The following is a 189,345-nucleotide window of genomic DNA, read 5'->3' on the forward strand; positions in this document are numbered from 1 at the left end:
ACGCCTGGGCGCTGCGGGCGTACGGCGAGATCCGCGCCGACGTGCTGTTCGTGGCCGCCAACGGCTTCTCCGCCGAGCACGGCCTGACCACCCCCGATCTCGCCGAGGCCGCGGTCAAGCGCGCGGCCGTGGCCGCCGCCCGCCGCGTGGTGCTGCTCGCCGACTCCACCAAGCACGGCGAGGAGCACTTCGCGCGCTTCGGCGACCTGAGCGATGTGGACCTGCTGATCACCGACAGCGGGCTGAGCCCCGAAGACGCCGTCGCGATCGAGCGCGGCGGCACGGAAGTAGTGCGCGCATGATCCTCACCGTCACCCCCAACCCGTCCCTGGACCGCACCTACGAGGTGCCGTCCCTCGACCGCGGCGAGGTCATCCGCGCCACCGGCGAGCGGATGGACCCCGGAGGCAAGGGCGTGAACGTCTCGCGGGCGGTCGCCGCCGCGGGCCGGCGCACGGTGGCGGTCCTGCCCCTGGGCGGCGCCCCGGGCGCCCTCGTCGCCGAACTGCTCGACCAGCAGGGCATCGAGGTCGCGCCCGTCCCGGTCGCCGGGGCGACCCGCTCGAACATCGCCCTCGCCGAGTCCGACGGCGTCCTGACGAAGATCAACGCGCCCGGCCCCGAACTGTCCGCCGCCGAGCGGGAACTGCTCCTGGAGACCGTGCGGCAGCAGTCCCGCGAGGCGTCCTGGATCGCCTGCTGCGGCAGCCTCCCGCGCGGCCTCGCGCCCTCCTGGTACGCCGAGCTGGTCGCCCGCGCGCACGCCGCCGGGGCCCGGATCGCCCTGGACACCTCCGGGCCCGCGCTGCTGGCCGCCCTGCGCGAGCGGCCCGACGTGGTCAAGCCGAACGCCGAGGAACTCTCCGAGGCCGTGGGCCGTCCCCTCGCCACGGTCGGCGACGCCGTGAAGGCCGCCGAGGAGCTGCGCGAGATGGGAGCCCGGGCCGTCCTCGCGAGCCTGGGCGCCGACGGACAGCTGCTCGTCTGCGACCAGGGCGCCTGGTTCGGCAGCGCGCGCGTGGCCGCCGTGCGCAGCAACGTGGGTGCCGGCGACTCCTCCCTCGCCGGTTTCCTGATCGCCGGCGGCAACGGCCCCGAGGCCCTCGCCTCCGCGGTCGCGCACGGCGCCGCGGCCGTCCAGCTGCCCGGCAGTGTGATGCCGACGCCGGGCGACCTGGACCCGGCGGCGGTCACGGTCACGGCCGAGGTCCCGGCGGACCGCGTGCTGAAGGAGCCGGTCACATGACGTACGACGAGCACCGCCGGCCGACGCGCGGGCGGCGGGCCCTCTCCCCGTTACTCACCGGCCCCGCCCCCGCCTCCCTCACCCCCCACCGCACCCCCGTCCCCCTCCCCGCCCACCCCTCCCACCGGGCGATACGCGTGCTAAGGAGCCCGCGATGAGCGACATGATCACGGCGGACCTGGTCGACCTCGACCTGTCCGCCGACACCAAGGAAGCGGCGGCCCGTGCCCTCGCGGAGCGCATGGTGGCCCTGGGCCGGGTGACCGACCTGGACGGCTTCCTCGCCGACGTGGCCGCCCGTGAGGCCCAGATGCCGACCGGCCTCGACGGCGGCATCGGCATCCCGCACTGCCGCAGCGCGCACGTCACCGAGCCGACGCTCGCGTTCGGACGCAGCGCCGACGGCATCGACTTCGGTGCCCCGGACGGCCCGGCCGACCTGATCTTCCTGATCGCCGCGCCGGCCGGCGCCGACGACGCCCATCTGACGATCCTGTCGTCGCTGGCCCGCCAGTTGATGGACAGCGAGTTCACCGACGCCCTGCGCGCGGTGGGCGACGCCCCGGCCGCGGCGGCACTGATCCGCGGCGACGAGCCGGAGGCATCCGCACCGGCGGCTTCCGAAGACCCCGTGGCGTCGGCGGGAGCGGCCTCTCCCGCCGCCGCCACGGTCACCGGCGACGACGCCGCCGCGGACGAGCCGTCCCCGCAGCGCCCGTTCCGTATCGTCGCCGTCACCTCCTGCCCCACCGGCATCGCCCACACCTATATGGCGGCCGAGTCGCTGGAGAACGCCGGCCGGGAGGCGGGCGTCGAACTCACCGTCGAGCCCCAGGGATCGGCCGGTTTCACCCGGCTCGACCCGCAGGTCATCGCGGCGGCGGACGCCGTGATCTTCGCGCACGACGTGCCCGTGCGCGAGAAGGAGCGGTTCGCCGGCAAGCCCACCGTGGACGTCGGCGTGAAGGCGGGCATCAACCGTCCCGCCGAACTCATCGCCGAGGTGCGCGAGAAGGCCGCCCGCGGTGAGGTCACCTCCGGATCCGCCCCGGCCACTCCCGTGGAGCGCTCCGGCGAGTCCGGCGAGGGCTACGGCACCAAGCTGCGCAAGTGGCTGATGTCCGGCGTCAGTTACATGGTGCCCTTCGTCGCGGCGGGCGGTCTGCTGATCGCCCTCGGCTTCGCGATCGGCGGCTACAAGATCAACAAGGCGCCGTCGGTGATGGACCACTTCCTGTGGACCCAGGCCGACAGCTGGGCCGCGCTGCTCTTCCAGATCGGCGGCGTCGCCTTCGGCTTCCTCGTCCCGGTCCTGGCCGGCTACATCGCCTACGGCATGGCCGACCGGCCCGGCATCGTGCCCGGCTTCGTCGGCGGCATGATCGCGTTCAACATCAACGCCGGGTTCCTCGGCGGTCTCGCGGCCGGTCTGATCGCCGGCGGCGTGGTGATGGCGATCCAGAAGGTGAACGTCCCGGCGGCACTGCGCGGCATCATGCCCGTGGTGGTGATCCCGCTGATCTCCTCGGCGATCGTCGGGTTCCTGATGTTCGTCGTCATCGGCAAGCCCATCGCCGAGGCCCAGAAGGGCATGACCGACTGGCTGAACGGCCTGTCCGGCAGCAACGCGATCCTGCTCGGCACCCTCCTCGGCCTGATGATGTGCTTCGACCTCGGCGGCCCCGTCAACAAGGTCGCCTACACCTTCGCCACGGCCGGCATCGCCGTCACCAGCCCCAGCGACTCGGCGATGAAGATCATGGCCGCGGTGATGGCGGCCGGCATGGTCCCGCCGCTGGCCATGGCCCTGGCGACGACCGTGCGCGGCAAGCTCTTCACCCAGACCGAGCGCGAGAACGGCAAGGCCGCCTGGGTGCTCGGCGCCTCCTTCATCTCCGAGGGCGCGATCCCCTTCGCGGCCGCCGACCCGCTGCGCGTCATCCCGGCCTCCATGGCGGGCGGCGCGGTCACCGGCGCCCTGTCGATGGCCTTCGGCGCCACCCTGCGCGCCCCGCACGGCGGCATCTTCGTGGTCCCGCTGATCGGCAACCCCTTCCTCTACCTGGTGGCCATCGCCGCGGGCGTCTGCGTCACGACCGCCCTGGTCGTCGTCCTGAAGGGCATGCGCAAGCCGGCCCCGGGCGCCGCGACGGCCTCCGGCGAGAGCGGCGCGGTGCCGGCGGCGGAGACGAAGCAGCCCGTGGCGGCGTGAAGCGGTGAGGTGCTGGAGGTTCGCCCCTTTCGGGGTGTGTGAACCGTTCATGCCGCCTGCGAGATAGATCACGAAAATCACGACCCGGGACCATGAGTCCCGGGTCGTGGTGTCTACTGGGGCGCATGCCCGAGCACCTCTCCCGATGGCCCGAAGGCCACCCGCTCCCCGCCCTCCCGCAGCAGCGGCAGACCGGTCACCGGTCGGAGTCCGTGGAGCTGACCGGCGAGGAGAGAGCCGCCTTCGCCGAGCTGGTGCGCCACCTCGGCGACCGGCACTGAGGCCTCTCAGGGAAGTGCTGAGGCCCTCTCAGGAGAGCTGCGCCGCCCGTCGCTCCATCGCCTCGCGCGCCGCGTCCTCGCTGGCGTACACCTCGCACATGTGCCGTCCGTCCGGCGTCGCCGTGTGCTCGACCTCCCAGAGGGAGATCTCCTCGCCGTCGCGCAGCAGGAACGCGTGCTCGTAGAGCGAGAAGCCCAGTCCGGCCCGGCCGGCGCGGCACGGCCGGCCGAAGGCCTGGGTGATCTGGTGTCCGGACGCCGTGGCCAGCCGGGCCGCCGTGTCCTCGCCCGGACGGTCCGCGTTCTCCGCCCGGCGCAGTAACCTGCGCGCGTGGTCCGCCGAATTCTCCCCGGCGTACGCGTGCCGGGGCGAGGGGACCGGGGACAGCTGCACCGTCACCGGCAGCTCGAAGTCCGGGGTGTCCGGCGGCAGCGGCAGCCGTGCGGTGGCGGCGCGCAGCTCCTCCTCGTCCACGTACACCTCGTGCTGCGGCTCGCTGTCCGGCGCGGTGTTGTGGACGAGCTCCCACAGGGTGAGCGCCGAACCGTCGGCCAGCAGCCAGGTGTGCCGGTACGTCTCCCGGTGCAGGCCCGCGCTGTGGTGCGCCGAGTGCAGCGAACCGTCGTGCGCCAGCGCGCAGTCCAGACGCCTTATCGTCTCGTCCGGTAGCTCGAAGGAGTTCAGGGCGCGGCCGAGGAGTCGCGCGAGGTGCTCCTCCGGAGACTCGGGCGAGTCGTGGGGTTCGTACGCTGCCGTCTCGTACGGAACGCTCAAGGTTTCTCCCGGCGTTGCTGCATGTCACCTTGTGAGTGCATACCGTAGCCCCTCGGTCGGACATCATGTCCGGGAACCGAGAAAACGTACGTCCGGGAAAACGCGCGAGCCGCGCGAAAAGTTCCCGCGCGGCCCGGTCGCTCCGTCAAAAACCCCAGTTGGGGCGCTCTTTCGGGTGGTCACCCAGCCGCTCAGGAAGCGCTGTCCGCGACCCACTGGCTCCACGGCATGTTCCAGCCGTTGAGTCCGTTGTCCGGCGCCACCGTCTTGTCGGGGGAGTTCTTCACGACCACCACGTCCCCGATCAGGGAGTTGTCGTAGAACCACTTGGCGGGCGTGCTGCCCCCCGCGCCCTGGACATCGGCGAGACCGACGCAGCCGTGGCTGGTGCCCGCGCGGCCGAAGGGCGGATTGCCCTTGTTGTACCAGTAGTTGCCGTGGATGAACGTGCCCGACGTCGTCAGACGCATCGCGTGCGGCACGTCCGGGATGTCGTACTCGCCGCCCAGCCCCACCGTCCGGCTGTTCATCCTCGTCTGCACGAACTTCTCGGAGATCACCATCTGCCCGTTGTAGGTGGTGTGCTCCGGGCTGCCCGCCGAGATCGGGACCGTCTTGATCGTCTTGCCGTCCCGGACGACCGTCATGGTCTGGGTGTTGACGTCGACCGTGGAGACCTGGGAACGGCCCACCGTGAAGGTGACCGTCTTCTTCTGCACACCGAAGACGCCCTTCGCGCCCTCGACCCCGTCCAGGTCGATGTTCATCGTGACCTTGGAGCCGGCCTTCCAGTACTCCTCCGGCCGGAAGTCCAGCCGCTGCCCGTTGAACCAGTGCCCGACGACCTTCTGCCCGCTGCTGGAGTTCACCGTGATGTGCGACTGCACGTCCTTGCGCTCGGTGATGGGCTTGTCGAAGGTGAACGACACCGGCATGCCCACACCGACCGTGGTGCCGTTGTCCGGCGTGTACGTGCCGATGAAGCTGTTCGACGTCGTCACCGTGGTGAAGATCGAGTTGGCCGCGGCCGTCCGGCCGTCCGCGTCCTTGGCGGTCGCCGATATCTGGTACTTCGTGCCGCGCTCCAGCTGCTCCTTCGGCTTCCAGACCTTGCCGTCGGACGACACCGAGCCCGCGACGGTCTGACCGCTGCCCGCGACCGTCATCTTCACGTCGGTCAGCTTCCCGTCGCTGACCTTCACGCCCGTCGAGTTGATGGACGCTCCGGTCGAACCGTCCTTCGCCGAGATGGCGATCTTCGCGACGGACGTCTTGGTGCCGCCGTCACCGCCCTTGGCGTCGTTCTCGGCTTTGGCGCTGCCACCGCAGGCGGTGAGCGTCAGGGCGCCGACCATCAGGGCGGCACAGGCCCCCAGAGTGCGCCGCGCTGAAATGTTCGGCGTTGTCACGGGCTGCTCCCAGTTCATGTGATGTCGCGTTGATCCGCTCCGGTACGTGGGACAAGAGGGGCCGGGGAACCGGTGGGGTTCCGTCCGTTCCCCATGAAGGCCGTCACGTGACAGAACCGCGACAAATTCCGGGACCGCTGTGGCTCCGCTGTGCGTCGCGGACCTGCTCAGCGGCCCGCGTACAGCTCCCCGTACGACGGCCACGTCCCACCCGGCCCGTCGACCGGCTCCGCGGCCCGCACGGCCCGCACGATCGCGCGCGTCACCATGTCGGCGCCCGCCGCGAGGATCTCGTTGAGCGCGAGCGGGTTCGCGGCGTCCAGGGCGCGGCCCCCGGTCGCCAGCGCGAACACCGTGTCCCCGTCGTTGAGCAGATGCACCGGACGCACCGCCCGGGCGATGCCGTCGTGCGCCGTGCCGGCCAGCTTCTGCGCCTGCGCCTTCGTCAGCTCCGCGTCCGTGGCCACCACCGCGAGCGTGGTGTTGAGCGGCGGCGGCGTGCTCCTCGCGGCCGTCTCGGCGAGGCGCCGCTGCGCGGCCGCGTGAAGGGCCGCCTCCGGATACTCCACCCGTCCCTCGAACAACTCCCCGTAGAGCACCCCCGTTTCCGGATCCACCGTCGATCCCGCCGCGTTGGCCACCACCAGCGCGGCCACCGTGATCCCCGACCCGAGCACCGTGCTCGCGCTGCCCACGCCGCCCTTCACCACCCCCGTCACCGCTCCCGTGCCCGCACCCACACACCCCTGCGGTACGGGCGCGCCGGGTTCGCTCGCCGCGGCGGCCTCGACCGCGGCCCGGCCGGTCGCCGCGTCCGGCCGGGCCCGGAAGTCACCGCCCCGCCCCAGGTCGAAGACGCAGGCGGCGGGCACCACCGGCACGACATGCGCGGGGTCCGCCCCGACCCGGATCCCGCGCCCGCGTTCCTCCAGCCAGGCCATCACCCCCGACGCCGCGTCGAGCCCGTACGCGCTGCCGCCGGTCAGCACGACCGCCTCCACCGTCCGCACCACGTTGCGCGGATCCAGCGCGTCCGTCTCCTTGGTGCCGGGGCCGCCGCCCCGCACGTCCACGGCGGCCACGGCCCCGCCCTCCGGGGCGAGCACGACCGTGGTGCCGGTGAGCCAACCGTCGCCGATACGTGTCGCGTGCCCCACCCGCAGGCCGGCGACATCCGTCAGTGCGTCAACTGTCATGGGCGACAGTGTCGTCCACGGGTGACCTGACCCGGTCGGTGTCGTTCAGCCGCCGGCCCCGGCGGGCGCACCGGACCGGCGGGTGCCGTGCCGGTTCGTCGCCGCCGGTCCGCGGGGAGCGGCCTGCGGGTGAGCTCGCCCGGGTCGGGGCCACGGGTTCACCTGGCCGGGCGGCCGGGCGGCGGGCACGGGCGACCTCACCCGGTCGGGGGCACCGGACCGCCCACCCCGGCGGCCGGGCGGACGGTGAGCGTCTCCCCGGCCGCCACCGACAGCGCGCACACCGCGCCCGCGGCGAACACCGCCCAGTGGCCCAGGAACGTACAGCAGATCACCAGCAGCGCGGTCGTCGGCAGCACCAGCTGCTGAGTGACGCCCCGCTTGAAGTGGCGTGAGTGCAGGGCCCACACCGTGAGCAGGTACAGGGCCGTCGGCAGGGTCACGGCCGCCGACGCCGCCAGCGTGGAGACGTGCGCCTTGCCGACCGTCTGCTCCACGGCCACCTCCAGCCCGGCCCCGATCGCCGCCGCCGAGGCGAACACCAGGTAGTGGCCGTAGCCCCACAGGAACGCCTGCCGGTTGGACCGCAGATGGCCGTGGATGGGCACCACGAAGTAGATCCACCACGCCGCGAAGATGATCAGCAGCCCGCCCGCCGCGACGGGGAGGAGCTCGCCCAGCGCGTCGTGCTCGTCGATGCCGGACTTCATCGCGACCGTGGCGGCCGCGATCGTCTCGCCCAGCACGATGATGGTGAACAGCCCGTAGCGCTCCGCGATGTGGCGGGGATGCCAGGACGTGCTGTGTCCCCTCTCGGCGAAGGGCGGCACGCACATCTCCAGCAGCGCCATGACCAGGAACCACCAGGGCCGCGCCCCCTCGGGCAGGAACACCACCCCGAGCCAGCCGACCTGGCACGTCAGCACGCCGCCGGCGTAGCGCAGGGCCGTCGTCCGCTCCGCCCCCTCGCCGGCGCGGGCCGCCCGCAGCCACTGGGCGGCCAGGGCCACGCGCATGATGAGGTAGCCCAGCCAGACGACGAGGTAGTCGTGGTCCTCGAACGCCCGGGACACCCCAGCGGCGAGCACCAGCACACCCGCGATCTGCACCAGCGTGACGACCCGGTAGAGGACGTCGTCGTTGTCGTACGCCGAGGCGAACCAGGTGACGTTCATCCACGCCCACCACAGCGCGAAGAACACCATCGCGTAGTCGAGGATGCCCCGGCCCGCGTGCCCCTCGGCGACGGAGTGCACCAGCTCGACACCCGCCTGGGCGACGGCCACGACGAAGCACAGGTCGAAGAAGAGCTCCAGCGGCGAGGCCGTCCGGTGCGGCTCGTCGCGGCCACGGGCCCGAAGCCTGCGCAGCGGCCCGCTGTCGCCGGGTGCGCCGGGTGCGCCGGAGGGGACGGGCGGGGGAGTGGGGCTGGACGTCATGCGTCCCAGCACAGCAGAGGGCGCGGGGATTTTCTCCGCGACCGTACCCTGGTTGCATGAGTACCGCCCCCGGCCCCGAGCCGCGCGAGCCGAAGCCCGCGCTGGTCTTCGACGACCCGTTCGACCAGCAGTCCTCCGACGACACCGACCGGGGCTGGGGCGAGCGCACCGACTCCGGCGGCAGTGCGGCGGACCTCAAGCGCTTCCTGGACGAGAAGCCGCCCCACCACCTCTGAACCGCCCGGGCGGCCGCTACCGCCGGTCGTGTCCCGAGCCCCGCTGGGCGATCAGGGCGTCGCGGATCTCCTTCAGCACCTCCAGCTCGGTCACCTCCATGACCTCCTGCGTGCCCTCCTTGGCCTTCCGGCGGGCTTCCTGGCGGGCCAGGTACTTCGACATGGGCAGGACCATCAGGAAGTAGACGACCGCGGCGGTGATCACGAAGCTCAGGGTGGCGCCGAGCACGGAACCCCACAGGATCTGGATGCCCTCCTCGCCCTTGCAGCTCGAACTCAGACACGAGCTGTAGTGGTCGAGGTTCTTGGTCCCGATGGCTCCGACGACCGGGTTGATGATCCCCTTCACCAGGGCGTTGACGATGTTGGTGAAGGCGGCACCGATCACCACCGCCACCGCCAGGTCGACGACGTTCCCGCGCATCAGGAAGGCCTTGAAGCCTTGCCAGACGCTCGGTTCCTTCTTCTCGCTCACCTCGGGGCCTCTCCTCGCACAAGCAGCTTGTGGAACAAAACGCTCCGCAACCTACGGCAAGGGGAGGCCGGGCCGGATACCTGGGTCCCTCCGACGAAGGACGTGACGGGACCGGGCCCGTGAGCGCGGGGCGCCTCATCACCGCCCGCGTCCGGAGAGCGCCCGTCGCCCCGACGTCCGTCAGCAGAACGTCCGCCACACCAAGGTTCGTCACCACAAGGTCCGTCACCACAAGGTCACCGCCAACCGCGCCGTGGCACTCGCGCCGGCCAGCCGCGCGGCGGTCGCCCGGGGCACGGACAGCACGATCAGCGCCCCGCCGTCGCCCGCGCCCTCCACCGGCTCCGGCACCTTCGTGACCCTGGCGCCGCGCGCGACCACCCTGGCGTCACCGCCCGACGCCGTCTCCTCGGCGGCGATCACGTCAACCCGGTCGCCGGGCCGCAGCAACCGCACGGTGGCCGCGTCGGAGATGCGGACCGGAGCCGTCACCGCCGCCGCGGCACCACCCCGGGGCACGGGCTGCTCGCCGGCCGTCGGGGCCGTGTGCGCGGGAGGCCGCGCCGGGGGATGACCACGGGCCCCCTCGGCAGCGCGCGGGCCCGCCGCCACGAGTGCCGTAGCGGTGACCGCGAGCCCGGCGGCCAGAGCCCGGCGCCGGTGCCGGGCGAGCCGGCCCGAGCGGTGACCGCCGCGGACCCGGACCGGATCGAACCGTGGCACCTCACGGGGCGCGGGCACCTCGGCCCGGGGCGGGCCCGGGGCGACGGACCAGGAGGGAGACGAGGGCACGACCGAGGACCGGGCGAGAGACACGGAGACCACCACCTGCGACGAGGGACCGGCTTGCGCTCCCCACGATGAGGCCTCACGCCACCGCCCGCTCCGGCCTGTGGACCCACGGCCGGCCTGGGGACAACTCCCTCACCCGAACGACGACGTCCGGTTCTTCCCGGCCGCGCGAGGCCCTCCGGCCCTCCGGCGCCGTCAATGCTGCCGACACCGCCACGCCGCCGACACCGACACCGGCACGCTTCGGAAACCGACACCGCCACGCTGCCGACACCGACACCGCCGCTGCCTGCACCGCCGCCGACACCGCCGACACCGCCGCCGCCGATTACGGCAACACGAACCCCGGATCCATCCCGCCCAGCGCACTCACGCACAAGCAGTCCCGCTCACCCTCGGCAGGCAGCCCCGCCACCGCGTCGAACAGCACCCCCCGCAGCCGGTCCACATTCGCCGCGAACACCCGCAGCACCTCGTCGTGCGACACGCCCTCCCCGGTCTCCGCACCCGCGTCGAGGTCGGTGACCAGGGTCAGGGACGTGTAGCAGAGCTCCAGCTCACGGGCGAGTGCCGCCTCCGGGTGGCCGGTCATGCCGACCACCGACCAGCCCTGCGCCTGGTGCCACAGCGACTCCGCGCGGGTCGAGAAGCGCGGCCCCTCGACGACGACCAGCGTGCCGCCGTCCACCGGCTCCCAGTCCCGGCCGCGCGCCGCCTTCAGCGCGACCGCCCGCCCGGCGGGGCAGTAGGGATCGGCCAGCGACACGTGCACGACGTTCGGCACCGAACCGTCGGGCAGCGGCAGCCCGTCGAAGTACGTGTTGGCCCGGGACTTCGTGCGGTCGACCAGCTGGTCCGGGACCAGCAGCGTGCCCGGTCCGTACTCGGGGCGCAGGCCGCCCACGGCGCACGGGGCGAGGACCTGGCGCACACCGACCGAGCGCAGCGCCCACAGGTTGGCCCGGTAGTTGATCCGGTGCGGTGGCAGGTGGTGACCCCGTCCGTGCCGCGGCAGGAAGGCGACCCGCCGGCCGGCGACCTCGCCGAGGAAGAGGGAGTCGCTCGGCGGTCCGTACGGGGTGTCGATGCGGACCTCGGTCACGTCGTCGAGGAAGGAGTAGAACCCCGAACCGCCGATGACACCGATCCCGGCGCTCCCCTTGCCCGCAGAGCCCGCAGAGCCCGCAGAGCCCACACGGCTCACAGAGCCCACAGGGTCCGGCTCCGCGGAGCCCGTCACGTTCGCCTTGTTCGCCATGCCCGCACCCTAACCGCCCGCACAAACACCGAGGACCCCGTCGCCCCGAGGGCGACAGGGTCCCGTAAGAATCAGGCCTTACGCGGCGGTGGTGCTGCTGGAGGAGCTGCTCGTGCTCGACGAGGAGCTCGAGCCGGAGCTCGACGAGCCGGAGTCCGAGGACGACGAGCCCGAGGACGAGGTGCTCGACGACTTCGACGCAGCCGGGGAGCTGCTCGACGAGGAGCCGCGGCTGTCGTTCCGGTAGAAGCCGGAGCCCTTGAAGACGATGCCGACCGCGGAGAAGACCTTCTTCAGGCGGCCCTTGCACTGGGGGCACTCGGTGAGGGCGTCGTCGGTGAACTTCTGCACCGCCTCGAGGCCTTCGCCGCACTCGGTGCACTGGTACTGGTAGGTCGGCACTGTCTTCCTCCTGGCACTCTCACTCGATGAGTGCTAACGACGATCCATAGTGACGTATTCCGGCCGCTCAGTCCACTGCCACCGGCACGCGGTGACCCACGCCACGTGCGACCGTGCGGCCGTTGGCCCGTGCCGCCAGGCGGGAACGCAGGGCCAGGAGGGTCACCAGGGCCAGGACCGTGCCGCCCATCGGGACCAGGAAACCGGCGCCCGACCAGAGGCGGTCCTCCAGCTGTCCGGCGACCGTGACGGCCGCGGCCTGGCCGAGCGCGACCGCGCCGGTCAGCCAGGTGAAGGCCTCCGTGCGGGCACCGGCCGGGACCAGGCTCTCGACCAGGGTGTAGCCGGTGATCAGGGCGGGTGCGATGCACATGCCCACCAGCAGGCCGAGGCCCGCGAGGACCGGTACCGAGTGGGCGGCCCACAGGCCCGACGCGGTGAGGGCGAGCGCCGCGTAGCCGACGACCAGGCGGCGCTGCGGTGCCACCTTCCAGGCGATCGCGCCGCAGACCACGCCGGAGAGCATGTTGCCCGCGGCGAAGACACCGTAGAGGACGCCGTTCAGGCCCGGCTCGCCGATCGACTCGGTGAACGCGGCCAGGGAGACCTGCATGCCGCCGAAGACGGTGCCGATGCCCAGGAAGGTCACGATCAGCACGCGCACCCCGGGGACGCGCAGGGCGGAAGCGTGCTCCACGCGCGCGTGGCCGCCGCCGGAGACCGACGGCTGGGTGCTCTTCTGCGCGGCGAACAGCAGACCGCCGATCAGGGTGAGCGAGGCCTCCGTGACCAGGCCGGCGGCCGGGTCGACGGCCGTGCACAGAGCGGTGGCCAGCAGCGGTCCGACCACGAAGGTCAGTTCGTCCGTGACGGATTCGAAGGCCGCCGCGGTCGTCATCAGCGGCGAGTCCTTGAGCTTCACGCCCCAGCGGGCCCGCACCATCGGGCCGACCTGCGGCACCGAGGCGCCGGTCGGAACGGCGGCCACGAACACCGCCCACAGGGGCGCGTCCAGCAGCGCGAGCGCCGTGAGGGTCAGTCCGGACGCCGCGTGCAGCAGCACGCCGGGGACCAGTACGGCCCGTTGCCCGTAGCGGTCGGCGAGGCGGCCGCTGTAGGGCGCGAACAGGGCCATGGAGACACCGGTGGCGGCCGCGGCGGCGCCCGCCGCTCCGTACGAGCCGGTGGTGTGCTGCACCAGCAGCACGATGGAGATGGTCAGCATCGCGAACGGCTGGCGTGCCGCGAAACCGGGGAGCAGGAACGTCCAGGCGCCGCGGGTGCGCAGCAGCCGGCCGTATCCCGGGCGGGCGGAAGCCGTCGGGTTCTCCGGCGTCTTCGAGGTGACCGTGGACTCCACGGCCCGTGCCTTTCTGCCGCCTGGTAGCGCGCCCCTGGGTGGGCGGCGCCGAGAGCTGTCCTCTTGCGCGGAACTGCGGTAGATGCCGGGGCCCGGTGAGGAGGGGTGTCCCGACCGCCATACGGTCGCGCCAGCTCTGCGTCAGGCAGAGTTGGTTCGATCTGGGTTACGCCTTCATCGTACAGGGATCAAGGAGGGTGTGCCTGTGAAAGTGAGCACCATGGGGCCGCCCGCCCTGTGAATCACAAAGGGGGCAAAACGCCCCTCAGGTGTTCGTCCCGTCCGTCCCCAGCCAGCCGGCCAGCTTGCCGCCGTGCCCCACGGCCCGCAGCCGGCTCTCGGTCGCGTCCCGGACCGGGTCCGTGGCGACGACGAGGAGCTCGTCCTGCCGCTGCAATATCGTCGTCGGCAGCGGAACGAAGGATTCGCCCCCGCGCACGATGAGCGTCACGGCGGCGCCGTGCGGCAGCCGCAGTTCGGCCACCTCCACGCCGTGCATCTTCGACTCGTCGGGGATCGCCACGGACAGCAGGTGCCCCCGCAGCCGCTCCAGCGGGGCCGACTCGATGCCGAGGTCCGCGGCCTCCGAGCCGTCCCCCAGGCGCAGCTTGCGGCCGAGCCATGGCAGCGTCGGGCCTTGGACCAGGGTGTAGACCACGACCAGCACGAAGACGATGTTGAAGATCCGGCGGCTGGCGTCGACCCCCTCCACCATGGGGATGGTCGCCAGGATGATGGGCACGGCGCCGCGCAGTCCCGCCCAGGACATCAGCGTCTGCTCCTGCCAGGGCACCCGGAACGGCGACAGGCAGAGCACCACGCTCAGGGGTCGCGCCACCATGGTCAGCACCAGCCCGATGACCAGCGCGGGCACGATGTCGTCACCCAGCTCGTGCGGGGTGACCAGCAGGCCGAGCAGGACGAACATGCCGATCTGGGCCATCCAGCCGAGGCCGTCGGCGAATCCGCGCGTGGCCGGCCAGTGGGGCAGCCGCGCGTTGCCCATCACCATCGCGGCGAGGTACACCGCGAGGAAGCCGCTGCCGTGGGCCAGGGCGCCCGCCGCGTACGCCACCACGGCGATCGCCATGACGGCGATCGGGTAGAGGCCGGACGCGGGCAGCGCCACGTGCCTGAGGCCCCAGGAGCCGAGCCAGCCCACCGCGAGGCCGATGCCCGCACCGATCGCGAGCTCCAGCACGATCACGCCCAGCAGGACGTACCAGTGCTCGACCGGGCCCGCCGTGGACAGGGACACCACGAGGATGACCACCGGGGCGTCGTTGAAGCCGGACTCCGCCTCCAGCGTGCCCGTCACGCGCGCGGGCAGCGGGATCTTGCGCAGCACCGAGAAGACCGCCGCCGCGTCGGTCGAGGAGACGACCGCCCCGATGATCAGCGCCTGCCGCCACTCCAGGCCGATCAGATAGTGCGCGGCCGACGCCGTGACCCCGACGCTCACCGCGACACCGGCCAGCGCCAGCGCGGTGGCGGCCGGCAGCGCGGGCTTGATCTCCTTCCACTTCGTGCCCAGACCGCCCTCGGCCAGGATCACGACCAGGGCCGCGTATCCGATGACCTGGGTCAGTTCGGCGTTGTCGAAGTGGATGTCGCCCACGCCGTCCTGGCCCATGGCGACGCCGATCCCCAGGTACACGAGCAGGCTGGGGAGCCCGCTGCGCGAGGAGATCCGTACCGCCGCGACGGCGATGAGCAGGACGAGCGAGCAGACGAGCAGGAGCTGGTTGAGGTGGTGAACAGTCAGCGGCCGAATCCTTCCCTGGCCCGCACGCGCTTGCGCGTGGGCTCACGTACATCGCACATGAAGCTGTGGCGCAGCGCGCCAACTACTTCGTTACCTTACCTAACTCTTGACGATTTCTTGACACTTCCGAGGGCAAGATCGAACGTCAGTCCGCGCTGGTTCCCGACTCCGCGTCAAGGGCCGCAAGGCCCTGCGCCTATCGTTGCTCCAGCGCTCAGTTAAAAGCACAGCCGAACCTGCCGCTCGCGTTAGGACAGCAAGGACAGCGATGCCCCCCAACACCACCGCCTCCACGGGTCAGCAGCCCGGCAAGTCCGGCAGGAGAAAGGGGCGCAAAGCCCGCCTTTTCGTGCTCGTCCTGGTGCTGGCCCTCATCGGAGGCGTGGCCTACGGGTCGTACTGGTCCATCAGTACCGTCCGGGCCTCCTTCCCGCAGACCAAGGGAACGCTCACGCTGAAGGGCCTGTCGGGCCCCGTCGAGGTCAAGCGCGACGACTACGGCATCCCGCAGATCTACGCCTCCTCCGACGCGGACCTGTTCATGGCGCAGGGCTACGTCCAGGCGCAGGACCGGTTCTACGAGATGGACGTGCGCCGCCACATGGCCTCCGGCCGGCTGTCGGAGATGTTCGGCAAGAGCCAGGTCGACAACGACGAGTTCCTGCGCACCCTCGGCTGGGACCGGGTCGCCAAGCAGGAGTACGACACCAAGCTGTCGGCCTCCACGAAGAAGTACCTCCAGGCGTACGCCCAGGGCGTCAACTCCTACCTCCAGGGCAAGGACGGCGAGGACCTCTCCCTGGAGTACGCGGCGCTGGGCTTCACCAACGACTACAAGCCGCAGGCGTGGACCCCGGTCGACTCGATCTCCTGGTTGAAGGCGATGGCCTGGGACCTGCGCGGCAACATGCAGGACGAGATCGACCGCGCCCTGCTGACCAGCCGCCTCGGCCCCAAGCAGATCGCCGAGCTGTACCCGCGGTACCCGTACGGCCGGAACAAGGCGATCGTGCAGGAGGGTCAGTACAGCGAGCTGACGAAGGCGTTCGAACAGGGCGGCACGAGCGGCGCGTCCGGCACCTCCGGAACGAGCGGGACCGGCGGCACCTCCACCGGCACCGCGGGCACCGCGGGCACCGCGGGCACGGCGTCCGGCGGCTCCGGCACCCCCGGCACCGCCTCCGGCACGTCCGGCACCGCCTCCGGCGCTTCGGGCACCGGGGGCCTGGACAGCCAGCTCGGCGGCCTGACCGACGTCCTGGACGACCTCCCGTCGGCCGTCGGCGTGAACGGCGACGGCATCGGCTCCAACTCCTGGGTCGTCGGCGGGAGGTACACCATCACCGGCAAGCCGCTGCTGGCCAACGACCCCCACCTGTCGCCCTCCCTGCCGTCCGTCTGGTACCAGATGGGCCTGCACTGCCGCAGCGTCTCCAGCACCTGCCAGTACGACGTCAGCGGTTACACCTTCGCCGGCATGCCCGGCGTGATAATCGGTCACAACCAGGACATCGCCTGGGGCATGACCAACTCCGGCGTCGACGTCACGGACCTCTACCTCGAGAAGATCACCGGCGACGGCTACCTGTACGACGGCAAGGTCAAGCCCTTCAAGACGCGCGAGGAGACCATCAAGGTCGCCGGGGGTGAACCCCGGAAGATCGTCGTGCGGCAGACCGAGGACGGGATGCCCCTGCTGTCCGACCGCGACGAAGAGCTCGTGAAGGTCGGCAAGAAGGCCACCGTCGACACCGCCGCACCCGACCGGGGCGACGGCTACGGCGTCGCGCTGCGCTGGACCGCCCTGCAGCCCGGCACCACCATGGACGCCGTCTTCGCCATGGACAGGGCGAAGAACTGGACCGACTTCCGCAAGGCGGCCGCGCAGTTCGAGGTGCCCTCGCAGAACCTGATCTACGCCGACAACGAGAACCACATCGGTTACACGCTGCCGGGCAAGATCCCCATGCGGACGAAGAAGGACGACGGCTCCGTCCCGGCGCCCGGCTGGGACCCCGAGTACCGCTGGACCGGCTACATCCCGCAGGACGCGCTGCCCTACGAGTACGACCCGGAGCGCGGCTACATCGTCACCGCCAACCAGGCCGTGATCGACCCGGACAAGTACCCGTACACGCTCACCGCGGACTGGGGTTACGGCGCGCGCAGCCAGCGGATCACCGACCTGATCCAGTCGAAGATCAAGGACGGCGGCAAGATCTCCACGGACGACATGCGCCAGATGCAGCTGGACAACAGCAGCGAGATCGCCCGGCTGCTGGTGCCCACGCTGCTGAAGATCGACCCGGGGAACAAGGACGTCCGCGAGGCGCAGAAGCTGCTGGAGGGCTGGGACTACACCCAGGACGCCGACTCCGCGGCGGCGGCCTACTTCAACGCGGTCTGGCGCAACGTGCTCAAGCTCGCCTTCGGCAACAAGCTGCCCAAGGAACTGCGCCCCAAGGGCCAGTGCCTGTGGGTCGAGCCGGTCAACACCACCGGCCCCGCCGACGAGGCCGAGAAGGTCCGCGAGTGCGGCCGGCGCGACCCCGACCGGGCGCAGCCCGACGGCGGCGACCGGTGGTTCGAGGTGGTCCGGGGGCTCATGAACCAGCCGGACAGCGACTGGTGGCAGACGCCCAAGGTGGGCACCCGTCCCGCCGCGCACAACCGCGACGAGCTGTTCAAGCGGGCCATGATCGACGCCCGCTGGGAGCTGACCGCCAAGCTCGGCAAGGACATCGACTCCTGGAGCTGGGGCCGGCTGCACCGCCTGTTCCTGAAGAACCAGACCCTCGGCACCGCGGGTCCCGGGTTCGTCCAGTACGCCCTCAACCGCGGCCCCTGGGAGCTCGGTGGCGGCGAGGCCACGGTCAACGCGACCGGCTGGAACGCGGCCGGCGGCTACGGGGTGGTGTGGGTGCCGTCCATGCGGATGGTGGTGAACCTCGGCGACCTCGACAAGTCGAAGTGGATCAACCTCACCGGCGCCTCCGGGCACGCCTACAGCGCCCATTACGTCGACCAGACCGACAAGTGGGCCGACGGTGAACTGCTGCCCTGGTCCTTCTCGGACCAGGCGGTCGAGAAGAGCACGACCGACAAGCTGGTGCTCAAACCCTGAGCCGCTGACCCCGGCAACCACAACGGCCCTCCACGCGCGCGTGGAGGGCCGTTCCGCGTCAGGGCTCCTGGCGGAACCGCCGCACCCCCGACGGTGTCACCACCGCGTGCACCGGCCGGTCGTGCGGCTCCTCCGGGACGTGCGCGACGACCTCGGCGTCGTACAGCAGCACCACCAGGGCCGGGTGGGCGCCCGCCCGCTCCAGCCGGGCCAGGACCCGGTCGTAGGAGCCGCCGCCCCGGCCGAGCCGCATCCCGCGCGCGTCGACCGCGAGCCCCGGCAGGAGCACCGCGTCGGCGGTGGTCACCGCGTCCGGCCCGAGACGCTCGCCCGCGGGCTCCCACAGCGTCATCCGGCCACCGTGCCGGACCCGCGCGAGCGAGCCCTCACCCCGGTACTCGCCCCAGTCCAGGTCGTTGTCGGGCAGCAGGGCCGGCAGCAGCACGCGCACGCCCCCGGCGCGGAGCGCGTCCAGGAGCGCGAGCGTCCCCGGTTCACTCCCCACTGAGACGTACGCCGCCACGGTCCCGGCCCGCGCCAACTCGGGCAGCTCCAGCGCCCGGGCGGCCAGCGCGGCCGACGTTTCCCGCAGGTCATCCGCCGTCAACCCGTTCCTCACCGCGAGGATCTCGCGCCGCAAACTCCGCTTGTCAGGCTCGCCCGGACGTGCGATAGGCCTCAATGGTTGCTCCCGTACTATGGCAATACGCTCATATGAGCGCCTATGAACCGGAGCCGCAGATTCCATGCAAAGGCACCGGATAGGGTGGCGCACATGACTCAGCACCCTCGGATCAGCAAGGCTGTCATTCCCGCAGCAGGCCTCGGCACCCGGTTCCTTCCGGCCACCAAAGCCACTCCCAAGGAGATGCTGCCGGTCGTGGACAAGCCCGCGATCCAGTACGTGGTCGAGGAGGCGGTCGCCGCGGGTCTCGACGACGTCCTCATGGTGACGGGCCGTAACAAGCGCCCCCTCGAGGACCACTTCGACCGCAACTACGAGCTCGAGTCGGCGCTCCAGAAGAAGGGCGACGCCGGCCGTCTCGCCAAGGTGCAGGAGTCCAGCGACCTCGCGACCATGCACTACGTCCGTCAGGGCGACCCCAAGGGCCTCGGCCACGCCGTCCTGTGCGCCGCCCCGCACGTCGGCGACGAGCCCTTCGCGGTCCTCCTCGGCGACGACCTCATCGACCCGCGCGACCCGCTGCTCCAGCGCATGGTCGAGGTCCAGGAGCAGCGCGGCGGCAGCGTCATCGCGCTCATGGAGGTCGAGCCCGAGCAGATCCACCTCTACGGCTGCGCCGCGGTGGAGACCACCGAGGACAGCGACGTCGTCCAGGTCAGCGGCCTGGTCGAGAAGCCGGACCCGGCCGACGCGCCCTCCAACTACGCCGTCATCGGCCGGTACGTCCTCGACCCGCACATCTTCGACATACTGCGCCGGACCGAGCCGGGCCGCGGCGGCGAGATCCAGCTCACCGACGCCCTCCAGCAGCTCGCCGAGACGTACACATCAGCGGCTACCGCCGCGGAGAAGACCGGCGGACCCGTGCACGGCGTCGTCTTCAAGGGCCGCCGCTATGACACCGGCGACCGCGGTGACTACCTGCGTGCCATTGTCCGACTCGCATGCGAACGTGAAGACCTGGGCCCGGACTTCCGGACCTGGCTTCGCAGTTACGTAGCCGAGGAGATGTAGCACGTTGAGCAGCGCCGCGCCCCACGTCACCGGCCAGGACCACGCGCCCGACCACCTCTGGTCGGTGGACGAGCACCTGGAGGACATCCTCGCCACCGTCCGGCCCCTGGAGCCCATCGAGCTGCATCTGCTCGACGCCCAGGGCTGCGTCCTCGTCGAGGACATCACGGTGCCGGTGTCCCTGCCGCCCTTCGACAACAGCTCGATGGACGGCTACGCGGTCCGGGTCGCGGACGTGGCGGGCGCGAGCGAGGAGTTCCCGGCGGCCCTGGAGGTCGTCGGGGACGTCGCCGCGGGCCAGGCCGAACCGCCTCACGTGGGGCCAGGCCAGGCCGCCCGCATCATGACGGGCGCCCCGCTGCCGCCCGGCGCCGAGACCGTCGTGCCCGTGGAGTGGACCGACGGCGGGCTCGGGGAGGGCCCGGTGCACGGCATGCGCGCCCGCAGCCTCGCCCCCGAGGGCGCCACCGGCCAGGTGCACGTGTACCGCCCGGCCGAGGCCCGCGCGCACGTGCGCGCGAAGGGCAGCGACGTGAAGGCCGGCGACCGCGCCCTGGAGGCCGGCACGATCCTCGGCCCGCCCCAGATCGCCCTGCTCGCCGCGATCGGCCGCGGCACCGTCCGCGTACGCCCGCGCCCGCGCGTGGTGGTGCTCTCCACCGGCAGCGAACTCGTCCAGCCCGACACGGAACTGGGCACCGGTCAGATCTACGACTCCAACAGCTTTGCCCTCACCGCCGCCGCCCGCGACGCCGGAGCCATCGCCTTCCGCGTGGGCGCCGTCGCCGACGACGCCGAGACCCTGCGCTCCACCATCGAGGACCAACTGGTCCGCGCCGACCTGATGGTCACCACGGGCGGCGTGAGCGTCGGGGCGTACGACGTGGTCAAGGAGGCCCTCTCCCACGTCGCCGACGAGGACGAGGCCGGCAGCGGCATCGACTTCCGCAGGCTCGCCATGCAGCCCGGCAAGCCCCAGGGCTTCGGCTCCATCGGCCCCGACCACACCCCGCTGCTGGCCCTGCCCGGCAACCCGGTGTCGTCGTACGTGTCCTTCGAACTGTTCGTCCGTCCCGCGATCCGCGCCCTCATGGGCCTGCCGGACCTCCACCGCCCGACGACCCGGGCCACCCTGACCGCCGGCAAGGCACTGACCTCCCCGAAGGGCCGCCGTCAGTTCCTGCGCGCCAGGTACGCCGACGGCGAGGTCACCCCGGTCGGCGGCGCCGGTTCCCACCTGGTCGCGGCCCTCGCCCACGCGGACGCCCTGATCGCCGTCCCCGAGGACACCGTCTCCATCGAGCCCGGCACCGACGTCGAGGTGATCCTGCTCGGCTGAGACCCGCTGGTTGGGGGTACCGTGTCGCGCACAGCAGGCCCGTGCGCCGCACCGCGACGGGCCCGGACCGGGAGCGCCACACAGCATGAGCACGCAGGACCCACCCCCGCACGACGGCGGTACGCCGGATCGGCTGACGCACATCGACGAGGCGGGTGCCGCCCGTATGGTCGACGTGTCGCAGAAGGACGTGACCGCGCGCACCGCCCGCGCCAGCGGACGCGTCCTCGTCTCGCCCCGTGTGATCGAACTGCTGCGCGGCGAGGGCGTCCCCAAGGGCGACGCCCTCGCGACCGCGCGGATCGCCGGGATCATGGGCGCCAAACGCACCCCCGACCTGATCCCGCTCTGCCACCCGTTGTCGGTGTCCGGTGTGAAACTGGACCTGTCGGTCGCGGACGACGCCGTGGAGATCCTGGCCACCGTCAAGACGACGGACCGCACGGGTGTCGAGATGGAGGCCCTCACCGCGGTCTCCGTCGCCGCGCTCACCGTGATCGACATGGTCAAGGCGGTCGACAAGGGAGCGGTCATCACAGACGTACGGGTGGAGGAGAAGACGGGCGGCAAGTCGGGCGACTGGAGCCGGGCATGACCTATCGCGCTCTCGTCGTCACGGCCTCCAACCGGGCCGCCGCCGGCGTCTACGAGGACAAGGGCGGCCCGCTGATCGCGGACGGCCTGAAGCGCTTCGGCTTCGAGGTCGAAGGTCCGCAGGTCGTCCCCGACGGCGACCCCGTGGAGGCCGCTCTGCGCGCGGGTGTGGACGCCGGGTACGACGTCATCGTCACCACGGGCGGCACGGGCATCTCGCCCACCGACCGCACCCCCGAGGCGACCCGCCGCGTGATCGACCACGAGGTGCCGGGCATCGCCGAGGCCATCCGGGCGTTCGGCCGCGAGAAGGTGCCGACCGCGGCGCTCTCCCGGGGTCTGGCCGGAGTGGCGGGCGGGACGCTGATCGTGAACCTGCCCGGCTCCAGCGGCGGTGTGAAGGACGGCCTCGCCGTCCTTCAGCCGCTGCTCGTGCACGCCGTCGACCAGCTCCGGGGCGGCGACCACCCCAGACCCGGCAGTGGGGGTGCGAGCTGAACAGCCCAGCCTGGCCGGTGGAGCTGGTGGACGGCGACATCGTCCTTCGGCCCATAAAGCTGCGCGACCAGCGGGCGTGGCGCGAGGTCAACCGGCGCAACCGCGACTGGCTGCGCCCCTGGGAGGCGACGATCCCGCCGCCCACGCCCGGCGGGCCGATGGCGCACCGCCCGACCTTCCGCCAGATGGTCCGCCACCTGAGGTCGGAGGCGAACGCGGGCCGGATGCTGCCCTTCGTCATCGAGTACCAGGGGCGGCTGGTCGGGCAGTTGACGGTCGCCGGGATCACCTGGGGCTCGATGTGCTCGGGGCACGTCGGCTACTGGGTGGACGAGTCGGTCGCCGGCCGCGGGGTGATGCCCACGGCGGTGGCGCTCGTCGTGGACCACTGTTTCCGCGCCGTCGGGCTGCATCGCATCGAGGTCTGCATTCGCCCGGAGAACGGGCCCAGCCGCCGGGTCGTGGAAAAACTCGGATTCCGCGAGGAGGGCCTGCGGCCGCGTTATCTCCACATCGACGGAGCCTGGCGCGACCATCTCGTCTTCGCGCTCACGGCGGAAGAGGTCCCGGACGGGCTGCTGAGGCGCTGGCACCGGGCGCGATCGCAGAGTAATCCGGGAATGCGGCAGCCCCCCGGAAATTGAATAAGTGTTCGAAATTGATCGGCCGGTGACCGTCTCGGGGCAATGAATTCCCGGCATGAGTGGTCTGCTGATCGCATCGGTCACAAAAAAAGTTCGAAATATCAGCCAGATCGTGCGACACACCGGCTCAATTGGCAGATGGCCTCACGCAAACCCCTCTACGGTGTGAGGCGTGAGCAGCAGCGGCCTCATCTACGCAGTCATTGTCGGGGCCTGGGCCGCCTACTTGGTGCCGATGTGGCTCCGTAGGCAGGACGAGCTGAACGAGGCCCGTCCGACGGAACGCTTCAGCACCGCCATCCGGCTCCTGTCCGGAAAGGCGGCCATGGAGCGCCGGTACGCCAAGGACCTGCGGGCGCGCTCCGCCGACGAGGGGGAGCAGGACGCCGGTGACCTGGACGCCGTCACCGACTCGGTGGACGTCCGGGCCTTCGCCGTGTCCAAGACCCGTCCGCACACCCAGGTGCCCCTTCCGCCGCCCGGCCCGGAGCAGCCGGCTCGCCCGGCGGAACCCGAGTCCCCGGCCCGTCCGTCGCCCGCCGCGAACGCGGCGCGTTCCGGGCGCCCGCGGGAGCGGGTCCCCGCCGCCCGGCGCGGCGCCTCGGCGCAGGCGGACCAGGCGGCCGCGGCGCGAGCCCGGCGCTCGAAGGTGCTCGCGCGCCGCCGGCGCACCACCATCATGCTGTTCCTCGCCTTCACCCTCGGCGCGATCGTCGCCGCGGTCGGCGGACTCGCGTTCCTGTGGGCGCCCGGCGTGCCCGCGGTCATGCTCAGCGTCTACATCGCCTACCTCCGCTCCCAGGAGCGCCGCCGCTTCGTGTACCAGATGGACCGCCGCATGGCCGAGGCCGCTGCCCAGCGCCTGCGGGAGCGGCAGCGCCAGCCCCGGCGGCGCCCCATGGCCGACGAGGAGATCGACGAACCGGAGGAGGGGCCCGAGCCGGTGACCGACCCCGGTCTGTCGGCCCTCGCGGCGGACCGGCGTGCCCTCGTCGAGCAGACCGACCACGCGGAGTGGGTCGACCAGCAGCGCGAGCGGCAGCGGCGGCCCGGGCAGGGCGGCGACAGCTGGGAGCCGGTGCCGGTGCCCCTGCCGACGTATGTGACGGCCCCGGTCGCCCCGCGGGCCACCAGCGACGTGGACCTCGGCGCCCCCGACACCTGGAGCGCGGCCCGGTCGAGCACGGTCACCCCTCAGGCGGACGACGACTCGGGCGCGCCCGGCCACCCTGCCGAGCCGGAGCTCCCCGCCCAGGACTCGGCCGACGGTGACGGCGACGGCCGCGGCGACGCCCTCCCTCCCGCTCGGACGCGCTCGCGCGGGGGGACCCCCAGGGCGGCCTCCGCGCGACGGGCCCGCGAGCGTGGCCGCACCCCGCTGTTCGACCAGTACGAGGACGGGGAGCGGCCCCGGGCCGCCAACGAGTAACGCCACGAAGCCGCAGGTGACCGCCGCTGGGGAACGGATTTCCAAGCAGGCCGATCGGGGTGCTAAAGTTTCACTCGTTGCAAGGGCCTGTGGCGCAGTCCGGTAGCGCACCTCGTTCGCATCGAGGGGGCCAGGGGTTCAAATCCCCTCAGGTCCACGCAGCTCAGAGCCCGGTCGGGAAACCGACCGGGCTCTGACGTGTGTTCAGCGCCACGTCCTTGTCCAAGCGTGCGATCTTCCTCCTCGGCTCGCTGCCCTGGGCGGCGCCGCATCCGACGATCGTCTGGCGGCGCGCGCCCGCAGGACCCATGAGGCTTCGCGGAGTCGGTCGGTGAGCGTCCGTCAGCCCGTGGGCCGGAGCAGTTTCGCGAAGCAGCGGCTCGCGTCGTGGAAGCGGTAGTAACCGAACTTGGCGCACGGCTCGTAGCCGCTGGACGTGTACAGGGCGATGGCCTCCGGCTGCTTGGTGCCGGTCTCCAGGACCATGCGGACGCGGCCGGCGGCGCGGGCGTCCTCCTCCAGGGCCGCCAGGACGCGACGCGCCAGGCCCCGGCCGCGCATGCCGTCGATCACATACATGCGCTTGAGCTCGGCGTCGCCGTCGAGGTTGCCCTCCTCGTTGGCGTCCTGGGCGCGCCAGCCGCCCGAGGCGACGGGGGTGTCGTACTCGTCGTACACGATCAGGTAGACGCCGTTCGGCGGGTCGAAGTCCGCGGCGGCCATGGGCGTGGCGTCGCCGTCGTCGCCGTAGCGGACGGCGTACTCGGCCTGGACCTGGTCGTTCAGCTTCACGGCGTCGGGGTGGTCGAAGGAGACCCGGCGTATGTGCATGGCCGCTACCGTATTCGATCCGGAACTGGACCCCGTCCAGTCTGCCGGTATCGTGCCGGGGTGCTCACTGTGACCTCTGTGAATGTGAACGGGCTGCGTGCCGCCGCGAAGAAGGGCTTCGTGGAGTGGCTCGCGGAGACCGAAGCCGATGTGCTGTGCCTCCAGGAGGTGCGGGCCGAGCCGGAGCAGTTGCCCGGGCACGTCCGGGAGCCCGAGGGGTGGCACGTGGTGCACGCGCCGGCCGCCGCCAAGGGCCGGGCCGGGGTGTCCCTGTACAGCCGCCGCGAGCCCGACCGGGTGCAGATCGGGTTCGGTTCGGAAGAGTTCGACGGCAGTGGGCGGTACGTGGAGATCGACCTGCCAGGGGTCACCGTCGCCTCCCTCTACCTGCCCTCCGGCGAGGTCGGCACCGAGCGCCAGGAGGAGAAGGAACGCTTCATGGGCGAGTTCCTCGCCCACCTGAAGGAGCTGCGGGAGCGTGCCGCCGCCGAGGGCCGCGAGGTACTGGTCTGCGGCGACTGGAACATCGCCCACGAGCGGGCCGACCTGAAGAACTGGCGCGGCAACCAGAAGAACTCCGGGTTCCTGCCGGAGGAGCGGGAGTGGCTGACCCGGGTCCTCACTCCCGAGGACGGCGGCTACGTGGACGTCGTACGCGCCCTGCACCCGGACACCGAGGGGCCGTACTCGTGGTGGTCGTACCGGGGGCGGGCCTTCGACAACGATTCAGGTTGGAGGATCGACCTCCACGTGGCCACCCCGGGGCTGGCCGAGCGGGCGGTCAAGGGGTTCGTGGAGCGGGCCGCCACGCACGCCGAGCGCTGGTCCGACCACGCGCCGGTCACCGTCGTCTACGGCCGCTAGGGCCTGCGCATCCTCCGGTCCAGCGCCAGCGACAGTTCCGCCTCCACCACGCTCCGGGCCAGGGGGCGCAGGCGGGGCAGGTCGGTCTCGGAGGCGTGGCGCAGGACCAGGTCGGTGAAGAGGTCCGCCAGGGCGTCGGTGTGGGTGCGGACCTGTTTGGCCGCGGCCAGGACCTCCGCGAGGGGGATGCCCTCGTGGACGAGGGCCGAGGAGACGTCGAGCAGGCGGCGGCTGATGTGGACGATTTCCTCGCCGTCGGTGCCGAGGTAGCCGAGTTCCATCGCGGCGGCGAGGTTCTCCGGTGTGGCCTCGCCGGCGAAGTGGTCGGCGAGTTCCTCCGGGGTGAGATGGACCGGCTCCTCCTCGGTGGGGCCGCCGACGCCGAGCAGGTCGCCGACGTCCCGGCCGTGGTCGAAGGCCTCGGCCAGTTCGGCGATGCCGCTGAGGGTGTGCCCGCGCTCCAGCAGGGCCGTGATCGTGCGCAGCCGGGCCAGGTGGTGGTCGTCGTACCAGGCGATGCGGCCCTCGCGGCGGGGTGGCGGGATCAGCTTGCGTTCGCGGTAGAAGCGCAGGGTGCGCACCGTGATCCCGGCGAGGCGGGCCAGCTCTTCCATGCGGTATTCACGCTTCTCGGCCACCTGGGCACCTTAAGGCGTACCGAGGGTAACTTTCCTGGCCCCGCCCCCTACCCATCGGTACGCCGCTGCCCTACGCTCCCATTGCGCCAGTGTTCACTGGCGCGGTTCTCGTGGTGTGTGGAGGTGTCGGCATGGGCGAGCGCGAACGCGAGCACGTACGGGTCGCGGTGGTCGGGTCCGGGTTCGGCGGGCTGGGGGCCGCCGTGCGGCTGCGCCGCGAGGGCGTCACCGACTTCGTCGTCCTGGAGCGGGCGAGCAGTGTCGGCGGCACCTGGCGGGACAACAGCTACCCGGGGTGCGCGTGTGACGTGCCGTCCCACCTGTACTCGTTCTCCTTCGCGCCCAACCCCGACTGGCCGCGCACCTTCTCGGGGCAGCAGCACATCCGCGCCTACCTGGAGCACGTGACGGACGTGTTCCGGCTGCGGCCGCACATCCGCTTCGACTCGGAGGTGAAGCGGATGGCGTGGAACGCCGAGCGGCTGTGCTGGGACATCGAGACCAGCAGCGGCAGCCTGTCGGCGGACATGGTCGTCTCGGCCACCGGGCCGCTGTCCGACCCGAAGGTGCCGGACATCCCGGGCCTGGCGTCCTTCCCGGGCAAGGTGTTCCACTCCGCCCGCTGGGACCACGACTACGACCTGCGCGGCAAGCGCGTGGCGATGGTGGGGACCGGCGCCTCGGCCATCCAGATCGTGCCGTCGATCCAGCCGCAGGTCTCCCGGCTCACCCTCTTCCAGCGCACTCCGCCCTGGGTGATGCCGCGCATGGACCGGGCGATCAGCGACGCGGAGCGGTGGCTGCACCGGCGGCTGCCCTTCACCTCGCAGGTCAGGCGCGGACTGCTGTGGGGCATCCGGGAGTTGCAGGTCCAGGCGTTCACCAAGCGGCCGAACGAGCTCGGCTTCGTGGAGCAGCTGGCCAAGCGGAACATGGCCCGGGCGATCAAGGACCCGGCGCTGCGGGCCAAGCTCACCCCGGACTACCGCATCGGCTGCAAGCGGATCCTGCTGTCCAGTGAGTACTACCCGGCGATCGCCCGGCCGAATGTGGACGTCGTCGCGAGCGGCCTCGCCGAGGTGCGCGGTTCCACCCTGGTCGCCGCCGACGGCAGTGAGGCCGAGGCCGACGCGATCGTCTTCGGCACCGGGTTCCACGTCACCGACATGCCGATCGCCGACCGGGTCGTGGGCGCCGACGGGCGGACCCTCGCCGAGGCCTGGAAGGGCGGCATGGAGGCGCTGCGCGGCGCCTCGGCGGCCGGCTTCCCCAACTGGATGACGGTCATCGGGCCCAACACCGGCCTCGGGAACTCCTCGATGATCCTGATGATCGAGTCCCAGCTGAACTACCTCGCCGACTACGTCCGGCAGCTCGACGTCCTCGGCGGCCGGGTCGCCCTCGACGCACGCCCCGAGGCCGTGCGCGCCTGGAACCACCGGGTGCAGGAGCGTATGAAGCGCACCGTGTGGAACACCGGCGGCTGCACCAGCTGGTACCTCGACGCCAGCGGCCGCAACACCACCATCTGGCCGGGCACGACCGCCGAGTTCCGGCGGGCGACGCGCCGGGTGGACCTCGCCGAGTACGACGTCCTGCGGGCGTCCGCGCCGAAGAAGGCCACGCAGGAGACCGCGGCGGCGGAGAAGGCCACCGCGGTGAAGAACGCGGGGGTGCAGGCGTGAGCCGTCTCCCGTACGTCGACTCCGGCCCCTACGCCCCGCCCGCCCCGGCGCGCGAGCTGACCGCCGTCTCCGCCGACGGTGCCCGGCTGCACGTCGAGATCCACGGGCCCGACGCCGGTCCCGCCGTCGTCCTCGCCCACGGCTGGACCTGCTCCACCGCCTTCTGGGCGGCGCAGATCCGCGACCTCGCCGTCGACCACCGGGTCATCGTCTACGACCAGCGCGGGCACGGCCGCAGCCCCGCGAGCCCGGCGTGCAGCTCCGACGCGCTCGCCGACGATCTGGAAGCCGTCCTCGAAGCCACCCTCGCGCCCGGCGAACAGGCCGTGATCGCCGGGCACTCCATGGGCGGCATGACCGTGATGGCGGCCTCCGGGAGAGCCGCCTTCCGGGCGCACGCGGCCGCCGTCCTGCTGTGCAGCACGGGCAGTTCGCAGCTGGTGGCGGCCTCCACCGTCGTCCCGCTGCGGCCCGGGCCGGTGCGCACCTGGCTGACCCGGCGGATCCTCGGCTCCCGCGCCCCGCTCGGGCCGGTCACGCCACTGGCCCGCCGGATCCTCAAGTACGGCACGATGGGGCCCGGTTCGGCCCCCGACATGATCGAGGCGTGCGCCCGGATCGTGCACGGCTGCCCCCGCACGGTCCGCCACGCCTGGTCGCAGGTGCTGGACATGCTGGACCTCGACCACGGCGTGCGGGAGCTGGACGTGCCCACGGCCGTGATCGTCGGTACGGCGGACCGGCTGACCCCGCCGGCGCAGGCCCGTGCCCTGGCCGCCGCGCTGCCGCACTGCACCGGGATCACGGAACTGCCCGGCATCGGCCACATGACGCCCGTCGAGGCGCCCGGACCGGTCACGCGCACCATCCGTGAACTGGTCCACGCACACATCCAGGTCGTCACGGAGGAGAGCGCATGAGCAGGGTGAGCCTCGAAGGCAAGGTCGCGGTGGTGACCGGGGCGGCGCGCGGCGTGGGGGAGTTGCTGGCCCGCAAGCTGTCCGCGCGCGGGGTGAAGGTGGCGCTGGTCGGTCTGGAGCCGGACGCGCTCAAGCAGGTCTCCGAGCGGCTGCACAGCGAAAGCGACCACTGGCACGCCGACGTCACCGACCACGAGGCGATGGCCCGGGTCGCGGGCGAGGTCGAGGAGCGCTTCGGCCGGGTCGACATCGTCGTGGCCAACGCCGGTGTGGCCACCGGCGGTCCGTTCGCCGACTCCGACCCGGAGTCCTGGCGGCGGGTGATCGAGGTCAACCTGATCGGCTCGGCGGTGACCGCCCGCGCCTTCCTGCCGCTGCTGACCCGAAGCCGTGGCTATCTGCTCCAGATCGCCTCCCTCGCCGCGATCACCCCGGCGCCGATGATGACCGCGTACTGCGCGTCCAAGTCGGGCGTGGAGGCCTACGCGCACAGCCTGCGGGCCGAAGTCGGGCACCGGGGCGTGAAGGTGGGCGTCGGATACCTGTCGTGGACCGACACCGACATGGTGCGCGGGGCCGATCAGGACGACGTGATGCGGGAGTTGAGGCAGCGGCTGCCTTGGCCGTCCAACAAGACCTATCCGCTCGGCCCGGCCGTGGACCGGCTCGTGGAGGGGATCGAGCGGCGGTCGAGCCATGTGTACGGGCAGTGGTGGCTGCGCGGGATGCAGGGCGTGCGCGGTTATCTGCCCGCGGTCATCGGCACGGTGGGCCAGCGCGAGATGCGGCGGTTCGCGGACCGGCTGACCGGCATGCGCACGGGCCTGGTCGGAGCCGGTGGGGCGGCCGACGAGCAGCAGCGCACTACGCTCCGTGAGTGATCGACATGCGCAGCGTCACGGCCCGTGTGAATCTGATCGAGCCAGATCCCCTCACCCCCAACGGGAGTGAACCCACATGGGTATGAAGGACCAGTTCCAGGAGAAGTCCGAGCAGTGGCAGAACCAGGCCCGTCAGAAGGCGGACCAGGCTCGCGAGCAGATGCAGGGCCGCGGCCGTCGGCGCGAGGAGGACATGGACCCCTCGCAGCCGCAGCGTGACCGTGAGCGCTCCGAGCCGCAGCGCGAGCGTGAGCGTGAGCAGGAGGACCGCTTCGACCAGGACTACGACGTCTGACGTCACGCGGTGAAGGAAGGGGGCGCCCCCGAGCGGGGCGCCCCTTTCCGCTGCGTCGCCCGCCGGCCCGTCGGCTCACGACCGGGGCGGCAGCTTCGGGCGGGAGCGGTCCGGTACGTCGCTGTAGGTCGGCGGCGTGGCCGGCGGGTTGCTCTCCAGCAGCCCGAGTGCCAGCTCCACCGCGTCGGTCAGCTGGGCGTGCCGCCCCTCGGCCCAGTCCAGTGGAGTGCGCAGGACGTCGATGTCGGGGGCGACGCCCTTGTTCTCCACGGACCAGCCGTAGGCGTCGAACCAGGCGGCGTTCATCGGCACCGTGATCACCGTGCCGTCGCCCAGCTCGTGGCGGCCGGTCATGCCGACCACTCCGCCCCAGGTGCGCTGCCCCACGACCGGGCCGAGCTTCAGCAGCTTGAACGCGGCCGTGATCATGTCGCCGTCGGAGGAGGTCGCCTCGTCCGCCAGGGCCACCACCGGACCCCGTGGCGCGTTCGAGGTGTACGACACCGCCTGGGCGTCCCGGGTCAGGTCCCAGCCCAGGACGGTCCGGCTCAGTGTCTCGACGACCAGCTCGCTGATGTGGCCGCCCGCGTTGCCGCGCACGTCCACGATCAGCGCCGGGCGGGACACCTCCATGCGCAGGTCGCGGTTGAACTGCGCCCAGCCCGAACCGCCCATGTCCGGGATGTGCAGATAGCCGCAGCGGCCGCCGCTCAACTCCCGCACCACCGCACGGCGTTTGGCCACCCAGTCCTGGTAGCGCAGCGGCCGCTCGTCGACGAGCGGGACGACCGCGACCCGCCGGGGCGGGCCCTCGCCCCCCGCCGGGCGGAAGGTCAGCTCCACCGTCGTACCGCCCGCACCGGCCAGCAGCGGGTACGGGCCCGCGTCCGGATCCACCGGGCGGCCGTCGACGTGGGTGAGGAGCGCGCCCTCACGGATGCCCGTGCCGGCCAGCGGGGAGCGGGCCTTGGAGTCGGAGGAGTCGCCGGGCAGGATCCGCTTGACCATCCAGCCGCCGTCCCGGCGCACGAAGTTGGCGCCCAGCAGGCCCTGGCGGCGCTGGTAGTGCGGCGGGCCCTCGTTGCGCCGGGCGGCGGTGACGTAGGCGTGGGAGGTGCCGAGTTCGCCGAGGACCTCGCGCAGCAGGTCGGCGAACTCGTCGGGGGAGGCGACCCTTTCGACCAGCGGGCGGTACTGGTCCAGCACCCCGTCCCAGTCGATGCCGCACATGCCCGGGTCCCAGAAGTAGGCCCGGATCAGCCGCCCGGCCTCCTCGTAGGACTGTCGCCACTCCGCCGCCGGGTCGGCCACGTGCAGGATGCGGCGCGCGTCGATCCACACGGTGGAGTCGCTGTCGCCCGGTTCGCTCGCCGGTACCGCGCGCAGCTCGCCCTCGTCGACGATCACCAGCCGGCTGCCGTCGCCGCTGACCGCGAACCAGTCGAGGTGCTGGGCGAGTTCGGACTTCTTGGCCTTGGTGATGCCGAAGTGCTCCAGGGTCGGCCGGCCGCTGGTGTCGTCCGGGTTGGCGAACGTCTCGCCGAGGGCGCCCGAGATCGGCCAGCGCAGCCACACCAGCCCGCCGCCCGCCACCGGGTACAGCGCCGAGTACTTGGAGGCGGCCACCGGGAACGGCGTGACGCGGCTCTCCAGACCCTCCACCTCGACGGTCACGGCCCCGTTGTCCCCGTTGTCGTCGTCCTCCACCGGGTCCAGGCCCCCCGCGGCCGGGCGGCCCTCCGGGTTCACCGCGAACGGGGAGGGCGTCGCGGAGGACAGCGGCACCAGGTACGGGCGGCAGCCCAGCGGGAAGGACAGGTCGCCGGTGTGCACGTCGTAGACGGGGTCGAAGCCGCGCCAGGACAGGAAGGCGAGGTAGCGGCCGTCGCGGGTGAAGACCGGGTTCTCGTCCTCGAAGCGGCCGTTGGTCACGTCGACGATCAGCCGGTCGGCGAGCCGGGCCATCTTGATCTGCCGCAGGGTCCGCCCGATGCCCGGGTGCGACCAGGTGAGCCACGCCCCGTCCGGGGAGAACGCGAGGTCGCGCACGGGCCCGTTGACCGACCGGATCAGCTCGGTGACCTCGCCGTCGGAGTCCTCGGTGACGTCGATGAGGAGGAGCCGGCCGTCGTGCGAGGCGACCGCGAGCCGCTCGCCCTCCGGGTCCGAGACCAGCTCGCGCACTCGGCCCAGCGCTCCCGGGGCCAGCCTCCGGGGCGCCCGGTCGCCGCTGGCCCGGGGCAGGGAGGCGATCTCGACGGCGTCCTCGCCCTCGGCGTCGGTCACGTACGCGACCCGTCCGCTGCCGCCGAGCATCTCCGGCAGCCGTACCCGCACGCCCGGGGTGTCGGTGAGGGCGCGGGCCGGGCCGTCCCGGTGGGTCAGCCAGTACAGGCTGCCGCGCACCACGACCGCGCCGGCCCGCCCGGTCTCGTCGACCGAGAGCCCGTCGATGTGCCGGGACGCCGCCACCTGGTAGGGGCGCCGCCCCGCGCGCGGCCCGCTCAGCCGGACGTCCAGCCGGCGCGGCTCGGAGTCCGGGGACAGGTCGTCGACGATCCACAGGTCGCCCGCGCACTGGTACACGACCCGAGTGCCGTCGCTGGCGGCGTGCCGGGCGTAGAAGGCGTCGTGGTCGGTGTGCCGGCGCAGGCCGGAGCCGTCGGGGGCGCAGGAGTAGAGGTTGGCGACCCCCTCGTGGTCGGAGAGGAACGCGATCCGGCCGCCGACGAACATGGGGGAGTGCAGATGGCCGCCGAGGCCCTCCAGCAGTCGTTCGCCGTGCAGCCAGAGCCTGCCCGTGGCGCCGCCGCGGTAGCGCTTCCAGGAGGCCGGTTCGTGCGGCGGGGTGCCGGTCAGCAGCAGGGACCTGCGCTCGCCGTCCACGTCGGCGACCTGGATGTCGGAGACCGGCCCCCAGGGCAGTTTGCGGCCCGGGTCGCCTTCGGGGGAGACCTTGTAGGCCCAGGTGTAGTAGGAGAAGGGCTCGCCGTGGGAGGCCACGGCCAGGATCTCGCCGTCCGGTGTCCAGCCGCAGACCCGGGTGTCGGCGCTGCTCCAGTGGCTCACCTGGTGGCCGGGGCCGCCGTCCACCGGGACGACGTGGACCTCGGGCACCAGGGTGCGCCAGCTCGTGTACGCCAGGTGGCGGCCGTCGGGCGAGAAGCGCGGGTGGCCCAGCTTGGTGCGGTCGACGGTGAGCCGCCAGGCCCGGCCGGGGGAGTCGAGCGGGGCGAGCCAGAGGTCGTCCTCGGCCACGAAGCACAGCAGGTCGTCATGGAGGTGCGGCAGACGCAGATAAGTCACGTCCTCATGCTTTGCCGGGGGACGGACCAGGGCAACTCCAGGCGAACCGACCAGCTGTGACCCGGCAGACGTACGAAACGGTTTCGTTTTCATGAGGGGTGCGCTACCTTGGCGGTGTACGAAACAGTGTCGTTCGGAGCAGGAAGGCGGAAGAGATGACTGAGGTCGCCACCGCGCGTCGCAGTCGGATCACCCCCGAGCGTGAGGCCGAGCTCTACGCGGCCGTGCTCGACCTGCTCCGCGAAGTCGGCTACGACGCCCTCACCATGGACGCCGTGGCGGCGCGCACCCGCTCCAGCAAGGCCACCCTCTACCGCCAGTGGGGCGGAAAGCCCGAGCTGGTGGCGAAGGCGATCCGGCACAACAAGCCGGGCAGCATCGCCGACGTCGACACCGGGTCCCTGCGCGGCGACCTCCACGCCCTCACCGCCCGTGAGGACGACTGCGCCATGCAGCAGAACGCCGCGCTGATGCGGGGCCTGTTCATGGCCGTGCACGCCAACCCGGACCTTCTTAGGGCCTTCAAGGAACTGCTCATCGAGCCGGAGATGGAAGAGTTCCACCGGGTGGTGCACAGAGCCGTCGACCGCGGCGAGGTCCGCGCCGACTGCCCCGCACTGGACTACGTGGTGCACATGCTCGTGGGAGCTTTCGCCACGCGCACGCTGATCGACGATCAACCGCCGACCCAGGCCTTCCTCACCTCGTACATCGACGCCGTGGTCCTCCCCGCCCTCGGCGTGCCCACCGAGTAGTCCCCCTCGTCCAGCCCCCTACCTGACGTCTCCGCTCATGTCGTCGGGCCGATCACCCCTGCCCTGAAGACCACACGACTGACCTGGAGTACGCCCTCGTGGCCACTTTCCTCTACAAACTCGGCCGGCTCTCGTTCCGGCGGCGGCACTTCGTCGCCCTGATATGGGTGGCGCTGCTGACCCTCGCCGGTGTCGGCGCGGCCGGCGCCCCCACCGCGGGCAACAGCTCGTTCTCCATCCCCGGCACCGAGGCCCAGAAGGCCTTCGACCTGCTGGAGCAGCGCTTCCCCGGCACCAGTGCCGACGGCGCCACCGCACGCGTCGTCTTCAAGGCGCCGAGCGGCGAGAAGATGACCGACCCGGGCAACAAGGCGACGGTCCGGGACACGGTGAGGGAGCTGTCCGACGGCTCCGACGTCGTCCGCGTCACCGACCCCTACCGGGCGAAGGCCGTCAGCAAGGACGGCACCATCGCCTACGCGCAGGTGTCGTACAAGGTCTCCGGCATGGAGCTGGACGACGCCGCGAAGGACGCCCTCAAGGACACCGCGCAGGACGCGCGCGAGGCCGGGCTGACCGTCGAGATCGGCGGTGACGCGCTCCAGGCCGTCCCGCACACCGGCTCCAGCGAGGTCATCGGCATCGCGGTCGCCGCGGTCGTCCTGGTCATCACCTTCGGCTCGCTGGTCGCGGCCGGGCTGCCGCTGCTGACGGCGCTCATCGGCGTGGGCATCGGCGTCTCCACGATCACCGGCCTGGCCAGTGCGCTGGACCTCGGCTCGACCACGTCCATCCTGGCCATGATGATCGGCCTGGCCGTCGGCATCGACTACGCGCTGTTCATCGTCTCCCGCTACCGCGCCGAACTGGCCGAGGGCCGCGAGCGCGAGGAGGCGGCGGGCCGGGCCGTCGGCACGGCGGGTTCCGCGGTGGTCTTCGCAGGTCTGACGGTGGTGATCGCGCTGGTGGGCCTGTCCGTGGTCAACATCCCGATGCTGACGAAGATGGGCATCGCGGCGGCGGGCACCGTGGCCATCGCCGTGCTGATCGCCCTGACGATGATCCCGGCGCTGCTCGGCTACGCGGGCCGGAAGGTGCGGCCGATGGGGGAGAAGGGCAAGCTCCTCGGCCGGGCGAAGAAGAAGGACCAGCCGGCCAAGCCGAACCTGGGCACGCGCTGGGCGAGCTTCGTCGTGCGCCGCCCGGTCGCCGTCCTGCTGCTCGGCGTCATCGGCCTCGGCGCGGCGGCCGTCCCGGCGACCTCCCTGGAGCTCGGCCTGCCCGACGACGGCTCCCAGCCCACCTCCACCACCCAGCGCCGCGCCTACGACCTGCTGTCCGAGGGCTTCGGGCCCGGCTTCAACGGCCCGCTCATGGTCGTCGTCGACGCGAAGGGCAGCGACGACGCGAAGGCGGTCTTCGCCGAGACCCGCGAGGAGATCAAGGGCCTGAAGGACGTCGTGACGGTCACGCCGGCGCAGCCCAACAAGGCCGGCGACACCGCCACCATCACCGTGATCCCCGGCTCCAAGCCCTCCTCGGTCACCACGGAGAACCTGGTGCACGGCATCAGGGACGCGGGCGCGGGCATCAAGGCCGACACCGGCGCGAACGTCCTGGTCACCGGCAGCACGGCCATGAACATCGACGTCAGCGAGAAGCTCAACGACGCACTGGTGCCCTACCTGGTGCTGGTGGTGGGCCTGGCCTTCCTGCTGCTGATCGTGGTCTTCCGCTCGATCCTGGTCCCGCTGAAGGCGGCCCTCGGCTTCCTGCTGTCGGTGATGGCGGCTCTCGGCGCGGTCGTCGCGGTCTTCCAGTGGGGCTGGCTGTCCGGCCTGATGGGCGTGGAGCAGACCGGGCCGGTCATGTCGATGATGCCGATCTTCATGGTCGGCGTGGTCTTCGGCCTGGCGATGGACTACGAGGTGTTCCTCGTGACCCGGATGCGCGAGGCGTATGTCCACGGTGAGAAGCCGGCCCAGGCCGTGGTCACCGGGTTCCGGCACGGCGCGCGCGTCGTCACCGCCGCCGCGGTCATCATGATGGCCGTCTTCGCCGGGTTCATCGGCTCCTCCGAGTCGATGGTCAAGATGATCGGCTTCGGTCTCGCGACCGCGGTCTTCTTCGACGCGTTCATCGTCCGCATGGCCATCGTCCCGGCCGTCCTGGCCCTCCTCGGCCGCAAGGCGTGGTGGCTGCCGAAGTGGCTCGACCGCGCGCTGCCCAACGTGGACGTCGAGGGCGAGGGCCTGCGCGCCGGCTCCGGCGACGACGACGGGGACAGGGAACTGGTCCGCGTCTGACGACTCGCGGAAGACCGGCCGGTGAGGGCGCTCCGTGCCCTCACCGGCCTTTTCACCTTGGCATGCCGACCTCGGCCCACACCGTCTTGCGCGGGTGTGGGCCCGGTGTCACGCCCCAGCAGTCGGCGAGGGCGGCCACGACGACGAGGCCCCGGCCGCCGGTGGCGTCCTGGGCCGGCCGCCTGAGATGGGGGAGCCGGTCGCCGCAGGTGTCCGTGACCTCGATACGGAGGGTGCCGCCGACGACGTGGAGCGTCAGCCGGAAGTCCCGGCCGGGGACGCGCCCGTGAGTGGCGGCGTTGGCCGCGAGCTCGGCGACGATCTGCTCGGCAGGGCTCAACGGCAGTCCCCAAGCGCGGAGTTGCTCCGTGGCGAGGAGGCGGGCGAGCCGGGCTCCCCGGGGCGTGGGCGAGAGCAGCAGGCTGAGGTTGCGGATGGCGGTCTCCTGGTTCATGTGACTCAGCGTGGCGGAGTCCGTGCCCCGTGACCGGCGACAGCGGGTGTGCGTATCGCTGCTGTCCGGGGTTTGTCTCGTGCTGTCTCGGCTGTCCCGGGCGTTGTACGGGTACGGCTGCGCGATGGAGGTGGGGCATGAACGAGGCTGTCGACGAGGCCGGCTGGGACGTCGAGCCGGGCGACGAGATCGAGCCGCTGGTCCAGGCGGTGGGGAAGCTGCTGAAGGTGTGCCGGGAGGCGGCGGGCATGCGGGTCGCCGAGCTGGGCGAGGTGCTCGGCTACGGCGAGGACATGATCCGCAAGATGGAACGCGGGGCGCGGATTCCCCGGCCGGAGTACCTGGACAGGGCGGATCAGGTGCTGAACGCCCAGGGGCACCTGAGGGCGTTCATGAAGGACATGGAGAGGGCCCGGTACCCGAAGAGGGCTCGGGAACTGGCGCAGTTGGAGGAGCGGGCGGTGGAGATGCTGCTCTACACCACGCATCACATCCACGGCCTGTTGCAGACGCCCGAGTACGCCGAGGTGATGTTCGAGAACCGACTCCCCGCGCTCTCGCGCGACGTGGTGGAACGCGCGGTCGCGGCACGGATGGCCAGAAAATGCGTGTTCGATCGGGACCCTGCTCCGGCTCTGAGTTTCGTCCAGGAACAGGTGACGCTGGAACGCCCTCTCGGAGGCAGGATGGTGTTGCGCCGACAACTCGAACACCTGCTGGAGGTGGGAGAGTCGCGGACCATCTCGCTCCAAGTGATGCCGACTGATCGTGAGGAGCATGCCGGTATGCACGGGCTGATCGAAGTGCTGAGGTTCTCGGACGGTACGGGGGTCGGTCGTTCTGACGGTGCGTTCAACGGCCGTCCCGTCTCAAGTCCGCGGGACCTCAGGGTCCTTGAACTGCGCTATGGGATGATCCGGGCGCAGGCTCTCTCTCCGAGGGAGTCGCTGGCCTTCATTGAGCAAGCGCTGGGGAGACTATGAGCGCCACGGAACTCCACTGGGTCAAGAGCAGCTACAGCAGCGGACCTGACCCCGGCGACTGCGTAGAGGTCGCCCACACCCCCGCCACGATCCACGTCCGCGACTCCAAGACCCCGGACACTCCCCACGTGACGGTGGTTCCCGCCACGTGGGAGTCGTTCCTCGGGTACGTCACCGAGTGACAGCCGGGCCTCCTACGCCGCCTGTGGATGGAGAACCACCTTGGTGTAGCCCTCGACGCGCTTGTCGAACTTCTCGTACGCCGACGACGCCTCGTCGAGCGGCAGCTCGTGCGAGACGACGAAGCTGGGCTCCGCGCGGTCCTCGATGATCATGTCCCGCAGGTGGCGGTTGTACCGCTTGACGTTGCACTGGCCGGTGCCCAAGCGGAGCCCCTTCTCGAAGAGGCGCCCGACGGACACCATGAGCATGCCCTTCTTGGACTGCTCGTCCGGACCGCCCGGATCGCTCGGGACGTAGAGGCCGGGGATGCCCAGCGCGCCGGTCGGGCGGACCGTTTCGACCAGGGAGTTCAGGACGATCGCCGGTTCCTCGCGGTCCTCGCCCTGCGCCTGGGCCTGGTAGCCCACCGCGTCGATGCCCTTGTCGGTCCCCTGGCCTCCGGTCTGTTCCTTGATCTGCTCCGCCGGGTTGCCCTGGGTGAAGTCGACCGGGACCGCGCCGATCTCCTCGGCCTTCTGGAGGCGTTCCGCCACCCGGTCGACCACGAAGACCTTGCTCGCCCCGCGCAGCATCGCGGAGTAGGCGGCCATCAGCCCCACCGGACCGGCGCCGTACACGGCGACCGTGTCGCCGGGGCGCACGTCGGCCAGTTCGTTGCCGTGGTAGCCCGTCGGGAAGATGTCCGCGAGCAGGACGAAATCGGTCTCCTTCTCGGTGCCCTCCGGGAGCTTGAGGCAGTTGAAGTCGGCGTACGGGACCCGTACGTACTCCGCCTGACCTCCGGTGTAGGGCCCCATCGCGACATAGCCGTAGGCCCCGCCGGCGAAGCCCGGGTTCACCGTCAGGCAGAAGCCCGTGTAGCCCGCCGAGCAGTTCTTGCAGAAACCGCAGGCCACATTGAACGGCATGACCACCCGGTCGCCCTTGCTGAGGGTGGTGACCCCCTCTCCTGTCTCCTCGACGACGCCGAGGTTCTCGTGGCCGAACACGATGCCCGGCTCCGCGGCCGTGCGGCCCTCGTACATGTGCAGGTCGGAGCCGCAGATGGCCGTGGACGTGACCCGGACGAGCACATCGTTCGGGTGCTGAATGCGTGGATCCTCCACTTGCTCGATCGCTACCTCGAAGGGCCCCTTGTATACGACAGCCCTCATCGTCAAGCACCTCCGTCTGTGCCGTGGCTCATATACCAGGCTGGTGCATGATGAGACGATTTGCACCCAGAGGAGAAAGGAAGTAGGGCTTTGTCTCGTCGTATCGGCACCCTTCTCGTGGCGGTCTCCGGACTGTCCGGCACCACCTACCCGGTCGGGACCCGTGTGGCCATCCAGGGCAACGGCGGATCCGTCGACGGCTTCGTCGACGGAGACTGGCTGCCGCTCGCCTGGTGGGAGTTCGCGGACGTCCGCCCGGAGGACGCCACCGGCTGAAACGGCCTCGCGTGCCGTCTACACGTACCGCTAGCGTGCGGGGCATGACGACGACAGCCGCCGCCGCCGAAGGTTCTGGAGCTCATCCCCGATTCGCCGAGGCCCTGCGGGAGCTCGGGCTCGGAGACCTCCTCCAGCAGGTCCGCAGGTTTCCGGAGGCCACGCGCACCGCCGCCGAGGCCGCCGCCGCCATCGGATGCGAGCTGAGCCAGATCTGCAAGTCGCTGATCTTCGCAGTGGACGATGTGCCGGTCCTGGTGCTCATGGACGGCTCGTCCCGCGTCGACCTCGAACTCGTCCGCAAGGAGCTCGGCGCCGACAAGGTCACCCGGGCCAAGGTGGACGTCGTACGGGAGACCACCGGGTACGCCATCGGCGGCGTGCCGCCCTTCGGGCACCGGACCAGGACCCGCGTGCTCGCCGACCGGTCCCTGCTGGACCACGACGTCGTCTGGGCCGCGGCCGGGACGCCGTACTCCGTGTTCCCCATGACCCCCGAGGACCTCGTCGCCCACGCCGGCGGCACCCTGGGGGACGTGCGCGAGCGCACCGCGTGACCCCCCTGGTCACCGCCGTCGTCCTGCTCGCCGCCGTCACCCACGCCAGCTGGAACGCCATCGCCCACAAGATCACCGACAAGCTGGCCGGCTTCACGCTGATCTCGGGCGGTGGCGCCCTGATCGGGCTGGCCCTGGCACCGTTCGTGGTGTTCCCGGCGGCCGGGGCGTGGCCGTATCTGCTCGCCTCCGCAGCCGTCCACATCGCCTACTACGCCCTGCTGATGAAGTCCTTCCGGCTGGGCGACTTCGGGCAGGCCTATCCCATCGCCCGGGGCACCGCGCCGCTGGTCGTGACCCTGCTCGCCGCCCTCTTCGCGCACGAGGTGCCCGACGGGTGGGCCGCCGCCGGGATCGCCCTGTCGTGCGCGGGGCTCACCGGCGTCGCCCTGTGGGGACTGCGCGGGCGGCGGCCGGACTGGGCGGCGATCGGGGCGGCCCTGGCGACCGGGCTGACCATAGCGGTGTACACCGTCCTCGACGGTCTCGGCGTGCGGGCCTCCGGGTCCTCCCTCGGCTACATCGCCTGGCTGATGGCGGTGCAGGGAGTCGTCATCCCGGCCTACGCGGCATGGCGCCGGCGCGGTGACACGGTCGCCCTGCTCCGGCCCTTCGCCGCGGTCGGGGTGCTCGGCGCCGCGCTGTCCGTCGCCGCCTACGCCCTTGTCCTGTGGGCCCAGACCAGGGCCGCACTCGCGCCGATCGCGGCGCTGCGCGAGTCGTCGATCATCGTGGGCGCGGCCATCGGGGCGGTGTTCTTCAAGGAGCGGTTCGGCGCGCCGAGGATCGCGGCGGCCGGGCTGCTGGTCGTCGGGATCGGGCTGATGCTGCACGCCGGATAGGCCCGGCAGCCGGGTGCGTCCGGACCGTGCGAGGAGCACCCTGGAACTAAGGGTTCCGGAGGTGATCGTCATGATGCACACCACCGTGGGGTGGCACGTCGAGATGGAGTTCGCGGAAGACGACCAGCACACGCGAGCGGCCGCGATGGTCCGCCTGCCCGACGGCACCGAGGTACGGGGGCACGGGCACGCCAGCCGGCACCGGACCGACGCCAATCAGCCGAGGGTCGGGGAGGAGATCGCCGGGGCCCGGGCCCTCAACGAACTCGCCATGGCGCTGCTGACCAAGGCCCACGAGGAGATCGACCAGGCGTCCGGCCGGACCTCGCACCCCATTCACGTCTAGCGGCTCCCACCGGTCTGTATGGGGGCTCCTACCGGTCCAGGACTCCCCGCACCGCCCGCACCAGTCCCTGCGCCCGCGGATCCGCCGTCACGGTCTTGCGGAAGCCGTTGGTGACGTAGCCGAAGGCGATCCCCGTCTCCGGGTCGGCGAAGCCGAGGGCGCCGCCGCGGCCCGGGTGGCCGAAGGAACCCGGGGAGAGGAACGGCGAGGCGCTGCCGTGCAGCATGTAGCCGAGGCCGAAGCGGGTGCCGACCACCAGGACCCGGTCGGGGCCCGCCGACTCCTCGGCCCGGGCCCGTTCCACCGTCTGAGGCGTGAACAGGCGCGCGGCGCCGGCCGTGTCGCCGATCAGGGTCGCGTAGAAGCGGGCCAGTCCGTCCGCCGTCGCGATGGCGTTCGTCGCGGGCAGGGCGGACGCGCGGTAGGCGGGGTCGTTCTGGTCGGGGAAGGGGGAGATCGCGGCGAAGGCCCGGCGGGTGAGCGAGTCCGGGTCCTCGTAGGCCTCGGTGACCGAGCGCTTCGGACGGGCGCGCAGGCCCCCGGCCGGTTCGGCCCCCTCGACACGGCCCACCCGCCCCACCCGGCCGGCCTCCGACTCCGGCAGCCCGAGCCAGAGGTCGAGGCCCAGCGGGCCGGTGACCTGCGACGCGAGCCACTGCCCGGCGCCCTGCCCGGTGACGCGCCGCACGAGTTCGTCGAGCAGCCAGCCGTAGGTGAGCGCGTGATAGCCGTGGTCGGTGCCGGGCTCCCAGGCGGGGGCCTGTGCGGCGACCGCCTCCGGGCCCCTCAGCGGATCGAGGGCCTCCTGCGGGGTGAGCGGCCGGTCGAGGACGGGCAGCCCCGCACGGTGGTTCAGCACGTGCCGGACCAGCACCCGCTCCTTGCCCCGCGCCTTGAACTCCGGCCAGTAATGCCCGACCGGCGCGTCCAGGTCGAGCTGCCCGCGCTGGTGCAGCAGCAGGAGCACGGCGGCGGCGACCCCCTTCGTCGCCGAGCGCACGACCTGGGCGGTGCCGCGCTCCCACGGGGCCGTGCCGTCGACGTCCCTGGTGCCGCCCCACAGGTCGACGACCTTGTGCCCGTCCCGGTAGACGGCGACCGCCGCGCCCCGGTCCCCGAGCGTGGCGAAGTTCCGTGCGAACGCGTCCCTCACCGGCTCGAAGCCCTCGGCCACTGTGCCGTGCACGTCCACGCCCGTACTCCTCGTCTCGCCGCTGTGCCGGTCGTACTCCCCTCTAGCCAAGCAGGATGGTCACGTCGATGTTCCCGCGGGTCGCGTTCGAGTACGGGCAGACCTCGTGGGCCGCGTCCACCAGCCTGGTCGCCAGGCCCGCGTCGACGACCGGCAGGGAGACGCTCAGGGCGACCGCGAGGCCGTAGCCGCGCTGCTGGTTGGGGCCGATGCCGACCTTCGCGGAGACCGTGGAACCGGTCAGGTCGTAGCCCTCGCGGTTGCCCACGAGCATCAGGGCGCTGTGGAAGCAGGAGCTGTAGCCGGCCGCGAAGAGCTGTTCCGGGTTGGTGCCGTCGCCGTCGCCGCCGAGCTGCGGGGGCATGGCGACCTTGAGGTCGAGCTGACCGTCCTGGCTGGTGACATAGCCCTCGCGGCCCCCGTGGGCGGTGGCCTCCGCCACGAACATGATCTTCGTCGGGCGGGTGTCGACGGCGGGGCCGTCAGTCATGCTGTCCTCCCCCGGAACCAGGTGTGCACCAACACATCGTGCACAAGGTACTGGCCGGTAACTCCCGTGCCGTGCCCAGGGGGTGGCAACCGGGGGTAACCCTCAGCGGGCCCGGTCCGCCGCCGCCGGCCCGGCCCGGTCCGCCGCCGACCCGGCCCGCTCGGCCAGCCGCCACAGCTCCGCGCGCAGCCGCCCGGCCTCCGCCGCGTCGAGCCCCGTCGTCGTCAGCAGGGCTCCGGGTACCCGCCCCGCCCGCTCGCGGAGTTCCTCCCCGCGCCCGGTCACGGCCACGAGCACCGAGCGCTCGTCCCGCGCCGAGCGCTCACGCCGGAGGAGACCGGCGGCCTCCAGGCGCTTCAGCAGGGGCGAGACCGTGCCGTAGTCGAGGCGCAGGGCCGCGGCCAGTTCCTTGACCGTGGTCTCGCCGCGCTCCCAGAGGACCAGCAGCACCAGGTACTGCGGATAGGTGAGGCCCAGCTCGTCGAGGAGCGGGCGGTACGCCGCCGTCACCGCGCGCTGGGCGGCGTACAGCGCGAAGCACAGCTGCTCGTCCAGCAGCAGTGATCCGTCGCTCTCGTCGTTGGTCACGCGCCCATTGTCACGGACGGGCACCGGCCGCAGGGACGGAACGCGGATCGAAACCGAACGGCAGCTCCAGGCGGTGGGCCCGCATCAGCTCCTCGTCGGCGAGCAGCTCGTTCGTCTTTCCGTCGGCCGCGATCACCCCGTCGCTGAGGATCAGGGAGCGCGGGCACAGCTCCAGGGCGTAGGGCAGGTCGTGCGTGACCATCAGTACGGTCACGTCCAGCGAGCGCAGGATGTCCGCCAGCTCGCGGCGGGAGGCGGGGTCGAGGTTGGAGGAGGGCTCGTCGAGGACGAGGATCTCCGGCTCCATCGCCAGCACCGTCGCGACCGCCACCCGGCGCCGCTGCCCGAAGGACAGGTGGTGCGGGGGCCGGTCCTTGAACTCGGCCATGCCGACCCGCTCCAGGGCCCGCTCCACGCGCTCCTCCAGCTCGGGGCCCTTCAGCCCGGCCGCCGCCGGCCCGAAGGCCACGTCCTCCCGGACCGTCGGCATGAAGAGCTGGTCGTCCGGGTCCTGGAAGACGATGCCGACCCGGCGCCGGATCTCGGCCATGTGCTGCCTGCCGACGGGCAGCCCGGCCACCCGCACCGTGCCGGCGCCGCCGGTCAGGATGCCGTTGAGGTGCAGCACGAGGGTCGTCTTGCCGGCGCCGTTCGGACCGAGCAGCGCGACCCGCTCGCCGCGGGCGATCGAGAAGTCGACGCCGAAGAGGGCCTGGTGGCCGTCGGGGTAGGCGAAGGCGAGTCCGAGGACCTCGAGGGAAGCAGTCACAGGATCCATCCCAGCAGACAGACGAGGAGGGCGGCGCAGGGGAGGGCGAGGGCGTACGACCACTGCGCCCGGGACGCGGTCACCTCGTCGATGACCGGCATGGAACCGGCGTAACCGCGGCTGACCATGGCCAGGTGCACCCGCTCGCCGCGCTCGTAGGAGCGGATGAACAGCGCGCCCGCCGACTTGGCGAGCACGCCCCAGTGCTTGACGCCCCTGGCCTCGAAGCCGCGTGACTCCCGGGCGATCCGCATGCGCCGCATCTCGTCGGTGATGACATCGCCGTAGCGGATCATGAAGGACGCGATCTGCACGAGGAGCGGCGGGAGTCTGAGGCGCTGGAGGCCGAGGAGCAGTTCGCGCAGTTCGGTGGTGGCGGCCAGCAGCACCGAGGCCGCGACGCCGAGCGTGCCCTTGGCGAGCACGTTCCAGGCGCCCCACAGTCCGTTCACGCTCAGGGACAGGCCGAGGACGTCGACCCGCTCGCCCTCCGCCACGAACGGCATGAGCACCGCGAACGCGACGAACGGCACCTCGATCAGCAGCCGCCTGAGCAGGAAGCCGGCGGGCACGCGCGCGACGTACGCGACGGCGCCGAGCAGCACGGCGTACAGCCCGAACGCCCACATCGCCTCGCGCGGTGTCGACACCACGACGACCACGAAGGCGAACACGGCGGCGAGTTTGGTGTGCGGCGGCAGGCCGTGCACGGGTGAGTGCCCGTGCCGGTACAGCTTGTGCGCGTGCCCGGCTCCCATGTCAGACGCTCGTCACGCTCGTCGTGTCGGCCGGGGATGTGGCGTTCGTACGGCGGCGGCGCACGGCCCAGAACACGCCCGTGCCCGCGACGACCGTGACGCCCACCCCGATGACGCCCGCGAGCCCCCCGGACAGGCGGGCGTCGTCGACGTCCTTGACGCCGTAGTCGGCGAGCGGCGAGTCGGCCACCGTGTGCTCCTCGGCCTTCTTGTCGAGGCCCTGGTCGGCGGCGACCTTCTCCAGACCGTCGGGGTCGGCGGAGGCGTAGAAGCTGACGAATCCGGCCAGGACCAGGGAGGTGACCAGGCCGGCGGCCCACACCGCGCGGTGCGAGGTCCGGGCGGCCACGGGGGCGGGCTCGGCGCCGGGCGCGTCGACCAGCTCGCCGTTCACCCGCAGCTTGAGCTTCTGCGTCAGCCCGCGCGCCCCGTACACCAGGTCGGGGCGTACGGCGATGACCGCGCCGACGGTCAGGGCGGTGATCGCGGCCTCGCCGATGCCGATCAGGACGTGCACACCGATCATGGCGGTGGCGACCTTGCCGATCGAGACGTCGGTGGTGCCGCCGACCGCGTACATCAGGGTGAAGGCCAGCGCGGCGGCCGGGACGGAGACCAGGGCCGCGACGAAGGAGGCCGCGGTGACCGACCGGCGGGTGCGGGGCAGCACCTTCACCAGGCCGCGGAAGAGGGCGTAGGCGACGACGGTGGTGACGATCGCCATGTCGGTGATGTTCACGCCGAGCGCGGTCAGACCACCGTCCGCGAAGAGGATGCCCTGCATCAGCAGCACGACGGAGACACACAGGACCCCGGTGTAGGGCCCGACGAGTATCGCCGCCAGCGCACCGCCGAGCAGATGGCCGCTGGTCCCGGCCGCGACGGGGAAGTTCAGCATCTGCACGGCGAAGATGAACGCCGCGACCAGTCCGGCCAGCGGCGCCGTGCGCTCGTCGAGTTCCCGGCGCGCACCGCGCAGGCTCACGGCGACGGCGCCCGCGGCGATCACACCGGTTGCGGCGGAGGTGGGCGCGTTGATGAATCCGTCAGGTACATGCACCGTTCGATGATGTGGCTTGATGCGAACGATTTGCAAGAGCGTGATGCTTGTTTTATCCCATCCGCGATATATCCGCTCAAGGAGCGCAATCCGGAAAATATGGGACATTGGAAGGGGAGTGGACGCACGGTTTTCCACTCGGATCACGCACGGTGAAGGGGCCGTCCGATGTCCGTAGTCGAGCAGTACGCGCGAGCCCACATCGTCACGGACGCGTCCGTCCCGCTCGTCGACGAGCTGGAGGCGATTCCGGTCACCCTGCGGTACGACCCCGACCGCGACCCCCGGTCGGTGCGCGTCGCGTTGCCGGGGGCCGGGGGCGGCGAGTGGACCTTCGGCCGCGAGCTGCTGGAGGAGGGGCTGCGCGCCCCCGTCGGCAGCGGTGAAGTGCGGGTGTGGCCGTGCGGCCGGGTGCAGGTCGTGGTGGAGTTCCACTCCGCGCAGGGCGTCTCGGTGGTGCAGTTCGAGCGGCAGGCGCTGCTGCGGTTCCTGCGGCGGACGTACATGACCGTCGCGGAACCCGTGACGCACTGACCCGGGCTCAGCCGCCCCTCTTCAGCAGCGCCGCCACGATCGGGCCAGCCGTCGAACCGCCGTGTCCGCCCTGCTGGACCACGCCCGCGGCGGCCAGGTCGCCCCGGTAGGCCGTGAACCAGCCGTTCGGCTTCTTCTGCCCGTCGACCTCGGCCGAACCGGTCTTCGCGCCGACATCCCCGCCGACCCCGGCCATCGCCTCCGCGGCCGTGCCGTACGCGGCCGTGTACGACATGAGTTCACGCAGCTGGGACAGGGTGCCCGCGGACATCGTGCGCGAGGCCTTCGCCAGCCGCCGCCCGTCCACCTGCGGGGAGACCAGGTAGGGCTGGTGGAAGGTGCCGGACTTCACCGTCGCCGACACCGACGCCATGTTCAGCGGGTTCATCCGGACCCCGCCCTGCCCGATCAGCGAGGCGCCCATCTGGGCCGCCGACTGCACCGGCACCGCGCCGTCGAAGGACGGCACACCGATCGCCCAGTTGTTCATCCCCAGGCCGAAGACCTGCTGGGCCTGCTTGGTGAGATCGTCGTTCTTCAGCTTCGGCGCCTGGCTGATGAAGGCCGTGTTGCAGGAGCGGGCGAAGCTCGCCTTGAAGGTGCCGTTCTTGATCTCGAACTTGTCGTCGTTCTGGAACTTCCAGTGCCCGTACGTGAAGTACTTCGGGCACGGGTGCTTCTTGTCCGGGGAGGCCAGACCCTTCTCGATCAGCAGCGACGAGGTGACGACCTTCATCGTGGAGCCGGGGGCGAGAGAGCCCTGGAAGGCGGTGTTGAAGCCGGGCGAGGCGTTGGCGGCGGCCAGGATCTCGCCGGTCGACACCCGCAGCAGGACCACCGACGACCTGGCCTTCTTGGCGACCTGCTGTTCGGCCGCCGCTTGCAGGGCCGGGTCCAGCGTGGTCTTCACCGTGCCCGGGGTGCCCTCGCTCAGCTCCAGCAGGGTCTTGTCGGAGAGGTCCTTCGCCTTGGCGGCCTTCCCGCGCACCACGCGCAGTTCGACACCGGCCTTGCCGCCGGCCTCCTTGCCGTACTTCTCGCGCAGTCCGTCGAGGACGGGGCCGATCGAGGCGTACTTCTTCGTGGTCAGTTCACCGCCGTCCCGGTCGAGGGCCTTGACCGGGGGCGTGCCCGCCGCGCCGGTGACCAGCGTGTCGCCGTCCCTCAGGTCGGGGTGGACGACCGCCGCGTGCCAGTCGACCAGGGGCTTTCCGTCACTGGTGCGGCGGACGACGGTCAGCGCGCTGTCGTACGCCAGCGGCTTCTCGGTGCCCTTGTACGCCACCGTGGCCTTGACGGTGAACGGCACCTTGTCGCCCGAGCGGGTGCCCGGGGTGAGGGTGACGTCCTTGATGTGGGCGTCCTTGGTGTAACCGGTGAGCAGCGGCCGGGCCGCGGCCGGGTCGTCGGTGGCCGAGGCGGCCCGGTCGGCCTTGCCGGACTGCCAGGCGGTGAGGAAGGCGCGGGCGGTGGTGGTGACCTCGGCCGGGGACAGCGGGCCGGTCTTCACCTCGGGCTTCCGGTCCGATGCGCGCGTCCCGTCGTCGGCGGCGGCACCGCCCCCGAACAGAGCGTAGGCACCGAACCCGGCACCGCCGACGACCACGGCGATCATCCCGCCGACCACGGCGGGTCCCGTCTTCCGTCGCTCGGCGACGCGCCTTCTGTTGCCCACTGCTGCTCGTTCCTCCGCGAATCCCCAGGGTCCCCGTCGCCCTCGGCTGTCCCAACGACGGCCACCACCCTAGAGTCCCGTCCTGTGGGGGTGAGATCAGCCACCCGTTCGTAGCACGGCTGCGACAATCGGCCCGGCCGCGTCGCCGCCGTGCCCGCCCTCCTCGGTCATGGCCGCCGCGGCGATGTCGTCACGGAACCCGGTGAACCAGCTGTTGGACTTGGCGTTGCCGTCGACCTCGGCGGAACCGGTCTTCGCGCCGATCTCGCCGCCGAGTCCGGCCATGGCCGGCGCGGCCGTGCCCTGCGTGGCGGTGAGCCACATCATCTGCTTGAGCTGGGAGGCGGTGCTCGCCGGCAGTCCTCGGGCCTGTGCCAGCTCGCGGCCGTCCAGCTTCGGCGAGACGAGGTAGGGCTGGCGGAAGGAGCCGGTGATCGCGGTCGCCGTCACGGAGGCCATGTTCAGCGGGCTCATCTGGACCTGGCCCTGTCCGATGGCACCCGCCGCCCGGTCCGGCCCGCCGACCGCGGGGACGCTGCCGTCGAAGGAGACGACGCCGGTCTTCCAATTGTCCCGTCCCAGCCCGAAGCGCTCCTCGGCCTCCTGGGTCAGCGAGGCGTCCGTGAGCGGCTTCTCGTCGATGAGCTTGATGAAGGCGGTGTTGCAGGACCGCATGAAGCTGTTGGCCAGCGTCGCGTTCTCGTCGGGTTTCATGTTCGTGAGGTTCTTGAACGTCTGGCTCTGCCACACCGCGGTGTCGGGGCAGGGCGCCGGGCCCTTCATCGAGGTCACCCCGTTGTCGATCAGCATCGCGGCGGTGATGATCTTCATGGTGGAGCCGGGCGCCGCCTGGCCCTCGAAGGCCGCGTTGAAGCCGTCCGTGCGGTGGTTGGCCACGGCCAGCACCTCTCCGGTGCTGGGCTTGACGGCCACCACCGACGACTGGGCGAACCGCTTGACCGCCTTCTCGGCCGCCGACTGCGCGCTCGGGCTGATGGTGGTGACGAGCTTGCCCGGCTTGCCCTTCGCGACGGTGAGCAGCGGGGTGTCGGGGGCGCCGTTGCCGGGGTGCCGGACGACCAGCTCGATGCCTCGGGTGCCGCCGACCTCGTCGCCGTACTTCTCGCGCAGGGCGTCCAGGACCGGGCCGAGGGAGGGGTACTTCTCCTTCGTCAGCACGGAGCCGTCGCGACCGACGGCCTCGATGGGCGGGGTGGCCGACGTGTCGGTGACGAGGGTGTCGTCCGCCCGCTTCAGCTCGGGGTGCACGACGGACGGCTGCCAGTCGACCAGTGCCCGCCCGGTGGTGACGCCGCGCACGACCTTCAGCTCGCTGCGGTAGCCGAGCGGCTCGGTCTTCCCGTCGTAGACGACCTTCGCCTTCACCGCGTAGGGCACGGTGGTGCCCCTGGCCGCACCGGGCGTGATCTTCACGTCGGTGACGTGCGCGTCGTCGCCGAAGGCGGTGAGCAGCCGCTCCGCGGCCGCGTCGTTGTTCGTCAACGAGGCTGCCCTGGCGGCCTCGCCCTTCTCCCAGGCCGCGAAGAACCTGGCGGTGGTCTCCTCGACCTCGTCCTTGCCGGGCGGCCCCGTCTTCTTCGCGGCGACGCCGCTGCCGCCGTCGCCGTTCAGCGCGCTCACGATGTTGAAGGCCCCGTACCCGGCCCCACCCACCATCACCGCGAACACCCCGCCGATGACAGCGGCTTTGACCCCCTTGCCCATTGGGCCGTCCCCTCCCCGTTGAGCCTCACCCGTTCGATTGAACGCGTTCAGAAAGCTCGATCCCGGGGTGCACTCTAAGCACAAGCGGTTACTGGAGGGCAGTGAGTTTCGATTCTTGGCCGAACGTGGATCAGACCCAGGTGTCCAGCCACATCCGCGCCCGCCAGTCGTCGATCGGGATGGCCTGGCCGGTGTACAGGGGCCAGAAATAGATGAAGTTCCAGGTGATCAGGAGGACCAGGACGCCTGCCGTCGTGGCGCCCGCGACGCGGCGGGTGTCGGTGGAGCGGGGTGGGCCGATGATCGCGCCGAGGAGCATCGCCACCGCCAGGCACAGGAACGGCAGGAAGACGACGGCGTAGAAGAAGAAGATCGTGCGTTCCTGGTACATGAACCAGGGCAGATAGCCGGCCGCGATGCCGCAGGCGATGGCGCCCGCCCGCCAGTCGCGGCGGAAGAACCAGCGCCACAGCACGTAGAGCAGCGCGAAGCAGGCGACCCACCACAGCAGCGGCGTGCCGAGGGCGAGGACCTCGCGGGCGCACTTCTCGCCGGCGTCCGCGGGGCAGCCGTCCTTGCCGGGCGCCGGGGACTCGTAGAAGTACGACACCGGGCGGCCGAGGACGAGCCAGCTCCACGGGTTGGACTGGTAGGTGTGCGGCGAGGACAAGCCGACGTGGAACTCGTAGACCTGGTGCTCGTAGTGCCACAGGCTGCGCAGCCAGTCGGGCAGGAAGGTCCAGTTGCCGCCCTTGCCGCCGGTGGCGGCCCAGTTGCGGAAGTAGCCTCCGGAACCGTCCGTGGCGGAGAGGATCCAGCCGGTCCAGGACAGGAGGTAGGTGACCAGGGCCACCGGGACGGTGGCGAGGAACGCCAGGCCCGTGTCGCGCTTGAGGGCCGCCGTGTACGGGTGCCGGGCCCCGGCGACCCGGCGCGAGCCGACGTCCCACAACACCGCCATCAGGCAGAACGCCGCCAGGATGTACAGGCCGTTCCACTTGGTGCCGATGGCCAGGCCCAGCATCAGGCCCGCCGCCCAGCGCCAGGGGCGCCATCCGAGGCGGGTCGTCTCGGCCGTGTACCGGTCGGGACGGACCCGGCCGTCGGCGTCCACCGGCAGCGCGGCGGCCAGTCGCGCGCGTGCCTTGTCCCGGTCCACGAGCAGACAGCCGAACGCGGCCAGCACGAAGAACATCAGCACGCCGTCGAGCAGCGCCGTGCGGCTCATCACGAAGTGCAGGCCGTCCACCGCCATCAGCGCGCCCGCGAGGCACCCCAGGAAGGTGGAGCGGAACAGCCGGCGGCCGATCCGGCACAGCAGCAGCACGGACAGCGTGCCGAGCAGCGCCGTCATGAACCGCCAGCCGAACGGGTCGAACCCGAACATCAGCTCGCCGAGCCCGATGACGTACTTGCCGACCGGCGGGTGCACCACGTACGCCGCGTCCGTCGGGATGGCCACGTGCGAACCCGACGACAAAACCAGGTCGTTGGCGTTCTTGTCCCAGCTGACCTCGAACCCGCGGTGCACGAGACCCCACGCGTCCTTGGCGTAGTACGTCTCGTCGAATATCACCGCCCTGGGGTTGCCCAGGTTCCAGAACCGCAGCACCCCCGCCAGCAGCGTCACCAGCAGCGGGCCGATCCAGCCCGACCAGCGCACCAGCCGTCCCGCGAGTGTGTGCGGGACGCCGAGAGCCGCCCACAGCCGGGGCCCGGGCTCGGTGTACGGCGGCACCAGGCGCGCACGGACGTCGTCTGCGTCGCTTCTGGGCTGCCCCTGGTAGCCGAAGCGGCGCAGCCGCTGCTGCCAGGACGTCCGCTGCTCGTGCGGCGCCTGGCCCTGCCGGGTGTCCGTGGAGGACGCGGTACTGGTCACCGCGCCATCGTAGGGAACCGTTCTGTGTGAGTCCCGTGCATGGCCGGTATGCGTCCGCATCCTCCGCCCCTGGGAGGAGTCCGCGCCCCCCGGCCCTGGGAGGATGGGAGGGTGATCGGAACCCTCGTACTCGCAGGCACCCCCATCGGCGACATCGCGGACGCCCCGCCCCGGCTCGCCGAGGAACTGGCCGGGGCGGACGTCGTCGCCGCCGAGGACACGCGGCGGCTGCGCCGGCTGACCCAGGCGCTGGGCGTGACGCCCAAGGGCCGGGTCGTGTCGTACTTCGAGGGCAACGAGTCCGCCCGGACGCCGGAGCTGGTCGAGGAGCTCGTCGGCGGCGCCCGGGTGCTGCTCGTCACGGACGCGGGCATGCCGTCCGTGTCCGACCCGGGCTACCGGCTGGTCGCGGCCGCCGTGGAGCGGGACGTGCGGGTCACCGCCGTACCCGGGCCGTCCGCGGTGCTCACCGCGCTGGCGCTGTCCGGGCTGCCCGTCGACCGGTTCTGCTTCGAGGGGTTCCTGCCGCGCAAGGCGGGGGAGCGGCTGGGGCGGCTGCGGGAGGTCGCCGACGAGCGGCGCACCCTCGTCTACTTCGAGGCCCCGCACCGGCTCGACGACACGCTGGCGGCCATGGCCGAGGTGTTCGGGGCCGAGCGGCGGGCGGCGGTGTGCCGGGAGCTGACCAAGACGTACGAGGAGGTCCGGCGGGGCGGGCTCGGGGAGCTGGCCGCGTGGGCCGCGGAGGGCGTGCGCGGGGAGATCACCGTGGTGGTGGAGGGCGCGCCGGAGAAGGGACCCGAGGAGGTCGGGCCCGAGGAGCTGGTACGGCGGGTCCGGGTGCGGGAGGAAGCGGGGGAGCGGCGCAAGGAGGCGATCGCCGCGGTGGCGGCGGAGGCCGGTGTGCCGAAGAGGGTGGTTTTCGATGCGGTGGTCGCCGCGAAGAACGCCACTCCTTAGCGGGGTCCGGGGTGGGGCCCAAGTGCTTGGCGGGGTGCGCGGCGACTGTGGTTGATCGCGCGGTTCCCCGCGCCCCTGAAGGGGCGCTGAAACCCCTCTGAGCAGGGCGCTTTTCGTTTGAGCGTGCGCCCCATGGGTCGGCAAAGCAGAAGGGGCACAGGGGCAAGGGACGCCCAAATCGGGGCCAACAGTCGACAGGTCTGCTGCCATCGGTCCGGCCGAGGAGTCCACTGGGTTGCGGGGGCGGCATCGCCCTCACGCCACAGCGGACCAACAGGAGCTGGCATGAGTGAGATCGCAGGGCAGACCGGGCTCCGCGCCGGTGCGACCGCAGTCGTCAACGAGTCCTACTCCTTCGCCTGCATGCGATGCGGGCACGGCTGGGAGCAGTCGTACGAGATAGAGCACCACACGGACGCCGCGGGTCACGAGTTCGTCCTCTACGTGGCCGACGGCAAGGTGGTGCCCTCCCCGTTGAGCAAGCCCGAATGCCACCACTGCGACAGCCACGTCGTACGGATCATGCGGCCCGGGCGGGTCGCGTCGGCGCGTGACGCGGCGCACCGGCCGTCCCGCGTGCCGCCGCCCGCGGGGCCCGTGGAGGCGCCCGCCGTGGACGCCGAGGCCGGGGCGACGGCGGGCCGGGAACAGCGCGACGACCACCACTGGCACCTGTCCGACCTGCTGCATCCCTTCCAGCGCAAGGCGAGCTGACCCGTCCGGGTCCCCTTCCAGGCACAAGGCGGGCCGACCCGTCCGGCCCGCCTTGTCGACGCCCTCCCCGGTCCTCCCCTACCGGGGAGGGCGTACTCCTTTCGTAGGATCGGGGCATGCCTTCGAACGCCTCCGGCCGCCAGGACAAGAACGCGGCCCCGCCCCTCCCGGAGCCCCTCCGGGCACCGGTCGCCGACTCCCACACGCACCTGGACATGCAGTCCGGCACGGTCGAGGAGGCCCTGGCCAAGGCGGCGTCGGTCGGAGTGACGACGGTCGTGCAGGTCGGCTGCGACCTCAAGGGCTCCCGCTGGGCCGCCGAGACGGCGGCGGCGCACGGCGCCGTCCACGCGACGGTCGCCCTGCACCCGAACGAGGCGCCTCGGATCGTGCACGGCGACCCCGACGGCTGGTCCAGGCAGGGTGCCCGGGAACCCGGCGGCCCGGCCGCCCTGGACGAGGCGCTCGCCGAGATCGACCGGCTGGCCGCGCTGGAGCAGGTCAAGGGCGTCGGTGAGACGGGCCTCGACTACTTCCGCACCGGGCCCGAGGGCAAGGACGCGCAGGAGCGGTCCTTCCGCGCCCACATCGAGATCGCCAAGCGGCACGGCAAGGCCCTGGTCATCCATGACCGCGAGGCCCACACCGACGTCCTGCGCGTACTGAAGGAGGAGGGCGCCCCCGAGCGGACCGTCTTCCACTGCTACTCCGGCGACGCCGAGATGGCGCGGATCTGCGCGAGCGCCGGTTACTTCATGTCCTTCGCCGGCAACGTCACCTTCAAGAACGCCCAGAACCTGCGGGACGCGGTGGCGGTGGCCCCGCTGGAGCTCCTCCTGGTGGAGACGGACGCCCCCTTCCTCACCCCGGCGCCCTACCGCGGGCGGCCCAACGCCCCCTACCTCGTGCCGATCACGGTGCGGGCCATGGCCGAGGTGCGCGGCATCGACGAGGACACGCTGGCCACGGCGCTCGGCGCCAACACCGCACGCGCCTTCGGGTACTGACCCCACCCACCCGCTCCACCGCACGACTGTGCGTAGTCGCGTCGCTTTGGAGAGTGACGACCGCTCCGCTAGGTTCTGGGGGCCCGATCCGGACCCCTCTGGACCTCCCCCGGCCCCTGGAGCGGCGTGAGCACCTCGCGGTACGAGACGTACGAGACGTATGGCCCGGCCTACGCCGACCCCGTGTACGGCGGTTTCGCCGCGCCACCGGTCGACCTGCACAGCGCCGACACCCTCCCCCACGGGACGCCCGGCGCCCACGAGGACACCTACCGCCCCGCCTACGAGGCACCGACCCTGCCCGGCCTGCCCCGGCAGGGTGCCCCGGACGGCGGACCCGGGCCCGAAGGTCACCCGGACCGGGGCGTGGGCGCACGCGCCGGGTCGCGAGCCGCGGCGCGCACCGGCTCGCACCGCAGGGCCGCGCGCCGGCGCAAGGCGCGCTATGTCGAGCGGCCGGACGGCCCGATGCGCCGACTGCTCCCGCAGGCCCTGGTCGTCGCCTTCCTGGCGGGCGGCACCACGGCGTTCGTCGCCGATGACAAGGCGATCGAGCTGAACGTCGACGGCAGGGCGCGCACCCTGCACACCTTCGCCGACGACGTCACCGAGCTGCTCGCGGAGGAGGGCGTCGAGGTCGGCGCCCACGACGTGGTGGCGCCCCGGCCCGGCACCGAGATCAGCAGCGGCGACGAGATCGCCGTGCACTACGGCCGCCCCGTGCGGCTCACCCTCGACGGACAGCGGCGCGAGGTGTGGACGACCGCCCACACGGTGGAGGGCGCGCTGCGGCAGCTCGGCGTGCGGCAGGAGGGCGCCTACGTGTCCATTCCGCGCTCCCGGCGCATCGGACGCGAGGGGCTCGCACTGGACGTGCGGACCGAGCGCACCGTCACGATCATGGCGGACGGGCGCGCCCGTACGGTGCGCACCAACGCGGCGACCGTACGGGAGGCCGTCGAGCAGGCCGGGATCACCCTGCGCGGCCAGGACGCCACCTCGGTCCCGCAGAGCAGCTTCCCGCGCGACGGGCAGACCGTGACGGTGCTGCGGATCACCGGCGGCAAGGAGGTGCGCGAGGAGCCGATCCCGTTCCAGGTGCGGCGGACGGAGGACCCGGACCTGTTCCGGGGTACGGAGGTCGTGGAACAGGCGGGCGAGCCGGGCCTGCGCCGGATCACCTTCTCCCTGCGCACGGTCAACGGCGTCCGGCAGAAGCCGCGCCGGATCGGATCCGAGGTGGTGCGCGAGCCGCGCCCGCAGGTCGTGAAGGTCGGTACGAAACCGCGCCCGGCGTCCGTGCGGGGCGCCGACCACCTCGACTGGCAGGGCCTGGCGGACTGCGAGTCCGGCGGCCGTCCCGACGCGGTCGACTCCTCGGGCACCTACGGCGGCCTCTACCAGTTCGACACCCGGACCTGGCAGGCCCTCGGCGGCAGCGGCCGCCCCCAGGACGCCCCGGCCGCGGAACAGACCTACCGGGCGAAGAAGCTCTACGTGCGGCGCGGAGCCAGCCCGTGGCCGCACTGCGGGGGGCGGCTGCACGGATGAGGGGGAGCCGGAAGGGGCGGGCGGACCCCCGTACCCTTGTCCCGTGACCAGCAGCCCCACCCCCGACGCCCTTCTGGGCCCCGCCGACATCCGCGAGCTCGCGGCAGCCCTCGGCGTGCGCCCGACCAAGCAGCGCGGACAGAACTTCGTGATCGACGCGAACACCGTCCGCCGTATCGTCCGCACCGCACAGGTCCGCCCCGACGACGTGGTCGTCGAGGTCGGCCCGGGGCTCGGCTCGCTCACCCTCGCGCTGCTGGAGGCCGCCGACCGGGTCACGGCCGTGGAGATCGACGACGTGCTCGCCGGCGCGCTGCCCGCGACCATCACGGCCCGCATGCCCGAGCGCGCCGACCGGTTCGCCCTGGTCCACTCCGACGCCATGCACGTCACCGAGCTGCCGGGCCCCGCGCCGACCGCGCTGGTCGCCAACCTCCCCTACAACGTGGCCGTCCCGGTCCTGCTGCACATGCTCGACACCTTCCCGACCATCGAACGCACCCTTGTCATGGTCCAGGCGGAGGTCGCCGACCGGCTCGCCGCCCCGCCCGGCTCGAAGGTCTACGGCGTCCCCTCGGTCAAGGCCAACTGGTACGCCGAGGTCAAGCGCGCCGGTGCCATCGGGCGGAACGTGTTCTGGCCCGCGCCCAACGTCGACAGCGGCCTGGTGTCCCTGGTCCGCCGGAGCGAGCCGCTGAAGACGACCGCCGCCAAGCGCGAGGTGTTCGCCGTCGTCGACGCGGCGTTCGCCCAGCGCCGCAAGACGCTGCGGGCCGCGCTGGCCGGCTGGGCCGGATCGGCCGCCGCCGCAGAGGAGGCCCTGGTCGCCGCCGGGGTCTCGCCGCAGGCCCGGGGCGAGTCGCTGACCGTGGAGGAGTTCGCGCGGATCGCCGAGCACAAGGCGAACCGCCACGAGGAGAAGGAGCCCGCGTGAGCGTCACGGTCCGCGTCCCCGCCAAGGTCAACGTCCAGCTGGCGGTGGGCGCCGCCCGCCCCGACGGCTTCCACGACCTGGCCAACGTCTTCCTGGCCGTCGGCCTCTACGACGAGGTCACCGTCACCCCGGCCGACGGACTCCGCGTCACCTGCGAGGGCCCGGACGCCGACCTGGTGCCCCTCGACCGTACGAACCTGGCCGCGCGGGCCGCCGAAGCGCTCGCCGCGCGGTACGGCCGCAGCCCCGACGTCCACCTCCACATCGCCAAGGACATCCCCGTCGCCGGCGGCATGGCGGGCGGCAGCGCGGACGGCGCCGGCGCGCTGGTGGCCTGCGACGCGCTGTGGGGGACCGGCGCCTCCCGCGAGGAACTGCTCGACATCTGCGCCGAGCTGGGCAGCGACGTGCCGTTCAGCCTGGTCGGCGGTGCGGCCCTCGGCGTCGGGCGCGGTGAGCGGCTGACGCCCCTGGAGGTCGGCGGCACCTTCCACTGGGTGTTCGCGATGGCCGGGCGCGGCCTGTCCACCCCCGCGGTCTTCCGCGAGTTCGACCGGCTCGGCGAGGGCACCGACATCCCCGAGCCCGTCGCCTCCCAGGACCTCCTCGCCGCCCTCGCCAAGGGCGACCCGGACGCGCTCGCCGCCGCCGTCTCCAACGACCTCCAGCCCGCCGCGCTCTCCCTCTTCCCGGAACTCGCCGCCACCCTGGAGGCCGGCCGGGCCGCCGGCGCCCTCGCGGCCCTCGTCTCGGGCTCCGGCCCGACCACCGCGTTCCTGGTCCGCGACCCGGAGTCGGCGGCCGCGGTGGCACAGGCCCTGCTCGTGTCCGGCACGTGCCGGACGGTGCGCACCGCGTCGGGCCCGGCACCCGGGGCCACGGTCGCCGGGCGTTGACCACGTGCCCCCGGTGGCGTGCGCCGGGGGTGCCGGCCAGCGCCCCGTCGAGGGTCGCCGGGCGTTGATCGTGTGCCCCGGCCGCTGCCGGGCGCCTAGGCTTCCCCAGTTGTCCGACCACGGGGAGGCACAGGAGTGCGGGAACTGATCGAGGCCGTACGGCGCGGGGACGCGGACGAGGTCACGGCGCTGCTGGAGGCCGGGGCCGACCCCGACACCCGCGAGGACGGCCTCCCGGTCCTCTGTCTCGCCGTGGCGGCCTACGACCGGCCGGTCGCCGAGGCGCTGCTGGGAGCCGGCGCCGACCCCCTGCGCCCGCTGCCCGACGGGAGCACCCCGCTGACGCGGGCGGTGGACGGCGGATCGCACCTCCTGACCCGCGCGCTCGCCACCAGCCGGATCCCGCTCACGGCACCGGTGCGCGCAGAAGTGCTGGCCCGCATACGGCGGTGGGCCGAGGCGGGCGCGGAGGCCGGACTGCGCCGCCTCACCGGCCGCACCGGGCCGGTGACGCGGATCCGGGTCGAGGACGAGATCGGCTGGTGGTCGGAGCAGCTCACGCTCGGCGGGACGACCGTGCGCGACGAGCACCGGGCGATGCTCACCTCCATGGAGGCCCGCTACGGCATCCGCGCGCCCTTCGACGAACTGGCCGCCCGCGCCCTCGCCCACCCCGACCGGGACCACGTCGTCTGGTGCGACGCGGTGTTCACGCTCGGCCGGCGGGCCGACGAGGAGACCTGGCAGCGGAGCCTGGACCTGCTCGACCACCCCGGCCGGCCGCACCGGCTGCTCGCCGCCGACCTGCTGCTCTCGCTGATCCTCGGAGACGGCACCACGGGAGACGACCCGTTCGGGGAACGGGGGCGGGAGCTCGTGCCCTGGGCGGAGCGGGAGCAGGACCCCGAGGTGCTGGCGGTCCTCCTCCACGCGATGACCCACGACAGCGCCCCGGAGATCGAGGCCGTCGCGCTGTCGTTCCTCACCCACCCGGACCCGGCGGTGCGCGCCCTGGTGCCGGGCAGCGTGCACCACCCCGAGAGCCTCACCGCCGTGCTCACCCTGGCCCATGACGAGGACCCCGGGGTACGCGAGGCGGTGTGCCACTGGCTCGCCCACCTCCGGGGGCACGAGCCCGAGGTGGGGGACACGCTGGTCGCGCTCACCCATGACGAGCGCCAGTCGATCCGCCTCTGCGCCGTGTCAGGACTGGCCGTGCGCGACGACCCGCGCTGCGTCGAGGCCCAGCACCGCGTCGGCCCCGTCGCCGAGGAGCTGCGGGACGACGAGCGGCTGCTGGACGTATGGCGCTACCAGCGCCGCCGGGAGGCGGCGGACGGCGGCTGACCGCCCCGGCCGGAGCACCCCCGCGCGCGACTACCCTGGGAGATCGATCCATCCCCCTTGGCAGGAGAGAAATGGCCGTCAACCTGGTCAATGTCGAGAACGTCAGCAAGGTGTACGGCACCCGTGCGCTGCTCGACGGCGTCTCCCTCGGCGTCTCCGAAGGGGACCGCATCGGTGTCGTCGGGCGCAACGGCGACGGCAAGACCACCCTCATCCGCATGCTGGCCAGGCAGGAGAGCGCCGACAGCGGGCGGGTCACGCACTCCGGCGGGCTCCGCCTCGGCGTGCTCACCCAGCACGACTCCCTCGACCCCGAGGCCACCGTCCGCCACGAGGTCATCGGCGACATGGCCGACCACGAGTGGGCGGGCGAGGCCAAGGTGAGGGACGTGCTGACCGGCCTGTTCGGCGGGCTGGACCTGCCGGGGTTCCCCAAGGGCCTCGACACCGTCATCGGCCCGCTCTCCGGCGGTGAGCGCCGCCGTATCGCCCTGGCGAAGCTGCTCATCGAGGAGCAGGACCTGCTCGTCCTGGACGAGCCCACCAACCACCTCGACGTCGAGGGCATCGCCTGGCTCGCCCGGCATCTGCAGGCCCGCAGGTCGGCGCTGGTGTGCGTCACCCACGACCGGTGGTTCCTGGACCAGGTGTGCACGCGCATGTGGGACGTCCAGCGCGGCACGGTCCACGAATACGAGGGCGGCTACTCCGACTACGTCTTCGCCCGGGCCGAGCGCGAGCGCATCGCCGCCACCGAGGAGGCCAAGCGGCAGAACCTCGTCCGCAAGGAGCTGGCCTGGCTGCGCCGCGGGGCGCCCGCCCGTACGTCCAAGCCGCGCTTCCGCGTCGAGGCCGCCAACGAGCTCATCAAGGACGTGCCCCCGCCCCGGGACAGCAGCGAGCTGATGCGCTTCGCGTCCTCGCGGCTCGGCAAGACCGTGTTCGACCTGGAGGACATCACCGTCCAGGCGGGCCCCAAGGTCCTGCTCAAGCACGTCACCTGGCAGCTCGGACCCGGCGACCGGATCGGCCTGGTCGGCGTCAACGGCGCCGGGAAGACGTCCCTGCTGCGCGCCATGGCCGAGGCCGCCAGGTCCGGCGGCGAGACCCAGCCCGTCGGCGGACAGGTCCGCGTCGGCAAGACGGTGAAGCTGGCCTACCTCTCCCAGGAGGTCGCCGAACTCGACCCCGCCACCCGCGTGCTGGAGGCCGTGCAGCAGGTGCGCGAGCGCGTCGACCTCGGCAAGGGCCGCGAGATGACCGCCGGGCAGCTGTGCGAGACGTTCGGCTTCACCAAGGAGAAGCAGTGGACGCCCGTCGGCGACCTGTCCGGCGGTGAGCGCCGCCGTCTCCAGCTGCTGCGCCTGCTCATGGACGAGCCCAACGTCCTCTTCCTCGACGAGCCCACCAACGACCTCGACATCGAGACGCTGAACCAGCTGGAGGACGTGCTCGACGGCTGGCCCGGTTCGATGATCGTCATCTCCCACGACCGGTTCTTCATCGAGCGCACCACCGACCGGGTGTTCGCCCTGCTCGGCGACGGCGCCCTTCGGATGCTGCCGCGCGGCATCGACGAGTACCTGGAGCGCAGGCGGCGCATGGAGGAGGCCGCGGCCGCCCAGGCCCCCGCGGCGGCGCAGCAGTCGGCCGCCCCGGAGAAGAGCGCCGCCGACCAGCGGGTCGCCAAGAAGGAGCTCCAGAAGATCGAGCGGCAGCTCGACAAGGTGTCCGAGAAGGAGACCAAACTCCACGCCCAAATCGCCGAAAACGCCACGGACTTCGCGAAGGTCGCCGAACTGGACGCCGAGCTGCGGGAGTTGGCCGGTCAGCGTGAGGAGCTGGAGATGCGCTGGCTGGAACTGGCCGAGGACGCGTGAAGGGTGCGTGAAGGCGCATAACGGCGGCATCACGGGCCGGTCCTCCCTTGGGAACAGGGGGTGATCGGCCCGGTGTGCTGTCGGAACCTGGTGATAGAAAGAGTCGTCTTAGAACTTTATGAAGCGACTCTGAGCCCGATGAGCATCTCAGGGTGTGGCTAAAAATCAGTGATCGAACGGGGGAGCCGCTGATGACTCAGCCGCCCAGTCAGCCGCCGCACGGTGGCTTCGGAACACCGCAGAACCAGCCGCACAACCAGCCGCCGCAGGGCGGTGGTCACGGGGTGCCGCAGACCCCGCCGCCGCCCCAGGGCCCGCCCCAGGGGCCGCCGCCCCCGCAGGGCCCGCCGCAGCCCGGCTACGGCTACCCGCAGCAGCCCGGCCCGTACGGGCAGCCGCAGCAGCCCGGCCCGTACAACCCCGGCCCCTACGGCCAGCCGCAGCAGCCGGGTCCGTACGGCCAGCCGCAGCAGCCCGGTCCGTACGGCCAGCCCGGTTACGGCTACCCGCAGCAGCCGCAGTACCCCGGTGCGCCCGGCATGCCGCCCGGGGGCGGCTCGAACAACCCCTTCAAGAACAAGACCGCCCTGATCATCGGCGCGGCCGTCGTCGCGCTGCTCGTGGTCGGCGGAACCGTGTGGGCCGTCACCGGCGGCGACAGCGGCGAGGGCCAGAAGAAGCCCGTCGCCCAGAAGACCGACGACGCCAAGCCCGCCTCCTCCGCGCCGGTCAACCCCGGCGACGGCAGCGGTGACGGCGGCGAGGACCCGGAGGACCTCAACGCGGGCCGCCAGGCCGGCGAGGCCAAGGTCCTCTGGTACAAGGAGGCGCCCGACGCCCCCGGTTCCGGTGCCGACGCCGACGGCATGTGGATCACCGGCAAGACCGCGGTGAAGGCCGCCTACAAGCAGCTCTTCGCCTACAACGTCGGTGACGGCAAGCCGTCCTGGGATGCGATCACCTTCCCGCAGAAGATCTGCGCGACGACTCAGCAGAAGACGTCCGACAACAAGATCGTCGTCGCGTACATGAGCGGCGGCAGCGACCGCGCCAAGTGCAACCAGCTCCAGGAGATCGACCTCGTCACCGGCGAGAAGGGCTGGAAGGAACAGGTCGCCGACGGCGGCCTGTTCGACTCCACGCTCTCCGTCGAGCTGTCCATCACCGGCAAGACGCTGATGGTGGGCCGCTCCCAGTCCGGCACGGCCTACGACGTCACCAACGGCGACAAGCTCTTCGACAAGAAGAAGTACGGCAACGCCTGCTTCCCCGCCGCGTTCGCCGGCGGCGAGAAGCTGATCGCCGTGTCCTCCTGCGGCGCCGGCACCGGCAAGGAGCACGACGAGATCCAGGAGCTCGACCCGAAGACCGGCAAGGCCAAGTGGACCCAGCCGTTCGACAAGGGCTGGCGGGTCGCGCGCACCTACTCGGTCAGCCCCCTGGTCGTCTACAGCACCAACGAGGACAAGAAGGCCTGGAACATCTCCACCTTCACCTCCGGCGGCAAGTTCCGCTCGCAGGTCGGCTTCGACGAGGACTTCGCCCCCGAGTGCGGCTGGGCCATCCTCGAGCGCGACCTCACGGGCTGCCAGGGCGTCGCCGCCGACGACTCCACGCTCTACCTGCCGACCAAGGCCACCACCGGCGCCAACGAGATCGTCGCGGTCAACCTCGCCAACGGCAAGGAGAAGTGGCGCGTGAAGTCACCCGCCGACGAGTCGATGCTGCCGGTGAAGACCGAGGGCGGCAAGCTCATCGCCTATGTGGAGCCGTCGTACGACGCGGGCGGGCAGATCGTGTCCATCCCGACCGGCGGTGGCAGCCACAAGCCGTCCAAGCTGTTGCAGAACCCCGAGGGCGCCGCGGACATCGAGAACAGCTTCTTCTCCAAGGAGATCGACTGGGTCGACGGGCGCTTCTACATCTCGACGAGCCGGCTGAGCGGGAACGACGACACGAAGGAGAAGTTGATGCTCGCCTACGGCAAGTGACTCTTCCTCCCTGCGAACTCCCTTCGTCGTCCGTCCCCTTCCCCGAGGTACCCACGCCATGACCCAGCCGCCGCCCCCGCCGCCCCAGCAGCCCCCGCAGGGGGGCGGCTTCGGCCCGCCCCAGGACCAGCCGCCGCAGACCCCGCCCCCGGCCGGGCCGAACCTGGGCAAGGCCCCGGAGCCGGGGTACGGCTACCCCCAGGCACCGTCCGCGCCGCAGACCCCTCCGCAGACCCCGCCGCCGGCCGCCCCGCAGACCCCGCCCCAGCCTCCGCAGGGGTACGGGTATCCGCAGGCGGCTCCGGCCCCCCAGGCTCCGCAGGGGCCGCCCGGCTACGGCTACCCCGGTCAGCAGCCTGGGCCGTTCGGGCAGCCGCAGCAGGCGCCGTACGGGCAGCAGCAGGCGCCTTACGGGCAGCCCGGTTACGCGCAGCAGCCCGGTTACGGCTATCCGCAGCAGCCCATGCCGCACCAGCCGCAGGCCGGACAGCCGGGCGGCGGCGGGAAGTTCGGCGCGCAGATGCTGATCATCGTCGCCGCGGTCGTGGCGATCGCCCTGATCATCTGCGGTGGCGTCTGGTACGCCTCCTCCGGCAAGGACGAGGGCAGGGAGAACGACACCGCCGGAACCAGCGCCGGCACCGGCGGCACGGACGACGGCAACGGCGGCACCGCCTCCGGCAAGGAGAAGGCGCCGTCCGACCCCGGCGCCAGGGTCCTCTTCCAGGTCCCGGCGCCCGAGGTGAAGAACGACAGCACGGTCGTCGTCTCCGGCTCGTGGCTCACCGACAAGGCGTACGTCAAGAGCGGCATCGCCCAGATCGTCGGCTACGACCGCGACAAGGGCAGCGAGTTGTGGAAGGTCCCGCTGTCCGGCCCGGTCTGCCAGGCCAGTCGCCATGTCACCGACGACAACCTGACGGCGGTCCTCTACCAGCCGGCGATGCCCACCAAGGCCGACCCCTCGCACGGGTGCAGCCAGATCGCGCTCATCGACCTCGACGCGGGCAAGAAGCTGTGGACGAAGACCGTCAAGACCGGTGACCAGCTGATCAACTTCGACAACATCACCCTCAGCGGGAAGACCGTCGCCGTCGGCAGCACCAGCGGCGGCGCCGCCTTCGACGTCTCCGGCAAGCTCCTGTGGAGCCCGAAGCCGGGCGACTCCTGCTACGACGCCGGGTACGGCGGCGGCGCGAAGCTGGTCGCGGTGCGCAAGTGCGGCTCGTACGACCAGCGGCAGCTGCACATCCAGACCATCGACCCGAAGGCCGGGAAGGTGATCTCGGAGTACAAGATGACCGAGGGCATCGAGTACGCGAGCATCGTGTCGACCGACCCGCTGGTCGTGGCCGCCGACGTCGGCGACTCAGCGGGCGACGGCAGCGGCATCTCCGACTTCTTCTCCATCGACGGCAAGACCGGCAAGCTGCGCACCCGCATCTCCGCGCCGGGCGAGCAGTTCGCGGCCCGCTGCGAGGGCATCACCCGCGTCGAGGCCTGCAACCTGCTGGCCGTGGGCAACGACCGGCTGTACCTGCCGACCGAGGAGCACGACGGCACCGGCAAGTACAGCGAGACCAACGAGATCGTCGCCTTCGACCTCGCCACCGGCAAGCAGACCGGGCAGCGGGCCGACGCCGGCGACGGCTACACGATCTCGCCGCTGCGCATGGACGGCGGCAACCTGATCGCGTACAAGCGTCCGCCGTACGACAAGGGCGGGCAGGTCGTGAGCATCGCCGGGGGCAGCTTCAAGGAGACGAAGCTGCTGGAGAACCCCGCGACGAGGACGGTCCGCGACGTGGAGACCGGCATGTCGCCGGAGTACTCCGAGTTCCTGTTCGCCGACGGGCACCTCTACATGTCCAAGGTGTACGCGAGCAAGCGGTCGGCGGTGCGGGACAAGGAGTACCTCGCGGTCGGCTTCGGCACGGGCTGACGAACTCCGACCGGGCTCTGACCGAGTACCGACCGGTTCGTGACCGACTGGTGGCTGCTGTGGCCCCGTCCCTGTTCAGGGGCGGGGCCATCGCTGTTCGGCGCGGTCAACCTGGAGGGAGAGGACTTTCGGTGATCCGGGGCGATTCTCGCCGGTAGGGGGAGCGCAACGTCGAACAAGCGTGTAGCTTCCGGGGGCATGAAGGCGGGGGAGCCGGGGGGCTTCCATGGGGGGCTGGGGTGACTGGGGGGTTGCTCGATGGGAGTACGGCTCATGGTGGTCGACGACCACCGATTGCTGGCCGAGGCGCTGGCTTCGGCGCTGAAGCTGCGGGGGCACCGGGTGCTGGCCGCGGCGGCGCCGGCCGCGGGGGCGGCGGAGCTGGTGATCACGCGGGCGCCTGAGGTGTGCCTGCTGGGGACGGCGGCGCCGGCCGAGCCGGGCATCTTCGACCCGGTGGTGAGGATCAAACGGGAGCGGCCGCAGGTGGCGGTGCTGGTGCTCGGACCGGTGCCGAGTCCCCGGGGCATCGCGGCGGCGTTCGCGGCGGGGGCGTCGGGATACGTCCGGCACGACGAGCGCATAGAGGGTGTCGAGCGGGCGATCATGAAGGCCCGGGCGGGGGAGGCGGCGGTGGCGCCGCAGCTGTTGCAGGGTGCGTTCAGTGAGTTGCTCAACCCGGCGGCCCAACCGGACGACGAGGGCCAGCGGTTGCTCCAGATGCTCACACCGCGGGAGGTGGAGGTGCTGGTCCGGGTCGCCGACGGCGAGGACACCCGTCTGATCGCGGCGGGCATGGGCATCGCCCCGTCGACGGCCCGTACGCACGTCCAGCGGGTGCTGATGAAACTGGGCGTGGGATCCCGGCTGGAAGCGGCGGCGCTGGCGGCGCGGACGGGGTTGCTGGACCGGGCGGGGCCGGTGCGGCGGGACCCGTGACCTCCACGATGCGCGCCCGTCTCGTGTGGCGCCGGGTGGGGGTGCGCGTCGTCGCGTGACGCCGGGCGGTGGGTCGGGGCCGCGCCGGGGGGTGTCCGTCCTCGGAACGGCGCGATGGGGTGCCATACCGACTGACTGTCCGTCGACGCGCCAACCGCTGCGGGCGGACACCCCCCGACACGGCCCCTTCTCGCCGTACGCGGGTGCGGCCCGCGTCGCGTGCGCACGGCGGCGCCCCCGCTGCGGGCGCCCGTCCCGCCCTGGCTGCTAGGAGTTGTCCGGTCGGTCATGTACTGGCCTGCGGTTCAGCGTCAGCGTCCCGTCCGCGGCCGGGGCCCGTCACACCAGGGCGGGTCCCGGCGCGTGGGTGGGCTGCTCCTCCTCCGTCGGCGGCTCGACCGTCAAGTGCGGCAGACGGCGGTCCAGCCAGGCGGGCAACCACCAGTTGGCGCGTCCGCACAGGTGCATGACCGCCGGGACGACCACCGTCCGCAGCACGAAGGCGTCCAGCGCCACGGCCGTCGCGCGGTCAGCACGGCTCCTCACCCGTCGGGGCCGACTCCTTCACGACACGGAACAGCGTGACGGCGAACCACGGCCCGCCGTACCAGTACCCGGGCCCGAGCGGGCGCAGCGTGCCCTGTCCGAGGTGCGCTGTGTAGTCCTTGAGCGCCCACCACAAGTCCGCGAGGACCAGCTGCCCGCCGGGGCGCAGCACCCGCATCGCCTCGTCCACGGCACTGCGGCGCGCCTCGCGCGAGGGGATGTTGTGGATGGCCATCGCGCTCGTCACTACGTCGAAGGACGCGTCCTCGAACGGCAGCTCGGTCATGTCGGCCGTGTGCACCTCGACCCTGCCGGCCACCCCGGCCGCCGCGCCGTTGGCCAGGGTGGCCTCGGGGCTGTTGCCGCTCTGGTCGCCGGTCCACAGGTCGACGCCGTGGGCACGTCCCTTCGGCAGCCGCGTCGCTGCCTCGATCAGCACCATGCCGCGACCGCAGCCGAGGTCGAGCAGCTGCTCGCCGCCCTTCAGGCCGATCCGGTCCAGCTCCCGCTCCCAGAAGCGGAGTTTGCCGCGCAGCGTGGTGTGCAGGTACACCCCGGTGGACGCGAGCACCGCCGCGCCGATGGCGGCCGTGGCTCGTCCACGTCGACTCGGCCGCCACCGGGTGGCGGCGAGGCAGCAGGCGACGCCAACGGCACCGGTCAGGGCGGGGAACGCCGGAGCGTCGACACCGTAGCGGGGGCGGGGGAGAAGATCGTGTGGGTTCGACATACGCGCAGCATCACCAGTGCGGCGGCCGGTGTCTTGAAGAATTGTTCCGTCAGTCGCTCCAGGCCACGTCGTCGACCTCCAGCCAGGGGTCACCCACCACGGTCCCCGGGGTCGCCCCGGTCCGCGCCACGATGTCGCGGTGCAGGTGGGACTGGTCGGCGTAGCCGCTCTCCGCCGCGACCAGAGCGGCGGGTTCACCGGCGGTCAGACGGTGCACGGCGTGGTCGAACCGGACCAGATTCGCGGCGCGCTTGGGCGGCAGACCGATCTGCGCCTGGAACCGGGCCCACAGGCGCTTCCGGCTCCAGCCGACCTCAGTCGCCAGGCCCTCGACCTTCACCACACCCTGACTCGCGACGATCCGCCGCCACGCCCACCCCACCTCGGCGTCCACAGCCGGCCCCTCGGCGATCCGCCGGGCCAGCAGCGCGTCCGTCAGCGCGAAGCGCTGCTCCCAGGTGGAGGCGTTGTCCAGCCCCTCCCGGATCCGCGAGGCCTCCCGACCCCACAGCTCCTCCAGCCCGAACACGGCCCCGTCCAACTCGGCGGGCGAAACCCCCAGCGCCGCACGCACGACCAGCGGTGACAGCCTCACCTGCACACCCTCGTAACTCCCACCCCGCACCCGCACCGCGCCGGACGCCCCGGCCCCGAGCCCGGCAACGATGCTTCCCCGCAACTGCCACCCACCGTCCTGTTCCACGAACGGCATCCCCGAACCGAACTCCAGCGCCAGACTCACCGCGGGCTGCGGAATCACCCTCAGATCGATCGGCACCACCCCCCGGTCCCGAAAGCCGGCCAGCTGGACCCCAGGCAGTTGCAGCGGCCGCTCCGGAAGAGCGACCTCCCACATGTCCGTACCGTCACGTTCCCCCGCGCCGGATCGCATACGTCCATGCTAGGTGCGGCTAGGAGTTGTCCGGTCGATTATGTGACCGTTCCCTGCCTGGGCCGTTGAGGTCTCACGGATGCCGAGTGGGAACGGTTGCGCCGTTCCTGCCGGTAAGCAACGGCCGTTGCGGCAGGTGGCGGGATCACCGGCAGGTGATCGACGGGATTCTGCACCGGGTGCGGACCGGCGTGCAGTGGCGTGACCTGCCCGAACGGTTCGGGCCGTGGAAGACGGTCTAGGAACGGCACCGGCTGTGGTCGGCCGATGGAACCTGGGCCTAGCCGCCCCCGCTGCGGGCATGCGTGCCGCTGGGGGAGGGTGGGCGCAGCGGCACCCCGCTGCGCCTGGACGCGGACCCAGCCGGCCTCGGCACCGGCGTCGGGTGCCCCGCGCCCCAGGGGTGGGCACCCACCCGGCCCCGGCATCGACGCGCGGGGGCTATTCCACCCGGTCGTCGTCCTCCGGCTCGACCCCGGGAGGGGCCGGGGCCACGGGCCTCAGCTTCAGCCACACCAGGAAGAACACGCCCAGCAGCAGCATCCCCAACCCGGTCCACAGGTTGATGTTCACTCCCTCCGCCTTGTCGATGTCCGCGTCGGACGCGGTGAACCCCGCGATCGTGACGATCACGCCGTAGACCACGAACAGCCCGCCGATGATCCGCCGGATGTCGAACAGCCGCGCGGCGGTGGCCGACTTGCCCTGCAGTTCGGTGATCTCCCGTTGCAGGTCCTTCTCGGAGTGGAACTCAGACATGCTCGATCAATCCTTCGTCGGTCAGAACGAGAACGGGATGTAGCAGGCCGCGGCCAGGACGACCGCGCCCCAGCCCAGCAGCGCCGGCTTGCGGTACCAGGCCTCGTCCCCCGGCGCCGGCGGCTCCGCCATGCCGGGCGAGCGCGTGCCGTAGACCAGTCCCTGCAACTCCTCGGCCGGCTTGGGTGCCGTGAACAGCGACACCGCCACCATGACCACCGCCCCGGCGACGAAGCCCGCGATCGCCGAGACGAAGTTGGCTCCCTGGTCGGAGGGGATGTCGATGATGTCCCGCTTGTAGAGGACGAAGTAGTTGATCATCGCCGCGGTGGTGCCCGCGAGCAGCCCCCAGAAGCCCGACTTCATCGACGCCCGCTTCCAGAACATGCCGATGATGAAGACGACGAACATCGGCACGTTGAAGAAGGAGAACAGCGTCTGGAGGTAGGCCATGATGTTGGAGAAGGACCGGGCCAGGAACGCCGTGCCGATGGAGGCCAGGACGCCGATCGCGGTGATGATCCGGCCGAAGCGCACGTAGTACTCGTCCTCGCGGTCCTTGACGACGTACTTCGCCCAGATGTCCGTCGTGAACACGGTGTTGAAGGACGACACGTTCGCCGCCATGCCCGCCATGAACGCCGCGAGCAGACCGGTGACGGCGATGCCCAGCACACCGTTGGGCAGCAGCTGCTCCATCAGGTAGGGGATCGCGTCGTTGTACTGGAGGTCGGAGCCGGGCGTGCCGATCTTCGGCACCAGCACCGCTGCGACCAGGCCCGGGATCATCACCAGGAACACGATGAAGATCTTCGGGAACGCGGCGATCAGCGGGGTGCGCTGGGCCGCCGAGAGGTTCTTCGCGGACAGCGCGCGCTGCACCTCCGCGAAGTTGGTCGTCCAGTAGCCGAAGGAGAGCACGAAGCCGAGGCCCAGGACGATCGTCAGCCAGTTCGCGCCGAGCGGGTTGGCGCTGCCGATGCCGGTGCCGCCCCAGGACGTCATGAAGTCGGCGCCGTGAGCCTTCGTCAGCGAGTCGGACAGGCCGTCCCAGCCGCCGACCTTCTTCAGCCCGAGGGCGGTGATGGGGATGAGGGCCGCCAGGATCACGAAGAACTGGAGGACCTCGTTGTAGATCGCCGAGGACAGGCCGCCGAGGGTGATGTAGGCGAGGACGAAGAAGCCGGCGACGACGATCGCCACCCACTCCGGCCAGCCCAGCAGCGCCTCGACGACGATGGCCAGGGCGTAGAGGTTGACCCCCGCGATGAGGATGGCGGCGAAGGCGAACAGCACCGAGCTGAGCAGGTGCGCCGCCTTGTCGAAGCGCAGCAGCAGGAACTCGGGCACCGAACGGACCTTGGAGCCGTAGTAGAAGGGCATCATCACCAGGCCGAGGAAGACCATGGCCGGGATGGCGCCGATCCAGTACCAGTGCGTGGTGTAGACGCCGTACTGGGCGCTGTTGGCGGCCATGCCCAGGATCTCGGTGGCACCCAGGTTGGCCGCGATGAACGCGAGACCGGTGACCCAGGCGGGCAGGGAACGGCCGGAGAGGAAGAAGTCGAGACTGGTCTTCACCGAGCGCCGGGCGGCGAAGCCGATGCCGAGGACGACGAGGAAGTAGAGGCCGAGGATCGTGTAGTCGAGCCAGTTGGTGGGGAGTCGCAGCTCGGCCGACAGATATGTGGGGGTTTGCATGAGCCCTCGCTTAGTTGCGCGAACCGATACCTCGCGGGAGCTTCTTCTCCGCGTTCAGCAATTGAACCCGGTCGTTGATGCACTTTGTTTGATTGTGATGTTGACGCTTGTGGTGAGTTGTGTTTTGATATGTTGGGTTCTGTTTGAAGGACAAGGAGTCCGGCGTGAAGAAGACCTCGACCCGGCTGGCCGACGGTCGCGAGCTCATCTACTACGACCTGCGTGACGACAGCGTGCGGGACGCGGCCGACCGCCGGCCGCTGGACCGCACCGTCACCACGTCCGAGATCCGCCGCGACCCCCTCCTCGGCGACTCCGTCGCCATCGCCTCCCACCGCCAGGGCCGCACCTACCACCCCCCGGCCGACGAGTGCCCCCTGTGCCCCTCCGAGGGCGACAGGCTCAGCGAGATCCCCGACTCCGCCTACGACGTCGTCGTCTTCGAGAACCGCTTCCCCTCGCTCGCCGGTGACTCGGGCCGCTGCGAGGTCGTCTGCTTCACCTCCGACCACAACGCGTCCTTCGCCGACCTCACCGAGGAGCAGGCCGGCCTGGTGCTGGAGGCGTGGACGGACCGCACCTCGGAGCTGTCCCACCTCCCGTCCGTCGAGCAGGTGTTCTGCTTCGAGAACCGGGGCGCCGAGATCGGCGTGACCCTCGGGCATCCGCACGGCCAGATCTACGCCTATCCCTTCACCACCCCCCGCACGGCGCTGATGCTCCGCTCGGCCGCGACCCACAAGGAGATGACCGGCGGGGAGAACCTCTTCGACGCCGTCCTGGAGCGCGAACTCGCCGACGAGCGGGTCGTCCTGGAAGGGGAACACTGGGTGGCCTTCGTGCCGTACGCGGCGCACTGGCCCTACGAGGTACACCTCTACCCCAAGCGCCGCGTCCCCGACCTGCTCGCCCTCGACGAGGACGCGCGCACAGAATTCCCCAAGGTCTACCTGGAACTCTTGAGGCGCTTCGACCGGATCTTCGGAGAGGGTGAACCCCCCACGCCCTACATCGCGGCCTGGCACCAGGCCCCGTTCGGCTCCCTGGAGGAGTTCGACGGCGTCGTGCGCGAGGACTTCGCGCTCCACCTCGAGCTTTTCACCATCCGCCGCACTTCCGGCAAGCTGAAGTTCCTCGCGGGTTCCGAGTCCGGCATGAACGTGTTCATCAACGACGTGCCGCCGGAGCGCGCGGCCGAGCGACTGCGAGAGGTAGCGAGTTCATGAGCGGGAAGTACCTGGTGACGGGCGGCGCGGGATACGTCGGCAGCGTGGTCGCGCAGCACCTGCTGGAGGCCGGTCACGAGGTCGTCGTCCTCGACAACCTCTCCACGGGCTTCCGCGAGGGCGTCCCCGCCGGCGCGGCGTTCGTCGAGGGCGACATCCGCGACGCCGCCAAATGGCTGGACTCCTCCTTCGACGGCGTCCTGCACTTCGCCGCGTCCTCGCAGGTCGGCGAGTCGGTCGTGAAGCCGGAGAAGTACTGGGACAACAACGTCGGCGGCACCATGGCGCTGCTGGCCGCGATGCGCGAGGCGGGCGTCCGCACGCTGGTCTTCTCCTCGACCGCCGCCACGTACGGCGAGCCGGAGCAGGTCCCGATCGTGGAGTCGGCGCCCACGTCCCCGACCAACCCCTACGGCGCCTCGAAACTCGCGGTCGACCACATGATCACGGGCGAGGCGGCGGCCCACGGCCTGGGCGCGGTCTCGCTGCGCTACTTCAACGTCGCGGGCGCGTACGGCGCGTACGGCGAGCGCCACGACCCCGAGTCCCACCTGATCCCGCTGGTCCTCCAGGTCGCGCAGGGCAGGCGCGAGGCGATCTCGGTCTTCGGCGACGACTACCCGACACCGGACGGCACCTGCGTGCGCGACTACATCCACGTCGCGGACCTGGCCGAGGCCCACCTGCTGGCGCTGCGGGCCGCCGCCCCCGGCGAGCACCTGATCTGCAACCTCGGCAACGGCAACGGCTTCTCGGTCCGCGAGGTCATCGAAACGGTCCGTACGGTGACGGGCCACCCGATCCCGGAAGTGGTCGCCCCGCGCCGCGGCGGCGACCCGGCGGTCCTGGTGGCCTCGGCCGACACGGCCCGCGAGAAGCTGGGCTGGAACCCGTCCCGCGCGGACCTCGCGGGGATCGTCGCGGACGCGTGGGACTTCGCGCAGAACATCGCAAGGGAGCAGTAGTGGGCGCACAACAGGTGCGGGACGGTTTCGAGGAGCTCTACGGAGCCGCCCCCGAGGGTGTCTGGGCGGCCCCGGGCCGCGTCAACCTCATCGGTGAGCACACCGACTACAACGACGGCTTCGTGATGCCCTTCGCGCTGCCGCACACCGCCGTGGCGGCCGTCTCCCGGCGCACGGACGGCGTGCTGCGCCTGCACTCGGCGGACGTCGAGGGCGGCGTCGTCGAGCTGCGCGTCGACGAGCTGGAGCCGGAGGCGGACCGGAACTGGACGGCGTACCCGTCGGGTGTGGTGTGGGCGCTGCGCGAGGCCGGCCACCCGGTCACCGGCGCCGACATCCACCTCGCCTCGACGGTCCCCTCCGGCGCGGGCCTGTCGTCGTCGGCGGCGCTGGAGGTCGTGGTCGCGCTGGCCCTCAACGACCTGTACGAACTGGGCCTGAAGGGCTGGCAGCTGGCCCGCCTGTGCCAGCGCGCGGAGAACGTCTACGTCGGTGCCCCGGTCGGCATCATGGACCAGACGGCGTCGGCCTGCTGCGAGGCCGGACACGCCCTGTTCCTCGACACGCGCGACCTGTCCCAGCGCCAGATCCCCTTCGACCTGGCGGCCGAGGGCATGCGTCTGCTGGTCGTCGACACGCAGGTCAAGCACTCCCACAGCGAGGGCGAGTACGGCAAGCGCCGCGCGGGCTGCGAGAAGGGCGCGGCCCTGCTGGGCGTCGACGCCCTGCGGGACGTCCCCTCCTCCGACCTGGACGCGGCGCTGGCCCGCCTGGGCGACGAGGAGGAGGTCCGCCGTCTGGTGCGCCACATCGTCACGGAGAACGCGCGCGTGGAGCGTGTGGTCTCCCTGCTGGAGTCCGGCCGGACCCGCGCGATCGGCCCCGTCCTCGTCGAGGGACACGCCTCCCTCCGCGACGACTTCCGCATCTCCTGCCCGGAACTGGACCTGGTCGTCGACACGGCCCTGGCCAACGGCGCCCTGGGCGCCCGCATGACGGGCGGCGGCTTCGGCGGCTCGGCGATCGTCCTCGCGGAGGAGGCGGACGTGGACACCATCACCAAGGCGGTCACGGAGGCCTTCGCGGCGGCGGACTTCACGGCCCCCCGCGTCTTCGAAGCGGTCCCGTCGGCGGGGGCCGGCCGGCTGCGCTGACCGACCACGACGGCGGCGCCCCCGCTCCGGCGGGGGCGCCGCCGCCGTCGTCCCGTCAGACCAGCTTCTTCGTCAGCATGTACTCCGTGATCCCCGGCGGGTAGTCCGGCACCACGCACACCACCTCGTACCCCTGCTTCTCGTAGAACCGCGGGGCCTGGAAGTCCCAGGTCTCCAGGCGGGCCGAGCGGCAGCCCCGGGACGTGGTGGCGAGGTGTTCCGCCTGTGCGAGCAGGTGCGCCCCCAGACCCCTGCCGCGATGGCGTTCGTCGACCCAGAGGTAGGTCACGTGGAGCCAGGTCGCCCAGGTGTGGCCGACCAGGCCGCCGGCGAGGTTCTCGTCCTCGTCGTTCACAGCCCACACATGCAAGGGGACGTCCTTTTCGTCCGGAGTTCCCCGCAGGGCGCGCAGGACGGGAGAGGCGGCTGTGTTCGTGTCCCGCAGCCTGGTGCGGAGCAGATCACGTCGGGCCTTGTCGACTTCTGTCTCAAGACGGAACATGCGGCACACCATAAACGCGTCGGACAGTCAGTTCTGCAAATAACCTTCCGCTCCGGGCCCCCGTCCGTACCCTGATGAACAGCGCCGGTGGGGGCCGGTGCCCGTTCAGGGGGCGAAACAGCCGGGTACGACGCCCGGGGTGGGGGTAGCGGTTACTGCACGGCGGCGGCCGTGCGGCTGCGCGGATCCGGACACTCCGGCGTCGTACCTGTGCGGTGTCATCCTCCGGTGCTGGGGTATCCCCTGCTCTTCAAGAGCTCGGGTAAGGGGGTTTCGTGGTTCGCATCCGAGTCCTGGTCGTCGACGACCATCGCATCTTCGCCGAGTCACTCGCGGCGGCCCTGGCCGCCGAGCCCGATGTCGAGGTCTCCGCGGCCGGCAGCGGTCCGGCCGCGCTGCGCAGCCTGGAGCGCGCGGTCGCCGAGGGACGGCGGTTCGACGTGCTGCTGGTGGACGCCGATCTGGGCGGCAAGGTGCCGGGCGCCCGCCCGGCCGTACCCGTGCAGGAGGGCAACGAGGACGGACTCGTCGACGGGATCTCCCTCGTCACGGGAGTGCGCGCCGCGCAGCCGAACGTACGGATCGTGGTGCTCGCCGCGAAGGACGATCCGCGGCGGGCGGCGCTCGCCCTTCAGGCCGGTGCCTGCGGCTGGGTCGCCAAGGACTGCTCGCTGTCCCGGCTGCTCACGGTCATCCGGGGCGTGCTGCGGGAGGAGACCCATCTGCCGCCCGCCCTGCTGACCGGCGTGCTCAAGGAGCTCACCGCCGCCCGCAAGCACCGCACGGAGAGCGAGCGGCTCGTCGAGTCCCTCACTCCGCGTGAGCGGGAAGTGCTGCGGTGCATGGTCGCGGGGCTGGGGCGCAAGGCCGTGGCCGAGCGCCTGTATCTGTCACCGCACACCGTGCGGACGCACATGCAGAACGTCCTGGGCAAACTCGGCGTGCATTCCACGCTCGCCGCCGTCGCCCTCGCCCGGCGGGCCGGGGTCGGTCCCGTCGACCTAGCCGGGGATGTTGTCGAACGGGGCGGTCAGCTGGCGTAGCAGCGCCGCGAGCTCACCGCGCTGGGCCCGGGAGAGCTCCGCGAGGATGGCGCGCTCCTGGTCCAGCAGACCCGCCAGGGCCTGGTCCGCGCGGTCCCGGCCCTCCTCCGTCAGCCGGACCAGGACGCCCCGGCGGTCACTGGGGTCCGGAAGGCGTTCCACCAGGTCCTTCTTGGCCAGGCGGTCGATGCGGTTGGTCATCGTGCCCGAGGTGACCAGGGTCTGGGTGAGGAGCTGCCCCGGCGAGAGCTGGTACGGCGTGCCCGCGCGGCGCAGGGCCGTCAGGACGTCGAACTCCCACGGCTCCAGGCCGTGCTCCGAGAACGCCAGCCGTCGCGCCCGGTCCAGATGCCGGGCCAGCCTGCTGACGCGGCTGAGCACCTCGAGCGGTTCCACGTCGAGGTCCGGGCGCTCCCGGCGCCACGCTGCGACCAGCCGATCGACCTCGTCCTCCATGACGATCAGTGTAGTGGTTGTGTCGACGTAGAGTCTCTTGATGTCCAGTATCTTGACATCGAGAAAGTTCAGCGATCACGCTGGGTGCGTGCCCTTTCAGGCCACGACCAGGACACAGGAGGACCCATGTCCGCAGCCGCCCCCACCTGGGACCCCGCTCAGTACCTCCGGCACGCCGACCACCGCGCCCGCCCGTTCACCGACCTCCTCGCCCGCGTCCCCGACCCGCCCACGCGACCGTCCGCGGGCCGCCCCCGCATCGCCGACCTCGGCTGCGGACCCGGCAACGTCACCACGCTGCTCGCCGCCCGCTGGCCCACCGCCCGCATCACCGGCTACGACAACTCGCCCGAGATGCTCGACAAGGCCCACGTCGATCACGAGGGTCCGACCGCCGGCGGCGGGCGGCTGGACTTCGCGCACGCCGACGTACGGACGTGGACGCCCGACGAGCCGTACGACCTGATCGTCAGCAACGCCACGCTCCAGTGGGTGCCCGGGCACGTCGAGCGGTTCGCCGACTGGGTGGCCGGGCTGGAACCCGGCGGAACCCTCGCCTTCCAGGTGCCGGGCAACTTCGACGCCCCGAGCCACCGGCTCATGCGCGAACTCGCGGCGTCACCGCGCTGGCGCGGCCGGCTCGCCGGCACCCTGCGCCACGCCGACGCCGTCCTGACCCCCGAGGCCTACCTGGAGCGGCTGACGTCCCTCGGCTGCGCTGCCGAGGTGTGGGAGACGACGTACATCCACCTGCTCCAGGGGAGCGACCCGGTGCTCGACTGGGTGAAGGGGACCGGCCTGCGACCGGTGCTGACCGCGCTCGCCGACGAGCCGGAGGCGCGGGAGGCCTTCGTCGCCGAGTACCGGGCGGCGCTGCGCGAGGCCTATCCGGCCGGGCCGCACGGCACGCCGTTCCCGTTCCGCCGCGTGTTCGCCGTGGCCCGGAAGGAGGGCTGATGATCACCGCCCTCGACCACGTCCAGCTCGCCGCCCCGCCCGGCAGCGAGGAGCGGCTGCGGGCCTACTACGTCGGCGTCCTCGGCATGACCGAGATCCCGAAGCCGCCCGAGCTCGCCCGGCGGGGCGGCTGCTGGTTCCGGGCCGGGGCGGTGCGGCTGCACTTCGGGATCGAGGAGGACTTCCGGGCGGCGCGCAAGGCCCACCCGGGGCTGCGGGTGACGGGCATCGACGGCTGCGCCGCCCGGCTGGAGGCGGGCGGCGCGAGCGTGGTGTGGGACTCCGCCCTGCCCGGCCACCGGCGGTTCTACACCCAGGACCCGGTCGGCAACCGCCTGGAGTTCCTCGAACCGGCCTAGCTAGGCCTTGCGGCGCCCTATCAGGTGCGGCTTGGCCTCTATGCCGTCCAGGCCGTGCCACGCCAGGTTCACCAGATGCGCGGCCACCTCGGCCTTCTTCGGCCGGCGCACGTCCAGCCACCACTGGCCGGTCAGAGCCACCATGCCGACCAGGGCCTGGGCGTACAGCGGGGCCAGCTTGGGGTCGAAGCCGCGGCTCTTGAACTCGCGGCCCAGGATGTCCTCCACCTGCGTGGCGATGTCCGAGATCAGCGAGGCGAACGAGCCCGTCGACTGCGGGATGGGGGAGTCACGGACCAGGATGCGGAATCCGTCCGTGTACTCCTCGATGTAGTCCAGCAGGGCGAACGCCGCCTGTTCGCACAGTTCGCGAGGGTGACCGGCCGTGAGCGAGCTGGTCACCATGTCCAGCAGGCGCCGCATCTCCCGGTCCACCACGACCGCGTACAGCCCTTCCTTGCCGCCGAAGTGCTCGTACACCACCGGCTTGGAGACCCCGGCCTTCGCCGCGATCTCCTCCACCGAGGTGCCCTCGAACCCCTTGGCCGCGAAGAGCGTACGGCCGATCTCCAGGAGCTGCTGGCGGCGCTCGGCACCGGTCATCCGGGTGCGACGCACTCGCCGCGGCTTGTCATTGCTGGGGGTGCTGCTCGAGTCGGTCGCCACAGCGACCATCATGCCGCCTCGGCGGGTTCCTTCCCTCGCGGGGAGCCGCCTTCCCCGGTGTGACGGCGCGAATCGATACGCGAGCGTGACGGCCAGCGCACGTCGTAGGCCCAGCCCGCCATCTCGAACCAGCGGATCAGCCGGGCGGAGGAGTCCAGCTGCCCGCGCATCACACCGTGCCGCGCCGAGGTCGGGTCGGCATGGTGCAGGTTGTGCCAGGACTCGCCGCAGGACAGCACCGCCAGCCACCACACGTTGCCCGAGCGGTCACGCGACTTGAAGGGGCGCTTGCCGACCGCGTGGCAGATCGAGTTGATCGACCAGGTCACGTGGTGCAGCAGGGCCACCCGGACGAGCGAACCCCAGAAGAACCCGGTGAAGGCGCCCCACCAGGACATCGTCACCAGACCGCCGATCAGCGGCGGCAGCCCCAGCGACACCACCGTCCACAGGACGAACTGACGGGAGATGTTGCGGAGCGTCTTGTCCTTGATCAGATCCGGGGCGTACTTCTCCTGAGACGTCTGCTCCTCGTCGAACATCCATCCGATGTGCGCCCACCACAGGCCCTTCATCAGGGCCGGAAGGGTCTCGCCGAACCGCCACGGCGAATGCGGGTCGCCCTCGGCGTCGGAGAACCTGTGGTGCTTGCGGTGATCGGCCACCCAGCGCACCAGCGGTCCCTCGACCGCCATGGACCCCGCGATGGCCAGAGCGATCTTCAGCGGCCGCTTGGCCTTGAAGGAACCGTGCGTGAAGTGGCGGTGGAACCCGATCGTGATGCCGTGGCACCCGAGGTAGTAGAAGAACACCAGCAGGCCCAGGTCCAGCCAGCTCACCCCCCAGCCCCACGCCAGCGGCACCGCCGCCAGCAGCGCGAGGAACGGAACGATGATGAACAGGAGGAGGGCGATCTGCTCGATGGACCGCTTCTTCTCGCCGCCCAGCGTCGCGGAGTCCGCTGCGGCGTCGGTGTGCTGACCGGGTGCCTTCGGGGCTTCCTCGATCACATCGGAACTACTGGTCATACGCGTCCCCTGGGGGGTATGTGGTTGGAGAGGGAGTCGCCGGGCCACCGGAACCGCGCTTCCTACGGTTCCGTAACCTACGGCATCGTAAGTATGGCAGTGCGTCGCCCGGCGGCAAGAGCCCACCACTCTGCGCGTCCGGCCGACACCTATCCTTGTGTCGGTCGGACAGCGCGGTCCGCTCTGATTTCTTTCCGGACGACCGGACCGTAAGCGGCGCCCCGCCGCGCGAGACGCCGTCCGGGTTCCCCTCCCAGACGAGCTTCAACACTGCAAGGAGCCGCACCTGTGAGCAGTGCCGACGACCAGACCACCACGACGAGCAGCGAGCTGCGCGCCGACATCCGCCGGCTGGGCGACCTCCTCGGCGAGACCCTCGTCCGCCAAGAGGGCCCCGAGCTGCTGGAACTCGTCGAGAAGGTCCGCCGCCTCACCCGCGAGGACGGCGAGGCCGCCGCCGAGCTGCTGCGCGGCACCGAACTCGACACCGCGGCCAAGCTGGTCCGCGCCTTCTCCACCTACTTCCACCTGGCCAACGTCACCGAGCAGGTCCACCGCGGCCGCGAACTGCGCGCCCGCCGCGCCGCCGAGGGCGGACTCCTCGCCCGTACCGCCGACCGGCTCAAGGACGCCGACCCCGAGCACCTGCGCGAGACGGTCGCCAACCTCAACGTCCGCCCCGTCTTCACGGCCCACCCCACCGAGGCCGCACGCCGCTCCGTCCTCAACAAGCTCCGGCGCATCGCCGCACTCCTGGAGACCCCGGTCATCGAGTCCGACCGGCGCCGCCTGGACACCCGCCTGGCCGAGAACATCGACCTCGTCTGGCAGACCGACGAACTGCGTGTCGTACGCCCCGAGCCCGCCGACGAGGCCCGCAACGCCATCTACTACCTGGACGAACTGCACGCCGGCGCCGTCGGCGACGTCCTGGAGGACCTCACCGCCGAACTGGAGCGCGCCGGGGTCAAGCTCCCCGACGACACCCGCCCCCTGACCTTCGGCACCTGGATCGGCGGCGACCGCGACGGCAACCCCAACGTCACCCCCCAGGTCACCTGGGACGTCCTGATCCTCCAGCACGAGCACGGCATCAACGACGCCCTGGAGACCATCGACGAGCTCCGCGGCTTCCTGTCCAACTCCATCCGCTACGCCGGCGCCACCGAGGAACTGCTGACCTCCCTCCAGGCCGACCTGGAGAACCTCCCCGAGATCAGCCCCCGCTACAAGCGCCTCAACGCCGAGGAGCCCTACCGGCTCAAGGCCACCTGCATCCGGCAGAAGCTGGAGAACACCAAGAAGCGCCTCGCCGACGGCACCTCCCACGTGGCCGGACGCGACTACCTCGGCACCGGCGAACTCCTCGACGACCTGCGGATCATCCAGCGCTCCCTGCGCGAGCACCGCGGCGGTCTCTTCGCCGACGGCCGCCTCGCCCGCACCATCCGCACCCTGGCCGCCTTCGGCCTCCAGCTCGCCACCATGGACGTCCGCGAACACGCCGACGCCCACCACCACGCCCTCGGCCAGCTCTTCGACCGGCTCGGCGAGGAATCCTGGCGCTACGCCGACATGCCCCGCGACTACCGCGCCAAGCTCCTCGCCAAGGAGCTCAGGTCCCGCAGGCCGCTCGCCCCCACCCCGGCGCCCGTCGACGCGCCCGGCCAGAAGACCCTCGGCGTCTTCGGCACCGTCAAGCGCGCGCTGGAGGTCTTCGGACCCGAGGTCATCGAGTCCTACATCATCTCCATGTGCCAGGGCGCCGACGACGTCTTCGCCGCCGCCGTCCTCGCCCGCGAAGCCGGCCTGATCGACCTGCACGCCGGCTGGGCCAAGATCGGCATCGTGCCGCTGCTGGAGACCACCGACGAGCTCAAGGCCGCCGACACCATCCTGGAGGACATGCTCTCCGACCCGTCCTACCGGCGCCTGGTCGCGCTGAGAGGCGACGTCCAGGAGGTCATGCTCGGCTACTCCGACTCCTCCAAGTTCGGCGGCATCACCACCAGCCAGTGGGAGATCCACCGCGCCCAGCGCCGCCTGCGCGACGTCGCCCACCGCTACGGCGTCCGCCTGCGCCTCTTCCACGGCCGCGGCGGCACCGTCGGACGCGGCGGCGGCCCCACCCACGACGCCATCCTCGCCCAGCCCTGGGGCACCCTCGAAGGCGAGATCAAGGTCACCGAGCAGGGCGAGGTCATCTCCGACAAGTACCTCATCCCCTCCCTGGCCCGCGAGAACCTGGAACTGACGGTCGCCGCCACCCTCCAGGCCTCCGCCCTGCACACCGCACCCCGCCAGTCCGACGAGGCCCTCGCCCGCTGGGACGCCGCGATGGACGTCGTCTCCGACGCCGCCCACGCCGCCTACCGGCGCCTCGTCGAGGACCCCGACCTGCCGACGTACTTCCTCGCGTCGACACCGGTCGACCAGCTCGCCGACCTGCACCTGGGCTCCCGGCCCTCCCGCCGCCCCGGCTCCGGCGTCTCGCTCGACGGCCTGCGCGCCATCCCGTGGGTCTTCGGCTGGACCCAGTCCCGGCAGATCGTCCCCGGCTGGTTCGGCGTCGGCTCCGGCCTGAAGGCCCTGCGTGAAGCCGGCCTGGACACCGTCCTCGACGAGATGTACGGCCAGTGGCACTTCTTCAGGAACTTCATCTCCAACGTCGAGATGACCCTGGCCAAGACCGACCTGCGCATCGCCCAGCACTACGTCGACACCCTCGTCCCCGACGAGCTCAAGCACGTCTTCGACACCATCAAGGCCGAGCACGAACTGACCGTGCGCGAGGTGCTGCGCGTGACCGGCGAAGAGGAACTCCTCGACGCCGCGCCCGTCCTGAAGCAGACCTTCGCCATCCGCGACGCCTACCTCGACCCCATCTCCTACCTCCAGGTCGCCCTGCTCAAGCGGCAGCGCGACGCGGTCGCCGCCGCCGAGCAGCCCGACCCGCTCCTCGCCCGCGCCCTCCTGCTCACCGTCAACGGCGTGGCCGCCGGCCTGCGCAACACCGGCTGACCCACCCCGGACACCACCGTGCCCCCGAACCCGCACAGGGCTCGGGGGCACGGACCGTTCCACGTCAGCCGCGGCTCGTCCTGCGCCGCCGCACCACCAGGAACCCGCCGGAGGCCAGCAGCACCGCCGCCACACCCGACAGCAGACCCACCGGCGCCCCGTTACCCGTCTCGGCGAGGTCACCGCCCGGACCGCCCTGCGGCGACGGCGACGAGGACACCGGGCCACCGCCACCCGCCGACGAACCCGGCGACGGCGACGCACCCGGATCACCGGGCTCACCCGACGGCCCCTGCGACCCACCCGGCGAAGGCGACGCGGAGGCCGACCCGGACGGCGACCCCGACGGCGTCGTACCGCCGGGCTCCTGCTCGTCCTCACACTCCGACCAGAACACCTTGTGCTTGGCGGAACCCTTCTCGCCCTCGAAGTTCCAGAACAGCTTGTAGTGCCCGTCCGGCAGCGACAGGTCCTCGCTGCGCCCATGGCCCTGCGTGTCCAGCGCCAGCGCACCGGACTTCACCGTCTCCCCCTTGTTCTCACTCGGCGGGACGGCCTCGATGCGCCAGTCGACCTCCTGGCCGCCGTCGAAACCGAAGGCGTCCAGGTAGAAGGCGCACACATGAGGCTCGTTACGGCGCAACTCCTCACCCGTGGAGGCGTCATGGATCTTCACCGTGCCGTTGTCACCGGGCGGGGTGGCGTGGGCGGCCGGAGCGAGCACGTAAGCCGCGGAAGCGGCGACACACACAGCGCCGAAGCGCGAGAGGTTGCGCAGGGAGAGGGTTCGCATCGAGAGGCAGTCCATCTTCGAGAAGTGACCGGGAAGATGTGGAGGGGGCGGCTCAGCTTCCAGCCTGGCCCGAACGCCCGTCAATCACGAACAGACAACGCTTGTTCCTCCACAACTGTGGAGAACGCCGGAACCCCTCAGACGGTCACGAAAGCGGCCGTCAGCAACGCCACCCCCGCCAGCGCCAGCACCCACGCCGCCCGGGTCCGCACCAGCCCGCCCGCCACCACCACCGACGCCAGCAACAGCGCACCACCCAGCGGAACCCACGCGTACAGGACCCCCGCCGGACCCGAACGCACCGCCTCGTCACTGCCGGGCTTCATCACCACGGTGTAGGTCCGGCCGCTCTCCACCGCGACCGAATGCTCCAGCACCACCCGCGACCGCGGCTGCGACCCCTGCGACAACGGCGTGTACCGGCCCGTACACACCTCATCACCACACCGCGACACCTCGACCGTGCCCCGCTCCCGGCCCTTGGTCAGCATCACGTGCTGCGCCGTCCCCCACGACGCCCACACACCCGCCACGAGAATCAGCACCGCGACCGTCCCCATCGCGGCGAACCGCCCGAACCGCAACAGGGCGGCCGGGGCCTGAGATGAGGAGGCGGCACGGGCGGGCATGGCCGGGATCATTGGCCATGCCTGAACGGCCCGTCAACCTCGCGGGGCGACAAGTCAGGAGTTGTACGTGCTTTGCGCCCGCTCCAGCCCCTCGACCACCAACGACTCCACCGCGTCCGCCGCCCGGTCCACGAAGTAGTCCAGCTCCTTGCGCTCCGCCGACGAGAAGTCCTTCAGCACGAAATCCGCCACCGGCATCCGCCCCGGCGGCCGGCCGATCCCGAACCGCACCCGGTGATACTCCGCACCGAACGCCTTCGTCATCGACTTCAGACCGTTGTGCCCGTTGTCCCCGCCACCCAGCTTCAGCCGCAGCGTCCCGTAGTCGATGTCCAACTCGTCGTGCACCGCCACCACATGACCCACCGGGACCTTGTAGAAATCCCGCAGCGCGTTCACCGGACCGCCCGACAGATTCATGTACGACATCGGCTTCGCCAGGATCACCCGCCGGTTCAACGGCCCAGGCGGCCCGATCCGGCCCTCCACGACCTGCGCCTGCGCCCGGCCCGCCCGCTTGAACCGCCCCCCGATCCGGTCCGCCAGCAGATCGGCCACCATGAAACCCACGTTGTGCCGGTTCCCGGCATACTCCGGACCCGGATTCCCCAGCCCCACGATCAACCAGGGAGCGGCGGCATCGGTCGTCACGTCCATGTCTCCTTCATACGCGTCGGCCGCTGCCCCGCACGGGAACAGCGGCCGACGAAACGACTACGCGGAGGATCAGGCCTCGGCGGCCTCTTCCTCAGCGGCCTCCTCGCCCTCCGGGGCCTCCTCGGCCTGCGCGGCCAGAACCTGGAGGACCACGGCGTCCTCCTCGACGGCCAGCTTGACGCCCTTGGGCAGCTCGATGTCCTTGGCCAGGACCGAGGCACCGGCCTCCAGACCCTCCACGGACACCGACACGGACTCGGGGATGTGCGTGGCCTCGGCCTCGACCGGAAGCGCGTTCAGCACGTGCTCCAGCAGGTTGCCACCCGGAGCCAGCTCACCCTCGGCCTGCACCGGGATCTCCACCGTGACCGTCTCGCCACGCTGGACCAGCTGAAGGTCCACGTGCTCCAGGAAGCCCTTCAGCGGGTCACGCTGCACCGACTTCGGGATCGCCAGCTCGTTCGTCTTGCCGTCGATGTCCAGCGCGATCAGCACGTTCGGCGTACGCAGCGCCAGCAGCAGCGCGTGACCCGGCAGCGTCAGGTGGATCGGGTCCGAACCGTGCCCGTACAGAACGCCGGGAACCTTGTCCTCACGACGGATACGGCGCGCGGCACCCTTGCCGAACTCGGTACGCGTGGCGACGGAGATCTTCACCTCGGACATAACACTCACTCCTCGAATCAGAAACGGACGTGGTCACCCGGCCACGAACGGCCTGCTACGAAGAGCGCGTCGATAACGGACCACCGCCCCGTGAAAACGGAAACGGCCTCCCTCGCCGAGCAACTTCGGCAGTCTACTCGGAGAGGGAGGCCGCACCCAAAAGGATCTCTACTGCTCGTCGAACAGGCTCGTCACCGAACCGTCCTCGAACACCTCACGCACCGCACTCGCGATCGTCGGAGCGATCGACAGCACCGAGATCTTGTCCAGATCCCCGCTCAGCTCACCCGGCGTCGGCAGCGTGTTCGTGAACACGAACTCACTCACCCGCGAGTTCTTCAGCCGGTCCGCCGCCGGACCCGACAGCACACCGTGCGTCGCCGTCACGATCACGTCCTCCGCACCGTGCGCGAACAGCGCGTCCGCCGCGGCACAGATCGTCCCACCGGTGTCGATCATGTCGTCCACCAGCACGCACACGCGACCCTCCACCTCACCCACGACCTCGTGGACGGTGACCTGGTTCGCCACATCCTTGTCACGCCGCTTGTGCACGATCGCCAGCGGCGCGCCCAGCCGGTCGCACCAGCGGTCCGCGACCCGCACCCGGCCCGCGTCCGGCGACACCACCGTCAGCTTCTTCCGGTCCACCTTCCGGCCCACGTAGTCCGCCAGCAGCGGCAGCGCGAACAGGTGATCCACCGGACCGTCGAAGAAGCCCTGGATCTGGTCCGTGTGCAGATCCACGGTCAGGATCCGGTCCGCACCCGCGGTCTTCATCATGTCCGCGATCAGACGCGCCGAGATCGGTTCACGCCCACGGTGCTTCTTGTCCTGCCGCGCGTAACCGTAGAACGGCACGATGACCGTGATGGAGCGGGCCGACGCGCGCTTCAGCGCGTCGATCATGATCAACTGCTCCATGATCCACTTGTTGATCGGAGCCGTGTGGCTCTGGATCAGGAAACAGTCGGCACCACGCGCCGAATCCTGATAACGCACATAGATCTCACCATTGGCGAAGTCGAAGGCCTTCGTCGGGACGACCCCGACACCCAGCTGTTGGGCGACCTCCTCCGCAAGCTCGGGGTGGGCGCGGCCGGAGAAGAACATCAACTTCTTCTCGCCGGTCGTCTTGATCCCGGTCACAGCACTGTCTCCTCAGAGGTTTCGCAGCTGGGTGTCGAGAGACCTCGCAGCCGGCTTGCCGGAGGCCGTCTCAGCTGGTGGGGGTGCGGGTGTGCACTTATCACCGTACGCCGTGTTTGAGGCATCGGTTTCCGGTCAGCCCTCGCCGGCCGACTCCCGGGAAGCCGCCTCCGCCGCCTTCGCGGCCGCGCTCCCCGGACGCTTACGAGCCACCCAACCCTCGATATTCCGCTGCTGACCACGGGCCACGGCCAGCGAACCCGCCGGCACATCCTTCGTGATCACAGAGCCCGCGGCGGTGTACGCGCCGTCCCCCACCGTGACAGGCGCCACAAACATGTTGTCCGAGCCCGTCCGGCAGTGCGAACCGATGGTCGTGTGGTGCTTCTCCTGGCCGTCGTAGTTTACGAACACGCTCGCGGCACCGATGTTCGTCTGCTCACCGATCGTCGCGTCGCCGACGTACGACAGATGAGGCACCTTCGTCCCCTCACCGATGGAGGCGTTCTTCGTCTCCACGTACGTCCCGATCTTGCCCTTCGCACCCAGCCGGGTCCCCGGACGCAGATACGCGTACGGCCCCACCGTCGCGTCCGCGCCGACCTCGGCCCCCGCGGCCACCGTGTTGTCGACCCGCGCCCGCGCACCCACCCGGGTGTCCGTCAGCCGCGAGTTGGGCCCGACCTCCGCGCCCTCGGCCAGATGCGTCGTGCCGTGCAGCTGCGTGCCCGGGTGGACGACGGCGTCCTGCTCGAAGGTCACGGTCACATCGATCCAGGTCGTGGCCGGATCGATCACGGTCACGCCGGCCAGCATGGCCTCGGTGAGAAGCCGGTCGTTCAGGATCCGGCGGGCCTCGGAGAGCTGCACACGGTTGTTGATCCCGGCGATCTCACGGTGGTCGCCCGCGACGGAGGCCCCCACCCGGTGCCCGGCCTCGCGCAGGATCCCGAGCACGTCCGTCAGGTACTCCTCACCCTGACTGTTGTCCGTCCGCACCTTCTTCAGCGCGTCGGCCAGCAGCTGCCCGTCGAACGCGAACACACCCGAGTTGATCTCCCGGATCGACCGCTGGGCGTCGGTGGCGTCCTTGTGCTCGACGATGGCGGTGACGGCACCGGTGGCGTCGTCCCGCACGATCCGCCCGTAGCCCGTCGCGTCCGGCACCTCGGCGGTCAGCACGGTGACCGCGTTGCCGTCGGCGGAGTGCGTCGCGGCGAGGGCCCGGAGCGTGGCGCCGGTCAGCAGGGGGGTGTCCCCGCACACGACCACGACGGTCCCGTCGACCGACCCGCCCAGTTCCTCAAGGCCCATCCGTACGGCGTGCCCGGTGCCGTTCTGCTCGGCCTGCACGGCGGTACGGACGTCGGGGGCGATCTCGCCGAGGTGTGCGGTGACCTTCTCCCGCGCGTGGCCGACCACGACGACCAGGTGCTCGGGGTTCAGCTCGCCGGCGGCGGCGAGCACATGCCCGACGAGGCTGCGACCGCAGAGCTCGTGCAGGACCTTGGGTGTGGCCGACTTCATACGGGTGCCCTCACCCGCTGCGAGAACGACGACGGCTGCCGGGCGGTTGGCGCTCACGGGATGCCCTTCGGCTGTGGATGGGGTGGGGTGACATCCGCAGGATACCGGGGGGTTTTGTGGGGGGTATGGGTGCGGGTCCTGACCCTTGGGATTGTGGGTCAGGACCCGAACTGAGGTGGTGGGTTCTGTGGGCTCCCCCGCAAGGATTCGAACCTTGTCCTGCTGGTACCAAAAACCAGTGTGCTGCCAGTTACACCACGGGGGACAGCGCCTCAGACCTTACCGGAGACGTGCCTCGGCATGGGCCACGATGCCGCCCCACCAGCCCTCGATGCGGTTGTACAGCTCGGCACTTCGGGCCACCGAGACGACCAGGCAGCCGTGGTAGTCGTCACCGGTGTTCTTGCGGACGGTCTTGGGGTTGTGCTTCTTCAGCGTCGGCTTGGCGAATGCCGACGCGTCGACACCCACCAGGTCTGCCCAGCGGCGGTGGGCCGCGTCCACATCCGCCGATTCGTGGATGAGCACCCGGAAGCGCAGGTGTTCCCGGCTCACTCCGAGCAGGTCGAGCCAGGCGAGGTAGACCCGGAGCACGCCCGGGTCGCTGTTTACGAAGACGGCCCTCTCGCGCCGGTCGTAGGGCTTGCTCTTGGCGCCCTCGGCCCAGTAGAGCGCGACGCCCGTCAGGAACAGCTCCCTGTCCGTGAGGTCGCCCACCTCCCGTGTTGCGCTTTCCCTGGTGCGCTTGCGTTCTTCGTCCTGCGTGGCGCGGAGTCGGGCGAGGCCCGCTTGCATGAGTGCCCGCTGCTCTTCCGGCGTGTACCGGGGTTCCGGCTTCGGAAGGTCCCGCACCCACAGCGACACCGAACTCCTCGAGCACCCCAGCTCCGCCTCGATCTGGTCGTACGTCCAGCCCTGGAGTCGGAGTTCCCTCGCCTTCTCCCTCAGGTCGTCCTTTGCGTTCGGGCGCTTCGTCCAGGCCGGGGGTGGTTCTCCCTTCACCAGCCGGTTGAGGACGTCATTGTTGAAGATCTTCAGTTCGTCGCGGATCTGGCGGAGGCTGAGGCCCTCTCGGCGTAGCGCCACCGCCCTCTCCCGCAACCCCTCGAAGTCCGCGTACTTGCCAGGTGCATGTGTCATACGCATACCGTCCGGGCGGAGTGACGGTCTCCGGAGTCGAACGGTGAGCGATTCAGCAGTTCGAGGGATATCGGGCAGTTTCGCAGCCGAACGGTCACGGTGTGTGGTGTGGGCCAGTCCGGGAAACTCACCGGAAAACCGGCGGGGGCCGCCCGTAGGCTGGAGTCATGACCGCGACGGGGGAAGACCATGTGACGGCCCGGGGAGGGCCGTGGTGGTGGGCCAGGCGGCGCAGTGCCGTGTTCGATGTGAGCCTGGCGGTGGTGTCCGCGCTGGAGTGCGGGTTCGAGGGCATTCCGTTCGCCAGGGACGCCGGGCTCCCCGTGGCCGCGGGGGTGGTGTTCGGCCTGCTGGCCGGTTCCGTGCTGGTGGTGCGGCGGCGGTGGCCGATCGCGGTGGTGCTGGTGTCGATCGCCATCACGCCCGCCGAGATGGGCTTCCTGATGGGCGTCGTCGGCCTGTACACGCTGGCCGCGGCCGAGATGCCGCGGCGGATCATCGCCTCGCTGGCGGGGATGTCGCTGGTGGGGACGCTGATCGTGACGTTCGTGAAGACGCGGCAGGACATGTCGCGGGGGGATCTGGACGTAGGGGACTGGTTCGTGCCCTTCGCGGCGATCACGATGTCGCTGGGCTTCACGGCGCCTCCGGTGCTGCTGGGTCTCTACGTGGGGGCGCGGCGGCGGTTGATGGAGAGTCTGCGGGAGCGGGCGGACGATCTGGAGCGGGAGCTTCAGTTGCTCGCGGAGCGGGCGGAGGAGCGGGCGGAGTGGGCTCGCAACGAGGAGCGGACGCGGATCGCGCGTGAGATGCACGATGTCGTGGCGCACCGGGTGAGTCTGATGGTGGTGCATGCCGCGGCGTTGCAGGCGGTGGCGCGGAAGGATCCGGAGAAGGCCGTCCGCAATGCCGCGCTGGTGGGGGACATGGGGCGGCAGGCGCTGACGGAGCTGCGGGAGATGCTCGGGGTGCTGCGCAGCGGTGGGGACGAGCGGCGGGAGCGTGCGGCGTCGGTGCCGTTGGCGGCGGTGGGGGTGGCCGCGGCCGCGGCGGCTTCCCGGGCGGCGGACGACGACGGGCCGACTCTGGCGGAGATCGAGGAGTTGGTGGGGCAGTCGGCTGCCGCGGGGATGGTGGTGGCGTTCTCGGTGGAGGGGGACGTCCGGTCGTACGCGCCGTTGGTGGAGCAGACGGCGTACCGGGTGGTGCAGGAGGCGTTGACGAACGTCCACAAGCATGCGGCCGGGGCGAAGACGTATGTGCGGTTGGCGCACCGGGTGTCGGAGATCGCGATGCAGGTGGAGAACGAGCCGCCGGAGGCCGCGGGGTCGTCGGCGCGGTTCCCGTCCGGGGGGAACGGGCTGGTGGGGATGAAGGAGCGGGTGTCGGCGCTGGGCGGGGTGTTCGTGTCAGGGCCGACGGACGAGGGGGGCTTTCGGGTGTCGGCGGTGATTCCGGCGTCGTAGTCCGGCTGGGGGCGGGTCTCGTGGTCAGCCCGTGGTGAGGCGTTCGGGTCCGGTGCCGGTGACGAGGGTGGCGAGGGCCTGGTCGATGTCGGCGCCGAGGTACCAGTCGCCGGTGTGGTCGAGGGTGTAGACGCGGCCTTCGGTGTCGATGGCGAGGAGTGCCTGGCTGTCGGTTTCGGCGCCGAGGGGGCAGACGTCGGTGCCGAGGGCGCGGCCGAGGTCGCCGAGGGTGCGGGCCATGTGGAGGCCGTGCAGCGGGTCGAGGTGGAGGGTCGCGGGGGCGATGTGGCGACCCGGGCCGGTGGGGGTGATGTGGAGTCCGCCGAATTCGGCCCAGGCCTCGACGGCGGCGGGGAAGACGGTGTGGCGGTGGCCGGCGGGGGAGGCGTGGTCGCGGAGCGCGTCGGCCCAGACCTCGGCTTGTTTGATGTCCCAGCGTCCGGGTTGCCAGCCGGCGGCGCGCAGGGCGGCGTCGACGGGTACGGCGAATCGGGTGGTGGAGGTGCGGTCGGTGTGCATCTGCCCTTCGTCTCGTCGAGGTGATGGGGGGGGCGTGCGGGGGCGCGCCGGGCTGTTCGGTGCCGTGGGTGTGGTGCGGGGGGTGGGGTGGGGCGTCAGCGGGTCTGGGACGCCGGGTCGACTATGCGCACGCCGAAGTGGGCGCTGAGCGCGGTGCAGGCGCGGCAGGGTGCGGCGAAGCTGCCGTGGAGGGGGTCGCCGTCCTCGCGGATGCGCCGGGCGGTGAGTTTGGCCTGCTTGAGGGCTTTGCGTGCCTCGCCGTTGGTCATGGGTCTGCGTGCGGCGCGTTTGCTGCGGGCGGTGTCGGCGGCGGCGATGTGGCGGGAGATGAGGATGGTCTCGGCGCAGCGGCCGGTGAAGCGGTCGCGTTGGGCGCTGGGGAGGGTGTCCAGGAAGTCCTGGACGAGGGGGTGCAGGGCGGGGGGTGTGTCGCCGCGGGCGGCGGTGCCGGTGAGGGTGGCGCCGCGGACGGAGAGGGCGGCGGCCACGGTGGGGAGGATCCCGTCGCGGCGGTGGAGGAGGACGGGGGCGTGGGCGGCCTCGGCGGTGCTCCAGCCGATGCGGGGGTCGCCGGCCCGTGGGTCGCCGTTTCGCGGGTCGGCGTCGCGTGGGGCGCCGTTTCGCGGGTCGGCGGACCTGCCGGTGTGTGGTCCCGTCTGTGTCGCGTTCATGATCGTATTCCCCTCCGTGCATCCCCCGGGAGGTCACAGACTGCCAAATGCCGTGGCTGGTGCGGAAGCTGGGGCGTTGCGACACGCCCGTACCGGGGCGCGGTGTCACGGTGGGGTGACGCCTGGTCACGGAAGCGGAAGGGGGTGCTGACCGGCGCCGGTGACCGGTGTCGTCGTACCGCATAGGCTGTCGGCACCGCGGGCGATGCGGTGATCCGTTCGGAGATCGATGCAGTGAACCGGAGGGTGATCCGTGAGGTGGACGCGTGCGGTGATGGTGCGCCGAGGTGCGCAGCAGTCGAGACAGAAGACGTGACAGTCGATACGGGCCGTAGTGCGCCAAAGGTGGTGGATACGGGTCGTACAGAGTGCCGCAGGGGGCAACCGCCATGACGACAGGTCGGCTCGGGCTGGGGGCACCTCCCGGCCGCCAGGCCGGGGGACAAGCCGCGCCGCCGAACGCGGCCTACGCCGGGCAGGTCGTGCATTTCCCGGATCCGGTCCGGGCGGCCCGTCACCCGAGAGGGGTACGGGTCGACGAGCGTGGTTACCCCGACTTCTCGGCCTACGCCCGCGCGGCGGCGGAGATCGCGGAGCCGCCGGAGGGTTTCGGTGTCGACGAGTTGCGGCTGACGGACTACGTGTCGGCGAACACGGCGCTGTCGGTGTCCGGGCACGAGCTGTGGGACACGGTGCCGGCGGTGGCGACGCCGCACGGCTGGACGTGGCACCACGTGGTGGGCACGCGGCGGCTGGAGCTGGTCCCGGTCGAGGTGAAGGCGCTGCTGCGGCATCACGGGGGCGTGGCCACGTCGGGCGTGGATCATTCCAAGCGGGGCACGCGGCCGCTTCAGGAGACGCGTCCTGCGCACTTCGGGCTGCCGAAGTCGGGTGTCGCGGTGACCGAGTCGCAGGTGCAGGGTGTCGAGGAGGACCTCGGTTACCGGCTGCCGGGTGCGTACCGGTCGTTTCTGAAGGCGGCGGGCGGTTGTGCGCCGGTGGGGGCCGCGCTGGACGCGGAGTTGGGGCTGCTGGTGGACCAGCCGTTCTTCACGGTGCGCGACGAGGCGGCGGTCAACGACCTGGTGTACGTCAACAAGTGTCTGCGTGACCATCTGACCAAGGACTACCTGGGTGTCGCGTTCGTCCAGGGCGGGTTGCTGGCCGTGAAGGTGAAGGGCGAGCGGATCGGGTCGGTGTGGTTCTGCGCGTACGACGACGCGCGGGACGTGGATCCCTCGGTGCCGCCGGCGGAACGGGTGGAGCGGCTGTTGCTGCCGTGCGGGGACGACTTCGACGTCTTCCTGTCGCGGCTGGCGGGCAATCCGCCGGAGTTGGAGACGGTGGCGAATCTGATGGTGGACGGTGGGTTCGCGCGTGTGGTGCCGGTGGGCGCGGTGTCGTCCTCGGCCGTGGGGGAGTGACGGCGGCGATGGTGACCTTCGCGCAGGCGCAGGAGCGCGCTGAAGAGTGGATCAACGGGGACCTGCCCTCGTACCAGCATCGTGAGGTGCGGGTGCGGGAGTTCGACCTCGGGTTCGTGGTGTGGGCCGAGGACCGGACGGACGGCCCGCGGTCGGACGGCGGTGCTCAGCGGCTGGTGATCGCGCGGGACAGTGGCGAGGCGACGTTGTGGCCCGGGCTGCCGGTGGGTGAGGTGATCCGCCGGTACGAGGAGGAGTACGGCCGTCCGGACGCGGCGGACGAGCCGCCCCCGGCGGCTCCCGCCGCCCGGGTGGATCTGAACCAGACGTCGTTCCTGCTGACTCCGCCGGAGTGGTTGCAGGACGCGGCGGACAAGCTGGGGATTCCGGATCGGCGCGGTGCGGGAGCCGGGGCCGGTGAGGCGGGCGCGGCTTCCGCGGCCGCCGCCGGTGATGCCCCTGACGGCGGGTCTGCTGCCGCTTCCGCTTCCGCCTCGGTGGCGACTCCCGCGCAGGGGGCGCCCGTCGCGCCCGGGAGCGGTACGGCGTGGCCGGCCGCCGGGGGTGGCGACCCGGAGGCCGGTGAGGGCCCGGCCGCCGGTCCGGGTGCTCCGGGGGCGCCGGGTGTGCCCGCCGGGGCGACGCCCTGGGCCGGTACGGACACCAACGGCGATGCAGGTGACGACCGTTCCGTGCCGCTGCCCGCGACGGTCTTCGCGCCGCCGCTGAGCGAGACCGACGCCGACACGCCGCCGTCGGCGAGGCCCGAGGCCAAGACGGCCCTGATGTCGGGCGGCAGCCAGCTCCCGCCGACGGCCGTGACGCCGGCCGTGGGCGGCCCGGACGCCCCGGGCTCCGGCCCTGCGGGCGGCCCGGGACACGGCTACCCCTCGGGTCCGGCCACCGCGCCCGGCGTGCCGGCGACACCGCCCGGTGGGGTGCCGCAGGGCAGCACGCCCCCGCCGGTGCCGGGTGGAGAGCCCTACGGCCGGCCGCAGAGCCCGCAGGGCAGTACGCCTCCGCCGGGCGCGCCGGAGCGGCCGCTCGCGCCCCACGCCGGGGACATCGCCGACGCCGCGACCAGCAAGGCGGCTCCGCCGCCGGGCCGGGGGCGGAACGCGGGCCCGGCCACACCGCCCCCGCCGGGCGCCCCGGGTGCGCCGGGAGCGCGGCCGGGCGCGACGCCCCCGCCGTCGGGCCCCGGGGCTCCGGGGACTCCGGGGACTCCGGCGGGCGGTTACGTGCCGACGCAGCTCGTATCGGCGCTCGGCCCCGACGGGCCGGGCGGACCGGGGTCCGACGGGCCCGGCGGCCCTGGCGGTGCCGGGGCTCCCGGTGGGGCCGGTTCCCCGCAGGGCGCGGGCGCGCCGCAGCCTCCCGGCCCGCCGGGGGCCCCTGGTGGTACGCCTCCGGGCGGTGTCCACCATGCCGCCACGATGCTTGCCGACCCGGGCCGGATGGGCCCGGGCGGCCCGCAGCCCCCGCAGCCTCCGGGGCCTCCGGCGGCGCCCGGTGCGCCGCAGCCTCCGGGACCTCCCGGTGCGCCGCATCCGCCCGGCGCCCCTGGCGTGCCCGGCGGCCCGGGTCCCGTGCATCACGCGGAGACCATGCTCGCCGCGCCCCCGGCGGGCGGCCCCGGCGTGCCTCCGCCCCCGCAGGCCCCCGGCGCGCCGCCCGCCGCCCCGGGAGCCCCGGGCATGCCCGGGATGCCCGGCGCGCCCGTGCCGCACGGCGCGGTGCCGCCGGGTGGGATGCCCCCCGGTGCCATGCCGCCGCCGGGCCAGCCCGTTCCCGGGCAGCCGCCGGCGTACGGCTATCCGCAGCAGCCCACGGGGCAGCCGACCGTCGGCCCCGGCTACCAGGCCGTGCTGCGCTACCGCGCGCACGACGGTTCCGAGCAGCAGCTGATCCGGCGTTCGGCGCCGGGCACGCCGCACCCGGAGTGGCAGATCTTCCACGAGCTGCGGGCCATGAACGTGCCCCCGGACCAGGTGCTGGAGCTGCACACCGAGCTGGAGTCGTGCGAGCTGCCGGGTGCCTACTGTGCGCGGATGATCCGCGAGCAGTGGCCGCAGGCACGCATCACGTCCATCGCGCCGTACGGCACGGACCACGCGAGCCGGCAGCAGGGCATGCAGCAACTGCTCGCCCACCAGGGCGAGTTGCACCAGGTGGCGGACGGCCCGGCGCGTCCGGCTCCGGTGCGCGCTCCGCTGCCGCCGGTGCAGGCGGTGCCGCCGGTCCCGCCGGAGGCCATCGGGCACGAGCTCGGTGCCGCGTTCGGGCCGGGGGTGTTCCGCTTCGAGCAGGCCGCCGTGTCGCGGCAGGGCGTGCCGCCGGTGGTGGCGCACACGCTGGTGGCGGCCGGACTGCCGATGGACATGGGCCCGTTCTTCTGGGCGCAGGCGCAGCCGGGGCGGCCCGTTCCGACGCTGGCGGAGCTGGCGGCCGAGCGCGGTGTGCAGCCCGCCCCGGACGCCGGGTCCTACCTGGTGATGGGCAGCGACTTCGGCAAGGCGATCTGCGTGCAGTACGGCACGGCGAACATCGTCGCCGTGCCGGTGGAGGCCGGGCCCGGCGGGGCTCCCGTGCCACCGCAGTTCGTGAACACCGGGCTGCCGGAGTTCGCGCGCTGTCTGGCGCTGCTCGGGCGGATGTGGCGGCTGCGGTTCGGGCTGAACCAGGAGCAGGCGGGCCGCTGGACCGTCGACTTCCAGGCGCAGCTGGCCGCGCTCGACCCGGCGGCGCTGGGGTCGCCGGAGAGCTGGTGGTCGGTGCTGCTGGAGGAGATGTGGGACGGGCTGCTGTGACCCGTCACCGCTGACGTGCCGCCAAGGAGCCGGGCCCGGTCGCTCGTACGACCGCGCCCGGCTCCTTCGTGCCGGGCCGGAAAAGAAATCCGCGCCGGGCTGTCACACCTCCTGCCGTCGCTCCGTCAGTGCAGTGACAGTGACGCACCGCGGACCCAGGAGGCAGAGATCATGCAGGCACGGATGACGAACCCGGCGTACGTCCTTCCCGGCGCGATGAAGGGGATCGGCACCCTCTTCCAGGCGATCGGGGAGGGTGGCCTGGCGCAGGACGTCGCGGAGATCGTCGGACTGCGCGCCAGCCAGATCAACGGCTGCGGAGCCTGTGTGCACGGGCACGTGGCCAACCTCCGCAAGGCCGGGGTGAGCGAGGAGCGCATCGCGGCCGTCGCCGCCTGGCGGCACGCGCCCTTCTTCTCGGACGCCGAGCGCGCCGCGCTGAAGCTCGCGGAGGCGATGACGCGGCTTTCCGACCTGTCCGGGGAGTCGGTGCCGGACGCGCTGTGGGACGAGGTGGCCGACCACTTCGACGAGAAGGAGCTCTCCGGGCTGATCCTCACCGTCGCGGTCACCAACCTGTTCAACCGCATCAACACGACCGTCCAGGAGCCCGCGGGCACCACCTGGGGCTGACGGGCGTACGGGCCGGACGTGGGCCGGTGACCCCTGAGTGGAGTGTCGGGTGAGGAACACTTCCGTCTGATCCACCAAGATGTGCGCTGAATCTCCCATTTTTGGCGCTACGTCGGAGCGGTGTGGTGGAGAGGGGTCCGGATGAGCGGCGCGACGGGGTCCCCGCACGGTTTCACGCCCGTGCGGGGGCGCGGTTACCGTCCCGAGCAGGTCGACGCGTACGCCGAGGCCCTCTCCGCGGATCGGGACGCCGCCTGGGAGAGAGCGGCCCGGCTGACGGTGCTCGCCCGGCGGATGGACGAGGAACTGGGGCTGCTGCGCGAGGCGGTGGCGCGGCTGGCCCCGCAGACCTACGAGACGCTCGGGGAAGGGGCGCGGCGGCTCCTCGAACTCGGCGAGCAGGAGGCCGCGGCCGTACGGGAGGGGGCGCTGCGGGAGGCGCGCCGGCTCGTGGACGACGCGCGGGAGTTCGCGACCGGGGTACGAGAGTCCGCGCAGGCGCACGCCGATGCCGTACGCGCCGATGGCGACGAGCGGGCCCGGCAGCGGCTGCTCGCGGCCGGCGCCGAGGCCGACGAGATCCGGGGCGCGGCCCGGCGCGAGACGCGGGAACAGCGGGGAGAGGCCGAGGCCGCGCTGCGGGACATGCGGCAGCGGACCTCCGGGACGCGGGCCGAGCAGGACAAGGAACGCGCCGAGCGGTGGGCGGAGGCGGAACGGCGGGAGACGGCCCGGCAGGCCGCGCAGGACGCGCACCAGGCGCGGGCGCTCAGCCGCGCCGAGGAAGCGCTGTCCGACGCCGAGCGGGCCTTCGCCGACGCGCAGGACGCGGCCCACGACCTGGAGGACGAGGCCCACGCCCGCGCGGCGGAACTGATCACCCGCGCCCACGAAGACGCCGGGGCGGTCGAGGCGGAGACGGCCCGCCTCCTGGGCGAACACGCCGAGCGGCAGGAGGAGGTCCGGGCCCACATCGCCCTCGTCCACACCAGCCTGACGGACTGGGCGGGGAAGGTGGCGGCGGAGTGACACCGCCGACGGTCCCGGCCCGCGACGCGCGGGCCGGGTGCGGTTCGGCAGCCATGTGATCGCCAGCCCACCCACCGGCGCCCCCTGCCCGCCGGCGGGATGCGGCCCCCGCGCCCCCGGCCCACCGGCGAGCCCGCCCACCGGCGCCCCCGGCCACCGGCGGGATGCGGCCCCCCGCGCCCCCGGCCCACCGGTGAACCCGCCCACCGGTGAACCCGCCCACCGGTGAACCCGCCCGCTGGTGAGCCCGCCCACCGGTGAACCCGCCCGCTGGTGAGCCCGCCCACCGGTGAACCCGCCCACCGGTGAACCCGCCCGCTGGTGAGCCCGCCCACCGGCGGGATGCGGCCCCCGCGTCCCCGGCCCACCAGTGAGCCCGCCCACCGGCGCCGCTGGCCCACCGGCGCCCCCGGCCCACCAGTGAGCTCGGCCACCGGCGACCCCCGCCTACCGGCGACCCCCGCCTACCGGCGACCCCCGCCTACCGGCGACCGCCGCCTACCGGCGACCCACGCCTACGGCGACCCCCGGCCCACCGGCGACCCCCGGCCCACCGGCGAGCCCGCCACCGGCGAGCCCGCCCACCGGCGAGCCCGCCCACCGGCGAGCCCGCCCACCGGCGAGCCCGCCACCCGGTACGCACCACCTGCCGTACCGGCCCCCTCAGTGATCCCTGCGTACCGCGCCCGCCAGGATCCAGCCCTCCACCGCCTCGTACTGGTGGCGTTGTTCCTCCGACTTGCGGCGGCCGGAGGCCATCGTGCCCAGCCAGCCGCAGGCGAAGCCCAGGGGGATGGAGAGCAGGCCCGTGGTGGTGAACGGGAACCAGTTGAAGTCGGCCTCGGGGAAGGCCGAGACGGGTGAGCCGGAGACAAGATTCGTGCCCGGCATCAGCAGCAGCACCGCCAGGGAGCCGCCGATGAGCGTGCTGAGCAGGCCCGTTCGTGTGAAGCGGCGCCAGAACAGGCTGTAGACCAGCGCGGGGGCGATGGCCGAGGCGCCCAGGCAGAAGGACAGCGTCACCAGCGGCTGGAGGCTGCGGTGCTGGACCTGCGTGGCCAGCAGGATCGCGGGAACGCCCACGCCCAGCGCCGACAGCCGCGCCACGGTCATCTCCCGGCGCGGCGACATCTCCCGCACCCGGGCCGCGAACACGTCGTGGGCGAGGGAGTTGGCGCAGGCCAGGATCATGCCGGCGACGGAGGCGAGCAGCGTGAGGAAGACCGCCGTGGTGACGGTCGTGAACAGGAACGTCTCCGCCGAGGACACGTCCGCGCCGAACGCCGCCTGCGAGCCCAGCAGGTACGCCGTGTTGCCCTGCGGGTCGACCCGCGCGATCAGCTCCCGCCCGACCAGCGCGGTCGCGCCGAAGCCGACGACCGTGATGACCAGGACGAACAGGGCCACGCCCGACACCGCCCAGGACATCGAACGCCGCACCTGCCGGGCGCTGGAGGCCGTGTACATGCGCATGGTGACGTGCGGCAGGACGCCACCACCGAGGACCACCGTCAGCTGTGCGGTGATCATGTCAAGGTCGGGGCTGGGGCCGCCCGCGAACTGGAGTCCCGAGGTGAGGAACGCCGAGCCCACACCGCTGTTGCGGGCGGCCGCGTCGAACAGCGCTCCCGGGTCCCAGTCGAAGCGGTGGAGGATCAGCACCGCGACCACCGTGCCGGAGCCGAGCAGCATCACGATCTTCAGGATCTGGATGAGCGCGGTGCCCTTCATCCCGCCGATCGCCGCGTAGCTGATCATCAGCGCGCCGACGCCGATGATGCAGCCCGTCTGCAACGACTCCCCGGAGAAGCCGAGGATGAACGCCATCAGCTGCCCGGTCCCCGCCAACTGCACCAGCATCAGCGGCAGCAGCGCGGCCAGGGTGACCGCGCAGGCAGCGATACGGACCGCGCGTCCCGGCATCCGGCGGGTCAGCGCGTCGCCCATGGTGAACCGGCCCGCGTTGCGCAGGGGTTCGGCCAGCAGGAACATCAGCAGCATCAGCGACAGGGCCGTGCTCAGCGCCAGCACGATCCCGTCGTAGCCGAAGAGGGCGATGACGCCGCCGGTGCCGAGGACGGTCGCGGCGGAGATGTAGTCACCGGCGATGGCCAGGCCGTTGCGCATCGGGGACAGGGAGCTGTAGCCGGTGTAGAACTCGTCGAGGTCGTCCCGGTCGGGGCCCGTCATCACGCACAGCAGCAGCGTGATCGTGGCGACGGCGGAGAAGCCGACGAGGGACATCGCCTGGGCGTTGCCGCTGAAATCGGTGGTCACCGGGTGCCCTCCCGCCTCGCGTCCAGCGCGGCCTGCTTGCGTATGCGGTCCGCGATCGGGTCGACGCGGCGGCGGGCGGTCTGCTCGTACAGGGCGATCGCCAGCCAGGTCACGGGGACCTGGACGAGTGCGAGCAGCAGGCCGGTGGGCAGGCCGTCGGTGACCGTGCTCGTCATGAACGACGGCGCGAACGCCGACAGGAGGAGGAACAGGACGAAGTAACCGAGCGCCGTGAGGGTGGCCACGCGCCGCTGGAGGCGGTAGGCGCTGCGCAGGACCCGCAGGTCGCTGTGGTGGCCGAGCGCGGTGTGGTGCCGGGGACGCCGCCCGGCCGGTTCGGGCGCCTCCCGCGGTGCCCAGGGGTAGGTCTCGTGGGGGTACGGGTCGTGGGACGGGGACGGACCGGGTGGTCGGTACGGGTGGGACGGGAACGGGTCGTAGGACATCCCGGCGACTCCTTGCGAGGTGGGATCGGTGCGGCTGACCGCAGGGAGGTGGGGGGCGGGAGCCACGCACGTTACTTCGGAGTAGGGGTCCTGCGCGAGGGTTTCTGCAAACTGATCGGTCGGTATGCGCTTACCTTTCCGACCTGGGGTGTTACCCGCGTTAACTCAGACTTTTCCGAGATCCCGGCGTTCGTAGCGGACTCCCGGGCGCCCGTCCACCGTCGTGTTCCCCACCCGCGTGAAGCCGCTGCGGGTCAGGACCCTCAGGGAAGCGGGGTTGTCCAGGGTCGTGACCGCGAAGAGGGACGTCAGTCCGTAGTCGGCTCGGGCCAGCCGGCACACCTGCGCGACGGCCGCGGTCGCCACGCCCCGCCCGGCGGCGCGTTCCCCGATGCGGTAGCCGAGTTCGGCCCTGCCGTCCACCAGGTCCATCAGGTTCACCCGGCCGAGCAGGTCGCCGTCCTCCCCGAGGACCACATGGAAACGGCACACGCGCGCGGCCTGCTCGTCGAGGAGGGCCCGCAGCCGTGCGGCGAACCCCTCCGCCGTGAAGAAGGCGTCCCCGCGGTCCGGCACGGTGCGCGCGAAGTACGCACGGTTCTCCCGCTCGAAGGCCAGCAGCGCGTCCGCGTGGTCCGCCCGCAGGGGCTCCAAGGTCACCATGGCGCGAGGATACGGACGCTCAGTCCTTGAGCACCGGGAATTTCCGGGGCGCCAGGAACAGCAGCACCAGGAACGCCAGAGCCGCCGCGCAGGCCGCGCCGAGGTACACCGCGTGCACCGCCTCGGCGATCGCCCGCCGGGTCGCCTCCGGCGCCGTGCCCGCGCCGAGCGCCCGCGTCACCGCGTCCAGGTCGCCCGCGCCGCCGAGCCGCGCGGCCAGCACCCCGTTGGCGACCGCGCCGAACACCGCCGCGCCGATCGTCTGGCCGGTCTGGCGGCAGAACAGCACGGACGCGGTGGCCGTACCGCGCTCCGCCCAGCCCACCGTCGACTGCACACCGACGATGAGCGGCAGTTGGAACAGACCCAGCGCGCCGCCGAGCAGCAGCATCAGCAGGGTCGGCTGCCACGCCTGCCCGGGGTAGGGCAGGAGGGGGAACGCGACGAGGATCAGCGTGGCCGTGCCGATGCCGAGCATCGCCGTGTGACGGAAGCCGATCCTGCGGTACACGTGCTGGCTCAGCGCCGCCGACACCGGCCAGCTCAGCGTCCATACGGACAGCACGAATCCGGCGGTCACCGGCGCGAGGCCCAGCACCGCCTGGGCGTAGGTGGGCAGGAAGACCGACGGCGCCACCATGAGCAGGCCGAGCGCGCCCAGGGCCAGATTGACCGCGGCGATCGTACGGCGCCGCCACACCCAGCCCGGGATGACCGGGTCCGTGGCCCGGCGCTCGATCAGCACCACGGCCGCGACCAGGGCGAGGCCCGTGCCGAACAGCGCCAGCGAGGGCACCGACAGCCAGGGCCACGCGACCCCGCCCTGCACCAGGGCCGTGAGCAACACGCCCCCGCAGGCGAACACCGCGAGCGCGCCCGCCCAGTCCACGCGCGCGTGCCCGCCGGACTCCCGCTCCGGCTCGTGGAGGTGACGGACGATCAGCCACAGCGCGAGGGCGCCGATCGGCAGGTTGATCAGGAAGATCCACCGCCAGTCGGCGTACGCCGCGAGCACTCCGCCCAGGCCCGGGCCGGCGACCGCGGACACCGCCCACACCGTGGACAGCTTGGACTGGATCCTGGGGCGGTCCTTCAGCGGGTACAGGTCGGCGGCGAGCGTCTGCACCGTGCCCTGGAGCGCGCCGCCGCCCAGGCCCTGCACGACACGGAAGGCGATGAGCGCCCCCATGTTCCAGGCCAGCGCGCACAGCAGGGACCCGAGCAGGAACACCACCGTGCCCGCGACCAGGACCGGTTTGCGGCCGAAGGTGTCGGAGAGCTTGCCGTACACCGGCAGGGTCACGGTCACGGCCAGCAGATAGCCGGAGAACAACCAGGAGAAGACGGAGAAGCCGCCGAGGTCCCCGACGATCTGCGGCACGGCGGTCGAGACGATGGTGGCGTCGAGCGCGGCCAGCGCCATCGACAGCATCAGGGCGGCGACGACGGCCGAACGACGGTGACCCGCGGCGGGCGCGCTCGTCCCACGCGCCGCGGAACTGGTGCTTCCCACCCCGGGTCCTCCCCCTCGAGCCTGCCTGCCCCTTGCACCTATCTGCCGCCGGACAGCTTCCCACTTGACCCTGACGTCGCGGGAGGGTGGAGCCTGGGTGGGCCCGCGGGTGGAGCGAACCCTGAGACCGTCTCCACCCGACGGTGGACTGCCCCTAGGGGTACCTCCGTACTACGGCCCGGGGAGGGTTCGTACCGACGGAGGACGAGACGGGGAGGGGCTGCTCCTTAACCTGGCTTTACGCCGCCGGGGGGTGGTTCACACACCGGCGGGGGTGGGGTTTTCCACAGCAAAAGACTGCGCTGAACACCAGGGCGCGGGACCCCTCCCCACCGGAAGACTGAACACGCGCCGGACGGACCGCAGGTCCGGCGAGGCGCACAGCGGCTGTCGACCAGGCGACCGCCTTCACCATCTGCTGACCGATATAGGAGACATACCGTGACATCGGCTGTGACCATTCCCAGGCACGGGGGTACTGGAGGGCGTACGGCCGTTGCCGCGCGGGCGCGGCAGGTCGTGAAGGCGTACGGGTCCGGGGAGACCCGTGTCGTCGCCCTCGACCACGTGGACGTGGACATCGCACGCGGCCAGTTCACCGCGATCATGGGCCCCTCGGGGTCCGGCAAGTCCACGCTCATGCACTGCCTGGCCGGGCTCGACACCGTGACGAGCGGCCAGATCTACCTCGACGAGACCGAGATCACCGGTCTGAAGGACAAGAAGCTCACGCGGTTGCGCCGGGACCGGATCGGGTTCATCTTCCAGGCGTTCAACCTGCTGCCGACGCTGAACGCGATAGAGAACATCACGCTGCCCATGGACATCGCGGGCCGCAAGCCCGACCAGCAGTGGCTGACGCGGGTCGTGGAGACCGTCGGGCTCGCCGACCGCCTCAAGCACCGGCCCACCCAGCTCTCCGGCGGCCAGCAGCAGCGTGTCGCCGTGGCGCGGGCACTGGCGGCCCGGCCCGAGATCATCTTCGGCGACGAGCCGACCGGAAACCTCGACTCCCGCGCCGGGGCGGAGGTCCTGGGCTTCCTGCGCCGGTCCGTCGACGAACTGGGCCAGACCATCGTCATGGTGACCCACGACCCGGTCGCCGCCAGTTACGCGGACCGGGTGCTGTACCTCGCCGACGGCCGCATCGTCGACGAGATGTTCAAGCCGACCGCCGAGGCCGTCCTCGACCGCATGAAGGACTTCGACGCCCGGGGGCGTACGTCATGACCGTCATGAAGACCTCGATGCGCAACTTCTTCGCGCACAAGGGGCGTATGGCGCTCTCCGCGGTCGCCGTCCTGCTGTCGGTGGCCTTCGTCTGCGGCACGCTCGTCTTCACGGACACCATGTCCACCACCTTCGACAAGCTCTTCGCGGCCACCTCCTCGGACGTGACGGTGAGCGCCAAGGGCGCCTCCGACAGCGGCGAGACGACCGCGGACAACGGCAGGCCGCCGGTGATGCCGGCCTCCGTGCTGGGCGAGGTCCGCAAGGCCCAGGGCGTGAAGTCCGCCGAGGGCACGGTGTTCTCCACCTCGGTGACCGTCGTCGACGCCGACAAGGACAGCCTCTCGCCCACCAGCGGCGGCCCGACCATCGTCGGCAGCTGGAACGGCAACGACGCCCGCACCATGAAGATCACCTCCGGCGCGGCCCCCAAGGACGCCAGCCAGATCATGGTCGACGCCGACACCGCCGACAAGCACGACCTGAAGCTCGGTGACGAGATCGGCGTGATCAGCGCCATCGGCACCCACACCGCGAAGATCTCCGGCGTCGCCGACTTCACCGTCACCAACCCCGGCGCCGCGATCTTCTACCTCGACACCAAGACCGCCCAGAAGACCCTGGTCGGCGAGAGCGGCGTCTACACCAACGTCAACGTCACCGCGGTCGCCGGCGTCAGCGACGCGCAGCTGAAGAAGAACGTCACGGCCGAACTCGGCGGCTCCTACCAGGTGCAGACGGCCAAGGAGACCGCCGACGCCAACCAGAAGGACGTCGAGGGCTTCATGAACGTCATGAAGTACGCGATGCTCGGCTTCGCCGGGATCGCCTTCCTCGTCGGCATCTTCCTGATCATCAACACCTTCTCCATGCTGGTCGCCCAGCGCACCCGGGAGATCGGCCTGATGCGGGCCATCGGCTCCTCCCGCAAGCAGGTCAACCGCTCCGTGCTCGCCGAGGCGCTGCTGCTCGGCGTCGTCGGCTCGGTGCTCGGCGTCGGCGCGGGCGTCGGCCTCGCCGTCGGCCTGATGAAGCTCATGGGCCAGATGGGCATGGAACTGTCCACCGACGACCTCACGGTGGCCTGGACGACCCCGGTGGTCGGCCTGGTCCTCGGCGTGATCGTCACCGTGCTGGCCGCCTACCTGCCCGCCCGGCGCGCCGGGAAGATCTCCCCGATGGCCGCCCTGCGCGACGCGGGAGCCCCCGCGGACGCCAAGGCCGGCTGGATCCGCGCCGCGATCGGCACCGTCCTCACCGGCACCGGCGGCTTCGCCCTCTACCTCGCGTCGGCGGCCGACCAGGCCAAGCAGGGCTCCCTGTGGCTCGGCCTCGGCATCGTGCTGTCGCTGATCGGCTTCGTCGTCATCGGCCCGCTGCTCGCCGGCGCCGTGGTCCGCGTCCTGGGCGCCGTGCTGCTGCGCATGTTCGGCCCCGTCGGCCGCATGGCCGAGCGCAACGCCCTGCGCAACCCGCGCCGCACCGGCGCGACCGGAGCCGCGCTGATGATCGGCCTCGCCCTGGTGGCGTGCCTGTCCGTGGTCGGCTCCTCCATGGTGGCCTCCGCCACCGACCAGCTCGACAAGACCGTCGGCACGGACTTCATCATCCAGTCCGACAGCGGCCAGCTGCTCACCCCGCAGGCGGTCAAGGCCGTCAAGGCGTCGCCGGACCTGGCCACGGTCACCGAGTACAAGTGGACCAAGGCCGACTTCACCACCCCCGACGGCAAGACGCTGAAGGACACGGCGATCACGGCGGCCGACCCGTCCTACGCGACCGACCTGCGCACCGAGACGGTCGCCGGCAAGCTCCCCGACGCCTACAAGCCCGACTCGATGTCGGTGCACGAGAAGTTCGCCGAGGATCACGGCATCCGCCTCGGCTCCAAGATCAGGGTGGCCTTCAAGGACGGCTCCGCGGCCGACCTCACGGTCCGGGCGATCACCAGCAGTGACGTCGTGATCGACGCGGGCGCGATGTACACGTCCATCGCGACGATGGCCAGGTACGTCCCGGCCGACAAGATGCCGCTGGACTCGCTGATCTTCGCCAGCGCCGAGGACGGCCGGCAGGACGCCGCCTACACGTCCCTGAAGTCGGCGCTGCACGACTACCCGCAGTACACCGTGCGCGACCAGACCGACTACAAGGACGCCCTGAAGGACCAGATCGGCCAGCTGCTCAACATGATCTACGGCCTGCTGGCCCTGGCGATCATCGTCGCCGTCCTGGGCGTCGTGAACACCCTGGCCCTGTCGGTGGTGGAGCGCACCAGGGAGATCGGCCTGATGCGGGCGATCGGCCTCTCCCGCCGCCAGCTGCGCCGCATGATCCGCATGGAGTCGGTCGTCATCGCCCTGTTCGGCGCCCTGCTGGGCCTCGGACTGGGCATGGGCTGGGGCGCCACGGCACAGCAGCTGCTGGAGCTGGAGGGCCTGATGATCCTGGACATCCCCTGGCCGACGATCATCGGCGTCTTCATCAGCTCGGCGTTCGTGGGTCTGTTCGCGGCACTGGTCCCGGCGTTCCGGGCGGGCCGGATGAACGTCCTCAACGCCATCGCGACGGAGTAGCCGGCCGCCGGCCGCTCCGGCCCTCGAGCCACCGCACACGGGGGTTGCGGGGAACCCGGCGCCGGGAAGTCCGAGGTCTGGACTTCCCGGCGCCGGGTGCTGTGCGTGGCGGGGTCTCGGCCTCGACGCCGGAAACCTCGCACCGGGGCGTTCGCGGCCTTCCGTCATCCACAGCCCCCGGCGCCCGGCCGCGCAGCGTCGTACGCTGGAGACCCCCCGGCCCGCGGCGCGCGTCGGGCCCGTCGTGTTGCCCACCCCCCTGGACGGAAAAAGCCCGAATGAGCCTGCACGGTCTGCTCGACGCCGTCAGTAAGGACGCCGCCCTCGCGGAAGCGATCAGGGCGGCCGCCGACGGCAACCGCATGCACGTCGACCTGGTCGGCCCGCCCGCCGCCCGCCCCTTCGCCGTCGCGGCCCTGGCCCGGGACACGGGCCGCCCGGTGCTCGCGGTCACGGCGACGGGCCGCGAGGCCGAGGACCTCGCCGCCGCCCTGCGCTCCCTGCTCCCGCCGGAGGGGGTCGTGGAGTACCCGTCGTGGGAGACGCTCCCGCACGAGCGGCTCAGCCCGCGCAGCGACACCGTCGGCCGCCGCCTGGCCGTGCTGCGCCGCCTGGCCCACCCCCGCCCCGACGACCCCGAGACCGGACCCGTCTCGGTCGTCGTGGCACCCGTCAGGTCCGTGCTCCAGCCGCAGGTCAAGGGCCTCGGCGACCTGGAGCCGGTCTCCCTGAGAAGCGGGCAGAGAACCGACCTCGGCGAGATCGTCGAAGCCCTCGCGGCCGCCGCCTACGCGCGGGTGGAGCTCGTCGAGAAGCGCGGCGAGTTCGCCGTGCGCGGCGGCATCCTCGACGTGTTCCCGCCGACCGAGGAACACCCGCTGCGCGTCGAGTTCTGGGGCGACGACGTCGAGGAGATCCGCTACTTCAAGGTCGCGGACCAGCGCTCCCTCGAAGTCGCCGAGCACGGCCTGTGGGCGCCGCCCTGCCGCGAGCTGCTGCTCACCGAGGACGTCCGCGAGCGGGCGCGTGTCCTCGCCGAACAGCACCCCGAGCTCGGTGAACTGCTCGGCAAGATCGCCGAGGGCATCGCCGTGGAGGGCATGGAGTCCCTCGCGCCGGTCCTCGTCGACGACATGGAGCTGCTGCTGGACGTGCTGCCCAAGGGCGCCATGGCCGTGGTGTGCGACCCGGAGCGGGTCCGCACGCGCGCGTCCGACCTGGTGGCCACCTCGCAGGAGTTCCTCCAGGCCTCCTGGGCGGCCACCGCCGGGGGCGGCGAGGCCCCCATCGACGTCGGCGCGGCCTCCCTGCGGTCCATCGCGGACGTCCGGGACCGGGCCCGCGAGCTGGACATGATGTGGTGGTCGGTGTCGCCGTTCGCCGCGGACGAGGAGCTCGACGGGGACACCCTGAAGCTCGGCATGCACGCCCCGGAGTCCTACCGGGGCGACACCGCCAAGGCCCTCGCCGACACCAAGGGCTGGCTCGCCGACGGCTGGCGCACGGTGTTCGTCACCGAGGCCCACGGCCCCGCGGCCCGTACCGTTGAGGTGCTGGGCGGCGAGGGCATCGCCGCCCGCCTCGAGGGGGACCTCGGCGAGATCTCCCCGTCGGTCGTGCACGTGGCGTGCGGCTCGATCGAGCACGGCTTCGTCGACCCGGCCCTCGGCCTCGCCGTCCTCACCGAGACGGACCTCTCCGGTCAGAAGGCGTCCGGCCGCGAGGGCGCCCGCATGCCGGCCCGCCGCCGCAAGACCATCGACCCGCTCACCCTGGAGGCGGGCGACTACATCGTCCACGAGCAGCACGGCGTGGGCCGCTACATCGAGATGGTGCAGCGCACCGTGCAGGGCGCGACCCGCGAGTACCTGGTCGTGGAGTACGCCCCCGCCAAGCGCGGCCAGCCCGGCGACCGGCTCTACATCCCCACCGACCAGCTGGAGCAGATCACCAAGTACGTCGGTGGCGAGGCGCCCACCCTGCACCGCCTGGGCGGCGCCGACTGGACGAAGACGAAGGCCCGCGCGAAGAAGGCCGTCAAGGAGATCGCCGCCGACCTCATCAAGCTCTACAGTGCCCGCATGGCGGCCCCCGGGCACGCCTTCGGCGCGGACACCCCCTGGCAGCGGGAGCTGGAGGACGCCTTCCCCTACGCGGAGACGCCCGATCAGCTCACCACCATCGCCGAGGTCAAGGAGGACATGGAGAAGACGGTCCCGATGGACCGCCTGATCTGCGGCGACGTCGGCTACGGCAAGACGGAGATCGCGGTCCGGGCCGCCTTCAAGGCCGTCCAGGACGGCAAGCAGGTCGCCGTCCTGGTGCCCACGACCCTGCTGGTGCAGCAGCACTTCGGGACGTTCAGCGAGCGGTACGCGCAGTTCCCGGTGAACGTGAAGGCGCTCTCCCGCTTCCAGACCGACACGGAGGCGAAGGCGACGCTGGAGGGGCTGCGCGAGGGCTCGGTGGACGTCGTCATCGGCACCCACCGCCTGTTCTCCTCCGAGACCAAGTTCAAGGACCTGGGCCTGGTCATCGTCGACGAGGAGCAGCGCTTCGGCGTCGAGCACAAGGAGCAGCTGAAGAAGCTGCGCGCCAACGTCGACGTGCTCACCATGTCCGCGACCCCGATCCCCAGGACGCTGGAGATGGCGGTCACCGGCATCCGCGAGATGTCCACGATCACCACCCCGCCGGAGGAGCGCCACCCGGTGCTCACCTTCGTCGGCCCCTACGAGCAGAAGCAGATCGGCGCCGCCATCCGTCGTGAACTGCTGCGCGAGGGCCAGGTCTTCTACATCCACAACCGGGTCGAGTCGATCGACCGCGCGGCGGCCCGGCTGCGCGAGATCGTCCCCGAGGCGCGCATCGCCACCGCCCACGGGCAGATGTCGGAATCGGCGCTGGAGCAGGTCGTCGTCGACTTCTGGGAGAAGAAGTTCGACGTGCTGGTGTCCACGACGATCGTGGAGTCCGGCATCGACATCTCCAACGCCAACACCCTGATCGTGGAGCGCGGCGACAACTTCGGCCTCAGCCAGCTCCACCAGCTGCGCGGCCGGGTGGGCCGGGGCCGCGAGCGCGGTTACGCCTACTTCCTCTACCCGCCCGAGAAGCCGCTGACCGAGACCGCGCACGAGCGGCTCGCGACGATCGCCCAGCACACCGAGATGGGCGCCGGCATGTACGTCGCCATGAAGGACCTGGAGATCCGCGGCGCGGGCAACCTCCTCGGCGGCGAGCAGTCGGGTCACATCGCGGGTGTCGGCTTCGACCTGTACGTGCGGATGGTCGGCGAGGCCGTCGCGGACTACCGGCGCCAGCTGGAGACCGGCGAGATCGAGGAGGAGCCGCCGCTCGAGGTCAAGATCGAGCTGCCCGTCGACGCGCACGTCCCGCACGACTACGCGCCCGGTGAGCGACTGCGTCTCCAGGCCTACCGTGCCATCGCCTCCGCCAACTCGGAGGAGGACATCAAGGCCGTCCGCGAGGAACTCGTCGACCGCTACGGCAAGTTGCCCGAGCCGGTGGAGAACCTGCTGCTCGTCGCGGGCCTGCGGATGTTCGCGCGGGCGTGCGGCGTCGGGGAGATCGTGCTCCAGGGCAACAACATCCGGTTCGCACCGGTGGAGCTGCGCGAGTCGCAGGAGCTGCGGCTCAAGCGGCTGTACCCCGGTTGTGTCATCAAGCCGGCGGCGCACCAGGTGCTGGTGCCGCGCCCGAAGACCGCGAAGGTGGGCGGCAAGCCGCTGGTCGGCCGCGAACTGCTGGCGTGGGTCGGGGAGTTCTTGACGTCGGTACTGGGGTCGTGACGCGCGGGGGCGGGGGCCGGTGTTGATACCGGGGTCGGGCAGCGCTGACGCCCGGGCCGGGTGGTGTTGATACCGGGGTCGGGCAGCGCTGACGCCCGGGCCGGGCGGTGTTGATACCGGGGTCGGGCAGCGCTGACGCCGGGGCCGGGCGGTGTTGATGCCGTTGCCGGGTCGGTGCTGACGCCCTGACCGGGCAGGGCAGGCGCCCTGGCCGGGGCGGTGCTGACGCCGCGTCCGGGGTGCCGGAACCGCGGCCTGGAAGGGCCGACGCCGGGGCCCGGGCAGGGCCGACACGGCTTCCGGGCAGTACCGACGCCGCAGCCGGGCAGCGCCGAGGCCCTGGTCGGGGCGGTGATGACGCCGTGTCCGGGGGTGTCGGCACCGCGGCCTGGAAGGGCCGACGCCGGGGCCCGGGCAGGGCCGTGCAGCCGTGGCCGGGCGGTGCTGAAGCCACGTTCGGGCAGGGCCGCCGCCACGTCCGGGCAGGGCCGACACGCTTCCGCGCGGTGCTGAAACCGCGTCCGTACCGACGCCGCAGCCGGGCAGCGCCGAGGCCCTGGGCGGTGTTGACGCCGTGTCCGGGGGTGTCGGCACCGCGGCCTGGAAAGGCCGACGCCGGGGCCCGGGCAGGGCCGTGCAGCCGTGGCCGGGGCGGTGCTGGGGCCACGTCCCGGGCACGGCCGGGCGCCTCGGGGTGCTGAGGCTTCGTCAGGTCGTCGGCCGTCCGTGGGGGCGGTGGGGGGCCGTCCGGGGAGCGCGGGTGCCGGTGCCGGCCTGGCGCAGTGCCGTCGCCAGCCGGTCTCGGATCGCGATCTGCGCCGCGATCCGGGCCTCCAGCACCGCGAGACGGTCGGCCGCCACCCGCAGTCCCTTCTCGGAGGCGGCTCCGGCCGTGACATCGCCGTCCAGGCACGGCAGGAACACCTGGACGTCGTCGAGCGTCAGCCCCACATCCAGCAACTGCCGGATGTTGCGGACGCGTACAGCCGTACCGGCGTCGTAGAGGCGGTAGCCGTTCGCGGCCCGCTCGGAGGTGATGAGCCCCGCCTGCTCGTAATGGCGCAGGGCACGCGGTGTCGTGCCGGTCACCGCGGCGAGTTCGCCGATCCGCATCCGGGGCTCCGCACTGCGCGGACGTGGTGGTGCCATGCGCGTCAGTCTCATGTGACGAGCGCGCCGCCGTCCACCGGCAGGATCACACCCGTGATGAACGAGGCCCGCGGCGAGGCCAGTCGGGCGATCGCCCACGCCACCTCCTCGGGACGGCCGACCCGGCCGAGCGGCGTGTGGTCGAGCTGCCATGCCCGGATCGCGGCCCGCTGTTCGGGCGTGTGGCCCGCGTGTTCGCCGATGGGCGTGTCGATCGCGCCCGGGGCCACGGCGGCGACCCGGATCCCGAGCGGTGCGAGCTCCACCGCCCAACTGCGGGTGAGTACCTCCAGAGCCGCCTTCGCGCCCGCGTAGAGGGAGTTGCCGGGCCAGCCGCGCTGCCCCACCGCCGTCGTCACGTTCACGACGACACCGCGGCTGTCCTCCAGCGCCGGCAGCGCGGCCTGGGTCAGCAGGACGGGGGCGAGGAGGTTCGTCGCGAGCAGAGGCCCGGCGTCGGCGCGCGTATAGGTGCGCAGCGACCGCGGGGTGACGATCCCGGCGTTGTTCACCAGCACGTCGATACGGCCGTGCCGTTCGAGCACGGTGCGGACGACGGTCTCGGGACCGTCGTCGGCCGTGATGTCGGCGGCGAGCACGCTGATGCGGGACGGGGCGTGAGCGGCGGTCTCGGCCAGGGGGGCCTCGCGGCGGCCCACCGCCACCACGTGCGCGCCCTCGTCGGCGAACGCGTGGGCGGTGGCCCGGCCGATGCCCGAGCCGGCGCCGGTGACGAGCACGGTGCGCGGGGCCGTGGGCGCGGTGCGCCGACCGTTCTTCGGGTGCGGGAACGTCATACGGGGATCGTCCGACCCTGACGCCGGTGTCAAGGTCAAGCGGACCGACCACCGGGCCCGGGGCGCACAGGAAGCCGTCCGCGCGAGAGGGGTCCGTGTCTCCGCGGACGGCCTGGAAGGGGAGGCCCTACTGCTGTTCGGGCCGGTCGCGGTCGCGATCCATGCCCAGCGAGCCCTCGACGCGCTGCTGGCCGGAGTCGACCTGGTCCTCGTACTTTCCGCCGGTCCTCTCGTTGATCCGCTGTTCCGCGGTGTCAGAGCCTTGCTTGCCCTTGTTCCGCGCCTGGCTCTTGAACTTGTCGAAGATGCCCATGCAAAGCTCCCTCCGGAGGTGACTCAGGACCGACGATACGCGTGGGATGCGAAGAATGCGCCTTGAGGCCCCATGTGGTCTGAACCTCTTCCTCGCTACCGTGGGATCGGGCACGGGCCGCCCGTGCCGGAGCGGAACAGGCAAACAGAGGAGGGGCGCGGTGACGCGTCTGAGGGGCGGGGCGGCACTGGCCGTCGCCATGGTGTTCACCGGTTCGGCGCTGGCCGGCTGCGAGGGTCTGACCCCGCCCGCCGACAGCGGCGGGCCCTCCGGCTCCGGCGTCCCGGCAGCCGGTGACGGACGGGCCGTGAACCCGCTGGACAACCCGGACGGCACGAAGCCGGGGCTCGCGGCCATCACGTCCGGCGCGGACAAGGAGAGGGCGCGCGCCCTCATCGAGAAGGTGGCGACGAAGGGACGCGGCCCCAGGACGGGCTACGAACGGGACAAGTTCGGCTACGCCTGGATGGATTCGGCACCACGCGACGTCCCCTTCTCCCACAACGGCTGCGACTCGCGCAACGACCTCCTGAAGCGCGACGGGGAGGACCTGCGCTTCCGTTCGGGATCCGACTGCGTCGTCACCTCGCTGACGCTGCACGACCCGTACACCGGCAGGGTCATCGAGTGGACCAAGTCCCATGCGATCAAGGTCCAGATAGACCACGTCATGCCGCTGTCGTACGACTGGCAGATGGGCGCCTCGCGCTGGACGAAGGACAAGCGGGAGTCCATCGCCAACGACCCGCTCAACCTGGTGCCGGTGGACGGACCCACCAACGGCTCCAAGGGGGACTCCGGCCCGGCGTCCTGGCTGCCGCCGAACAAGCGGATCCGCTGCTCCTACGCGGTGCGCTTCGCCCAGGTGTCGCTGAAGTACGAACTGCCCGTGACCGCCGCCGACAAGGAGACGATGCTCGAACAGTGCGGCGGGTAGGGCCCGGCCCCGCGCGCTGACGGTAATTCGGTTCCGGGCCGTCGCCCCGGTGCCTACGGTGATCACATGCAGTTGAAGACAGCGAGCCTCGCCGACCGCCCGGACATGCTGGAGCGGGTCGTCGCCATGGCCGACAGCTGGCCGGAGTTCGTGATCCAGGACCTCGTGGGCGCCGCCCACTTCCCGCGGATAGCCGCCGAACTCCCGCAGTACGTCCTGTTCGCCGAGGACGAGCAGGGCGAGATCGTGGCGAACGCCTACAGCGTGCCGTTCGCCCTCGGCGCCGAGCACCGCGGCAGGCTGCCCGCCAACGGCTGGGACGCGGTGCTCGTATGGGCCTTCTCCGACCTGCGGCGCGGAGTGCGGCCCGACACCGTCAGCGCCGTCTCGGTCTCCGTCGCCCCGCACGCGCAGGGCCGCGGCCTGTCCGGGATGATGCTCTCGGCCATGCGCGACAACGCCCGGGCCCACGGCTTCCGCGAGGTCGTCGCCCCGGTCCGCCCCAACGCCAAGCACCTCGAACCGCATACGCCCATGGAGGAGTACGCCCGCCGCGTCCGCCCCGACGGCCTGCCCCAGGACCCGTGGCTGCGCGTCCACGCCAGGGCCGGCGCCACCATCGACTCGGTGGCACCCGCGTCGATGACGGTGTCCGCCCCGCTCGCGGACTGGCGGCGCTGGACGGGCCTGCCCTTCGACACGGACGGCGACGTCGAGGTCCCGGGCGCACTCGTCCCGGTGCGCTGCGAGGCGGAACGCGGCTACGCGGTCTACGTCGAGCCCAACGTGTGGATGCGGCACCCCCTGTAGGGCGTGACGGACGCCCCCGGCGGCGGTGACGGACGGCGGAACCGCCGACCGGTCGGGGAAAGGTCCGCACACACGAAGTGATCAGCATGACAACGGTTCGGTACAACCCGTGACCGGTGGTCCGGGTCGGGCTATACGCTCGGATTCCCCAACAGGGTCCGTCATTCGCACGTCCGTCCCCATCGCCACACCGGTCCAGGAGCAGTCATGTACGGCCACGGCGCGGCACCGCCTCCCCGCAGCGCGGCAACGGTCATCTCCCTGCGCGTGCTGTTCGCCGCCGCCGGTTTCCTCACCTGCGGCGTGCTGGCCTGCGTACCGCTGTTCCGGGTGGCCGTCCTGCGCGGACGGGCCCTGGACTGGGCGCTGGCCTGGGTGAGCCTGCCGCTGTCCATCGCGGGCTTCGCCGTGATCGGCTCGCTGCCGGAGGACGACCGCCGCACCGACATCGCGCTCGCCCTGATCCTGCTGCTCGGGGTGGGCGCCGCCGTCTACTTCCTCGTCGTGGACATCGCCCACCACGGCGAGCGGCGGCAGGCCGCCGGTTACGCCCCGCCCCACGCACCCACCGTCGTGCACACCCCGTACGGCTACCCGCACTCCGCGCCGCCCTACGCCCCGAACTCCACGCCCGTCCCGGCGCACCCGGCGACCCCGCCTCACACACCCGTGCCCCACGACGCCACACCCCGGGTCCCGGGCCCGGTGCAGCCGCCCCCCTCCCCGCAGCCCACCGCCCCCGCCCGCATCGACCAGGTCCGCGCCGAGCTCGACGAGCTGAGCGACTACCTGCGCCGGCACGAAGGCGACGGCAACGGCGGCCACGAGGGCGGAAGGTGACCGCGGCGGCAGGACGGATGGTCGCCGGCCGTTACGAACTGTCCGCCGTCCTCGGGCAGGGCGGCATGGGCCAGGTCTGGACGGCGTACGACCAGCGGCTGGACCGGCGCGTGGCGGTGAAGCTGCTGCGCCCCGACAAGGTGGCAGGACAGGACGCGGAGGAACTGCGCCGCCGTTTCGTGCGCGAGTGCCGGGTGACCGCGCAGGTGGACCACCCCGGCCTGGTCACCGTGCACGACGCGGGCAGTGAGGGCGAGGAGCTGTTCCTCGTCATGCAGTACATCGACGGCGCCGACCTCGCCGGACACCTCGCCGGGCACGACCCGTACCCCTGGCAGTGGGCGGTCGCGGTCGCCGCGCAGCTGTGCGCCGTGCTGAGCGCCGTGCACGCCGTGCCGATCGTCCACCGCGACCTCAAGCCGCGCAACGTGATGGTGAAGCAGGACGGCACGGTCACCGTCCTGGACCTCGGCGTCGCCTCCGTCATGGACACGGACACCACCCGCCTCACCCACACCGGCACCCCCATCGGCTCGCCCGCCTACATGGCCCCGGAGCAGGCGATGGGCGGAGCGGTCGGCCCCTACACCGACCTGTACGCGCTCGGCGTGGTCCTGCATGAACTGCTCAGCGGCGACGTGCCCTTCTCCGGCTCCACCGCCCTCGGCGTCCTGCACCGGCACCTGTACGAGCCCCCGCTGCCCGTGCGCCGCATCCGCCCCGAGGTTCCCGAGGCCCTGGAAGCGCTCGTGCTGCGCCTGCTCGCCAAGGACCCGCAGCACCGCCCCGCCTCCGCGCAGGAGGTCTACGAGCACCTGGAGCCGCTCCTGCCCGCGCGCGGGACGCCCACAGGGGCCGCCCTCGACCCCACCCGCCCGTTCCTGCGCCCGCACGCCCCCTGGCCGGACCGTGCGCGCACCCCCGCCCCCCGGCCCACGCCCGCCACCCCCGTCAGCGACACCGCGGGGGGGACGGACATCGCCCGCGCGGTCGACGAGGTCAAGCGGCTCCTCGGCGAGGGCCGCGTCACCCAGGCCGTCGACATCCTCGGATCGATCCTGCCCGCCGCGGCCGAGCAGCACGGCGCGCACTCCCCGGTCGTCCGCACCCTGCGCAAGCAGTACGCGGCGACGCTCCTGGACGACGGCCAGTACCGGCGCGCCCTGCCCGAGCTGCGCCGCCTCGCCGACGAACGCGCCGCCGAGGCCGGCCAGGCCGACCCCCAGGCCCTGCGCTTCCGCTACGAGGCCGCCCAATGCCTCGAACAGCTGGGCGAGCCGGCCGCGGCGCTCGCCGAGTACCGGGCGGTGCTGCCGTACTACGAGAACCAGTACGTCGCGGCCGGCGGCCCGGAACTGGCCCACGACGTCCGCCGCCGCATCGGGCACCTGCTGCTCGCCCTCGGCGACCGCGGTGCCGCCCACGACACCCTGGCGCGGTTGCTGCACGACGTCGAACGCACTCACGGTCACGCCCATCCGCTGGGGGCGGAGATCCGCCGGACGCTGCAGTGGCTGGGGCAGGTGCGGGGCTGAGGACCGGTCCGGGGGCGGCGCGGCGGTGCCGGAAGTCCCGGTGAATCGTTGGTCGAATGGGTTGGCCAGAGCTTGCCCACTGCCTACCATCGATCATCGCAAGACCTTGTGCGCCCGCCCGTCGCCCGACCACCACCCCTGGCGGAGGCGCTGCGCGCCGCACCTGTCGTTGCAGTCTCCTCGGGAGGTCTCCTTGCACCGCCGCCGTCGCACCGCGCTCGTCCTCACCGCCGCGATCGCCGCAGCGGCACCCCTTCTCACCGCCTGCGGGAACGACGCGCATCCCGGTGCGGCGGCCGTGGTGGGAGGCCAGCGGATCACCGTCTCGCAGCTGGACGAGCGGGTGGGCGAGGTCCGCGCGGCCCAGCGGGCCGCCGTGCGGGACGAGGCCCAGTACCAGCAGGCCATCGCCCGGACCGGCACCCTCACCCGCGACACCCTGCACACCATGGTCCTGGACCGGGTGCTGCACCGCGCCGCCGAGGACGCCGGGGTCACCGTCTCCCGCAGGGAGGTCCAGCAGATGCGCTCCGGCCTCGAACAGCAGGCCGGCGGCGCCAAGGCGCTGGAGACGACCTGGCTCCAGCAGTACGGCATCCCGCCGCAGCGCCTCGAGGAGAATCTCCATCTCCAGCTGGAGGCTCAGAAGCTCGCCGAGAAGCTCGGCACGAGCACCGACCGCCCCGAGTTCTGGAAGGCCCTCTCCGACGCCTCCAAGAACCTCGACGTCGACCTCAACCCGCGCTACGGCACCTGGGACGTCCAGAAGAGCAGCCGGGCCGACGCCAAGACGCCCTGGGTCCGGGACGTCACGACGGCCCAGACCCAGCAGGGCCTGTAGAACGCCCCCGTCCCCCGATTCCCACCCCTGTGGGCACCCCCCGCTGCCCCCGGCGGCGTGGGATAGCTTCGAACCGTGAACGCCAACAGCCCCGAAGCCGGACCGGGCCCCGCGCGGACCGGCGCGGCCGCCGCCACCGGCCGCATCATCCTGCTCACCACCAGCCACCGCGTCGCCCCCGGCCTGCTCTCCTGGCCCGCCTGGCGGGCGCTGCACGGGGCGGACCAGGTGCTGTGCGCGGACGGTGCCCATCCGCAGCTGCCCTATCTGCGTGAGGCGGGGATCGCCGTCGAGGAGGCGGCGCCGACCGCCGAGGAGCTGGTCGGCGCCTGCGCCGGCGGCCGCACGGTGGTCGTGGTGGCGACGGGCGAGGGCGAACCGGCCCTCACGGACGGTCTGGCCCGCCTCGCCGGCACCGGCCGGATCGCCATGCCCGAGCTGGAACTGCTGCCCGCCTCCTACGACCTCCCCGGCGCCCGTCTCCTGGACCTCGTCCAGGTCATGGACCGCATCCGCCTCGAATGCCCCTGGTCCTCCCGGCAGACCCACGAGGGCCTGGCCAAGTACGGCATCGAGGAGGCGTACGAACTCGTCGAGGCGATCGAGGAGGGCGACCGCGACGAACTGCGCGAGGAGCTCGGTGACGTCCTCCTCCAGGTCGTCTTCCACGCCCGGATCGCCGAGGAGGGCCGCCCGGAGGACGGGGAGGAGGCCTTCTCCATCGACGACGTGGCCGGCGGCATCGTCGCCAAGCTGATCCACCGCCATCCGCATGTCTTCGGCGACGCGACGGCCACCACCCCCGAGGAGGTCAAGGAGCACTGGCTGCGCACCAAGGCGGTCGAGAAGCAGCGCACCTCGATCACCGAGGGGATTCCCCTCGGCCAGCCCGGCCTCGCCCTCGCGGCCAAGCTGGCCTCCCGCGTGCGCACGGCGGGCCTGGACATACCGCTCCCGCCCGTCGAGGGCGTCGGCTACGAGCTCCTGGCCCTGGCCGTCCGCGCCGAGTCGGAGGGCGTCGACCCGGAGGCGGCCCTCAGGGCGGCGGCCCGCGCCTACCGCGACGCGATCCGGCAGGCCGAGGGCTGAGCGGTCCGGGGCGGGGGAGCGGCGGCGAGCCGGATACGGTCGACGCGTGACCGACCAGCCCTCGCCCAGCACACCCGCGACCGCTCCCGAGCTCTTCACCTGGGAGTTCGCGAGCGACCCCTACCCCGCCTACGCCTGGCTCCGCACGCACAGCCCCGTCCACAAGACGCGGCTGCCCAGCGGGGTGGAGGCATGGCTGGTCACGCGGTACGCCGACGCCAAGCAGACGCTCGCCGACAACCGGCTCTCCAAGAACCCGGCGCACCACGACGAACCGGCGCACGCCAAGGGCAAGACCGGGATCCCCGGCGAGCGCAAGGCGGAGCTGATGACGCATCTGCTGAACATCGACCCGCCGGATCACACCCGGCTGCGCCGGCTGGTGTCCAAGGCGTTCACGCCCCGCCGCGTCGCCGAGTTCGCGCCACGGGTGCAGGAGCTCACCGACACCCTCATCGACGGGTTCGCGCACAAGGGCTCCGCCGACCTCATCCACGACTTCGCCTTCCCGCTGCCCATCTACGCCATCTGCGACCTGCTCGGCGTCCCCCGCGAGGACCAGGACGACTTCCGCGACTGGGCGGGCATGATGATCCGTCACCAGGGCGGTCCCCGGGGCGGCGTGGCGCGCTCGGTGAAGAAGATGCGCGGCTACCTCGCCGACCTCATCCACCGCAAGCGGGAGGCGCTGCCCGCCGAGCCCACCCCGGGCGAGGACCTCATCTCCGGCCTCATCCGCGCCTCGGACCACGGTGAGCACCTCACCGAGAACGAGGCGGCGGCCATGGCCTTCATCCTGCTGTTCGCCGGTTTCGAGACCACGGTGAACCTGATCGGCAACGGCACCTACGCCCTGCTCACCCACCCCGGGGAACGCGCCCGCCTCCAGGCGTCCCTCGCCGCCGGGGAAACGGGCCTGCTGGAGACGGGCGTCGAGGAACTGCTGCGCTACGACGGCCCGGTCGAGCTCGCCACCTGGCGCTTCGCCACGCAGCCCCTCACGCTCGGCGGGCAGCGCGTCGAGGCCGGCGATCCCGTCCTCGTCGTCCTGGCCGCCGCGGACCGGGACCCGGAGCGGTTCGCCGACCCGGACGCGCTGGACCTCGCCCGCCGCGACAACCAGCACCTCGGGTACGGCCACGGCATCCACTACTGCCTCGGTGCCCCGCTCGCCCGCCTGGAGGGCCAGACCGCGCTCGCCACCCTCCTCACCCGCCTCCCGGACCTCCGGCTGGCGGCGGACCCGGCCGAGCTGCGGTGGCGCGGCGGCCTCATCATGCGGGGGCTGCGCACGCTGCCGGTGGAGTTCGCACCGGCCGGACGTGACGAAACATCAGAGCTGTGATCTTCACGTGATCTGCGCGGCATGAACTTGTGACAAGTGATCGTCTGCCGATACGTTCACCCATCAATGCGGCCCGGGATTCCGGCCGCCGGTCACTGCTGTCTCGCGAAAGGTCTCCGTATGCTCTCCGGGAACGGTCGGCACCGCCGCCCCCGTCAGGCTCCGGCTCTCCTCGTGGCGGCCGGAGTGACCGGCTCCGCCATCGCGATCCCCCTCCTCGGGGCCTCCGGCGCCAGCGCGGCCGACGGCACGACCTGGGACCGGGTCGCGGACTGCGAGACCGGCGGCGCGTGGAGCCAGAACAGCGGCAACGGCTATTACGGCGGCCTGCAGTTGTCCCAGGAGGACTGGGAGAAGTACGGCGGTCTCGACTACGCCGCGAGTGCCGACCTGGCCAGTCGCTCCCAGCAGATATCCGTGGCCGAGAGAGTCCTCGCCGACCAGGGGGTCGGCGCGTGGCGCACCTGCGGACTGCTCTCGGGCCTCGAGCAGGGCAAGGGGTCGGACACGTCCGGCTCGTCCGGGGCATCCGGTGAGGTGGACTCACCCGGTCTGCTCGACGGCCCTGACGCGTCCCCTTCTCCGGAGCCGTCCTCGAGCCCGTCGTCGTCGCCCGACGCACGGTCGACCGAGAAGGACGAAACCAGCAAGTCCGACAAGTCGTCCGATTCCACCTCCCAGGAGCGGGACGAGAAGCAGGAGCGGGGCGAGAAGTCCGGCAGCTCCGGCTCCGGTGAGGGCGGTGAGTCCGCCAACTCGCCTCAGGGTGACGCGTCCTCGGCCCCGGCGGGCACCGGCTCCGGCCGTCACCGCGGCCCCGGCGCCGAGGAGGACTCCGCGTCCGCGAGCGGCCGTGAGGGCGCGTCCTCGGGCCGCCACGCCTCGCGCGGCGGTGACGCCTCCCAGGGTTCCTACATCGTCGGCGTCGGCGACAGCCTCTGGTCCATCGCCGACTCCCTTGACGTCGACGGTGGATGGCACTCCCTCTACGACGACAACGAGCAGACGGTCGGTACCGACCCGAACCTCATCCTCCCCGGTCAGAAGCTCACCACAGGGGTCGAAGCGGACGAGGGGTAGCCGTCCGGGCAGTGCGGAAACGGCGGTCGAAGTCACCCCTAAACCGGGTGAGTTCACGTCATGTTTCGCGCCGAATGTCCCGTATAAGGCCGGTGAGAGATAGATCTCAGAAGCCCTGATCGTCTTTGAAATTCGGCGGATCGCGTGTCTACGGTCGTGATCGCTCGTCACCACGAGCCCCGGCTGCCGCAACGCCGAATCCTGCCAGCGGCCGCCCGGGAACAGTCGTCGCGTCAAGCGCCGTAGGCAGGAGCGGGGGACCCAAGGTAGGTGCCCGACCGGCCGGTTGTGCCGGAAGGGCTTGGGGTGAAGCCGTGTCCCGTGAGGGACGCGGCCGGGCAACTCAACCGGCCCGAACCCGACAGCTCACCTCGCAGGCGTCGGTGAGGGGATCGATTCATGCTGTTTTCCGCCAAGGGCAAGCACCGTCGTCCGTCCAAGGCCACCCGCGCCGCCGCGCTCGCCGGTGTCACCGGTGTCGCCATCGCCGCCCCGCTGATGGCGGCCGGCAACGCCTCCGCCGCCACCGCCTCCGAGTGGGACGCCGTCGCCCAGTGCGAGTCCGGCGGCAACTGGTCCATCAATACCGGCAACGGCTACTACGGCGGTCTGCAGTTCTCCGCCTCCACTTGGGCCGCGTACGGCGGCACGCAGTACGCCTCGACCGCCGACCAGGCCAGCAAGGACCAGCAGATCCAGGTCGCCGAGAAGGTCCTGGCGAGCCAGGGCAAGGGTGCCTGGCCGGTCTGCGGCAAGGGCCTGTCGGGTGCCGGCTACACCGGCGGCGGCTCCTCGAGCGACTCCGGCAGCTCCACGCAGCAGCAGAGCCAGCAGAGCCAGCAGAGCACCGAGACCCGCAAGACCGAGCAGCAGCCGGCCTCCCGCTCCGAGGACCGCCCGGCCGCCAAGAAGACCGTCACCACCCCGACCGGCAAGAAGGTCAAGAAGGGCGACGGCGAGTACAAGGTCGTCGAGGGCGACACCCTCAGCTCGATCGCCGCGGACAAGAAGGTCAAGGGCGGCTGGGAGAAGCTCTTCGAGCTGAACAAGGACATCGTCGAGGACGCCAACCTCATCTACCCGGGCCAGCAGCTGCACCTGAAGTAGGCAGCGGCCCCTCCGGGCCCCCCGGGGCCCACGGACTCCCCGCCCCGGTGCGCCATCCCCCGTGCGCACCGGGGCGGGGTTTTTTCGGCAACCGGCTTTGTTCCGTTCGGAAACAATTTACTCTCGGTTCTGTCCATGGGGTGGGCGACCCGGTGGCCGATCGCCCGGAGCCGGTTAGGCTCATGTCGCGAGCCACCACGGCCCGCACCCCGCCGGGTCCACGCGACCCGCGTCACCGCGTCACATTCAAGAAGGAGATGCTCGTGCCGTCCATCGACGTCGTCGTAGCCCGGGAAATCCTGGACTCCCGAGGCAACCCCACGGTCGAGGTCGAGGTCGGCCTCGACGACGGCAGCACCGGTCGTGCCGCCGTCCCGTCCGGCGCCTCCACGGGCGCATTCGAGGCCATCGAGCTCCGCGACGGCGACTCGAACCGCTACCTCGGCAAGGGTGTGGAGAAGGCCGTCCTCGCGGTCATCGAGCAGATCGGCCCGGAGCTGGTCGGCTACGACGCCACCGAGCAGCGCCTGATCGACCAGGCGATGTTCGACCTGGACGCCACCGACAACAAGGGCTCCCTCGGCGCCAACGCCATCCTCGGCGTCTCGCTCGCCGTGGCCCACGCCGCCTCCGAGGCCAGCGACCTGCCGCTGTTCCGCTACCTGGGCGGCCCCAACGCGCACCTGCTGCCGGTGCCGATGATGAACATCCTGAACGGCGGCTCGCACGCCGACTCCAACGTGGACATCCAGGAGTTCATGATCGCCCCGATCGGCGCGGAGTCCTTCTCCGAGGCCCTGCGCTGGGGCGCCGAGGTCTACCACACGCTGAAGAAGGTCCTGAAGTCCAAGGGCCTGGCCACCGGCCTCGGCGACGAGGGCGGCTTCGCTCCGAACCTCGGCTCCAACCGCGAGGCCCTCGACCTCATCCTCGAGGCGATCAAGGAAGCCGGGTACACCCCCGGCGAGCAGATCGCCCTGGCGCTCGACGTCGCCGCCTCCGAGTTCTACAAGGACGGCGTCTACACCTTCGAGGGCAAGGAGCGCTCGGCGGCCGAGATGACCGAGTACTACGCGGAGCTCGTCGACGCGTACCCGCTCGTGTCCATCGAGGACCCGCTGTTCGAGGACGACTGGGAGGGCTGGAAGACCATCACCGACAAGCTCGGTGACAAGGTCCAGCTCGTCGGCGACGACCTGTTCGTCACCAACCCCGAGCGCCTGGCCCGCGGCATCGAGGAGGGCGCGGCCAACGCGCTCCTGGTCAAGGTCAACCAGATCGGCTCGCTGACCGAGACCCTGGACGCCGTCGAGCTGGCCCAGCGCAACGGCTTCAAGTGCATGATGTCCCACCGCTCCGGCGAGACCGAGGACGTCACGATCGCCGACTTGGCCGTCGCCACCAACTGCGGCCAGATCAAGACCGGCGCCCCGGCCCGCTCCGAGCGCGTCGCCAAGTACAACCAGCTGCTGCGCATCGAGGAGATCCTCGACGACGCCGCGGTGTACGCCGGCCGCTCGGCATTCCCCCGCTTCAAGGGCTGACCCGGCCCGTAAGTAGCAGCGTCGTACGTACGTCCCCGTACTCGGTCCCGTACCGTGTCCGGGGACGTACGCGCGTATGACGGTGGAGCGGGAGGCGGACAGATGGCCGTGAAGGACCGGGACCGGTTCTCCACCGCGACCAGGATCCGGTTGCTCGGCGAGCAGACCGCGGCCCGGGTCTACCGCTCCCAGACCAAGCGCCAGGCCCGGCGCTCGCGGCTGACCGGCCGGGCCGCGCTGCTCGCCCTGGTGATGTGCTCGCTGATCGTGGCCCTGGCCTACCCGATGCGGGAGTACGTCTCGCAGCGCGCCGAGATCGACGACCTGCGACGCGAACAGCGGCAGGCCCGCGAGCGCGTCGAACGGCTGCGCGACCTGAAGGCGCGCTGGCAGGACGACGCGTACGCCGAGCAGCAGATCCGGCAGCGGTTGCACTACGTCATGCCGGGGGAGACGGGTTTCATCGTCGTCGACCCGCACGCGGCGCAGCAGTCGCGCACCGACCTGGGGGCGGCCGACCGCCCCTGGTACTCGAACGTCTGGGACGGGGTCGACAAGGCCGACGCCTCCGACCGGTGACCCGGCCCCAGCCAGTGCCCTGAACCCAGAGAAAGACAGCCTGAAGACAGTCATGGAAACGCCCCCGCCGACCACCCCGCGCACCGAGCCCACCGACGCCGACGTCGAGGCCTTCGAGCAGCAGCTCGGCCGGCCCCCGCGCGGGCTGCGCGCGATCGCGCACCGCTGCCCGTGCGGACAGCCCGACGTCGTGGAGACGGCCCCCCGCCTGCCCGACGGCACGCCCTTCCCGACGCTGTACTACCTGACGTGCCCGAAGGCGAACTCCGCGATCGGCACGCTGGAGGCCAACGGCGTGATGAAGGAGATGACCGAGCGGCTGGAGTCGGACCCGGAGCTGGCGGCGGCGTACCGGGCGGCGCACGAGGACTACATCCGGCGCCGTGACGAGATCGAGGAGCTGAAGAACTTCCCGAGCGCGGGCGGCATGCCGGACCGGGTGAAGTGCCTGCACGTCCTGGTGGCCCACTCGCTGGCCGCCGGGCCGGGCGTGAACCCGCTGGGCGACGAGGCGCTGGCGATGCTGCCGGAGTGGTGGCGCAAGGGCGCCTGCGTGACGACCGCCGAGGAGGCCGCCCAGTGACCCGTGTCGCCGCCGTGGACTGCGGTACGAACTCCATCCGGCTGCTGGTCGCCGACGCCGACCCCGCCACCGGCGAGCTGGTCGACCTGGACCGCAGGATGACCATCGTCCGGCTCGGGCAGGGCGTGGACCGCACGGGCCGGCTCGCCCCCGAGGCGTTGCGGCGGACCTTCGCGGCGTGCCGCGAGTACGCCGGGATCATCAAGGAACACGGGGCGCAGCGGCTGCGGTTCGTGGCGACCTCCGCCTCCCGGGACGCCGAGAACCGGGACGAGTTCGTGCGCGGGGTCCTGGACATCCTGGGCGTCGAGCCCGAGGTGATCACCGGGGACCAGGAAGCCGAGTTCTCCTTCACCGGCGCCACCAAGGAGCTGGCCGGGGGCGACCACCTGCCCAGGCCCTACCTGGTGGTGGACATCGGCGGCGGCTCGACCGAGTTCGTCGTGGGCGACGACCGGGTCCGGGCGGCCCGCTCGGTGGACGTCGGCTGCGTCCGCATGACCGAGCGGCACCTGGTCCGGGACGGCGTGGTGAGCGACCCGCCCTCCGAGGAGCGGATCGGGGCGATGCGGGCCGACATCGAGGCCGCGCTCGACCTGGCCGAGCAGACGGTTCCGCTGCGCGAGGCCCGCACGCTGGTCGGCCTGGCCGGCTCCGTGACGACCGTGTCGGCGATCGCGCAGGAGCTGCCCGCGTACGACTCGCAGGCCATCCACCACTCCCGGGTCTCCTACGACCGGGTCCGCGAGATCACCGAGTGGCTGCTGCGCTCCACCCACGCCGAGCGCGCGGCGGTGCCCTCCATGCACCCGGGCCGGGTCGACGTGATCGGGGCGGGCGCCCTGGTGCTGCTGTCGATCATGGAGCGGATCGGCGCCCGCGAGGTCGTCGTCAGCGAGCACGACATCCTCGACGGCATCGCGTGGTCGATCGCCTAGCCCGCTTCTGAGCAGGCATGGATCACGAATGAGCGCCTCCCGGGGGGTCGCGGCGACCCCCCGGCGACAGCCCGTCGGAAAAGTTCGTGAAGTTCTTCACAAGGAATTCGGCCCTCCCGGGCGACCAAAGGGGTTCCGTTGACCCGTCCGGGGGCTGAACGGCCCTTTGAACATGTTCAGAAGCATGGTATGGAGGGTCCGGGAAGAGGTCCGCGCGGGCGTCCCAGGAGGGCCTCACGCGAGCCCTTCGGGCGCAGAGAGGCAGCTCACGCGGCATTGACAACGGTCCGGGGTGCACAAACGCTCCCGGTTGTCACCATGACGTGGATCACGTGGGCGGCGGAGGATAACACACACCCCATCCGAGCTTGTGAAGGGGCGCACGAGCCACCCCCCTGAGACGGGTGGATACTCGATGGCATGAGCACCACGGAGCGTCCCAGGATCCTCGTAGTAGGCGGTGGGTACGTAGGCCTGTACGCAGCTCGGCGCATCCAGAAGAAGATGCGCTACGGCGAGGCGACCGTCACGGTCGTCGACCCCCGGTCGTACATGACCTACCAGCCCTTCCTCCCCGAAGCCGCCGCCGGCAACATCTCCCCGCGCCACGTCGTCGTCCCGCTGCGACGCGTGCTGCCCAAGGCGGAGGTCCTCACCGGCCGGGTCACCACCATCGACCAGGACCGCAAGGTCGCCACGGTCTCCCCGCTGGTCGGCGAGGCCTACGAGCTGCCCTTCGACTACCTGGTGATCGCGCTCGGCGCGGTCTCCCGCACCTTCCCGATCCCCGGCCTCGCCGAGCAGGGCATCGGCATGAAGGGCATCGAGGAGGCCATCGGCCTGCGCAACCACGTCCTCGAGCAGCTGGACAAGGCCGACTCCACCACCGACGAGGAGATCCGCCGCAAGGCGCTCACCTTCGTCTTCGTGGGCGGCGGCTTCGCCGGTGCGGAGACCATCGGCGAGGTCGAGGACATGGCCCGCGACGCGGCGAAGTACTACAAGAACGTGTCCCGTGAGGACATGCGCTTCATCCTGGTCGACGCCGCCGACAAGATCCTCCCCGAGGTCGGCCCCAAGCTCGGCAAGTACGGCAAGGAGCACCTCGAGGGCCGCGGCGTCGAGGTCTACCTGTCCACCTCCATGGACTCCTGCGTCGACGGCCACGTGGTGCTGAAGAACGGCCTCGAGGTCGACTCCAACACCATCGTGTGGACCGCCGGCGTCAAGCCCAACCCGGCCCTGGCCCGTTACGGCCTGCCGCTGGGCCCCCGCGGTCACGTCGACTGCGAGCCGACCCTCCAGGTCAAGGGCACCGACTACATCTGGGCCGCCGGTGACAACGCCCAGGTCCCGGACCTCGTCGGCCGCAAGGCGGGCAACGAGAACGCCTGGTGCCCGCCGAACGCCCAGCACGCGCTGCGCCAGGCCAAGGTCCTCGGCGACAACGTGGTGTCCGGCATGCGGGGCTTCCCGCAGAAGGACTACGCCCACGCCAACAAGGGCGCGGTGGCCGGTCTCGGCCTCCACAAGGGCGTCGCGATGATCGTCATGGGCAAGATGAAGATCAAGCTCAAGGGCCGTCTCGCCTGGTACATGCACCGTGGCTACCACGGCCTGGCCATGCCGACCTGGAACCGCAAGATCCGCGTCTTCGCCGACTGGACCCTCGGCATGTTCCTCAAGCGCGAGGTCGTCTCGCTCGGCGCCATCGAGACGCCGCGCGAGGAGTTCTACGAGGCCGCCAAGCCGGCCCCGGTCGCCTCCGCGCCGAAGGAGAAGACCGAGGAGAAGGCCAAGGCCTCCTGACCTCCGGTCGCACATCCGCCTGACGAAGGGCCTCCCGCCATCCGTGGTGCGGGAGGCCCTCCGGCGTCTTTTGCCCAGACATGACGCGTGCCGGGGACTGCGCCGAAGCCCCGCAGGTGTTTACGTGGTGTCGGACATTCCGGGATTCCGCGTCATGGAGGTGTACACCATGGCAGACGCCGCGCAGCGGCTGCAGGGCCTCTTCACACAGCTGCTGGGAGCACCGCTCCCGGTGCGCATCCGTGCCTGGGACGGATCGCAGGCGGGCCCGCCGGGCGCGCCGACCCTGGTCGTACGCCACCGCCGCGCGCTGCGCCGCCTGCTGTGGAAGCCGGGCGAACTGGGCCTGGCCCGCGGCTGGGTGGCGGGCGACCTCGACATCGAGGGAGACCTCTACACCACCCTCGATGTGCTGGCCGGTCTCATCTGGGAGCGCGGCGAGGACGCCCGCACCCTCGCCCAGGCCCTGCGCGACCCCGAGGTCCGAGCCGCCGTGCGCGGCCTGGTCAGACTCGCCGGGCCCCCGCTGCCGCCGGCCCCGCCCCGCGAGGAGGCCCGCCGCCCCCGCCGCCACCTGCACACCAAGCACACCGACCGACGCGCCATCAGTCACCACTACGACGTGGGCAACGACTTCTACGAGATCGTCCTCGGCCCGTCCATGGTGTACTCCTGCGCCTACTGGCCCGCCCCGGACAGCACCCTCGAACAGGCCCAGCACGACAAGCTCGAACTGGTCTGCCGCAAGCTCGGTCTGAGACCCGGTCAGCGGCTCCTCGACGTCGGCTGCGGCTGGGGCTCCCTGGCCATGCACGCCGCCCGCGAGCACGGCGTGCGCGTCGTCGGCGTCACGCTCTCGCAGGAACAGGCCGCCTACGCCCGCAAGCGCGTCGCCGGTGAGGGCCTCACCGACAAGGTGGAGATCCGCGTCCAGGACTACCGCGACGTCCGCGACGGGCCCTACGACGCGATCTCCTCCATCGGCATGGCCGAACACGTCGGCGCCGACCGGTACCAGGAGTACGCCGAAGACCTGTACGGCCTGCTCAAGCCCGGCGGGCGCCTCCTGAACCACCAGATCGCCCGCCGCCCGCAGCGCGACGAGTCGGAGTACAGCGTCGACGCGTTCATCGACTCCTACGTCTTCCCCGACGGTGAACTCCAGCCGATCGGCAGCACCGTGGCCCGGCTGGAGCGCGCCGGGTTCGAGGTCCGCGACGTCGAGGCGATCCGCGAGCACTACGCCCTCACCCTGCGCCACTGGGTGACCCGCCTGGAGGCCGACTGGCAGCGCGCCGTGCAGTTGGCCGGCCCCGGCCGCGCCCGGGTCTGGCGCCTGTACATGGCGGCCTCCGCGCTGGCCTTCGAACGCAACCACATCGGCGTCAACCAGGTCCTGGCCGTCCGCACGCCGGACTCGGGCGCCTCCGGAATGCCGTTGCGGGCCCGCACCTGGGGTGCGCCCGGCCGCGGCTGATCCGGACACGACGCCGGAGGGCCGGGCTCCCCGTCACGGGGAACCCGGCCCTCCGGCGTACCGCGCAGCGGCGAGGTCACTCGGCCTTGATCGCGTTCAGCATGTTCAGCCGGGCGGCGTTGCGGGCCGGCCACAGCGCGGCCAGCACCCCCACCAGACCGGCCAGCACCAGGAAGATCCCGATCCGGTCCCAGGGCAGGACCAGCGTGTACCCCGGGATCTGATCGGCGAAGGTCTCGCCGACGGCCCAGCCGAGGAACGAGCCGAGACCGATGCCGACCACCGCGCCGAACACCGAGATGACGACGGCCTCCAGGCGGACCATCCGCTTCACCCGGCGCCGGTCCAGGCCGATGGCGCGCAGCATGCCGATCTCCTGCTGCCGTTCGAAGACCGACATCGCGAGGGTGTTGACCACACCCAGCACCGCGATGATCAGGGCCATCGCCAGCAGGCCGTACATGACGTTCAGCAGGGTGTTGATGGCGCCGCCGAACTCGTCGCGGATGTCCTGCTTGTCCATCACGGTGATCGCCGGGTTGTCGCCCAGGGCGTCGATGAGGACCTTCTCGTTCGCCGCGGTCTGGCCGCCGTCGATCTTCACGAAGATCTGCATGATGGACGGCTTCGTCTCGTGCCGGTCCACGATCTTCCGGTCGATGAGGACGGGGGAGAGGAACTCGCTGTCCTTGTAGACGGCGCCGACCGTCAGTGTGGCCTTCTTGTCGTCGCCGAAGGTGACGGGGACGGTGTCGCCGGTCTTCCAGCCGCGGCTCTTCGCGGTCTTCTCGGCGACCGCGATGCGGCCCTGGGCGAGCGAGTCCGCGCTGCCGCTGACGACGTCGACGGTCAGGACCTTCTCGATGTCGCCCGGGGTGACGGCCGAGGCGGACACGAAGTCGTCGCCGTCGACCTTGAAGTAGGCGTCCTGCTGCGGCGAGACCGCGGACACGCCGTCGGCCTTCTCCAGCGCCGTCAGCGCGGACCCGTCGAGGTCTCCGCCGTTGGCCATCGAGACCATGTAGTCGGCCTTGATGTTGTCGGTGGTCATCTTGTCGATGGCCGTGCCGACCGTGACGCCGAGCACCGACAGGCCGGTCACCAGCGTCAGCCCGATCGCCAGCGCCGAGGCGGTGGCCCCGGTGCGGCGCGGGTTGCGGACGGCGTTCTGCCCGGCGAGCTTGCCCGCCACCCCGAAGGGGCCGACGAGCAGCGGACGGACCAGCGCGATCACGGGCCGGGACAGCAGCGGGATCAGGATGATCACGCCGATCAGCGCGAGGAACGCGCCCGCCCCGATGTACATCCGGCCGTCGTCGCCGCCGGTCGAGGCACCCGCCAGGATCCCCGCCGCGCCGAGGGCGGTGACGGCCGCACCGATGGAGTTGCGCAGCACCAGCGACTTGGTGGTGGCCGCCGCGTGGACACTGTTCATGGCCGCCACCGGCGGGATCTTCGCGGCCCGGCGGCCGGGCAGCCAGGCGGCGAGCATCGTGATCAGCACGCCCACGGCGAACGCCGAGAGCACCGGCGTGGCGGACAGGACCAGCGGACCGTCCGGCATCTTCATGTCGAACGCGGCCATGCCGGAGCGCAGCCCGACCGCCAGGCCGATGCCGAGGGCGAAGCCGACGGCGGAGGCGACGAGGCCCACCAGCGCGGCCTCGGCGAGCACCGAGCGGGTGATCTGCCTGCGGGACGCGCCGACCGCGCGCATCAGGGCGATCTCCTTGGTGCGCTGGGCGACCAGCATCGTGAACGTGTTGGAGATCAGGAAGATCCCGACGAACAGCGCGATGCCCGCGAAGCCGAGCAGGACCTGCTTGAGGTTGCCCATACCCTGCTCGATCTGCTCGGCCTGCTCGTCGGCGAGCGCCTGGCCGGTCCGCGCCTCGGCGGTGTCCGGCAGCAGCGTCTTGACCGCGTCCAGGATCTTCGTGTCGTTCGCGCCGGGGGCGGCGGTGACGGTGACGCTCTCGAAGTAGCCCGGCTTGAGGTACTGCTTCTGGGCGACGGCGGTGTCGAAGAGGACGAGGCTGCCGCCGGCGTTGACGGCGCCGTCCTCGGTGGTGAACACCCCGCTGAGGGTGTACTCCTTCACCGGACCGTTGGTCGCGACGCGCACCCGGTCGCCGACCTTGTACTCGCCCTTGGCGGCGGACGCCTCGTCCAGGGCGATCTGGTCGGCCTTCACCGGGCCGGAGCCGTCGGTGAACGTGTAGGCGGCGTCCTTGCCGTCCTTGCCGGGGTCGAAGTTGGAGCCCTTGTTGGACCAGCCGACGCCGATCAGCTTCCCGTCGGGGTCGGCGACCCCGGCGAAGCCCTCGACGCGGCCGTACACCCCGGCGACGCCGTCCACGGCGGCGATCCTGTCGAGGACCTTGCCGGACAGGCCCGGTTCCTCCTCGGGGTTGTCCGGGTCGGCGTGCGAGGAGACGGCGACGGCGACGTCGTCGTAGCTCTTCGCCGACTGGTTGCGGAAGGCGTTGGAGAGGGTGTCGGCGAAGACCAGGGTGCCCGAGACGAACGCGACGCCGAGCATCACGGCGAGCACGGTCATCAGCAGCCGGGCCTTGTGCGCGAGGACGTTGCGCAAGGCGGTACGGAACATGGTGGCGGTTCTCAGTCCTGTCGGTCCTGACGGGGGATCAGCTGGTGCGGCCCTTGGCGTCGAACGCCTTCATGCGGTCCAGCACGGAGTCGGCCGTCGGCCGGTACATCTCGTCGACGATCCGGCCGTCCGCCAGGAAGATCACCCGGTCCGCGTAGGCCGCGGCCACCGGGTCGTGCGTCACCATCACCACGGTCTGGCCCAGCTCCCGCACGGAGTTGCGCAGGAAGCCCAGCACCTCCGCGCCGGAGCGCGAGTCGAGGTTGCCGGTGGGCTCGTCGCCGAAGATGATCTCGGGCCGGGAGGCCAGTGCCCGGGCCACGGCGACGCGCTGCTGCTGGCCGCCGGACAGCTGGGACGGCCGGTGACCGAGCCGGTCCGCCAGGCCGATCATCCGGATGACGGAGTCCAGCCACTCCTTGTCCGGCTTGCGCCCCGCGATGTCCATGGGAAGGGTGATGTTCTCCAGGGCCGTCAGGGTCGGCAGCAGGTTGAACGCCTGGAAGATGAAGCCGATCTTGTCCCGCCGCAGCTTGGTCAGCTGCTTGTCCTTCAGCGAGCCGAGCTCGGTCTCGCCGATGCGCACGGACCCGGACGAGAAGGAGTCGAGACCGGCCACGCAGTGCATGAGAGTGGATTTGCCGGAGCCGGAGGGGCCCATGATCGCGGTGAACTCGGCCTGCCGGAAGTCGACGGAGACCCGGTCCAGGGCGACCACCTGGGTCTCGCCCTGTCCGTAGATCTTCGACAGATCCGTGGCGCGTGCGGCCACGGTCGTCGCCCGGTCGGCAAGGGGTGCGGTGGTCACGGGATGGCTCTCCTGTCGGACGGCTGTGCACGGGGAAGGTCGTGTTCCATCGTCCGGGTCTCACGCCGCCGTGTAGTCACCCGTTGTTCCGGTTCCTAAGGCCGACTGCGGTCTGACCGCGCGGGGCAGTGTCATACCTGGGGATGACGAACACCCCTGAGAGGCCCCTGCGTCCGGAACGAATGCTTCCAGGTGTCGAGAACAGGTGGAGTGCCCTCGTTCAGGCGGTGAAATTCCGTCATTCCGCATACGCGGCCGATCGCCGCACGCAAGGCTGTTGGCAAGTGCGGATGGCGTGTTCCGGGTGCTGATGCACCCTCAGACGTCAATAAAATAAGACAACATCGGTCCACGCTTCCGCTGTTCGGGGGACCCGTCCGGATAGTCTCGGAACCTCGATGCGGAGCCCACGGCCTGCCCGGATGGTGGAATGCAGACACGGCGAGCTTAAACCTCGCTGCCCCTTCGCGGGCGTGCCGGTTCGAGTCCGGCTCCGGGCACTTTCGCACGTATCACGCCGGGCCGGGGCGAGAAGGCCGGGCTCCCGCTCACTTATCCATGTGCCCTGGAATACGCAATTCAGCGCCGACCGGTATGCCGTCATGAGCCCCCGCCGCGATCAGGTACCACAGGATCGAGGAGGCCGTGGCGCGCACGGCTGCCGCTCAGGCCCGTCGCGCGGCCCGTCCCTGATGGCCAATTCGGCTTTTTCGAGACCTATGTGAGTGGTCGTCACCTTCTCTCGGTAGGCTCCGCTGCGGGCGTCTCCGCATCGCGGTGTCACCCGGGGCCTGTGCCGCAGGTCTCCGTGTGGGTTCCGGCCCGGGTCGCGCAACCGGCAGACGCAGCCGCCTTAAACGCGGTCAAGTGTGGGTTCGACTCCCACCCCGGGCACCAGCCGTCGGCAATTCGAGCGGTTCGCGGCGTGCCCGTTGACAGCGGCCGCACACCGTCGGAGACTCGCAGTCACATGGTGAAGAAAGTTTCACCTGACGAACAGGCATGAGAAGGGGTCCCCGATGCGCACCACCGTCGGCATCATCGGAGCGGGCCCCGCCGGCCTCCTCCTCGCCCGCCTGCTGCACCGCGCCGGCATCGAAGCGGTCGTCCTGGAGAGCCGCGACCGCTCCTACGTCGAGCGGCGGCAGCGTGCCGGCATCCTCGAGCAGGGCACCGCGGACGTGCTGCGCGCGGCCGGCGCCGGGGAGCGCATGGACCGCGAGGGACTGCGCCACGACGGCATCGAACTCCGCTTCGACCGCAGGCGTCACCGCGTCGACTTCCCCGCCCTCACCGGCGGCCGGTCCGTGACGGTCTACGCCCAGACCGAGGTGTGCAAGGACCTCATCGCCCTCCAGCTCCGGGAGGGCGGGCCCCTGCTCTTCGAGGCGGAGGCCCTGGCCGTGGAGGACGCCGCAACCGACGCCCCGCGCGTCCGCTTCCGGCACGAGGGCCGCGAGGACGTCCTGGAGTGCGACTACGTCGTCGGCTGCGACGGCTTCTGGGGCGTGGCCCGCACGGCGATCCCCGCCGGAGTCGCCCAGGTCTTCGAGCGGAGGTACCCCTTCGGGTGGCTCGGCATCCTCGCCGACGTGCCGCCCTCGCACGACGAGCTCGTCTACGCCCGCCACGACCGCGGATTCGCCCTCCTCTCCATGCGCCCGCCCGTCACCCGCCCCCACCCTTCCGAGGAAGTCGCTTCGCTCCCCATCGCGTCCTTCGTCTCCCGCCTCTACCTCCAGGTGCCCGACGGCACCGACGCCGGGGCGTGGAGCGACGAGGAGATCTGGGACGAGCTGGAGCGCCGGTTCGAGACCGCCGACGACTGGCGCCTGGAGCGCGGCCCGATCACCCAGAAGTCGGTCACGCCCATGCGCTCCTTTGTCCACGAGCCCATGCGGCACGGCCGCCTCTTCCTCGCCGGCGACGCGGCGCACATCGTCCCGCCGACCGGGGCCAAGGGCCTGAACCTCGCCGTCGGCGACGTCGTGACCTTCGCGCGCGCCCTGATCCACCAGCAGGAGACCGGGTCCCCGGAGCTGCTCGACGCCTACTCCGCCACCTGCCTGCGCCGGGTCTGGCAGGCCGAGCGCTTCTCCTACGACATGACCACCCTCCTGCACCGCGCCCCCGGCGCGACGCCCTTCGAGGACCGGCTCCAGCTCGCCCGGCTGGAGCGGATCGCGACCTCCCGGGCGGCCGAGACGGACCTGGCCGAGGCCTACACGGGCTTCCCCTTCGGATGAGTCGGGAGTGACCCCCTGCGGTGAGGGGAATCACGAAGCCACGTAGCGTGTTGCGCAGCACGACGAGGGAAAGATCCTCCCCAAGCAGTAGGGTCATTCCTTTGCCTACCTATTACTCTTGAGCCAAGGCCGCGCCTGGTGGCCATGGAGGAGTGAAATGAGGAGCAGAAACCCGGTCTTCTCGCGACGGGGGTTCAGCCGCGACAACGGCTACGCGGGCTTCAACACCGCGCCGCAGGCCGGGGGTCCCGCTGTCGCCACCCAGGGCAACCCGTACGCCCAGCCGACGGGTAACCCCTACGCGCAGAACCCGTACGCGCAGAACCCTTACGCCCAGCAGGACCTGCAGTACGGCGCGCCGCCGCAGGCTCCGGCCACCACCGGCCGGATGACCATCGACGACGTCGTCCTGCGCACGGCGAGCACGCTCGGTGTGCTCATCCTCACCGCGGCGCTCTCCTGGGCCCTGCTGCCGGTCGACGACGCCAACATCAGCCGGAGCTACGGCATCGGTATCGGCGCCGCGCTGATCGGCATGGTCCTGGCGTTCGTGCAGTCCTTCAAGCGCAAGGCCTCGCCCGCGCTGATCCTGACGTACGCCGCGTTCGAGGGTGTCTTCCTCGGCGTCGTGTCCAACATCGTCGACAACCGCATCGCCGACGGCGCGGCCATGCAGGCCGTGATCGGCACCATGGCGGTCTTCACCGGTGTGCTGATCGCCTACAAGGCCGGCTGGATCCGCGTCAACCGCCGCTTCTACGGCTTCGTGATGGCGGCCGCGCTCGGCTTCATCCTGCTGATGGCCGTGAACCTGCTGTTCGCGGTGTTCGGCGGCGGTGACGGCCTCGGCTTCCGCAGTGGTGCCCTCGGTGTCGTCTTCGGCGTCATCGGCATCATCCTCGGCGCCTGCTTCCTCGCCCTGGACTTCAAGCAGGTCGAGGACGGCGTCGCCTACGGCGCCCCGCGCGAGGAGGCCTGGCTGGCGGCCTTCGGCCTCACGCTGACGCTGGTGTGGATCTACATGGAGTTCCTGAGGCTCCTGTCGATCCTCAACAGCAGCGACTGATCTTCGACGGTCACAGCGCGAAGGGCCCCGGCTCCGGCCGGGGCCCTTCGTCGTCCGCGGGGCGCCGCGCGCTAGAGGAGTTTGCGCGCGGCCCGCCTCAGGTCGTACTCGTGGACGATCGCCTTGGCGTGGCCGTACGCGAGGTTGTGTTCGTGCCGGAGCCAGCTGACCTTTTCCTCGAAGCGGAAGAGCGCCGGGCCGTCTTCGACGGTGCGCAACCAGTCGGAGATCTCACGACCGGTGCAGTGCGGGATGCGGGCGAGCATGTTGCGGTGGGTCTCTTCGGAGAAGACTTGGGACATCGGCGCCTCCGGACGCTGGGATGTAAGCCGGTCCTTCAGGTCACCGTGCCTGAGTGTTCGCCCGTTGGCAACAGTCCCGCTGCGGCGCGTACGCTCGCGGCGTGGTTGATACGACGCCTCTGACCCGTGCGGTGGAGCACTTCGCCGATCGTTTGAGGGCCGCGCCCCAGAGCCGGTTGCAGCGGGGCGCTGCCGCCGAGGCTCTGGAGCTGGCCAGGGAGCTGGCCCGCAGGGCACAAGTCCTCGAGGGCCTGGAGCCCCGACAGATGCCGGACGCGGGGATGTTCGCGGCGGCAGATCAGATCACCGTGGCCGGGCATGATCTGGCGGTGGTGGTTCCCGATGACGCCGACGTCGATGAAGCGGTGCGGTTGGTGGAGGAGGCGCAGAAGCGGGCGGGCGTCTGAGCTTCGTTCGCGGGTGCGGGTCGTGGCCGGTTGCTCGCGCAGTTCCCGCGCCCCTGGCGGGGCGCTTGCTACAGGGACGCGATGACGCGGTCCGCCAGGATGTAGACGTTCTCCTCGCCGCACTCGAACGTCAGGGTGTAGGCGCCCGAGATGCCGGAGCCGCCCAGGAGGACCGGGGTGGCGCCCGCGCGCAGGGCCGCGGCGAGGTGCTCCGCGGTCTCCCGGTGGCCCGGCGTCATGCACAGGGTCGTGCCGTCGGCGAAGACGTAGACGTCCAGGGTGCCCAGCGGGCCGGGACGGACGTCCGTCAGCTCGACGCGGGAGGCGGCCAGCTCCTCCAGGGTGGCGACGGTGCGCTCGTGATCGTTCACGACCGGCGACTGCGTCGGCACGAAGTCCGGGTGGGAGGGGTGGCGGCGGCGGGCCGCGGCCAGCTCCGGGGACTCGCCGAGCGGTTCCTCGGTGTCCGCGCCGAGCTCGGAGACCGGCTCGAGACCCGCGAAGTCGGCCTGGCGGGGCAGGAACAGATCGGTCTCGGGCAGACCCAGCAAAGAGGGCGCGTCGGAGGCGTCACGGGCTTCCTGGGCGGCCCAGAAGGCCCGCGCCTCGGCCAGCTCCCGTTCCCGCTCCTCGGCGAGCGCCGCGGCGACGGCCGCACGTATCTCGTCGGTGTCGGCAGTGGTGCGGGCCGCGGGCAGCAGCGCGCGGGTGGTGGCGGCGCGGTTCTCGGCCAGCGCGGTGTGCAGGGCCGCGACCTGGCGGCGCAGCTGCAGGACGGTGCGCAGGACGGCGACGCCCACGGCGCCCGTGGCGGCCGTGGTGACCAGCAACGCGATCGGCATGGCGCTCACTGACGTACTCCCGGTTCAAAGTCGACCCCCGACTTCCTACATCAGCTTGAAGGGCGGACTAACCACCTGTCAGTGCGTAACCTCACGAAACGGACAGAGCTTCGGTCTCGGGGGAGGGGGTGGGGCTGCTGTGACCTGCGGTTCTCCCCTGTCGGAGGGAGATAGGTCACATCCTGGGGGAGATTGGATCACAAAACAGCCCAGAACCCTGGTGTTTTCAGGGTTCTGGGCCCGAGGCTCACAGCGGGTGCTATAGCCGCTACGGTGTGCCGCTCAGCTGAGGCGTTCGATGACCATGGCCATGCCCTGGCCGCCGCCGACGCACATCGTCTCCAGACCGAACTGCTTGTCGTGGAACTGGAGGGAGTTGATGAGCGTGGTGGTGATGCGGGCGCCGGTCATGCCGAAGGGGTGGCCGACGGCGATGGCGCCGCCGTTGACGTTCAGCTTCTCCAGCGGGATGTCCAGGTCGCGGTAGGAGGGGATCACCTGGGCGGCGAACGCCTCGTTGATCTCGACCAGGTCGATGTCGCCGATGGTGAGCCCGGCGCGGCCCAGGGCCTGCTTGGTGGCCTCCACCGGGCCGAGGCCCATGATCTCGGGCGAGAGGCCGGAGACGCCGGTCGACACGATCCGGGCCAGCGGCGTGAGGCCGAGCTCGAGGGCCTTGGTGTCGGACATGATCACCAGGGCGGCGGCGCCGTCGTTGAGCGGGCAGCAGTTGGCGGCGGTGACCATGCCGTCGGGGCGGAAGACCGGCTTGAGGCCCTGCACGCCCTCCAGGGTGACGCCGGCGCGGGGGCCGTCGTCCTTGGAGACGACCGTGCCGTCGGGCAGGGTCACCGGGGTGATCTCGCGCTCCCAGAAGCCGTTCTTGATGGCTTCCTCGGCGAGGTTCTGCGAGCGGACGCCGAACTCGTCCATGTCCTGGCGGGTGACGCCCTTGAGGCGGGCCAGGTTCTCGGCGGTCTGGCCCATCGCGATGTACGGGTCGGGCAGCAGGCCGTCCTCGCGCGGGTCGTGCCAGCTGGAGCCCTCGGACTCGGCGACCGCGGCGGTACGGGCCTCGGCGTCGGCGAACAGCGGGTTGTGCGTGTCCGGGAGGCTGTCGGAGTTGCCCTTGGCGTAGCGGGAGACCGTCTCGACGCCGGCCGAGATGAAGACGTCGCCCTCACCGGCCTTGATGGCGTGCAGGGCCATGCGGGAGGTCTGGAGCGAGGAGGAGCAGTATCGGGTGATGGTGCAGCCCGGCAGGTGGTCCATGCCCATCTGTACGGCGACGACGCGGCCGAGGTTGTGGCCCTGCTCGCCGCCGGGCAGGCCGCAGCCGAGCATCAGGTCGTCGATGTCGCGCGGGTCGAGCTCGGGGACCTTGGCCAGCGCGGCCTGGATGATCGTGGCGGTCAGGTCGTCCGGCCGCACGTCCTTCAGGGAGCCCTTGAAGGCGCGGCCGATGGGGGAGCGGGCGGCTGAGACGATCACGGCTTCGGGCATCACGGCTCCATTGACGTACCGGGTGGTCTGGCAGGGCTGTCTGGGAAGTTACCCGTACGTATCGGCCGGGGTCACGGGTGTCGCGGTGTGACCCTGACCGCAGTTTCCAAGCGCTTGCTTTGCGGCCTGCCCCGCGGCCCTCCTCAGCTCGACGGAGTCGCGGGAGCCGGTTCCTGCTCGGGTACCCGCCGGCGCCGCCGGCGCTTCAGCAGGGCCCAGGGGCCGCGCGGACCGCTCGGCATCGCCGCCGCGACCTCCGTGCCCGCCTCCGAGGCGGCCTCCGCCGCCGCCCGCGCCACCGGCAGGAAGCCCTCGCGGCGGGAGGCGTCCGGGCGCTCCTCCTCGGCGGGCCACAGGCCGAGGGAGGCGCACACGCTCGGCAGCACGGCCATCGCCGCCGTGGCATAGCCCTCGGCCGAGGGGTGATAACTGTCCGGGCCGAACAGCTCGCGCGGGTTCGCGGCGAACTCGGGGCCCAGCAGGTCGCCCAGCGACACGGTGCGGCCGCCCTGTTCCACGACTCCGATCGTCTGGGCGGCCGCCAGCTGGCGTGAGGCCCGTCTGGCCAGCCAGCGCAGGGGCTGGCGGACCGGCTCGATCGTGCCGAGGTCGGGGCAGGTGCCGACCACGACCTCCGCACCGGCCGTGCGCAGCCGGCGCACCGCCGAGGACAGATGCCGGACCGAGCGGGTCGGGGGCATGCGGTGCGTGACGTCGTTGGCGCCCACCATGATCACGCAGATGTCGGGGACCGGGCCGGGATCGGCCAGCACCAGGGCCACCTGGCGGTCCAGGTCGTCCGAACAGGCCCCGGGGGTCGCCACCGTGCGCAGCTCCACCGGCCGCTCCGCCAGCGCGGAAAGACCCGACGCCAGCAACGCCCCCGGGGTCTGGCCGCCCCGGTGCACGCCCTGGCCCGCGGCCGTGGAGTCACCCAGCATCGTCAGCCGCAGCGGCACCTGGCCCGGACCGGCGTACGTACGGCCGTACAGCCCGTCCGCGTGCGGCACGTGCGGTGACGTGCCGTTGCCCACGCGGCGCCGCGCCAGCTGCACCTCGGCCAGCACCAGTCCCACGGTGGCCGCTCCGGCCAGACCGATCCCGCCGCCGCCGTACGCGGCGCCGGCCGCGATCCGGCGGGCCACCCTCGCCCTCGACATGCTCGTCATGCGTCGCCGCCACCTCCTCGAACCCGTACACCCAGTGCTTGCCCCGTACAGCCCGTCGCCCAATCTCGACGGGGAGTGAACGACCGTCACGGACCACCGGCAGGCCCTAGGCTGGCGGCACCACTAGGACCACTTCTTTTGCGGCATCCGGAGACAACGGTGCAATTCCACGACTCGATGATCAGCCTCGTCGGCAACACCCCGCTGGTGAAGCTCAACAGCGTGACCAAGGGCATCAGGGCGACCGTCCTGGCCAAGGTGGAGTACTTCAACCCCGGCGGCTCGGTGAAGGACCGGATCGCCCTGCGCATGATCGAGGCTGCGGAGGAGAGCGGCGCGCTCAAGCCCGGCGGCACGATCGTCGAGCCGACCAGCGGCAACACCGGCGTCGGGCTCGCCATCGTCGCCCAGCAGAAGGGGTACAAGTGCATCTTCGTGTGCCCCGACAAGGTGAGCACCGACAAGATCAACGTGCTGCGCGCGTACGGCGCCGAGGTCGTCGTGTGCCCGACCGCCGTCGACCCCGAGCACCCGGACTCGTACTACAACGTCTCCGACCGGCTGGTCCGTGAGACGCCCGGGGCCTGGAAGCCGGACCAGTACTCCAACCCCAACAACCCGCTCTCCCACTACCACTCGACCGGCCCCGAGCTGTGGGAGCAGACGGAGGGGAAGATCACCCACTTCGTGGCGGGCGTGGGCACCGGCGGCACGATCTCCGGGACCGGCCGCTACCTCAAGGAGGTCAGCGACGGCGCCGTGAAGGTCGTCGGCGCCGACCCGGAGGGCTCCGTCTACTCGGGCGGCTCCGGCCGGCCCTACCTCGTCGAGGGCGTCGGCGAGGACTTCTGGCCGACCGCCTACGACCGGACCGTCGCGGACGAGATCGTCGCCGTGTCCGACAAGGACTCCTTCCAGATGACCCGCCGCCTCGCCAAGGAGGAGGGCCTGCTCGTCGGCGGCTCCTGCGGCATGGCGGTCGTGGCCGCGCTGGAGGTCGCCGAGCGGCTCGGCGAGGACGACGTCGTGGTGGTGCTGCTGCCGGACAGCGGCCGCGGCTACCTCAGCAAGATCTTCAACGACGAGTGGATGGCCGACTACGGCTTCCTGGAGGACACCGGCCCCAGCGCCCGCGTCGCCGACGTCCTGAACGACAAGGAGGGCGACCGCATGCCCTCCCTCGTCCACATGCACCCCGAGGAGACCGTCGGCCAGGCCATCGAGGTGCTGCGCGAGTACGGCGTCTCGCAGATGCCGGTCGTCAAGCCGGGCGCGGGTCACCCCGACGTGATGGCCGCCGAGGTCGTCGGCTCGGTCGTCGAACGCGAGCTGCTGGACGCGCTGTTCAGCAAGAGCGCCTCGCTCGAGGACCCGCTGGAGAAGCACATGTCCGCCCCGCTGCCGCAGGTCGGCTCCGGCGAGCCCGTCGCCGACCTGATGGCCGTGCTCGGCAAGGCGGACGCGGCGATCGTCCTCGTCGAGGGCAAGCCGACCGGTGTGGTCAGCCGGCAGGACCTGCTGTCCTTCCTGGCCCGCACGGGGAAGTGACGGCCAACCCGCGGTGAACTGCCCGTGAACCGGGTGAACTTGCGGCGTCCGTGATCTTCGCGGACTTCGCGGAACCGGTACGCGGGTGTCACGTCCGCGCAGCACTCGCTTAACACGGGTCCTGCACATTGGAGGTGTCGGCAGGGCGGGAGCGGCTCCCCGCCCCGGCCGGCGCCGAACGGCGTCACAGGACCTCCGGAGCGGCTCCCGGACCTCCACGGACGCCATGGACGCGCAAGCCCGGCCTGTCGGCCGGACCCGCGTCCTCCGCGGGGACCGCCGTCGTCCCGCCCCCCGTCACCGGGGGTGCGGCGGTCCCCGCGCATCTCTTCCACGACCGTTCAGCCGGTGCCGGGGTCTCCCGCACGCGGCGCTCAGTCGTCCCAGTCGCTGGTGCGGGCGGACCCGCGGCGGCCGAACAGGTTCGGGTCGGTGCGGATCGCCTGGACGACGTTGACGCCGACGATGCCCGCCCAGGCGACGAGCAGTCCGGGCAGACGGGCCACGCTCCCGCCGATGGCCGACAGCGGTATCGCGAGGACCAGGGAGACGATCCCGAAGCCGAACCGCTCGGCCCAGGAGTCGGTGACCCGCGGCGACCGGGAGTCCCGGGCGGTTTGCAGCTGCTGCTCGGCGAGCTGCCGGCGCACCCGGCGCTCCACCGTGCCGTCGATCCGCTGGTCGACCTTCTCCAGGAACGAGTCGACCAGTGCCGACTCGTACTCCTCGCCCAGATCCCTGCGGGCGTGCAGGGTGGCGTCGAGTTCCTTCTTCAGGTCGGTGTCCCGCGCGTCCATTCCCGTCATGCCGTCCACGGTAGAAAGGGGCGATGCCGCCCGCACTGGGGTTAGCCCCCCTGTGCACCGGGGGGTTCCCGGCCAGGTTCCCGGCCGGAGCGCCCCGGCCGTCCTCCCGTCCGGCTTGCCGCCCTGCATATGCTCATGCAGAATCCTCAGCTACTGAATAGGCGAGGGGGAGCACGTCATGAGCGTGACCGACAGCCCTGCCGCGCGGTTGCAGGCGCTCTTCGAGGGTCACCGGCTGACGCCGACCCAGCGGCGCATCGCGCACAGCATGGTGCGGCGCGCCGCCGACGTGCCGTTCCTGTCGAGTGTGGAGCTCGCCGAGCTGGCCGGAGTCAGCCAGCCGTCCGTGACCCGCTTCGCCGTCGCCCTCGGCTTCGACGGCTACCCCGCCCTGCGGCGGCACCTGCGGGAGGTCGCCCCGGCCGAACCCGCCCCGGGGACCGTCGCCCGCAACGAGTACCAGCAGGCCGTCGAGGCGGAGATCGAGAACCTGCGGCACCTGGCGCAGGCACTGGCCGACACCGGCCCCGTGCGGCGCGCGGGACGTCTTCTCGCCGGTTCCCGCCCGCTCCTGGTCCTCGGACTGCGCGCCGCGGCGGCCCAGGCGCACGGCTTCGCCTACTTCGCCGCCAAGGTCCACCCCGATGTGCGGCTGCTCGGCGAGGGCGGCACGATGCTCCAGGACCGCGTCGACGCCGCCGTCCGAGCCGGTGCCACCGCGCTGCTCTGTTTCGCGCTGCCCCGGCACCCCCGCGAGGTCGTCGACACCCTCGCCTACGCCAAGGAGGCCGGGCTGACCGTCGTCACGGTCGCCGACTCCGCCTTCGCACCCGTCGCCAAGGTGTCCGACCTGCTGCTGCCCGCCGCCGTCGGCACCGGCCTCGCCTTCGACACGGCCTGCGCGCCGATGCTGCTCGGGCGGGTGCTGCTGGAGGCCATGTGCGACGACCTGCCCCAGGCCCAGTCCCGGCTGGAGGAGTTCGACACGAAGGCGGCGGCCCGGGGCCTGTTCGTCGACTGACGGCACACGCGGTGTCCGCCGCGCGCGTCTTCTCAGACTCGTCTCACGATCCGTCGCTACCGTACGGCTCCACGAGGCTTCGGAGACCGGACGGAGGCTGGACATGACACGTGGAGGACAGGGACTGGCCCGGGTGGCCGTCGTCGTACGGGCGGGGGCGGCCCCGCTGTGGTGGCTGGGCGTGCTCGCGGCGGGCATCGGCCTGCTCGCGCCGGGCCTGACCGGACGCCGTGTCGGTGTCCTGGCCGGAGCGGCCCTCTTCATCCTGGCGGCCGCCGCCGTGGCCTGGAGCCGCAGCAAGCGCTACGCGGCCCTGGCGGCCTCCGCGTCCCGCGCGGGCAAGCACGACGTGCTCCAGGACCGCGCGGTCACCGTACGCAACTGGCGCCGGTCGCAGCGCTGGTGGCTCCTCCTCGCCTTCCTCGCCGCCCTGGGCAGCGCCTTCGCCGTCCCGGCGGCCGGGGGCCTGCTCCTGGCCGGCTGCGGTGCGGGGCTGTGGCTCAAGTCGGCCTGGCTGGGCCGCCTGGAGCGGGACGGCGAGGCGTTGCTGTGGGTCCGCGTGGACTGGCTGCGCGGAGCGGGCCACCCGGCCGGCAGCCGGGTGAAGACGTACCGCAGCACGGGCATCGCGGCGGGCGACGCGGCCCCCGGGGGCGCCCGCAGGAAATCACCGGCGCTGGTGTGACGCGGCGGGAGCGCGGGGCGCCGGCGCGCCATTGTGACGTCGGGGGCGCATGGCGTGGGCGCGGGGCTGAATCGCGGTGCGGCTCGGCCGCGTGGGCGCGGGCTGGATTGTGTCGCGGCTCCGGCGGGTTGGTGCGGGGCGGTGTCCCTGGGGTGGCGCCGGGGCGTTGGCGTGGCGCTGTGTCGCTGTGCGGCTCCTGGGGGCGGTTGCCGGGGGTGTGTCGCCCCGGCGGGCTGTGCCGCATGGCCGGGGAGACCGACACGGTGCTGCTTCGGCGGTCGCGTGGGCCTGCCCGGCCGTGCCGTACTCGCGTCCCGCCGTGAGGCGCCTGCCCCGCCCCCGGCGTACCGCCTGTACCCGGCGACTACGCCGGTCCGAACCGTGCTCGTGTCAACGCGTCCGCCTGGGCACCGCCGGACTCGGCGACCACCTCCCGCACGGTCTGCGGCCGTCGCACCACCGCGAAGCGGCCCTGTGGTCCGAAGCCGTGGATTCCCGGCCGGACCAGTGAGTTGTACCCGTAGTGGTGCGCGAAGTAGTACGCCCCGGTGTCCAGCGCCGCCACGTAGTCCCCCTGCTCCAGCAGCGGCAGGGACCGCGCCTCCGCCAGCAGGTCCCCCGCGAAACAGGCCGGTCCCGCCACGTCCTGGACCACCACCGGCCCCTGTTTCGGCCGTCCCTTCGCGTCGTACGCGGAGATCCGCAACGGCCAGCTCCCCGGCGCGTAGACCGTCCGAGTGGCCACCTGGACCCCGGCGTGTGTCACCGCCACCGCCCGGCCGCCGGAGGTCTTCGCGTACTCGACGCGCGCCACCACCGTCCTGTGCTTCGCCAGCAGTGACCGCCCGAACTCGGTGACCAGGCCGTACCGCCCGTCGAACAGCCCCGGCACCTCCTCGGCCAGCAGCCGCGCGTACTGCGCGTGGGTCGGGGTCGTCGCGTCCGAGGCGAAGTTCACCGGCAGGCCGCCGCCGATGTCGAGTGTGCCGACCTGCTGCCGCCCGGCCCGCCGGTTGATCTCCTCGGCCAGCGCGTACGTCTGCGCCACCCCCCGCACCATCAGGTCCCGCGGGATGCCCTGGGACCCGGTGTGCGTGTGCAGCCGGGTCAGCCACGGCCGGTCGAGATACGCCTGGACGACCCACTCCCGGGCCCCCTCGTCGCGCAGGGCCACCCCGAACTTGGAGGTGGCCGTCGCTGTGGACAGCGCCTCGATGGAACCACCGCCGACCTGCGGGTTCACCCGGATTCCGAGCGGGGAGCGGCTCACCGCCCGCTCGGGCAGGGCGTCGATGCGGGCCAGCTCCTGCGGATTGTCGGCGTTGACGGCGATGCCCAGGGACAGGGCCTCGCGCAGCTCGGCCGGTGTCTTCGCGGGGGAGTCGAGCACCGTCGCCTCGGGCGGCACGCCCGCCGCCTGCGCCAGGGCCAGCTCACCCGGGCTCGCGACCTCCGCGCCGATGCCCTCCTCGCGCAGCAGCCGCAGCACCGGCACCAGCGGGGTCGCCTTGACCGCGAAGGCGTGCAGGACCTCGGTGCCCGGGGCCGTCACCGCCTCGAACGCCGAGCGCAAGCGTGCCGCCGACTCCCGGATGCCGATGACGTCCAGCAGCCCGACGATGGGGTCGTCGGGCCCGAGCAGCCCCTGCTCCACGGCGGCCCGCACCGCCTCGTCCCGCCGGGCCGCCCGCGCGGCCCCGGAGCCGTCCGCTTCTTCCGCCTCGATGTGTGCGCCCATGCGTCCAGCCAAACATCCACGGCCGCGCCGCGCCGACCTCCGACGTATTGACTAGCTCTATTCATGAGTCCAGGATGTGAATAGAAGTAGCAACATCGTGCCGGGAGCACCCACCAGGAGGCAGACCATGTCAGGACCCCGCCCCGTCCGAGCACCACGCGGCACGGAACCGAGCGCCCTGGGATGGCAGCAGGAGGCCGCCCTTCGGATGCTGCAGAACAACCTCGACCCGGAGGTCGCCGAGCACCCCGACAAGCTCGTCGTCTACGGAGGCACCGGCAAGGCGGCCCGCGACTGGCGCTCCTTCGACGCGATGGTCCGCACGCTCAAGACCCTGAAGCAGGACGAGACCATGCTGGTCCAGTCCGGCCGCCCGGTCGGTGTCATGCAGACCCACGAGTGGGCCCCGCGCGTCCTCATCGCCAACTCCAACCTGGTCGGCGACTGGGCCAACTGGGAGGAGTTCCGCCGCCTGGAACAGCTCGGCCTGACCATGTACGGGCAGATGACCGCCGGTTCCTGGATCTACATCGGCACCCAGGGCATCCTCCAGGGCACCTACGAGACCTTCGCCGCGGTCGCCGCGAAGAAGTTCGGCGGGTCGCTGGCCGGGACCATCACCCTGACCGCCGGACTCGGCGGCATGGGCGGCGCCCAGCCGCTCGCCGTGACGATGAACGACGGCGTGGCGATCTGCGTCGACTGCGACCCGCGCGCCATCGACCGGCGCATCGAGCACCGCTATCTCGATGTGAAGGCCGACAGCCTGGACCACGCCCTGAAGCTGGCGACCGAGGCCCGCGACGCCCGCCGCCCCCTGTCCATCGGTGTGCTCGGCAACGCGGCCGAACTGGTCCCGCAGCTCCTCGCCATGGGCGCGCCCATCGACATCGTCACCGACCAGACCTCGGCCCACGACCCGCTGGCCTACCTGCCGCTGGGCACCGCCTTCGAGGACATGGCCGACTCCGCCGCCAAGGACCCGGCCGGCTTCACCACCCGCGCCCGCGAGTCCATGGCCCGGCACGTGGAGGCCATGGTCGGCTTCATGGACGCCGGCGCCGAGGTCTTCGACTACGGCAACTCCATCCGCGGTGAGGCGCAGCTCGCCGGATACGACCGGGCCTTCGCCTTCCCCGGCTTCGTCCCCGCCTACATCCGCCCGCTGTTCTGCGAGGGCAAGGGCCCCTTCCGCTGGGCCGCCCTGTCCGGCGAGGCCTCCGACATCGCCAAGACCGACAAGGCGATCCTCGACCTCTTCCCGGAGAACGAGTCCCTGGCCCGCTGGATCAAGATGGCCGGGGAGCGCGTCCACTTCCAGGGGCTGCCCGCGCGCATCTGCTGGCTCGGCTACGGGGAGCGCGACAAGGCCGGCGAGCGGTTCAACGACATGGTCGCGAGCGGGGAGCTCGCCGCACCGGTCGTCATCGGCCGCGACCACCTCGACTGCGGCTCCGTCGCCTCGCCCTACCGCGAGACCGAGGCCATGCTCGACGGCTCCGACGCCATCGCCGACTGGCCGCTGCTGAACGCCATGGTGAACGTGGCGTCCGGGGCGTCCTGGGTGTCCCTCCACCACGGCGGCGGCGTCGGCATGGGGCGGTCGATCCACGCCGGGCAGGTGACGGTGGCCGACGGCACGGCACTGGCCGGCGAGAAGATCCGCCGCGTCCTGACCAACGACCCGGGCATGGGCGTCATCCGGCACGTCGACGCCGGCTACGACATCGCCGAGTCCGTCGCCGGCGAGCGCGGGGTGCGGGTCCCGATGCGCGAGGGTGACCAGGCGTGACCTTCCACAGCATGTGGGCGGAGCTGCTGCCGATCGGCCGCAGCTCCGCCTCCGGCGGCTACCGCCGCTTCGCCTGGACCGGCGCCGACCTCGACTGCCGGGCCTGGTTCAAGGAGCAGGCCGAGTCCCGCGGACTGGCCTACGAGACCGACCGCAACGGCAACCAGTGGGCCTGGCTGGGCGACCCGGCCCGGGGCGACGCCGTCGTCACCGGCTCCCACCTCGACTCCGTGCCCGACGGCGGCGCCTTCGACGGGCCCCTGGGAGTCGTCTCCTCCTTCGCGGCGCTCGACGAACTGCGCGGCAGGGGAGCGGAACTCACCAAGCCCCTCGGCATCGTCAACTTCGGCGACGAGGAAGGCGCCCGGTTCGGTCTCGCCTGCGTCGGCTCCCGGCTCACCGCCGGGCACCTCACCGTCGACGACGCCCACAGGCTGACCGACGGGGACGGGACCACCCTGCCCCGGGCCATGGAGGCCGCCGGCTACGACCCCGAGGCGATCGGGCCCGACCCCGAGCGGCTCGCCCGCATCGGCGCCTTCGTCGAACTGCACGTCGAACAGGGCCGGGCCCTGGACCTGTCAGGCGACCGGGTCGGCATCGCCAGCGCCATCTGGCCGCACGGCAGGTGGCGGTTCGACTTCGCCGGCGAGGCCAACCACGCCGGCACCACCCGGCTCACCGACCGGCGCGACCCGATGCTGCCCTACGCCGAGACCGTCCTCGCCGCCCGCCGCGAGGCCGAACTCGCCGGAGCCGTCGCCACCTTCGGCAAGATCGCCGTGGAGCCGAACGGCGTCAACGCCATCCCCTCCCTCGTGCGCGGCTGGCTCGACTCCCGCGCCGAGGACCAGGCAAGGCTGGACACCGTCGTCGCCGGCATCGAGAAGGCCGCCGCGGAGTACGCCGCCGCCCACGGTGTCGACCTCGCCGTGGTCCGCGAGTCGTTCACCCCCGTCGTCGAGTTCGACCACGCCCTGCGCGACGAACTCGCCCGCATCCTCGGCAAGGACACCGAACTGACGGTCCCCGTCCTCGGCACCGGCGCCGGACACGACGCCGGGATCCTGTCCGCGAGCATCCCGACCGCCATGCTGTTCGTGCGCAACCCCACCGGCGTCTCCCACTCCCCGGCCGAGGTCGCGGCCGAGGACGACTGCGCCGCCGGTGTGCTCGCACTCGCCGACGTACTGGAAGGACTGGCCCGCACGTGACACAGACGTACTGGCTGGAACACGCCTGGCTCGGCTCGCACGTCGAGTCGGGCGTCGCCCTGGACGTCCACGACGGCCGCATCACCGCCGTCCGCCCGGACACCTCCGCCCCGCCCCCGGGCGCCGAGGTGCTGCGCGGGCTCACCCTCCCCGGCCTGGCCAACGCCCACAGCCACGCCTTCCACCGGGCCCTGCGCGGCACCGTCCAGGTCGGCTCCGGCACCTTCTGGACCTGGCGCGAGGTCATGTACGCCACGGCCGCCCGGCTCACCCCGGACAGCTACCACGCCCTGGCCCGGGCCGTGTACGCCGAGATGGCCCTGGCCGGCATCACGGCCGTCGGCGAGTTCCACTACGTCCACCACGCCCCCGGCGGCACCCCCTACGCCGACCCCAACGCCATGGGCGAGGCCCTCATCGCGGCCGCCGCCGAAGCCGGCATCCGCATCACCCTCCTCGACACCGCCTACCTCTCCTCCGGCTTCGGGCAGCCGCCCACCGAACCCCAGCTCCGCTTCTCCGACGGCACCGCCGAGGCCTGGGCCGAACGCTGTGCAGGTCTCAAGGAACGGGATCACGCGCGGATCGGAGCGGCCATCCACTCCGTACGGGCCGTGCCCGCCGACCAGTTGGCGACCGTCGCACGCTGGGCCGGGGAGCGGCGGGCCCCGCTCCATGTGCACCTGTCGGAGCAGACCGCCGAGAACGACGCCTGCCGGGAGGCCCACGGCCGCACCCCCACGCGGCTGCTCGCCGACCACGGAGTGCTCGGACCGCGCACCACCGGCGTCCACAACACCCACCTCACCGACGAGGACATCGCCCTCCTCGGCGGCAGCGGCACCGGCACCTGCATGTGCCCGACCACCGAGCGGGACCTCGCCGACGGCATCGGACCCGCCGTCGCCCTTCAGCGGGCGGGCTCCCCGCTGTCCCTGGGCTCCGACAGCCACGCCGTGATCGACCTGCTCGAAGAGGCGCGGGCCATGGAGCTGAACGAGCGGCTGCGCACCCGCACCCGAGGTCACTGGACGGCGGCGGCCCTCCTGCGGGCGGCCTCGGCCGACGGCCACGCCGCCCTCGGCTGGGACGAGGCGGGCGCCCTGGAGACCGGCGCCCTCGCGGACTTCACCACGCTCGCGCTCGACTCGGTCAGGACGGCAGGGCCGCTTCCGCGGCTCGGGGCCGAGACGGCCGTATTCGCCGCGTCGGCAGCGGACGTGTCGCATACGGTCGTGGCAGGGCGGCACGTCGTACGGGACGGGGTCCACCGCCTCGTACCGGATGTGCCGCGAGCCCTCGCCGACGCCGTCGAAGCCCTGCGGGGATGAGCCCGGGCCGCCCGCCCGCGCGGCCCGCCTCCGCCCCCGAACCCGACCCCACCGCCGACCAGGCCACCAAGGACGCCATGAGCAACGCGACGACCGTCAGCCCCGCCCACTCCGCGAGCACCGCAAGCACGCTCATCACGAACATCGCAAGCCTGGTCACCAACGACCCCTCCCTCGGTGACGGTTCCCCCCTGGGACTGGTCCAGGACGCGGCCGTCGTCATCGAAGGCGACCGCGTGGTGTGGACCGGTGATCAAAGCAAAGCACCCGCCACTGACAATCGGGTCGACGCGGGCGGCCGGGCCGTCCTGCCCGGCTTCGTGGACTCCCACTCCCACCTCGTCTTCGCGGGCGACCGGACGCAGGAGTTCAACGCCCGGATGTCCGGGCGGCCGTACAGCGCGGGCGGCATCCGCACCACCGTCGCGGCGACGCGTGCGGCCAGCGACGGGGAACTCGAGGCCAACGTCACCCGTTACCTCGCCGAAGCCCTCCGCCAGGGCACCACCACCTTCGAGACCAAGTCCGGCTACGGCCTGACCGTCGAGGACGAGGCCCGGGCCCTGCGCATCGCCGCCGCCCACACCACCGAGGTCACCTACCTCGGCGCCCACATCGTCCCGCCCGACTTCGCCGAGGACCCGGCCGGCTATGTCGCCCTGGTCACCGGCGAGATGCTCGACGCCTGCGCCCCGCACGCCCGCTGGATCGACGTCTTCTGCGAGAAGGGCGCCTTCGACGGCGACCAGGCCCGCGCGATCCTCACCGCCGGCAAGGCCCGGGGCCTGCACCCCCGCATCCACGCCAACCAGCTCTCCTACGGCCCCGGTGTGCAGCTCGCCGTCGAACTCGACGCGGCCAGCGCCGACCACTGCACCCATCTGACGGACGAGGACGTGGACGCGTTGGCGAACAGCCGCACGGTCGCCACCCTGCTGCCCGGCGCCGAGTTCTCCACCCGCGCCGAGTGGCCGGATGCCCGCCGTCTCCTCGACGCGGGTGTCACCGTGGCCCTGTCCACCGACTGCAACCCGGGCTCGTCCTTCACCTCTTCCGTCCCGTTCTGCATCGCGCTCGCCGTACGGGACATGGGCATGACCCCGGACGAGGCCGTCTGGTCGGCCACCGCGGGCGGCGCGGCGGCCCTGCGGCGCACCGACGTCGGCCGCCTCACCCCGGGCGCGTACGCCGACCTGACGCTCCTCGACGCGCCCAGCCACGTCCACCTGGCCTACCGGCCCGGCGTGCCGCTGGTCAGCGGTGTGTGGCGGCGCGGTGAGCGGGTGCTCTGACCGACGAAGGCGCCCGATCTCCACATGTCGTCGCGCGGTCAGGGAGATCCGATGCAGACGAGCACCACCCGCCAGTGGCTCCGGCTGAGCTTTCCCCTGGTCGTCAACGTCCTGCTGGGGATTCCGGCCGTGGTGCCCGCCTTCATGCTGTGGTACTTCGCTGCGAACTGGCCCCTTGCCTCGCTGGGCTGGACCGACCGCGAGCCCACCGAGAACGACGGTGTGCTCCCCTGGGTGATGGTCGCGACACCGATCCTCGTCCTGTTCGGCCTCATCTGGTGGCTGGCCAACCGTCCGTTCCGCCGCAGGACCGCACTGTCACCCGGCAGGTACTGGCTGCTCAGCGCGGTGGCCACCGCACTGCCCACGCTCACTCTCATCGTCATCGGCCTGGGACGGAACTGAAAACGTGTCCGACAACGCGCAGCGGATCGGCGGCGCGGAGAAGGGCCGGCGGGAGCAACGGGCGGGCTGAGCCCCGTAGGGCACGCGCTCAGGGGGCGGACGTTCGGTCCGCCCCCTGAGGAAAGCGTCATCCATTGAGGATCACTCCTCGACGGTCAGCCCCTTGCGCAGCCGCACCAGCGTCCGCGACAGCAGACGCGAGACGTGCATCTGCGAGATGCCGAGTTCCTCGCCGATCTCCGACTGGGTCATGCCCGCGACGAACCGCAGGGACAGGATCTTCCGGTCGCGCGGTGGGAGTTCGGCGATCAGCGGCTTCAACGACTCGACGTACTCGATGCCTTCGAGCCCGTGGTCCTCGTAGCCGATGCGGTCCGCGAGCGCGCCCTCGGAGTCGTCCTCCTCCGGCTGGGCGTCCAGCGAGGAGGCGGTGTAGGCGTTCGAGGCGGCCATGCCCTCGACGACCTCGTCGTTGGAGAGGCCGAGCCGCTCGGCCAGCTCGGCCACCGTGGGGGCGCGGTCGAGCTTCTGAGCCAGTTCGTCACCGGCCTTGGCCAGGTCGAGCCGCAGCTCCTGGAGCCGTCGCGGTACGCGCACGGACCACGAGGTGTCGCGGAAGAAGCGCTTGATCTCGCCGACGATGGTCGGCATCGCGAACGTGGGGAACTCCACACCGCGGGACAGCTCGAAGCGGTCGATCGCCTTGATCAGGCCGATGGTGCCGACCTGGATGATGTCCTCCATCGGTTCACTGCGGGAGCGGAACCGGGAGGCGGCGAACTTGACCAGCGCGAGGTTCAGTTCGACGAGGGTGTTGCGGACGTACGAGTACTCGTGGGTCCCTTCCTCCAGCGTCTCCAGACGCTCGAAGAGGGTCTTCGACAGGGCCCGCGCATCGACCGCGCCGACGTTCTCGTACGGGGGGATGTCCGGAAGTCCGGCGAGAAGGCCGCCCGATGTGACGGGCATCTCGTCCTGCTCGATGGGATTCAAGTGTTCCGGAGGGGGTGTCGACGTCGCTTTCGGGGTACGCGATGCGTCGAGCCGGGGTGACATGATGTCCTCCATCGTTCTCGGCATATGGCTGCCGGAGCCGTAAGGTGCACTGCGGTGTGCGGCGCCTCCAAAGCCGGCCGTGTCGGGTACGTGTCCTTACTAGGCCTACCCGCTATCCCGAGCCCACCGCAAGTGCGTTCTGTGGGCATATGTCCGTTTGTGTGTAGTTGTTCGGGTGTCGGACCATGCTGGGAAGGCGTAGTGTTCGAGGGCGTCAGTAACCAGCCTCGACGTCGGGAGAGAGAGACGGCATGGACCGCGGGACGGTCGGCAGCGCACAGTCTGGCCGGCTTCTGGTGGAGGTGCGGGAAGAGGGCTCCAATGCCGTCGTGACCCCGGCGGGTGAGTTGGATCACCACACCGCCGAGTTGTTGCGGGAGCCGCTCGAGGACTGCCTCGCCAAAGGATTCAAGCGCCTGGTCATCGATTGCGCGCGCCTGGAGTTCTGTGACTCCACGGGCCTCAACGTGCTCCTCGGTGCCCGGCTGAAGGCGGAGGCCGCCGGTGGCGGCGTCTCGCTCGCCGGCATGCAGCCGGTGGTGGCCCGCGTGTTCGAGATCACGGGCGCGGACGCGGTCTTCAGCGTCCACGACTCGCTCGAGGCGGCCCTGTCCGACGGGCCGGGCTGACCGGCGGTGTGTCGGTGCGCGGTGCCTCGGACATCCCCCTGTGACCGGTGTCCCAGTCGTGTCATGTCTTTCGTGCGCAATACATGGGTGTTCCCCCGGTCCGCCCGGGCAGGAGACATCCTGAACGTGTCGGTCACCAAAGTGGCGGGGGCGCCGCGAAACCGATGTGCCGCGCGCTGCGTGACTGACTCTGTAGTGAACTTTCTGAATCATGAACTGGTGAATCGGTGAGGTGAAGCGCTGATGAGCACCACCCGGCCTTACCCGCCGGGCGACCGCGGGCCGGAGCCCAGCGGCGCTTCCGGGGCGTCCGAGGGTGGCGTGGCGGCGACCGGCGCGTCCGGTGAGGGCGTGGGCACGCCGTCCGGGGCGGCGCCGTCGGGGGGCCGGCAGGTGCGCCGGCTGAGCTTCGACGGGGAGAGCGGCGTGGTGCCGCTGGCCCGCGACTTCACCCGCCAGGCGCTGTACGCGTGGGGCTGGCTGCCGGCCGCCTCCGCGGACCAGCGGGCCGCCGCCGAGGATGTGCTTCTGGTCGTCTCCGAGCTGGTCACCAATGCCTGCCTGCACGCCGAGGGGCCGGACCAGCTGCGGATCACCTGCGACAACAAGGTGATCCGTATCGAGGTCGCCGACCGCGGCACCGGCCAGCCCGCACCCCGCACCCCGCACCGCGCGGGTCGCCCGGGCGGCCACGGCATGTTCATCGTCCAGCGCCTGTGCCTGGACTGGGGCGTCGTCCGCACGCCGGGGGTCTCGGGCAAGACGGTATGGGCGGAGCTGGGCGCACCGGCGTGACCTGCGGCGCACCGGCATGACCTGCTCCGGGGCGACCGGCTGGGCGTCGGCCGGCCTGTGGGCGTATTGATCGACCTGCGGCGTACCCGGGCGTCCCATGGCGTGCCTGACCTGCGGTTGGCTCCGACCCCTTCCCGCCCTCTCCTGCGTGCCCGTCGAAGCTGCCCGGACGGGCCTGCACGGTCCTGTGCGGTGCTGTCTGGTCCTGTTCCGGTCTGTCCGTTTCGCCGCTCCGGCAGACGCTCCAGGTGCGTCCGAACGGGTGAGTGCGGTGCCTGGATCCGGTGTGCCCCGTGTCTTCCTTCCTCAACGTGCCGGGCGTACCTTGACGGCCCTGTCTGATGAACCGTCAGGAAAAGGAAGGGGAGCGGCACCGTGTCGTACCGGAAACGAACCGCCGCGCTCGCGTCCGCCGCGGCCCTGGCCGGCTCGGTGGTGTGGATGGCCGCCCCCGTCGCCCGGGCCGAGGTCGTCGACGTCAACTACCAGTGCAAGACCCCGATCGGTGACAAAAGTGCCGTCTCGCCCATCGACATCAAGGGCGTCGAGAGCGGCGGCGGCTACCGGATCACCATGTCCTGGCAGAAGGGCGTCTCCTCCAGCCCGGTCGAACTGGGCAAAGGCGCGATGACACCGAGCGCCACCATCGCCCTGGGCGGCGCCGACGGCGGCACCCTGTCGGTGACCGGCCCCGCCAACGACGCCGCGATCCCGGCCAACACGCCGATCAAGATCAGCGACCTGAGCGGCACCTACACACCGAAGAAGAGCGGCGAGGTCACCTTCACGGCGGGCGTGCTCACCATCAAGGCGCTCGGCACGACCACCACGTGCACCCCGACGAACGACCCGGGCCCGTCCCTCACCCTCGACGTCCGAGCCGCGGGCGGCGACGGCACCACCGGCTCCGCCCAGGGCTCCGGCTCCGGCTCCCGCTCCGACACCGGTGGCGGGCTGGCTCAGACCGGCCCGGAGGACTCCGCCGTCGCCCTCGGCACCCTCGGCGGCACGGTTCTGCTCGCCGGCGCGGCGGGGGCCCTGTGGCTGACACGGCGTCACCAGGGCGCTCGGGCCGGTCGCTGACGCACGCCCGGCCTGTGCACCGCCGAGCGCACGACCCCTGGAGCCGCCGATGCCGCACACCGTCCGCCTTCCGTACGGGGCACTGCCGGTCCTGCTGGCGCTGCTGCTCGTCCTCGCGGGCGCCGGGCCCGTCAGGGCGGGGGACCGGCCCGCCGTCGAGCTGTCCAGCTCCCAGGCGGGGACCGGGGGTTCGATCACCGTCAGCGGCACCGGCTGGCGGCCCCGCGCCCTGCTGACGCTGCTGGTGTGCGGGCAGGCCGAACCGAAGCGGGGCGTGACCGGTGGCACCAACTCCTGCGCCAACACCGACGGCCGGGCCGTCACCACCGGCGCCGACGGACGCTTCCGCCGCGAACTGCCCGTCGTGGAGCCACCGGTGCCGTGCCCCTGCGTGGTGCACGTGGCGACCGTCACGGGAGCCGGAGCCGAGGCGGACGCGGCCCTCCGGGTCGCCGGGCACGCCGTCGAGCCGCTGCCCGCCGACGCGGCAGGCGGGCGGCTGTCCCTGCTCGCCGACACCCGGCTGCGCGGCTCCGGCGGCCTGCTCACCTGGTTCGGCTCCCCGCCCGCGCGGACCCTCGTGGTCACCGTCGGCAACGTCGGCACGTCCCCCGTGAAGAACCCGGTCTTCCAGGTCGGCACCTCACATGGCGTGTTCGCCCCCGAGTGGCAGGACCAGCGCTGGCGCGGCACGATCCGGCCCGGAGGGAGAGCCCGCATCGAGCTGCCCGTGGAGCTCGGCGCCGGGGCGCACGGCGACTACACGGTGTCGCTGAAGTACGGCGGCAAGGTGCTCGCCGAACACCCCTGGGGCGTGGGCCGCCCCTGGGGCGTGACCCTGTTCTGGGCCCTCGTCCTGCTGGTCGTGCCGGCGGCCCTGTTCCGCGCGGCCCTGGCCGTGATCGACCACACACGGCCACGCCGCCCCGGCCACGCGGCACGCCCCGCGCGCCGGCCGCGGCTGCCCGTCGCCCGCCGGGCACCGGCGGCCCGGCCCTGGTTCGCCCCGGACTCCGACCGGCCGGGGCCGCGGAGGCCATGAAGAACCGGCCGGGGCCGCGGAGGCCATGAAAGAAGGGCCGTCGCACCCGGGGGGTGCGACGGCCCTGCTCAGGATCCGGGGGCCGGGGTCAGCGGACCTCGCCCATCATGGCCTTGACCTTCTTGCGGTACATGTACACCGCGAGGCCGGCGACCACGGCGAGCGCCGCCTCCAGCGCCACGAAGCCGGTCTTGTCGAGGTTGACCCCGCCGACGGCCGGGTTGGACAGCAGCGCGGTGACGGAGTCGCCCGCGGTGACCGCCAGGAACCAGACGCCCATCATCTGGGAGGCGTACTTCGCCGGCGCCATCTTCGTCGTCACGGACAGACCCACCGGCGACAGCGTGAGCTCGCCCACGGTCTGCACGAAGTAGATCCCGACCAGCCACATCGCCGCGGCCTTGTGACCGCCCTCGGCGATCGACAGCGGGGCGAGGAAGAGGAAGAAGGACGCACCCACCAGTACCAGGCCGGAGGCGAACTTCACGATGGTGCTCGGCTCCTTGCCGCGGCGGTTCAGCCACAGCCACAGCCAGGCGAAGACCGGCGCCAGCGCCATGATCATGACCGGGTTGACCGACTGGTACCAGGAGACCGGGAACTCCCAGCCGAAGACGGTGTTGTCGGCCTTGTCGCTGGCGAAGAGCGACAGGGTCGAGCCGCCCTGGTCGTAGATCATCCAGAACACGGCGGCGGCGACGAAGAACCAGATGTACGCCGACACCTTGGAACGCTCGCCGGCGTCGAGGTCCTTGTCGCGCATGATGCGGGAGATGACCAGGATCGGCACGAGCAGGCCGAGCAGCGTGAGCGGGATCAGCGCCCAGTTCAGGGTGAAGTGGCCGGTGCCGCCCACGAGGCCGTAGAAGACCACGGCGACGGCCAGCCAGATCAGGCCCTTGCGCAGGGTCGACGCCTTCTCGGCGGGCGTCAGCGGGGTGGGGACCTCACTGCTCTTCGCGTTCAGGTGGCGGCTGCCGAGCAGGAACTGGACGAGGCCCAGCGCCATGCCGAGCGCGGCGAGCGCGAAGCCCAGGTGCCAGTTGACGTTCTCACCGACGGTGCCGATGACCAGCGGCGCGATGAAGGCGCCGAGGTTGATGCCGATGTAGAAGACCGTGAAGCCACCGTCGCGGCGCGGGTCCTCCGGGCCGTCGTAGAGGTGGCCGACCATCGTGGAGATGTTGGCCTTCAGCAGACCGGAACCGATGGCGACGAGGCCGAGGCCGACGAAGAAGCTCGCGGCGGCGGGCAGTGCCAGGCACAGGTGGCCGAGCATGATGACCACGCCCGCGACGGCGACCGTCTTGCGGGGGCCGAGCACCCGGTCGGCGAACCAGCCGCCGGGCAGGGTGAGCAGGTACACGAGCGACAGGTACACGGCGTAGATCGCCGTCGCGGTGCCCGCGCTCAGGTGCAGGCCACCAGGGGCCACCAGGTACAGCGGGAGCAGGGCCCTCATGCCGTAGTAGGAGAAACGCTCCCACATCTCGGTCATGAACAGAGTGGCCAGTCCGCGGGGGTGGCCGAAGAAGGTCTTCTCGGCACCGGGGGTGCCCGGTCGGGCCGAGTCCTTCGTCAGGCTGGACGCCATGGTCGTTCCTTGCTGGTCGGGACGCGCCCCGCGACAGCGGTGGTGCGCCCGGTGGGGGCTGCCGGCACCGGTGGGTACGGCCGTCCGCCCGACGCCTACGGGGGTCCGCTCCGGATCACGAAGCGGTGGGCGGTCGCCACCGGGATCCACGCCTCTACGCGCGTCGCCGCACTACGAGGCCCGGCCACAGGTCGTTTCACGTTGGGGGCCGGCGGGAACCGGCCCGCACACAAAAGAGACCTTCAGGGCAAATGGCCTCCGAAGGTCGCCGTGGTGCTACAGGCGTTGAATCACCATACGGCAGGACACCGCCCCATATGGAAGACCTTGAGACACGGATCACAGGTGTCGGGGGAACCGTGCGCCGCGTTTCCAAGGTCCTTACCAGGATCGCACCCCACAGACAGAGGGTCGCACCGCTACCACGGGAACGTGAGAAACGCGTGTGCCCACGGTAAGAATCAAGGCCTCCGGTCACACCCCAGCTCAGGGCGTCGCAGGTCTACCATCACCTCATGACCCGTGTACTGCTCGCCGAGGACGACGCGTCCATCTCGGAGCCGCTGGCCCGCGCTCTGCGCCGGGAGGGCTACGAGGTCGAGGTTCGCGAGGACGGCCCCACCGCTCTCGACGCCGGACTGCAGGGCGGCGTCGACCTGGTCGTGCTCGACCTCGGCCTGCCCGGCATGGACGGCCTGGAGGTGGCCCGCCGCCTGCGTGGCGAAGGCCATGCCATCCCGATCCTCATCCTGACCGCGCGCGCCGACGAGGTGGACACCGTCGTCGGGCTCGACGCGGGCGCCGACGACTACGTCACCAAGCCGTTCCGGCTCGCCGAGCTGCTCGCCCGGGTGCGGGCCCTGCTCCGGCGCGGCGCCTCCGAGCCGCAGCAGCCCCCCGCCACGCACGGCGTGCGCATCGACGTCGAGTCGCACCGCGCCTGGATGGGCGAGGAGGAGCTCCAGCTCACCGCGAAGGAGTTCGACCTGCTGCGGGTGCTGGTGCGCGACGCGGGCCGGGTCGTCACCCGCGACCAGCTGATGCGGGAGGTCTGGGACACCACCTGGTGGTCGTCGACCAAGACCCTCGACATGCACATCTCCTGGCTGCGCAAGAAGCTCGGCGACGACGCCGCCAACCCGCGCTACATCGCCACCGTGCGCGGTGTGGGTTTCCGTTTCGAGAAGAGCTGAGTCGCGGGGCGGGCTCGGGTAACAGGACATGCGTCGCCGACTGATCCAGTCCACGCTCGCCGTGGTGCTCGTCGTGATCGCCGTTTTCGGCGTCTCCCTCGTCATCGTCGAGACCCGGACGATCAGCAACAGCGCCCAGGAACGGGTGGAGTCCGAGGCCGTCCGGCTGGCCAGCATCGTCGACAGCCGGCTCTTCGGGGCGCAGCAGGTCGACGCGGAGGTGCTGCGCAAGCAGGTCACGCAGGACCGCTACTACGCGCTGATCCGCATCCCGGGGGAGGCGCCCATCGAGGTGGGCACGAAGCCCGTCGGGGACGTCATCAGTGCGAGCGCGCCCGGCGAGGAGGGCGAGACGGTCACCGTCCAGGAGCCGCGCTCCTCGGTGACCCGTGAGGTCGGCCGGACGCTCCTGATCATCGCGCTGGTCGCGCTGCTGGCGGTGGTGGCGGCGGTGCTGCTGGCGGTCCGCCAGGCCAACCGGCTGGCGTCCCCGCTGACCGACCTCGCGGAGACGGCCGAGCGCCTCGGCTCGGGCGATCCACGGCCCCGGCACAAGCGGTACGGAGTGCCCGAGCTGGACCGGGTGGCGGATGTGCTGGACGGCAGCGCCGAGCGCATCGCCCGCATGCTGACCGCCGAACGCCGGCTGGCCGCCGACGCCTCCCACCAGCTGCGCACACCGCTCACGGCCCTGTCGATGCGCCTGGAGGAGATCACCCTCACCGACGACCCGGACACGGTGAAGGAGGAGGCGACGATCGCGCTGACGCAGGTCGAGCGGCTGACGGACGTCGTGGAACGGCTGCTGACGAACTCCCGCGATCCGCGCACCGGCTCCGCCGTCTCCTTCGACCTCGACGAGGTCATCCAGCAGCAGCTCGCCGAGTGGCGGCCGGCGTACCGCAGTGCGGGGCGGGCGATCGTCAGCTCCGGCAAACGGCATCTGCGCGCGGTGGGCACGCCCGGCGCGGTCGCGCAGGTCCTGGCCGCGCTGATCGAGAACTCCCTCATGCACGGCGGTGGCACGGTGGCCCTGCGCACCCGCGTCACCGGCAACCAGGCGGTGATCGAGGTCACGGACGAGGGCCCCGGCGTCCCCGCCGACCTCGGTGCCCGGATCTTCGAGCGGGCGATCAGCGGCCGCAACTCCACGGGCATCGGCCTGGCGGTCGCCCGCGACCTGGCGGAGGCCGACGGCGGCCGCCTGGAGATGCTCCAGACCAAGCCCCCGGTCTTCGGCCTGTTCCTCTCCCGCACCCCGCTGCCCAAGCCCCTGGACGACGAGGAACCGATGGTCCGCTAGGTCGTGTCCGGCCCAGGGCCCGTCCTCCTCAGCCGCGGCTGTAGGTGAGGAACGCCGCCCCGCTCTCCAGGACGACGTGGTCCGTCAGCTTCCAGGTGCGCGGATCGAAGGCGGCCGTGCGGCCGAAGAGGGGGATCCCGGTACCGATGGTCAGGGCGCCCAGTTTGACGATCAGCTGGTCGATCTCGGCGTAGAGGGCGCCCGCCAGTTCGCCCCCGCCGATCAGCCAGAGGTCCTTGCCCTCCTCCTGCTTCAGCTCCCGTACCTTCGCCACCGGGTCGCTCGTGACCAGTTCCACGGCCGGGTCGGGGAGCTCGGTCAACGTGGTGGAGAACACCAGGTGCCTCAGATGCGGGTAGGCGTCGGTGACACCGGCGGCGAGGCCTATCTCGTACGTCTTGCGTCCCTCGAGGACGGTGTCGAAGTGCGTGCCCTCCGCGGTGATCGACAGGGCCTTCCGGGCCGGGGCGGGCAGGGTCTCGGGGTACTCCGCGGCGAGGTGCTGCACATAGTCGCCGGGGATCGGCCAGAAGCCGTCGGGTCCTGTGGGGTCGGCGCCGTCGGGCCCGGCGATGAAGCCGTCGAGGGTGGCGGCGATGTAGTACACGAGCTTGCGCACGGAGGGTTTCCTGTCGGTCGGGTGGCGGATGGCGGGTGGTGCACGCGGCGGTTCGGGCGGCGAGCCCGGGATTTTTCGCCGGGAGGAGGGTCAGCCGTGCTCGGGAGCGGTCCACTCGACGAACTGGATGATCACCCCGTTGGGGTCGGTGACCTGGAACAGGCGCTCGCCCCACGGTTCCTGGCGCAAGGGCATGGTGATCCGTACTCCGGCCTCGCGCATCCGCTTTTCCTGCTCCTGAAGGCCGGAGGCGACGGTGAAGGCCAGGATCAGGCCACTGACGCGCTGCTCACGCTGCTCGGGCGGCAGCACCTCGGTACCGCGGGCGAGCAGGACGACGTCGACCGCGTCCTCGTGCGCCAGGGACACGAAGCCGTCGGCGGCGTGCCGGACGACGTAGCCCAGGTGGGTGGTGAAGAACTCTTGCGACCGGGTGACGTCGCCGACGGTCAGCGAGACGGTGGAGGCGGTGAACTGCACAGGGCTCCCTGGATGCGGGGGAAAATTTACGACGGACGTAAACTTATTCTGTGCCAATACTAGTGTCAACATAAAAATGCTACGAGGGTAAGATTGCGCCATGGCTACCCAGACGCCGGCCCCCGGGGCCGGACTTCGCGAGACGAAGAAGCAGGAGACCCGGCAGCTCATCTCCGACCACGCGACACGGCTGTTCATCGACCAGGGCTTCGAGCGGACGACCATCGCCGAGATCGCCGCCGCCGCCCGCGTCGCCAAGAAGACCGTCACCAACTACTTCCCGCGCAAGGAAGACCTGGCGCTGGACCATCAGGAGCAGTTCGCCGCCTCGCTGGCCCGAGCCGTGGACGCCCGGCACCCGGGGGAATCGGCGCTTGCCGCGCTGCGCCGGGCCTTCGACGACGCCGTCGCCTCCCAGGACCCGGTCGCCGGGTTCTCCGGCCCGGAGTTCGCCCGCATGATCGCCGACAGCCCCACCTTGAGCACGTGTGTGCGCGGCCTCCACGACCAGCGCGCACACCGCCTCGCCCAGGCGCTCGCCGAGACCACTGGTGCCCGGCCCGACGACATCACCGTCCGGACCGCCGCGGAACTGCTGGGCGGCGTGCACCGCGTGCTGTTCCACCGCATCCAGGAGCTCACTCTCGCCGGGCACTCCGACGACCGGATCGCCCGGACCGTCGGCGCCGAAGCCGCTCAGGCCTTCGACCTGCTGGAACCCGCCCTGACCGACTACGCCATCGCCTAGCGAGTGCGACTCGGTGGCGTCCGGAGTGGAAATCAGGAAGGCTCACGCGCATGGTGTCGGTAGTGCAGAACGTGGCGATCGACTGTGCGGATGCCTACGGGCTGGCCCGGTTCTGGAGCGCAGTGACCGGATGTCCGCTGCATCCGCAGGACAAGCCGGGGGATCCCGAGGTTCAGGTACTGCCGGCAGAGGGCCCAGTGCTGTACTTCAACCAGGTGCCCGAGGCCAAGACGGTCAAGAACCGGATCCATCTGTGCCTGCGTCCACAGACCTCGCGCGAGCGGGAGGTGGAACGGCTGCTGGGCCTCGGTGCCACCCTCGTCACCGATCGCCGGAATCCCGACGGCTCCGGCTGGGCGGTCCTCGCTGATCCCGAAGGCAACGAATTCTGCGTTCTGCGCAGCGAGTCCGACCGAGCCGTCATGACTTCCTGATCCTCGCGCGGCGCACTCGACCACGTGCCGGGACCGGGCACGGCCCCGCGGGGCTACGGCACCTGCTGCTTCGGCTTCGGAGGGCCGGGGGGCTGCTCCCCGCGCAGGGCCGGGGACGGCGGCGCGGGTGTCTCGTGGGTGGGGAGCGCGCGGAAGACCCAGGAGCGGTAGGACCAGAAGCGGAACAGGGTCGCGATGCCGATGCCGAGGAACTTGAAGACGTTGTTCTGGAGCGGCGTGTCCCAGCCGAAGCCGTACGTGGCCAGGTACAGCACGCCGTTCTCGATGACCAGGCCGATCGCGCTGAACAGCAGGAACAGGGTCATCTCACGGGTGCGGCGGCTCTTGTCGCGGTCGCGGTAGGTGAAGTAGCGGAAGCCGACGTAGTTGAAGACGATCGCGACGACGGTGGCGACGACGCTCGCGCGCACCACCTGGAGGTCGGTGGTGTGCCGCACCAGGTTGAAGACGACGAGGTTGACCAGCACCCCCGCCCCGCCCACCGCGCCGAACTTGGCGACTTCGCGGACGATGTGCCGGAGCCGAGAGGCACCATGTCCCATGGTCGTACAGGCCCCCGTCCGTTCGTCGGCGTCAACCCAGCCATGCTAACCACCCGCTCGCGCGATCTTCCTGCGGACGCCGGTGGACGGCCGCCGGGCGTCCGGGAGGCACCGGGGAGGGTGGCAATCCGGCCACCGCGGCGCGGCCGATACCCTGGGGGAGTGACATTCCCGGTAGTCGGCATGGTCGGCGGTGGCCAGCTCGCTCGTATGACACACGAGGCGGGCATCCCGCTCGGCATCAGGTTCAAGCTCCTCAGTGACACCCCGCAGGACTCGGCCGCGCAGGTGGTGAGCGATGTCGTCGTCGGCGACTATCGCGACCTGGACACCCTGCGCGCCTTCGCCCGCGGGTGCGATGTGATCACCTTCGATCACGAACACGTACCCACCGAGCACCTCAAGGCGCTGGAGGCGGACGGCATCCCCGTGCGCCCGGGCCCGGACGCGCTCGTGCACGCCCAGGACAAGGGGGTGATGCGCGCGAGGCTCGACGCGATCGGTGTGCCCTGCCCACGGCACCGGATCGTGACCGACCCGCAGGACGTGGCCGCCTTCGCGGCCGAGGGCGAGGGCTTCCCCGTCGTCCTCAAGACCGTCCGCGGCGGCTACGACGGCAAGGGCGTGTGGGTCGTCGACTCCGTGGAGGAGGCCGCCGACCCCTTCAAGGCCGGTGTCCCCGTCCTCGCCGAGGAGAAGGTCGACTACGTCCGGGAGCTGGCCGCCAACGTCGTGCGCTCCCCGCACGGCCAGGCCGTGGCCTACCCGGTGGTGGAGTCGCAGCAGGTGAACGGCGTCTGCGACACGGTCATCGCCCCGGCGCCCGACCTCGACGAGGCCCTGGCGCTCGAGGCCTCGGAGATGGCGCTGAACATCGCCAAGGAACTCGGCGTCGTCGGGCACCTCGCCGTCGAGCTGTTCCAGACCCGCGACGGCCGCATCCTAGTCAACGAGCTCGCGATGCGCCCGCACAACTCCGGCCACTGGTCGATGGACGGCGCCGTCACCAGCCAGTTCGCCAACCACGTGCGAGCCGTGCTGGACCTGCCCCTGGGCGACCCGCGCCCGCGCGCCAAGTGGACCGTGATGGTCAACGTCCTCGGCGGCGACTACCCGGACATGTACTCCGCGTACCTGCACTGCATGGCCCGCGACCCCCAGCTCAAGATCCACATGTACGGCAAGGACGTGAAGCCCGGCCGCAAGGTCGGTCACGTCAACACCTACGGCGACGACCTGGACGACGTGCTGGAGCGCGCCCGTCACGCAGCCGGCTACCTGAGAGGCACCATCACCGAATGAGCCCTGTTGTTGGCATCGTCATGGGGTCGGACTCCGACTGGCCCGTCATGGAGGCCGCCGCGAAGGCCCTCGACGAGTTCGAGATCGCCTACGAGGTCGACGTCGTCTCCGCGCACCGCATGCCGCGCGAGATGGTCGCCTACGGCGAGCAGGCCGACGGCCGAGGGCTCAAGGTGATCATCGCCGGGGCGGGCGGCGCCGCCCACCTGCCCGGCATGCTCGCCTCCGTGACCCCGCTGCCGGTGATCGGCGTGCCCGTGCCGCTGAAGTACCTCGACGGCATGGACAGCCTGCTGTCCATCGTGCAGATGCCGGCCGGTGTCCCCGTCGCCACGGTCTCCGTCGCCGGTGCCCGCAACGCCGGTCTGCTGGCGGCCCGCATCCTCGCCGCGCACGACGAGGACCTGCGCACCCGTATGCGCGAGTTCCAGCAGGAGCTCAACGACCAGGCCACCGAGAAGGGCAAGCGCCTGCGCTCCAAGGTCGAGGGCGCGGGCGGCTTCGGCTTCGGCGCGGGGAAGTGACGGCGATGAGCTCCCAGGAGGCGGCCCGGGAACTCCTCGCCGAGTTCCCGGTCGTCGACGGCCACAACGACCTGCCCTGGGCGCTGCGCGAGCAGGTCCGCTACGACCTCGACGCCCGGGACATCGCCGCCGACCAGAGCGCCCATCTGCACACCGACATCCCCCGGCTGCGCGCGGGCGGGGTCGGCGCGCAGTACTGGTCGGTGTACGTCCGCACGGACGCGCCCGACCCGGTCGCCGCCACCCTCGAACAGATCGACTGCGTACGGCAGTTGCTGGCCCGCCACCCCGGGGACCTGCGTCCCGCGCTCACCGCGGCCGACATGGAGGCCGCGCGCGGGGAGGGGCGTATCGCCTCCCTCATGGGAGCGGAGGGCGGCCACTCCATCGCCAACTCCCTGGGCACCCTGCGCGGTCTGTACGGGCTCGGTGTGCGGTACATGACCCTCACCCACAACGACAACGTCGACTGGGCGGACTCCGCGACCGACGAGCCGAAGGCCGGGGGCCTGACCGCGTTCGGCCGGGAGGTCGTGCGGGAGATGAACCGGCTCGGCATGCTCGTCGACCTCTCCCATGTGGCGGCGACGACCATGCGGGACGCGCTCGACACGAGCTCCGCCCCGGTGATCTTCTCCCACTCCTCGGCCCGGGCCGTGTGCGACCACCCGCGCAACGTCCCGGACGACGTCCTGGAGCGGCTGCCCGCCAACGGCGGCATGGCGATGGTGACGTTCGTGCCGAAGTTCGTGCTCCAGGCGGCCGTCGACTGGACCGCCGCGGCGGACGAGAACATGCGCGCCCACGGCTTCCACCCCCTCGACACGACCGCGTCGGCCATGGAGGTGCACCGCGCCTTCGAGGAACGCCACCCGCGCCCGGTCGCCACGGTGTCGACGGTCGCCGACCACCTGGACCACATGCGCGAGGTCGCCGGCGTCGACCACCTCGGCATCGGCGGCGACTACGACGGCACGGCCTTCACCCCCGACGGCCTCGCCGACGTCTCCGGCTACCCGAACCTCCTCGCGGAACTGCTCGACCGCGGCTGGTCCAAGGCCGATCTGGCCAAGCTGACCTGGAAGAACGCGGTCCGGGTCCTGGACGCGGCCCAGGACGTGGCCCGGGGGCTTCAGGCGACGCGGTCCCCGTCCAACGCCACGATCGAGTCGCTGGATGCGTCCGCCGGCTGAGCGTCGAGGGCGGGGTGGTCGGTGTAGCCGGTCGCCCCGCCCACGAACATGAAGTACCGGCCCCGGCGGCCGCCAGCGCCTCGGACGCCCGGCGCACCAACGTCAGCGAGCGGTCGCCGCGCTACTACGAGACGCAGGGGATGCTCTCCGGTCGAGGCGGCCCGGCTGCCCTGAGTGCGCCCGTACCCCGAACGCCCCACCCACCAGGAACCGCCCACCGCCGCGTGCGACGGTGACCGTACCTCACGAACGACCGTACGGGAGCCGCCATGGCAGACCTCCAGGACGACCTGCACCCCACCGCGGCGGCCGGCCAGTGCGACGACCTGGCCGACCCGTACCCCGAGGAGACCGTCGTCGCGGCGGAGTCCTACGAGCCCGTCTCCGACCCCGACGACGCGCCCATGGCCCGGGCCCACGCCATCCTCGCCGCGCACCCCGTCGCCGACGGCTACAACGGGCTGCCCTGGGCGCTCAAGCGCCTGTCCTGGTACGACCTGGAGGACGGCGAGAGCACCGTCGGCACGGATGTGCCCCGGCTGCGCGGCGGCCATGTGGGCGCGCTGTTCTGGTCGTTGCACCTGCCCGAGGGGCTGGACGGCGACCGGGCCGTCGGCGCCACCCTGGAGCAGCTCGACCTGGCCAAGACCGTCGCCCGGACCTGTGAGGAGGGCCTGCGGCCGGTCCGTACGGCCGGGGAGGTCGCCGACGCCCGCAACTGCGGCCGGGTCGCCGTGCTCCTCGGCCCCGCCGGAGCCGCGGCCGTCGGCGACTCGGTGGGCATCCTGCGCCAGCTGCACCTGCTCGGCCTGCGCGTACTGACACTGGCCGGGGTGTCCTGGGCGAGCGAGGCGGGGCTGACCCGGTTCGGCGAGGAGGTCGTGCGCGAGATGAACCGGCTCGGCGTGATCGCGGACCTTTCCGGCGCCTCCGCGCCGACCGTCCGCCGGGTCCTGAGCCTGTCCCGCGCGCCGGTGCTGTGCAGCCGTTCCGCCGCCCGCGCGGTCCGGCCCCACCCGGCGAACCTGCCCGACGACCTGCTCGCCGAGCTGGGCGCGGCCAGGGGGCTGTGCCTGGTGCCGCTGACCGCCGAGCAGACCGGCCCGACCGTCCGCGACGTCGCCGACCATCTCGACCACATCCACGCCGTGGCCGGAGCCCACAGCGTCGGACTGTCCGGCACCTACGACTGCGGAGCCGCCCACCCCCAGGAACTGGGCGACACCTCCTGCTACCCGCGGCTGATCGCGGAGCTGCTGCGCCGCGGCTGGGAGGAGGCCGATGTGGCCCTCCTGACCTGGGGCAACGTCCAACGCATCCTGCGGGGCGCCGACTTCACCGCCCGCGCCGCCCAGCAACGCCGGGAGCCGTCGACGGCGACGATCGCGGAGCTGGACGGGTAGCCGGTCAGTCGTGCTCGATTCAGTCGTGCTCGATCCGGCACAGGCAGAACGGATGCCCCACCGGGTCGGCGTACACCCGGAAGTCCTTCTTCTCGTCGTCCTCCTTGTCCAGCACCCGCGCGCCCAGCGCCAGGACCCGCTCCTCCGCCGCGTCGATCTCGTCCCAGGTCGACCCGGCGTCGAAGTCGAGGTGGAACTGCTGGGCGTTGCGGTCGGCCCTCGGCCACTCCGGGGCGGTGTAGCCGGGGGAGCGCTGGAAGGCGAGCCGGGGTCCGCCGGGGACGCGCAGCACCACCCACTCGGGGTCGTCGTCCTCCGGCGTGCCGCCGCCGACCTGCGCGTAGAAGCGGGCCAGCGCGCGCGGGTCGGGGCAGTCGAGGACGACGGAACGGAAACGTGCCACGGCGGACATAAGGCCTCCAGAAGTCAGCAGGCGCAGAGGCAGAACGGGTGCCCGGCCGGGTCGGCGTAAACCCGGAAGGTCCGCTCCCGGTCCTCGGCGTCCAGCGGCTTCGCGCCCAGTGCCAGGACGCCCTTCTCGGCCGCGTCCAGGTCGTCCACCACCAGGTCGAGGTGGAACTGCTGCGAGCCGTCGGGCGACGGCCACTTCGGCGGCACGAACCCGGGGGACGCCTGGAAGGCCAGCGCTCCGCCCGGCACCTTCAGGTCGACCCACTCGTCCTCCCCGTCGGTCTCCACGGTCGGTGTGCCGCCGAGCACCTCGGCGTAGAAACCGGCCAGGGCGCGTGGGTCGGGACAGTCCAGGACGACGACGTCCAGCTTGGCGAGAGCCATGACTTCCTCCTCGGAGTGGCTGTTACCCGTACGGACCGGGTAACCAGTAACCGTTACTGCATGCTCCCGCATTGCCGGTAACCTCGCAAGGGAAACCCGAGAGGTACGGTCCAGCCATGACGGAGAGATCGCCCGCGCCCGGGGGCCTGGGGCTGGTCGAGGCCCTGGTGAACACCCTGGACATCGAGTCCGGCGCCGACGCGCTGGACACGCCCGAGGTCCGGGCGCGCCTCGGCGTCACCGACGAGGAGACGGACCGGGCCCGCGCCCTTCGCGAGTCCCTGCGCGCGACCCTGCTCGCCCACGCGGGGCACCCGCCGCACCGCGAGGTGACGCCGCTCGGCGACCTCCTCGCCGGGGCCCCGCTCCTGGTCAGGGTCGACCCGGCGGACGGCTCGGCCGCCCTGGCCCCGGCCGACGACCGCTCGCTGCACGCGCGCGTGGCCGCCGCCGTCGCCGAGGCCCTGGTCGCCGGCACCTGGACCCGGTTGAAGGCCTGCGAGGCCGCGGACTGCCACTGGGCCTACTACGACCGCAGCCCGGCCGGCCGGGGCCGCTGGTGCTCGATGCAGGTCTGCGGCGCCCGCGCGAAGATGCGCCGTTACCGGGCCAAGGACGGCCGGACGAGTAGTTCCAATGCTGAATTCCCAGACGGAGGCAGGGGGTCCGACATCGGGATGTGACGACCGATGCCGCTTCCGGCCGGGTGGCCGGAGCGTGCCCCGGGGCCGGATCCGGTGGGGCACAATGCACGAAGACGCCGGTTCGGCCGACTGAGCCTCGGCCGAACCGGCGTCACCTGTCTTCGCGGACGCCCGCGCTCAGGCCTTCGGGCGTCCCATCGCCCGGTACGTCCAGCCGGCCTTGCGCCAGCGCTCCGGGTCGAGGGCGTTGCGGCCGTCCAGGATCACGCGGGCCGCGGCCACCTCGCCGAGGGCCCCCTCGTCCAGCTCGCGGAACTCCCGCCACTCCGTCAGATGCAGCACGATGTCGGCCCCGCGCACGGCCTCCAGCGCCGAGTCGGCGTAGCCGAGCGTCGGGAACACGCTGCGGGCGTTGTCCATGCCCTTGGGGTCGTAGACCGTGACCTGGCCGCCCTGGAGGTGGATCTGCCCGGCGACGTTCAGCGCCGGGGAGTCCCGCACGTCGTCCGAGTCGGGCTTGAAGGTCGCGCCCAGCACCGCCACGCGCTTGCCCAGGAACGGCCCGCCGCCCAGCGCCTGCCGGGCCAGCTCCACCATCTGCCCGCGCTGGCGCATGTTGATCGAGTCGATCTCCCGCAGGAACGTCAGCGCCTGGTCCGCGCCCAGCTCACCGGCGCGCGCCATGAACGCCCGGATGTCCTTGGGCAGACACCCGCCGCCGAAGCCGATCCCGGCCCGCAGGAACTTCCTGCCGATCCGGTCGTCGTAGCCGATCGCCTCCGCGAGCTTGGCCACGTCACCGCCGGCCGCCTCGCACACCTCCGCCATCGCGTTGATGAAGGAGATCTTCGTCGCGAGGAATGAGTTCGCGGACGTCTTCACCAGCTCCGAGGTCGGGAAGTCCGTCACCACGAACGGCGAGCCCTCGGCGATCGGCGTCGCGTACACCTCGCGCAGCAGCTTCTCGGCCCGCTCGCTGCGCACGCCCACCACGAGACGGTCGGGATGCAGCGTGTCGTCCACGGCGAAGCCCTCGCGCAGGAACTCCGGGTTCCAGGCCAGCTCCGCGTCCTCACCGGCCGGCGCGTGCGCGGCCAGATAGGCCGCGAGGCGGTCCGCGGAACCCACCGGCACGGTCGACTTGCCGACGACCAGCGCCGGACCGCGCAGATGCGGGGCGAGGGAGGCGAACGCGGAGTCGACGTAGCTCATGTCGCAGGCGTACTCGCCGTGCCGCTGCGGGGTGTTCACGCAGACGAAGTGCACATCGCCGAACGCGCCGACCTCGGCCCAGTCCTGGGTGAAGCGCAGCCGGCCGCTGGAGCCCTCGATGCCGGCCACGTGCTTGCGCAGCAGCTCCTCGAGACCCGGCTCGTACATCGGGGCCTCGGCCCGCTCCAGCTTCTCGATCTTCTCGCGCACGACGTCCAGGGCGAGAACCTCGAAGCCCAGTTCGGCCATGGCCGCCGCATGTGTCGCGCCGAGATAACCGGTGCCGATCACGGTGATCTTCAGGGCCATGAGGTGCTCCAGGGGTCTACGGCATGCGGTGCGCGCCCGAGCATATCCGGGGCATGACGGCGCGCCCTCATGGGCAACTTCTCCGCTGTCGCCTAGCTCACGTATCACTGGGGTGGGCGACCCCATAAACTTTTGATTACTTAACGGTAGTTAGCTTCAGCATCGCAGCGTTTTGGAGCGTGAGAGACCTTGGCCGGATCGGCTGACTTCGACCTGTACCGCCCGTCCGAGGAGCACGACATGCTCCGTGACGCCGTCCGCTCCCTGGCCGAGGCGAAGATCGCGCCGCACGCCGCCGCGGTGGACGAGGAGGCCCGCTTCCCGCGCGAGGCCCTCCAGGCCCTGGTCGCGAACGACCTGCACGCCGTGCACGTACCCGAGGAGTACGGCGGCTCCGGCGCGGACGCGCTGGCCACCGTCATAGTGATCGAGGAGGTCGCCCGCGTGTGCGCCTCCTCCTCCCTCATCCCGGCCGTGAACAAGCTGGGCTCCCTGCCGGTGATCCTGTCCGGCTCCGAGGACCTGAAGAAGAAGTACATGACCCCGCTCGCCAAGGGCGACGGCATGTTCTCGTACTGCCTCTCCGAGCCGGACGCCGGCTCCGACGCCGCCGGCATGAAGACCAGGGCCGTCCGCGACGGCGACTTCTGGGTCCTCAACGGCGTGAAGCGCTGGATCACCAACGCCGGCGAGTCCGAGTACTACACGGTGATGGCCGTCACCGACCCCACCAAGCGCTCCAAGGGCATCTCCGCCTTCGTCGTGGAGAAGTCCGACGAGGGCGTCTCCTTCGGCGCGCCGGAGAAGAAGCTCGGCATCAAGGGCTCCCCGACCCGCGAGGTGTACCTCGACAACGTCCGCATCCCCGCCGACCGCATGATCGGCGAGGAGGGCACCGGCTTCGCCACGGCGATGAAGACCCTCGACCACACCCGCATCACCATCGCCGCCCAGGCCCTCGGCATCGCCCAGGGCGCCCTCGACTACGCCAAGGGCTACGTCCAGGAGCGCAAGCAGTTCGGCAAGCCCATCGCCGACTTCCAGGGCATCCAGTTCATGCTTGCCGACATGGCCATGAAGATCTCGGCCGCCCGCGCCCTGACCTACCAGGCCGCCGCCGCCTCCCAGCGCGTCGACGCCGACCTCACCTACCTGGGCGCCGCCGCCAAGTGCTTCGCCTCGGACGTGGCGATGGAGGTCACCACGGACGCCGTCCAGCTCCTCGGCGGGTACGGCTACACGCGCGACTACCCGGTCGAGCGCATGATGCGCGACGCCAAGATCACCCAGATCTACGAGGGCACCAACCAGGTCCAGCGCATCGTCATGGCGCGCAACCTGCCGTAGCCCCGCCCCGGGGGCCGGCCGCTCCGGCCCCCGGCGTTCTACAGGAAGCGCCGGATCGGGGTCACCGCCGCCTCCGCCAGGCGCTCGGGCAGGGGGCGGCGCTTCCAGCGGGAGGGGTCGATCGGTTCGCTCCGCTCCCGGTCCGCGTCGAAGTCGGCGTCGAGCCGCGCGGTGAAGTCCTCGTCGAGGACGGCCAGCACGACCTCCTCGTCGTGCTCCATGGAGCGGCGGTTGAAGTTGGTCGAGCCGATCAGGGAGCACACCCCGTCGACCGTGATGATCTTGGTGTGGAGCATGGTCGGCTGGAACTCCCGCACCTCGACACCGGCGTCGACCAGCGTCTGGTAGTGCTGCCGCCCGGCCAGCAGGCACGCCCGCTCGTCGGTGTAGGGGCCGGGGAGCAGGATCTCGACCCGGACCCCGCGGCGGGCCGCCGCGGCCAGGAGGTCGATGAAGTAGGCGTCGGGGGCGAAGTAGGCCGTGGACAGCCGCAGGCGCCGCTCGGCTGAGGTGATCAGGACCCGCAGCACGGTCTGCATGTCCTGCCAGCCGAACGAGGCCGACCCCCGCACGACCTGGACCGTGGCGCGGCCCGGCTGCTCCTGGGCGGTGAATCGGTCGTGGTCGTCGTAGAGGTCGTCGTGGCACTCCGCCCAGTTCTGGGCGAAGGCCGCGGCGATGCCGTCCACGGCCGGGCCACGGACCCGCACGTGGGTGTCGCGCCACTCGTCGGGGTTGCGGGCGTCGCCGCACCACTCCTGCGCTATGCCGACGCCCCCGGTGAACGCCGTGTGCTCGTCGGTGACCAGCACCTTGCGGTGGCAGCGGTGGTTCTGCCGCATCGGCGACAACCGGGTGGGCCGGCGGAACCAGGCCACCTGGACACCGGCCTCGTCCATGGCGTCCAGGAGGTCCCGCTCTATCTCCCTGGCCCCGAAGCCGTCCAGCAGCAGCCGCACCCGGACCCCCGAGCGGGCCCGCTCGGCCAGGGCCTCGGCGAACTCGTGGGCCACCTCGCCGCGCCAGTACACGAACGTCATCATGTCGACGGTGTGCTCAGCGGCGCGTATCGCGGCCAGCATCGCGGGGAAGATCTCGTCGCCGTTGCGCAGCGGCACGAGCTCGTTTCCCTCGGTCGCGGCGATGCCGAGCAGCCGCTCGAGCCGCCTGCGCAGCCGCTGCTTCTGCCCCTCCGGCCCTCTGGGCGACGGCACGGTCCGTTCGTCGTACATCTGCTGCGTCATGGGTGGGTCCTCCCCCTGCACGGTTCGCTCGCCGCCCCCGGCCAGGCGCGCCGGGACTCCGGCGCGCCTGCACACCCTTTTTGCCGCTGCCGGAGGATTCACGCCGGCCCCGGTGAGTCGTCCCTCACAGCGGGGGCCGACCGGACCGGGACGGTCCGCCCTGTGGTGCTCATGGGGCGACAGGCGTAGGACGAGAGGAGCGGGCGCCGATCCGCGGCTCCCGCCGATCCCGGGAGGACGTCATGACCCAGCAGCCCGCCACCACGACCCCGCTGAGCGCGGAGATGCAGGACTGCGTGCAGGCGTGCATGACCTGCCACAGCGTGTGCGAGGAGACCATGAGCTCCTGTCTGCAGAGGGGCGGCCCGGCCCAGATGCAGATCATGCGCGCGGTCATGGACTGCGCCGAGATGACGCGCGTGTGCGCCGACATGATGATGCGCCGCTCGCCCCTGATGGCCGACATGTGCGCGCTGTGCGCCCGGGCCTGTGACATGTGCGCGGAGGCGTGTATGTCCATGCCGGAGGACCCGCAGATGATGCGGTGCGCGGAGGCGTGTCGCCGCTGTGCCGAGATGTGCCGTTCGATGTCGGCCGCCTCGATGTGAGAGACGCCGCACGACCGAGGGGGCACCCGCCCGGGTGCCCCCTCGCCGCCTGCCGCCGACCGGTCAGTTGCCGGAGACGGTGACCTGCTCGTCGTTCTTCAGCTCGTTCACCAGCTGCTTCACCTTGGCGGTGTTCCACTGGAGGTTGCCGTTGGGGGCGTTGCCCGCGATCGGCATGTTCATCGACTTGCCGTCGCCGCCGCTGACGCCCTTCATCGCCCAGAACATGGACGCCAGGTCGAACAGGCCCATGTCCTTGTCGACCACGAGGGTGTCCAGGCCGGCGCTCATGGTCGGGTACAGCTTGAAGGGGTTCAGGACGGTGCCCGGGGTGGCGACCTGGTTGGCCAGGGCCGAGAGGAACTTCTGCTGGTTCTTCGTACGGTCCAGGTCGGAGCCCCTGAGGGCGTAGCGGGTGCGGACGAAGGCCAGGGCCTGCTCGCCGTTCAGCGTCTGCTTGCCCTTCTTCAGGTCCGCGCCCGACTTGGTGTCCTTGATGTCCTGCGGGATGTCCATCTCGACGCCGCCGACCGCGTCCACGATGTTCGCGAAGCCGGCGAAGCCGATCTCCACGTAGTGGTCGATGTGCAGGCCCGTGTTGGCCTCCACCGTGCGCACCAGCAGCTCCGGACCGTCCTCGGCGTAGGCCGCGTTCAGCTTGGTCTGGCGGCCCGTGGCCGGGTAGAGCTTGCCGGAGTCGGAGCCCTTGAACGAGGGGATCGTGACGTTCGAGTCGCGGGGCAGCGAGATCAGCGTCGGGGCACCGCCGCCGGTGTGCAGGATCATCATCGAGTCCGTGCGCTTGCCCTCGGCGGACCCGGTGTGCAGCTTCTTCTTCTCCTCGGCCGACATGCCCTTGCGGCTGTCGGAGCCGACGATCAGGTAGTTCGTGCCCTCGCCCGCCTCCGGACGGTCGATGACCTTCGACAGGTCGACCTCGCGGTTGAGCTTGGAGTCGGCCCAGAAGTACGTGCCGACGCTCGTCACCACCAGCAGCGTCACGACCGTGATGGCGGTCACCTTGATGCGGCGGCGCCAGTCCGGCGCGGGGCGGGGCGCGTAGCCGCCGTCGCCCGGGCCGCCGGGGCCCCTGCCGCCGGGGGAGCCGTAGACCTGACCGGTGTTGTAGCCGCTGTCGTAGCCGTCACCGGGGCCGTGGCCGCCGCCGTCCACGTACGAGGGCTGCGGAGGTACCCCGCCGCCGTACGGTGCCTGCCCGGGCGATGCCGCCGGACCGCGGCGGACCTGCCGCATGACACGGGCGCTCTCGGGCTGTGCGCTCGAGCTGCCGCGTCCGAACCGGCCGCCGCGGTTGTCGCCGGAAAATCCCTCGGGCCAATCATTCATGCCGACAGTGTGCAGGTCCCGGTGGTGGGCCATACAAGGGTCGTCGGAAAATCAGAGCACGCCTGTGGCGAAGCTGACACAAATCCCCCTCAGCCGCCTCGGCATAAGGTGGGGGCCATGACAGACCAGGCCCCAGCCGCGGATTCCGGCGGTCCGGAGATCCCGGGCAAGCCGACTTCGGCGTCCCGCACCACCCTCAGCCACATCATGACCCACAACGACACGAACCTTCTGGGGACGGTGCACGGCGGGGTCATCATGAAGCTGGTCGACGACGCGGCGGGAGCCGTCGCCGGGCGGCACTCCGGCGGGCCGGCGGTGACGGCCTCGATGGACGAGATGGCGTTCCTGGAGCCGGTCCGCGTCGGTGACCTGGTGCACGTCAAGGCGCAGGTCAACTGGACCGGCCGCACCTCGATGGAGGTCGGCGTCCGGGTCCTGGCCGAACGCTGGAACGAGTCCGCGCCGCCCACGCAGGTCGGCTCCGCCTACCTCGTCTTCGCCGCGGTCGACGCCGACGGCAAGCCCCGCCGGGTCCCCCCGGTCCTCCCGGAGACCGAGCGCGACAAGCGCCGCTACCAGGAGGCCCAGATCCGCCGCACCCACCGACTGGCCCGCCGTCGCGCGATCATGGACCTGCGCGAGAGGCGGGCGGCGGAGGGCTTCGAGGACTGACCGGGGGCGGGCCTGCCGTCAGCCGCCGTCGGCCGCCACCTCGCCGGCTTCTAGCCGCACGCCACCTCGTCCCCCCGCACCACCCCGAGCTCGCCCTGGCCCGGGTCCTCCGCGCGCACCTTGCGGACGCGTTCGAAGTCCGGGCCCGCGATGACCTTGAGGGTCGCGCCCAGGCCCTTGACGGCGCGCAGCTCGCTGCCCGGCAGGGCCGTGGCGAGGGATCTGGCCGAGCGGTCCCAGCGGGGGTCGTAGGCGACGACCGTGCGCTTCACGTCACGGGTGGCGGCGTTCACGGGGGCGTGGGTGGTGCGGAAGCCCGTCGACGCCAGCGCCGCGTCCACACGGCGGCCGAGGCCGGGCGTGCGGGTGCCGTTCTCCACCTGGACACGGATCTGCTGCGGGGCGACCGCGACGACCCGGGCCGCGCCGCGCGACCGGTTCACGGACAGCGGCTGGTCCTGGCGCAGGGCCTGGAAGAGGCGCTCCGCCTTCACCGGGTCCCACTTCAGCGTCGAGCCGACGCCCTTCACGGCGTAGCCCATCCGCCCGATCGGGACGGTCGTGAACTCGGAGGAGGAGGGCGAGAAGTTCCGCATGGCGCGGCCCAGGTCCAGCATCTCGTCGGTGCCGAAGCCCTTGTCGGCGCGTACCGAGCCGAGCACCGCCCGTGTCACGTCCCGGAACTTCATCGGGTTGAGCAGGATCCCGGACGAGGTGAGCCGTTCCACCAGGGCCGCCATGAAGCGCTGCTGCCGCTTCATACGGCCCAGGTCGGACGCCCCGTCGACATGGCGGGCGCGGACGAACTGGAGCGCCTGCCCGCCCGCCAGCGTGTGCCGGCCGGCCGGCAGGTCCAGGCCGGTGTAGCTGTCCTTGAGAGGATCGGCGGTGCAGATCTGCACGCCCCCGACCACGTCCACCGTCTTCATGAAGCTGGTGAAGTCGACCTCCAGGTAGTGGTCGATCTTCACCTTGGTCATGGACTCGACCGTGCGCACGGTCAGCTGCGGCCCGCCCTCGGCGTACGCCGCGTTCAGTTTGATGGGATGCCCGTGGTGCCGCTTGCCGCTGGTCCGGTCGGTGTGCGCGGGCGTCACCGCGTACGAGTCGCGCGGCAGGCTCACCACGCTGGCCCGTTCCCGGTCCTCGGAGATGTGCACGATCATCATCGTGTCGGTGCAGTGGCAGGGGGCGCCGCCCAGCCGGTACTTGCGGCGCTCCTCCTTGCCGATCTTCTCCCGGCCGTCGGTGCCGACCAGCAGGACGTTCATGCCGTGGCCCGCCTGCGGGCGGTTCTTCATGTCCTTGAAGGGGTCGACGCGGGTGATGTCCGCGTCGAGGCCGGTCATCACCGCGTGCCCGATGCCGGCGGAGGCGAGGACGACCACGGACAGGGTGGTGACGGCCCGCATGCCCCAGCGCGGCCTGCGCCGGGGCGGGCCCGGGTGGCGTGGGGCGCGGCGGCCGCCGGGGGGCTGCGGGCGGCGCTGGGGTGCGGCGGTGGACCGGGGGGACCGCGGCGGCGTGGGCATGGGGCACCTCCGGACGACGGCCGTACGTGGGATCCGTGAAACCGTAGGCCGATACGATCTGCGGCCCGCGGCAGCGCCCCGGCGGCGCGCACCGGTGTCCCCCGTTCGCGGTAACGTGAGCCCCCTATGAACGCCAATCCCGACGTGCGGCTCCCCGCCGTTTCCGTGATCATGCCCGTCCTCAACGAGGAGCGGCATCTGCGGGGAGCAGTCCAAGCGATCCTCGCGCAGGAGTACGCCGGCGAGATGGAGGTCGTGATCGCCCTCGGTCCGTCCACGGACCGCACGGACGAGATCGCCGCCGAGCTCGTGGCCGAAGACCCGCGCGTGCACACCGTCCCCAACCCCACGGGCCGTACGCCCGCCGCGCTGAACGCCGCGATCAACGCCTCCCGGCATCCGATCGTCGTCCGCGTCGACGGCCACGGCATGCTCTCGCCCAACTACATCGCCACCGCCGTACGGCTCCTGGAGGAGACCGGCGCGCAGAACGTCGGCGGCATCATGCACGCCGAGGGCGAGAACGACTGGGAGCACGCGGTCGCCGCCGCGATGACCTCGAAGATCGGGGTCGGCAACGCCGCCTTCCACACCGGCGGTCAGGCGGGCCCGGCCGAGACCGTCTATCTCGGCGTCTTCCGGCGCGAGGCGCTGGAGCAGCAGGGCGGCTACAACGTGGAGTTCATCCGCGCCCAGGACTGGGAGCTGAACTTCCGCATCCGTGAGGCCGGCGGGCTGATCTGGTTCTCGCCGGAGCTGAAGGTGTCCTACCGGCCGCGGCCGAGCGTGAAGGCGCTCGCCAAGCAGTACAAGGACTACGGCCGCTGGCGGCATGTCGTCGCCCGCTACCACGAGGGCTCCATCAACCTGCGCTACCTCGCGCCGCCGACCGCCGTGTGCGCGATCGGGGCCGGCATCCTGGTGGGCGCCCTGCTGACGCCGTGGGGTCTCGTCGTGCCCGGCGGCTACCTCGCGGCGATCGTGCTCGGCTCGGTGCCGGCGGGCAAGGGCCTGCCGCTGAAGGCGCGGCTGCGGATCCCCGTGGCGCTGGCCACGATGCACATGTCGTGGGGCTGGGGCTTCTTGACCAGCCCGCGCGCGCTGGCGCGGAAGGTCATCGCCTCCCGGCGCCCCGCAGTGCGCGCGGACGCCGCCGCGAGCTGACCGACACGACCGCGGGCCCCTGACCGTCCGGTCAGGGGCCCGCGGTCTGCGGTGATCAGCAGCCGGGGCACGCGGAGCGGGGCCCGCCGTCCTCCCGGACGCCGGGCCCCGCTCTCCTGCCGGTCCGTGCTCACCACTGGTAGGGCTTGTACACGTCCATGCACTCCTGCTTGTCGGCGGTCAGCGCGTCCGCGGAGTCGGGCAGGTCGCCCGCCGCGGGTGCCTTCTGCTTGGGGTAGGCCGTGCCCTCCCGCCAGTCGCTGCCGATGGTCAGCGTGGTCGTGACGTCGTCCGTGGCGCGCACCTGGCCGGCCGGGATGCCGACCGCCTTGGCCACCGACAGCGCGTTGGCCCGGCCCTGCTCCCCGGTGCTCTTGGGGTAGGTCACCTGGGTCCGCGGGTGCGGATCCTGCCGGCCCGAGGCGACGGCCCGGGTGAAGCCCTCCCGCTGCAACGCGGCCACGATCGCGGCGGCGCGTTGCGGGACCGCGGCCTGCTGGTCGCTCGCCGTGCCGTTGACGACGGTGACCGACAGCCCCTCGGCCGGCGCCGCGGCCGGGCCCGTGGCCTTCACGGACGCCGGGGACGGACCCGAAGCGGCGGCCGCACGCGCCTTCCCGGCCTTGTCGAAGGACACGTCGTCGCGGAGCATCGCCCACATCCTGTCGGCGTCGTCCGGCTTGGGCAGCAGGTGGTTGCGGTTCAGCGGGTCCTCGATCCACGGCATCGTCGTCATCGTGATGCGGTTGGTCGGGACCGACTTCAGCTGCATGCCCAGGTCGTACAGCTCCTTGACGGTGCCGATCTCCTCGGACACCTTCAGCGCCTTCGTGCCCGACTCGGCCAGGCCCATCAGACGGCCGGTGTCGGTGAAGACGTTCTGCTGCTTCAGCGTCCGGATCATCGCGTTCATGTACATGTGCTGGGCCTTGGCGCGCAGCGGGTCACTGCCCCAGGCGTGGCGGGTGCGCAGCCACTGGAGCGCCTCCTTGCCCTGCACGTTGTGCTTGCCGGCCTTCAGCTTCAGTCCGGAACCGCCGCGCTGACCGGGCAGCGGCCGGTCCCACACGTTCTGGTTGACGCAGACCGGGACACCGCCGATGGCGTCCGCCATGTCCACCACTCCGGCGAAGTCGACCATCATCCAGTGGTCGATGTACACACCGGTCAGGTTCTGCCAGGTGGCGAGGGTGCAGCCCGGGCCACCGCGCTGGAGCGTCTCGTTGATGATGGTGTTCTTGGCCGGGTAGGTCTCCCCGCTGTCGGGGTCGACGCACTTCGGGATGTCCACCCGGGTGTCGCGCGGGATGCTGACCACGGACGCGCTCTCGCGGTCCGCCGAGACGTGCAGGAGCATCTGCACATCCGCCAGGGGCTTGCTGCCGACGTTGTCCCGGCCGCCGCCGAGCTTGACGTTCTCCGCCGAGTTCCGGCTGTCGGAACCGATCAGCAGGATGTTGAGCGGGGTCTGGCCGGCCGCGTTGGGGCCGGTCTTCTTGACGTCGGAGTCGCCGCTGTTGCGTTTGCCCTTGTCGATGTTGCCGTTGAGATGGCGGTAGTAGAGGTATCCGGCGCCGGCCGTCCCGAGTATGACCACCGACAGCACGATCGCGGACCAGCGCATCATCCGGCGTCCGCCGCCGCGCCGCCGGCCGCGCCGTCGGCCCCGGCCGCCCGCGCCCCCCTCGTCGCCGCCCGCGGCGGGCGCCGCCGTTCCCGGACGCTCGTCCTGGGCCAGGCCGCCCGAATCGCGCCGCCTGCTGCCTCCGCGCACGTCGCTCTGCGTCATACCCCTGCCTCCCCACCCCTACGGCCGACCCACGGGACCGCCCCGCGTGGTGCTCGGATCACGGGCGACCCGCGTCCGTCCGGACCACGGGTTCCCCGGTGCTGCGCCGGGGCCAGCTCGTCCCCGCTGCTGGTTGGACCACTGACATGCCCGGTCGGATGTACGCCCGGGCGATTCGTCCGGGCATGCTCCGTCCACCTGTGAGACGCAGGAAGGGACGGTCAGGTCACTTCGCGCACTCGACCTTGTCGGCCGTGGCCTTCTGCACCTCGTCCGGCACCTTGGCCGGAGTGGTGAGGGGCACCCCCGCCCCCTCGAAGTCCTTGCCGAGGGTCAGTGTCATCGCGGGCACTCCCTGGGAGTTGACCACGCTCTTGCCCGGCTTCAGTGCGGAGCCGGACAGGCCCATGATGGCGGCGAGCCGTCGGGCCTGGTCGGCCTGGTCGGGCGCGTACTCCAGGGTGGTCTTCGCCAGCGGGGCGGGCGCGTTGCCGGCGTTCTCCGACTTGGTCACGCCCTCCTCGACCTGGAGCCAGCTGAGGGTCTCCTGGGCGCTGCCCGCGACCGCGCCGCCGTTGAGGATCCGCACCCGCACCTCGGAGGCGTCCGCCTTGCTGCCCTTCAGCCGGGCGGCCTCGGCGGCCTTCTCCTTCTTCTTCTCCTGCTTCACCGCGGTCAGCGAGACGTCGTCGCGGACCATCGCGAACAGCTGCTGGGCCTGCGGTTCCTTGAGGACCACCGTGGCCTTGACCTTCTCCGCCGGGTTGTCGTCGACGGGCACGGTGGCGAACGTGAGGTTCTTGGTGTCGAACTTGCCCAGCTCCGCGCCCAGATCGGCCAGCTTCTTGATCGTGCCGAGCTGCGAGTCGACGGTCAGCGCCTTGGTGGCCGCCTCGGCCAGCTTGAACATCTTCTGCGGGCTGGTGAGGGTGTCGTTGGACTTCAGCTTGCGCAGCATCGAGCCGAGGAACTGCTGTTGCAGCTCGATCCGGCTCAGGTCGCCGCCGAAGCCCACCGAGTGCCGCGTCCGGACGAAGGCCAGGGCCTCCTCGCCCTCGATCGTGTGCTCGCCCTTGGGCAGGTCGAGCTTGGAGTCGGGGTCCTTGATGTCCTTGGCCAGACACACGTCGACGCCACCGACCGCGCTGGTCAGCGTCTTGACCGCGTTGAAGTCGGCCACCATGAAGTGGTCCATCTTCAGCCCGGTGAGCTCGGTGATCGTGCGCATGGTGCAGCTCGGCGTCCGCTCCTCCTGCCCCAGGCTGTTGTTGAAGCGGGTGCGCTGCGTGCCCGGGATGACCTTCTCCGAGCCGTCCTCCTGCGTGGTCGGGCAGTCGGGGATGTCGGTGATCAGGTCGCGCGGGATGCTCAGCACCGTGGCGTTCGTACGGTCCTTGGAGACGTGCAGCACCAGCGTGGTGTCCGCGTGCCCGGCGCTGTCGTTGTCGCCGTAGCCCTGGTTGCCCTTGCCGGTGCGCTTGTCGGTGCCGACCAGCAGGATGTTGATCGCCCGGTCCTTGCTGAACCCGCCGGTGCCGGCGCCGTCGTCGGAGACGGACGTGATGTTGTCGTTGAGGTGCTCGTAGTAGAGGTACGCGGCCGCGCTCGTCCCGACGAGCACGAACGCCAGGGAGCCGCCGGTCCACAGCAGGACCTTCTTGCCCTTCGCCTTCTTCGGTGCCGGACGGCGTCCGCGCCGCCCCGCGGCCGGCTCGGCCGGGGCACCGGCGCGTCTGCGCGGGGAGGCGGCCTCACCGCCGCCGGACGCGGCGGCGCCGGAACGCCGGGCGGGGGGAGTGCGGCGGGTGCGGGCCGCGCCGTCGGTCCCGGTCCTGCTGCGGCCACCGGAACCCCGAGGCCCGGGCACACCCGACTGCGGTGCGGAAGGGCCCAGTCGCAGTTCGTATTCGCCGGTGTCCGGGTTGAGCACCCACTGGTCTGCGGGATCGATGTCGTCCGCCCGCCCACGGCCTTGCGCGTCCACGGTTGCCTGATTCCTCCGTCGGGCCACGCGGCGCCCTCCCCCGGAAGGCGCACGGTGCTGGTCAAGCAGTGCACGCCCCCAGGACGGACCTCATGGGTGAGAGCACTGGATCGCACACACTATCCGCACACTTCGGCGTCAAGCGACGTGGGTGAGAAATTGCACGTTCTCACAACTGGGCAATACCGCCCATTTGTTTGAAGGAAGTCCGGTGAACGCGAAGGAATTACTCGCTACTTGGCGCACTCCACCTTGTCGGCGGTGGACTTCTGCACCCCCTCCGGTGCCTTTGAGGGCGCGGTGAGGGAGACGCCGGCCCCCTTGAAGTCCTTGCCGAGGGTCAGTGTCATCGCGGGCACTCCCTGGGAGTTGGTCACGCTCTCGCCCGGCTTCAGCGCGGAGCCGGACAGGCCCATGATGGCGGCGAGACGGCGGGCCTGGTCGGCCTGGTCGGGCGCGTACTCCAGGGTGGTCTTCGCCAGCGGGGCGGGCGCGTTGCCGGCGTTCTCCGACTTGGTCACGCCCTCCTCGTTCTGGAGCCAGCTGAGGGTCTCCTGGGCGCTGCCCGCGACGGCGCCGCCGTTGAGGATCCGCACCCGCACCTCGGAGGGGTCCGCCTTGCTGCCCTTCAGCCGGGCGGCCTCGGCGGCCTTCTCCTTCTTCTTCCGCTCCTTGACGGCGGTGAAGGAGACGTCGTTCCTGATCATCTCGAAGACCTGCGGGGCGGTCGACTCGTTCAGCACGACCGTGGCCTTCACCTTCTCGGCCGGGTTGTCGACGACCGGAACGGTGGCGAACGTCAGGTTCTTGGTGTTGAGCTTGCCCAGCTCCAGACCGAGGTCCTTCAGCTTGCCGATGCTGTCCAGCTGCGAGTCCACCGTCAGCGCCTTGGTGCCCGCCTCGGCCAGGTCGAGCATCTTCGTCGGGCTGGTGAGGGTGTCGTTGGACTTCAGCTTGCGCATCAGCGCGCTCAGGAACTGCTGTTGCAGCCCGATCCGGCTCAGGTCACCGCCGAAGCCGACGGCGTGCCGGGTGCGCACGAACGCCAGCGCCTGCTCGCCCTCGATGGTGTGCATGCCCTTGGACAGCTTCAGGTGCGAGTCCGGGTCGTCGAGGTCCTTGCCCACACAGACCTCGACCCCGCCGACCGCGCTGGTGAGCGTCTTGACCGCGTTGAAGTCCGCGACCATGAAGTTGTCGGGCTTGACCCCGGTCAGCTCGGTCACGGTCCGCATCGTGCAGCTGGGCGTACGGCCGTCCTGGCCGAGGCTGGTGTTGAAGCGGACCTGCCGCGTGCCGGGGATGACCTTCTGCGTACCGTCCTCCTGCGTGGTCGGGCAGTCGGGCACGTCGACGATCAGGTCGCGCGGGATGCTCAGCGCGGTCGCGTTCGAACGGTCCTTGGAGACGTGCAGCAGGATCGTGGTGTCGGCGTGCCCGACGCTGCCCGCGTCGCCGTAGGTGCCGTTGCCCTTGCCGGTGCGCTTGTCGGTGCCGATCAGCAGGATGTTGATGGCCTTGTCCTTCTGGAAGCCACCGGTGCTCGCGCCGTCGTCGGAGACGGACGCGATGTTGCCGTTCAGGTGCTCGATGTAGAAGTACCCGGCGCCCGCGCCGGCGACCAGTACGAACGCCATCGTGCCGCCGGTCCACAGAAGGATCTTCCTGCCCTTGGAGGCCTTCTTCACCGGGCGCCGTCCGCGCCGTCCCGGCAGCGGCTCCTCCGGCGCCCCGCGGCGCCTGCGCGGCGGCGGCACCGCCCGCCCGGGCGGCTCGGGCCGCGACCGGCCGGGGGCCTCCTTGCGCCCGCGCGCCGAGGGGCGTGCCTCCAAGGACCGCGGCCTGCGCGGCCCCGGGACGCCCGGCTGCGGAGCGGAAGGGCCCAGTCGCAGTTCGTATTCGCCGGTGTCCGGGTTGAGCACCCACTGGTCTGCGGGGTCGATGTCGTCCGCCCGCCCACGGCCTTGCGCGTCCACGGTTGCCTGTTTCCTCCGTCGGGGCACGCGGCGCCTTCCCCTCCAAGGCGCTCGGGTCTCGGTCACACAGTGCGCGACCTCGGGACCGTCCCTCAGAGCCGGGCGCACCGGATCGCTCACACTAACCGCCCCTTTCGGCGCCGGGGGACGACGGTGACCGATTCCACGCCCCTACACCTGGGCAATTCGCCCATTTCCCGAGTGAAGAGTCCATTGCCTTGGAGGGCGCTTGGTGCCCGCTTTACTCGCAGGTGTCCTCGGCTGCGGTGTTCCCCCGAAACGTCGGTGGAGGAGAAACGGTGACGGCGGGCGCGCGGTGAGGGCTCCGATAGGCGTCCCCGTACGACCCGTCACGCGCGTCCGCGGATCCCGGCGGGGCGTGACGCCGCGGGCCGTTCCCCTCGACGACCAGGGGCGCGTCCGTTCGCAGCCGCTCGAACAGCCGGTCCGCCGCGGGCTCCACGAGTTGGTCGCGATTGGCGTCGTACGCGTACGACTCCCGGGGGACGGTCAGGAATTGCACTTGTTCCATGGGGATGTCGCGCAGACCGCGCACGAGTGCGTACAAACCACGCAAGCTCGCCAGATCCGGGTCCGTGGTGAGAGACGACGTGGCCGCGTCCAGCACCGGATACAGCTTCGCCGGGTTCAGCAGGACGTCATTGCTGCGCACCTTGTTGACGAGCGCCCCGAGGAATCGTTGCTGCCGCTCCATCCGCTCGGTGTCGCTGCCGTCGCCCAGGGACTTGCGGGCCCGGACGTAGCCGAGGGCCTGCTCGCCGTCGAGCGTCACGCGCCCGGCGGGCAGCCGCAGCTTGGCGGCCCGGTCGTCGATCGGCTCCCGCAGGCACACCTCGACCCCGTCGACCGCGTCGACCATTTCCTTGAAGCCGTGGAAGTCGACCACGACATGGTGGTCGACGCGGATGTCGGTCAGCTTCTCCACCGTCCGGATGGTGCAGGCGGAGCCGCCCACCTGGAAGGCCTGGTTGAACATCGTGAACCGCGGCGCGCTGCGGGACCCGTCCGGGCGCCGGCAGCCCGGCAGGTTCACCATCAGGTCTCTCGGGATGGAGACGGCGGTGGCGCTGCTCCGGCCGGCGGACAGGTGCAGCAGGATCGTGGTGTCGGACCGCTCGGTGCCGGAGTCCCGTCCGTAGCGGGCGTTGTCACGCCCCTCACGCGAGTCCGACCCGATCAGCAGGATGTTCCGCGCGTCCTTGACCAGGGAGGTGGGACGCTCCTTGTCGTACCGCGCGAGCTCGGCGGCGGCCGCCTCGTCGGGCGTGATGTTCCCGCTGAGCTTGGCGTAGACGGCCCAGCCGACGCCGCCGGCCGCCAGGAGGAGGGCCGTGACCCCGAACGCCGAGATCCGCGCCCACCGCCGTCGGCGCCGCCGCACCGGCCCCCGCCCGCCGGCGGACGCCCCCGTCCCCGGACCGACCCTGTAGCCCACGGCAGCAACCACCCCTCCTGACGTAGGAACGTCCCGCGCGTCACCGCTCCTACGACCATGGCGCGGAAGGGGAGCGGAGGCCGGTGGGGATGGGCCGGACGGGGGAGGGGGAGGGTTCAGCGGCCCGGGGTGCCGTGGGCGATGGTCGTGACCCGCTCGCTCTCCACCCGCTTGTCCAGCACCCCGGCCCCGGCCTGCTCCGGATGGCGGCAGAGCACCACGGAGCCCCCGGTGGCCAGCGGCCCGTACAGCCCGGCGTGCAGCCCCTCCCACGTGTCGTACGGCAGTCCGGACAGGATCCGCGACCCGGGCCCGGTCAGCCCCAGCGCGGTCGCCTCGGCCCGGGCCCGCTCGACCACCTCGGCGCCGCTGAACTCCCGCCCGGCCACGATCAGCGCGGGGGCGTCCGGATCCACGGGCGCGTACGGCACGAACCGGTCGCCCTGGCCCGGTACCTCCACCGCGTAGTCCACGAAGCCCTCGGGGACCTGCGGGAACCGCCCTCCGAGCGGGCGCAGGGCCATCGCGATCCGCGTCCCCGAGCAGGCCCGCGCCTCCTCCAGCCGGTCCGGCCCGCTCACCACGACGTCGGCGGCCCGCGCGTCCCCGGCCACGTCCGCGACGACCCCCACGGACGCACACGCCAGCAGCCAGACCGCCGTCTGCCAGTGCGCGGGCAGCAGCAGTGCCACCCGGTCCCCGGGCTCCACGGACAACTCGTCCTGGAGGAGGTTCGAGGTCTTGGCCACCCAATTGGCGAAGGTGGCCACGGACAGTTCGACGCGTTCGCCCGTGGCGTCGTCGTAGAAGGTCACCAGGGGGCGTCCCGGATCCGCGGCGAGGGCGGAACCCAGCAGGTCGGCGGGGGTGCGATCGGTGGCGTTCACCCGCGCAAGCGTACGCGGGCGACGCCCCCGCGCCCAACGGACCGGCCCCCGCCCCGCCGTGAATCCGCCACCGGTTCGGCCGAACCGGGCCGACGGCCCGTCACATCCCAAATGGACAGACTTATATGACTATGTCCAAGATCAGGGGCATGCGTGGATTCCTTGCTTCCTCGATCGGTGTCACCTGTGCGGCCGCTCTGGCCCTTCCCCTCACCCCTCCCGCCCTCGCGGCGACGGCGAGTCCGGTGCCGGCCACGGAAGCCGCCACGACGGCGAGACCCGCGGCCCGCGCGGGGGTCCCGGCCGCCGCCGCCCACCGGCGCGCGGCCGAACCGTACGCCGCCGGCAGCACCCAGTCCCTCCCCCTCGAACCCCTCACCCGCGACCGCGCCACTCCCTCCGCCCCCGCCGCCGAACAGGGCCTGACCCGCCGGGCCGTACGTCACTTCTCCCTCGTCGGCGTCGTCTGGGACGACCCCGACGCCGAACTGCACGGCCGCGTCCAGGTCCGCACCCGAGCCGCCGGCACCGGCACCTGGTCGGGCTGGCAGGACGTGGAGACCCACAACGCCGACCACGCCGCCGACCCGGGCACCCAGGAGAGGGCCTCGGGCCGCGTCCGCGGTGCCACGGCCCCGCTGTGGGTGGGCGACTCCGACGGCGTCGAACTCCGCGTCCGCTCCGAGCCCGAGGTCGAGCCCGAGCCCGAGCCCGAGTCCGAGCCCGACACCGAGGGCGCGGCAGCCGGCTCCGCCGGGACGGGTGCCCGCGCCCTGCCCGCCGCGCCCGCGCTGCCCTCCGGCCTGCGCCTCGAACTCGTCGACCCCGGCGAGGACGAGGACCCGTCCCTCGGCGGCACCGCCGACGGCCCCCGCACCGGTGGCCTGAACGCCGAGGCCGCCGCGCTCACCGACGCCTCCGCCGCCAACGCCGACCTCGCCCCCCTCGGCGCCACCGAGATCGCCGCCCTGAACCGCGCCGAGACCGAGCAGGAGTACTACGCCCTCGACCCCGGTCAACTGACGGAGCAGCAGCGGCAGGCCAGGCCGTACATCGGCCCGCGCCCGGGTATCGTCACGCGGCGCGGCTGGGGAGCCGACGAGTCACTGCGCGAGAGCGGCTTCCGGTACACGAAGAAGGTCAAGGCGGCCTTCGTGCACCACACGGCCAGCGGCAACAACTACCGCTGCTCGCAGGTCCCCTCACTCATCCGCAGTATCTACCGCTACCACGTCAAGAGCATGGGCTGGCGGGACATCGGCTACAACTTCCTCATCGACAAGTGCGGAAAGATCTACGAGGGCCGTGCCGGAGGCGTGGCCAGACCGGTCCTCGGCGCGCACACGCTCGGTTTCAACAGCAACAGCATGGGGATCGCCGTCCTCGGGACCTACGGCGCCACGAAGCCGTCGAAGGCCGCGGTCAAGGGCGTCGCCCGGCTGACCGCGTGGAAGCTGGGGCTGTACCGGGTCAACCCGAAGGGGAAGACCTACCTGAAGTCGGCAGGCAGCAATCTCCACCGCAAAGGCAAGAAAGTACGACTGAACGTGATCTCGGGGCACCGGGACGGCTTCATCACCGAGTGCCCGGGACGCAAGCTCTACGGAAAGCTGGGCTCGGCCCGCACCAAGGCGGCCCGCTACCAGGGCCGCTGAGCACACGTGCACCGCCGACGGGGGGCAGGGGGCGGAACGCCGCACGGCCAACGAAGGCGCCACGGAACGGTCTGCATACACTGACCGGCCGAAAGACAGTTCGGCCGGTCCCGGCAGGAAGCAGAGACGACACGTGACAGAAGCGATCCTCCTGGTCGGCGGCAAGGGCACCCGGCTGCGCCCGCTCACGGTGCACACGCCCAAGCCCATGGTCCCGGCGGCCGGGGTGCCCTTCCTCACGCACCAGCTGGCGAGAGCGAGAGCGGCCGGCGTCGAGCACATCGTGCTGGCCACCTCCTATCTGGCCGAGGTCTTCGAGCCGTACTTCGGTGACGGTTCCGCGCTCGGACTGCACCTGGAGTACGTCACGGAGGAGGAGCCGCTCGGCACGGGCGGCGCCATCCGCAACGTGGCCTCCCGGCTGCACTCCGGGCCCGACGACCCGGTCCTGATCTTCAACGGCGACATCCTGACCGGCCTGGACATCCGGGCCCTGGTCGACACCCACGAGACGTCGGGCGCGGACGTCTCCCTGCACCTGACCAAGGTCACGGACCCACGTGCCTACGGCCTCGTCCCCACGGACGACTCGGGCAGGGTCCTGGCGTTCCTGGAGAAGCCGCAGACCCCCGAGGAGATCGTCACCGACCAGATCAACGCGGGGGCCTACGTCTTCCGCCGCTCGGTCATCGACGCGATCCCGCTGGGCAGGCCGGTGTCGGTGGAACGGGAGACCTTCCCCGGCCTGCTGGCGGCCGGCGCGCACCTCCAGGGCATGGTCGACTCGACGTACTGGCTGGACCTGGGCACCCCGGCGGCCTTCGTCCGGGGCTCGGCGGACCTGGTCCTCGGCCGGGCTCCCTCGCCCGCCGTCCCCGGCCGCTGCGGCGACCGCCTGGTCCTGCCCACCGCCCAGGTGGCCTCCGACGCGAAGCTCTCGGGTGGCACGGTGGTGGGCGAGGGCGCCTTCGTCGCGGAGGGCGCGCGGATCTTCGGCAGCACGATCCTGCCGGGCGCGGTCATCGAACCGGGCGCGGTCATCACCGACTCCCTGATCGGCACCCGGGCCCGCGTCGGCCGGCGCTCGATCCTCACGGGCACGGTCATCGGCGACGGCGCGGTGATCGGCCCCGACAACGAACTCCTGGAGGGCGCCCGCATATGGTGCGACGCCCGCATCCCGGCGGGAGCGGTCCGCTTCTCCTCGGACCAGTAGGACAGAGGAGGGGGGGGGGGCCGCCCCGGGGGGGCGGGCCCCCCCGGGGGCGGTGCGCCCGCCCCCGGCG

170 protein-coding genes, 4 tRNA genes, 2 pseudogenes and 1 riboswitch (1 of these 177 only partly in view) are annotated in these 189,345 nt (G+C 71.7%); of the genes and pseudogenes, 101 read left to right on the top strand and 75 right to left on the bottom strand.

Translation table 11 applies throughout. From position 1 onward, the window contains the following. From AB0I06_RS15550 to AB0I06_RS15565, 4 genes are all read left to right on the top strand, one after another. On the top strand, positions 1–302 hold the 3' end of the coding sequence (locus AB0I06_RS15550; RefSeq protein WP_363119308.1) for a DeoR/GlpR family DNA-binding transcription regulator. It extends 460 nt beyond the left edge of the window; 302 of the gene's 762 nt are visible here — the last part of the coding sequence; the start codon falls outside the window, past its left edge; the stop codon is at positions 300–302. Then, positions 299–1,246: a 1-phosphofructokinase gene (pfkB, locus tag AB0I06_RS15555; protein WP_363119309.1), complete on the top strand. Its 948-nt coding sequence runs from the start codon at positions 299–301 to the stop codon at positions 1,244–1,246. The genes AB0I06_RS15550 and pfkB overlap by 4 nt, the downstream gene beginning before the upstream one ends. A 154-nt stretch (positions 1,247–1,400) precedes the next feature. Then, positions 1,401–3,458, top strand: coding sequence for a fructose-specific PTS transporter subunit EIIC (locus tag AB0I06_RS15560; protein WP_363119310.1), 2,058 nt, complete (start codon positions 1,401–1,403; stop codon positions 3,456–3,458). A 125-nt stretch (positions 3,459–3,583) separates the two neighbouring features. Beyond that, positions 3,584–3,739: a hypothetical protein gene (locus AB0I06_RS15565; protein ID WP_363119311.1), complete on the top strand. Its 156-nt coding sequence runs from the start codon at positions 3,584–3,586 to the stop codon at positions 3,737–3,739. A 28-nt stretch (positions 3,740–3,767) separates the two neighbouring features. Here AB0I06_RS15565 and AB0I06_RS15570 read toward each other — a convergent pair whose 3' ends face one another. The 4 genes from AB0I06_RS15570 to AB0I06_RS15585 all read right to left on the bottom strand — a co-directional run bounded on the left by AB0I06_RS15570 (position 3,768) and on the right by AB0I06_RS15585 (position 8,558). Beyond that, positions 3,768–4,514 carry a DUF6227 family protein gene (locus AB0I06_RS15570; RefSeq protein ID WP_363119312.1) on the bottom strand — a complete coding sequence of 249 codons (747 nt, stop codon included), beginning with the start codon at positions 4,512–4,514 and terminating at the stop codon, positions 3,768–3,770. 191 nt (positions 4,515–4,705) lie between these two features. Continuing rightward, entirely contained in the window at positions 4,706–5,923 is a 1,218-nt protein-coding gene (locus AB0I06_RS15575) for an Ig-like domain-containing protein (RefSeq protein WP_363119313.1), read from the bottom strand. 167 nt (positions 5,924–6,090) lie between these two features. Continuing rightward, a complete protein-coding gene (locus AB0I06_RS15580; protein ID WP_363119314.1) occupies positions 6,091–7,119 on the bottom strand; it encodes a P1 family peptidase in 1,029 nt (342 codons plus the stop codon). A gap of 197 nt (positions 7,120–7,316) precedes the next feature. Next, the gene (locus AB0I06_RS15585; protein ID WP_363119315.1) at positions 7,317–8,558 is read right to left on the bottom strand and encodes a low temperature requirement protein A; all 1,242 of its coding nucleotides are present in this window, start codon (positions 8,556–8,558) and stop codon (positions 7,317–7,319) included. A gap of 56 nt (positions 8,559–8,614) precedes the next feature. Between AB0I06_RS15585 and AB0I06_RS15590 the strand changes: the two genes are divergently transcribed. Next, positions 8,615–8,794 (top strand): hypothetical protein, encoded by a 180-nt coding sequence (locus AB0I06_RS15590; protein WP_363119316.1) that lies wholly within the window; start codon positions 8,615–8,617, stop codon positions 8,792–8,794. 16 nt (positions 8,795–8,810) lie between these two features. Here AB0I06_RS15590 and mscL read toward each other — a convergent pair whose 3' ends face one another. From mscL to AB0I06_RS15620, 6 genes are all read right to left on the bottom strand, one after another. Beyond that, positions 8,811–9,269: a large conductance mechanosensitive channel protein MscL gene (gene mscL / locus AB0I06_RS15595; protein WP_363119317.1), complete on the bottom strand. Its 459-nt coding sequence runs from the start codon at positions 9,267–9,269 to the stop codon at positions 8,811–8,813. A 225-nt stretch (positions 9,270–9,494) separates the two neighbouring features. After that, on the bottom strand, positions 9,495–10,085 hold the full coding sequence (locus AB0I06_RS15600) for a hypothetical protein (RefSeq protein WP_363119318.1): 591 nt from the start codon (positions 10,083–10,085) through the stop codon (positions 9,495–9,497). 304 nt (positions 10,086–10,389) lie between these two features. Beyond that, on the bottom strand, positions 10,390–11,319 hold the full coding sequence (locus AB0I06_RS15605) for an S-methyl-5'-thioadenosine phosphorylase (protein WP_363119319.1): 930 nt from the start codon (positions 11,317–11,319) through the stop codon (positions 10,390–10,392). Between the two features lie 78 nt (positions 11,320–11,397). Continuing rightward, on the bottom strand, positions 11,398–11,721 hold the full coding sequence (locus AB0I06_RS15610; protein ID WP_363119320.1) for an FmdB family zinc ribbon protein: 324 nt from the start codon (positions 11,719–11,721) through the stop codon (positions 11,398–11,400). A 67-nt stretch (positions 11,722–11,788) separates the two neighbouring features. Further along, positions 11,789–13,081 (bottom strand): MFS transporter, encoded by a 1,293-nt coding sequence (locus AB0I06_RS15615; protein WP_363119321.1) that lies wholly within the window; start codon positions 13,079–13,081, stop codon positions 11,789–11,791. Between the two features lie 265 nt (positions 13,082–13,346). Then, positions 13,347–14,855, bottom strand: coding sequence for a potassium/proton antiporter (locus tag AB0I06_RS15620; protein ID WP_363119474.1), 1,509 nt, complete (start codon positions 14,853–14,855; stop codon positions 13,347–13,349). A 259-nt stretch (positions 14,856–15,114) separates the two neighbouring features. Here AB0I06_RS15620 and AB0I06_RS15625 point away from each other — a divergent pair, with 259 nt between their 5' ends. Then, positions 15,115–17,970, top strand: coding sequence for a penicillin acylase family protein (locus tag AB0I06_RS15625; protein WP_363119322.1), 2,856 nt, complete (start codon positions 15,115–15,117; stop codon positions 17,968–17,970). A gap of 58 nt (positions 17,971–18,028) precedes the next feature. On the opposite strand, the gene AB0I06_RS15630 is transcribed toward AB0I06_RS15625, so the two are convergent. Then, complete coding sequence (locus tag AB0I06_RS15630; protein ID WP_363119323.1) at positions 18,029–18,652, bottom strand: 5-formyltetrahydrofolate cyclo-ligase; 624 nt, start codon at positions 18,650–18,652, stop codon at positions 18,029–18,031. 93 nt (positions 18,653–18,745) lie between these two features. On the opposite strand from AB0I06_RS15630, the gene galU reads away from it, so the two are divergent. The 7 genes from galU (at position 18,746) to AB0I06_RS15665 (ending at position 24,330) form a co-directional block, all read left to right on the top strand. After that, positions 18,746–19,669: a UTP--glucose-1-phosphate uridylyltransferase GalU gene (galU, locus tag AB0I06_RS15635; RefSeq protein ID WP_363119324.1), complete on the top strand. Its 924-nt coding sequence runs from the start codon at positions 18,746–18,748 to the stop codon at positions 19,667–19,669. A 4-nt stretch (positions 19,670–19,673) separates the two neighbouring features. Further along, a complete protein-coding gene (gene glp, locus AB0I06_RS15640) occupies positions 19,674–21,008 on the top strand; it encodes a gephyrin-like molybdotransferase Glp (protein WP_363119325.1) in 1,335 nt (444 codons plus the stop codon). An 85-nt stretch (positions 21,009–21,093) separates the two neighbouring features. Next, complete coding sequence (gene moaC, locus AB0I06_RS15645) at positions 21,094–21,603, top strand: cyclic pyranopterin monophosphate synthase MoaC (RefSeq protein WP_363119326.1); 510 nt, start codon at positions 21,094–21,096, stop codon at positions 21,601–21,603. After that, a complete protein-coding gene (locus tag AB0I06_RS15650) occupies positions 21,600–22,100 on the top strand; it encodes a MogA/MoaB family molybdenum cofactor biosynthesis protein (protein ID WP_363119327.1) in 501 nt (166 codons plus the stop codon). Before moaC ends, AB0I06_RS15650 begins: the two co-directional genes overlap by 4 nt. 23 nt (positions 22,101–22,123) lie before the next feature. Continuing rightward, positions 22,124–22,744, top strand: a complete 621-nt coding sequence (locus tag AB0I06_RS15655; RefSeq protein ID WP_363119475.1) for a GNAT family protein — start codon at positions 22,124–22,126, stop codon at positions 22,742–22,744. A 172-nt stretch (positions 22,745–22,916) separates the two neighbouring features. Continuing rightward, complete coding sequence (gene glpR / locus AB0I06_RS15660; RefSeq protein WP_363119328.1) at positions 22,917–24,173, top strand: gephyrin-like molybdotransferase receptor GlpR; 1,257 nt, start codon at positions 22,917–22,919, stop codon at positions 24,171–24,173. A gap of 83 nt (positions 24,174–24,256) precedes the next feature. After that, positions 24,257–24,330 (top strand) — tRNA-Ala (locus AB0I06_RS15665). Between the two features lie 185 nt (positions 24,331–24,515). On the opposite strand, the gene AB0I06_RS15670 is transcribed toward AB0I06_RS15665, so the two are convergent. Continuing rightward, positions 24,516–25,004, bottom strand: coding sequence for a GNAT family N-acetyltransferase (locus tag AB0I06_RS15670; RefSeq protein WP_363119329.1), 489 nt, complete (start codon positions 25,002–25,004; stop codon positions 24,516–24,518). A 60-nt stretch (positions 25,005–25,064) separates the two neighbouring features. Between AB0I06_RS15670 and AB0I06_RS15675 the strand changes: the two genes are divergently transcribed. Continuing rightward, positions 25,065–25,868 carry an exodeoxyribonuclease III gene (locus AB0I06_RS15675; protein ID WP_363119330.1) on the top strand — a complete coding sequence of 268 codons (804 nt, stop codon included), beginning with the start codon at positions 25,065–25,067 and terminating at the stop codon, positions 25,866–25,868. Here the strand turns inward: AB0I06_RS15675 and AB0I06_RS15680 are convergent. Further along, positions 25,865–26,506, bottom strand: a complete 642-nt coding sequence (locus AB0I06_RS15680) for a MerR family transcriptional regulator (RefSeq protein ID WP_363119331.1) — start codon at positions 26,504–26,506, stop codon at positions 25,865–25,867. The genes AB0I06_RS15675 and AB0I06_RS15680 overlap by 4 nt on opposite strands. A gap of 131 nt (positions 26,507–26,637) precedes the next feature. On the opposite strand from AB0I06_RS15680, the gene AB0I06_RS15685 reads away from it, so the two are divergent. The 4 genes from AB0I06_RS15685 (at position 26,638) to AB0I06_RS15700 (ending at position 30,287) form a co-directional block, all read left to right on the top strand. Next, the gene (locus AB0I06_RS15685) at positions 26,638–28,191 is read left to right on the top strand and encodes an NAD(P)/FAD-dependent oxidoreductase (RefSeq protein WP_363119332.1); all 1,554 of its coding nucleotides are present in this window, start codon (positions 26,638–26,640) and stop codon (positions 28,189–28,191) included. After that, positions 28,188–29,111: an alpha/beta hydrolase gene (locus AB0I06_RS15690; RefSeq protein WP_363119333.1), complete on the top strand. Its 924-nt coding sequence runs from the start codon at positions 28,188–28,190 to the stop codon at positions 29,109–29,111. Before AB0I06_RS15685 ends, AB0I06_RS15690 begins: the two co-directional genes overlap by 4 nt. Continuing rightward, positions 29,108–29,992, top strand: a complete 885-nt coding sequence (locus AB0I06_RS15695) for an SDR family oxidoreductase (protein ID WP_363119334.1) — start codon at positions 29,108–29,110, stop codon at positions 29,990–29,992. Before AB0I06_RS15690 ends, AB0I06_RS15695 begins: the two co-directional genes overlap by 4 nt. Positions 29,993–30,068: 76 nt before the next feature. After that, entirely contained in the window at positions 30,069–30,287 is a 219-nt protein-coding gene (locus tag AB0I06_RS15700; protein WP_363119335.1) for a hypothetical protein, read from the top strand. Between the two features lie 75 nt (positions 30,288–30,362). Here the strand turns inward: AB0I06_RS15700 and AB0I06_RS15705 are convergent, their stop codons facing one another. After that, positions 30,363–33,593 (bottom strand): S41 family peptidase, encoded by a 3,231-nt coding sequence (locus AB0I06_RS15705; RefSeq protein ID WP_363119336.1) that lies wholly within the window; start codon positions 33,591–33,593, stop codon positions 30,363–30,365. Between the two features lie 155 nt (positions 33,594–33,748). Between AB0I06_RS15705 and AB0I06_RS15710 the strand changes: the two genes are divergently transcribed. Beyond that, positions 33,749–34,348 carry a TetR/AcrR family transcriptional regulator gene (locus AB0I06_RS15710; RefSeq protein WP_363119337.1) on the top strand — a complete coding sequence of 200 codons (600 nt, stop codon included), beginning with the start codon at positions 33,749–33,751 and terminating at the stop codon, positions 34,346–34,348. A 98-nt stretch (positions 34,349–34,446) separates the two neighbouring features. Next, positions 34,447–36,654, top strand: a complete 2,208-nt coding sequence (locus tag AB0I06_RS15715; RefSeq protein ID WP_363119338.1) for an MMPL family transporter — start codon at positions 34,447–34,449, stop codon at positions 36,652–36,654. 52 nt (positions 36,655–36,706) lie between these two features. Here the strand turns inward: AB0I06_RS15715 and AB0I06_RS15720 are convergent, their stop codons facing one another. Continuing rightward, on the bottom strand, positions 36,707–37,108 hold the full coding sequence (locus AB0I06_RS15720) for an ATP-binding protein (RefSeq protein WP_363119339.1): 402 nt from the start codon (positions 37,106–37,108) through the stop codon (positions 36,707–36,709). Positions 37,109–37,245: 137 nt separating this feature from the next. Between AB0I06_RS15720 and AB0I06_RS15725 the strand changes: the two genes are divergently transcribed. Continuing rightward, positions 37,246–38,091, top strand: coding sequence for a helix-turn-helix transcriptional regulator (locus AB0I06_RS15725; RefSeq protein ID WP_363119340.1), 846 nt, complete (start codon positions 37,246–37,248; stop codon positions 38,089–38,091). After that, positions 38,088–38,273, top strand: a complete 186-nt coding sequence (locus AB0I06_RS15730; protein ID WP_363119341.1) for a DUF397 domain-containing protein — start codon at positions 38,088–38,090, stop codon at positions 38,271–38,273. The genes AB0I06_RS15725 and AB0I06_RS15730 overlap by 4 nt, the downstream gene beginning before the upstream one ends. 12 nt (positions 38,274–38,285) lie before the next feature. Here the strand turns inward: AB0I06_RS15730 and AB0I06_RS15735 are convergent, their stop codons facing one another. Then, on the bottom strand, positions 38,286–39,428 hold the full coding sequence (locus AB0I06_RS15735; protein WP_363119342.1) for a glutathione-independent formaldehyde dehydrogenase: 1,143 nt from the start codon (positions 39,426–39,428) through the stop codon (positions 38,286–38,288). A 90-nt stretch (positions 39,429–39,518) separates the two neighbouring features. Between AB0I06_RS15735 and AB0I06_RS15740 the strand changes: the two genes are divergently transcribed. From AB0I06_RS15740 to AB0I06_RS15755, 4 genes are all read left to right on the top strand, one after another. Then, positions 39,519–39,704: a hypothetical protein gene (locus AB0I06_RS15740; protein ID WP_248503812.1), complete on the top strand. Its 186-nt coding sequence runs from the start codon at positions 39,519–39,521 to the stop codon at positions 39,702–39,704. Between the two features lie 44 nt (positions 39,705–39,748). Beyond that, positions 39,749–40,261 (top strand): YbaK/EbsC family protein, encoded by a 513-nt coding sequence (locus AB0I06_RS15745; protein ID WP_363119343.1) that lies wholly within the window; start codon positions 39,749–39,751, stop codon positions 40,259–40,261. After that, on the top strand, positions 40,258–41,103 hold the full coding sequence (locus tag AB0I06_RS15750) for a DMT family transporter (RefSeq protein WP_363119344.1): 846 nt from the start codon (positions 40,258–40,260) through the stop codon (positions 41,101–41,103). Before AB0I06_RS15745 ends, AB0I06_RS15750 begins: the two co-directional genes overlap by 4 nt. Positions 41,104–41,173: 70 nt before the next feature. Further along, complete coding sequence (locus AB0I06_RS15755) at positions 41,174–41,449, top strand: DUF1876 domain-containing protein (protein WP_363119345.1); 276 nt, start codon at positions 41,174–41,176, stop codon at positions 41,447–41,449. Between the two features lie 28 nt (positions 41,450–41,477). Here the strand turns inward: AB0I06_RS15755 and AB0I06_RS15760 are convergent, their stop codons facing one another. The 6 genes from AB0I06_RS15760 to AB0I06_RS15785 form a co-directional block, all read right to left on the bottom strand. Further along, complete coding sequence (locus AB0I06_RS15760; protein WP_363119346.1) at positions 41,478–42,641, bottom strand: serine hydrolase domain-containing protein; 1,164 nt, start codon at positions 42,639–42,641, stop codon at positions 41,478–41,480. 43 nt (positions 42,642–42,684) lie between these two features. Then, a complete protein-coding gene (locus AB0I06_RS15765) occupies positions 42,685–43,131 on the bottom strand; it encodes an organic hydroperoxide resistance protein (protein ID WP_363119347.1) in 447 nt (148 codons plus the stop codon). A gap of 102 nt (positions 43,132–43,233) precedes the next feature. Continuing rightward, on the bottom strand, positions 43,234–43,719 hold the full coding sequence (locus AB0I06_RS15770; protein ID WP_363119348.1) for a MarR family transcriptional regulator: 486 nt from the start codon (positions 43,717–43,719) through the stop codon (positions 43,234–43,236). Between the two features lie 10 nt (positions 43,720–43,729). Beyond that, entirely contained in the window at positions 43,730–44,497 is a 768-nt protein-coding gene (locus AB0I06_RS15775) for an ABC transporter ATP-binding protein (protein ID WP_363119349.1), read from the bottom strand. After that, complete coding sequence (gene cbiQ, locus AB0I06_RS15780; protein ID WP_363119350.1) at positions 44,485–45,246, bottom strand: cobalt ECF transporter T component CbiQ; 762 nt, start codon at positions 45,244–45,246, stop codon at positions 44,485–44,487. The genes AB0I06_RS15775 and cbiQ overlap by 13 nt, the downstream gene beginning before the upstream one ends. A gap of 1 nt (position 45,247) precedes the next feature. Continuing rightward, on the bottom strand, positions 45,248–46,306 hold the full coding sequence (locus tag AB0I06_RS15785; protein ID WP_363119351.1) for an energy-coupling factor ABC transporter permease: 1,059 nt from the start codon (positions 46,304–46,306) through the stop codon (positions 45,248–45,250). Positions 46,307–46,474: 168 nt separating this feature from the next. On the opposite strand from AB0I06_RS15785, the gene AB0I06_RS15790 reads away from it, so the two are divergent. Continuing rightward, on the top strand, positions 46,475–46,840 hold the full coding sequence (locus tag AB0I06_RS15790; protein ID WP_363119352.1) for an SsgA family sporulation/cell division regulator: 366 nt from the start codon (positions 46,475–46,477) through the stop codon (positions 46,838–46,840). A gap of 7 nt (positions 46,841–46,847) precedes the next feature. Here AB0I06_RS15790 and AB0I06_RS15795 read toward each other — a convergent pair whose 3' ends face one another. The 3 genes from AB0I06_RS15795 to AB0I06_RS15805 all read right to left on the bottom strand — a co-directional run bounded on the left by AB0I06_RS15795 (position 46,848) and on the right by AB0I06_RS15805 (position 52,119). Beyond that, positions 46,848–48,515, bottom strand: a complete 1,668-nt coding sequence (locus AB0I06_RS15795; protein WP_363119353.1) for a penicillin-binding transpeptidase domain-containing protein — start codon at positions 48,513–48,515, stop codon at positions 46,848–46,850. Between the two features lie 96 nt (positions 48,516–48,611). Further along, positions 48,612–50,240 (bottom strand): penicillin-binding transpeptidase domain-containing protein, encoded by a 1,629-nt coding sequence (locus AB0I06_RS15800; RefSeq protein WP_363119354.1) that lies wholly within the window; start codon positions 50,238–50,240, stop codon positions 48,612–48,614. A 130-nt stretch (positions 50,241–50,370) separates the two neighbouring features. Next, complete coding sequence (locus AB0I06_RS15805) at positions 50,371–52,119, bottom strand: phospholipid carrier-dependent glycosyltransferase (protein ID WP_363119355.1); 1,749 nt, start codon at positions 52,117–52,119, stop codon at positions 50,371–50,373. A 111-nt stretch (positions 52,120–52,230) separates the two neighbouring features. On the opposite strand from AB0I06_RS15805, the gene rsmI reads away from it, so the two are divergent. The 11 genes from rsmI (at position 52,231) to AB0I06_RS15860 (ending at position 66,280) form a co-directional block, all read left to right on the top strand. Further along, complete coding sequence (gene rsmI / locus AB0I06_RS15810; protein ID WP_363119356.1) at positions 52,231–53,079, top strand: 16S rRNA (cytidine(1402)-2'-O)-methyltransferase; 849 nt, start codon at positions 52,231–52,233, stop codon at positions 53,077–53,079. Positions 53,080–53,364: 285 nt separating this feature from the next. After that, a complete protein-coding gene (locus AB0I06_RS15815; protein ID WP_363119357.1) occupies positions 53,365–53,793 on the top strand; it encodes a hypothetical protein in 429 nt (142 codons plus the stop codon). Positions 53,794–53,909: 116 nt separating this feature from the next. Continuing rightward, on the top strand, positions 53,910–54,800 hold the full coding sequence (locus tag AB0I06_RS15820; RefSeq protein WP_363119358.1) for a TatD family hydrolase: 891 nt from the start codon (positions 53,910–53,912) through the stop codon (positions 54,798–54,800). Between the two features lie 126 nt (positions 54,801–54,926). Then, positions 54,927–56,351, top strand: coding sequence for a ubiquitin-like domain-containing protein (locus AB0I06_RS15825; RefSeq protein ID WP_363119359.1), 1,425 nt, complete (start codon positions 54,927–54,929; stop codon positions 56,349–56,351). 43 nt (positions 56,352–56,394) lie between these two features. Beyond that, positions 56,395–57,285 (top strand): 16S rRNA (adenine(1518)-N(6)/adenine(1519)-N(6))-dimethyltransferase RsmA, encoded by an 891-nt coding sequence (gene rsmA, locus AB0I06_RS15830; protein WP_363119360.1) that lies wholly within the window; start codon positions 56,395–56,397, stop codon positions 57,283–57,285. Continuing rightward, on the top strand, positions 57,282–58,181 hold the full coding sequence (locus tag AB0I06_RS15835; RefSeq protein ID WP_363119361.1) for a 4-(cytidine 5'-diphospho)-2-C-methyl-D-erythritol kinase: 900 nt from the start codon (positions 57,282–57,284) through the stop codon (positions 58,179–58,181). The genes rsmA and AB0I06_RS15835 overlap by 4 nt, the downstream gene beginning before the upstream one ends. A 135-nt stretch (positions 58,182–58,316) precedes the next feature. Beyond that, positions 58,317–59,528, top strand: coding sequence for a HEAT repeat domain-containing protein (locus AB0I06_RS15840; protein WP_363119362.1), 1,212 nt, complete (start codon positions 58,317–58,319; stop codon positions 59,526–59,528). Positions 59,529–59,599: 71 nt separating this feature from the next. Then, positions 59,600–61,408, top strand: coding sequence for an ABC-F family ATP-binding cassette domain-containing protein (locus AB0I06_RS15845; RefSeq protein ID WP_363119363.1), 1,809 nt, complete (start codon positions 59,600–59,602; stop codon positions 61,406–61,408). A 191-nt stretch (positions 61,409–61,599) separates the two neighbouring features. Continuing rightward, positions 61,600–63,399, top strand: coding sequence for a PQQ-binding-like beta-propeller repeat protein (locus AB0I06_RS15850; RefSeq protein ID WP_363119364.1), 1,800 nt, complete (start codon positions 61,600–61,602; stop codon positions 63,397–63,399). 58 nt (positions 63,400–63,457) lie between these two features. Continuing rightward, entirely contained in the window at positions 63,458–65,341 is a 1,884-nt protein-coding gene (locus AB0I06_RS15855) for a PQQ-binding-like beta-propeller repeat protein (protein ID WP_363119365.1), read from the top strand. Positions 65,342–65,599: 258 nt separating this feature from the next. After that, positions 65,600–66,280, top strand: a complete 681-nt coding sequence (locus AB0I06_RS15860) for a response regulator transcription factor (protein WP_363119366.1) — start codon at positions 65,600–65,602, stop codon at positions 66,278–66,280. A gap of 339 nt (positions 66,281–66,619) precedes the next feature. On the opposite strand, the pseudogene AB0I06_RS15865 reads toward AB0I06_RS15860, so the two are convergent. The 3 genes and pseudogenes from AB0I06_RS15865 to AB0I06_RS15875 form a co-directional block, all read right to left on the bottom strand. After that, positions 66,620–66,805: pseudogene (locus tag AB0I06_RS15865) on the bottom strand (hypothetical protein); the annotation flags it as partial. Positions 66,806–66,809: 4 nt separating this feature from the next. Beyond that, entirely contained in the window at positions 66,810–67,556 is a 747-nt protein-coding gene (locus AB0I06_RS15870) for a class I SAM-dependent methyltransferase (protein ID WP_363119367.1), read from the bottom strand. 49 nt (positions 67,557–67,605) lie between these two features. Then, entirely contained in the window at positions 67,606–68,412 is an 807-nt protein-coding gene (locus tag AB0I06_RS15875; RefSeq protein WP_363119368.1) for a helix-turn-helix domain-containing protein, read from the bottom strand. A 132-nt stretch (positions 68,413–68,544) separates the two neighbouring features. On the opposite strand from AB0I06_RS15875, the pseudogene AB0I06_RS15880 reads away from it, so the two are divergent. Then, a pseudogene (locus tag AB0I06_RS15880) lies at positions 68,545–68,687 on the top strand (transposase); the annotation flags it as partial. 202 nt (positions 68,688–68,889) lie between these two features. Here the strand turns inward: AB0I06_RS15880 and AB0I06_RS15885 are convergent. Then, positions 68,890–69,207, bottom strand: a complete 318-nt coding sequence (locus AB0I06_RS15885; RefSeq protein ID WP_363119369.1) for a hypothetical protein — start codon at positions 69,205–69,207, stop codon at positions 68,890–68,892. A gap of 21 nt (positions 69,208–69,228) precedes the next feature. Beyond that, on the bottom strand, positions 69,229–70,908 hold the full coding sequence (locus AB0I06_RS15890; protein ID WP_363119370.1) for a sodium:solute symporter family protein: 1,680 nt from the start codon (positions 70,906–70,908) through the stop codon (positions 69,229–69,231). Positions 70,909–71,072: 164 nt separating this feature from the next. Here AB0I06_RS15890 and galT point away from each other — a divergent pair, with 164 nt between their 5' ends. The 3 genes from galT to galK are packed head-to-tail and all read left to right on the top strand — an operon-like array spanning position 71,073 to position 74,253. Further along, complete coding sequence (gene galT / locus AB0I06_RS15895; protein WP_363119371.1) at positions 71,073–72,134, top strand: galactose-1-phosphate uridylyltransferase; 1,062 nt, start codon at positions 71,073–71,075, stop codon at positions 72,132–72,134. Beyond that, positions 72,131–73,099: a UDP-glucose 4-epimerase GalE gene (gene galE / locus AB0I06_RS15900; protein WP_363119372.1), complete on the top strand. Its 969-nt coding sequence runs from the start codon at positions 72,131–72,133 to the stop codon at positions 73,097–73,099. The genes galT and galE overlap by 4 nt, the downstream gene beginning before the upstream one ends. After that, the gene (galK, locus tag AB0I06_RS15905; protein ID WP_363119373.1) at positions 73,099–74,253 is read left to right on the top strand and encodes a galactokinase; all 1,155 of its coding nucleotides are present in this window, start codon (positions 73,099–73,101) and stop codon (positions 74,251–74,253) included. The genes galE and galK overlap by 1 nt, the downstream gene beginning before the upstream one ends. Positions 74,254–74,308: 55 nt before the next feature. On the opposite strand, the gene AB0I06_RS15910 is transcribed toward galK, so the two are convergent. Then, a complete protein-coding gene (locus tag AB0I06_RS15910; protein WP_363119374.1) occupies positions 74,309–74,767 on the bottom strand; it encodes a GNAT family N-acetyltransferase in 459 nt (152 codons plus the stop codon). Between the two features lie 263 nt (positions 74,768–75,030). On the opposite strand from AB0I06_RS15910, the gene AB0I06_RS15915 reads away from it, so the two are divergent. Continuing rightward, positions 75,031–75,798: a response regulator transcription factor gene (locus AB0I06_RS15915; protein ID WP_363119375.1), complete on the top strand. Its 768-nt coding sequence runs from the start codon at positions 75,031–75,033 to the stop codon at positions 75,796–75,798. Here AB0I06_RS15915 and tamR read toward each other — a convergent pair. Continuing rightward, positions 75,757–76,254, bottom strand: coding sequence for a MarR family transcriptional regulator TamR (tamR, locus tag AB0I06_RS15920; RefSeq protein WP_363119376.1), 498 nt, complete (start codon positions 76,252–76,254; stop codon positions 75,757–75,759). The genes AB0I06_RS15915 and tamR overlap by 42 nt on opposite strands. 126 nt (positions 76,255–76,380) lie before the next feature. On the opposite strand from tamR, the gene AB0I06_RS15925 reads away from it, so the two are divergent. Next, a complete protein-coding gene (locus AB0I06_RS15925; protein ID WP_363119377.1) occupies positions 76,381–77,211 on the top strand; it encodes a trans-aconitate 2-methyltransferase in 831 nt (276 codons plus the stop codon). Further along, entirely contained in the window at positions 77,211–77,570 is a 360-nt protein-coding gene (locus AB0I06_RS15930) for a VOC family protein (protein ID WP_363119378.1), read from the top strand. Before AB0I06_RS15925 ends, AB0I06_RS15930 begins: the two co-directional genes overlap by 1 nt. Here AB0I06_RS15930 and AB0I06_RS15935 read toward each other — a convergent pair whose 3' ends face one another. After that, positions 77,571–78,248: a TetR/AcrR family transcriptional regulator gene (locus AB0I06_RS15935; protein WP_184847205.1), complete on the bottom strand. Its 678-nt coding sequence runs from the start codon at positions 78,246–78,248 to the stop codon at positions 77,571–77,573. Continuing rightward, entirely contained in the window at positions 78,245–79,264 is a 1,020-nt protein-coding gene (locus AB0I06_RS15940) for a fatty acid desaturase (RefSeq protein ID WP_363119379.1), read from the bottom strand. Before AB0I06_RS15940 ends, AB0I06_RS15935 begins: the two co-directional genes overlap by 4 nt. Positions 79,265–79,552: 288 nt before the next feature. Between AB0I06_RS15940 and ppc the strand changes: the two genes are divergently transcribed. Next, positions 79,553–82,285, top strand: a complete 2,733-nt coding sequence (gene ppc / locus AB0I06_RS15945; RefSeq protein ID WP_363119380.1) for a phosphoenolpyruvate carboxylase — start codon at positions 79,553–79,555, stop codon at positions 82,283–82,285. Between the two features lie 64 nt (positions 82,286–82,349). On the opposite strand, the gene AB0I06_RS15950 is transcribed toward ppc, so the two are convergent. The 8 genes from AB0I06_RS15950 to AB0I06_RS15985 all read right to left on the bottom strand — a co-directional run bounded on the left by AB0I06_RS15950 (position 82,350) and on the right by AB0I06_RS15985 (position 88,846). Further along, a complete protein-coding gene (locus AB0I06_RS15950) occupies positions 82,350–83,063 on the bottom strand; it encodes an LPXTG cell wall anchor domain-containing protein (protein WP_363119476.1) in 714 nt (237 codons plus the stop codon). Between the two features lie 152 nt (positions 83,064–83,215). After that, on the bottom strand, positions 83,216–83,719 hold the full coding sequence (locus AB0I06_RS15955; protein ID WP_363119381.1) for a hypothetical protein: 504 nt from the start codon (positions 83,717–83,719) through the stop codon (positions 83,216–83,218). A gap of 42 nt (positions 83,720–83,761) precedes the next feature. Then, positions 83,762–84,364, bottom strand: a complete 603-nt coding sequence (gene pth, locus AB0I06_RS15960) for an aminoacyl-tRNA hydrolase (protein WP_363119382.1) — start codon at positions 84,362–84,364, stop codon at positions 83,762–83,764. Positions 84,365–84,433: 69 nt separating this feature from the next. Further along, on the bottom strand, positions 84,434–85,030 hold the full coding sequence (locus AB0I06_RS15965) for a 50S ribosomal protein L25/general stress protein Ctc (RefSeq protein WP_363119383.1): 597 nt from the start codon (positions 85,028–85,030) through the stop codon (positions 84,434–84,436). Positions 85,031–85,198: 168 nt separating this feature from the next. Further along, complete coding sequence (locus AB0I06_RS15970) at positions 85,199–86,179, bottom strand: ribose-phosphate diphosphokinase (RefSeq protein WP_363119384.1); 981 nt, start codon at positions 86,177–86,179, stop codon at positions 85,199–85,201. A gap of 135 nt (positions 86,180–86,314) precedes the next feature. Further along, positions 86,315–87,763, bottom strand: coding sequence for a bifunctional UDP-N-acetylglucosamine diphosphorylase/glucosamine-1-phosphate N-acetyltransferase GlmU (gene glmU / locus AB0I06_RS15975; RefSeq protein ID WP_363119385.1), 1,449 nt, complete (start codon positions 87,761–87,763; stop codon positions 86,315–86,317). A gap of 135 nt (positions 87,764–87,898) precedes the next feature. Then, positions 87,899–87,971, bottom strand: a tRNA-Gln gene (locus AB0I06_RS15980). Positions 87,972–87,985: 14 nt separating this feature from the next. Beyond that, entirely contained in the window at positions 87,986–88,846 is an 861-nt protein-coding gene (locus tag AB0I06_RS15985; RefSeq protein WP_363119386.1) for a hypothetical protein, read from the bottom strand. A gap of 167 nt (positions 88,847–89,013) precedes the next feature. Here AB0I06_RS15985 and AB0I06_RS15990 point away from each other — a divergent pair, with 167 nt between their 5' ends. Continuing rightward, positions 89,014–90,312 (top strand): histidine kinase, encoded by a 1,299-nt coding sequence (locus AB0I06_RS15990; RefSeq protein WP_363119387.1) that lies wholly within the window; start codon positions 89,014–89,016, stop codon positions 90,310–90,312. 24 nt (positions 90,313–90,336) lie between these two features. Here AB0I06_RS15990 and AB0I06_RS15995 read toward each other — a convergent pair whose 3' ends face one another. Together AB0I06_RS15995 and AB0I06_RS16000 are read right to left on the bottom strand one after the other, a co-directional pair. Then, a complete protein-coding gene (locus AB0I06_RS15995) occupies positions 90,337–90,831 on the bottom strand; it encodes an SUKH-3 domain-containing protein (RefSeq protein WP_363119388.1) in 495 nt (164 codons plus the stop codon). A 95-nt stretch (positions 90,832–90,926) separates the two neighbouring features. Next, positions 90,927–91,502 carry a YwqJ-related putative deaminase gene (locus AB0I06_RS16000; RefSeq protein ID WP_363119389.1) on the bottom strand — a complete coding sequence of 192 codons (576 nt, stop codon included), beginning with the start codon at positions 91,500–91,502 and terminating at the stop codon, positions 90,927–90,929. Positions 91,503–91,891: 389 nt separating this feature from the next. Here AB0I06_RS16000 and AB0I06_RS16005 point away from each other — a divergent pair, with 389 nt between their 5' ends. The 4 genes from AB0I06_RS16005 to AB0I06_RS16020 all read left to right on the top strand — a co-directional run bounded on the left by AB0I06_RS16005 (position 91,892) and on the right by AB0I06_RS16020 (position 97,398). Continuing rightward, complete coding sequence (locus AB0I06_RS16005; protein WP_363119390.1) at positions 91,892–92,926, top strand: SMI1/KNR4 family protein; 1,035 nt, start codon at positions 91,892–91,894, stop codon at positions 92,924–92,926. An 8-nt stretch (positions 92,927–92,934) separates the two neighbouring features. Continuing rightward, positions 92,935–95,736, top strand: coding sequence for an SUKH-4 family immunity protein (locus tag AB0I06_RS16010; RefSeq protein ID WP_363119391.1), 2,802 nt, complete (start codon positions 92,935–92,937; stop codon positions 95,734–95,736). Between the two features lie 171 nt (positions 95,737–95,907). Continuing rightward, entirely contained in the window at positions 95,908–96,369 is a 462-nt protein-coding gene (locus AB0I06_RS16015) for a carboxymuconolactone decarboxylase family protein (RefSeq protein WP_363119392.1), read from the top strand. Between the two features lie 141 nt (positions 96,370–96,510). After that, positions 96,511–97,398, top strand: a complete 888-nt coding sequence (locus AB0I06_RS16020; RefSeq protein WP_363119393.1) for a cellulose-binding protein — start codon at positions 96,511–96,513, stop codon at positions 97,396–97,398. Between the two features lie 663 nt (positions 97,399–98,061). On the opposite strand, the gene AB0I06_RS16025 is transcribed toward AB0I06_RS16020, so the two are convergent. From AB0I06_RS16025 to AB0I06_RS16040, 4 genes are all read right to left on the bottom strand, one after another. Next, the gene (locus AB0I06_RS16025) at positions 98,062–99,675 is read right to left on the bottom strand and encodes a cation acetate symporter (RefSeq protein ID WP_363119394.1); all 1,614 of its coding nucleotides are present in this window, start codon (positions 99,673–99,675) and stop codon (positions 98,062–98,064) included. Further along, positions 99,672–100,121: a DUF485 domain-containing protein gene (locus AB0I06_RS16030; protein ID WP_363119395.1), complete on the bottom strand. Its 450-nt coding sequence runs from the start codon at positions 100,119–100,121 to the stop codon at positions 99,672–99,674. The genes AB0I06_RS16025 and AB0I06_RS16030 overlap by 4 nt, the downstream gene beginning before the upstream one ends. A gap of 165 nt (positions 100,122–100,286) precedes the next feature. Further along, complete coding sequence (locus AB0I06_RS16035; protein ID WP_363119397.1) at positions 100,287–100,784, bottom strand: GNAT family N-acetyltransferase; 498 nt, start codon at positions 100,782–100,784, stop codon at positions 100,287–100,289. A gap of 19 nt (positions 100,785–100,803) precedes the next feature. After that, positions 100,804–102,297 (bottom strand): MFS transporter, encoded by a 1,494-nt coding sequence (locus AB0I06_RS16040; protein WP_363119398.1) that lies wholly within the window; start codon positions 102,295–102,297, stop codon positions 100,804–100,806. 441 nt (positions 102,298–102,738) lie between these two features. Here AB0I06_RS16040 and AB0I06_RS16045 point away from each other — a divergent pair, with 441 nt between their 5' ends. The 3 genes from AB0I06_RS16045 (at position 102,739) to mfd (ending at position 109,915) form a co-directional block, all read left to right on the top strand. Next, positions 102,739–103,527 carry an ABC transporter ATP-binding protein gene (locus AB0I06_RS16045; RefSeq protein WP_361303535.1) on the top strand — a complete coding sequence of 263 codons (789 nt, stop codon included), beginning with the start codon at positions 102,739–102,741 and terminating at the stop codon, positions 103,525–103,527. Next, on the top strand, positions 103,524–106,103 hold the full coding sequence (locus AB0I06_RS16050; RefSeq protein WP_363119399.1) for an FtsX-like permease family protein: 2,580 nt from the start codon (positions 103,524–103,526) through the stop codon (positions 106,101–106,103). The genes AB0I06_RS16045 and AB0I06_RS16050 overlap by 4 nt, the downstream gene beginning before the upstream one ends. A gap of 278 nt (positions 106,104–106,381) precedes the next feature. Then, positions 106,382–109,915 (top strand): transcription-repair coupling factor, encoded by a 3,534-nt coding sequence (gene mfd, locus AB0I06_RS16055; protein ID WP_363119400.1) that lies wholly within the window; start codon positions 106,382–106,384, stop codon positions 109,913–109,915. Positions 109,916–110,623: 708 nt separating this feature from the next. Here mfd and AB0I06_RS16060 read toward each other — a convergent pair. The 3 genes from AB0I06_RS16060 to AB0I06_RS16070 form a co-directional block, all read right to left on the bottom strand. Further along, positions 110,624–111,028: a MerR family transcriptional regulator gene (locus AB0I06_RS16060; protein ID WP_363119477.1), complete on the bottom strand. Its 405-nt coding sequence runs from the start codon at positions 111,026–111,028 to the stop codon at positions 110,624–110,626. 47 nt (positions 111,029–111,075) lie between these two features. Then, positions 111,076–111,861, bottom strand: a complete 786-nt coding sequence (locus tag AB0I06_RS16065; RefSeq protein WP_363119401.1) for an SDR family oxidoreductase — start codon at positions 111,859–111,861, stop codon at positions 111,076–111,078. Positions 111,862–111,988: 127 nt separating this feature from the next. Further along, a complete protein-coding gene (locus AB0I06_RS16070) occupies positions 111,989–112,174 on the bottom strand; it encodes an antitoxin (RefSeq protein ID WP_033312056.1) in 186 nt (61 codons plus the stop codon). Positions 112,175–112,334: 160 nt separating this feature from the next. On the opposite strand from AB0I06_RS16070, the gene AB0I06_RS16075 reads away from it, so the two are divergent. The 15 genes from AB0I06_RS16075 (at position 112,335) to AB0I06_RS16145 (ending at position 128,688) form a co-directional block, all read left to right on the top strand. Continuing rightward, entirely contained in the window at positions 112,335–113,111 is a 777-nt protein-coding gene (locus AB0I06_RS16075; protein ID WP_363119402.1) for an HNH endonuclease family protein, read from the top strand. Between the two features lie 66 nt (positions 113,112–113,177). Further along, complete coding sequence (locus tag AB0I06_RS16080) at positions 113,178–113,921, top strand: N-acetyltransferase (protein ID WP_363119403.1); 744 nt, start codon at positions 113,178–113,180, stop codon at positions 113,919–113,921. A 207-nt stretch (positions 113,922–114,128) separates the two neighbouring features. After that, positions 114,129–114,761: a hypothetical protein gene (locus AB0I06_RS16085; RefSeq protein WP_363119404.1), complete on the top strand. Its 633-nt coding sequence runs from the start codon at positions 114,129–114,131 to the stop codon at positions 114,759–114,761. A 17-nt stretch (positions 114,762–114,778) separates the two neighbouring features. Then, positions 114,779–116,296 carry a protein kinase gene (locus AB0I06_RS16090; protein WP_363119478.1) on the top strand — a complete coding sequence of 506 codons (1,518 nt, stop codon included), beginning with the start codon at positions 114,779–114,781 and terminating at the stop codon, positions 116,294–116,296. Between the two features lie 193 nt (positions 116,297–116,489). Continuing rightward, positions 116,490–117,137, top strand: coding sequence for a SurA N-terminal domain-containing protein (locus AB0I06_RS16095; RefSeq protein ID WP_363119405.1), 648 nt, complete (start codon positions 116,490–116,492; stop codon positions 117,135–117,137). Positions 117,138–117,212: 75 nt separating this feature from the next. Continuing rightward, a complete protein-coding gene (locus AB0I06_RS16100; protein ID WP_363119406.1) occupies positions 117,213–118,226 on the top strand; it encodes a nucleoside triphosphate pyrophosphohydrolase in 1,014 nt (337 codons plus the stop codon). Positions 118,227–118,272: 46 nt separating this feature from the next. After that, entirely contained in the window at positions 118,273–119,571 is a 1,299-nt protein-coding gene (locus tag AB0I06_RS16105) for a cytochrome P450 (RefSeq protein WP_363119407.1), read from the top strand. A 120-nt stretch (positions 119,572–119,691) separates the two neighbouring features. Beyond that, entirely contained in the window at positions 119,692–120,651 is a 960-nt protein-coding gene (locus AB0I06_RS16110; RefSeq protein ID WP_363119408.1) for a transglycosylase family protein, read from the top strand. 228 nt (positions 120,652–120,879) lie between these two features. Then, a riboswitch (cyclic di-AMP (ydaO/yuaA leader) is annotated at positions 120,880–121,046 on the top strand. Between the two features lie 4 nt (positions 121,047–121,050). Then, positions 121,051–121,758 (top strand): transglycosylase family protein, encoded by a 708-nt coding sequence (locus AB0I06_RS16115; protein WP_363119409.1) that lies wholly within the window; start codon positions 121,051–121,053, stop codon positions 121,756–121,758. Between the two features lie 263 nt (positions 121,759–122,021). Then, entirely contained in the window at positions 122,022–123,302 is a 1,281-nt protein-coding gene (gene eno, locus AB0I06_RS16120; protein WP_094053598.1) for a phosphopyruvate hydratase, read from the top strand. 102 nt (positions 123,303–123,404) lie between these two features. Continuing rightward, positions 123,405–123,881, top strand: coding sequence for a septum formation initiator family protein (locus tag AB0I06_RS16125; protein WP_363119410.1), 477 nt, complete (start codon positions 123,405–123,407; stop codon positions 123,879–123,881). Positions 123,882–123,933: 52 nt separating this feature from the next. Continuing rightward, positions 123,934–124,464 carry a DUF501 domain-containing protein gene (locus AB0I06_RS16130; RefSeq protein ID WP_363119411.1) on the top strand — a complete coding sequence of 177 codons (531 nt, stop codon included), beginning with the start codon at positions 123,934–123,936 and terminating at the stop codon, positions 124,462–124,464. After that, positions 124,461–125,402 (top strand): Ppx/GppA phosphatase family protein, encoded by a 942-nt coding sequence (locus AB0I06_RS16135; protein WP_363119412.1) that lies wholly within the window; start codon positions 124,461–124,463, stop codon positions 125,400–125,402. The genes AB0I06_RS16130 and AB0I06_RS16135 overlap by 4 nt, the downstream gene beginning before the upstream one ends. A gap of 420 nt (positions 125,403–125,822) precedes the next feature. Then, entirely contained in the window at positions 125,823–127,211 is a 1,389-nt protein-coding gene (locus AB0I06_RS16140) for an NAD(P)/FAD-dependent oxidoreductase (RefSeq protein WP_363119413.1), read from the top strand. Between the two features lie 169 nt (positions 127,212–127,380). Then, positions 127,381–128,688 carry a cyclopropane-fatty-acyl-phospholipid synthase family protein gene (locus AB0I06_RS16145; RefSeq protein WP_363119414.1) on the top strand — a complete coding sequence of 436 codons (1,308 nt, stop codon included), beginning with the start codon at positions 127,381–127,383 and terminating at the stop codon, positions 128,686–128,688. A gap of 76 nt (positions 128,689–128,764) precedes the next feature. Here the strand turns inward: AB0I06_RS16145 and AB0I06_RS16150 are convergent, their stop codons facing one another. Beyond that, complete coding sequence (locus AB0I06_RS16150) at positions 128,765–131,299, bottom strand: FtsX-like permease family protein (RefSeq protein ID WP_363119415.1); 2,535 nt, start codon at positions 131,297–131,299, stop codon at positions 128,765–128,767. 37 nt (positions 131,300–131,336) lie between these two features. After that, complete coding sequence (locus AB0I06_RS16155) at positions 131,337–132,107, bottom strand: ABC transporter ATP-binding protein (RefSeq protein WP_363119416.1); 771 nt, start codon at positions 132,105–132,107, stop codon at positions 131,337–131,339. A gap of 416 nt (positions 132,108–132,523) precedes the next feature. On the opposite strand from AB0I06_RS16155, the gene AB0I06_RS16160 reads away from it, so the two are divergent. The 4 genes from AB0I06_RS16160 (at position 132,524) to AB0I06_RS16175 (ending at position 135,419) form a co-directional block, all read left to right on the top strand. Next, positions 132,524–132,607, top strand: a tRNA-Leu gene (locus AB0I06_RS16160). Positions 132,608–132,927: 320 nt separating this feature from the next. After that, a tRNA-Leu gene (locus tag AB0I06_RS16165) sits at positions 132,928–133,004 on the top strand. 122 nt (positions 133,005–133,126) lie between these two features. Then, a complete protein-coding gene (locus tag AB0I06_RS16170; RefSeq protein ID WP_363119417.1) occupies positions 133,127–134,353 on the top strand; it encodes a 4-hydroxybenzoate 3-monooxygenase in 1,227 nt (408 codons plus the stop codon). Positions 134,354–134,510: 157 nt separating this feature from the next. Then, a complete protein-coding gene (locus AB0I06_RS16175; protein WP_363119418.1) occupies positions 134,511–135,419 on the top strand; it encodes a Bax inhibitor-1/YccA family protein in 909 nt (302 codons plus the stop codon). Between the two features lie 71 nt (positions 135,420–135,490). On the opposite strand, the gene AB0I06_RS16180 is transcribed toward AB0I06_RS16175, so the two are convergent. Further along, positions 135,491–135,721 (bottom strand): DUF4287 domain-containing protein, encoded by a 231-nt coding sequence (locus AB0I06_RS16180; protein ID WP_361303610.1) that lies wholly within the window; start codon positions 135,719–135,721, stop codon positions 135,491–135,493. 101 nt (positions 135,722–135,822) lie between these two features. On the opposite strand from AB0I06_RS16180, the gene AB0I06_RS16185 reads away from it, so the two are divergent. Beyond that, positions 135,823–136,128, top strand: coding sequence for a hypothetical protein (locus AB0I06_RS16185; protein WP_363119419.1), 306 nt, complete (start codon positions 135,823–135,825; stop codon positions 136,126–136,128). 68 nt (positions 136,129–136,196) lie between these two features. Here AB0I06_RS16185 and AB0I06_RS16190 read toward each other — a convergent pair whose 3' ends face one another. The 3 genes from AB0I06_RS16190 to AB0I06_RS16200 form a co-directional block, all read right to left on the bottom strand. Then, positions 136,197–136,979, bottom strand: coding sequence for a hypothetical protein (locus AB0I06_RS16190; protein WP_363119420.1), 783 nt, complete (start codon positions 136,977–136,979; stop codon positions 136,197–136,199). A 273-nt stretch (positions 136,980–137,252) separates the two neighbouring features. Continuing rightward, positions 137,253–138,473, bottom strand: coding sequence for an acetyl-CoA C-acetyltransferase (locus AB0I06_RS16195; protein ID WP_363119421.1), 1,221 nt, complete (start codon positions 138,471–138,473; stop codon positions 137,253–137,255). 143 nt (positions 138,474–138,616) lie between these two features. Next, positions 138,617–139,642, bottom strand: a complete 1,026-nt coding sequence (locus AB0I06_RS16200; RefSeq protein WP_363119422.1) for an SGNH/GDSL hydrolase family protein — start codon at positions 139,640–139,642, stop codon at positions 138,617–138,619. A gap of 159 nt (positions 139,643–139,801) precedes the next feature. Between AB0I06_RS16200 and AB0I06_RS16205 the strand changes: the two genes are divergently transcribed. After that, a complete protein-coding gene (locus tag AB0I06_RS16205) occupies positions 139,802–141,190 on the top strand; it encodes a cystathionine beta-synthase (RefSeq protein ID WP_363119423.1) in 1,389 nt (462 codons plus the stop codon). A 374-nt stretch (positions 141,191–141,564) separates the two neighbouring features. On the opposite strand, the gene AB0I06_RS16210 is transcribed toward AB0I06_RS16205, so the two are convergent. After that, complete coding sequence (locus AB0I06_RS16210) at positions 141,565–141,987, bottom strand: hypothetical protein (RefSeq protein ID WP_363119479.1); 423 nt, start codon at positions 141,985–141,987, stop codon at positions 141,565–141,567. A 187-nt stretch (positions 141,988–142,174) separates the two neighbouring features. Between AB0I06_RS16210 and AB0I06_RS16215 the strand changes: the two genes are divergently transcribed. Further along, complete coding sequence (locus AB0I06_RS16215; protein ID WP_363119424.1) at positions 142,175–143,017, top strand: MurR/RpiR family transcriptional regulator; 843 nt, start codon at positions 142,175–142,177, stop codon at positions 143,015–143,017. 103 nt (positions 143,018–143,120) lie between these two features. Beyond that, entirely contained in the window at positions 143,121–143,702 is a 582-nt protein-coding gene (locus AB0I06_RS16220) for a hypothetical protein (RefSeq protein WP_363119425.1), read from the top strand. Between the two features lie 364 nt (positions 143,703–144,066). On the opposite strand, the gene AB0I06_RS16225 is transcribed toward AB0I06_RS16220, so the two are convergent. Then, positions 144,067–145,440 carry a diaminopimelate decarboxylase gene (locus AB0I06_RS16225; protein WP_363119426.1) on the bottom strand — a complete coding sequence of 458 codons (1,374 nt, stop codon included), beginning with the start codon at positions 145,438–145,440 and terminating at the stop codon, positions 144,067–144,069. Positions 145,441–145,567: 127 nt separating this feature from the next. Here AB0I06_RS16225 and hutU point away from each other — a divergent pair, with 127 nt between their 5' ends. From hutU to AB0I06_RS16250, 5 genes are read left to right on the top strand one after another with little or no spacing between them, the layout of a single operon-like run. Continuing rightward, a complete protein-coding gene (gene hutU, locus AB0I06_RS16230; RefSeq protein WP_363119427.1) occupies positions 145,568–147,232 on the top strand; it encodes a urocanate hydratase in 1,665 nt (554 codons plus the stop codon). After that, positions 147,229–148,446: an allantoate amidohydrolase gene (locus tag AB0I06_RS16235; protein ID WP_363119428.1), complete on the top strand. Its 1,218-nt coding sequence runs from the start codon at positions 147,229–147,231 to the stop codon at positions 148,444–148,446. Before hutU ends, AB0I06_RS16235 begins: the two co-directional genes overlap by 4 nt. Then, complete coding sequence (locus AB0I06_RS16240; protein ID WP_363119429.1) at positions 148,443–149,777, top strand: formimidoylglutamate deiminase; 1,335 nt, start codon at positions 148,443–148,445, stop codon at positions 149,775–149,777. The genes AB0I06_RS16235 and AB0I06_RS16240 overlap by 4 nt, the downstream gene beginning before the upstream one ends. Continuing rightward, the gene (gene hutI / locus AB0I06_RS16245; RefSeq protein ID WP_363119431.1) at positions 149,774–151,069 is read left to right on the top strand and encodes an imidazolonepropionase; all 1,296 of its coding nucleotides are present in this window, start codon (positions 149,774–149,776) and stop codon (positions 151,067–151,069) included. The genes AB0I06_RS16240 and hutI overlap by 4 nt, the downstream gene beginning before the upstream one ends. A gap of 51 nt (positions 151,070–151,120) precedes the next feature. After that, entirely contained in the window at positions 151,121–151,474 is a 354-nt protein-coding gene (locus tag AB0I06_RS16250; RefSeq protein WP_363119432.1) for a hypothetical protein, read from the top strand. A 141-nt stretch (positions 151,475–151,615) separates the two neighbouring features. Here the strand turns inward: AB0I06_RS16250 and AB0I06_RS16255 are convergent, their stop codons facing one another. Continuing rightward, positions 151,616–152,542, bottom strand: a complete 927-nt coding sequence (locus AB0I06_RS16255; RefSeq protein WP_363119433.1) for an RNA polymerase sigma factor SigF — start codon at positions 152,540–152,542, stop codon at positions 151,616–151,618. A 239-nt stretch (positions 152,543–152,781) separates the two neighbouring features. Between AB0I06_RS16255 and AB0I06_RS16260 the strand changes: the two genes are divergently transcribed. From AB0I06_RS16260 to AB0I06_RS16275, 4 genes are all read left to right on the top strand, one after another. Next, positions 152,782–153,159 carry an STAS domain-containing protein gene (locus AB0I06_RS16260; protein ID WP_363119434.1) on the top strand — a complete coding sequence of 126 codons (378 nt, stop codon included), beginning with the start codon at positions 152,782–152,784 and terminating at the stop codon, positions 153,157–153,159. 243 nt (positions 153,160–153,402) lie between these two features. Next, on the top strand, positions 153,403–153,954 hold the full coding sequence (locus AB0I06_RS16265) for an ATP-binding protein (RefSeq protein WP_363119436.1): 552 nt from the start codon (positions 153,403–153,405) through the stop codon (positions 153,952–153,954). A 375-nt stretch (positions 153,955–154,329) separates the two neighbouring features. Beyond that, entirely contained in the window at positions 154,330–155,037 is a 708-nt protein-coding gene (locus AB0I06_RS16270; RefSeq protein WP_363119437.1) for an LPXTG cell wall anchor domain-containing protein, read from the top strand. Between the two features lie 49 nt (positions 155,038–155,086). Then, positions 155,087–156,079 carry a hypothetical protein gene (locus AB0I06_RS16275; protein WP_363119439.1) on the top strand — a complete coding sequence of 331 codons (993 nt, stop codon included), beginning with the start codon at positions 155,087–155,089 and terminating at the stop codon, positions 156,077–156,079. A gap of 88 nt (positions 156,080–156,167) precedes the next feature. On the opposite strand, the gene AB0I06_RS16280 is transcribed toward AB0I06_RS16275, so the two are convergent. Beyond that, on the bottom strand, positions 156,168–157,673 hold the full coding sequence (locus tag AB0I06_RS16280; protein WP_363119441.1) for an oligopeptide:H+ symporter: 1,506 nt from the start codon (positions 157,671–157,673) through the stop codon (positions 156,168–156,170). A gap of 515 nt (positions 157,674–158,188) precedes the next feature. On the opposite strand from AB0I06_RS16280, the gene AB0I06_RS16285 reads away from it, so the two are divergent. Both AB0I06_RS16285 and AB0I06_RS16290 read left to right on the top strand, forming a co-directional pair. Beyond that, on the top strand, positions 158,189–158,866 hold the full coding sequence (locus tag AB0I06_RS16285) for a response regulator transcription factor (protein WP_030844734.1): 678 nt from the start codon (positions 158,189–158,191) through the stop codon (positions 158,864–158,866). 28 nt (positions 158,867–158,894) lie between these two features. Further along, positions 158,895–160,169: an ATP-binding protein gene (locus AB0I06_RS16290; protein ID WP_363119442.1), complete on the top strand. Its 1,275-nt coding sequence runs from the start codon at positions 158,895–158,897 to the stop codon at positions 160,167–160,169. Between the two features lie 28 nt (positions 160,170–160,197). Here the strand turns inward: AB0I06_RS16290 and AB0I06_RS16295 are convergent, their stop codons facing one another. Together AB0I06_RS16295 and AB0I06_RS16300 are read right to left on the bottom strand one after the other, a co-directional pair. After that, on the bottom strand, positions 160,198–160,788 hold the full coding sequence (locus AB0I06_RS16295) for a dihydrofolate reductase family protein (RefSeq protein WP_363119443.1): 591 nt from the start codon (positions 160,786–160,788) through the stop codon (positions 160,198–160,200). A gap of 90 nt (positions 160,789–160,878) precedes the next feature. After that, positions 160,879–161,268: a VOC family protein gene (locus AB0I06_RS16300; RefSeq protein WP_361874715.1), complete on the bottom strand. Its 390-nt coding sequence runs from the start codon at positions 161,266–161,268 to the stop codon at positions 160,879–160,881. Positions 161,269–161,368: 100 nt separating this feature from the next. Here AB0I06_RS16300 and AB0I06_RS16305 point away from each other — a divergent pair, with 100 nt between their 5' ends. Both AB0I06_RS16305 and AB0I06_RS16310 read left to right on the top strand, forming a co-directional pair. Then, entirely contained in the window at positions 161,369–162,016 is a 648-nt protein-coding gene (locus tag AB0I06_RS16305) for a TetR/AcrR family transcriptional regulator (protein WP_363119444.1), read from the top strand. Positions 162,017–162,066: 50 nt separating this feature from the next. Further along, positions 162,067–162,450 carry a VOC family protein gene (locus tag AB0I06_RS16310; protein ID WP_363119445.1) on the top strand — a complete coding sequence of 128 codons (384 nt, stop codon included), beginning with the start codon at positions 162,067–162,069 and terminating at the stop codon, positions 162,448–162,450. A 53-nt stretch (positions 162,451–162,503) separates the two neighbouring features. Here the strand turns inward: AB0I06_RS16310 and AB0I06_RS16315 are convergent, their stop codons facing one another. Then, a complete protein-coding gene (locus AB0I06_RS16315; RefSeq protein WP_363119446.1) occupies positions 162,504–163,013 on the bottom strand; it encodes a GtrA family protein in 510 nt (169 codons plus the stop codon). A 162-nt stretch (positions 163,014–163,175) separates the two neighbouring features. On the opposite strand from AB0I06_RS16315, the gene AB0I06_RS16320 reads away from it, so the two are divergent. From AB0I06_RS16320 to AB0I06_RS16335, 4 genes are all read left to right on the top strand, one after another. Further along, the gene (locus AB0I06_RS16320) at positions 163,176–164,315 is read left to right on the top strand and encodes a 5-(carboxyamino)imidazole ribonucleotide synthase (RefSeq protein ID WP_363119447.1); all 1,140 of its coding nucleotides are present in this window, start codon (positions 163,176–163,178) and stop codon (positions 164,313–164,315) included. Beyond that, the gene (gene purE / locus AB0I06_RS16325; protein ID WP_358609999.1) at positions 164,312–164,839 is read left to right on the top strand and encodes a 5-(carboxyamino)imidazole ribonucleotide mutase; all 528 of its coding nucleotides are present in this window, start codon (positions 164,312–164,314) and stop codon (positions 164,837–164,839) included. Before AB0I06_RS16320 ends, purE begins: the two co-directional genes overlap by 4 nt. A 5-nt stretch (positions 164,840–164,844) precedes the next feature. After that, a complete protein-coding gene (locus tag AB0I06_RS16330) occupies positions 164,845–166,032 on the top strand; it encodes a dipeptidase (RefSeq protein ID WP_363119448.1) in 1,188 nt (395 codons plus the stop codon). A 269-nt stretch (positions 166,033–166,301) separates the two neighbouring features. Further along, a complete protein-coding gene (locus AB0I06_RS16335) occupies positions 166,302–167,435 on the top strand; it encodes a dipeptidase (RefSeq protein WP_363119449.1) in 1,134 nt (377 codons plus the stop codon). 19 nt (positions 167,436–167,454) lie between these two features. Here AB0I06_RS16335 and AB0I06_RS16340 read toward each other — a convergent pair whose 3' ends face one another. Further along, positions 167,455–167,847 carry a VOC family protein gene (locus tag AB0I06_RS16340; RefSeq protein WP_363119450.1) on the bottom strand — a complete coding sequence of 131 codons (393 nt, stop codon included), beginning with the start codon at positions 167,845–167,847 and terminating at the stop codon, positions 167,455–167,457. A 14-nt stretch (positions 167,848–167,861) separates the two neighbouring features. Then, on the bottom strand, positions 167,862–168,230 hold the full coding sequence (locus tag AB0I06_RS16345) for a VOC family protein (protein WP_363119451.1): 369 nt from the start codon (positions 168,228–168,230) through the stop codon (positions 167,862–167,864). A 116-nt stretch (positions 168,231–168,346) separates the two neighbouring features. Between AB0I06_RS16345 and AB0I06_RS16350 the strand changes: the two genes are divergently transcribed. After that, the gene (locus AB0I06_RS16350; protein ID WP_363119452.1) at positions 168,347–168,913 is read left to right on the top strand and encodes a CGNR zinc finger domain-containing protein; all 567 of its coding nucleotides are present in this window, start codon (positions 168,347–168,349) and stop codon (positions 168,911–168,913) included. A gap of 138 nt (positions 168,914–169,051) precedes the next feature. Here AB0I06_RS16350 and AB0I06_RS16355 read toward each other — a convergent pair whose 3' ends face one another. Then, positions 169,052–170,395 (bottom strand): UDP-glucose/GDP-mannose dehydrogenase family protein, encoded by a 1,344-nt coding sequence (locus AB0I06_RS16355; RefSeq protein ID WP_363119453.1) that lies wholly within the window; start codon positions 170,393–170,395, stop codon positions 169,052–169,054. 189 nt (positions 170,396–170,584) lie between these two features. Between AB0I06_RS16355 and AB0I06_RS16360 the strand changes: the two genes are divergently transcribed. Beyond that, positions 170,585–171,742: an acyl-CoA dehydrogenase gene (locus tag AB0I06_RS16360; protein ID WP_363119454.1), complete on the top strand. Its 1,158-nt coding sequence runs from the start codon at positions 170,585–170,587 to the stop codon at positions 171,740–171,742. A 38-nt stretch (positions 171,743–171,780) separates the two neighbouring features. Here AB0I06_RS16360 and AB0I06_RS16365 read toward each other — a convergent pair whose 3' ends face one another. Then, entirely contained in the window at positions 171,781–172,974 is a 1,194-nt protein-coding gene (locus tag AB0I06_RS16365; protein WP_363119480.1) for a phospholipase D-like domain-containing protein, read from the bottom strand. Between the two features lie 254 nt (positions 172,975–173,228). Here AB0I06_RS16365 and AB0I06_RS16370 point away from each other — a divergent pair, with 254 nt between their 5' ends. Then, positions 173,229–173,594, top strand: a complete 366-nt coding sequence (locus AB0I06_RS16370; protein ID WP_363119455.1) for a four-helix bundle copper-binding protein — start codon at positions 173,229–173,231, stop codon at positions 173,592–173,594. Positions 173,595–173,657: 63 nt separating this feature from the next. Here the strand turns inward: AB0I06_RS16370 and AB0I06_RS16375 are convergent, their stop codons facing one another. Next, on the bottom strand, positions 173,658–174,941 hold the full coding sequence (locus AB0I06_RS16375) for an LCP family protein (protein WP_363119457.1): 1,284 nt from the start codon (positions 174,939–174,941) through the stop codon (positions 173,658–173,660). A gap of 117 nt (positions 174,942–175,058) precedes the next feature. On the opposite strand from AB0I06_RS16375, the gene AB0I06_RS16380 reads away from it, so the two are divergent. Beyond that, on the top strand, positions 175,059–175,616 hold the full coding sequence (locus tag AB0I06_RS16380) for an acyl-CoA thioesterase (RefSeq protein ID WP_363119458.1): 558 nt from the start codon (positions 175,059–175,061) through the stop codon (positions 175,614–175,616). A 50-nt stretch (positions 175,617–175,666) separates the two neighbouring features. Here AB0I06_RS16380 and AB0I06_RS16385 read toward each other — a convergent pair whose 3' ends face one another. Then, a complete protein-coding gene (locus AB0I06_RS16385) occupies positions 175,667–177,148 on the bottom strand; it encodes an LCP family protein (RefSeq protein ID WP_363119459.1) in 1,482 nt (493 codons plus the stop codon). A gap of 126 nt (positions 177,149–177,274) precedes the next feature. Here AB0I06_RS16385 and AB0I06_RS16390 point away from each other — a divergent pair, with 126 nt between their 5' ends. Next, positions 177,275–178,312, top strand: coding sequence for a glycosyltransferase family 2 protein (locus AB0I06_RS16390; protein ID WP_363119460.1), 1,038 nt, complete (start codon positions 177,275–177,277; stop codon positions 178,310–178,312). 130 nt (positions 178,313–178,442) lie between these two features. Here AB0I06_RS16390 and AB0I06_RS16395 read toward each other — a convergent pair whose 3' ends face one another. From AB0I06_RS16395 to AB0I06_RS16415, 5 genes are all read right to left on the bottom strand, one after another. Further along, positions 178,443–180,101 (bottom strand): LCP family protein, encoded by a 1,659-nt coding sequence (locus tag AB0I06_RS16395; protein WP_363119461.1) that lies wholly within the window; start codon positions 180,099–180,101, stop codon positions 178,443–178,445. Positions 180,102–180,327: 226 nt separating this feature from the next. Beyond that, positions 180,328–182,085, bottom strand: coding sequence for an LCP family protein (locus tag AB0I06_RS16400; RefSeq protein WP_363119462.1), 1,758 nt, complete (start codon positions 182,083–182,085; stop codon positions 180,328–180,330). A gap of 233 nt (positions 182,086–182,318) precedes the next feature. Then, positions 182,319–184,061 carry an LCP family protein gene (locus AB0I06_RS16405; RefSeq protein WP_363119463.1) on the bottom strand — a complete coding sequence of 581 codons (1,743 nt, stop codon included), beginning with the start codon at positions 184,059–184,061 and terminating at the stop codon, positions 182,319–182,321. 241 nt (positions 184,062–184,302) lie between these two features. After that, positions 184,303–185,517 (bottom strand): LCP family protein, encoded by a 1,215-nt coding sequence (locus tag AB0I06_RS16410; protein ID WP_363119464.1) that lies wholly within the window; start codon positions 185,515–185,517, stop codon positions 184,303–184,305. Positions 185,518–185,633: 116 nt separating this feature from the next. Further along, entirely contained in the window at positions 185,634–186,404 is a 771-nt protein-coding gene (locus tag AB0I06_RS16415) for a TIGR03089 family protein (RefSeq protein ID WP_363119465.1), read from the bottom strand. A gap of 149 nt (positions 186,405–186,553) precedes the next feature. Between AB0I06_RS16415 and AB0I06_RS16420 the strand changes: the two genes are divergently transcribed. Further along, positions 186,554–188,059, top strand: a complete 1,506-nt coding sequence (locus tag AB0I06_RS16420; RefSeq protein ID WP_363119466.1) for a peptidoglycan recognition protein — start codon at positions 186,554–186,556, stop codon at positions 188,057–188,059. A 133-nt stretch (positions 188,060–188,192) separates the two neighbouring features. Continuing rightward, complete coding sequence (locus AB0I06_RS16425) at positions 188,193–189,275, top strand: NDP-sugar synthase (RefSeq protein ID WP_363119467.1); 1,083 nt, start codon at positions 188,193–188,195, stop codon at positions 189,273–189,275. The last annotated feature ends 70 nt before the right edge of the window (positions 189,276–189,345 follow it).

This window comes from Streptomyces sp. NPDC050674 (assembly GCF_040654575.1).
Lineage (GTDB): Bacteria > Actinomycetota > Actinomycetes > Streptomycetales > Streptomycetaceae > Streptomyces.

What these genes read in the sequence shown, in the direction of transcription:
- pfkB (WP_363119309.1), top strand. Translation starts at nt 299, where the DNA reads ATGATCCTCACCGTCACCCCCAACCCGTCCCTGGACCGCACCTACGAG.
- AB0I06_RS15560 (WP_363119310.1), top strand. Translation starts at nt 1,401, where the DNA reads ATGAGCGACATGATCACGGCGGACCTGGTCGACCTCGACCTGTCCGCC.
- AB0I06_RS15565 (WP_363119311.1), top strand. Translation starts at nt 3,584, where the DNA reads ATGCCCGAGCACCTCTCCCGATGGCCCGAAGGCCACCCGCTCCCCGCC.
- AB0I06_RS15580 (WP_363119314.1), bottom strand. Translation starts at nt 7,119, where the DNA reads ATGACAGTTGACGCACTGACGGATGTCGCCGGCCTGCGGGTGGGGCAC.
- AB0I06_RS15585 (WP_363119315.1), bottom strand. Translation starts at nt 8,558, where the DNA reads ATGACGTCCAGCCCCACTCCCCCGCCCGTCCCCTCCGGCGCACCCGGC.
- AB0I06_RS15590 (WP_363119316.1), top strand. Translation starts at nt 8,615, where the DNA reads ATGAGTACCGCCCCCGGCCCCGAGCCGCGCGAGCCGAAGCCCGCGCTG.
- AB0I06_RS15605 (WP_363119319.1), bottom strand. Translation starts at nt 11,319, where the DNA reads ATGGCGAACAAGGCGAACGTGACGGGCTCCGCGGAGCCGGACCCTGTG.
- AB0I06_RS15625 (WP_363119322.1), top strand. Translation starts at nt 15,115, where the DNA reads ATGCCCCCCAACACCACCGCCTCCACGGGTCAGCAGCCCGGCAAGTCC.
- galU (WP_363119324.1), top strand. Translation starts at nt 18,746, where the DNA reads ATGACTCAGCACCCTCGGATCAGCAAGGCTGTCATTCCCGCAGCAGGC.
- moaC (WP_363119326.1), top strand. Translation starts at nt 21,094, where the DNA reads ATGAGCACGCAGGACCCACCCCCGCACGACGGCGGTACGCCGGATCGG.
- AB0I06_RS15650 (WP_363119327.1), top strand. Translation starts at nt 21,600, where the DNA reads ATGACCTATCGCGCTCTCGTCGTCACGGCCTCCAACCGGGCCGCCGCC.
- AB0I06_RS15670 (WP_363119329.1), bottom strand. Translation starts at nt 25,004, where the DNA reads ATGCACATACGCCGGGTCTCCTTCGACCACCCCGACGCCGTGAAGCTG.
- AB0I06_RS15685 (WP_363119332.1), top strand. Translation starts at nt 26,638, where the DNA reads ATGGGCGAGCGCGAACGCGAGCACGTACGGGTCGCGGTGGTCGGGTCC.
- AB0I06_RS15695 (WP_363119334.1), top strand. Translation starts at nt 29,108, where the DNA reads ATGAGCAGGGTGAGCCTCGAAGGCAAGGTCGCGGTGGTGACCGGGGCG.
- AB0I06_RS15700 (WP_363119335.1), top strand. Translation starts at nt 30,069, where the DNA reads ATGGGTATGAAGGACCAGTTCCAGGAGAAGTCCGAGCAGTGGCAGAAC.
- AB0I06_RS15710 (WP_363119337.1), top strand. Translation starts at nt 33,749, where the DNA reads ATGACTGAGGTCGCCACCGCGCGTCGCAGTCGGATCACCCCCGAGCGT.
- AB0I06_RS15720 (WP_363119339.1), bottom strand. Translation starts at nt 37,108, where the DNA reads ATGAACCAGGAGACCGCCATCCGCAACCTCAGCCTGCTGCTCTCGCCC.
- AB0I06_RS15725 (WP_363119340.1), top strand. Translation starts at nt 37,246, where the DNA reads ATGAACGAGGCTGTCGACGAGGCCGGCTGGGACGTCGAGCCGGGCGAC.
- AB0I06_RS15730 (WP_363119341.1), top strand. Translation starts at nt 38,088, where the DNA reads ATGAGCGCCACGGAACTCCACTGGGTCAAGAGCAGCTACAGCAGCGGA.
- AB0I06_RS15735 (WP_363119342.1), bottom strand. Translation starts at nt 39,428, where the DNA reads ATGAGGGCTGTCGTATACAAGGGGCCCTTCGAGGTAGCGATCGAGCAA.
- AB0I06_RS15745 (WP_363119343.1), top strand. Translation starts at nt 39,749, where the DNA reads ATGACGACGACAGCCGCCGCCGCCGAAGGTTCTGGAGCTCATCCCCGA.
- AB0I06_RS15755 (WP_363119345.1), top strand. Translation starts at nt 41,174, where the DNA reads ATGATGCACACCACCGTGGGGTGGCACGTCGAGATGGAGTTCGCGGAA.
- AB0I06_RS15765 (WP_363119347.1), bottom strand. Translation starts at nt 43,131, where the DNA reads ATGACTGACGGCCCCGCCGTCGACACCCGCCCGACGAAGATCATGTTC.
- AB0I06_RS15775 (WP_363119349.1), bottom strand. Translation starts at nt 44,497, where the DNA reads ATGGATCCTGTGACTGCTTCCCTCGAGGTCCTCGGACTCGCCTTCGCC.
- cbiQ (WP_363119350.1), bottom strand. Translation starts at nt 45,246, where the DNA reads ATGGGAGCCGGGCACGCGCACAAGCTGTACCGGCACGGGCACTCACCC.
- AB0I06_RS15790 (WP_363119352.1), top strand. Translation starts at nt 46,475, where the DNA reads ATGTCCGTAGTCGAGCAGTACGCGCGAGCCCACATCGTCACGGACGCG.
- AB0I06_RS15800 (WP_363119354.1), bottom strand. Translation starts at nt 50,240, where the DNA reads ATGGGCAAGGGGGTCAAAGCCGCTGTCATCGGCGGGGTGTTCGCGGTG.
- AB0I06_RS15815 (WP_363119357.1), top strand. Translation starts at nt 53,365, where the DNA reads ATGAGTGAGATCGCAGGGCAGACCGGGCTCCGCGCCGGTGCGACCGCA.
- AB0I06_RS15820 (WP_363119358.1), top strand. Translation starts at nt 53,910, where the DNA reads ATGCCTTCGAACGCCTCCGGCCGCCAGGACAAGAACGCGGCCCCGCCC.
- AB0I06_RS15845 (WP_363119363.1), top strand. Translation starts at nt 59,600, where the DNA reads ATGGCCGTCAACCTGGTCAATGTCGAGAACGTCAGCAAGGTGTACGGC.
- AB0I06_RS15850 (WP_363119364.1), top strand. Translation starts at nt 61,600, where the DNA reads ATGACTCAGCCGCCCAGTCAGCCGCCGCACGGTGGCTTCGGAACACCG.
- AB0I06_RS15855 (WP_363119365.1), top strand. Translation starts at nt 63,458, where the DNA reads ATGACCCAGCCGCCGCCCCCGCCGCCCCAGCAGCCCCCGCAGGGGGGC.
- AB0I06_RS15860 (WP_363119366.1), top strand. Translation starts at nt 65,600, where the DNA reads ATGGGAGTACGGCTCATGGTGGTCGACGACCACCGATTGCTGGCCGAG.
- AB0I06_RS15870 (WP_363119367.1), bottom strand. Translation starts at nt 67,556, where the DNA reads ATGTCGAACCCACACGATCTTCTCCCCCGCCCCCGCTACGGTGTCGAC.
- AB0I06_RS15875 (WP_363119368.1), bottom strand. Translation starts at nt 68,412, where the DNA reads ATGTGGGAGGTCGCTCTTCCGGAGCGGCCGCTGCAACTGCCTGGGGTC.
- AB0I06_RS15885 (WP_363119369.1), bottom strand. Translation starts at nt 69,207, where the DNA reads ATGTCTGAGTTCCACTCCGAGAAGGACCTGCAACGGGAGATCACCGAA.
- AB0I06_RS15890 (WP_363119370.1), bottom strand. Translation starts at nt 70,908, where the DNA reads ATGCAAACCCCCACATATCTGTCGGCCGAGCTGCGACTCCCCACCAAC.
- galE (WP_363119372.1), top strand. Translation starts at nt 72,131, where the DNA reads ATGAGCGGGAAGTACCTGGTGACGGGCGGCGCGGGATACGTCGGCAGC.
- AB0I06_RS15910 (WP_363119374.1), bottom strand. Translation starts at nt 74,767, where the DNA reads ATGGTGTGCCGCATGTTCCGTCTTGAGACAGAAGTCGACAAGGCCCGA.
- tamR (WP_363119376.1), bottom strand. Translation starts at nt 76,254, where the DNA reads ATGGAGGACGAGGTCGATCGGCTGGTCGCAGCGTGGCGCCGGGAGCGC.
- AB0I06_RS15925 (WP_363119377.1), top strand. Translation starts at nt 76,381, where the DNA reads ATGTCCGCAGCCGCCCCCACCTGGGACCCCGCTCAGTACCTCCGGCAC.
- AB0I06_RS15930 (WP_363119378.1), top strand. Translation starts at nt 77,211, where the DNA reads ATGATCACCGCCCTCGACCACGTCCAGCTCGCCGCCCCGCCCGGCAGC.
- AB0I06_RS15935 (WP_184847205.1), bottom strand. Translation starts at nt 78,248, where the DNA reads ATGATGGTCGCTGTGGCGACCGACTCGAGCAGCACCCCCAGCAATGAC.
- AB0I06_RS15940 (WP_363119379.1), bottom strand. Translation starts at nt 79,264, where the DNA reads ATGACCAGTAGTTCCGATGTGATCGAGGAAGCCCCGAAGGCACCCGGT.
- AB0I06_RS15955 (WP_363119381.1), bottom strand. Translation starts at nt 83,719, where the DNA reads ATGATCCCGGCCATGCCCGCCCGTGCCGCCTCCTCATCTCAGGCCCCG.
- pth (WP_363119382.1), bottom strand. Translation starts at nt 84,364, where the DNA reads ATGGACGTGACGACCGATGCCGCCGCTCCCTGGTTGATCGTGGGGCTG.
- AB0I06_RS15965 (WP_363119383.1), bottom strand. Translation starts at nt 85,030, where the DNA reads ATGTCCGAGGTGAAGATCTCCGTCGCCACGCGTACCGAGTTCGGCAAG.
- AB0I06_RS15985 (WP_363119386.1), bottom strand. Translation starts at nt 88,846, where the DNA reads ATGACACATGCACCTGGCAAGTACGCGGACTTCGAGGGGTTGCGGGAG.
- AB0I06_RS15990 (WP_363119387.1), top strand. Translation starts at nt 89,014, where the DNA reads ATGACCGCGACGGGGGAAGACCATGTGACGGCCCGGGGAGGGCCGTGG.
- AB0I06_RS15995 (WP_363119388.1), bottom strand. Translation starts at nt 90,831, where the DNA reads ATGCACACCGACCGCACCTCCACCACCCGATTCGCCGTACCCGTCGAC.
- AB0I06_RS16000 (WP_363119389.1), bottom strand. Translation starts at nt 91,502, where the DNA reads ATGAACGCGACACAGACGGGACCACACACCGGCAGGTCCGCCGACCCG.
- AB0I06_RS16005 (WP_363119390.1), top strand. Translation starts at nt 91,892, where the DNA reads ATGACGACAGGTCGGCTCGGGCTGGGGGCACCTCCCGGCCGCCAGGCC.
- AB0I06_RS16010 (WP_363119391.1), top strand. Translation starts at nt 92,935, where the DNA reads ATGGTGACCTTCGCGCAGGCGCAGGAGCGCGCTGAAGAGTGGATCAAC.
- AB0I06_RS16015 (WP_363119392.1), top strand. Translation starts at nt 95,908, where the DNA reads ATGCAGGCACGGATGACGAACCCGGCGTACGTCCTTCCCGGCGCGATG.
- AB0I06_RS16020 (WP_363119393.1), top strand. Translation starts at nt 96,511, where the DNA reads ATGAGCGGCGCGACGGGGTCCCCGCACGGTTTCACGCCCGTGCGGGGG.
- AB0I06_RS16030 (WP_363119395.1), bottom strand. Translation starts at nt 100,121, where the DNA reads ATGTCCTACGACCCGTTCCCGTCCCACCCGTACCGACCACCCGGTCCG.
- AB0I06_RS16035 (WP_363119397.1), bottom strand. Translation starts at nt 100,784, where the DNA reads ATGGTGACCTTGGAGCCCCTGCGGGCGGACCACGCGGACGCGCTGCTG.
- AB0I06_RS16050 (WP_363119399.1), top strand. Translation starts at nt 103,524, where the DNA reads ATGACCGTCATGAAGACCTCGATGCGCAACTTCTTCGCGCACAAGGGG.
- mfd (WP_363119400.1), top strand. Translation starts at nt 106,382, where the DNA reads ATGAGCCTGCACGGTCTGCTCGACGCCGTCAGTAAGGACGCCGCCCTC.
- AB0I06_RS16060 (WP_363119477.1), bottom strand. Translation starts at nt 111,028, where the DNA reads ATGCGGATCGGCGAACTCGCCGCGGTGACCGGCACGACACCGCGTGCC.
- AB0I06_RS16065 (WP_363119401.1), bottom strand. Translation starts at nt 111,861, where the DNA reads ATGACGTTCCCGCACCCGAAGAACGGTCGGCGCACCGCGCCCACGGCC.
- AB0I06_RS16070 (WP_033312056.1), bottom strand. Translation starts at nt 112,174, where the DNA reads ATGGGCATCTTCGACAAGTTCAAGAGCCAGGCGCGGAACAAGGGCAAG.
- AB0I06_RS16080 (WP_363119403.1), top strand. Translation starts at nt 113,178, where the DNA reads ATGCAGTTGAAGACAGCGAGCCTCGCCGACCGCCCGGACATGCTGGAG.
- AB0I06_RS16085 (WP_363119404.1), top strand. Translation starts at nt 114,129, where the DNA reads ATGTACGGCCACGGCGCGGCACCGCCTCCCCGCAGCGCGGCAACGGTC.
- AB0I06_RS16090 (WP_363119478.1), top strand. Translation starts at nt 114,779, where the DNA reads ATGGTCGCCGGCCGTTACGAACTGTCCGCCGTCCTCGGGCAGGGCGGC.
- AB0I06_RS16110 (WP_363119408.1), top strand. Translation starts at nt 119,692, where the DNA reads ATGCTCTCCGGGAACGGTCGGCACCGCCGCCCCCGTCAGGCTCCGGCT.
- AB0I06_RS16115 (WP_363119409.1), top strand. Translation starts at nt 121,051, where the DNA reads ATGCTGTTTTCCGCCAAGGGCAAGCACCGTCGTCCGTCCAAGGCCACC.
- AB0I06_RS16125 (WP_363119410.1), top strand. Translation starts at nt 123,405, where the DNA reads ATGGCCGTGAAGGACCGGGACCGGTTCTCCACCGCGACCAGGATCCGG.
- AB0I06_RS16130 (WP_363119411.1), top strand. Translation starts at nt 123,934, where the DNA reads ATGGAAACGCCCCCGCCGACCACCCCGCGCACCGAGCCCACCGACGCC.
- AB0I06_RS16140 (WP_363119413.1), top strand. Translation starts at nt 125,823, where the DNA reads ATGAGCACCACGGAGCGTCCCAGGATCCTCGTAGTAGGCGGTGGGTAC.
- AB0I06_RS16145 (WP_363119414.1), top strand. Translation starts at nt 127,381, where the DNA reads ATGGCAGACGCCGCGCAGCGGCTGCAGGGCCTCTTCACACAGCTGCTG.
- AB0I06_RS16150 (WP_363119415.1), bottom strand. Translation starts at nt 131,299, where the DNA reads ATGTTCCGTACCGCCTTGCGCAACGTCCTCGCGCACAAGGCCCGGCTG.
- AB0I06_RS16170 (WP_363119417.1), top strand. Translation starts at nt 133,127, where the DNA reads ATGCGCACCACCGTCGGCATCATCGGAGCGGGCCCCGCCGGCCTCCTC.
- AB0I06_RS16175 (WP_363119418.1), top strand. Translation starts at nt 134,511, where the DNA reads ATGAGGAGCAGAAACCCGGTCTTCTCGCGACGGGGGTTCAGCCGCGAC.
- AB0I06_RS16180 (WP_361303610.1), bottom strand. Translation starts at nt 135,721, where the DNA reads ATGTCCCAAGTCTTCTCCGAAGAGACCCACCGCAACATGCTCGCCCGC.
- AB0I06_RS16195 (WP_363119421.1), bottom strand. Translation starts at nt 138,473, where the DNA reads ATGCCCGAAGCCGTGATCGTCTCAGCCGCCCGCTCCCCCATCGGCCGC.
- AB0I06_RS16200 (WP_363119422.1), bottom strand. Translation starts at nt 139,642, where the DNA reads ATGACGAGCATGTCGAGGGCGAGGGTGGCCCGCCGGATCGCGGCCGGC.
- AB0I06_RS16210 (WP_363119479.1), bottom strand. Translation starts at nt 141,987, where the DNA reads ATGGACGCGCGGGACACCGACCTGAAGAAGGAACTCGACGCCACCCTG.
- AB0I06_RS16215 (WP_363119424.1), top strand. Translation starts at nt 142,175, where the DNA reads ATGAGCGTGACCGACAGCCCTGCCGCGCGGTTGCAGGCGCTCTTCGAG.
- AB0I06_RS16220 (WP_363119425.1), top strand. Translation starts at nt 143,121, where the DNA reads ATGACACGTGGAGGACAGGGACTGGCCCGGGTGGCCGTCGTCGTACGG.
- AB0I06_RS16225 (WP_363119426.1), bottom strand. Translation starts at nt 145,440, where the DNA reads ATGGGCGCACACATCGAGGCGGAAGAAGCGGACGGCTCCGGGGCCGCG.
- hutU (WP_363119427.1), top strand. Translation starts at nt 145,568, where the DNA reads ATGTCAGGACCCCGCCCCGTCCGAGCACCACGCGGCACGGAACCGAGC.
- hutI (WP_363119431.1), top strand. Translation starts at nt 149,774, where the DNA reads ATGAGCCCGGGCCGCCCGCCCGCGCGGCCCGCCTCCGCCCCCGAACCC.
- AB0I06_RS16250 (WP_363119432.1), top strand. Translation starts at nt 151,121, where the DNA reads ATGCAGACGAGCACCACCCGCCAGTGGCTCCGGCTGAGCTTTCCCCTG.
- AB0I06_RS16255 (WP_363119433.1), bottom strand. Translation starts at nt 152,542, where the DNA reads ATGGAGGACATCATGTCACCCCGGCTCGACGCATCGCGTACCCCGAAA.
- AB0I06_RS16260 (WP_363119434.1), top strand. Translation starts at nt 152,782, where the DNA reads ATGGACCGCGGGACGGTCGGCAGCGCACAGTCTGGCCGGCTTCTGGTG.
- AB0I06_RS16265 (WP_363119436.1), top strand. Translation starts at nt 153,403, where the DNA reads ATGAGCACCACCCGGCCTTACCCGCCGGGCGACCGCGGGCCGGAGCCC.
- AB0I06_RS16275 (WP_363119439.1), top strand. Translation starts at nt 155,087, where the DNA reads ATGCCGCACACCGTCCGCCTTCCGTACGGGGCACTGCCGGTCCTGCTG.
- AB0I06_RS16280 (WP_363119441.1), bottom strand. Translation starts at nt 157,673, where the DNA reads ATGGCGTCCAGCCTGACGAAGGACTCGGCCCGACCGGGCACCCCCGGT.
- AB0I06_RS16285 (WP_030844734.1), top strand. Translation starts at nt 158,189, where the DNA reads ATGACCCGTGTACTGCTCGCCGAGGACGACGCGTCCATCTCGGAGCCG.
- AB0I06_RS16290 (WP_363119442.1), top strand. Translation starts at nt 158,895, where the DNA reads ATGCGTCGCCGACTGATCCAGTCCACGCTCGCCGTGGTGCTCGTCGTG.
- AB0I06_RS16305 (WP_363119444.1), top strand. Translation starts at nt 161,369, where the DNA reads ATGGCTACCCAGACGCCGGCCCCCGGGGCCGGACTTCGCGAGACGAAG.
- AB0I06_RS16310 (WP_363119445.1), top strand. Translation starts at nt 162,067, where the DNA reads ATGGTGTCGGTAGTGCAGAACGTGGCGATCGACTGTGCGGATGCCTAC.
- AB0I06_RS16315 (WP_363119446.1), bottom strand. Translation starts at nt 163,013, where the DNA reads ATGGGACATGGTGCCTCTCGGCTCCGGCACATCGTCCGCGAAGTCGCC.
- purE (WP_358609999.1), top strand. Translation starts at nt 164,312, where the DNA reads ATGAGCCCTGTTGTTGGCATCGTCATGGGGTCGGACTCCGACTGGCCC.
- AB0I06_RS16330 (WP_363119448.1), top strand. Translation starts at nt 164,845, where the DNA reads ATGAGCTCCCAGGAGGCGGCCCGGGAACTCCTCGCCGAGTTCCCGGTC.
- AB0I06_RS16335 (WP_363119449.1), top strand. Translation starts at nt 166,302, where the DNA reads ATGGCAGACCTCCAGGACGACCTGCACCCCACCGCGGCGGCCGGCCAG.
- AB0I06_RS16340 (WP_363119450.1), bottom strand. Translation starts at nt 167,847, where the DNA reads ATGTCCGCCGTGGCACGTTTCCGTTCCGTCGTCCTCGACTGCCCCGAC.
- AB0I06_RS16345 (WP_363119451.1), bottom strand. Translation starts at nt 168,230, where the DNA reads ATGGCTCTCGCCAAGCTGGACGTCGTCGTCCTGGACTGTCCCGACCCA.
- AB0I06_RS16350 (WP_363119452.1), top strand. Translation starts at nt 168,347, where the DNA reads ATGACGGAGAGATCGCCCGCGCCCGGGGGCCTGGGGCTGGTCGAGGCC.
- AB0I06_RS16355 (WP_363119453.1), bottom strand. Translation starts at nt 170,395, where the DNA reads ATGGCCCTGAAGATCACCGTGATCGGCACCGGTTATCTCGGCGCGACA.
- AB0I06_RS16365 (WP_363119480.1), bottom strand. Translation starts at nt 172,974, where the DNA reads ATGTACGACGAACGGACCGTGCCGTCGCCCAGAGGGCCGGAGGGGCAG.
- AB0I06_RS16370 (WP_363119455.1), top strand. Translation starts at nt 173,229, where the DNA reads ATGACCCAGCAGCCCGCCACCACGACCCCGCTGAGCGCGGAGATGCAG.
- AB0I06_RS16375 (WP_363119457.1), bottom strand. Translation starts at nt 174,941, where the DNA reads ATGAATGATTGGCCCGAGGGATTTTCCGGCGACAACCGCGGCGGCCGG.
- AB0I06_RS16380 (WP_363119458.1), top strand. Translation starts at nt 175,059, where the DNA reads ATGACAGACCAGGCCCCAGCCGCGGATTCCGGCGGTCCGGAGATCCCG.
- AB0I06_RS16385 (WP_363119459.1), bottom strand. Translation starts at nt 177,148, where the DNA reads ATGCCCACGCCGCCGCGGTCCCCCCGGTCCACCGCCGCACCCCAGCGC.
- AB0I06_RS16390 (WP_363119460.1), top strand. Translation starts at nt 177,275, where the DNA reads ATGAACGCCAATCCCGACGTGCGGCTCCCCGCCGTTTCCGTGATCATG.
- AB0I06_RS16395 (WP_363119461.1), bottom strand. Translation starts at nt 180,101, where the DNA reads ATGACGCAGAGCGACGTGCGCGGAGGCAGCAGGCGGCGCGATTCGGGC.
- AB0I06_RS16420 (WP_363119466.1), top strand. Translation starts at nt 186,554, where the DNA reads ATGCGTGGATTCCTTGCTTCCTCGATCGGTGTCACCTGTGCGGCCGCT.